Source organism: Streptomyces vastus (assembly GCF_039532825.1).
Classification (GTDB): domain Bacteria; phylum Actinomycetota; class Actinomycetes; order Streptomycetales; family Streptomycetaceae; genus Streptomyces; species Streptomyces vastus.
In genome coordinates this window covers 1-229,668 of sequence record NZ_BAAASJ010000043.1, presented here as the reverse complement: position 1 = coordinate 229,668, position 229,668 = coordinate 1, and the positions used below count along the sequence as shown (strand labels likewise).

The following is a 229,668-nucleotide window of genomic DNA, read 5'->3' as shown; positions in this document are numbered from 1 at the left end:
CTGGTGGCGGAGATGTACCGCGACCAGTAGCGGTCCGGTTGGTGCACAGACATGCGGTGGGGCGCGGATCACATACGATCCGCGCCCCATCACACTTTTACGACGCGCACCGGACGGGTAAGGTTAGGTTTGCCTCACCGATCAATCGGGATGGCGACCTGTCTGTCCCGCTTCTGTCCCGTCGGGTGGTGAACCGCGTGTACGTCTGTAACTGCTTCGGGGTCACCGAGGCGCAGGTGAGGAAGCACGCGGAAGCGGGTGCGTGCACGCCACGCCAGATCGCGTCGGCCTGCAAGGCGGGCACCGACTGCGGTTCGTGCGTACGACGGATTCGGGCACTGTTGGGCCGAGGTGCGTGCCGTACCGAGGTGGCCGACCAGACGCAGTCCGCGCTCGCAGGGCTGTCGGAGCTGGACGAAGCCGCTTAGGTCTGAAACTGCTCAGCTGTCAGGCTGCTCGATGAGCTGGGCGATGTAGAGCGCCTCGCCGAGTTTCTCCACCAGTTCCAGCTGGGTGTCCAGGTAGTCGATGTGGTGTTCCTCGTCCGCGAGGATCGACTCGAAGATGTTCGCGGACGTGATGTCGCCCTTGTTCCGCATCACCTCGATACCGCGCCTGAGGCGGTCGATCGCCTCGACCTCCACCTGTCGGTCCGCCTTGAACATCTCGGTGACCGTCTGCCCGACCCGGACGTGGAAGAGCCGCTGGTAGTTCGGCAGGCCCTCCAGGAAGAGGATCCGGTCGGTGAGCACCTCCGCGTGCTTCATCTCGTCGAACGACTCGGCCCGGGTGTACTTCGCGAGCTTTGTCCAGCCGAAGTTCTCCTGCATCTTCGCGTGCAGGAAGTACTGGTTGATCGCGGTCAGCTCGGCGGTCAACTGCTCGTTGAGGAATTCGATGACCTCGGGGTCGCCCTGCATCGCAGAGGCTCCTTCCACGCGGGGGACAGGCAGGATGCGCCGCATGATTCCATCGGCATCTCAGGCCGTCCAGTAAGTGCAGGCTTAGTAGTAGATGCCCGAATCGGGACAGGCCTGGTCATCTGCACCGTCTTTGGTCTGTCAGGATGGAGACATGGGTCAGCCGGTGGAGCGTGAATCTGGAGAAGCGGCACAGTCGGAGCTTCCGCCGGGGCAGCGACTGCAGCGCGGCTGGCCGGTCACGCATTACGGGCCCGTCCCCAAATTCCGGCCCGAGCGCTGGGAGTTCAGGGTTTTCGGAGCCACGGCCGACGGCGAGAAGCACTGCTGGAACCACGAGGAGTTCTCGGCCCTGCCGTATACCACGGTCGTGGCCGATCTGCACTGCGTGACGAAGTTCAGCATGCTCGGGTCCGAATGGGGCGGCGTCCCGGCTCGTACGCTCCTGGAGATCGCCCCGCCCGCCCCCAGCGTCACGCATGTGATGGTCTGGGCGGAGTACGGCTTCAGCTCGAATCTCCGCCTCACCGACTTCGCCTCCGAGCGCACGATCTTCGCCACCCACAAGGACGGCGAACTCCTCACAGCGGAACACGGCTTCCCCCTGCGCCTGGTGGTGCCCCATCTGTACGCCTGGAAAGGCCCCAAGTGGGTCCGCGGCATCGAGTACATGACCGCCGACCGCCGCGGCTTCTGGGAGGAACGCGGCTACCACAACATCGGCGACCCCTGGCGCGAACAGCGCTACTCGTACCAGGAGGAGCCGGGGGACGGCCCCGAGCTCTGAGTCTCCGAGTCTCCGAGCTGAGGCATCGATCTCCGAGTCTCCGAACTCTGAGGCTCAGCCGTCCCGGAGCTTCTTCAGTCGCTCCACGTCTGCCGTGTGGCCCTCCTTGCCGCCGGGCGTCTCGATGATCAGGGGCACGTCAGCGGTGGCGGGGTGGGTCATCAGGGCGCGGAAGGGGTCCTCGCCTATGTGGCCGGCGCCGATGTTGGCGTGGCGGTCCTTGTGGGCGCCTGCGATGTCCTGGGAGTCGTTGGCGTGGATCAGTTTCAGGCGGCCCTCGCCGATCGTGTCCACCAGGAGGTCGAGAGTCTGGTGTGTTCCGGTGGGGCCGGTGAGGTCGTGGCCCGCCGCGAAGATGTGGCAGGTGTCGAGGCAGACGCCGAGCTTCGGGTGGGCGTCGAGTGCCTCGAAGTACGGCCCGAAGTCCCAGGTCCGCGAGCACAGGGAAGAGCCCTGGCCCGCGGTCGACTCGATCAGCAGGTCCGGGTCGTCGTCGTGGGTCAACTCGTCGAGCAGCGGCAGCAGATGCTCGCGTACCTGCTTCAGTGCGACCGCACGGGTCCGACCGCCGGTCGCCGAACCGGTGTGTACGACGACTCCCCGTGCCCCGATCGCGCGCCCCCGCCGCAGTGAGTGCCGCAGCGACTCCACGGAGCGCTCCAAGGTCGCCTCGGTGTGCGAGCCGAGGTTGATCAGATAGGGCGCGTGGACGTACGCGGGGATCGCCCCCGCGGCGCAGGCCGTGCGGAACTCCTCGTCCTGCCGCGGATTCCCCGGTGGTGTCGCCCAGCCGCGCGGGTTGGCGACGAAGACCTGGACGGTCTCGGCGTCCAGATCACGTGCGTACGACAGGCCTACGGAGGCAAGGCCGCCGGCCACGGGAACATGGCTGCCGACGGGGTTGCGGGACTGCTGAGTGCTCACCCGTTCAGGGTGTCATGAGGTCCTGCGCCTCCCGTCGGCGGCTGCCGCGCAGCCGCTGCCGACCTGCCGTCACTCGATCTCGATGGTGATCGTCGAGCCCTTCGGCGCCGTGTCGCCACCGGCCACCGACTGGCTCTTGACCGTGTCTCCGAAGAGCCCGAGGAAGCCGCGGTCCTCCTTGACCTCGAAGCCGGCGGCCTCCAGTTCCCGCTTGGCGTCGTCGACGTTGTCGCCCACCACGTCCGGGACCTCGATCTGCTCCGGGCCCTTGGAGATAGTCAGGGTGACGGTGTCACCCTCGCCCAGCTGCCGGTCGGTGGACGGCGACTGCCGGGCGACCTGGCCGGCGTCGAACTCGGAGTTGATCTGCTGGGGAGCGATCTCGACCTTCAGGCCCGCGTCCTCAAGCTCCTGCCGCGCGGCGGAGAGCTCGTCGCCCACGACATCCGGCACATCCACCGGGCTGCCCTTGCTGACGGTGAGCGCGATGGCGGAGTCCGCGCGGCGCGTGGTGCCCGCACCCGGCTCCGTACGGATCACAAAGCCGAAGGGGACCTCGTCGCTGAAGGCCCGGGTGATCATGCCCGCCTTCAGGCCCTGGTCCTTGAGCCGCGCCCTGGCCTTGTCGAGCGAGTAGCCCTCCACATCCGGCACCCGTACGGTCTCCGGGCCCCTGGAGATCGTCAGCGACACCGGGTCGTTGTCACGGATCCGGGCGCCCGCCTCGGGATCGCTGCTGATGACCGTGCCGCGCTCGACGGTGTCGCTGTAGGCGCGCTCGACCTGCCCCACATCGAGCCCGGCGCTCTCGAGCCGGTTCTTGGCCTCCGCCTCGGTCATCGCGAGCAGCGGCGGGACCTTGGTGAACTGGCCGGAGTTGATGTACCAGACACCCGCGCCGAGACCGAGGGCCAGCAGCACGGCGGCGACGATCGCGAGCACGCCGCGCCGGGGGAACGGGGTGCGGGCACGGCGCCGCGAGGGAGCACCGAGAGGCGGGGTCGCCAGGATGCTCGTGTGGTGGACCCCGCGATCGCCGCCGTCCTCGTTCACCGGGAGCGGCCGTGGCATGGTCAGCGAGCGCGGGATCACGCTCGTACGGTCCGCGCCGATGTCGTGGCCCTCGGTGAGCGCCTGCGGCGGCACCGCGTCCAGCTGCTCGGCGGTCAGCCCGCTGCGCGCGTCCCGGACCTGCGCGAGCAGGGCCACCGCGTCGTGCGGACGTACATCCGCGGTGCGCGCGGTCGCCGACGCGACCAGCTCGTCGAGTTCGTAGGCCAGGCCCGGCACTTCCGCCGACGGAGGCGGTACGTCCTCGTGGAGGTGCTTGTAGAGCACCGCGGCAGGCGAGTCCGCGAGGTGCGGCCGGTCGCCGGTCAGCATCTCGTAGAGGACGATTCCGCAGGCGTACACGTCGACCCGTGGATCGGCCGTGCCGTGTTCTATCTGCTCCGGCGCCAGATACGACACGGTGCCGAGCACGGACCCTGTCGTGTTCGTGACCGTGTCAACAGCTCGTACGAGGCCGAAATCGGCCACCTTGACCCGTCCGTCGTCCCCTATCAGGACGTTCTCCGGCTTCATGTCACGGTGCACGAACCCGGCGCGGTGCGCACCGCCGAGCGCGGCGAGCACCGGCTCCAGGATGTCGAGCGCGGCCCGCGGCTGCAGGGCCCCGCGCTCGCGCAGTACGTCCCTCAGGGTGCACCCGGCGACGTACTCCATGGCGAGATAGACGTACGGCCCGTCGGTCCCCTGGTCGAAAACCTGCACCACATTGGGGTGCGCGAGCCGTGCCACCGACTTGGCCTCGCGGATGAACCGCTCGACGAACGTGGCGTCCGCGGCCAGTGTCGGATGCATCACCTTGAGCGCGAGCACACGGTCCAGGCGGGTGTCCACGGCCCTGTAGACCGTGGCCATCCCGCCGACCGCGATCCGTGCGTCGATGCGGTAGCGGCCGTCGAGCACCTGACCGACCAACGGGTCCTGAAGGGTCGTATCCACGCAGGTGAGTGTACGAGCCGAGGCTGTCAACGCCGCGTGATCGGTGGAGATTCGGAGCCGGACTGCAGCCGAGCTGTGACGAGACCGCAGGTCAGACCGGGATCAACATCGAGAGGGGAGCATTGTCTCAGAGGCCGGTGATCGCCAAGGGAGCACTGCCTCTGGGGCCGGTGGCTGGATCGCGTCGCGCCCCTTAAGGGGCGCGGGGCTGTGACATTTGCGGCTCCGCCGCGATGGGGGTCCCCCCGCTCGAGCGAAGTCGAGAGTGGGGGAGCGACCAGCCACGGCGGACCCGCAGCCGAGACAACCCGGGGGCCTGGGGGCACAGCCCTCAGTTTCGGGAAGGGGCGGGCTTGGGGAAAGAAACCCCCGCACGCTCAGAACGCAGGCCGCTCCGGATCCAGCCGGGCCACGCCCTCCGCAGGAGACGACGCCTCAGCAAAGTGCCGCCGAGGAATCCGCCCTGCAAGCCGGGCCAACCGCCCCGCCTCCACCGCATGCTTCATGGCCTCGGCCATCAACACCGGCTCTTGGGCCCGAGTCACGGCAGACGCCAGCATCACCCCCGCACACCCCAATTCCATGGCAAGGGCCGCATCGGACGCCGTACCGGCCCCCGCATCCAAAATGACCGGCACGCGCGCGTGTTCCACGATCAACTGGAAGTTGTGCGGATTCCGAATCCCCAGTCCGGATCCGATGGGGGACCCGAGCGGCATGATCGCCGCGCACCCCACATCCTCCAGCTTCCGGGCGAGAACGGGATCGTCGTTCGTATAGGGCAACACCGTGAACCCGTCATCGACGAGAGTCTCGGCCGCGTCGAGCAACTCGATCGGATCCGGCAGCAACGTCCGCTCGTCAGCGATGACCTCCAGCTTCACCAGCGAGGTGCCGAGCGCTTCGCGAGCGAGCCGAGCCGTCAGCACGGCCTCCCCGGCGGTGTAACACCCCGCCGTGTTCGGCAGCACACGAATACCGAGCCGGTCGAGCACGGACAGCACCGAACCCTGCACGGAAGCGTTTACGCGCCGCATGGCGACCGTCGTCAGCTCCGTGCCGGACGCGACAAGCGAACGCTCCAGCACATCGAGGCTGGGCGCCCCGCCGGCGCCCATGATGAGGCGGGACGTGAAGGACGTACCGCCGATGAGGAACGGGTCGTCGGCCATGGGTCAGCCTCCTTGAACGGCGGTGAGGACCTCGATGCGGTCTCCCTCGGAGAGGCGTGTGCTCGGCCACTGCGCGCGCGGGACGACGGTTTCGTTGAGCGCGGCGGCGACCCCGGAGGGCGCCGCGGTGAGGGTTGCGACCAGCGTGTCGAGGGCGGTGCCGGCGGCGATCTCCTGTCGCTCACCGTTGACGAAGACGTTCATGACGAAGACGTTCATACGGGCTGCTCCGTGCGGGCCGTACTGAAGCGCCTGGGCGTGAACGGGCGGGCCTCCTCCGGGAGGTCACCGGTGGTCAGCAGGTGCGCCATGGCGTCGCCCGTGACGGGGGTGAGCAGCACGCCGTTGCGGTAGTGACCGGTGGCCAGGAGCAGGCCGTCCAGTTCCGTCGGCCCGAGCAGGGGCGCGTTGTCGGGGGAGCCGGGGCGCAGTCCCGCGCGGGTCTCGGTGAGCGGGAGTTCGGTGATGCCGGGAACCAGCTCGTGGGCGTCTCGCAACAGTTCGTACACGCCGCCCGCGGTCACCGTGGTGTCCCAGCCCAGCTCCTCACTCGTCGCGCCGACGACCAGCTCACCGTTCTCGCGCGGCACCAGGTACACATGGCTGCCCCGGACGACGGCCCGCACGGTGCGGCTCAGGAACGGCGCGTACCGCTTCGGCACGGTCAGCCGCAGCACCTGACCCTTCACCGGCCGTACCGGCGGCAGCACGGCGTCGGGAACGCCCGCGAGCCGCCCGCTGAGGCTGCCCGCGGCGAGGACGACCTGGCCCGCGGCCAGCTCGGTGCCGTCGGTGGTGACGACTCCGGCGGCCCGGTCCCGTACGACACTGAGCCGCTCCGCCCAGACCCGGTGGAAGGCCACTCCGGCCCGCTCGCACGCCGCGACCAGCGACTTGGCGAGCCGCCGTGGATCGATCTGGTGGTCGCCGTCGACCCTGAGCCCTCCGCGCACGCCCGGCGCGAGCATCGGCTCCAGGCGCCGGCACTCGCGCCCGCTCAGCCACTCCGACTCCAGGCCCGACTGGGTTTGCAGCGCGTGAAGTTCGCGCAGATGGGCGCGGTCGTCGGCATCCAGCGCGACGGCGAGCGCGCCGCACTCGCGGTAGCCGAGGTCCAGGCCCGTCGCCTCGGTGAGCTCGGCGACGAACTCCGGGTAGCGCCGGGCGGACGCCAGATTGAGGCCGAGCAGGGTCTGCTCGCCGTAGTGGAGCTCGGTGACGGCGGCCAGCATTCCGGCGGCCACCTGGGCCGCTCCGCCGCCGGGGTCGGGGTCCACGAGTGCGGTGGCGAAGCCACGCTGCGCGGCACGCCAGGCGGTCACCAGGCCGATGATCCCGCCCCCGACGACCAGGACGTCGGATGTGCCGGATGTGCTCGACGACGCGTGCGATGCGAACGATGTACGCGACATGGGCGTCCAGCCCCTCCCTTCGCCGGCATGACCCGGATCAGGTTCGTACGGTCGGAGGCCGTCCCAGCCTCCCTCTCAGTCCGGTGCGTCCGGACTCCCGCGAGTGCTCTAGGTTGGCCACCCTAACTCTTCGTGTCACACCTCAGTAAGGGAGCCGCACGGCATGCCCCGGTCGCTCGACGGTCTCGTCCTGGCCCCGGTCGCGGACCAAGCCCCAGGTCAGGTCGGTACGCGGACCCGCTTCACGTACCACGAGAAGGACGGCGAGATCTGGGCCGAGTACGCGGGCGGTGACGTCGTACGAGGCCACCTCGTGGGTACCCGTGAAGGTGACCGCCTCGACTTCCGGTACGTGCAGCTGAAGCGGGACGGCAGCACCTCCTCGGGGCACTGTGTGTCCCGGGTCGTCGAGCTCACCGACGGGCGTGTACGCCTGGAGGAGACCTGGGAGTGGGAGTCGCAGACGGGCAGCGGGACGAGCGTGGTGGAGCAGCTCACCGACGACCGCTGACGGCCGTGCAGGACGTCAGACGGCTGTGCAGGACGTCACTGATCGCTCCCGCTGACTGACACAACGTCAGTTGACTATGGTGATCGGGTGAACGAGCAGACGCGGGAACGCAGCCGGGCAGCGCGACGACGTGTCGTGATCGTCGGCGCGGGCATGGCCGGCGTGCAGACCGCGGTCGCCCTGCGGGAACAGGGTTTCACCGGCACCGTGACGCTGATCGGCGCGGAGCCGCACCAGCCGTACGACCGCCCGCCGCTCTCCAAGGCCGTCCTGCTCGGCACGGCCGAGGGCTCCGCCTTCGACGTCGACTTCGAGGCCCTGGGCATCGAGCTGCGCCTGGGGCTCGAGGTGACCGGCGTACGTCCTGTTGATCATGAACTCGACACGGCCATGGGGCCTGTTCCGTACGACGTCCTGGTCATCGCCACGGGCGCGGAACCCATGCGGCTGCCGGGCGCGGAGGGCGTACCGGGAGTGCATCTGCTGCGCACCCTGGACGACGCCGAGCGGTTGCGGCCCGTGCTCGCCCGGCAGCACGACATCGTGGTCGTCGGCGCGGGCTGGATCGGCGCCGAGTTCGCCACGGCGGCGCGCGAGGCCGGGTGCGCGGTGACCGTCGTCGAGGCCGCCGACCGGCCGCTCGCCGGCGCACTGCCCGCCGAGGTGGCCGCTCCGATGACCGCCTGGTACGCGGACAGCGGCGCGTCGCTGCGCACCCACGCGCGCGTGGAGCACGTCGAACCCGGGGCGGTCGTGCTGGACGACGGCTCGCGGCTGCCCGCGGGGGCCGTCGTCGTAGGCATCGGGGCGCGGCCCGCCACCGCCTGGCTGACCGGTTCCGGGATCGAGCTCGGCGCCCATCGCGAGGTCGTCGCGGACGACCACCTGCGCACATCCGTCCCGGACGTGTACGCGGTCGGCGACTGCGCCTCCTTCCCTTCGCGCAGGTACGGCGAGCGTCTTCTGGTCCACCACTGGGACAACGCCCTCCAGGGGCCCCGTACGGTCGCGGCGAACATCATCGACGAGACGCCCGCCGCCTACGACCCCGTGCCGTACTTCTGGTCCGAGCAGTTCGGCCGCTTCGTCCAGTACGCGGGTCACCACGCGCGCGCGGACGCCACGATCTGGCGCGGCGACCCGACTGGCCCGGCCTGGTCGGTGTGCTGGCTCCGGGCGAACCGACTGGTCGCCGTGCTCGCGGTGGGACGGCCGCGGGACCTGGCGCAGGGCCGCAAACTGATCGAAGCCGGTATCGCGATGAATCCGGAACTGCTGTCGGACCCGTCCCGGCCGTTGAAATCGGCGAAATCGGCGACCGCGTAGGGCGCCAGGGCGGGCCGCCGGGGTCCGGCGAACGGCCCAGGCGGGGCGGCCACGACTTCCGACTGTCAGTCCGGGATGGCACGCTTAATCCCGTGACCGAGATTGACGCAAAAATCGATGCTCTCGTCCCCGCCTGGCTCACCCTCCCCGACATCGCCGAACAGCTCGGCGTCGAGGTGACCCGTGTGCGGCAGCTGGTCAAGGAGGGCCAGCTCATCGCCGTACGCCGTGGTGAGAACCGAGCGCTGCACGTCCCCGCCGCCTTCATCGACGGGGACAAGGTCGTCAAGGGCCTGTCCGGCACCCTGACGCTCCTGAGGGACGACGGCTTCACGGACGAAGAGATGCTGGAGTGGCTCTTCACCCCCGACCCGAGCCTGCCCGGCACCCCGGCGCAGGCCCTCAGCGAGAACCGAGGTACGGAGGTGAAGCGCCGAGCCCAGGCGCTCGCCGTCTGACCTGAAGACACCGTCCGGCGTACGGGCCGTGCCCCGCACGGCAGGGTCCGTACGCCACCGACAACGGGGGATCTCCGCATGCCCGAAGCCACCGCACGCGCGCAACTCGCCGACGCCCGCGTCTACCTCTGCACGGACGCCCGGAAGCGCCAGGGCGACCTCGCCGGGTTCCTGGACGCGGTACTCGCCGGCGGTGTCGACATAGTGCAGCTGCGCGACAAGGGCATGGAGGCCGCCGAGGAGCTGGAGCACCTCCAGGTGTTCGCCGAGGCCTGCGCACGGCACGGCAAGCTGCTCGCGGTGAACGACCGCGCGGACGTCGCCCATGCGGCGGACGCCGACGTGCTGCACCTGGGCCAGGGAGACCTGCCCGTCCCCGCCGCCCGCGCGATCCTCGGCGAAAAGATCCTGATCGGCCGCTCCACACACGCCGATGCGGAGGCCGCGTCCGCCGCCGTCGAGGACGGAGTGGACTACTTCTGTACGGGCCCCTGCTGGCCGACGCCCACCAAGCCGGGCCGCCATGCGCCGGGCCTGGACCTCGTCCGGTACACGGCCGCGCTCGGGGCCGACCGCCCCTGGTTCGCCATCGGCGGCATCGACCTCGGCAACCTCGACGAGGTCCTCGAAGCGGGCGCCCGCCGCGTCGTCGTCGTACGGGCGATCACGGAGGCCGATGATCCGGGTGCGGCGGCCCGCGAGTTCGCGAAACGATTGCGTCACGGTTAGTTGTCCGAGGCATGGACAATTGGCCGACAAACCGGGCAATTTTCATCGTCCGGTTGGGGGACCGCCCGCCCCTGACTAACCTGCGGGTATGGCCCTAGGATCTGCGTCCACCAGGACTGACCGCGCACGCACTGTGCGTGACATGCTCGCCACCGGCAAGACGACGTACTCGTTCGAGTTCGCGGCGCCGAAGAGCCCGAAGGGCGAGCGGAACCTGTGGAACGCGCTCCGCCGCGTGGAGGCCGTCGCTCCCGACTTCGTGTCGGTGACCTACGGAGCGGGCGGCTCGACCCGCGCCGGCACGGTGAAGGAGACCGAGCAGATCGTCGCGGACACGACGCTCACCCCGGTTGCCCACCTCACCGCCGTGAACCACTCCATCGCCGAACTGCGCAACATCATCGGCCAGTACGCGGACGCCGGGATCCGGAACATGCTCGCCGTGCGCGGCGACCCGCCGGGCGACCCCATGGGCGACTGGATCCCGCATCCCCAGGGCCTGACCTACGCAGCCGAACTCGTCCGACTCATCAAGGAGTCGGGCGACTTCTGCGTGGGCGTCGCGGCCTTCCCCGAGATGCATCCGCGCTCCGCCGACTGGGACACGGACGTCGCGCATTTTGTCGACAAATGCCGGGCCGGTGCCGATTACGCGATCACGCAGATGTTCTTCCATCCCGAGTCGTACCTGCGCCTACGTGACCGAGTCGACGCGACCGGCTGCGAGACCCCGGTCATCCCCGAGGTCATGCCCGTGACCAGCGTGAAGATGCTGGAACGGCTCCCGAAGCTCAGCAACGCCTCGTTCCCGGAGGCCCTGAAAGAGCGGATCCTCAACTCCAAGGACGATCCGGCGGCTGTACGCTCCATTGGAATCGAGTTCGCTACGGAGTTCTGCGCGAGGCTGCTGGCCGAGGGAGTCCCCGGACTGCACTTCATCACGTTGAACAATTCCACCGCGACATTGGAAATCTACGAAAATCTGGGGCTGCACCACCCACAGCAGGCCTAGACCGGACGCATCCTCGTACGACACACTGCGTAACGGCCACTGGGAGAGGGGCGTACATGGGCTGGACGGTCCTCTACATCGCGTTCGGCATCGTCGCGCTGTGGCTGCTCGGCGAGGTCCTGCTGCAGTACAAGGCACGCCTGCGCTGGCGGCTGCTGGCCTTCGCGGGCTTCCTCGGCGTGGTGCTCGGCGTACTCATCCCGTCCGTGCCGGTCATCGGCCTGGGCGCCGCCGCCTTCGCGGTCGGGCAGACATACGTCACGCTGTCGTTCCGCCGCGGTTTCGCGGCCGGCTGGGCCGTCGCAGGCCGCCCGGGCGCCAACAAGCGGCGCCGTGGCGAGCCGGACCGGGATCCGACGCTCGAGGTCTCCGACCTTCAGGCGGCGGACAACGGAATGCGTCCGCGGGACAACTTCGGCCAGGGAGACGACCCCTACGGCCGCGAGGACTCCGTCTTCGGAGAGCGGGCCGACGCCTTCGGACAGCGGTCCGCGAGCTTCGGGCAACACGCCGAGACGGCTGCCGAGTCCACCGCCGTCTACGAGCCGCAGCCCCTGCCGGACGACACGGGCAACTACGGCGTCTACAGCGACACCGCCTACGCCGCGGCCACCGACCCGTCCTACGCCGCGTCCGCCCAGTCCCCGGACGCCGGCCAGAACTACGGGTACGACGGCTACTCCGGCTACGACCAGCAGCAGTACGGCTATGACAACGGCCAGCAGCAGTACGCCGCCTATTCCGACCCGTACCTCGGCACACAGACGTACGGGGGCGCCTCGTACGACTCCTCCTACGACGCCTCGCAGCAGCAGTACGGGCAGCAGGGCTACGCCCAGGACCAGTACGCGGGCGCGGGCTACGGCGGCGAGACCCCGCCGGGCGGCGTCTGGGTCCCGCAGCAGCGCTCCACCGACGATCCGTACGGCGGCGAACTCCCGCCGGAGCAGCAGCAGTATCCGTACGAGGGCAACGGGAACGGCAGCGGGTACGACGAGCAGTACCGGTTCTGACATCCGCGTTCCTGCAACCGCGTTATTGCGAGCCCTGGAAGTCCGGTCCCTCCACGATCAGTCCCGCGACCAGCGCGCCCGACATGCCGGCGTGCGGCAGTCCGCCGCCGGGGTGTGCCCAGCCGCCGACCAGGTACAGCCCGGGGAAGCGGGTGGTGTTGGCCGGATACAGGAAACGGCCGTGGGCCGCGGCGAGCGCGGGTGGCGGCACGGCACCGTCCTCGGCGCCCGTCTCCTGCGCCGTGCGGCCCGGCGTGCGCACCTCGCGCCACAGGAGACGCTCCCGCAGCCTGGGCACGGCGGCCTCGGCGGCGGTGAGGAGGAGGTCCGCGAACCGCTCGGCCGTGTCATGTGCCGCCCAGTCAGCCTGGGCCGGTGCCGCCGCCGACAGGAGCACGGACTCGTGCTCGTCGTCCGGGCGCAGGGTCGGGTCGTCCGGGCGCAGCACGGTCACCGTGGGCCGCACCGGATCGTCGGTGTCGGTGAGGAAACTCACGTAGTCCAACTCTGCGGTCCGGTCGGGCGTGTGCACGACTGTCCGGTGCACCGCCCCGGTCTCACGGCGCCCGCGCAGGGCGAGCAGCACGGTGAAGCGTCCCGGACATGCCGACTCACGGTCGGGGCGGACATCGGCGTCGCCCTGGAGCGGATGCTCCGTCAGGCCGGCCAACCGCACCGGATCCACGCCCGCCACCACATGGTCCGCCTCGGCCACCGTCCCGTCGGCGAGCTCCACCCCGGCCGCCCGCCCGTTCTTCTCGACGATCCCGGTGACCCCGGTCCCGAAACGGAACTCCACGCGTCGAGCCAGACACCGCTCGTACACTGCCCGCGCCAACTCCCGTATCCCGCCCCGCACATACCACGTCCCGAAGGCGTGCTCCATATACGGCAGCACGGACCCGCTCGCCGGGGTGGTGCGGGGATCCAGGCCGTACGCGAGCGCGTGGCCGTCCAGGAGGGCCGTGAGCCGGGGGTCCCGCAGCTCCCAGGCGGCGATCTCGTCGAGGGTGCTCGCCCGCCGGGTGCGCAGCAGCCGCTTGTGTGGCACCGCGGGGTAGGGCTCGCGCTCGCCGAGCACGCGCCAGTTGGGCCAGAGCGGCTCCTCCAGGAGCGGTCGGCGCGTCCTGTCCCAGGCCTCGCGCGCCCGCACCAGGAAGTCGCCCCAGCGGTCGCCCGCGCCCGAACCGAGCGCCGTGTTCAACGCGCCGACCACGCCCGCGCGCGAGGCGTTGGGCAGCGAGACGTCCGTACCGTCCGGGAAGACGTGGCGTGACGTCGGGTCCACCTGGACGAGCTCGACGCACTCCTCCAGCGGCTGCTTGCCGGTCTTGAGGAACAGGTCGCGGTAGACGGCGGGCAGCGTCAGCAGGCCGGGGCCGGTGTCGAACGCGAAGCCGTCCCGCTCGAAACGGCCCACCGCCCCGCCGTACGTCGCCGCGCGCTCGTACACCACCACCCGGTGGCCCGCGACGGCCAGCCGGGCGGCGGCCGCCAGCGCGCCCATCCCGGCGCCGATCACCGCGATTCGTGCCATGCCAGGAACTGTATCGGCCGCCACTGACAACCCGGCCGCCACCGTCCACCTGCCACCGCCTCGCACGCGCGGGCCCCGGATTCCCGCCCGGATGAGCGGCGGGGGAGTAGCAGCGCGGACGCGTTCGTAACCAGTCGGCAACGGTGCGTTCTGGGCCTGAATGCGCAGGACTAGGTATCCGTACCTAGTCAGAGAGATGAGTACGCGCGCGGATGGGGCCCGACCTGCGCGAACGAGAGAGTGGGGGCACGGAAAGGGGCGCGGCTCCGGAACCGCCGACACGGGGCGGCGGAACGGTGCAGCGCCCTTGGCCGCTCCTTCCGCCGAGAAGTCGGGCGGGAGCGAGGCACGGGGGGACCGGGGGGAGACCGAAACGGGGGAAGTAACGGGGGACTACGGGGGAGCAAGAAGGGCGCCGGTCCGGCGTGGCCCGCGGGGGACGCGGCCACCTCGGGCCGGCGCTCGCTTTTCAGCCCCCTGGCTCCCGTGTGCTTCAGCGGTTGCCGCTCACCCGCCCCTGAAGCAGCAGCGACAGCGCCGCGTGGACGTCGTCCAGGGAGCGCTCCGGCTGGAAGGCCTGCCAGTCCAGGGCAGCCACCAGGACCATGCCCACCAGGGCCGCCGCCGTGAGCGGGATGTCGATCTCGTCGCTCAGCTCGCCGTTCGCGACGCCGTCGCGCAGAACTCCCTCGACCACCGCGACGGCCTCCTGCCTGACCACCATCAGGGTGGACTGCCAGGCCCGGTTCGTGCGCCACAGCTCCGCCACGTACAGCTGCGTGAAGGCCGGATAGCGGTCGATGAAGACGAGCCCCGCCCGGATCATCGCGTCCAGCGCGTCGACCTTGCTGCCGCCCTCCTGAGCGGTCTTCTCGGCCGCCTCCCGGAGGGAGGCGGTGAGGAGTCGCACACCGTGCCGGAGCAGCTCTTCGAAGAGGACGGACTTACTCGCGAAGTTGTAGTAGACGGTGCCCTTCGCGACCCCGGCGCGCTCGGCGATCTCGTCCACGGTGGTGGCCGAGAAGCCCTGCTCCGCGATGAGCGTCACGGCCGCCTCGTAGAGCTTCTGCCGGGTCAGCTGTCTCCGGCTGCTGCCGCTGTCCACGGCCTTGCTGCTTTCCATGGCCCTGATTGTCACAGGCTCAGCTCCGGGTGCAGCCGGTCCAGGGTCCACACCTGCTTGCGGCGCGCGGCCACGGCGGTGAGCGCGAGGGCGCCCGCGGTGAAAGCCGTGAGGACCACGCATGCCTGCCAGACCGGTACGAGGCCGCCGCCTGTGATGAGCCTCCTGAGGGCGTCGACGACGTAACTCATCGGCATGAAGGGGTGGATCACGTTGAAGAAGGCCGGACTGGTCTGCACGGGGTACGTGCCGCCTGCCGACGTCAGCTGCAGCATCAGGAAGGCGAGGACGAGGATTCGGCCCGCCGCTCCGAAGCGCGCGTTCAGCCACTGCACGATCGCCGCGAAGCACGCCGTCACCAGGCAGAGGAACCCCACGGTCCCGGCGGCCCGCGCCATCTGAAGGCCTAGCCCCCAGTGCAGTACGGCCATCAGCGTGGCCGTCTGGAGCACGCCCAGGGCGGCCACCGGCAGCCAGCCCGCTAGCGCGATTCGCCAGGCGGAGGCGCCCGTCGCCAGAGCGCGCCGGTTGAGGGGCTGGATGACCATGTAGGCCACCATCGCGCCCACCCACAAGGAGAGCGGGATGAAGTACGGGGCGAATCCGGTGCCGTAATTGGGCGCCTTGTGCAGGTCCTTCGAAGCGAGCCGCACCGGGTCCGCCATCACTTCGGTGCGTTGGTCGCGGTCCTTCTTGTCGTAGTCGGGGATCTTTCCGGCGCCGTCGTGCAGTCCGCCGGCGAGCTTCCCGGAGCCGTCGACGAGCTTGAACATGCCGCCCTCTAGGTCGATCGCCCCCGACTTGAGGGCACCGACGCCGGTGTCGAGGCCGGCGGCGCCGGTCTTGGCCGTGCCGAGTCCGGTGTGCAGGGTCTTCGCCCCCTTGGCGACCTGTCCGGCTCCCTTGTCGAGTGCGTTGATCTTGGAGACGGCGGTGGCGAGGTCCTCGGAGAGGTGCGGCGAGCGGTCGGCGAGGGCCTGTGCCTGCTTCTGGAGCGCGGCCAGGTGCCGGTCCAGCGCGTCCAGATCGCCGTCCTGGCCGGCCACCAGCGTGTTGACGTCGTCGGCGACCTTCGCCACCTCCGCGGCCGCGTCCTTCGCCTCCTTCAGCTGCGGGCAGGCGGCGTCGGGCAGCGTCGCGGTCTCGCAGCGCGCCTTGTAGACGCCGTTCAGCGTGTCGGAGGCCGTGCGGGCCGACTTGGCGGCGGTCGGGGCGGTCTTCACCAGGGTGTCGAGGTTGCGGCGGATGGCCGCGGCGGAGTCCGCGACCAGCTGTGCCGTGTCGCCGATCTCCTTCTCGTTGCCCTTCAGGAAGGGGCCCACCTTGTCCGCGACGCCGTTGGCCTTGTCCGCTAGCGCCCGTGTCCCCTCCGAGACCTGCCGTGAGCCCTTCTCCAGGTCGCCCGCCCCCTTGTTGAGCTTCTTCAGGCCCGCGGAGAGCTTGCCGCTGCCCTTCTTGGCCTCCTTCAGGCCGTCAGCGAGATCTTTCGAGCCCTTCTTGGCCTTCCCGATGCCGCCCTTCAGCTGATCGGCTCCCTTCGCGGCCTGCACGGTCCGACCGTGGATGTCCGAGAACGAGATGAAGATCCTGTCGAGGAACGACCGCGAGGTCTTCGTGGACGCCGCCGTCCGTACCTCGCCGAAGACCGTCCTGGAGACCTGCCCGACGATGTAGTTGTTCGCGTCGTTCGTACGCACCTGGAGGGCGCCCGTCTCCGGGGAGCCGCCCGAACTGGAGGTGATCCGCTCACTGAAGTCGGAGGGCATCGTCAGCGACAGGTAGTACGTGCCGTTCTCGACACCCTTGCGCGCCTCGGCGGCGCTGACCTCGTGCCATTCGAACGTGTCGCTCTTGTGCAGGCCCTTGGTGATGTCGTCGCCCGCCGCGATCTTCGCGCCGTCCGCCGTCGCCCCCTTGTCGTCGTTCACGAGGGCCACGGGGATGCGGTCGAGACGGCCGTACGGGTCCCAGAACGACCACAGGTACAGGGCGCCGTACAGCAGCGGCAGCAGCAGGAGCGAGGCCATCGCCGCGCGCGGGAGCCTCCCCCTGCCGAACCGCCTGAGCTCAAGCGCGGCCAGCTTCGGCGAGCGCATCCGCCGCCTCCTTGTCGTCTCGGTCTCGTCGGTCTTGTTCGCGTTCCTCGCCGGACGGCTTGTCGGCGGAGCCGGTGGACACCGTGACGGCACCTTCGGGCGCCTCCCGGCACACCGCGAGGACGGTCGTCCCCGCTTCGGTGAGCGCGCGCAACAGCGCCCAGACCTCGGCCCGTTCGGGATCAGAGAGCTTCAGGTCGGTGTCGTCGACGCCAAGGAGCCGCGGGCGGCCGACCAGGGCCAGCGCCACGGAGAGCCGCAGTGCCTCGACCCGCTCCAGGTCCCGTACAGCGGTCCGCGAACCCTTGGGCAGGGCCTCCCGCTCCAGCCCGGCGGCGCTCAACGCGGAGTCGATCCGCAGCCGGGCCTCCGCCGCACGCTCATACCGGGGCCGCAGCAGCCCTCGTACGGAACCGCTGAACCGCCGCTGGAGCAGCGCCCGTTCGCGCAGGTGCTCGCCGACGGTCAGGGCGGGATCGAGGTCCGTTATCCCGGGCACATGCGCGAGCGCGCTGATCCTGCGGACGGCCGCCATCTGCTTCGGCAGGCGGAACGGCCCGACCGCCGCATGCCCCTCGGTGGGCTTCATGCGTCCGGTGAGCGAGAGCAGCAGGCATGTGCGCCCCGAGCCCGACGGCCCCTCGATCGCGATCAGTGAGCCGGGCTCCGCGTCGAGGCCCACTCCTTGGAACGCCCGGCCGCGAGGGCCCCTGAGGCCGAAGCCCTCAGCCGTGACGCCGAGACCACGCGGTCCGTCGGCACTTTCCCCCACCACTTTCCGCACCCCTTCCCACAAAACTTTGAACTGACTGGTCAGTGCAAAAGATAGCCCGAACGCTAGATCGAAGCAAAAGGCCAGGTCAGGACGCGTTGTCAGTGGCATACCTCACGATGAGCACATACGGCACGACCTGACATGGCGATGCCGTCACACAGACGACAGGAGGTTCGTCATGGCCAGCTACCACGCAGCCGCCGCCCGCCGGCGCCGCGCCACCGGCCCTGCCCCCTCACTGACCGGCCCGGCGAGCGACGTGCACCCCGTGCTCCGCCGGGCCACGGCCCCGCCCGCCGCCCTCGACCTGCTCGCCCAGGCCCGCGCCGGACTCGACGAGGCGGCCCTGCTGGAAACGCCGAACGAGCGCTACGCGACGGCCCACCTCGCGGCCCTGCGCACCGCCGCCGCCGTGCTCGCCGCCCGGGGCCGCCCGGAGCCCACCCCGAGGCGCCGGGCGAAGATCCGGAGTGCGTGGGAAGTGCTCCCCGAGATCGCGCCCGAACTCACCGAGTGGAGCGCCCTGTTCGCCTCCGGCGCCGGCCGCCGTGCCCGCGCGGAGGCAGGCATACAGGGCGCGGCCAGCAGCCGCGACGCCGACGACCTGCTGCGCGACGTGGCGATGTTCCTGCGCCTCGTCGAGCGCATGCTCGTCCTGCAGCCCGTACTGCCCCAGCCACGGCAGGACGCCGACCGGGAGGAACCAGACGTACCGGAGGTACCAGATGCGGGATGAACGGCGCAGGAGCCCGATGAGCGAGGTCGCGTCCGCCCAGGGGCGAGGCGCGGTCGTCCGCCGCGCGAGACGGAGGGCCGGACACAAGGCAGGAGGCAATAGGGTTGGCAGCGCCTGCACCTTCCCCTGGCCGCACACGTCCGGGGAAGGCATCCCTATCGCTCCGCCGTAGCCGAGGCGGTGCCGCGCTGAGGAGTCAACTGCCGTGTCGGACCCGTCGCGCCCCCGCGCTTCTCTCCGTACCGCCGTGGTCTGGGACGTCCTGAAGGACGCCCTCGACCGCCGGGTCAAGGCCACCGGCCGGGAGTCGCTCGACGTGCTCGACACGGGGGGCGGCAGCGGCAAGTTCGCGGTGCCCGCCGCCCGCCTCGGCCACCGCGTCACCGTCGTGGACCCCAGCCCGAACGCGCTGTTCGCGCTGGAGCGCCGGGCCGCCGAGGCCGGCGTCGCCGACCGGGTCCAGGGCGTCCAGGGCGACGCTCACGGCCTCTTCGACGTCGTCGAGCGCGGCGGCTACGACGTGGTTCTGTGCCACGGCGTACTCGAGTACGTGGACGACCCCGCCGAGGGCGTCGCCAACGCCGTGGCCGCATTGCGCCCCGCGGGAGTCCTCAGCCTGCTCGCTTCGGGCCTGGGCGGCGCGGTGCTCGCGCGCGCCCTGGCCGGACACTTCACCGAGGCCCGGCAAGCACTCGGCGACCCGGACGGCCGGTGGGGCGAGGGCGATCCCGTGCCCCGGCGCTTCACCGCCGAGCAGCTCACGGCTCTCGTCGAGGGCGCCGGTCTGCGCGTGGGCGCGGTACACGGCGTACGGGTCTTTGCGGACCTCGTCCCCGGAGTCCTCGTCGACACCGAGCCGGGGGCCCTGGACGCCCTGCTCAAGCTGGAGGCCGCGGCGGCTGAGCTGCCCGCCTTCCACTCCGTGGCGACCCAGCTCCATGTGCTCGGCGAGACCGGCGAAGCCGCCGATGCCTGAGCAGGCTCCCCTGCCCCGCCGCTGATCAGGAGCGCGGCGGCAGATGGAGTACGCCACAGCGCCCCCGCTCGTGCGCTCGGAGCCGTATGATCGGAGGAGACCGTCCGGCATGACGGGCCGGTCGCTGGGGAATGCACGCTTCAGTGAACCGGGGTGCCATGGCGGGATCCGGTTGGCTAATTGGCGTAGAGGGGCGGGTTTCACGGGGGCGATTCCCTGCCTATCCTGAAGGGGACCCCCGGTCGCCCCGGCGACTGCACGATGAGGAGGACTCCGTGCCGCTCTCGGAGCACGAGCAGCGAATGCTCGAGCAGATGGAGCGAGCGCTGTACGCCGAAGATCCCAAGTTCGCGACAGCGCTTGAGGGAAGCGGGCTGCGTACGTACACCCGGCGACGGGTTTACCAGGCGGTCGTCGGCTTCCTGGTTGGTATCGCGCTCCTCATGGCCGGAATGGTCGCACAGCAGATTTGGGTCAGCGTGGTGGGATTCCTCGTCATGCTGGGCTGCGCGGTGCTCGCCGTCACCGGTTGGCGCAAGGCCCCCAAGCCGGGCGAGCAGCCCGCCGCGGGTGCCGGTGCGCCGAGCGCTCCGCAAGCCCGCCGTCAGGGCCGGCAGCGGCGCTCCATGATGGACCGCATCGAGGAGCGCTGGCAGCGGCGCCGCGACGAACAAGGCCATTAGCCCCCGGGCGGAGAGCCAATACAGCGCGCAAGGGGTGACCACCTGGCGGTGGCCGCCCCTTCGGCATGCCTGCGTGCACCTCCGGCGGAGCACCGGCGTTGCTGCCCGGCTGAGGTGCGCCCAGCAGAGTTCGGTCACTTGCCCTCGCCCATGAGGCGTGCGGCACGCCTCCGGGGTCGACCGCGGGCCGCGTCCGTGCAAGTGCGGCGGGCCTCCGCGGCCTCCGTCGAGCTTCGCCCACGTGACGCTCACCGGCCCTCGCTCACGAGGTGTGCGGCACCACCGCACTGACCGGCGTACGGCACTTGAGCCCCGCTGACGTACGACACCGCACCTCACCCGGCGTTCCGGCACCGCACCGGCGTACGGCACCTGCGCCTCGCTGAAGCACGGCACCCGCATCCACCGGCGTACGACGGCCGCACCTCACCGCCGTACGACACAGGACCTCATCGGTGTACGGCACCCGCACACCCCCGGCGTACGACACCGCGCCCCGCCGATACGCCCAAGGGGGCGGGCGCCCACCGGACCGGGTAGGCGCCCCCTCCAAGGGCCAGGGTCAGGCTCCCTCAGCCGCTGCCCTCTCCCGCCGACGGCCGCCGGATCAGCGCCGTCAAGCGAGCCGTCGCCCGGGACTTGAGCGAGGCCCAGCTCGCCGAGACCGCCCACGCCACCCGTACAGCCGAGCGGGGCGCGAGCAGTGCTCTCAGGCGGGTGGCGGTGCTGACGGTGGCGCGCAGGCCGTCGGTCATCCTGCGGACGTCGTCGGCCAGACCCGGCGTGGGTCGGGGCCGCGGCGCGTACAGGACCTGCTCCACGGCGTCCGCGATCCGGTGCACGGAGGTCGCGGCCGCCGGATCGAGGTGCCCGATCCGGGTGATCCGGGCCGCCGCCTTGCGGGGCGTCTGGGACTCGTCCGGCGCGATACCGAAGTCCCAGGCCGTATCGGTCACTTCATGCCACGCGGCCAGCGTGTGAGCCGCCGCGTCGGTCTCGGTGCGGCCGTGCGTGCCGAGCCGTACGGCCCGTACTCTCACCCGCCACATCATCGGCAGCAGTGGTATCGCGAGCACGGCAAGACCGCCCAGGACCCACAACAGGATCTGGGGCCACGGCGGACCGTCGTCCGTCGCCGTGATCGCCGCCTCAGGAGACTCGCTGCCGCAGGGCTCCTGCAGCCTCTTCTCCTCCGCCGTGCAGCTCTCGCTGGTCGACGGGGCGGCCGTGGGAGCCCTTGGCGCGGCCTCCTGCGAAGTACCCGGCTCGGGGAGAGTGGTGCCCGGCGTGGTCGACCGGGTGTACTCCGGAACCGTGCCGCGGTTCGGCGTCGGCTCGAAGCGGGTCCAGCCCACGCCCTCGAAGTACAGCTCGGGCCAGGCGTGCGCATCCCGCAGGCCCACGGACATCGTGCCGTCCGACTGGGGCGAGCCGGGTGTGAAGCCGACCGCGACACGGGCCGGTATGCCCAGCGTGCGGGCCATCGAGGCCATCGCGAAGGAGAAGTGGACGCAGAAGCCCTCCTTGTCCCTCAGGAAGCGCTCGATCGCCTGCGAACCGCTGCCGACCTGCACCTCCGTGTCGTACACGAAGCCGCCCTCCAGGGCGAACCAGTCCTGGAGCTTCACCGCGCGCTCGTAGTTGTTGCTCGAACCCGCCGTGACCTGCCGCGCCGTGTCGTACACCACCGGAGGCAGCGAGTCCGGCACATCGGTGAACTCGCGCCGGAGCCACCCGGGCGGCTCCGGCGCGTCGGCGAGCTGCTCAGCGGTCGGCTGCACGATCAGGCTCTTGACGGAGTAGTCAAGGCCGCGCGTGGTCTGGCCGTGGTCGCCGACGAGCGTGCGCCCCACGGGCTCGTACCGCCACTTGCCGCTGATCCCCACCTGGCTGGCCGGGTAGGGCATGGGCAGCCAGTCCTGCGCGTACCAGTCCGCCGCCGAGATCCTTGTCTCGACCTCGGTGCGCTGGACGTCGTCCCCTAGACCGGGCGGCGTCGGGAAGCTGCCCGGCACATCTTCGATGTTGCGCTTGGACGGCTTCCATGCCGTGCCGTCGAACTCGTCGAGCGAGACGATCCGCAGATAAAGGTCCTGTGTGTCCTCGGAGTCGGTGTTGTACGACATGACCTGGCGGTCCTCGTCCACGTTCAGACTGTCGCGGAGCGAGACCAGGGGGTTCACCGCCGAGATCGTGCCGCCGCCTCCGGAGCCCGGGCCGACACCTGTTCCCGTACCGTCCAGCAGGCCGCCGTCGAGGGACGGCAGACCGAGCGGCACCACCAGGGCGACGCCGAGCGCGACGGCACCTATGCGCCGTCCCGTGCGGACCGGCGCGACCGCCCCCGGCGACGTGTCGGGACCCGGAGTGCGGGGTGCGCCGCCGAAGACCCGGCCCCACTGCGAGAGCCGGTCACGGCCTTCGGCGAGCAGCAGGAGCAGATAACCGGCGGCTGCCAGCAGGAACCACAGCCATCCGGCGCCGCCGTCCGAGAGCCCGGCCGCGACCGAGTACAGCGCGAGCAGCGGCAGCCCGGCCGGGGCCGCGCTGCGCAGCGTCACCGCGAGCGCGTCTACCGCCAGCCCGATCACCAGGACACCGCCGACCATCATCAGCCGGATGCCGTCGGACAGCGGCGCGGGAATCGCAAACCGCCCGACGTCCTCCCCACCCGTCTGCAGCAGCACCCCGAAGTGCTCGAACACCTCCGGGCCGGGGATGATCCCGAGGATGGCCTGCTCCCGGGCGAACATCAGCGTCAGCAGCACCAGGGTCACCAGGGCCTGCGCCGCGATCGTCAGCGGCCGGGCCAGCGGAACCCGTCGGGCCGCCGCGCCCACACCGGTCTGGATCGCGAGCAGGAACGCCGCCTGGAGAAGCCAGGTCGCCGGAGTGACCAGCGGCAGCAGCGCGCACGCCGCCATCAGCGTCGCCGCCGCGGAGAACAGCGCCAGTCGTGCACCTCCGCTCATGAGCGGCCTCCCGCCGCGCCCGTCGGCGTGACCTGATTGCGCTGCCGATCCGCCTCCCGCCACAGATCGGCGAGATCCGTACCCGGCAGCACGGTCACAGCGGTCCAGCCCGCCTCCCGCAGCATCCGAAGCTGCTCCTCGCTGTCCTCGTGGGCCTCACCCTGCACCCACGAGTCGCTGTCCAGCAGGAAGGCGACCGCCCCGCCGCTGCGCTGCCGCATCTTGGCGAGCACCGTCGCCTGCTCCTCGTCGAGGTCGCCGAGAAAAGCCACCAGAAGTCCTTCGTTCCCCCCGCGCAGCACGTCGTAAGCCGGGGACAGGCCCGTACCGTCGGAGTGGTCGATCACCGCCAGGGTGTCCATCATCAGACCTGCCGCATCCGCCGACTCCTGGTTGGCGCCCGCGAACCCGTCGGCCCCCTCGCCGGGCACCGAATTGCCGGTGTCCGTCAACAGCCTTACCGAAAAGCCTCGTTCGAGCATGTGCACCAGGGTGGACGCCGCACCTGACACGGCCCACTCGAAGGCCGAGTCCGGGCCCGCGCCCTCGAAGGCGATGCCCCGGGTGTCGAGGAGCACCGTGCAGCGGGCCCGCTGCGGCTGTTCCTCGCGGCGCACCATCAGCTCGCCGTAGCGCGCGGTCGAGCGCCAGTGGACCCGGCGCAGATCGTCGCCGTAGCGGTATCCGCGCGGGATCACGTCGTCCTCGCCGGCCAGGGCCAGTGAGCGGTTCCGCCCGTCGCCGTACCCCTTGGCCTCGCCGGTCAGCCGCACCGGCGGCAGCGGCTCCACGCGGGGGATGACCGTCAGGGTGTCGTACGTCGAGAAGGAGCGGGTCAGTTCGCACATCCCGAACGGGTCGCTGAGCCGCAGCTGGAGCGGGCCGAGCGGATAACGGCCGCGCAGGTCGGAACGCACGCGGTACGACACCTCGCGTCGGCCGCCCGCCTCCATCCGGTCCAGTACGAACCGGGGCCGCGGCCCCAGCACGTACGGCACCCGGTCCTGGAGCATCAGCAGTCCCGTGGGCAGCCGCGAGACATTGTCCATCCGCAGATGGACCCGGGCCTCGGACCCCGCGGGTACCCGCCCGGGCGAAAGGCGGCGGCTCCCCGCCACCCGGTAGCGCGTGCGGTACAGCACGGCCGCGCACACAAGTGGCAGCACGGCCAGCAGCAGTCCGACCCGGAGCAGATCGCTCTGCCCCAGGACGTACGCGCACACCGCGGCCGCCACGCCCGCCGCCAGGAAGGACCGCCCGCGCGTGGTGAGCCCGGCGAGTGCCGTACGCAGCCCGCCCTTGTCCTCCTCGGTCTGCGCCGCCGGCATGCCCCCGGTGGTCATCACAGCCTCCGGGGCGGCTGCTGGCCGAACTCCGGAGCCGGCCGGCCCATCGTCAGACCGCTCTGCGACACAGGCGCGGCGGGCACAGGGGTGCGCTGCAGGATCTCCAGCACGACCTGCTCGGCCGTACGGCGGTTCAGCTGGGCCTGTGCGGTCGGCAGCAGACGGTGGGCGAGAACCGCCACCGCGAGCGCCTGGACGTCGTCAGGAAGCGCGTAGTCCCGGCCGCTGAGCGCAGCGGACGCCTTCGACGCACGCAGCAGGTGGAGCGTCGCGCGCGGGGAGGCGCCCAGCCTCAGGTCGGGGTGGGTGCGGGTGGCGGCGACCAGGTCCACCGCGTAACGCCGCACCGGGTCGGCGACATGGACCGTGCGGACCGCGTCTATGAGCTTCACGACGTCGTGCGCGTGCGCCACCGGCTGGAGGTCGTCCAGCGGCGAGACCCCGCCGTGGATGTCCAGCATCTCCAGCTCGGCCTCCGCGCTGGGATAGCCGATGGAGACACGGGCCATGAAGCGGTCGCGCTGCGCCTCCGGCAGCGGATAGGTGCCCTCCATCTCGACCGGGTTCTGGGTGGCCACCACCATGAAGGGGCTGGGCAGTTCGTACGTATGCCCGTCGATGGTGACCTGGCGCTCCTCCATGGACTCCAGGAGTGCGGACTGCGTCTTGGGCGAGGCGCGGTTGATCTCGTCGCCGATCACGATCTGGGCGAAGATCGCGCCCGGCTTGAACTCGAATTCGCTGCGCTGCTGATCCCAGATGGACACCCCGGTGATGTCCGAGGGCAGCAGGTCCGGCGTGAACTGAATACGCCGCACCGAGCAGTCGATGGACCGCGCCAGTGCCTTGGCCAGCATGGTCTTGCCGACGCCGGGAACATCCTCGATCAGAAGATGTCCCTCGGCGAGCAGTACGGTCAGCGAAAGCCGTACGACCTCAGGCTTGCCCTCGATCACTCCCTCCACCGAACTGCGGACTCGCTCCACAGTGGTGGTCAGATCCGTAAGGCTCGCTCGATCGTCATAGGTCGTCACCCGGCCCTCCTCGGCCCGTTCTTTCTCCGGGCCGACGCTCACGACGCGAACCGGCCCACCTCGAACACGGACACCACGCGTGAAAAGTTCCGCGTGACGCCACACCCGCATTCTTGTTGCCGTTACCGGTTCGTGTCACTCGCCTGTGGACAACTGGCTGTGATATGTCGGGGCTTGCGGCCTTTGGGTGGGGTCAGGTGGGGTCAATCTCACGCAGGAGTCCCGTTTTCACATCGAACACAAAACCACGTACGTCGTCGGTGTGAACAAGGAATGGAGAAGTGCGTACCCGCTGCATGGACTGCCGTACGTCCTGTTCGACGTCCCGGAAGGCCTCCACCGCCCAGGCGGGACGCTGGCCCACCTCCATCTCCAAGTCGTGCCGGAACTCCTCGGTGAGGGATTCCAGACCGCAGCCGGTGTGGTGGATGAGGACGACGCTGCGGGTGCCGAGCGCCCGCTGGCTGATGGTGAGGGAGCGGATCACATCGTCGGTGACGACGCCCCCCGCGTTACGGATCGTGTGGCAGTCGCCCAACTCGAGGCCGAGCGCGTCGTGCAGGTCCAGACGGGCGTCCATGCAGGCCACGACCGCGACCTGCAGCACCGGGCGGGCATCCATGCCCGGGTCGCTGAACGCGGCGGCGTACCGCTCGTTGGCCTCGACGAGACGGTCGGTGACGGTGCCGCCGCCGGATATGGCGCCTTCGGGCTCGGTGGGAACGGATGCGGAAGTCGTCATACCCATGACGGTAATCGTCACAGTCCGTACATGCCTGCTGTGAGAGGGGACAAAGAACATCAACAAGCGTTGTTGTGAGCTAACCCACATGGGTGCTGGTGGATGCCGGTATGGGTGGTTCTTCGCGATGTGCCGCGTCGGTGGCGGAGGCGTTCCGCGACGCGCAGGGCGGCTGATTGACCGCGAGACGCGGTGGACTAAAGTGACGCGAACTGGGAGGCGAGAGTCTCCCAACTGGACTGTTGTCCCCCGGAGGACCCGGCGACAAGCCGGAATCTCCCCGCGTGCGCGGCGCGTACGTACGGCTCGGCCTCCTCCCGCTCCCGGTCGACGACGCTTCCGGCGCCGGCAGGCCTTCCCCTTCACCGAGCGAGAGGGGACCCGGTGGTACGTACGCCACGCCGGACTTGAGAGGGCCCCTTGAGCCAACGACATGTCCCGGTGATGCTCCAGCGGTGCCTGGACCTGTTGGCCCCGGCGCTGGAGCGGCCCGGAGCGGTCGTCGTCGACTGCACCCTCGGCCTCGGCGGCCACAGCGAGGCCCTGCTCACCCGGTTCCCCGAGGCCCGCCTCGTCGCCCTGGACCGCGACAAGGAGGCGTTGCGTCTCTCCGGAGAGCGGCTCGCCCCCTTCGGTGACCGGGCCACCCTGGTGCACGCCGTTTACGACGAACTCCCCGACGTACTCGACCGGCTCGGCCTCCCGCGCGTCGAGGGCGTCCTCTTCGACCTCGGCGTCTCCTCCATGCAGCTCGACGAGGCTGAGCGCGGGTTCGCGTATGCCCAGGACGCCCCGCTCGACATGCGCATGGACCAGTCGACCGGCGTGAGCGCGGCCGAGGTGCTCAACACGTACCCGCCGGGCGAACTCGTACGGATCCTGCGGGTGTACGGCGAGGAGAAGCAGGCCAAGCGGATCGTGTCCGCGATCGTGCGTGAGCGCGAGAAGGAGCCCTTCAGCAACAGTGCGCGTCTCGTCGAGCTGATCCGGAACGCGCTGCCACAGGCCGCCAAGCGCACCGGGGGCAACCCGGCCAAGCGGACCTTCCAGGCACTGCGTATCGAGGTCAACGGCGAACTCACCGTCCTGGAGAGGGCGATTCCCGCGGCCGTGGAGGCGCTGGCCGTCGGTGGCCGGATCGCCGTCCTGTCGTATCACTCGCTGGAGGACCGGCTGGTCAAGCAGGTGTTCGCGGCCGGTGCGGCCACCACCGCTCCGGCCGGCCTGCCGGTGGTGCCCGAGCGCTATCAGCCCCGGCTGAAGCTGCTGACGCGCGGTGCGGAGCTGCCCACGGAGGAAGAGATCGCTCAGAACCGGCGGGCCGCGCCGGCGCGGCTGCGCGGGGCACAGCGCATCAGGGAGTCCATGGAATGAGGGGCGTGAGGCACAAGAAGGGGGCGGGTGAGTGAGCAGGAAACCCGAACTGAGGGGGCGCGCCGCCCGGCTCGCCCGGCTCATCCCGTCCGGTTCCGGACAGGCTGCCCGCACCCCCTTCGTCCTGCTCGTCGTGCTCCTCCTGGGCGGCGGCCTCATCGCGTTGCTGGTGCTGAACTCCGCTCTGAGTGAGGGGGCGTTCAAGCTCGACGACCTCCAGGACGACACGAAGAGCCTCACCGACGAGGAGCAGGCGCTCCAGCGGGACGTGGACGCCTACTCCGCCCCCGACGCCCTCAAGCGCCGCGCCCGCGAGCTGGGCATGGTCCCCGGCGGCGACCCCGCGTTTCTCAACCCCGACGGGACAGTGCGAGGGGTTCCTGAAGCCGCCCAGCAGTCCTCGGTACGCGTCCCCTTGGTGCTGTCGCCCGAGACGCTCGACTCCGCACGGAAGCCGAAGCCGAAGCCGGATTCGAAGCCGACGCCCACGCCGAAGGCGACACCCACCCCGAAGCCCACGCCCACCGCGAGCCGCGCCGCCTCCCCGAAGGCCCAGCCCCCCACCCCGTCCACGCAGCCCCCTACGACCCCCGGCAGGTGACGGAAGTGTCCGACAAGGAACGCCCGCGCCGCCGCGTGCCGTCGCCCGCCAGGCCCGTACGCCCCGCCAGTCGGCGCCCGGTGCCCGGTGCCCGCCCCGCGCGCCGCCCGGCCGCGGCCCGCGCGGGGCGCTCACAGGGGCCGCGCATGATCCGGCTGGGCAGCCCCCGCCCCCGGCTGCGCCTGGTCAGCCTCGCCCTGACGCTGGTGATGATCGCCTTCGTGGTGCGGCTGCTTCAGGTGCAGGCGGTCGACGCGAGCGTGTACTCGGCCAAGGCTGAACAGAACCGGTATCTGAGCCGCACGCTGACGGCCGAGCGCGGCGGGATCACCGACCGCAACGGCGTCGAGCTGGCAGCCAGCGTGGACGCGAACGACATCACGGCCGACCCCACGATGTTCACGCGGAAGGCGACGAAGGTCGACGACGCCCCAGAGCAGGCCGCCGCGCTGCTCGGTCCGATCCTCGGCAAGGAACCCGCCGAGCTCGCCGAGAAGCTCCGGACGAAGGGCACCCAGTACGTCGTGCTGGCCCGTCGCCAGACCCCGCAGGTCTGGACGCAGATCAACGACCTGAAGACGACGCTCGCGGAGAAGGCGCAGAAGGACAGGACGGCCGTGAACGTGCTCGCGGGCGTCTTCCAGGAGCCCAGCAGCAAGCGGGTCTATCCCAACGGCGACCTCGGCGCCGGGATACTGGGCTGGGTCAACGCCGACGGCAAGGGCGGCGGCGGTATCGAGCAGCAGCTGAACGAGGAACTGTCCGGCAAGGACGGCAAGATCCGCTACGCCCAGGCCGGTGGCCACCGGGTCCCGACCGCGGGCAGTACCGAAACGCCCGCCGTGGCCGGTTCCGAGGTCGAGCTGACCATCGACCGCGACATTCAGTGGGCCGCGCAGAACGCCATCACCGAGCAGGTGAAGGAGTCCAAGGCGGACCGCGGCTATGTGATCGTGCAGGACAACAAGACCGGCGAGGTCCTCGCGATGGCCAACTCACCCGGCTTCGACCCGAACGACCTCTCACAGGCGGGCTCGGCGGCGCTCGGCAACGCGGCCCTCCAGGACGCGTACGAACCCGGCTCCACCGCGAAGGTCATGTCGATGGCGGCCGTCCTGGAGGAGAACGTCGCCACGCCCTCGACGCATGTCACGGTGCCCAACCGGCTGCACCGCGGCGACCGGCTCTTCAAGGACGACATCGACCACCCGACCTGGTACCTGACGCTCAACGGCGTCCTCGCCAAGTCCAGCAACATCGGCACCATCCTGGCGACCGGCCAGCTCGGCAAGACGCAGCAGAAGGCCAACCAGGTCCTCTACTCGTATCTGCGCAAGTTCGGTATCGGCAGCCCCACCGGGCTCGGCTTCCCGGGCGAGACGGACGGCATCCTCGCGCCCGCCGAGAAGTGGTCGACCTCGCAGCAGTACACGATTCCTTTCGGCCAGGGCGTGTCGATCAACGCGATGCAGGCGGCCTCCGTCTACTCGACGATCGCGAACGGAGGCGTACGCGTCGAGCCGACCCTCGTACGAGGCACCAAGGGAGCGGACGGCCGCTTCACGCCGGCTCCGAAGCCCCAGAAGACAAGGGTCGTGAGCGAGAAGACGGCGAAGACACTGGCGCAGATGCTGGAGTCCGTCGTGGACGACGAGGAGGGCACCGGCACCAAGGCCCGTATCCCCGGCTACCGCGTCGCGGGGAAGACGGGCACCGCCAACCGGGTGGATCCGGCCACCGGCCGCTACCGCGGCTACACCTCGTCGTTCGCCGGCTTCGCACCCGCCGACAACCCCCGGGTGACCGTGTACTGCGCGATCCAGAACGCCACCAAGGGCAGCTACTTCGGCGGCCAGATCTGCGGGCCCGTCTACAAGGAGGTCCTGGAGTTCGCCCTCAAGACCCTCCAGGTGCCGCCCACCGGAGACGCGCCCGCCCGGCTTCCGGTCACCTTCACACCCTGACCAGCGCCGGACTCGTCCGGTCACCCGGAACACCCATCAGGAACCAATTCGTGACAACGATCACTCCCGACCCGGGGAAACATCCGGAGCCCCGCCCCTCGCTTCGCCCAGCCGGGGGCGCGCCCGGTACGCTCACCGCCGTGCCACACGCTGATCAGTCCCAAACCACCCAGAAGGGCGTTCCTGTGACATTTCCGGGGCCGCCGCGACCGGTTCAGGTCTCCGCCACAGACCTGGCGGACCTCGCCGATCAGCTGGGTGTCACCGCCCTCGCTGCGGCCGAGGTCACGGGCATCACCCACGACTCCCGGGCCGTGCGCCCCGGCGATCTCTACGCCGCCCTGCCCGGCGCGCGGCTGCACGGCGCCGATTTCGTGACGCAGGCCGCGGGCCTGGGTGCGGTGGCGGTGCTCACGGACCCGACCGGCGCCGAGCGCGCCGCCGAGACCGGCCTTCCGGTCCTCGTCGTCGGCAATCCGCGCGGACGGATGGGCGAGCTGGCGGCCACGATCTACGGCCACCCCGGCCGCGATCTCCTCCAGATCGGCATCACCGGCACGTCGGGCAAGACCACGACGGCGTACCTCATCGAGGGCGGCCTCAAGACGGTCCGCAGCACCGGACTCATCGGCACCGTCGAAACGCGCATCGGCGACGAGCGCATCAAGTCGGAGCGGACGACTCCCGAGGCCACCGACCTCCAGGCGCTGTTCGCGGTGATGCGCGAGCGCGGCGTGGACGCGGTCGCCATGGAGGTCTCCAGCCACGCACTGGTCCTCGGCCGGGTCGACGGCTGTGTCTTCGACATCGCGGTCTTCACCAACCTCAGCCCGGAGCACATGGAGTTCCACTCCGACATGGAGGACTACTTCCGGGCCAAGGCGCAGCTGTTCACGCCGAAACGCAGCAGGTTCGGCGTAGTCAACTTTGATGACGAGTACGGACGGAGGCTCGTCAAGGAAGCCACCGTCCCTGTGGTGACGTTTTCCGCCGAGGGACACCCGGACGCCGACTGGCGCGCCGAGGACGTCGAGGTGGGTCCGCTGGACTCGACGTTCGTCGCGATCGGCCCCAAGGGGGAGCGGATCAGCGCCAAGTCGCCGCTCGCGGGCCCCTTCAACGTCGCCAACACGCTCGCTGCGATCGTCGCCCTGGCCGCCGCGGGGCTCGACGCGCAGACCGCGGCCGACGGCATCGCGGCCGTACCGGGTGTTCCGGGCCGGCTGGAACGCGTGGACGCCGGTCAGCCGTACCTGGCGGTCGTCGACTACGCCCACAAGACGGACGCCGTGGAATCCGTGCTGCGCGCACTGCGCAAGGTCACCGAGGGCAGGCTGCACATCGTGCTCGGCTGCGGCGGAGACCGCGACAAGTCCAAGCGGATGCCGATGGGCGCCGCCGCGGCCCGCCTAGCCGACACCGCCGTACTGACGTCGGACAACCCCCGCTCCGAGGACCCCCTCGCGATCCTCGCCACCATGCTCGCGGGCGCCGCCGACGTGCCGGCGCACGAGCGCGGCGAGGTCGCGGTCTTCGAGGACCGGGCCGCCGCGATCGCCGCGGCCGTCGCCCGGGCCGAGCCCGGCGACACCGTGCTGGTCGCGGGCAAGGGCCATGAGCAGGGCCAGGACATCGCCGGAGTGGTCCGTCCCTTCGACGACCGCCAGGTGCTTCGCGAAGCTATCCAGAAGACCCAGGGATGAACTTGTGATCGCCCTCCCTCTCGCCGAGATCGCCTCAGTCGTCGGCGGGCAGACGTACGACATACCGGATCCGTCGGTCCAGATCACCGGACCGGTCGTCAGGGACTCCCGTGAGGTGGAGCCAGGCAGCCTGTTCGTCGCCTTCGTGGGCGAGCGCGTGGACGGTCACGACTTCGCCGCACAGGTCGTCGAGGAGGGCGCCGCCGCCGTTCTGGCGTCCCGGCCCGTCGGCGTGCCCGCGATCGTCGTGGACGACGTCCAGGCCGCCCTCGGGGCCCTCGCCCGCCATGTCGTCCAGCGGCTCGGCGCGACCCTCGTGGCACTCACCGGCTCCGCCGGCAAGACCAGCACCAAGGACCTGATCGCGCAGGTACTCCAGCGCAAGGCCCCGACCGTCTTCACGCCGGGCTCGCTCAACAACGAGATCGGGCTGCCGCTCACCGCGCTCAGCGCCACCGAGGAGACGAAGTTCCTCGTCCTGGAGATGGGCGCCCGCGGTGTCGGCCACATCCGCTACCTCGCGGAGCTGACCCCGCCGAAGATCGGCCTCGTCCTGAACGTCGGCACCGCCCACATCGGGGAGTTCGGCGGGCGGGAACAGATCGCCCAGGCGAAGGGCGAGTTGGTGGAAGCGCTCCCCGAAGAGGGCGCCGCGATTCTCAACGCCGACGATGCCCTCGTACGCGCCATGGCATCCCGTACGAAGGCACGCGTACTCCTCTTCGGAGAGTCCGGCGAAGCGGACGTACGGGCCGAGAACGTGCGGCTCACGGAGAGCGGACAGCCCGCGTTCAGGCTTCACACACCCTCCGGTGCAAGCGATGTGACCATGCGCCTGTACGGTGAGCACCACGTGTCGAACGCGCTCGCCGCGGCCGCCGTCGCCCATGAGCTGGGCATGTCCGCAGACGAGATCGCCGTCGCGCTCTCCGAGGCGGGCTCCCTCTCCCGCTGGCGGATGGAGGTCACCGAGCGCCCGGACGGCGTGACGGTCGTCAACGACGCCTACAACGCGAACCCCGAATCCATGCGGGCGGCTCTGCGCGCGCTGGCTGCCATGGGCGGAGCCTCACGGGCAAGGGGGGGCCGGACCTGGGCGGTGCTCGGCAAGATGGCCGAGCTCGGGGACGAGGCGCTCGCCGAGCACGACGCGGTCGGACGGCTCGCCGTCCGGCTCAACGTCAGCAAGCTCGTCGCGGTCGGGGGCAGGGAAGCGTCCTGGCTCCAACTGGGCGCATATAACGAGGGTTCGTGGGGTGAGGAGTCGGTGCACGTGTCCGACGCACAGGCGGCTGTCGACCTGTTGCGCAATGAGCTGCGCCCGGGGGACGTCGTGCTCGTGAAGGCGTCCAGATCGGTGGGGCTCGAGTGGGTGGCCCAGGCGTTGCTCGAGGGTGCCGAGGGTGAGGTCGCCGCCCGATGATGAACCAGATCCTGTTCTCGGGAGTCATCGGCCTCTTCCTGACTCTCGTGGGCACCCCTCTGCTGATCAAACTCCTTGCCCGCAAGGGCTACGGTCAGTACATCCGCGACGACGGCCCGCGCGAGCACCACGCCAAGCGCGGTACGCCGACCATGGGCGGCATCGCCTTCATCCTGGCCACGATCATCGCGTACTTCCTCAGCAAGGTGATCACCGGCAAGCCGCCGACGTTCTCCGGGTTGCTGGTCCTCGGGCTGATGGGCGGCATGGGCCTGGTTGGTTTCCTCGACGACTACATCAAGATCGTCAAGCGGAGGTCGCTCGGTCTGCGGGCCAAGGCCAAGATGGCCGGCCAGCTGATCGTCGGCATCAGCTTCGCCGTGCTCTCGCTGCAGTTCGCGGACAGCCGGGGCCAGACGCCGGCCTCCACGAAGCTCTCCTTCGTACAGGACTTCGGCTGGACCATCGGCCCGGTGCTGTTCGTGGTCTGGGCGCTGTTCATGATCCTCGCCATGTCGAACGGCGTGAACCTCACCGACGGTCTGGACGGCCTCGCCACCGGCGCCTCCGTCATGGTCTTCGGCGCGTACACGTTCATCGGCGTCTGGCAGTTCCAGGAGTCCTGCGCCAACGGGGAGACGCTGACCAACCCGACCGCCTGCTTTGAAGTACGCGATCCACTCGACCTCGCGGTCGTCGCCTCCGCGCTGATGGGCGCCTGCTTCGGCTTCCTGTGGTGGAACACCTCGCCCGCCAAGATCTTCATGGGCGACACCGGCTCTCTGGCGCTCGGCGGCGCGCTCGCCGGACTCGCCATCTGCTCCCGCACCGAGCTGCTGCTCGCGCTGCTCGGCGGTCTCTTCGTCCTGATCACCATGTCGGTCGTCATCCAGGTCGGCTCCTTCCGGCTGACCGGGAAGCGCGTCTTCCGCATGGCCCCGCTCCAGCACCACTTCGAACTCAAGGGGTGGTCCGAAGTCCTTGTCGTGGTCCGCTTCTGGATCATCCAGGGCATGTGCGTGATCGTGGGTCTGGGTCTCTTCTACGCAGGGTGGGCAGCCGACAAGTGACCACTTGGCAGGGCCGGAACATCACCGTCGCCGGCCTCGGCGTGAGCGGCATCAGCGCCGCCCGCGCCCTGGTCGGCCTCGGCGCGTCCGTCACGGTCGTCGACGGGGGCTCCTCCCCGGCACACCGGGAGCGGGCCGACTCCCTTGAGGCAGAAGGCATTTCGGTACGTCTTGCCGACGCCGAGACCCTTCCCGAGGGCACCGACCTCGTGGTCACCTCGCCGGGCTGGAAGCCCACCTCGCCGCTCTTCGCCGCAGCCGCGAAGGCGGGCGTGGACGTCGTCGGCGACGTGGAGATCGCCTGGCTCCTGCGTGGCCCGGACGCCGCGCCCTGGCTCGCCGTCACGGGCACCAACGGCAAGACCACCACCACGCAGATGCTCGCGTCGATCCTGAGCGCCGCGGGCCTGCGTACGGCCGCCGTCGGCAATATCGGCACGCCGATCATCGATGTCGTGCTGAGCGAGGAGCCGTATGACGTCCTCGCCGTCGAACTCTCCAGCTACCAGCTGCACTGGGCGCCCTCCCTGCGCGCCCACTCCGCCGTCGTGCTCAACATCGCGCCCGACCACCTCGACTGGCACGGCTCCATGGAGGCGTACGCCGCCGACAAGGGCCGTATCTACGAGGGCAATCGGGTCGCCTGCGTCTACAACGTCGCGGACAAGGCCACCGAGGACTTGGTGCGCGCGGCGGACGTCGAGGAGGGGTGCCGGGCGGTCGGCTTCACGCTGGGTACGCCCGGGCCGTCCCAACTCGGCGTCGTGGAGGGCCTGCTGGTCGACCGCGCCTTCGTCGAGGACCGGCACAAACAGGCCCAGGAACTCGCGGAGGTCGGCGACGTCCAGCCGCCCGCCCCGCACAACATCGCCAACGCCCTTGCGGCGGCGGCCCTCGCGCGCGCCTACGGGGTGCCCGCAGCGGCCGTACGAGACGGTCTGCGGGCGTTCCGTCCGGACGCGCACCGCATCCAGCACATCGCCGATGTCGGCGGGATCGCCTACATCGACGACTCCAAGGCCACCAACACGCATGCCGCGGAAGCCTCTTTGGCGGCGTACGAGTCGATCGTGTGGATCGCCGGAGGGCTCGCCAAGGGCGCGACCTTCGACGAGCTGGTCGCCAAGTCGGCAAAGCGACTTCGGGGCGTCGTCCTGTTCGGTGCCGACCGGGCCCTGATCCGGCAGGCGCTGGCGCGACACGCGCCCGAAGTACCGGTCGTCGACCTCGACCGGACCGACACTGGGGCGATGCTCGAGGCCGTCCAGGAGGCGACGCGGCTCGCCCGCACGGGAGACACGGTGCTCATGGCTCCCGCCTGTGCCTCCATGGACATGTTCACCAACTACAACCAGCGCGGCGACATGTTCGCGGAGGCCGTCCGCGAACTCGGCGCCGCCAGCGCCTGACTCGGCTGCTGCCGCGCCGGGAGGCGCCCCGGTACCTCTGGGAGGGACGCGTGACGCCATCGTGGCCGGTGCATCGTGGGCCGCTGGGCGGTGCCGATGTCCGGTAACCGCACCGGCCGGCCCTCCGCCCCGCGCACCACCGGGCGCCCCGCAGTCCCCAATCCGGGTGACAACCCCGTGCGCCGTCTCTACACGAGTGCGCGCCGTGCCTGGGACCGGCCGCTGACCGCGTACTACCTGATCCTCGGAAGCAGCATGCTGATCACCGTGCTGGGGATCGTGATGGTGTACTCGGCCTCCCAGATCACGGCGCTGCAACTGTCGCTGCCGGGGACGTACTTCTTCCGGAAGCAGTTCCTGGCGGCCGTGCTGGGCACCGTACTGCTGCTGCTCGCCTCACGGATGCCGTCCAAGCTGCACCGCGCGCTGGCGTATCCGATGCTCCTGGGCTCGGTCTTCCTGATGGTCCTGGTGCAGATCCCGGGGATAGGGGTGGCGGTGAACGGCAACCAGAACTGGATTTCCATCGGCGGCCCGTTTCAGCTGCAGCCCAGCGAGTTCGGCAAGCTCGCGCTCGTGCTGTGGGGCGCCGATCTGCTCGCCCGCAAACAGGACAAGCGGCTGCTGACCCAGTGGAAGCACATGCTGGTGCCGCTCGTGCCGGTGGCCTTCATGCTGCTCGGACTGATCATGCTCGGCGGCGACATGGGCACGGCGATCATCCTCACCGCGATCCTGTTCGGGCTGCTCTGGCTGGCCGGAGCCCCCACGCGGCTCTTCGCGGGCGTACTGGCCATCGCCGGGACGATCGGTCTGATGCTGATCACGACCAGCCCGAACCGTATGGCGCGGCTGTCCTGCATCGGCGCCACCGAGCCCGGACCGAACGACACCTGCTGGCAGGCCGTACACGGAATCTACGCCCTCGCCTCCGGCGGAATTTTCGGGTCCGGCCTCGGTGCGAGCGTGGAGAAATGGGGCCAACTCCCCGAAGCACACACCGACTTCATCTTCGCCGTTACCGGTGAGGAACTGGGCCTGGCGGGGACGCTGTCGGTACTCGCCCTCTTCGCGGCTCTAGGCTATGCGGGTATCCGCGTGGCCGGACGCACGGAGGACCCCTTCGTGAGGTACGCCGCGGGAGGCGTGACCACCTGGATCACGGCCCAGGCCGTGATCAACATCGGTGCGGTGCTCGGCCTGCTGCCGATCGCCGGAGTCCCGCTCCCGCTGTTCTCCTATGGGGGTTCCGCTTTGCTGCCGACCATGTTCGCCATCGGGCTCCTGATCGCCTTCGCGCGGGAGGATCCCGCTGCGCGGGCGGCGCTTGCGATGCGACAACCACGCTTTGGTAGAAAGCGGGCTGGAGGTTCCGGAACCAGTCGGAGACCTCGGAGCTGGAACACGATGCGACGGCGTGCCTCGGCGCGTTCGTCCGGAGAGCGGTGAATTTCGGTGCATGTCGTACTCGCCGGTGGAGGGACCGCCGGCCACATCGAGCCCGCGCTCGCCCTCGCGGACGCCCTGCGCAGGCAGGACCCGACCGTGGGCATCACGGCCCTGGGCACGGAGCGCGGACTCGAGACCCGGCTCGTACCCGAGCGGGGTTATGAACTCGCGCTGATCCCCGCCGTCCCGCTGCCCCGCAAACCCACCCCCGAGCTGATCACCGTCCCCGGGCGGCTGCGCGGCACGATCAAGGCGGCCGAGCAGATCCTGGAGCGCACCAAGGCCGACGCCGTCGTCGGCTTCGGCGGCTATGTCGCCCTGCCCGGCTACCTCGCGGCCAAGCGCCTCGGCGTCCCGATCGTCATCCACGAGGCCAACGCCCGGCCCGGCCTGGCCAACAAGATCGGTTCGCGGTACGCGGCTCAGGTCGCCGTGTCCACTCCGGACAGCAAGCTCCGCGGCGCCCGCTACATCGGCATCCCGCTGCGCCGCACCATCGCCACCCTGGACCGTGCCGCGGTACGCCCCGAGGCCCGCGCCGCCTTCGGTCTCGACCCCGCCCTGCCGACCCTGCTGGTCTCCGGCGGCTCGCAGGGCGCCCGCCGCCTCAACGAGGTGGTCCAGCAGGTCGCCCCGTACCTCCAGCAGGCCGGTATCCAGGTCCTGCACGCGGTCGGCCCCAAGAACGAAATGCCGCACGTCCAGCAGATGCCGGGGATGCCCCCGTACATCCCGGTACCGTACGTGGACCGGATGGATCTCGCGTACGCCGCGGCCGACATGATGCTCTGCCGGGCGGGTGCGATGACCGTCGCCGAACTCGCCGCCGTCGGACTGCCCGCCGCGTACGTCCCGCTGCCGATCGGCAACGGCGAACAGCGGCTGAACGCCCAGCCGGTGGTAAAGGCCGGCGGCGGACTCCTCGTCGACGACGCGGAACTGACGCCCCAGTGGGTCCAGGCCAACGTCCTGCCCGTGCTCGCGGATCCGCACCGGCTGTTCGAGATGTCCCGTGCCGCCTCGGAGTTCGGCCGTCGGGACGCCGACGAACTGCTCGTCGGGATGGTGTACGAGGCGATCGCGTCACGCCGTTAGCGCGTGGCAGAAGGCAGGGGAGCGTGGCCGGACCGACGACCGCCGAGCGTGACGCGCGAGGTGAACGCCAGCGACCTCAGTCCGGCCCACCCCGGCCGCCCCGCCTCAGGAGGCTGCTCCGGCCTCGTACGCTCCTCGTGCTGCTCGTCTGTGTCGTGCTCCTTGCCGGGGGTGGCGTTTGGGTGCTCTACGGCTCGCAATGGCTGCGGGTGGAGCGCGTATCGGCATCAGGGATGCGGGTTCTGACGGACGAGCAGGTGCTCGCGGCGGCGGACGTTCCGGTCGGGTCGCCGTTGATTTCCATCGACACCGAGGCGATTGAGGCAAGACTGCGTCGGAAATTGCCCCGAATTGACTCGGTTGATGTCATCCGTTCCTGGCCCGATGAAATCGGGCTGAAAGTGAAAGAACGCACTCCGGTTCTGATGGTGAAAAAAGGTGGAAACTTCGTAGAAGTGGACGCCAAGGGGGTGCGATATGCCACGGTTCCGCGCGCTCCGAAGGGCGTACCGGAACTGAAATTGACGGTGACTCAGTCCTCCTCCGGAACCTCGCAGTCCGCGAGCCTGAGACGCTTCAGAACGGGCCGGCTGGTGCGTGAGGCGGTGCGCGTCGCGGGTGCGCTTCCGGCCGCCGTCGCGCGCGAGACCCGTACGGTCAAGGTCCGTTCGTACGACTCCATCTCGCTTGAGTTGAGCGGAAACCGGACCGTCGCGTGGGGTAGTGCCGGCAAGGGCCGTGCGAAGGCCAGAACGCTGACCGCTCTCATGAAAGCCGCATCCGGGGCACGGCACTTCGATGTCAGCGTTCCCACCGCCCCTGCGTCATCAGGGAGTTGACGCACATACGCGCAGGCCAGCACCCTGGTTGGGCAGTGCTACGGCTGATCACATAGGGTGAAAAGAAAAACGGGAGGTTCGGCGTGTTCGTTGAACGTGCGCCACTTGTCGACTTAGTGTCCTGTTCGGAAGAGTCCAGGGAACAGACACACTGGTAACCCTAAACTTCAGCGTTAGGGTTCGGGTCGGCGTTCGGACCGTCCCATTCGGCATCAGTCGTCGGATCGCGCGACCACGCGAGGCGGCGACACGTAACTCGAGGCGAGAGGCCTTCGACGTGGCAGCACCGCAGAACTACCTCGCAGTCATCAAAGTCATCGGTGTCGGCGGCGGTGGTGTCAATGCCATCAACCGGATGATCGAGGTCGGTCTCAAGGGCGTCGAGTTCATCGCCATCAACACCGACGCGCAAGCTCTGTTGATGAGCGACGCCGACGTCAAGCTCGACGTTGGCCGTGAACTCACCCGCGGACTCGGCGCCGGAGCCAACCCGGCCGTCGGCCGCAAGGCCGCCGAGGATCACCGTGAGGAGATCGAGGAGGTCCTCAAGGGGGCCGACATGGTCTTCGTGACGGCCGGTGAAGGCGGCGGCACCGGCACCGGCGGCGCGCCCGTCGTGGCCAACATCGCCCGTTCCCTCGGCGCCCTCACCATCGGCGTGGTCACCCGCCCGTTCACATTCGAGGGCCGGCGCCGCGCCAACCAGGCGGAGGACGGCATCGCCGAGCTCCGCGAAGAGGTCGACACCCTCATCGTCATCCCGAACGACCGGCTGCTGTCCATCTCGGACCGCCAGGTCAGCGTGCTCGACGCCTTCAAGTCCGCCGACCAGGTGCTGCTCTCCGGTGTCCAGGGCATCACCGACCTCATCACCACTCCTGGCCTCATCAACCTCGACTTCGCCGACGTCAAGTCCGTGATGTCCGAAGCGGGTTCGGCACTCATGGGTATCGGCTCGGCCCGCGGTGACGACCGTGCGGTGGCCGCCGCCGAGATGGCGATCTCCTCGCCGCTCCTGGAAGCCTCCATCGACGGCGCCCGAGGCGTCCTGCTCTCCATCTCCGGCGGCTCCGACCTCGGCCTGTTCGAGATCAACGAGGCCGCCCAGCTGGTGAGCGAGGCCGCACACCCCGAGGCCAACATCATCTTCGGCGCGGTGATCGACGACGCACTGGGCGACGAGGTCCGGGTCACCGTCATCGCGGCCGGCTTCGACGGCGGACAGCCCCCGTCCAAGCGGGACAACGTCCTCGGCTCCTCCGCCAAGCGCGAGGAGTCCACGCCGGTACGGCCCTCCGAGAGCCGCCCGTCCTTCGGCTCGCTCGGCAGCGTCACGCCGCGCGAGGAGACGCCGGAACCCGCCCCCGAGCCGGTGAACGAACTGCCGGTCGCCCCGCCGGTCCCGCCGTCGCGGACCTACTCCGACAGCGCGGCCGAAGAGCTGGACGTGCCGGACTTCCTCAAGTGATAGGACATCGCTCCGAAACGAGCACAGCGGGCGGCGCGCATTTCGCCTTCACCGACCGGTGGGGCGGGGTGAGCGCCGTTCCGTACGAGGAGCTCAACCTCGGCGGAGCCGTCGGTGACGACCCCGACGCCGTACGCACCAATCGTGAACTGGCCGCCAAGTCACTCGGCCTCGACCCGGCCCGGGTCGTCTGGATGAACCAGGTGCACGGGCGGGACGTAGCGGTGATCGACGAACCCTGGGGAGACCGTCCTGTGCCGGAGGTCGACGCCGTCGTCACCACCCTCCCCCACTCTCGGCTTCGCTCGAGCGGGGGGACCCCCACCTCTCTCGCCCTCGCCGTCCTCACCGCCGACTGCACGCCCGTCCTGCTCGCCGACCCGGTCGCCGAAGTTGTGGCCGCCGCTCACGCGGGACGGCCCGGCATGGTCGCCGGGGTCGTGCCCGCGGCCGTCACGGCGATGGTCGAACTCGGCGCGGAGCCGGGCCGGATCGTCGCCCGCACCGGCCCCGCCGTCTGCGGCCGCTGCTACGAAGTGCCGGACGCGATGCGCGCCGAGGTCGCGGCCGTCGAGCCGGCGGCGTACGCCGAGACCAGTTGGGGAACTCCGGCGGTCGACGTGACCGCGGGAGTGCACGCACAGCTGGAGCGGCTCGGGGTGCGCGACCGGGAGCAGTCGCCGGTGTGCACGCTCGAATCGAGCGACCACTTCTCGTACCGCCGCGATCGCACCACCGGTCGGCTCGCGGGCTATGTGTGGCTGGACTGATGGGTCATGACGGACCGTAAGGCACAACTCGCCAGAAACCTCACGCACGTTGAAGAACGCATCACGGCGGCCTGCGTGGCTGCGGGCCGCAAGCGCGAAGAGGTGACCCTGATCGTGGTCACCAAGACCTACCCCGCGAGCGATGTCCGGACCCTGTCGGAGCTCGGTGTACGTCACGTCGCCGAGAACCGGGACCAGGACGCGGCGCCCAAGGCCGCCGAGTGCTCGGATCTTCCCCTCACCTGGCACTTCGTCGGTCAGTTGCAGACCAACAAGGTGCGTTCCGTGGTCGGTTATGCGGGAATTGTGCAGTCGGTCGACCGGGCCAGGCTCGTTACGGCTCTGTCGAAGGAAGCGGTACGTGCCGGGCGGGAGGTGGGCTGCCTCATCCAGGTCGCGCTCGACGCGGACGAGAGCGGCCGGGGGGTACGCGGGGGCATCGGGCCCGACGGAGTCGAAGAGTTGGGCGAGCTTGTCGCTGAGTCTCCGGGGTTGCGACTTGACGGACTGATGACCGTCGCTCCGCTCACCGGACCCTACGCGGGGCGTGAACGGGCGGCGTTCGAGCGGCTGATGGATTTGTCGACTGACCTGCGCAGGGCTCATCCGACTGCGAACATGGTCTCGGCAGGGATGAGTTCGGACCTCGAACAGGCCGTGGCGGCCGGAGCGACACATGTACGCGTCGGCACCGCGGTACTCGGAGTCCGTCCCGGGCTCGGGTAACGTCGCCAAGAAGTCGGACCACAGCAGAAAATATGGTCATTACCGCCGAAAGCGGGCATAACGACCTCGTGGATCGCGGGCACTTGGCAATAGTCAGCCGATCCACCACAGAGCGGAGGACTCAGAGCAATGGCCGGCGCGATGCGCAAGATGGCGGTCTACCTCGGCCTCGTGGAGGACGATGGGTACGACGGCAGGGGCTTCGACCCCGACGACGACTTCGAGCCCGAGCTTGATCCCGAGCCCGAGCGGGACCGCCGGCGGCATGAGCCGCCCCATCAGGCGCACCAGTCGCATCAGTCCCAACGGGACGAATCGGTACGAGTGGTGCAGCCCCCGGTGCAGCGTGATCCCGTGTCACATTCCGCTTCGCTATCGGCGGAATCCGGACGTCCGGCGCGAATCGCCCCCGTGGCGTCCATCACACAAGAACGTCAAAGCCTGGAGAAGAACGCACCGGTGATCATGCCCAAGGTCGTGTCGGAACGAGAGCCGTACCGGATCACCACGCTGCACCCTCGGACCTACAACGAGGCCCGTACCATCGGGGAACACTTCCGTGAAGGCACCCCGGTGATCATGAACTTGACCGAGATGGATGACACCGACGCCAAGCGACTTGTCGACTTTGCCGCCGGTTTGGTGTTTGGTCTTCATGGGAGTATCGAGAGGGTGACGCAGAAGGTGTTCCTGTTGTCGCCTGCTAACGTCGATGTCACGGCGGAGGACAAGGCCCGCATCGCAGAGGGCGGGTTCTTCAACCAGAGCTGAGACGTAGGACCGGACAGAGCACAGCAACAGGGGAGAGGGAAGCGCGGATCATGAGCGTGGTCTTGGATGTTGTCTACATCGCGCTGATGTGTTTCCTCATCGTGCTGATCTTCCGGCTGGTCATGGACTACGTCTTCCAGTTCGCCCGCTCATGGCAACCCGGCAAGGCGATGGTGGTCGTTCTGGAGGCCACCTACACTGTCACGGATCCACCGCTCAAGCTTCTGCGGCGGTTCATCCCGCCGTTGCGTCTCGGGGGCGTGGCGCTCGACCTGTCCTTCTTCGTACTGATGATCATCGTCTACATCCTGATCTCCGTTGTGAGCCGGCTGTGAACGATACGGTCTTGCCGAACGCCGACGATGCCGACGACTACGTTGAGGTGAAGAGATGCCGTTGACCCCCGAGGACGTGCGGAACAAGCAGTTCACGACCGTCCGCCTCCGAGAAGGCTATGACGAGGACGAGGTCGATGCCTTCCTCGACGAGGTCGAAGCCGAACTGACCCGCCTGCTCCGCGAGAACGAGGACCTGCGCGCCAAGCTGGCCGCCGCCACGCGTGCCGCCGCGCAGAACCAGCAGCAGGGCATGCGCAAGCCGCCCGAACCCCAGGATCAGGGGCAACAGGGGCCGCCGCAGGGCATGCGAGGTCCCGGTTCTCCTGTGCCCGCCGGTATATCGGGCCCGCCGCAGCAGCAGATGGGTGGCCCCATGGGTGGTCCGCCCCAGCTGCCGAGCGGTGCACCGCAGCTGCCCGCGGGCCCCAGCGGGCAGGGCGGTCCGCAGGGTCCCGGCCAGATGGGTCAGGGTCCGATGGGCCAGGGTCAGGGTCAGGGGCCGATGGGCCAGGGTCCCGGCCCGATGCAGGGGCAGCTGCCGCAGCAGATGGGCGGCCCGATGGGCGGTCCCATGGGTGGCCCGATGGGTGGTCCCCCGCAGCAGATGGGCGGCCCCGGCCAGGGCGGCCCCGGTGGCGACAGCGCGGCCCGCGTGCTCTCGCTGGCTCAGCAGACCGCCGACCAGGCGATCGCCGAGGCGCGTTCCGAGGCCAACAAGATCGTCGGTGAGGCGCGCAGCCGTGCCGAGGGTCTGGAGCGGGACGCCCGTGCCAAGGCGGATGCGCTGGAGCGGGACGCGCAGGAGAAGCACCGCGTCGCGATGGGCTCCCTGGAGTCCGCTCGCGCCACGCTGGAGCGCAAGGTCGAGGACCTGCGCGGCTTCGAGCGCGAGTACCGTACGCGGCTGAAGTCCTACCTCGAGTCCCAGCTGCGTCAGCTGGAGACCCAGGCGGACGACTCGCTGGCTCCGCCGCGTCAACCCGCGACCGCCTCGCTGCCGTCGTCGTCGCCGTCCATGGCGCCGGCCGGTGCGAGCGCGCCGTCGTACGGCGGCAACCAGTCGATGGGCGGTGGCCCGGCCCCCGCTGCTCCGTCCTACGGCGGTCAGCAGCAGATGTCGCCGGCCATGACCCAGCCGATGGCGCCGGTGCGGCCGCAGGGCCCGTCGCCGATGGGGCAGGCTCCTTCGCCGATGCGCGGGTTCCTGATTGACGAGGACGACAACTGACGGCCTCTAATACGCCTTAGGCGTCGGCAGCGTTCAGGGCGAGGCCCCCGGATTTCCGGGGGCCTCGCCCTTTGTCTCGCCCTTTTGTGCTGACCTGGCGAGCGTCTGTGCGTGGGTACGCAACGCCGAAGGCCCGGGCCCACCGAGGAAGTTCGGCGGGCCCGGGCCTTTGCGTGTGCTGTGGGTGCTTACGCCTTGCGGAGGCGGAACGTCAGCGACAGCGACTCGTCCGTGAACGGGGTGCCGTAGGTGTCGTCCGCCTCGCCGGAGCTGCTGTGCTCATTAAAGAAGGCCGTCGCCAGTACCTCGTCCGCGATGAGGCCGGAGTGCTCGGTGAGGGCCGCGGTGACCTTCGGGTCCGTGGAGGTCCAGCGCAGGGCGATGCGGTCGGCCACGTCGAGGCCGCTGTTCTTGCGGGCCTCCTGGATCAGGCGGATCGCGTCACGCGCCAGGCCTGCCTGGCGCAGCTCCTCGGTGATCTCCAGGTCGAGGGCGACCGTCGCACCGGAGTCCGAAGCGACGGACCAGCCCTCGCGCGGGGTCTCCGTGATGATGACCTCGTCCGGGGCGAGCGTCACGGTCTCGCCGTCGACTTCGACCGACGCCGTGCCCTCGCGCAGGGCCAGGGACAGAGCGGCCGCGTCCGCGTTGGCGACGGCCTTGGCCACGTCCTGGACGCGCTTGCCGAACCTCTTGCCCAGGGCACGGAAGTTGGCCTTGGCGGTCGTGTCGACCAGCGAGCCGCCCACCTCGCTCAGCGACGCCAGCGAGGAGACGTTCAGCTCCTCCGTGATCTGCGCGTGCAGTTCGGGGTCGAGCGCCTCGAACCCGCTCGCCGCGACCAGCGCGCGCGACAGCGGCTGACGCGTCTTCACGCCCGACTCCGCGCGCGTGGCACGGCCCAGCTCCACAAGACGGCGTACGAGCACCATCTGCTTCGACAGCTCCGGATCGATGACGGACAGATCCGCCTCCGGCCAGGACGACAGATGTACGGACTCGGGGGCGCCCGGAGTCACCGGCACCACCAGGTCCTGCCAGACCCGCTCGGTGATGAACGGGGTCAGCGGGGCCATCAGGCGCGTGACGGTCTCGACGACCTCGTGCAGGGTGCGCAGTGCCGCCTTGTCACCCTGCCAGAAGCGGCGACGGGAGCGGCGTACGTACCAGTTGGACAGGTCGTCGACGAACGCCGACAGGAGCTTTCCGGCGCGCTGCGTGTCGTACGCATCCAGGGACTGGGTCACCTGGTCGGTGAGCGCGTGGAGTTCGGAAAGGAGCCAGCGGTCCAGGACCGGGCGGTCGGCCGGAGCCGGGTCGGCCTCGCTGGGCGCCCAGTCGGATGTACGGGCGTACAGCGCCTGGAAGGCGACCGTGTTCCAGTACGTCAGGAGTGTCTTGCGGACGACTTCCTGGATCGTGCCGTGGCCGACGCGGCGGGCCGCCCAGGGGGAGCCGCCGGCTGCCATGAACCAGCGGACCGCGTCCGCGCCGTGCTGGTCCATGAGCGGGATCGGCGGGAGCATGTTGCCCAAGTGTTTGGACATCTTGCGGCCGTCCTCGGCGAGGATGTGGCCCAGACAGACCACGTTCTCGTAACTGGACTTGTCGAAGACCAGCGTGCCGACCGCCATCAGCGTGTAGAACCAGCCGCGGGTCTGGTCGATGGCCTCGCAGATGAACTGCGCCGGGTAGCGGGCCTCGAAGAGATCCTTGTTCTTGTACGGGTAGCCCCACTGCGCGAACGGCATCGAACCCGAGTCGTACCAGGCGTCGATGACCTCCGGCACGCGAGTGGCCGTCTTTCCGCAGCCGTCCTGGGGGCAGGCGAAGGTCACCTCGTCGATGAACGGGCGGTGCGGATCGAGCGACGCCTGGTCCGCGCCGGTCAGCCGGGTCAGCTCGGCCAGCGAGCCGACACAGGTGAGGTGGTCGTCCTCGCAGCGCCAGATCGGCAGCGGCGTGCCCCAGTAGCGGTTGCGCGACAGGGCCCAGTCGATGTTGTTGTTCAGCCAGTCGCCATAGCGGCCGTGCTTGACCGTCTCCGGGAACCAGTTGGTCTTCTCGTTCTCTTGGAGGAGGCGGTCCTTGACGGCCGTGGTGCGGATGTACCAGGACGGCTGCGCGTAGTAGAGGAGCGCGGTGTGGCAGCGCCAGCAGTGCGGGTAGCTGTGTTCGTACGGGATGTGCCGGAAGAGCCGGCCGCGGGCCTCGAGGTCGGCGACGAGCTTTTCGTCCGCCTTCTTGAAGAAGACGCCGCCTACCAGGGGGACGTCCTCCTCGAACGTGCCGTCCGGACGGACCGGGTTCACCACCGGCAGCCCGTAGGCACGGCACACCTTGAGGTCGTCCTCACCGAAAGCGGGGGACTGGTGGACCAGACCCGTACCGTCCTCGGTCGTGACGTATTCGGCGTTCACCACGAAGTGGGCCTGTTCCCCGGCGGGGCTGTGCCCATTGGTTCCCTCGCTGACGCTCGGGAACTCAACGAGCTCGAACGGACGTTGATAGGTCCAGCGCTCCATCTCGGCGCCGGTGAACGTCCGGCCGGTGGGCTCCCAGCCCTCACCGAGGGCCTTCTCCACGAGGGGCTGCGCGACGACGAGGTTCTCTGTGCCGTTCGTCGCGACCACGTAGGTCACCTCGGGGTGCGCGGCGACGGCCGTGTTGGAGACCAGGGTCCAGGGCGTCGTCGTCCAGACCAGGAGCGCGGCCTCGCCCGCGAGGGGACCAGAGGTGAGCGGGAAACGGACGAACACCGAGGGATCGACGACCGTCTCGTAGCCCTGCGCCAGCTCGTGGTCCGACAGGCCCGTGCCGCAGCGCGGACACCAGGGAGCCACGCGGTGGTCCTGGACCAGCAGGCCCTTGTTGAAGATCTCCTTGAGCGACCACCAGACCGACTCGACATACTCCGGGTCCATCGTGCGGTACGGGTCGCTGAGGTCGGTCCAGTACCCCATGCGGGTCGTGAGCTCTTCAAAGGCGTCGGTGTGGCGGGTTACGGACTCCCGGCACTTGGCGTTGAACTCGGCGATGCCGTACGCCTCGATGTCCTTCTTGCCGTTGAAGCCGAGTTCCTTCTCCACCGCCAGCTCCACCGGCAGGCCGTGGCAGTCCCAGCCGGCCTTGCGGGCCACGTGGTAGCCGCGCATGGTGCGGAAGCGTGGGAAGACGTCCTTGAAGACGCGGGCTTCGATGTGGTGGGTGCCCGGCATGCCGTTGGCCGTGGGCGGGCCCTCGTAGAACACCCACTCCGGGCGGCCCTCGGACTGCTCCAGGCTCTTGGCGAAGATCTTCTGCTCACGCCAGAAGTCGAGCACTGCATGCTCAAGGGCGGGCAGGTCGACCTGGGCGGGCACCTGGCGGTACTGCGTCGGTTTCATCGGCGAGCTTCCTCCGGCGGACTTTCTGCCTTCCGTCGGAGGGACGAGAGTCGTGTTGCCACCTACGCCCTGTGCGGCGCGCTCCCGCGGTACCACCCTCCTTGGCCCTCCGGGGCGCTGTGCTCCGGTGAGCCCCCTCATTGGGGTCGCGATGCCGGGTCTACTGGCCGCGGCTGGTCGCTGCGGCTTTCTTCCGGCGGCTCCGGGGTGATCTTCACGTCGCGCTCGCCCCCGGGCTCGCACCGTCCCCGGGTCGCTCATGGCTGCGTACGTCGCTACTCGTCCCCATCCACGCTTTTCGCTCCGCCCAGTGTACGGCGCCGGACAGACAGCGGCCGACCGGTTTTCCGGGACCCATGGGCAGGGGCTCACTGGGCGTGGGGGAGGCGCATGGACTGACCCGAATGGCCAGGGTCCTGGGTTCGCGTCCCGCTGCGGCCGACTCGGCGGATTACCTGGCGGGGAGCTGGGCACAACGCTTGCAGGCTCGCCACGTGGCACCTGAGAGGCGGGTGAATCGGGCAGCGTGCCCCGTTGCCGCGGGCCAGAAGTCGATTTATCGTCCCAGCACGATTCGCGAACAAGATCACAATATGTGAAGGGGCCGCGGCCATGATGGCGAAGAAGACGGCCGTACCGCAGTCGGCGTCCAGGAGCACCACGGGGGCGGCAGGCGGTGCCGGAGCGGCGGCCAAGGATGTGAACGGCAAGAAGAGCACGCGGGGTGCCGCGAAGCCGGCGAAGCCGGTGAAGACGGTGCGGGGACGCTCCGCTACGGGGGCAGGTGTCGGCTCCCGTGCCGGCGGTGCTGCCGGCGGCGGGAAGCCGGAGGGTACGAAAACGGCTGCTTCGAAGACCGCGGGTACGGAATCGGCCGCTGCGAAGACGGCCGGTTCGGGAGTCGGCGTTTCGAAGAGGGCGGCTTCGAAGGCGGCGGCTACAGGGGCGACCGCCGCTCCCGGCCCTGCCGGGGCGAAAGCGGGCGCTTCGAAGAGGGCGGCTGCCAGGGAGACCGCTACGGGCACGGCTCGTACGAAGACGTCCGCTACGAAAGCGGGCGCTACGAAGACGGCCGCTGCGAAGTCGGCCGCTTCGAAAGAGGCCGCTGGGCAGACGGCGGCTACGAAGTCGGCCGGTGAGAAAACGGCCACCAAGGAGACGGCATCGAAGGTGGCCACCAAGAAGGGGGCCACCAAGAAGGCCGCCGCCGGAGAGGCAGTCACCAGGAAGGCAGAGGCAAGGGCGGGCGCCCCCAAGGGGGAGTCGGACACGAAGGCTGCGGTCAAGAAGACCGCGCTGAAGAAGACCACCGGAGTGGCCACCGAGGCCGCGGCCGGGAAGGCCGGCGGCAAGGAGGTCACCGACAAGGGTGCCGCCGGAAAGAAGCGCAGCGTCACGCGCACACGTACGGCCAAGAAGACGGTCGCCTCCGCGGCCGAGGGTGCGGCCGAGGCCGCGAAGACGACGGGAGCCACGACAGTGGTTGCTAAGAAGACTCCTGGTACGGCCACAGCGGCGGGCAAGGCCACCGCGGTTCCCAAGGCGCGGCTCGCCGCGGTGGAGCCCGGCGAACTCGCCGTACGCCCCGGTGAGGACCCCTGGACCTCGGAAGAGGTCGCTGAGGCACGTGCGGAGCTGCTCGCGGAGGTGGTGCGACTGCGCGCCGAGATCACGAACTCCGAGCAGTCCCTGGCGGGCCTGATGCGCGACTCCGGCGATGGCGCCGGCGACGATCAGGCGGACACCGGCACCAAGAACATCACGCGTGAGCACGAGATGGCGCTCGCGGCCAACGCCCGGGAGATGCTGGAGCAGACCGAGCGCGCCTTGGAGCGCCTGGACGCGGGCACGTACGGCCTCTGCGAGAACTGCGGCAATCCCATCGGCAAGGCACGTATGCAGGCCTTCCCGCGCGCCACCTTGTGCGTCGAGTGCAAGCAGAAGACGGAGCGCCGATACTGAACGCCCGGTGCGCCCGACGAGCTCCTGGGGGCGGGTTACCGTGCCGTACTCTCGTCCTCAGTCAGGCACCTAGGTTGAGGGACACACGTGGCAGAGGCGGAGCGCATCATCGGTACGCCGGATATCCCGGAGGCGGCTGGGGCCGAGCCGGAGCACACCGACAAGAGCGCGGCGTCGGGCGAGCGGTCCGACTCCCCGGGAGCGCGAGAGCCGGCCGAGCCGGCCGAGCCGTCCGGCTCCGGCTCCGGCTCCGAGGAGAAGGCGGAGCAGGCCGAGCGGCCCAGGGGCAAGCGCCGGATCGCCGTGCTGTTCACGGTTGCCGCCCTGGCGTACGCCCTGGACCTGGTCAGCAAGATCATCGTGGTCGCGAAGCTGGAGCACCATGAGCCGATCGAGATCATCGGGGACTGGCTGAGGTTCGAAGCGATCCGCAACGCGGGCGCGGCCTTCGGCTTCGGCGAGGCCTTCACCGTGATCTTCACGGTGATCGCGACGGCCGTGATCGTGGTGATCGCCCGCCTCGCGCGCAAGCTCTACAGCCTGCCCTGGGCGATCGCGCTGGGCCTGCTGCTCGGCGGCGCGCTCGGCAACCTCACCGACCGGATCTTCCGGTCGCCGGGAGTCTTCGAGGGCGCGGTCGTCGACTTCATCGCCCCCAAGGGCTTCGCGGTCTTCAACCTCGCCGACTCGGCGATCGTCTGCGGCGGCATCCTGATCGTGCTGCTGTCGTTCCGCGGCCTCGACCCGGACGGCACTGTCCACAAGAACTGAGCCGCCGGACTGAGCGCGCCCCGTGGCCCGTGCTCCCTCGCCGACGGCGCTGTCAGTCACGTCCGGCATACTCGACGGGTGAGCACAGTTCCCGAGATCCGTACCCTGCCCGTGCCCGACGGCCTGGAGGGCGAGCGCGTCGACGCCGCCATATCACGCATGTTCGGCTTCTCCCGTACGAAGGCGGCGGAGCTGGCCGCGGCAGGCAAGGTGCTGGTCGACGGCACGGTGGTCGGCAAGTCCGAGCGTGTGCAGGGCGGTGCATGGCTGGAGGTCGAGATGCCGCAGGCGCCCGCGCCCGTGCAGATCGTCGCCGAGCCCGTCGAGGGCATGGAGATCGTGCACGACGACGAGGACGTGGTGGTGATCGTCAAGCCCGTCGGGGTCGCCGCGCACCCCAGCCCCGGCTGGTCGGGCCCCACGGTGATCGGCGGGCTCGCGGCTGCCGGGTACCGCATCTCGACCTCGGGCGCCGCCGAGCGCCAGGGCATCGTGCACCGCCTGGACGTGGGCACATCGGGCCTGATGGTGGTGGCCAAGTCGGAGTACGCGTACACGTCGCTCAAGCGCCAGTTCAAGGAGCGCACGGTCGACAAGCGCTACCACGCGCTGGTGCAGGGCCACCCGGATCCGACCAGCGGCACCATCGACGCTCCTATCGGAAGGCACCCGACCCACGACTACAAGTGGGCGGTCACGGCCGAGGGCAAGCCTTCCGTGACGCATTACGACCTGGTCGAGGCGTTCCGCGCGGCTTCGTTGCTCGACGTCAAGCTGGAGACCGGGCGCACGCATCAGATCCGCGTCCACATGGCGGCCCACCGGCATCCGTGCGTGGGCGACCTGACGTACGGCGCGGACCCGACCCTCGCCAAGCGGCTCGGGCTGACCCGGCAGTGGCTGCACGCCGTGCGGCTCGGCTTCGAGCACCCCGGGGACGGGCAGTGGGCCGAGTTCGCCTGCGACTACCCCGCGGACCTGCAGCAGGCGCTGGACCAGGTGCGGGAGGAGACTTACGCATGAGCGAGTCGTACGCGGTGAGGGTGGCCGAGGACCCCGCCGACCGCGAGGCCTGCTTCGCGGTGCGCAAGGAGGTCTTCGTCAGCGAGCAGCAGGTCCCCGAGGACCTGGAGTACGACGCGTACGACGCCGACGCCGTGCATGTCCTCGCCGTCCGCGAGGACGGGGTGCCGATCGGCGCGGGGCGCCTGCTGTACGGCGAGGCTGCGGCCGCCAAGACCGGCGGTGACCCGGGTGTCGGATCCCTGGGGCGGCTCGCCGTCCTGAAGTCCGCGCGCGGGCTCGGTGTCGGCATCGCGCTCGTTCAGGGCATCGAGGACGCGGCACGCGCGCGTGGACTGACGGCGGTCGATCTGCACGCGCAGACGCATGCGCTGGGGTTCTACGAGCGGCTGGGGTATGTGGCGTATGGACCGGAGTATGTCGAAGCGGGGATTCCTCATCAGGCGATGAGGCGCTCTCTTTAGCCGACCTTCAGCCGCCGTCCTGGCTTTGGCTGCCCCCGCTTTGACTGCCGTCGTAGCTGAGGCTTCGTAGGATCGATGTCATGGCGCGCAACGTGGTGATCAGTGGTGGCGGTACGGGGATCGGACTGGCGGCGGCTCGGGCCTTCGCGGCGGACGGGGATCAGGTGCTGCTGCTCGGGCGCCGGGCCGAGGTGCTTGAGAAGGCGGAGGTGCCGGGGGCGCTCACGTACGCGGCCGATCTCAGTGAGGTCGAAGGGGTGCGCGGGGTTGAGCGGTTCGTGGCTGCCGAACTGGGCACCGTCGACGTACTCGTCCACAGCGCGGGTGGGGCCGGGTATCTGGAGCCGAAGGCCGGCAGCGATGATCCGCTGGTGATCGCCGCGCACAACTGGACGCTCAACTTCCGGCTCAACACGCTGACGGCGGCGCTGCTCACCGAGGCGCTGCGGGACCGGCTTGCGTCGCCCGGTGGGCGGGTGCTGTTTCTCAGCTCGATCGCCGCTTACCGGGGGTCCGGGAGCGGGCCGTATGCCGCGTCCAAGGCCGCTCTGCACCCGTACGCCTTTGATCTGGCACGGCAGTTGGGGCCGCGCGGCATCACCGTGAACGTGGTGGCGCCCGGCTATGTCGAGGACACCGGGTTCTTCGGGGAGGCCATGGATGACGCGCGGCGCGAGCGGTTGATCTCGGAGACGTCGACCGGGCGTGCCGGGACGCCCGGGGATATCGCCGCGACGCTCCATTGGCTGGCTTCAGCGGCCGCCGGCCACATCACCGCTCAGGTCATCCAGGTCAATGGCGGGGCGGAACGTGGCCACTGAGCGCTCCGCAGGGTGCGGTTTGAAGCTGCGGGTTCGTTGTGGTTGCTCGCGCCCCGCGGCGGAGCCGCTGATGTCACAGCCTCGCGCCCCCGGGTGGGTGGCGGCCACGGGGCCGGTGGGCAAGTGACCGGAGGGGCCGTTGTGGCTGAAGGCTCCGGGAGCGCCCCGTTAGGGGCGCGGGGAACTGCGCGACCAGCCGCGATGCACTCGCAGCCGGCAACGAACCCAAGCTCTACGAACCCAGACCGCCCAACCGCCGGAGGCAACCCGCTACGGCGTGCGATCCGTCCGCGGTGTGGCGTGGATGCGGCCTCGGTTCATGCGCGGTAGCGAGCCGTCCGGCAGGGAGCGCGGGGGCAGGACTGCGTCGGCTGTGTTGACTCGGGGGAGTGCGTAGGGGTGGTGTTCGGTCAGCCAGCGGAGGAGGTGTTCGCGGACTGTTACGCGGACTGTCCACAGGTCGTCGGGGTCCTTGGCGGTTACCAGGGCGCGCAGCTCCATGGTGGTGGGGGTCGAGTCGGTGACGGTCAGGTCGTAGTGGCGGCCGTCCCACGACGGGCACTCGCGCAAGACGTCGCGGAGCCGTTCGCGCATCGCCTCCAGGGGCGCGCTGTGGTCGACGTGCAGGAAGACCGTGCCGGTCATCTGGACGCCGCCGCGGGACCAGTTCTCGAAGGGCTTGGACGTGAAGTACGAGACCGGCATGGTCATCCGGCGCTCGTCCCAGGTGCGTACGGTCAGGAACGTGAGCGTGATCTCGTCGACCGTGCCCCATTCACCGTCCACCACCACGACGTCGCCGAGCCGCACCATGTCGCCGAATGCGATCTGCAGCCCCGCGAAGAGATTGCTGAGCGTGGACTGCGCGGCGACACCGGCGACGATGCCGAGGATGCCCGCCGAAGCAAGCAGCGAGGCTCCGGCCGCCCGCATCGCGGGGAAGGTGAACAGCATCGCGGCGATCGCCACCACGCCGACGATCGCCGTGACCACGCGCATGATCAGTGACACCTGGGTCCGCACACGGCGGAGCCGGGCCGGATCGCGGTGGGCGGACGCGTAACGGGCGTACGACGTCTCGACGATGGCCGCCGCGATGTGCACCACCAGCCAGGCGGTGGACCCGATGAGCACCAGCGTCAGGGCCCGGCCGATCGCGGAGGAGTAGGACGGGAAGATCCGCGCCTGGTCGTACGAGCCTCTCAGGAAGGCCGTGAGCAGCACGAACTGGAAGGGGATGCGGGCGCGGCGCAGCAGGCCCCACAGCGGGGTCTCGCTGTGTCGTTCGTCGATGCGTCGCATCATCTGGTCCACGGCCCAGCCGATCACCAGGGTGAGGACGACGGAGCCGCCGACAACGATCAGCGGGCGCAGTACGTTCTCCATGCCCTCGACGGTAACCGGCTCCGGCCCGCCATGGACATGCAGGGCCGGTCCCAGTCCCCGTTTTCAGTCCCAGCCCGAGCCCCAGTACCGGTCCGGCGCCGTTGTCGGTGGCGGCTGGCACGATGGGCTCATGGACATCATGCTCTTCCACTCGACCTACGGGCTGCGGCCCGCGGTGCGCGACGCGGCGGACCGGCTGCGCGCGGCGGGCCACGAGGTGTGGACGCCCGACCTCTTCGAGGGGCGGACCTTCGAGACCGTCGAGGAGGGCATGGCCTTCAAGGACGAGATAGGCAAGGACGAGCTGCTCAAGCGCGCGGTCCTGGCCGCCGCACCGTACTCGGAGAGAGGTCTCGTCTACGCCGGGTTCTCCTTCGGCGCCGCGACCGCCCCGACGCTGGCGCTCGGCGACGAGAAGGCGCGTGGGCTCCTGCTGCTGCACGGCACCTCGGACATCGCGGAGAACGCGTCGGTGGACGAGCTGCCTGTCCAGTTGCATGTCGCGGAGCCGGACCCCTTCGAGCCCGACGACTGGCTGACCGCCTGGTATCTCCGGATGGGCAGAACGGGCGCCGAGGTGGAGGTCTACAGATACGCGGGGGCCGGTCACCTCTACACGGATCCCGGCTTGCCGGACTATGACAATGAGGCGGCCGAGGCCACCTGGCGGGTGGCGCTCGGCTTCCTCGACAGCCTCTGATTGAGAGGAGAAGGGATCAGTTCACGGGCGCGTACACCCGCTCGACCTTCTGGGTGCCGTTGCGCGTTCGGTACGAACGGGCCCAGGACGCTGTGGCGTTGGTGTTTGTGCGGTCGGAGAGGACGTAGTAATCCATCTGCGCGCGCTCGGCGGTGAGGTCCAGTACGCCGTAGCCGTGCCGGTCGGTGTCGACCCAGTGGACATGCCGGTTGGCGGCGCGGATCACCGGTGCGGCCACCGCCGAGACGGTGCCTTCGGGGACGTTGACCAGGTCGTCCAGGTTGTCGGAGGTGACGGAGGTGACGACGAACTCGGTGGCGGCGGAGGGGGACAGGGGGTACGTACCGGCATTGAGCGGCACGTCGTTGGCCCAGGCCATATGGATGTCGCCGGTGAGGAAGACGGTGTTGCGGATGGCGTTGTTCCGAAGGTGCGCGAGCAGTTCGCGGCGATCGTCGGTGTAGCCGTCCCACTGGTCGGTGTTGAGGGCGAGGCCCTCCTGCGGCAGGCCCAGCAGCTTGGCGAGCGGTTTCAGGATCTCGGCGGAGAGCGAGCCGATGGCGAACGGCGAGATCATCACCGAGTTGCCGACCAGCCGCCAGGTGGTGTCGGACGCCGTCAACCCCGCCTTCAGCCAGTCAAGTTGGGACCTGCCCGTGAGCGTACGGTTCGGATCGTCGACGCCTCCGTTGCCGACGGACACCTGCTGCGAACGGAAGGACCGCAGGTCGAGCAGCGAGAGATCGGCCAGCTTGCCGAAGCGCAGCCGGCGATAGGTCGTGCCCTCGATCGCCGGGCGGACCGGCATCCACTCGAAGTAGGCCTGTTTGGCCGCCGCTTGGCGGGTCGAATACGTGCCCTCCACGCCCTCGGTGTGGTTCTCGGCGCCTCCCGACCACGCGTCGTTGGCTATCTCGTGGTCGTCCCAGATGGCGATGACGGGGGCTGCCTGATGCAGGGACTGAAGGTCGGGGTCGGACTTGTAACGGCCGTGCCGTGTGCGGTAGTCGGCGAGCGTGAGGATCTCGTGGGCGGGAGCGTGCGGGCGTACGACGGTGCCGCGTGTCCCGTACTCACCCGTGCCGTACTCGTAGATGTAGTCGCCCAGATGCAGCCAGGCGTCCAGGTCGCCGCGTGCGGCCAGGTGCCGGTACGCCGAGAAGTGGCCGGCCTCCCAGTTGGCGCAGGACACCACGCCGAAGCGCATGCCGGGCACGGCTGCGTCGGTGGCCGGGGCGGTGCGGGTGCGGGCGGCCGGAGAGTCGGTGCCGCCGCTGGAGAAGCGGAACCAGTAGGCGGTGGCGGGCTTCAGGCCGCGTATGTCCGCCTTGACGGTGTGGTCGGAGGCGGCGGACGCGGTGGTGGAGCCCTTGGCGACGACGTTCATGAACGCCTTGTCCAGGGCGACGGTCCAACTCACCTCGATGTCCGGGCCGAGCCCCGAGCCGGGCACGGCCTCCGGGCTGGGCGTCACCCGTGTCCACAACAGGATGCCGTCGGGCAGCGGGTCACCGGAGGCGACTCCGTGCAGGAACGCGGGGGCCTCGTCGGCGGCCCGGGCGGGTATCGCGGCGGCGAGAGGGCCCGCGAGCGCGGCGGTCGCGGCCGCCGCCTTGACGACCGTACGGCGGCGCGGGGCGGGCGAGTTGGGGGATTCGAGGGAATTGGGGCTGCTGTGGGATCTGATGCGACTGGTCACAGGCGCTCAGATTACTGATCAGTACATGGCGAGAGCGGGCGAACTCGGAAAGTTCGCCCGCTCTTTGACGCGGGTTCCCTCAGGACCTGAGCGCTCTCTGCGGGCTCAGGCTGCCAGTGCCTTGCCGATCGCCGCCTGGAAGTCGGCGACGGTCATCGGCGTGTTCTTGCCGTCGGAGCCGGTGAGCTTCTTGCCGTCCATCTCCAGCGTCGGCGTGCCGGTGACACCGCTGTCGTCGAACTTCTCCGACATGAGCAGCGCCCACTTGTCGTAGGTGCCGTTCTCCACCGCCGTCTGGAACTTCTTGTTGCCCTTCAGCGCGTCGACGGTGTCGGCCACCTCGATCAGGTACGAGTCGTCCTTGAACTTGTCCTGGCTCTCCTCGGGGTGGTACTTCGCCGAGTAGAGCGCGGCTTTGTACTCCAGGAAGGCGTCCGTACTCACGTCCAGGGCGGCGCCCATCGCGCTGAGCGCGTTCTTGGAGCCCTCGCCACGGGTGCTGTCGTCGATGAACGTGGCGCCGATGAACTGAACCTTGTACGTCCCGTCCTCGATGCCCTTGTCGACCGTCGAGCCGACCGCCTGCTCGAACTGGGCACAGACCGGGCAGCGCGGGTCCTCGTACATCTCCAGGGTCTTCTTGGCGCTGCTCTTGCCGATGACGACGGTCGTGCCGTTCTCGCCGGTGGTGTGGGCCGGCTTGACGAGCTTGTCGCCCTTCGCGGCCTCCCAGTAGCCGGGCTTGTTGCCCTGGACGACGGCGTAGCTGATGCCGCCGGCTGCCGCGAGGACACCGACGACGGAGCAGGCGACGATGATCTGCCGCTTGACCTTGGCCCGCTTGGCCTGGCGCTCGCGCTCGGCGCGCAGTCGCTCACGGGCCGCCGTCTTGGCCGACTGGCTGTTCCTCTTGCTCATGATCGTTTTCTCCGTGTGAAGGCATGGGGATGTGGACTGTTGTGCTCAGCCGTGGTTCACGCCGTTGAGGCGGGAACAAGCGAGCACGGTGGTCCACGCCGTCCCAGGGAGTGCACGAAGAAGTGGCTGCGAGGCGCGCTCGTACGACGCGCGGGGCGCGGCAGCCGGTGTACCGGCGCCGGCCGCACGGTCACTGTGGCGACGGCGATCAGCAGCGGCCGGAAGGTGGACGCGACGGCCGCGCACAGGACTTGGGCCAGGGCCCGCTCGCCGCGCCGCAGCCAGACGGCCGCGAGGAGCCCGACGCCGACGTGTACGGCGAGCAGCAGCCAGGCGGCGGCCGGATCGGCTTGGGCGAGAAGCGCTGCGGGACCGTCGCCCTCCCGCGCCCACCCGTCACCCGACCACCACCCCTCATGGAGGCGCTGCGCGCCGTCCCTCCTGAATTGGGCCAACGGAGTGCCGACCTCGCCGGCGCACAGGAAGTCGAAGCCGACCGACCGCAGGGGGCCCGCCACCGGGCCGCCCGCCTTGCCGTAACAGGCGTGCTGGCCCGCTGTGAACAGCGTGTCGGCGGCCAGCTCCAGCGGGATCAGCAGGGCGGCGATCCGCCCGAAGCCGCGCTCGTGGCCTGCCAGCGCGTACGCGATGACGAAGACGGCGGCGGTGAGCGCGGCCACGGTGGCCAGCGGCAGCGGGGCCCGGGACAGCAGCACGTGCGACGCGACGGACAGTGTCACGACGAATGCCGTGAACAGTGCCGCGCGTACGGCTCTCAGCTGGGTCCCGGAGATGTCCATAGCAGTGGAGAGTGTGTCACGTACTCCTGTAAGGGAGCGCTAAAAGCTCCCTGTGAGTGAGTGGGCGGTTGCCGGTCTGCCGCAGGTCTACAGCCCCGGAATCCGTCCGTTGCGGAACAGGTCCACGAAGATCTGGTGGTCGGCACGCGCGCGTGCGCCGTACGCGTGGGCGAAGTCCACCAGGAGGTCGCCGAAGCCGGACTCGTCCGCCGCGATCGCCGCGTCGATGGCCCGCTCCGTGGAGAACGGCACCAGCTCGGAGTGGCCGCTCTCGTCGTCCGCCGCCGCGTGCATGGTGGCTGTGGCCCGCCCCAGGTCGGCGACGACCGCCGCGATCTCCTCCGGGTCGTCGATGTCGCCCCAGTCCAGGTCCACAGCGTACGGCGACACCTCGGCGACGAGCTGGCCCGCGCCGTCCAGCTCGGTCCAGCCGAGCCACGGGTCGGCGTGCGCCTGGAGGGCACGCTGCGAGATCACCGTGCGGTGGCCCTCGTGCTGGAAGTACTCGCGGATGGCCGGGTCCGTGATGTGCCGGGAGACGGCCGGGGTCTGGGCCTGCTTGATGTAGATCACCACATCGTTCTCCAGGGCGTCGGTGGCGCCCTCCAGAAGGATGTTGTACGAGGGGAGACCGGCCGAGCCGATGCCGATGCCGCGGCGGCCCACGACGTCCTTCACGCGATACGAGTCCGGGCGGGCCAGGGAGGCTTCCGGCAGCGTCTCCAGATAGCCGTCGAAGGCCGCGAGCACCTTGTAACGCGTGGCCGCGTCCAGCTCGATGGAGCCGCCGCCCGGCGCGAAACGGCGCTCGAAGTCGCGGATCTCCGTCATCGACTCGAGCAGCCCGAAGCGGGTCAGCGAGCGGGCGTCACGCAGCGCGTCCAGGAGCGGTCCCTGGGCGGTGTCCAGCGTGAAGGGAGGCACCTCGTCGCTCTTGGCGCCTGTCGCGAGCGCGTGGATCCGGTCGCGGTACGAGGCCGCGTAGATCCGCACCAGCTCGGTGATCTGCTCGTCGCTGAGCGCCTTCGCGTACCCGATCAGCGCCACGGAGGCCGCGAGGCGCTTGAGGTCCCAGGTGAAGGGGCCGACGTACGCCTCGTCGAAGTCGTTGACGTTGAAGATCAGGCGGCCCTGGGAGTCCATGTACGAACCGAAGTTCTCGGCGTGCAGGTCGCCGTGGATCCACACGCGCGAGGTGCGCTCGTCGAGATACGGTCCACTGAGAATCCGCCCAGCACCCCGACCGGCGTTCTCCTGCTCCAGGTCGTGGTAGAAGAGGCACGCCGTGCCGCGGTAGAAGGCGAAGGCCGAGGCCGCCATCTTCCGGAACTTCACGCGGAACGCGGCCGGGTCTGCGGCCAGCAACTCGCCGAAGGCGGTGTCGAAGACGGCGAGGATCTGTTCGCCGCGTTGCTCGGCGCTGAGCTGCGGATCCGACATCGCGGGGTGCCTCCAGGTGCAGGGTGATGCATGACAAGTGGGACGGAAAACGCCCGTCCTCTTCCAACGGACGAAGGTACGCGGGAGTGCCCGTTCTCCGCATGTGAACGTACGCGGGGCAGCCCTCGAATTGTCAGTGCCGAGGCATAGACTTCGACGCTGACCCACCTGTTCATTGGAGGCCGAAACCGTGTCAAAGCCGCCGTTCACGCACCTGCACGTCCACACCCAGTACTCGCTGCTGGACGGTGCCGCGCGGCTGAAGGACATGTTCGACGCGTGCAACGAGATGGGCATGACGCACATCGCCATGTCCGACCACGGCAACCTGCATGGGGCGTACGACTTCTTCCACTCCGCCAAGAAGGCCGGGGTCACGCCGATCATCGGGATCGAGGCGTATGTGGCGCCTGAGTCGCGGCGCAACAAGCGGAAGATCCAGTGGGGACAGCCACACCAGAAGCGCGACGACGTGTCCGGCTCCGGTGGCTACACGCACAAGACGATCTGGGCGGCGAACAAGACCGGCCTGCACAACCTGTTCAAGCTGTCCTCGGACGCGTATGCGGAGGGCTGGCTGCAGAAGTGGCCGCGGATGGACAAGGAGACCATCTCCCAGTGGTCGGAGGGGCTCATCGCCTCCACCGGGTGTCCTTCGGGGGAGCTGCAGACCCGGTTGCGGCTCGGCCAGTTCGACGAGGCGCTGAAGGCGGCCGCGGAGTACCAGGACATCTTCGGCAAGGACCGGTACTTCCTGGAGTTGATGGACCACGGCATCGAGATCGAGCGGCGGGTCAGGGACGGGCTGCTGGAGATCGGCAAGAAGCTGGGCATTCCGCCGCTGGTGACCAACGACTCGCACTACACATATGCGCACGAGGCGGCCGCGCACGATGCCCTGTTGTGCATTCAGACCGGTAAGAACGTCTCGGATCCGGACCGCTTCAAGTTCGACGGCACCGGCTACTACCTGAAGACGACGGACGAGATGTACGCCATCGACTCCTCGGACGCCTGGCAGCAGGGATGTGCGAACACGCTGCTGGTGGCCGAGCAGGTCGACACCACCGGGATGTTCGAGTCGCGGAACCTGATGCCGAAGTTCGAGATCCCGGAGGGCTACACCGAGGTCACCTGGTTCCAGGAGGAGGTGCGCCGCGGCATGGAGCGCCGCTTCCCCGGCGGCATCCCGGAGGACCGGCAGAAGCAGGCCGAGTACGAGATGGACGTCATCATCCAGATGGGGTTCCCGGGCTACTTCCTCGTCGTCGCGGACTTCATCATGTGGGCCAAGAAGCAGGGCATCGCGGTGGGCCCGGGCCGTGGTTCCGCGGCCGGTTCGATCGTCGCGTACGCCATGGGCATCACCGACCTCGACCCGATCCCGCACGGTCTGATCTTCGAGCGGTTCCTCAACCCCGAGCGTGTCTCGATGCCCGATGTCGACATCGACTTCGACGAGCGTCGGCGCGTCGAGGTGATCCGGTACGTGACGGAGAAGTACGGCGCCGACAAGGTCGCCATGATCGGCACCTACGGCAAGATCAAGGCGAAGAACGCGATCAAGGATGCCGCACGCGTGCTGGGCTATCCGTACGCGATGGGCGACCGGCTCACCAAGGCGATGCCCGCCGACGTCCTCGGCAAGGGCATCGACCTGAACGGCATCACCGACCCCTCGCACCCCCGCTACAGCGAGGCCGGCGAGATCCGTGGGATGTACGAGAACGAACCGGACGTGAAGAAGGTCATCGACACCGCGAAGGGCGTCGAGGGACTCGTCCGGCAGATGGGTGTGCACGCGGCCGGCGTGATCATGTCCAGCGAGCCCATCGTCGACCACGCCCCGATCTGGGTGCGGCACACCGACGGCGTGACCATCACCCAGTGGGACTACCCCCAGTGCGAGTCGCTCGGCCTGCTGAAGATGGACTTCCTGGGCCTGCGCAACCTCACGATCATGGACGACGCCATCAAGATGGTGAAGGCCAACAAGGGCATCGACCTGGAGATGCTCGCCCTCCCGCTGGACGACCCCAAGACCTTCGAACTGCTCTGCCGCGGTGACACCCTCGGTGTCTTCCAGTTCGACGGCGGCCCGATGCGCTCGCTGCTCCGCCAGATGCAGCCCGACAACTTCGAGGACATCTCCGCCGTCTCGGCCCTCTACCGGCCGGGCCCGATGGGCATGAACTCGCACATCAACTACGCCGAGCGCAAGAACGGCCGCCAGGAGATCACACCGATCCACAAGGAGCTGGAAGAGCCCCTCGAAGAGGTGCTCGCCGTCACCTACGGCCTGATCGTCTACCAGGAGCAGGTGCAGAAGGCGGCCCAGATCATCGCCGGCTACTCGCTCGGCGAGGCCGACATCCTGCGCCGCGTGATGGGCAAGAAGAAGCCCGAGGAGCTGGCGAAGAACTTCGTCCTCTTCCAGGAGGGCGCCCGGAAGAAGGGCTACAGCGACGAGGCGATCCAGGCCCTGTGGGACGTGCTGGTTCCCTTCGCCGGATACGCGTTCAACAAGGCCCACTCCGCCGCGTACGGACTCGTCTCGTACTGGACCGCGTACCTGAAGGCGAACTACCCCGCCGAGTACATGGCCGCGCTGCTCACCTCGGTCAAGGACGACAAGGACAAGTCGGCCGTCTACCTGAACGAATGCCGGCGCATGGGCATCAGGGTGCTCCCGCCGAACGTCAACGAGTCGATGTCCAACTTCGCCGCCCAGGGCGACGACGTGATCCTCTTCGGCCTCTCGGCCGTCCGCAACGTCGGCACGAACGTCGTGGAGTCGATCATCCGCTCGCGCAAGGCCAAAGGAAAGTACGCCTCCTTCCCCGACTACCTCGACAAGGTCGAGGCCGTCGTCTGCAACAAGCGCACCACCGAATCGCTCATCAAGGCGGGCGCCTTCGACACCATGGGCCACACCCGCAAGGGGCTGACCGCCCAGTTCGAGCCGATGATCGACAACGTGGTGGCGGTCAAACGCAAGGAGGCCGAGGGCCAGTTCGACCTCTTCGGCGGCATGGGCGAGGAGGAGAGCAGCGAACCCGGCTTCGGCCTGGACGTCAGCTTCACCGACGACGAGTGGGACAAGGCCTACCTGCTCGCCCAGGAGCGGGAGATGCTCGGCCTGTACGTCTCCGACCACCCGCTGTTCGGCCTGGAACACGTGCTGTCGGACAAGGCTGACGCGGGCATCGCCCAGCTCACCGGCGGCGACTTCGGCGACGGGGCGGTCGTCACCATCGGCGGCATCATCTCCGGCCTCCAGCGCAAGATGACCAAGCAGGGCAACGCCTGGGCCATCGCCACCGTCGAGGACCTGGCCGGCTCCCTGGAGTGCATGTTCTTCCCCGCCACCTATCAGCTGGTGTCAACCCAACTCGTCGAGGACGCCGTGGTGTTCGTCAAGGGACGCCTCGACAAACGCGAGGACGTACCCCGCCTCGTCGCCATGGAACTCCAGGTCCCGGATCTGTCGAACGCGGGCACCAACGCCCCCGTCATCCTCACGATCCCGGCTCTGAAGGTCACCCCGCCCATGGTCAGCCGGCTCGGCGAGATCCTCAGCCATCACAAGGGCGACAGCGAGGTACGCATCAAGCTCCAGGGCCCGCGCAAGACGACGGTCCTACGGCTCGACCGGCATCGCGTGAAGCCGGACCCGGCGCTCTTCGGGGACTTGAAGGTACTGCTCGGCCCGTCCTGCCTGGCCGGCTGAGCAGGCGCGTACGGAAACGACGTACGTACGGAAACACCGCGTACGTAAAACGACGAGGGGCACGCCCGATCAATCCGGGTGCGCCCCTCTCGTGCCGTGCAGCCCCCTAGTTGTGGCCGAACTTCTTCTGCCGCTTGCCGCCGCCGGAGACGAACTGTGCGGAACCCGGCGCGGATTCTGTCTGATCGGCGGCGGACGCCAACTCCTCGGCTCCGCGCCGGGCTTGATCCTGTGCGCCGCGCTGGTGCGGGCCGCTCTGCTTGCGGTTCTTGTTCTTGGCCATGGTGATCTGCCTCCTGTGGGGGTACCTAGGGGTCAGGACCGGGATCAGATTCACATAGGCGCAGAAGCCGCGCATGTCGGAGAATTACCGTGCGTAATAAGGCCTGTCGGAGAGTGAAGTCCCGATACGCCACGCCGAAGATCGAGTTCCGGCCGTTAACCTCCGCGCAGTCGGGCAGACTCGAAGGAAGCCCGAAGCAAACCTCCCGGAAAGAGGGTGGATCGCGTGGACCGCTGCATCGTCCTGGTGGACGCCGGGTATCTGCTCGGGGCCGCCGCGAGTCTCCTCGCCGGGGAGCCTTCGAGGTCCCGGATCACCGTCGACCACACTGCCCTGATCCAGGGGTTGCGCGAGCGCGCCGAGTCCGACACGGAACGGCCCCTGTTGCGCATCTACTGGTTCGACGGCGCCCCCGACCGCGTACCGCAGCCCGAGCACCGCAGGCTGCGTGTGATGCCCCGGGTGACCGTACGTCTGGGAGCGCTGACCCGCAGTGACGGGCGGTGGGCGCAGAAGGGCGTCGACGCCGCCATGCATGCCGAGCTCACCGAGCTGGCGCGCAACCGGGCCTGCTCCGACGTGGTTCTGGTGACCGGCGACGGGGATCTGCTGCCGGGCATGATGGCCGCCAAAGAGCATGGGGTCGCCGTACACCTGTGGGCGGTGCAGGCCGCCGACGGCGACTACAACCAGTCCGAGGACCTCGTCGCGGAGGCCGACGAGCGCCGTGTACTGGACCGGACATGGATCACCAAGGCCGTACGGGCCAAGGAGTTCGGCGGGATCTGCGCGCCGCCGCCCGCGCCGCGGCCCGAGATCGCCGCGATCCTCTCCGCGCCGCTGCCCGAGTCCGCGCTGCCCTCCGGGAGCGAGCGGGGCGCGCGGGAGCGGCAGCACCCGCAGTCGGCGCCGAGTGAGAACGGCACTCAGGAGCCGGTGCCGGCCGCGAAGGGGGTGCCGACCCCGAAGGATCTGGCGGCGTTGCGCACACCCGGTGCGCAGGCCGCCCAGCACCCCGCGAACGCGACGCTGCGGTGGTCGTCCGACAAGGGGTGGGTCGACCGGCCCGGCGCCGCCGAGTCCGCGGACGCGGCCGCGTTGCCGACGCTCGCGCAGCTCACCACGGCCGAGCAGCGGTGGGCCGACCGTGAGGAGGACATCACGACGGTCGGCGGGGATCCGTACGAGGTCGGGCAGGTGTTCGCCCGGCGCTGGATGGAGCGGCTGTCCGACCCGGCGCATCTGCAGAAGCTGTCCACGATGTATCCGCGGGTACCGCACCGCATCGACGGCGAGCTGCTGCGGTACGCGGCGCGGTTCGGGCTGCTCGCGCACAAGGACGACCAGATCGACGAGCATGACCGGTACGCGATCCGGGCGGGGTTCTGGCGGGAGATCGACGTACGGACGGCTGCGGAGCACGCTCCCGCTGGGGAATGAGCGCCCAGTAGCTCGGGGGTCTCTGTTCGTAGGCGGCTGCGGGTTTGTTGTGGCTGGTCGCTCCCCACTCTCGGCTTCGCTCGAGCGGGGGGACCCCCATCGCGGCGAAGCCGCAAATGTCACTACCCCGCGCCCCTTACGGGGCGCGGAGGAGTGAAGTGGCGGGCGCTGCGGTGTCCCGGTTTCGACCCCGATGGTGCCCCGAGCGTGGTTCCGCGTCGGGGACCCCGTAGTCTCGTCCCTCGTGAGTACGCGCACCGCACAGACAGCCCGGCAAGGGCACGGTGGGGATGTCGTGTGCGCGGTGCGGGATCTGACCAAGACCTATCCGGCGGTGCGCGGACGGCGCGGGGCACCCGGGACACCCGAGGTGCGGGCCACCGACGGCGTACGGATCGACATCCGGCGCGGCGAGATCTTCGGGCTGCTCGGGCCCAACGGTGCCGGGAAGTCCACCCTCGTACGGCAGTTGACCGGACTGATGCGACCCGATCGCGGCAGCGTCGAGATCCTCGGGCACGACGTCGTGCGCCATCCCGAGCGGGCGGCGCGAATCCTCGCGTACCTGGGACAGGAGTCGACCGCGCTCGACGAACTGACGGTGTCGCTCGCCGCGGAGACCACCGGGCGGCTGCGCGGGCTCGATGTGCGCAGCGCGCGGGCCGAGCGGGACACCGTCCTCGAGGAGCTGGGTCTCACTGCCCTCGCCTCGCGGCCGCTGCGAAAGCTGTCCGGCGGGCAGCGGCGGCTCGCCTGCTTCGCCGCCACGCTTGTGGGTGAGCGGCCGCTACTCGTACTCGACGAGCCGACCGCCGGCATGGACCCCATCGCCCGTCGCGCCGTCTGGGGCGCCGTCGACCGGCGGCGGGCCGAGAACGGCACGACGGTTCTCCTGGTCACCCACAACGTCATCGAGGCCGAGACGGTCCTCGACCGTGTCGCCGTGATGGACCAGGGCCGTGTCATCGCCTGCGACACCCCCTCCGGGCTGAAGGAGCAGGTCGCGGGCGAGGTGCGCCTCGAACTCGTCTGGCGCGAGCGCGCGCCTCTCGACGTTCCCGAGGTCGCCGCGCTGCGCGACCGCGCCGTCGAGTCCGGCCGCCGCTGGGCGCTGCGCCTCGCCCCCGAGGAGGCCCGCGCGGCCGTCGCCGCCGTCACCGGCGGGGCCGCGTTCGCCGCCCTGGACGACTTCACGCTCGCCACACCGAGCCTCGAAGACGTGTATCTGGCCCTGGGCGGGAGCGCCGGCAATGTACGGGGGTTGGTCAAGGCGTGAGTGTTCGGGCCGCTCTGGCCGTACGGAACAGGACGACAGCTGAAGCGAACAGGAGCCGCTCGACGTGAGTGTCGTACCCGCCGAGGTCCTGTCGGGCCGTGCCCTCCCCGTCGAGGACGCCGTCGCGGAACAAGCCGCCGAGCTCGGACCGCGTGCCCGGTTGTGGCCTGCGCTGTGCGCCGTGTACCGGGCGCAGCTGTCCCGCGCGCGGGTCGCTCGGATTCCGCTGCTGTTCGTGGCCACCTTCCAGTCGATCGGGATCATGGTCCTGATGCGCGGGGTGGTGGACGGCGGCGGAGAGGCGCGGGCCGTGGTGGCGGGCTCGTCGGTGCTCGTCGTCGCGTTCGTCGCGCTGAATCTGCTCGCTCAGTACTTCGGGCAGTTGCGTGCGAGTGGCGGGCTCGACCACTACGCGACGTTGCCGGTGCCGCCGGCGGCGGTGGTGCTGGGTGCCGCGGGTGCGTACGCCTCCTTCACCGTGCCGGGGACCGTGGTCACCGCCGTCTTCGGGTGCGTGCTGTTCGGCCTGCCGTTGTCTCATCTGTGGATCCTCGCCGCCGTGATCCCGCTCGCGGGCGCGGCGCTCGCCGGGCTGGGAGCCGCGCTCGGACTGCTGGCGCCGCGGCCCGAACTGGCCACGCTGCTCGGACAGTTGGGGATGTCGGCGGCTCTCCTGCTCGGGGTGCTGCCGGCGGATCGGCTGCCTACCGTCGTCCAGTACGCGCGTGATCTGCTGCCGTCCACGTACGGTGTCGAGGCCTTCGGGCTGACCTTCGGAGCGCACCCCGACTGGGGGGTCGTCGTGCTCGACCTCGCCGTGTGCGCGGGGGTCGGGGTGGTCTCGCTGGCCGTTGCGACCTGGGCTTATCGTCGGGCTGCCGTCCGATGACGCGGCCTGCGGCCGAGCCTGGCACGATGTCAGGGTGACCGCACCGTTTACTCCGCCCCAGCCGCCGCATCGTGCTTCTCCGGAACAGCAGCCTCCGGAGTACCAGTCTCCGCATCCTGCCTGGCAGGCGTCACCGCCCGCCGCAGCTGGTGCGGGCGGATCCGTCGGTTATCAGGAGGACGGTCCCGGGATGAAGACGGAACTGCGGGAGGCCGGTGTCATCGCGCTGGCGATGGCGCTCGGTGGGGCGTTGCTCGGGGTGCTGTGGTGGTGGCTGGCTCCTGAGGTGCCGTTGGTCTCGGACTCGTCCGCGGTCTATCTCAAGGACACGGAAGGGGAGCAGGCCATCGGGGTGGACGGGACGTTCACTCTGCTTGCGCTCGGGTTCGGGCTGGTGAGTGCGCTGGTCGTGTTTGCGCTGCGGCGACGTGGGGGGATTCCGGTCGTTGTCGCGCTCACGGTCGGAGGTGTGCTCGGTTCGTTGCTTGCCTGGCGGCTGGGGATATGGCTGGGGCCTACGCAGGATGTCGCGGCCCATGCGCGGGAGGTGGGGCGAGGGGTTACGTTCGCTGCGCCGCTGGAGCTTGGGGCGAAGGGGGCGTTGCTGGCGTGGTCTTTGGGGGCGCTGGTCGTTCATCTGGGGCTCACCGCGTTGTTCGGACCGCGGGATCCTGAGCCGGATCCTTATGCGCAGGGCCCGTACGGGGCGCCTCCGGCGTAGGGCGGGTTCCTTGCGGGGGCTGGGCGGCGCGGGGTCTTCGCCCCCGCCGCCCCTACCCGTCCCATCCCGGGGCTGCGCCCCGGACCCCACTGGGGCTGCGCCCCGGACCCCACTGGGGCTGCGCCCCGGACCCCACTGGGGCTGCGCCCCAGACCCCCATCGGCCTGAACGGCCTCGTCCTCAAACGCCGGACGGGCTGGTTGTGGCCTCGTCCTCGAACGCCGGACGGCCTGTGTTGTGGCCTCGTCCTCAAGCGCCGGACGGGCCGGACGGGCTGGTTGTGGCCTCGTCCTCAAGCTCCGGACGGGCTGGATTATGCGGGCCTGTGCCCATGATTCGAGCGGCCCTTCTTCATGCGCCACTTGCGTTTGCGTGTTTTCTTCGACATGTTCTCGGTTTAGCCGATAGTGCGGCATTCGTCGAGTGGTCACGCGCGGGCAACCGGTGCTGAGATCGCTTCCGTGAGCTTGGTCAGGTCGTTCGGGGAGAGTTCGACCTCCAGACCGCGGCGGCCTGCCGAGACGCAGATCGTGGGGTGGGCCGAGGCCGAGGCGTCCAGGACCGTGCGGAGTTTCTTGCGCTGGCCCAGGGGGGAGATGCCGCCGCGGACGTAGCCCGTCGCGCGCTCCGCAGCCGCCGGGTCGGCCATCGTGGCGCGTTTGCCGCCCACTGCTGACGCGAGGGCCTTCAGGTCGAGGGAGCCTGCCACGGGGACCACGGCCACCGTGAGCTCGCCGTCGACCTCCGCCACCAGGGTCTTGAAGACGCGGTCGGGGGAGACGTTCATCGCCTCGGCGGCCTCCTCGCCGAACGACGGGTGGGAGGGGTCGTGCTCGTACGCGTGGACCGTGTACGCGACGCCCGCCGCCGTCAGGGTCACCGTCGCGGGCGTCCCCCCGGACTGCTGCTGTTTCTTCGACTTCTTCGCCATGGGCCTTCATCATCCCAGACGGCCGAACGCGGCCGCCCCCGCCCGGAACAGTGCCCGGGCAGGGGCGGTTCGTGACGGTCCCTTCAGTCAGAGGCCGGCTTCGGTCAGCAGGTCGCCCACGGGGTCTCGAAGGTCCCCTGCCCGGCGACCTTGATCAGCCCCTTCCAGTCCACGTCGCACCGGTAGCTCACGGTCCAGGTGGTGTTGGCCCGCTCACCCGTGCTGATGCTCTTCGTCGGCCCCCACCTGGTGTCGCCGCCTGCTCGGTGTCCGAGCTGCGCGCTGATCTTCGAGCCGCCGCTCTTCGTGTAGAAAACCTCGATGCGGCTGGGGCTCGTGTTCAGCGAAATGCAGAGCTGCCCGTTGCTCAGACGCGTGCATTCGACCCGGGCCTGGATTACCGCGTCCTTGGTCTCGGACGCGTGAGCAGGCGCGACCATGAGCGTGGAACCGGCCGCCACACAGGCGGCGACGGTCATAATGCTCCGGCGACTCATCTGGTTGTTCCCCCTTGCTGGTGGTCATGGCCATGGTCATGGCCAGCGGTGATCATAGGGACCGTGATCACGGGGTTTCCATCGATTTCAGGGCGCCTGTGTGGCTGATTTCGTACCCACTGACTCAGCAGATTGCCCTTGGCCCAGCGCATTTCCCTGATTCCGCCGACCGCCTCAGTTGAGGCTCGTGGGACTGCGCGTGAGTTCCGACGCGGGCAGTGAGGGCAGGTTACGGATGATCGCCGTCTCCCTGCGCAGCAAGCCGAGTTCCTCGCGCAGGCGTGAGGCCGTGTCCGGGGCCTGGAGCAGGCGCTGTTTCGCCGGGACGTCCAGCATCGCCGCCGCCGCTACCAGATAGGAGACGACGGACGGCTCGTCCGGCAGCTCGCCCCCGGTCGACAAGGACCGTTCGCGTGCCCCGGCCAGTCGTTTCTGGTACTGGCGGAAGGCCCGCAGTACTCCCTCGGCGAGCGCCCCCGCCTCCTCGCCGGGGTCCTCCTCCAGCTCTTCCAGCTCAGCCGTCAGGAACGCGCCGGAGGCGTCCACCGAGAGCAGCCGTACGCGCCTCGTCCCGGTGGCCAGTACCTCGAAGCTGCCGTCGGCCCGCTCCCGGATGGTCGCCGCGTCCGCGATACAGCCCACCTTGTGGAAGGCCTGCGCGGGATCGTCGCCGAAACCGGCCGCGGGCCCGCGCTCCGGTACGGCCGTCTGGTCCGGCAGCCCGGGCGCGCTCGGCGCGACCTCGTGGCCGTCGCGGATCGCGACGACGGCGAACCGGCGCGGTTCGTCCTCGGGGGTCTTCAGCAGCTCGCGCATCATGGCGCGATAGCGCTCCTCGAAGACGTTCAGGGGCAGTACGAGCCCCGGGAACAGCACCGAGTTCAGGGGGAAGAGCGGGAGCCGGACGGTGGTCACGACGCAAAAGCCTAATGGTCGCCGGGGTGGGCGGGTTCGCCGTGGTCACTCAGCGGACGCGGGGGCTGCGCTCGCCGTAGCTTGAACGGCGTACGCGCGGCCACTTCCAGCCGTACGCCGTCCCGGAGTTCGAGGAACTGACCGAGCGGGTCGTCCGAGATCCGGTCCCAGGGGAACGAGGTGGCGTACGGCCCGATCCGGCGCAGCTCAGCCAGCGCGTCCTCCCAGCGTTCGAGCCGGATCAGAACGTATGTAAGCAAGTTGCGGACCTGGGCGGGCCACGGGTCGGCGGGCGCGTACTCCTGCGACAGGGCGATCGCCAGATCGGCCGCCGCGTCCAGGCGCTCGCGCGGCACCGCGCACCTGCCGCTCTCCTCGGTCAGATACGCGAAGGCCGCGCGCACCGGCAGCGCCTGGACGAGGGAGCCCGGCAGCGCGTCCTGCGCGGCCCGCTCGGCGAAGTCGAAGCACTCGCGGTGCGAGCCGTACCAGGCGGCGGACAGGTACTGGAGGGCGGACACATGGCAGCCGTAGTGGTGCGGGGAGCGGCGTACGGCCTCGGCCCACAGCTCCTCGAACTCGGTGTGCGGCGCGTTCGTGCCCCGGGCGTGGTCCAGCGCGATCCGCCATGGCGCCGGATCGCGCGGGTCGGCCTCGGCGGCCGTGGTGATCAACGGCGCGACCTGGCGCAGCAGTTCGGCACGGGCCGGCGACTCCCAGCCCTGGCACACCGCCAGCTCGGCCTTGACGAGCAGCGCGTCGGGATCGTGCGGGGCCGCGTACCGCCAGAGCGCGAACCACTCGGGGCGGGAGCGCGCGAAAGCGGCGAGGCGCGTGGCGTACCGGTCGCGGTCCTCCCACTCGGCGGCCTCCCGGGTGGTGGCCAGCAGCTTGGCCGCGACCTCGTACTCGCCCCGGCCCGCGGCGACCAGCGCCGGCGCGAGCCGCTCATCCGGGGCGTCGAGCAGCATCTCGTCGTCGCCCGGCAGACCGGCGGCGAGCGGGGAGGTGTTCCGTGCCATCCGGGCGGTACGGATGAACGCGCGTAGCAGTGCCATTGGGGCTCCCCCCTCTGCGCCTCAGCCGGCGCCGCTCTCGCGAACCGGATGCTCGCCGTCGTGGTTGCTCAATTGATGGTTGCGGTGGGAAGACAGCTGAAACGACCCAAGGGTTGCATGTGTTCGGGCAGCGGTTCAGCCCCGGCGCAGAAGCCGTGTCGCGCCCGCTGCCACCGCCGTCGCCAGGATCCAGCCGAGGAGGATCACCGTCGCGGCCAGCCACTGCCAGCCCCCGTGCAACCGCCAGTAGCCCGCCTGGCCCAGGTCGATGACGGGCAGGAGCAGGTCCAGGGCGAAGAGGGAGGGGTTCCAGGGCGGATGCTCGCCCGTTTTGATCGGCGGATGGTCGGCATGGCGGAAGGCGAGCGAGGCCGCCGCCCACAGCACCGCCATCCATACGGCGGCCCGTCCCGGCCGGTACCCGTAGGCGACCGTCCAGTCCTGTACGTACCCCCAGAGCCTGGCCGCGAGCGGCAGGAACTCGCGGCGGTGGCGCTGCTTGGCGAGCAGCACCTCGCGCGCGTCCTCGTCCTCGCCGCCGTCGCGCAGGACGGCCGCCAGCCGCTCGTACGGCTCCGGGCTGTACTCGGGGGTCGCCGCGGCCACCCACTCCAGGCGCCGGGCCAGCGGGAACGGGCCGCGCGGCACGAGGTTCTCGTACTGGAAGCCGCCCATCTGCAGCTGGCCCGCGCCCGGCCAACTGCTCGCGGCATCCATGAGGTTGACGACCCGGGCGCCGGACAGCACGACCCGCCCGCGCCTCGGCCGTTCCCCGAGGAAGCGCAGCTCGGGTACCTGTACGCGGCGCAGCGATATCTCCTGGTCGTCCCTGAGGACGAAGCGGGCCTGCTCGAAGTCCACCGCATCCCCGAACCGCCCGTCGTCCAGGCGGATCCCGCCCTCGCACGCGAAGCGCTGCACCCGCGTCCCGCGCGCCGGAGTCCGGCCGCTGGTCTGCAGCGGATTGCCGACGCCCGCGGGCGTCATATAGAGCGTGCGCTCGACGGTCAGTTGCGGGGCGTTCAGCGCCAGCCGGTCGTGCGGGTTCTTCAGCCGGCTGCCGCGCAGACTGAGCGAGACGCCCACCGTGGCGCCGCGCAGGCTCAACTCCCCGTCGGACTCCAGCATTTCGGCCTGCAGGTCCTGACCTACGGTCATCCCGTCGCCGGTGATGGAGCGGCCGTGCCGGTCCCGGCGGACCACGGCCTGGTTGAGAAGCAGATCCGTGCCGATCTGCGCGTCGGTGAGGCGTACGCCGTGGTGGAAGCGGCAGCGCGGCAGATGCAGATCGCCCTCGGTGTGCAGCCGGGCCGCCTCCAGACGCGGCACCGAGCACCCGACCAGGCGCACGGTCGTGAACCGGGCTTCCGGCAGCAGGAGTTCCTTCTCGAAGCGGCAGCCCTTCATCTCGACGTACGGGACGATCCTGCCGCCCGCGAGATCGAGTACGCCGGTGATCTGGATGCCGGTCAGCTTCAGGGACGAGACGCGGCCGTCCAGCGCGGGCGGCCCGTTCAGCAGCAGCATGGCCACGATGCGGGCCCGCACACTGCGCTCCGGGCCCCATGGGCGGCCGCCGTGCGGATCATCCGCGGTGGGGTCACCGGCGCGCAGGTCGTACATGCTGCCGTTGCGGAACGCCTGCCACATTCCCCTCTCGGCGACGGTGAGATCGCCCGGCGGATCCACGTCCCGGACCCCGCCCCGGACCCCGCCCCGGACGCCTGCACCTTCGGCCACGTTTTCCTGCTTCCTCTGCTACTCATGCCACTCAGCGTTCGTACAGCTGTTCATGTGATGCCCGCTGAGTGACCGTACGAACGCTCAGAGTGAAGGTGATCTGCCGGTTCGGGCTTCGTATCAGCGATTGATACAGCCGTCCGGCGTCCGATCCCCGTCTGAGAGAATTGGCTTCGTGATCTCTCGAATCGATCTGCGCGGCGACGCCCTCCCTGAGGGCTCCGCCCTGCGCGACCTGCTGCCCCGAGCCGACTTCGACGTCTCGGCCGCCCTGGAGAAGGTGCGTCCGATCTGCGAGGCCGTGCATCATCGGGGCGACGCGGCGCTGATCGACTACGCGGAGAAGTTCGACGGCGTACGGCTGGACCAGGTGCGCGTACCCGCCGCGGCGATCGAGCGGGCCCTCGCGGAGCTCGACCCCGCCGTCCGCGCGGCCCTGGAGGAGTCCATCCGCCGCGCCCGCATCGTCCACCGCGAGCAGCGCCGCACCGCGCACACCACCCAGGTCGTGCCCGGCGGCACGGTCACCGAGAAGTGGGTGCCGGTCGACCGGGTCGGGCTGTACGCGCCCGGCGGGCGGGCCGTGTACCCATCCTCCGTGATCATGAACGTCGTGCCCGCCCAGGAGGCCGGCGTCGAGTCGATCGCGCTCGCCTCCCCGGCGCAGGCCGAGTTCGAGGGACTCCCGCACCCGACGATCCTCGCCGCCTGCGCGCTGCTCGGCGTCGACGAGGTGTACGCGGCCGGCGGCGCCACCGCCGTAGCGATGTTCGCGTACGGCACCGAGTCCTGCCCGCCCGCCAACCTGGTCACCGGCCCCGGCAACATCTGGGTCGCCGCCGCCAAGCGCTACTTCACCGGCAAGATCGGCATCGATGCCGAGGCGGGCCCGACCGAGATCGCGATCCTCGCGGACGACACCGCCGACCCGGTGCACGTCGCAGCCGACCTGATCAGCCAGGCCGAGCACGACCCGCTCGCGGCGGCCGTCCTCGTCACGGACTCCGTGGCGCTGGCCGACGCGGTCGAGAAGGAGCTTCAGCCGCAGGTCGCCGCCACCAAGCACATCGAGGACCGGATCACCCCGGCGCTCGCGGGCCGGCAGTCCGCGATCGTGCTGGTCTCCGGTGTGGACGAAGGCCTGCGGGTCGTGAACGCGTACGGCGCGGAGCACCTGGAGATCCAGACGGCCGACGCCACCTCGGTGGCCGACCGCGTGACGAACGCGGGCGCGATCTTCATCGGCCCCTGGGCGCCTGTGTCGCTGGGCGACTACGCCGCGGGCTCCAACCACGTCCTGCCGACCGGCGGCTGCGCCTGCCACTCCTCGGGGCTCAGCGTCCAGTCCTTCCTGCGCGGCATCCACATCGTCGACTACACGCGCGATGCGCTGGCGGAGGTGGCGCACCACGTGGTGACGCTCGCCGAGGCCGAGGACCTGCCTGCGCACGGCGCGGCCATCAAGGCACGCTTCGAGTGGAAGGTGCCGAGCAAGTGAGTTCCTTCGGCATTGACGATCTCCCCGTACGGGACGAGCTGCGCGGCAAGTCGCCCTACGGCGCACCCCAACTCGACGTCCCCGTACGCCTGAACACCAACGAGAACCCGTACCCGCTGCCCGAACCGCTCGTCGAGCGGATCGCCGAGCGGGTGCGCGAGGCTGCCCGGAACCTCAACCGCTACCCCGACCGGGACGCGGTGGAGCTGCGCACCGAGCTGGCCAAGTACCTGACGGACACCGGTAAGTACGCGGTCGGCCTCGAGAACGTATGGGCGGCCAACGGCTCGAACGAAGTCATCCAGCAGCTGCTGCAGACCTTCGGCGGGCCCGGCCGTACGGCGATCGGCTTCGAGCCCTCGTACTCGATGCACGGCCTGATCGCGCGCGGCACGGGGACGGGCTGGATCTCCGGCCCCCGCAACGACGACTTCACGGTCGACCTCGCCGCCGCCGAGCGGGCGGTCGCCGAGCACCGGCCGGACATCGTCTTCATCACAACCCCCAACAACCCCACGGGCAACGCGGTTCCGCCCGAGACGGTCATCGCGCTGTACGAGGCCGCGCAGGCGGCGAAGCCGTCCATGGTGGTCGTGGACGAGGCGTACATCGAGTTCAGCCACGGCGACTCGCTGCTGCCGCTGCTCGAAGGCCGGCCGCATCTGGTCGTCTCGCGGACCATGTCGAAGGCGTTCGGCGCGGCCGGGCTGCGCCTCGGCTATCTCGCCGCGCACCCGGCGGTGGTCGACGCCGTCCAGCTCGTACGGCTGCCGTATCACCTGTCGGCGGTCACCCAGGCGACCGCGCTGGCCGCGCTGGAGCACACCGACACGCTGCTGGGATACGTGGAGCAGCTGAAGGCCGAGCGGGACCGGCTGGTCGCCGAGCTGCGCGCGATCGGCTACGAAGTGACCGAGTCCGACGCCAACTTCGTGCAGTTCGGACGGTTCGCCGACGCCCATGAGGTCTGGCAGAAGATCCTCGACCGGGGCGTCCTGGTCCGGGACAACGGGGTGCCGGGGTGGCTGCGGGTCAGCGCCGGTACGCCCGAAGAGAACGACGCGTTCCTCGATGCGGTGCGCGAACTGAAGAAGGAGCAGAACGCATGAGCCGCGTAGGCCGTGTCGAACGGAACACCAAGGAGACCTCCGTCCTGGTCGAGATCGACCTGGACGGCAGCGGAAAGGTCGATGTGTCGACCGGGGTCGGCTTCTACGACCACATGCTCGACCAGCTCGGCCGGCACGGTCTGTTCGATCTGACCGTGAAGACCGAGGGCGATCTGCACATCGACTCTCACCACACGATCGAGGACACGGCTCTGGCGCTGGGCGCGGCCTTCAAGCAGGCGCTCGGCGACAAGGTGGGGATCTACCGGTTCGGCAACTGCACGGTCCCCCTGGACGAGTCGCTGGCCCAGGTGACCGTCGACCTCTCCGGCCGCCCCTACCTCGTGCACACGGAGCCCGAGAAGATGGCGCCGATGATCGGCGAGTACGACACCACGATGACCCGGCACATCCTGGAGTCCTTCGTCGCCCAGGCGCAGATCGCGCTGCACGTGCACGTGCCCTACGGGCGCAATGCGCACCACATCGTGGAGTGCCAGTTCAAGGCGCTGGCGCGGGCGCTGCGTTACGCCTCCGAGCGTGACCCTCGGGCCGCCGGGATCCTTCCGTCCACGAAGGGCGCGCTGTAAAGCCATGAACGGCCTGTCCACCGTACTGATCGTCTTCGGACTCTTCCTGGTCGGCGGCATCATCTCCTTCGCCAAGCAGCAGATGCCGAAGAGCCTCATCGTGCTGCTCTCCATCGGTGCCGCGATGTGTCTCGTGGCGGGGATCCTCCGGCTGGAGGTATGGAATTGAGCACCCCTTCAAAACGAGTAGTCGTCTTTGACTACGGCTTTGGGAACGTACGGTCCGCCGAACGCGCTCTCGCGCGCGCGGGTGCCGACGTCGAGATAACCCGCGACTTCGACAAGGCCATGAACGCGGACGGGCTGCTGGTGCCGGGAGTCGGCGCCTTCGCCTCCTGCATGCAGGGACTGACTGAAGCCCGCGGCCACTGGATCATCGATCGCCGGCTGTCGGGCGGGCGCCCGGTGATGGGCATCTGCGTCGGTATGCAGATCCTCTTCGCGCGCGGCATCGAGCACGGCGTGGAGACCGAGGGCCTGGACGAGTGGCCCGGCTCGGTCGAGCCGCTCCAGGCCGACATCGTGCCGCACATGGGCTGGAACACCGTGACGGCACCGGCCGGTTCGGAGCTGTTCGCGGGCCTGGACGCCGACGCCCGCTTCTACTTCGTGCACTCGTACGCCGTCCACGACTGGTCCATGGAGACCGCGAACGCGGCGATGCGGGCGCCCGTGGTGACCTGGTCGACGCACGGCAAGCCCTTCGTGGCAGCCGTGGAGAACGGCGCCCTGTGGGCGACGCAGTTCCACCCCGAGAAGTCCGGCGACGCCGGAGCGCAGCTGCTGAAGAACTGGATCGGAACACTCTGATGACGTCGAATCCCTCTGGGAAGCTCGAACTCCTCCCCGCCGTCGACGTCCGTGACGGCCAGGCGGTCCGCCTGGTGCACGGCGAGTCCGGTACGGAGACCTCGTACGGCTCCCCTCTGGAGGCCGCTCTCGCCTGGCAGCGGGCGGGTGCCGAGTGGCTGCACCTGGTGGACCTCGACGCGGCGTTCGGGACTGGCGACAACCGTGGGCTGATCGCCGGGGTCGCGGAACGCATGAAGGAACTGCACATCAAGGTGGAGCTGTCCGGCGGCATCCGTGACGACGCTTCGCTGGCCGCCGCCCTGGCCACCGGCTGCACGCGCGTGAACCTGGGCACGGCCGCACTGGAGACCCCCGAGTGGGTCGCCAAGGTCATCGCCGAGCACGGCGACAAGATCGCGGTCGGTCTCGACGTACGCGGTACGACACTGCGCGGTCGCGGCTGGACCCGTGACGGCGGCGACCTGTACGAAACGCTGGAGCGCCTCAACAAGGAGGGCTGCGCGCGCTATGTGGTGACGGACATCGCCAAGGACGGCACGCTGCAGGGCCCGAACCTGGAGTTGCTGCGCAATGTGTGCGCGGCGACGGACCGTCCGGTCGTGGCCTCCGGCGGGGTGTCCTCCCTGGACGACCTCCGGGCCATCGCCGAGCTCGTACCCCTCGGTGTCGAGGGCTCCATCGTCGGGAAGGCCCTGTACGCGAAGGCGTTCACCCTGGAAGAGGCCTTGGAGGCGGTAGCCAAGTGAGCGACGTACGACGCGTCGTGACCGGCGCGCCCTGGGAGGAGACCTTCGGGTACTCCCGAGCCGTGGAGCTGCCGAACGGCCTGGTGCTGGTCTCCGGCTGCACGTCCATCGTGGACGGTCAGATCGCCGGAGGCGACCCGTACGAGCAGGCGATCAACTCCTTCAAGGTCGCTTTCGCCGCGCTGGAGCAACTGGGTCTCGGCCGCGACGACGTCGTGCGCACGCGCATGTACATCACCCACGCCCGGGACGTGGACGACATCGGACGTGCTCACAAGGAGCTGTTCGACTCCGTCAGGCCCGCCGCATCCATGATCATCGTCTCCGGCTTCGTGGACCCCAGCCTGGTCGTCGAGGTCGAGGTGGAGGCATTCCGCCCCGGCGGAGAACACGGAGAGCCCACAGCATGACCCTCGCCGTACGAGTCATCCCCTGCCTGGACGTCGACAACGGCCGGGTCGTCAAGGGCGTCAACTTCCAGAACCTGCGCGACGCGGGCGACCCCGTCGAGATGGCGAAGGTGTACGACGCCGAGGGCGCCGACGAGCTGACGTTCCTGGACATCACGGCCTCGTCGGGCAACCGCGAGACGACGTACGACGTGGTGCGGCGCACGGCGGAGCAGGTGTTCATTCCGCTGACGGTCGGCGGCGGGGTCCGTACCACCGAGGACGTCGACAAGCTGTTGCGGGCCGGGGCGGACAAGGTGGGCGTGAACACCGCCGCGATCGCCCGGCCCGACCTCATCCGCGAGATCGCCGAACGCTTCGGACGGCAGGTGCTGGTCCTCTCGGTCGACGCGCGGCGGACCGAGAGCGGTTCCTTCGAAGTGACGACCCATGGCGGCCGGCGCGGCACCGGCATCGACGCCGTCGAATGGGCGCACCGGGCGGCCGAGTTGGGCGCGGGCGAGATCCTGCTCAACTCCATGGACGCGGACGGCACGAAGGACGGCTACGACATCGAGATGATCGAGGCGGTACGCAAGCACGTCACCGTCCCGTTGATCGCCAGCGGCGGCGCCGGCCGGCTCGCCGACTTCCCGCCGGCGATCACGGCGGGCGCGGACGCGGTGCTCGCGGCCTCCGTCTTCCACTTCGGTGACCTGCGGATCGGTCAGGTTAAGGAGACGCTGCGGGGGGCGGGGCTTCCGGTTCGCTAGTCCCTGTCGTCGAACTCCCGTCGTCCGCCCCTTGGGGCTCCGCTCGTCAGTCCTCGAACGCCGACGCCAGCACGTCCCGTTCGAGGCCCAACGCGCTCTCGGTCGGGCCGGCGCTCACCGTGGCGGTGTACGCGGCGCTGTGGCGCTGGAGCGAGCGCGCCGCGGACGCTCAGGAGGCCGGCCGTGGCGACGCCATCGTCGCCGACGTCGGGGGCACCACGACCGACCTCGGCGTCCTCGTCGACGGCTTCGCGCGGGAGAGCGCCGCCGGGTGCGTCATCGGCGGCGTACAGACGAACCTGTCCATGCCCGACGTGCTGTCCATCGCGTACGGCGGCGGCACCTTCGTCCACGACACCCGCACCGGACCCGACTCCGTCGACCGGGCCATCACCACGCGTGCCCTGGTGTTCGGCGGCGACACGCCGACGCTCAGCGACGCGGCGGCCCTCGCCGGACGGATCGCTCTCGGCGACCGCGACCGCATCGCCGGTCACCTGGAGACCCGCTTCGGCGCCCGTCCCAAGACGTCGCTGGAGGACTTCGACACCGAACTCGCCCACGCCGTGAGCCTGGTCTCCCACGGCCGCCGCCACCAGCCCGTCATCGCCGTCGGAGGAGCGGCCGGCCTGATCCCCGACACGGTCGGCGGGCTTCCGTCGAACGGCCCCGCCACGCCGACGTCGCCAACGCGGTCGGCGCGGCCATCGCCCTCGTCGGCGGCGAGCACGAGACCGTCGTCCCGGCCGGCCCCGGCCGCCGGGAAGCCCTCCAGGAGGCCCGCGCGGCGGCCGTCGAGCGAGCGATCGCGAGGGGCGCGGACCCCGACGACGTCTCCGTCGTCCGCATCCACGAGGTCGCTCTCAGCTACGGCGGCCGCCGGTTGATCAGGGCGACGGTGAAGGCGGTCGGGCGGCTCGTGGATCCCGATGATGCTCGGTAGACGCGAAGGACGGGCTTCGGCGTCGGGCGGGAGCGGCGTCCATGCTGCTGACCGCGAGCGCCACGCAATGCGGCCTGGGCGGCATCTACGGCCTGTGCACCCGACCCGTGCGCCGCGCCGAACTCCCGGGCTGGTGCCGCCTCGGCAACGCCTGTCCATCGCCACCGCCGACGGGATCAGCACCATGCTCGTCGGGGCAGGCGGAATCGTGGCCGAACCGCATCGCGGCCTGGTCCAGGGCGAGCGTTGTCGGTTGCGGCGCTAGATCCCCAGCTGCTTCGTCTCGTGCAGCTTCGCGATCGCGTCCTTGTCGCCGTCCAGTTCCACGTCCGCCGTGTTCTGTCGGCCGTACGTGAACATCAGCAGCTCGGAGGGCTCGCCGGTCACGGTCACCACCGGGGTGCCGCGGTGGGCGACCGCCGTCTGGCCGTCCGGGCGGCGCAGCACCAGACCCGTCGGGACGCCACGGCCCACGAGGCGGGCCGTTCGTTCCAGGCGGGACCAGAGGGCGTCCTGGAAGACGGGGTCCAGTTCGCGCGGGGTCCAGTCCGGCTGTGCGCGGCGTACGTCCTCGGTGTGGACGTAGAACTCGACCGTGTTCGCCGCCTCGTCGATCTGCTTGAGGGAGAAGGGCGAGAAACGGGGCGGGCCGGTACGGATCAGCTGGATCAGTTCCTCGTACGGCTTCTCGGCGAACTCCGCCATCACCCGGTCCAGGCGCGGCGCGAGCTGCTTGATCAGGGTGCCGCCGGCGGCGTCCGGGCGGCGCTCGCGCACCACCACATGGGCGGCGAGATCCCGGGTGTTCCAGCCCTCGCACAGGGTGGGGGCATCCGGACCCGAGGCTTCCAACAGGTCGGCGAGGAGAAGTCGTTCACGCTTTGCATGGGTCGACATGACTGCCAGCCTACGACCGGGCTCGCGGTCCGGACAGTGGACGCCCGCCGGACGGCCCGTACCGGCGCGGCACAATGGCTTCCATGACCCGCACTCCCGCCCGTCACCCGACCACCGCCCCTCATGGAGGCGCTTCGCGCCACAGTTCTCCATCCAGCAACCTGGATCCCGCCATCGCCGCGCGCCTCAAGCGCAGCGCCGACGGGCTCGTCCCCGCCATCGCCCAGCAGTACGACACCGGAGAGGTGCTCATGCTGGGCTGGATGAACGACGAGGCGCTGCATCGCACGCTGACCACCGGCCGCTGCACCTACTGGTCGCGCAGCCGCCAGGCGTACTGGGTCAAGGGCGACACCTCCGGGCACGTCCAGTACGTCAAGTCCGTCGCCCTCGACTGCGACGCCGACGCCGTCCTGGTGAAGGTCGACCAGGTGGGCGCCGCCTGCCACACCGGCGCCCGCACCTGCTTCGACGCCGACGTCATCAAGGACGCCGTGTCCGGCGAGGATGCCGTGTCCGACGCATCGCCCCTCGGTCAGTAAGGTCAGCCGCCATGGACCTCGAGACGTTCCGCAAGCTGGCCACCGACCGGCGTGTCATCCCCGTCAGCCGCACGCTCCTCGCGGACGGCGACACCCCCGTCGCGCTCTACCGCAAGCTCGCCGCCGAGCGCCCCGGCACCTTCCTGCTGGAGTCCGCGGAGAACGGCCGCTCATGGTCTCGTTACTCCTTCGTGGGCGTCCGCTCGGCCGCGACTCTCACCGAGCGCGAGGGGCAGGCGCACTGGTTCGGCACCCCGCCCGTCGGTGTCCCCGTCGACGGCGACCCGCTCGCCGCCCTGCGCGCCACCATCGAGGCCCTGCACACCCCCCACCAGGAGGGCATGCCGCCCTTCACCGGCGGCATGGTCGGCTACCTCGGCTACGACATCGTGCGCCGCCTGGAGAAGATCGGCCCCGGCGAGCGCGACGACCTGAAGCTGCCCGAGCTGACCATGCTGCTCACCAGCGACCTCGCGGTCCTCGACCACTGGAACGGCACGGTCCTGCTGATCGCCAACGCGATCAACCACAACGACCTCGACACGGGTGTCGACGAGGCGTACGCGGACGCCGTCGCCCGCCTCGACGCCATGGAGGCCGACCTCTCGCGCGCCGTCTCCCAGCCCCCGGCCGCGCTCCCGCCCTCCGAACTCCCCGAGTACACCGCGCTGTGGGGCGGCCCCGACTTCCAGGTCGCCGTCGAGGACATCAAGGAGCGTATCCGGGCCGGCGAGGCCTTCCAGGTCGTGCCCTCCCAGCGCTTCGAAACCCCTTGTACCGCAAGCGCGTTGGACGTCTACCGGGTACTGCGGGCCACCAACCCCTCCCCGTACATGTACCTGTTCCGCTTCGACGGCTTCGACGTCGTGGGCTCCTCCCCGGAGGCCCTCGTCAAGGTCGAGGACGGGCGCGCGATGGTCCACCCCATCGCCGGTACGCGGCCGCGCGGCGCGACCCCGCAGGAGGACCAGGCCCTCGCCGACGAACTCCTCGCCGACCCCAAGGAACGCGCCGAGCACCTGATGCTCGTCGACCTCGGGCGCAACGACCTCGGCCGCGTCTGCGAACCGGGCTCCGTCGAGGTCGTCGACTTCATGTCCATCGAGCGCTACTCGCACGTCATGCACATCGTCTCGACGGTGACCGGCAAGGTCGCACAGGGCCGTACCGCCTTCGACGTCCTGACGGCCTGTTTCCCCGCGGGCACCCTCTCCGGCGCCCCCAAGCCCCGCGCGATGCAGATCATCGACGAGCTGGAGCCGAGCCGCCGCGGCGTGTACGGCGGCTGCGTCGGCTACCTCGACTTCGCGGGCGACTCCGACACCGCCATCGCCATCCGTACCGCCCTGCTGCGGGACGGCACGGCATATGTGCAGGCCGGCGCCGGAATCGTCGCCGACTCGAACCCCGTGGCCGAGGACGACGAGTGCCGCAACAAGGCGGCGGCGGTACTGAGGGCGGTGCACACGGCCAACCGGCTCGGCCTGCAGGGCGACCGGTAGGGACGCATCTCACGTGAACCCCGGGTGACCGTTCGCCCGGGCTTCAAGCGATAGTGGGGTGCGTGACTGCTGTACCTCACCCCCGATACGAAGCGGCCGGACCCGCCCGGTCCGGCCGCCGAAGCCTGGCCATCGCCCTGCTGTGCGGCGCGCTCGGCGCGGCCGTGGCGCTGCTCGCCTCGCGGCAGGGCTGGTCGGAGGGCACCGCGACGGTGGCCGGCGGCGACTTCCCGCTGAGGGCCACGGGCAGCGACGTCACGGGCGTGCCCGCGGCCCTCGCCATAGTGGGCCTGGCCGCCCTCGTCGCCGTCTTCGCCGTACGCCGCGCCGGGCGCTTCCTGGTCGCCGGGCTCCTCGCGCTCTCCGGCGCGGGCACCGTGGCCGCGGCCCTCCTCGGCGCCACCGACAGCTCCGCACTCGACGACAAGGCAGCGCAGGCCTCCGGCGACACCGCCGCGACCGTCGACTCCATGAGCCATACAGCCTGGCCGTACGTGGCCGCCGCGGGCGGAGTACTGCTCCTGCTCGCGGGACTGCTCGCGCTGCGCTACGGACGGCTGTGGCCGGCCATGTCGGGCCGTTACGAGCGGGACGGCTCCCCGAGGCCCCGTAAGGCCAGGCCCGCCGCGGACCCGGACCGGCCCGAGGAGATGTGGAAGGCGCTGGACCGCGGCGAGGACCCCACCGGTGCCTAGCGGTGCGTGAGGCAGGACCCCCGATCAACGTGCACGCGCGCGTGCGGAACAATGGGCCTTCGAGCGTCCGACTCACTCAGGCGACTCGCACAGGCACACACAGCCACACACGCAATCAGCAACGAGGAGCAAGTCATGGCGGGCAACCACCACGGTCACACCCCGGCCGCCTGGACCGGTGTCATCATCGCCTTCATCGGTTTCTGCGTCGCGGGTGCCTTCATGGTGCTGGCCAACCCGCTGGGCTTCTGGGCCGGCCTGGTGATCGTCGTCCTCGGCGGCGTGGTCGGCATGGCCATGAGCGCGGCGGGCCTCGGTCAGCCGAAGTCCACGCACCAGCCGCACAAGGTGGCCTCCGACAGCTGATCCTCGCCCATGACATCGAGGAAGGCGGTCGCGGCTCCCTCGCCGGGGCCGCCCTTTCCCGTGCTTTTTCCTGTGCGCGGTGTGCTGCTCTCGAGGCAGAATGCGTTGAGTGGACACCGAAAGCCAGAGGGTGACGTCCCCTCCCGAATCCGTGGTGCGGCGGCTGGCCGTACCAGGCGGTGTGCTCGCGGCCGTCGCCGGGGCCTTCGCGTACGTCGCCGCCGTGGATCCGAACGAACCAGGGCACTACCCGGCCTGTCCGCTGTTCCAGTACGCGGGCGTGTACTGCCCCGGCTGCGGCGGGCTGCGCAGCGCGCACGCCTTCGCGCACGGGGACTTCGCGGCGGCGCTGCAGGCCAACGCGGTCGCGGTCGTGGCGTACTTCGTGTTCGCGGTGCTGTGGACGCTCTGGGTGGTCCGCTCGGTCCGGGGCCGCCCGCTGACTCTCGACTTGCGGACCGTACATCTGTGGGGGATCGGGGCGTTCCTGTTCGTCTTCACAGTTGTCCGGAACCTGCCGTTCGGTGGCTGGCTTCACCCTTGATCCACTGGCGAATGTCCAGGTAGTGGGACCGGCGTCAACCGGATGCGAGGGCAACGCCCTCCTGCGGATACCATCGCAGTGACCATCGGTTTCGTCTGATGCGGGCGACGCTCGACTCAACCGCTCAGCAGCTCGACAGCTTGAACCGTCCACCGTCAGGAAGGGGGCCGCTCGCGTGAGTGTGCTCGACGAGATCATCGACGGAGTCCGTGCCGACCTCGCGGAGCGGCAGGCACGCGTCAGCCTCGACGAGCTCAAGGAGCGTGCGGCGAAGGCTCCTGCGGCCAAGGACGGCGTAGCCGCCCTGCGGGGTGAAGGCGTCAAGGTCATCTGCGAGGTGAAGCGTTCGAGCCCGTCCAAGGGCGCGCTCGCCGCGATCGCCGACCCGGCTGCGCTCGCGGCGGACTACGAGGCGGGCGGCGCGGCGGTGATCTCGGTGCTGACCGAGCAGCGGCGCTTCGGGGGTTCGCTGGCGGACCTGGAGGCCGTACGCGCCCGGGTGGACATCCCGGTCCTGCGCAAGGACTTCATCGTCACGTCGTACCAGCTGTGGGAGGCGCGGGCGTACGGCGCGGATCTGGCCCTGCTGATCGTCGCGGCCCTCGACCAGGCCGCCCTGGAGTCCCTCATCGAGCGCGCCGAGTCCATCGGGCTCACCCCGCTCGTCGAGGTGCACGACGAGGACGAGGTCGAGCGGGCGGTGGCCGCCGGAGCGAAGGTCATCGGCGTGAACGCGCGCGACCTGAAGACCCTGAAGGTCGACCGAACGACCTTCGACCGCGTCGCCCCCGAGGTCCCCGACACCATCGTCAAGGTCGCCGAGTCCGGCGTCCGCGGCCCCCACGACCTCATCGCCTACGCCAACGCCGGCGCCGACGCGGTCCTGGTCGGCGAGTCCCTGGTGACCGGCCGCGACCCGAAGGCAGCGGTCTCCGACCTGGTGGCAGCGGGCGCCCACCCGGCCCTGCGCCACGGACGGGGCTGACCCACGGATGTACGCCGACCGCGCCCTCACCGCGACCCGTCCGGGCTCTCGCCCCGACGGCGGTCCGGCGTGCGCACGGTCGGCCGCCGCGGCCCCCTCGGCGCCGCGGGACCCCTACGCCCGCCTTGCCCGCGGCTGCCGTCCGCGAGGATGCCGGGCGCCCGCGCGACGGGTGCACGGACGCCGGGTGCGGTACGTGATCGGGGACGAGCCGGGGCAGGTCAACGGGATGCGATGGCGTCGGCGCCTCGCGCCTTCGCCGCCGGCAGGTGTCCGCATGACTCGATGGGCACCTCTGACGGCGCACGCGCGCACACCGTGACCGTCATCCGACCTGCAACCGGGGCTCACGCCCCTGTGAGGTAACCGCATGCCCAGTGAGTTCTTCATCCCTGACCCGGAGGGTCAGATTCCCAGCGCCGAGGGGTACTTCGGCGCGTTCGGCGGCAAGTTCATCCCGGAGGCGCTGGTCGCCGCCGTGGACGAGGTCGCCGTGGAGTACGACAAGGCGAAGGCCGATCCGGAGTTCGCACGCGAGCTGGACGATCTGCTCGTCAACTACACCGGACGTCCGAGCGCACTGACCGAGGTGCCCCGGTTCGCCGAACACGCGGGTGGCGCCCGCATCTTCCTCAAGCGGGAAGACCTGAACCACACCGGCTCGCACAAGATCAACAACGTGCTCGGCCAGGCCCTGCTCACCAAGCGCATGGGCAAGACCCGCGTCATCGCCGAGACCGGAGCCGGCCAGCACGGCGTCGCGACCGCCACCGCCTGCGCCCTCTTCGGCCTCGAGTGCACCATCTACATGGGCGAGATCGACACCCAGCGGCAGGCCCTCAACGTCGCCCGTATGCGCATGCTCGGCGCTGAGGTCATCGCCGTGAAGTCGGGCTCCCGGACCCTCAAGGACGCCATCAACGAGGCGTTCCGCGACTGGGTCGCCAACGTCGAGCACACCCACTACCTGTTCGGGACCGTGGCAGGTCCGCATCCCTTCCCCGCCATGGTGCGCGACTTCCACCGGGTGATCGGCGTCGAGGCCCGGCGCCAGCTCCTGGAGCGCGCCGGACGGCTCCCCGACGCCGCCATCGCCTGCGTCGGCGGCGGCTCCAACGCCATCGGCCTGTTCCACGCGTTCATCCCCGACACGGACGTACGCCTCGTCGGCTGCGAACCGGCCGGCCACGGCGTCGAGACCGGCGAGCACGCGGCCACCCTCACCGCCGGGGAGCCGGGCATCCTGCACGGTTCGAGGAGTTACGTGCTGCAGGACGAGGAGGGCCAGATCACCGAGCCGTACTCGATCTCGGCCGGCCTCGACTACCCGGGCATCGGCCCCGAGCACTCGTACCTCAAAGACAGTGGCCGCGGCGAGTACCGGGCCGTCACCGACGACGCGGCGATGCAGGCCCTGCGCCTGCTGTCGCGGACCGAGGGCATCATCCCGGCCATCGAGAGCGCGCACGCGCTCGCCGGTGCCCTGGAGGTGGGCCAGGAGCTGGGCAAGGACGGCCTGATCATCGTCAACCTGTCCGGGCGCGGCGACAAGGACATGGACACGGCCGCCCGTTACTTCGGCCTGTACGACAAGGGCGCCGACGCCGTCGTCGCCGCGGATGCCGACAGTGACACCGCCGAGATCGAGGGGGACGCCAAGTGAGCGGCAACATCGAGCTGTTGAGCGACACCCTCGCGGCAGCGAAGGCGGAGGGCAGGTCCGCCCTCATCGCGTACCTCCCGGCCGGCTTCCCGACCGTCGACGGCGGGATCGCCGCCATCAAGGCGGTCTTCGACGGCGGCGCCGACGTCGTCGAGGTCGGGCTGCCGCACAGCGATCCGGTCCTCGACGGCCCGGTCATCCAGACCGCCGACGACATCGCCCTGCGCGGCGGAGTCAGGATCGCGGACGTGATGCGCACGGTCCGCGAGACATACGAGGCGACCGGTAAGCCGGTGCTCGTGATGACGTACTGGAACCCCATCGACCGCTACGGCGTCGAGCGCTTCACCGCCGAACTGGCGGCGGCCGGCGGGGCCGGCTGCATCCTGCCCGACCTCCCCGTGCAGGAGTCGGCCCTCTGGAGGGAGCACGCCGAGAAGCACGGCCTCGCGACCGTCTTCGTCGTCGCGCCCAGCAGCAAGGACGCCCGGCTCGCCGACATCACCGCGGCGGGCTCCGGATTCGTGTACGCGGCCTCCCTGATGGGCGTCACCGGCACCCGCGAGTCGGTGGGCGCGCAGGCGCAGGACCTCGTACGACGCACCAAGGCCACCACCGAGCTGCCGGTCTGTGTCGGCCTCGGCGTCTCCAACGCCGGACAGGCCGCCGAGGTCGCCGGTTTCGCCGACGGCGTCATCGTCGGCTCCGCCTTCGTCAAGCGCATGCTGGACGCGCCGGACGAGACGGCGGCCCTGGAGGCCGTGCGCACACTCGCGGCGGACCTCGCGAAGGGCGTCCGGGGAACGGTGTGACGGGCGGTCCGGCCGGCCGCCGACGTCTGTTGCGTCCACGTACGTAACGGACAATCCGCTCACTCGTACGGGTGGACCTGGGACCGGGGAGGCGCTCGTTGCCTCCCCGGTTCGTTCTGCCACATGTGAGCGAGAAGAACCGTGAAGGAAAGCGCACCGCCCGCGAGCGGCTGGCGGTCGAGCGAGAGAAGCAGAGGGCCGGGGAGAAGCGCCGCCGTGTGCTGATCGTGAGTTCCACCGTGGTCTGCGTACTGGCATTGGCTGGGGTGATCGGTGCCCTGGCCGCGAACGCGGGCAACGGAAAGGCGGAAACGGAGGGGCCGGTCAGGGCACCCTCCGGGGCGAACGGCGACGAGAGTCCCGCCATCCCGGTCGGCAAGGAGAGCGCCAGATCGACGCTCACCGTGTGGGAGGACTTCCGCTGCCCGGCCTGCAAGAGCTTCGAGGACGCGTACCGCTCGACGATCCATGAGCTGACGGACTCCGGCCGGCTGAAGGTCGAGTACCACCTCGCCACGCTGATCGACGGGAACATGGGCGGCAGCGGCTCCCTGCGCGCCGCCAACGCCGCCGCATGCGCTCAGAACGCCGGGAAGTTCCCCGAGTACCACGACGCGCTGTTCCAGAACCAGCCTCCGGAGACGAGCGACGAGTTCGCCGACAACGGCAAGCTGATCGAGCTGGCGGGCAAGGTCGACGGACTCGACACCCCCACGTATCGGAAGTGCGTCGAGGACGGTAGGCACAACAGCTGGGTCGCCAAGTCCAACAAGGCCTTCCAGAGCGGTGGCTTTCAGGGCACTCCGACCGTGCTGCTGAACGGCGAGAACATCTACCAGGACCGGGCGATGACCCCGGCGAAGCTGAAGCGGATGATCGAGGAGCCGGACAAGTCGTAGCGCCGGCGAGGGATTCGGGGGCCGGGGCCCGTGGCCCGTTATGGAGCCGTAGCCCGGGCGGGTTGCCGCACTTCCCGCCCGGCAGGGTAGCGTCGTCCCTGCCATGGAACTTGCCTATATCCCCAGCCCGTCGCGCGGTGTGGTCGAAGTCGGCCCCATTCCGCTGCGCGGTTACGCGTTCTGCATCATCATCGGCGTCTTTCTGGCCGTCTGGCTCGGAAACAAACGGTGGATCGCCCGCGGGGGCCGGTCCGGCACCGTGGCCGACATCGCCGTGTGGGCGGTGCCGTTCGGTCTCGTCGGCGGCCGGCTGTACCACGTCGTCACGGACTACCAGCTGTACTTCAGCGAGGGCGAGAACTGGGTCGACGCCTTCAAGATCTGGGAGGGCGGCCTCGGGATCTGGGGCGCCATCGCGCTGGGCGGGCTGGGCGCGTGGATCGGGTGCCGTCGGCGCGGAATCCCGCTGCCCGCGTGGGCCGACGCCCTCGCGCCGGGCATCGCCCTCGCACAGGCCATGGGCCGCTGGGGCAACTGGTTCAACCAGGAGCTGTACGGGCGCGCCACGGATCTGCCCTGGGCGGTGAAGATCACGTCCTCGGCCGACGGACGCATTCCCGGCACGTATCACCCGACCTTCCTCTACGAGTCGCTGTGGTGCGTCGGCGTCGCGCTACTCGTCATCTGGGCCGACCGGCGCTTCAAGCTCGGGCACGGGCGGGCGTTCGCGCTGTACGTCGCCGCGTACTGTGCGGGCCGGTTCTGGATCGAGTCCATGCGCGTCGACGAGGCCCACCACATCCTCGGTATGCGCCTCAACGAGTGGACCGCGATAGTGGTCTTCCTCCTCGCCGTCCTCTACATGGTGCTGTCGGCCAAGCGGCGCCCGGGACGGGAAGAGGTCGTCGAGCCGGCGGCTGTCGCCGACGGTCCGGCGGGCGACGCGGAGGCCTCCGGCGAGGAGTCCGAGAAGGAGTCCAAGGAGGCCGACACGGCGGAATCCGGTGACCCCTCCGATGCGAAGTCCGATCTGAAGGACGAGGCCGAGTCGGCCAAGAAGTCCTGACCTCGGCTGTACGTCGAAGGGGGCGCCCCAGTTACTCGGGGCGCCCCCTTCGTCATGCCGGCATCGCGCAAAAGCGCAGGTAAGTACGGCCTTCCTTGCTGGCGGGCGGGAAATCTCCGGCGTACTTTGGATGTTGTCAAGAAGTGGAATTCATCCAATGAAGTTCTCTGGGGGACCGTCGTGGCCATCATCGAGACCGAAGCGAGCCTGCACGCAGCGCACCGCGACAACCACACCCACCGGGACGTCAACGGTGGCTGGCTGCGTCCCGCGGTCTTCGGCGCGATGGACGGTCTCGTCTCCAACCTGGCGCTGATGACGGGCGTGGCGGGCGGGGCCGTCGCCCATCAGACGGTCGTCCTCACCGGCCTCGCGGGACTCGCCGCCGGCGCTTTCTCCATGGCGGCAGGCGAGTACACCTCCGTCGCCTCGCAGCGCGAGCTCGTGGAGGCCGAACTCGACGTGGAGCGCCGGGAGTTGCGCAAGCATCCCAAGGACGAGGAGCGAGAGCTCGCCCAGCTGTACGAAGGCCGGGGGGTCACCCCCGCACTCGCCCGCGAGGTGGCCCGGCAGCTGTCGAAGGACCCCGAGCAGGCCCTCGAGATCCACGCGCGCGAGGAGCTGGGTATCGACCCCGGCGACCTGCCCTCGCCGACCGTGGCCGCCGCCTCCTCCTTCGGCTTCTTCGCGCTGGGCGCCCTGCTGCCCGTACTCCCGTATCTGCTGGGCGCGACCGCGCTGTGGCCGGCCGTGCTGCTGGCGCTGCTCGGGCTCTTCGCGTGCGGGGCTGTCGTGGCCAGGGTGACCGCTCGGTCCTGGTGGTACAGCGGGCTGCGGCAGCTCGCCCTGGGCGGTGCCGCGGCGGGTGTGACGTACGCCCTGGGCAGTCTGTTCGGTGCGGCCGTATGATGGCTCGGCTGAGGGTTCTATGCATGGGACTGCATAAGTAGCTGTTACTCGGCGGTTTCGATTCCTTAACCACTGGGCATGAGCCGTAAGCGCTGCGGGCAATGAGGCCTGCTGTGCACCAGCGCGGTGGGCGACGTTGCCCGCCGCGTACCCGGACCGGCGGGCATGGATCTGTCCCCGTTGGCCCCCTTATCCCACCGCCACGAGCGGTACCCCCACCGCGACCTGCGGTGTCCGCATGTTGGAACGCGGTATCCGGTTCCCGAGAACCGCTCCATCATGTAACCTGCACGAAATTTTGATCTCAGCAGAGGGCCAACGTCGTCCCTCGGCAATCTGCATATGCCACATGACGACGACGGGAGAGCCGATGCGTACGCCGCGCCAGCCGTCCCAGCATTCCGAGAATGGCCAGAACTGGTCGTTCATGGATGCTCGCCCTGCTGCGCAGGGTATGTACGACCCCCGCAACGAGCACGACGCCTGTGGCGTCGGCTTCGTGGCGACCCTCACCGGCGAGGCGAGCCATGCGCTGGTCGAGCAGGCGCTCACGGTTCTGCGCAACCTGGAGCACCGCGGTGCCACCGGCGCCGAGCCCGACTCGGGCGACGGTGCCGGCATCCTGTCCCAGGTCCCCGACGCCTTCTTCCGTGAGGTGGCCGGATTCGAGCTGCCCGAGGCCGGAGCCTACGCGGTCGGTACCGCCTTCCTGCCCGAGCACAACGCGGCCGACGCCGTGGCACGGATCGACGCGATCGCCGCCGACGAGGGCCTGACCGTCCTCGGCTGGCGCGAGGTCCCGATCGCCCCCGAACTGCTGGGCGCCACCGCCCGCTCCACGATGCCCGCCTTCCGGCAGATCTTCGTGAGCGACGGTGTCAGCAAGGGCATCGACCTCGACCGCAAGGCCTTCGTGCTGCGCAAGCGCGCCGAGCGTGAGGCCGACGTGTACTTCCCGTCGCTCTCCGCGCGCACCATCGTCTACAAGGGCATGCTCACCACCGGTCAGCTGGAGCCCTTCTTCCCGGACCTGTCCGACCGCCGCTTCGCCTCCGCGATCGCGCTCGTGCACTCCCGGTTCTCCACCAACACCTTCCCGAGCTGGCCGCTCGCCCACCCGTACCGCTTCGTCGCGCACAACGGCGAGATCAACACGGTCATGGGCAACCGCAACTGGATGCGCGCCCGCGAGTCCCAGCTGGTGTCCGACCTGTTCGGCCCGCAGGAGAAGCTGGACCGGGTCTTCCCGATCTGTACGCCGGAGGCCTCCGACTCGGCGTCCTTCGACGAGGTGCTCGAACTGCTCCACCTCGGCGGCCGTTCGCTGCCGCACTCCGTGCTGATGATGATCCCGGAGGCGTGGGAGAACCACGACTCCATGGACCCGGCCCGGCGCGCCTTCTACCAGTTCCACTCCACGATGATGGAGCCCTGGGACGGCCCGGCCTGCGTCACCTTCACCGACGGCACCCAGGTCGGCGCGGTCCTCGACCGCAACGGACTGCGCCCCGGCCGTTACTGGGTCACCGACGAAGGCCTCGTCGTCCTCGGCTCCGAGGTCGGCGTCCTCGACATCGACCCGGCCAAGGTCGTCCGCAAGGGCCGGCTGCAGCCCGGCCGGATGTTCCTCGTGGACACCGCCGAGCACCGCATCATCGAGGACGACGAGATCAAGGCCGAGCTCGCCGCCGAGAACCCGTACGCGGAGTGGCTGGAGGCCGGCGAGATCGAGCTCTCCGACCTGCCCGAGCGCGAGCACATCGTGCACACCCACGCCTCGGTCACCCGTCGCCAGCAGACCTTCGGCTACACCGAGGAAGAGCTGCGCGTCATCCTCGCGCCGATGGCCAAGGCCGGTGCTGAGCCGATCGGTTCGATGGGTACGGACTCGCCGATCGCGGCCCTGTCCGACCGCCCGCGTCTCCTCTTCGACTACTTCACCCAGCTGTTCGCGCAGGTCACCAACCCGCCGCTGGACGCCATCCGCGAGGAGCTCGTCACCTCGCTGCGCTCGTCCCTCGGGCCCGCGGGCAACCTCCTGGAGCCGACCGCCGCGTCGTGCCGCAGTGTCACGCTGCCCTTCCCGGTGATCGACAACGACGAGCTGGCCAAGCTCATCCACATCAACGCCGACGGCGACATGCCGGGCATGAAGGCCGCGACGCTGTCGGGTCTCTACCGGGTCGGAGGAGGCGGCGACGCCCTCGCGGCCCGTATAGAGGAGATCTGCACCGAGGCCGACGCCGCCATAGAGAACGGCGCCCGCCTGATCGTCCTCTCGGACCGGCACTCCGACGCCGAGCACGCGCCGATCCCGTCGCTGCTGCTCACCGCGGCCGTCCACCACCACCTCATCCGTACGAAGCAGCGCACCCAGGTGGGTCTGCTCGTCGAGGCCGGCGATGTCCGCGAGGTCCACCACGTGGCCCTGCTCATCGGCTACGGCGCCGCGGCCGTGAACCCGTACCTGGCGATGGAGTCCGTCGAGGACCTCGTCCGCGCAGGGACGTTCCTCCCCGGTATCGAGCCCGAGAAGGCCATCCGCAACCTGATATACGCCCTGGGCAAGGGCGTTCTGAAGGTCATGTCCAAGATGGGCATCTCGACCGTCGCCTCCTACCGCGGCGCCCAGGTCTTCGAGGCCGTCGGCCTCGACCAGGCCTTCGTCGAGAAGTACTTCAACGGCACCGCCACCAAGATCGGCGGCGTCGGCATCGACGTCATTGCCAAGGAGGTCGCCGCCCGCCACGCGAAGGCGTACCCGGCGAGCGGCATCGCGCCCGCGCACCGCGCCCTCGACATAGGCGGCGAGTACCAGTGGCGCCGCGAGGGCGAGCCGCACCTGTTCGACCCGGAGACGGTCTTCCGCCTCCAGCACTCCACACGCAGCGGCAGCTACGACATCTTCAAGAAGTACACGGACCGCGTGAACGAGCAGTCCGAGCGGCTGATGACGTTGCGCGGCATGTTCGGCTTCAAGTCGGACCGCGAGCCGATCTCCATCGACGAGGTCGAGCCGGTCAGCGAGATCGTCAAGCGCTTCTCCACCGGCGCCATGTCGTACGGCTCCATCTCGAAGGAAGCGCACGAGACGCTCGCCATCGCGATGAACCAGCTGGGCGGCAAGTCCAACACCGGTGAGGGCGGCGAGGACGCGGACCGGCTGTACGACCCGGCGCGCCGTTCGTCGATCAAGCAGGTCGCCTCCGGCCGCTTCGGTGTGACGTCGGAGTACCTGGTCAACGCGGACGACATCCAGATCAAGATGGCCCAGGGCGCCAAGCCCGGCGAGGGCGGCCAGCTGCCCGGCCACAAGGTATACCCGTGGGTCGCCAAGACCCGGCACAGCACCCCCGGTGTCGGCCTGATCTCCCCGCCGCCGCACCACGACATCTACTCCATCGAGGACCTGGCCCAGCTCATCCACGACCTGAAGAACGCGAACCCGCAGGCGCGGATTCACGTGAAGCTGGTCTCCGAGGTCGGTGTCGGTACGGTCGCCGCGGGTGTCTCCAAGGCGCACGCCGATGTCGTACTCATCTCGGGGCACGACGGTGGTACGGGCGCGTCGCCGCTCACTTCCTTGAAGCACGCCGGTGGACCCTGGGAGCTCGGCCTCGCCGAGACCCAGCAGACGCTGCTGCTGAACGGCCTGCGCGACCGCATCGTCGTGCAGACCGACGGCCAGCTGAAGACCGGCCGTGACGTCGTCATCGCCGCGCTGCTCGGCGCCGAGGAGTTCGGTTTCGCGACCGCGCCGCTCGTCGTCTCCGGCTGCGTCATGATGCGCGTCTGCCACCTGGACACCTGCCCGGTCGGTATCGCCACGCAGAACCCGACCCTGCGGGACCGTTTCACGGGCAAGGCCGAGTATGTCGTGAACTTCTTCCAGTTCATCGCCGAGGAGGTCCGCGAGCTCCTCGCCGAGCTGGGCTTCCGCTCCATCGAGGAGGCCGTCGGCCACGCCGAGGCGCTCGACGTCACGCGTGCCATCGACCACTGGAAGGCGCAGGGCCTGGACCTGGAGCCGCTGTTCCACGTGCCCGAGCTGCCCGAGGGCGCGGTGCGCCACCAGGTCATCGCGCAGGACCACGGCCTGGAGAAGGCGCTCGACAACGAGCTGATCAAGCTCTCCGCCGACGCCCTGGCCGCGGCCGGTGCGACCGACGCCCAGCCGGTCCGCGCCCAGGTCGCGATCCGCAACATCAACCGCACGGTCGGCACCATGCTCGGCCACGAGGTGACGAAGAAGTTCGGCGGCGCCGGTCTGCCCGACGACACCATCGACATCACCTTCACGGGTTCGGCGGGCCAGTCCTTCGGCGCCTTCCTGCCGCGCGGTGTCACGCTGCGCCTGGAGGGCGACGCCAACGACTACGTCGGCAAGGGCCTGTCCGGCGGCCGGGTGATCGTGCGTCCCGACCGGGGTGCCGACCACCTCGCCGAGTACTCCACGATCGCCGGCAACACCATCGCGTACGGTGCGACCGGCGGCGAGCTGTTCCTCCGGGGCCGTACGGGCGAGCGGTGCTGCGTCCGCAACTCCGGCGCCACGGTTGTGTCCGAGGGTGTGGGCGACCACGGCTGCGAGTACATGACCGGCGGTCACGCGGTGATCCTCGGCGAGACGGGCCGTAACTTCGCGGCCGGTATGTCGGGCGGCATCGCCTACGTGATCGACCTGAACCGCGACAACGTGAACGTCGGCAACGTCGGCGCCATCGAGAAGCTGGACGACACCGACAAGCAGTGGCTGCACGACGTGGTGCGCCGGCACGCGGAGGAGACCGGCTCCACGGTCGCCGGGAAGCTCCTCGCCGAGTGGTCCGAGTCGGTGGACCGCTTCAGCAAGATCATCCCCAGTACGTACAAGGCAGTGCTCGCCGCCAAGGACGCCGCCGAGCGAGCCGGGCTCTCCGAGTCCGAGATCACCGAGAAGATGATGGAGGCGGCGACCAATGGCTGATCCCAAGGGCTTTCTGAACCACGGCCGCGAGGTCGCCAGGACCCGTCCCGTCGAGGAGCGCGTCAGGGACTGGAACGAGGTCTACGTCCCCGGCTCGCTGCTGCCGATCATCTCCAAGCAGGCCTCGCGCTGCATGGACTGCGGCATCCCGTTCTGCCACAACGGCTGCCCGCTGGGGAACCTGATCCCCGAGTGGAACGACTACGCGTACCGCGAGGACTGGTCGGCGGCGTTGGAGCGGCTGCACGCCACGAACAACTTCCCGGAGTTCACCGGGCGGCTGTGCCCGGCCCCGTGCGAGTCGGCGTGCGTCCTCGGCATCAACCAGCCCGCCGTGACCATCAAGAACGTCGAGGTCTCGATCATCGACAAGGCGTGGGACAGCGGCGATGTCGCGCCGCAGGCGCCGGAGCGGCTGTCCGGCAAGACGGTCGCGGTCGTCGGCTCGGGCCCGGCGGGCCTGGCGGCGGCTCAGCAGCTGACGCGGGCCGGCCACACGGTGGCGGTGTACGAGCGGGCGGACCGCATCGGCGGCCTTCTCCGCTACGGCATCCCCGAGTTCAAGATGGAGAAGCGGCACATCAATCGCCGTATCGAGCAGATGCGCGCGGAGGGCACGCGTTTTCGTACGGGCATCGAGATCGGCCGCGACATGAAGGCGACGGATCTGCGCAAGCGGTACGACGCCGTGGTCATCGCGGCCGGGTCGACCGTCTCGCGTGACCTCCCTGTCCCCGGGCGTGAGCTGAACGGCATCCACTTCGCGATGGAGTACCTGCCGCTGGCCAACAAGGTGCAGGAGGGTGACTATGTGTCGCCTCCGATCACCGCCGAGGGCAAGCATGTCGTGGTCATCGGTGGGGGTGACACCGGTGCCGACTGTGTGGGCACGGCCCACCGCCAGGGCGCGGCGTCCGTCACGCAGCTGGAGATCATGCCGCGGCCGGGCGACGAGCGGAACGCAGGGCAGCCCTGGCCGACGTTCCCCATGCTCTACAAGGTCACCTCCGCGCACGAGGAGGGCGGCGAGCGGGTCTACTCCGTCTCGACGACCCACTTCGAGGGTGACGAGGACGGCAACGTGCAGTGGCTGCACCTTGTCGAGGTCGAGTTCGTGGACGGCAAGCTGAACCAGAAGCCGGGTACGGAGCGGAAGATCCCGGCCCAGCTGGTCACGCTCGCGATGGGTTTCACCGGGATCGACCAGGAGAACGGGATGGTCTCGCAGTTCGGCCTGGACCTCGACGAGCGGGGCAATGTCGCCCGTGACGGTGACTTCCAGACGAGCGTTCCGGGTGTCTTCGTGGCCGGTGACGCCGGGCGCGGCCAGTCGCTGATCGTCTGGGCCATCGCGGAGGGCCGCTCGGCCGCCCGCGGGGTCGACCGCTTCCTCACGGGCGCGAGCGACCTCCCGGCCCCCATCCGCCCGACGGACCGCGCACTCGTGGTCTGACACCCCGAAACGTCCCGTACAAAGGCGTACGGAACACACAACGCCCGCCCCTTGTCCCCGACCGGACGCTGGGCGGGCGCTGTGGTTTTTCGCCCCCGCGAAACCCCCGCAGTCGCCCGACCGGCTACTTGGAGACCCGGAACGTTTCTCCATACATCGCCCACTCCAGCGGAGTCTCGAGGGCAAGATTCCCGTCGTACAGGAAACGTCGCTGTGCCGTATCGATTCGGCTCGTGTCGCGATGGGACTTCCGGGACTTCATCGTCGCGCGGCGGATGTCCAGGAAGATGTCGAGGTACGCCTTCTCCTTGCCGCCCTGCGCAGGTGTGTCCGCCTCGGAGACGACGCGCTCACGCAGACCGTAGAAGCCGGTCGGATCGGTGCCGGGACCGTGCATGACCATGGCGTCGTAGTAGATGAACTGACCGAGCGTACCGAGACCGTCGAGCTTGGCGAGCCGCACCGCGGGGTCGAAGTAGACACGGTCACGCTCCGTGTTCTGGGCCTTGCGGAACGCCGCCAATTCCGCCTCCTTCTTCCAGGCAGCCGTGAAGCCGGGGTCCAGGCCCTCATGGGAGTCCGTACCGTCCACCTTGCGCAGAGCGGACAGATAGCGCGCGAGCCCGTTGTCCGGGTGGTCCTTCGTATAGCGCTCGACGAGGACGAGGAGATCGTGCGTACCGGTGCAGAAGCCGACGATGCCCGCGGTGTAACCCTGACCGTCACCGATGTCCTCGATGTAGCCGTACTGGTCGCGCCAGTTCAGCGTCGAGTTCTCCGCGCTCGTCACGATCTTCTGGGCCAGCTCCTTCTTCTCCGGCGCCGCGAGCCCGGGCGGCAGATCCGCGATCAGCTCATCCTCGGCCGCCCGCCCGGTCGGCTGGGAAGCAGACGGCCTCCCTCCGGAGCCGGAGCCGGAGTCGTCCGATTCCATGTCGGGCGTGAAGAAGTAGACCGTAGCCGTCACAAAGACGGGCACAGCAGCGAACAACAGGCAACCAGCACGCTTCATGGCGCTCAGGGTACGTTCTGCCGCACGCCGACTTGGCGAGTGGTTCCCCGAGCTGGGCTCCATCGGTCGGCGCATGACCGAAAGGAGCCGCTGTGACCGGGATCAGCCTCAGAAAGGTGGAGGAGACCGCGCCCGCGCTTGTCTCCCTCTACAAGAGCGCGGGAGCGAGCCTCGCCGAGCACGGGCTGAGCGGACAGCGGGCCGCCGTCTATCTCGTCGTCGACTACTCGGGCTCGATGAAGCCCTACTACAAGGACGGCAGCGTACAGGCGCTCGCCGACCGGGTGCTGGGCCTCTCGGCGCACTTCGACGACGACGGGACCGTACCCGTGGTGTTCTTCTCCACGGACATCGACGCGATGACGGACATCGCGCTCGACAACCACCAGGGCCGTATCGAGCGGATCGTCGCGGGCCTCGGCCACATGGGCAAGACCAGCTACCACCTGGCCATGGACGCGGTAATCGACCACTACCTGGACAGCGGTTCCAAGGACCCGGCCCTGGTCGTCTTCCAGACCGACGGCGGCCCGATCAACAAGCTCGCCGCCGAGCGGTACCTGTGCAAGGCCGCGAAGCTCCCCCTCTTCTGGCAGTTCATCGGCTTCGGCGACGCGACGAGCAAGCAGTTCGACTTCCTCCGCAAGCTCGACGAACTGGCGGTGCCGGGCAAGCGGATCGTCGACAACGCCGGTTTCTTCCACGCCGGTTCGGACTCGCGACGCGTCTCGGACAGCGAGTTGTACGACCGTCTGGTGGCCGAGTTCCCGCAGTGGCTGTCGGCGGCCCGGGCCCAGGGGATCGTCCGCTGACGGACGGCTCGCGGCCCTGTTGGAATTGTGTGATCGTCGTGTCAGTCTGGGAGGATCTGCAGCGAGAGGCGGCTTATGGGCGCGCGATCGGCGGACCGGCACGGTACGGGCGGCCGGCCGGTGCAGACGGGCAAGGGCGAGCGGCTGGCGGACTGGGCCGACGGGCGGCTCGGGGTCTACGGCCTGGCCAAGGCCCAGATGCGCAAGGTGTTCCCGGACCACCCGTCCTTCATGCTGGGCGAGATCTGCCTCTATACCTTCCTCATCCTGATCCTCACGGGCGTCTACCTCACCCTGTTCTTCGAACCGAGCAGCGCCGAGACCGTCTACCACGGTTCGTACGAGCCCCTGAACGGCATCATCATGACCAGGGCCTACGAGTCCACGCTCGACATCAGCTTCGACGTGCGCGGCGGACTCCTCATCCGCCAGATCCACCACTGGGCGGCGGTCGTGTTCGTCGCCGGGATGCTGATCCACATGATGCGGGTGTTCTTCACCGGCGCGTTCCGCAAGCCGCGCGAGCTGAACTGGCTGTTCGGCTGGACGCTGCTGTTCCTCGGCATCATCACCGGGCTGACCGGCTACTCGCTTCCCGACGACCTGCTCTCCGGCACGGGCCTGCGTTTCGCCCAGGGCGCGATCCTGTCGGTGCCGGTGGTGGGGACGTATCTCTCCTTCTTCCTCTTCGGCGGAGAGTTCCCGGGGGACGACATCATCTCCCGGCTGTACCCGATCCACATCCTGCTGCTGCCCGGGATCATGCTCGGCCTGGTGGTCGCCCATCTGATCCTGGTCTTCTACCACAAGCACACGCAGTTCCCCGGGCCCGGACGCGACCAGAAGTCCGTGGTCGGGATGCCCTTCCTGCCGGTCTACATGGCCAAGGCGGGCGGCTTCTTCTTCCTGGTCTTCGGTGTGCTGTCGGTGATGGGCGCGGTCGCGACCATCAATCCCGTGTGGGCCTTCGGCCCCTACCGGGCCGACCTGGTCACCACCGGCGCCCAGCCCGACTGGTACCTGGGCTTCTCCGAGGGACTGATCCGGGTGATGCCGGGATGGGAGATCAACGCCTTCGGCCACACCCTGGCGCTCGGCGTCTTCATCCCCTTCTCCCTCTTCCCGCTGATCATGCTGGCGATCGGCGTGTACCCGTTCATCGAGGCCTGGATCACCGGCGACAAACGCGAGCACCACATCCTGGACCGCCCGCGCAACCAGCCCACGCGCACCGGGCTCGGCGTGGCCTGGCTGAGTCTGTACGGGGTGCTGCTGATCGGCGGCGGCAACGACATCGTGGCCACGCGCTTCCATCTGTCGATCAACGTGATCACGTGGGCCGTACGGATCGGCTTCTTCGTGGTGCCCGTCCTCGCCTTCATCATCACCAGACGGATCTGCCTCGGGCTGCAACGCCGCGACCGGGACAAGGTGCTGCACGGCAGGGAGTCCGGCACCATCAAGCGGCTGCCGAACGGCGAGTTCATCGAGATGCACGAGCCGCTCTCGCAGGCCCAGCGGTTCACCCTCACACAGCACGAGCAGGCCCCGCCGTACGAGGTGGGTCCGACTGTCGACGCGAACGGCGTCGTCCGGAAGGCCAGACCGACGGAGCGGCTGCGCGCCCGGCTCGCCCGCGTCATGTACGGGCCGGGCACGCACATCCCCAAACCGACCCCCGAGGAGTACCGGGAACTCACGAGCGGCGACCACCACCACTGAGCCCGCTGCCGAGCACCACGGCCCGGCACTCGCCGGGGCTGCCCCAGGCGGTTCGCAGGGCGCGTGCCTTGGTCAGCCACAGGGACAGGTCGTACTCCGCGGTGTAGCCGATCGCGCCGTGCAGTTGCAGCGCCGTACGCGCCGTGGCGTACGCCGCCTCGCACGCCGTGACCTTGGTCGCGGCGACATCGGCCGGGTCCATCGTCAGGGCGGCGCCGAAGACGAGCGGGCGCGCGAACTCCAACGCGAGCTTCGCGTCGGCCAGTTGATGCTTGACCGCCTGGAACGAGCCTATGGGCACGCCGAACTGGACGCGCTGCTTGACGTACGCGACCGTCCTGTCGAGGAGGGCGAGCCCCACGCCCAGGGCTTGGGCGGCGGTGGCGAGACGAGCCCAGGTGATGGCCCTGAGGAGGGGCGGGTTCCTGGCCAGGAGCTCACCGCCGGGGTCGAGGCGGGTGAGGCGGCGGGCCGGGTCCAGGGATGTACGCACCGGGCCGTGTCCGGGGGCCAGTCGCAGTTCCTCGGCGTCGACGGCGAGGGCGACCGTGGCCACATCACCGTCCAGGGCGTACGAGCCCTCCGGCGCCAGTGTCGCGATCACCTCGCCCGACGCCAGCGCGGGGAGCAGCCGCTTGGCCGCCTCCGGCTCGGTGAGCAGCGCGGCCGCCGCCACCGTCTCCACCAGGGGCCCCGGCACCGCGTGCCGCCCGAGCTCCACGAAGGCCACGGCCACTTCGACGGGCAGCGGCCCGACTCCCTCGTAGGCCTCGGGAACCGCGAGCGCGAAGACTCCCGCCTCGGCGATACGGGTCCACAGCGCGCGCCCGGCCGTGGGGTCCCCGGCGCTCCAGGACCGTATGACCGGCGGGGTGTCCGCGGCCGTCAGAAGCGCGTCCAGCGAGCGGGCGAAGGCCTGCTGCTCGTCGTCCAGGAGGAAGCGCATCAGCGGCGTCCCTTCGGCAGGCCGAGGAGGCGCTCGGCGATGATGTCGCGCTGGATCTCGTTGGTGCCGGCGTAGACGGGACCGGCGAGCGAGAAGACGTAGCCCTCGCACCAGTCGGTGTCCGCCAACTCGCCCTCCGTGCCCAGCAGATCGAGCGCCGTCTCGTGCAGGGCGATGTCGTACTCGGACCAGAAGACCTTGTTCAGGCTGGACTCGGGGCCGAGAGGCTCGCCCTGGAGGAAGCGGGAGGCATGGGCGTAGGTGAAGAGCTGATACGCGCGGGCGCCGATCACCGCGTCGGCCACGCGGTCGCGCAGGGCCGTGTCGGCGGGGTCGCCGTGCGCCCGCCACAGGTCTACGAGCCGGTCGGCGGCGGCGAGGAAACGGCCGGGGGAGCGGAGGGTCAGTCCGCGTTCGTTGCCCGCCGTCGACATGGCGACCCGCCAGCCCTGGCCGGGCTCGCCGATCACGTCCTCGTCCGGCACGAAGGCCTCGTCCAGGAAGACTTCCGCGAAGGCCGGCTTTCCGTCGAGGCGGCCGATGGGGCGGACGGTGACGCCTGGCGCGCGCAGGTCGAACATCACGTACGTGAGCCCCTGGTGGGGTTTCGGGGTGTCCGGCTCACTGCGGAACAGGCCGAACGCGCGGTCGGCGAACGCGGCACGCGACGACCACGTCTTCTGCCCGCTCAAGCGCCAGCCCCCGTCCGTGCGCACCGCCCTCGACCTGAGCGAGGCCAGGTCCGAACCGGCCTCGGGCTCGGACCATGCCTGCGCCCAGATCACCTCGCCGGACGCCATGGGCGGCAGGATCCGGGCGCGCTGGTCCTCGGTGCCGTGGTCGAAGAGGGTGGGGGCGAGGAGACTGATGCCGTTCTGGCTGACGCGGCCGGGGGCGCCTGCCGCGTAGTACTCCTCCTCGAAGATCAGCCACTTGAGGATGTCGACGCCCCGGCCGCCGTACTCGGTCGGCCAGGACACCACCGACCAGCGGTCCGCGGCCAGTCCGGCCTCCCACGCGCGGTGCGCCGCGAAGCCCTCCTCGGTCTCCAGGGAGGGGAGGGGTGCGGGCGGTACATGCGCGGCGAGCCAGGCGCGGGCTTCGGCGCGGAACGCCTCGTCGGCGGGGGAGTGGTTCAGGTCCACGGTCACCTTCCTCGGAGTTCCTCGGAGGTCCATCGAGGCTCCTCGAAACGAAAACGGCCTTCCCTAACAAGTGTTTGGTAGGTTAGCGTGGCTCCATGACAGACGTCGAGGGTCCGGCGTACGTGCCCGGGCACGGGCTGCTGAAGGGGCGTACGGCCGTCATCACGGCTGCCGCGGGCGCGGGGATAGGCGGGGCCACGGCACGCCGCTTCCTGGAGGAGGGCGCGCGCGTACTGATCAGCGACGCGCACGCGCGGCGGCTGAAGGAGCACGAGGGGGAGCTGGCCGCCGAGTTCGAGGGGGTCGCGGCACTCGCCTGCGACGTCACCGACGAGGCTCAGGTGCAGGCGCTGTTCGACGCCGCCCTGCGGCTGCACGGGCGGCTGGACATCGTGATCAACAACGCCGGTCTCGGCGGGACTTCGGATCTCGTCGACATGACGGACGAGCAGTGGTCGAGGGTGCTCGACGTGACGCTGAACGGCACCTTCCGGTGTACGCGGGCCGCACTGCGGGCGATGCGGGAGTCCGGTGGCGGCGTGATCGTCAACAACGCCTCCGTCGTCGGCTGGCGCGCCCAGGCCGGCCAGGCCCACTACGCCGCCGCGAAGGCGGGCGTGATGGCGCTGACCCGGTGCGCGGCCATGGAGGCGGCCGAGTACGGGGTGCGGGTGAACGCGGTGTCGCCCAGCCTCGCCATGCACCCGCACCTCGTGAAGGTCACCAGCCCGGAACTGCTGGAGGAGCTCACCGCGCGCGAGGCCTTCGGGCGGTACGCCGAGCCCTGGGAGGTGGCCAACGTGATCGTGTTCCTCGCGTCCGGCTACTCCTCATACATGACCGGCGAGGTCGTCTCCGTCAGCAGCCAGCACGCCTAGGACGACAATGGAACCGTGCCTACGAAGAAGAAGCCCCAGGTGACCGCCTCGCCCGCGAGGCGGAGTGAACTCCTCGGCACCGCCGCCGAGGTCTTCGCCGAGCAGGGCTACAACGCCACCACCGTCCGTAAGATCGCCGACCACGCGGGCATGCTCGCGGGCAGCCTCTACTACCACTTCGACTCCAAGGAATCGATGCTGGAGGAGATCCTGCGGACCTTCCTGGACGAGCTGTGGGACGGGTACGACACCGTCCTCGATGCCGAGCTCGGGCCCCGGGAGACGCTGGAGGCCCTGGTCATCGAGTCCTTTCGGGAGATCGACCGGCATCGCGCGGCCGTCGCCATCTACCAGAAGGAGTCCCGGCATCTGGCGTCACAGGAGCGCTTCGCGTTTCTCGCCGACTCGCAGCGCAAGTTCGAGAAGGCCTGGCTGAGCACGCTGGAGCGGGGGGTGGCCGCCGAGGTCTTCCGGGAGGACCTCGACATACGCCTCACCTATCGGTTCGTGCGCGACACGGTGTGGGTCGCCGCGTCCTGGTACCGGCCCGGCGGACAGCACGGCCCCGAGGAGATCGCCCGGCAGTACCTGTCGATGGTGCTGGACGGGATCGCAGTACGTACGTAACCGAACTGGATCGACATCGCACTGGATCGACCGTAAGCGAACTGGATCAACTTGATCTGACTGGGAGTTGTCATGGCCGAGGCCTACATCGTCGAAGCGGTCCGTACACCCGTCGGGCGGCGCAAAGGTGGCCTGAGCGGGGTGCATCCCGCCGACCTTGGCGCGCATGTGCTGAAGGCTCTGGTCGCGCGTGCCGGGGTCGATCCGGCCGCCGTCGAGGACGTCGTCTTCGGCTGTCTGGACACCGTGGGGCCGCAGGCCGGTGACATCGCGCGGACGTGCTGGCTGGCGGCGGGGCTGCCCGAAGAGGTGCCGGGGGTGACGGTCGACCGGCAGTGCGGTTCGTCGCAGCAGGCCGTGCACTTCGCCGCGCAGGGTGTGCTGTCAGGCACGCAGGACTTGGTCGTGGCCGGGGGGGTCCAGAACATGACGCAGGTCCCCATCGGGTACGCCTCCGGGCGGGCCACCGCTCCACTGGGGCTCACGGAGGGGCCGTTCGCGGGGAGCGAGGGATGGCGGGCGCGGTACGGGGACCAGCCGGTGAACCAGTTCGTCGGCGCCGAGATGATCGCCGCAAAGTGGGGCATCAGCCGCCTCGACCAGGAGGAGTTCGCGCTGCGGTCCCATCAGCGGGCGATCGGGGCGATCGACGAGGGCCGCTTCGAGCGCGAGACCGTGGCGTACGGCGACGTCACGGTCGACGAGGGGCCGCGCCGGGACACCTCACTGGAGAAGATGGCGGGCCTGAAGCCGGTCATCGAAGGCGGCACCATCACCGCCGCATGTTCCTCCCAGGTCTCCGACGGCGCCGCCGCGATGCTGCTGGCCTCCGAGCGGGCGGTACGCGAACACGGCCTGACGCCCCGCGCGCGCGTGCACCACCTCTCCGTACGCGGCGAGGACCCGATCCGCATGCTCACGGCTCCGATCCCGGCCACGGCACACGCCCTGAAGAAGACCGGCCTGACCATCGACGACATCGACGTCGTGGAGATCAACGAGGCCTTCGCTCCGGTCGTCCTGGCCTGGCTGAAGGAGACGGGCGCGGATCCGGCAAAGGTGAACGTCAACGGCGGCGCAATCGCCCTCGGACACCCCCTGGGTGCAACGGGCGTGAAGCTGATGACGACACTGCTGCACGAACTGGAGCGCACGGGAGGCCGGTTCGGCCTGCAGACGATGTGCGAGGGGGGTGGTCAGGCGAACGTGACGATCATCGAGCGGCTCTGACGTCCGCCGGTCACCTCAGCCCTTGCCGGCAGCCATTTCCTGGAGCACCCGCTCGGCATCGGCCATCACGTGTTCCACCAGTTCCGCGCACGACGGCAGGTCGTCGATCACTCCCGCCACCTGGCCGGAGGCCATCACCCCCAGGTCCGTGCGTCCCTCGACCATCGACGCGCGCAGCAGCATCGGTGTGTTCGCGGCGAGGAGGACCTGGCTCCAGGACAGGTTCTTGCCGTGCTTCATGGCGAGACCGTCGCGGATCATCGCGTGCCAGGTGAGGCCGGAGAGCTTGCGGAAGCCGGCGGCTCGGCGCAGTGCCTGGGTGAAGGACCTCGTGCGGCTCGCTCCCTCGAGGGAGTTGACCAGGTCCGTGCGGAGCATGCGGTGGGGCAGACCGTCCACTGCGCTCGTCACCGTTACCTCCTTGACCGTCGCCGCCAGGTATTTGGCCTTCACCGCGTCCGGGACCGTGGAGTCCGAGGTGAGCAGGAAGCGGGTGCCCATCGCGATGCCCGCCGCGCCGTACGCGAGGGCCGCGACCAGGCCCCGGCCGTCGAAGAAGCCGCCCGCCGCCACGACGGGTATCTCCACCGCGTCCACGACCTGCGGCAACAGCACCGTCGTCGCCACCTCGCCCGTATGCCCGCCGCCCTCGCCGCCCTGCACGATCACCGCGTCCGCGCCCCACGCCGCGACCTTCTCGGCATGGCGGCGGGCCCCGACGGACGGGATGACGACGACACCCGCGTCCTTGAGTTCGGCGATCAGCTCACGGGAGGGCGCGAGCGCGAAGGAGGCGACCTTCACGCCCTCGTCGATGATGATCCGCACCCGTTCGCGGGCATCGCCCGCGTCCGCCCGCAGATTCACGCCGAACGGCGCGTCCGTACGGGACTTCACCTCCCGGACGGCCCCCCTCAGCTCCTCCACGGTCATCGTCGCGGAGGCCAGGATCCCCAGAGCGCCCGCGTTCGCGGAGGCGGAGACCAGGCGGGGGCCCGCGACCCAGCCCATACCGGTCTGCACGATCGGATGGCGCACCCCGACGAGTTTCGTCAGCTCGGTCTCCATCAGCCCTTGACCTCACGGTTGCGCAGCCCCTGCGGGTCGAGCACCTCGCGTATCAACTCCAGCTCCTCCGGGGACGGTTCGCGCGTGTACGGCACCTCATCGGGAACCGTCAGCCCGAAGCCCGTCGCCTCCCTGACCTCCTCGACCGTCACCCCCGGATGCAGCGAGGCGAGCCGCATCGAGCGGTCAGGGGTCGCGAAGTCGAACACACCGAGGTTGGAGACGACCCGGGGGATGCGGTGGTAACGGCTCGCCGTGGGGCCGGCCGCCGCGGCGCTGTCGTACCCCACCCCGCAGATCATGTCGACCTTCTCGACGAAGACCCGGGGGGAGTGCCGGGGGACCCAGTAACTGACCGGATTGTTCAGGGTGTTCACCGGCGCGCCCCGGACCCCGAGAAGCTGCCGCGCGGGCCGCTCCCAGTCGCCTATGCAGGAGATGTTCTGGTTGCCGAAACGGTCGATCTGGCTCGCGCCCATCATGACGTGGCGTCGGCCGCCGGTGACCATCGTGAGGTGCTGCCGGTACGGCAGCCAGCCCTCCACAGTGCCGTCCGGGCCGACCAGCATCGCCTCGCCGTCGGTGAGGAGCAGGTCGGGGGCGAAGGTCAGCCTGGCGAGCCGGGCGCCCACGGACGGGACGGCGCCCATGGGGCTGGCCAGCACCTCGCCGTTGTCCCGCCAGGCCTCGGCACAGGCGACCACGCAGTACTCGGCTCGCGTCACGCCGCTCAGTACCTCGCTCATCGCCGCTCCTTGTCCGAGGCGGCCGAGGTGTCCGAGGTGTCCGGCTCGTTCCCGGTGTGCCAGGCCTGTACGGCGGACTGGTAGTCCTTCTCGCCTCCGTGCAGGAACCGCTCGGCGAACTCCGGCCAGGGCGTGGTCGCGTACAGCCGCTGGAAGCCCTCGTCCCGGTCGTAGTCGGGCGCGCAGGACGTGAAGTGCGCCCCGCTGGGCGCCTCCACCACGCCGGTCACGCTGTGCCGTTTGATCAGCAGGGTCTGCGGGGCGGCCTCCTTCGTCAACTCGGCCGTGTCGACGATGCGTTCGCAGGAGACATACGCGGTGTCGGCCGCCTCGCAGAACAGGTCGTCGAAGTACGGATCCGGGCCCAGATACTGCCCGTTGCCGAAGCGGTCCGCGCGGTTCACATGGACCAGCGCGGCGTCCATGCGCAGGGCGGGCATGGCGACGAAGGTCTCCCGGAGTCCCGTCGACGCGTCCTCGTACGGTGAAGTGACCGTCCGCAGCGCGGGGTTGACCCGCATCACGTCCGAGCCGAGGCCGGCCCGCACCGGTATGAAGGACAGCCGGTTCGCGGCGGCATGCAGGCCCCACATGAACATCGCCTCGTCGATCTCCATCAGTTCGAGAGCACCGCTCTCGCGCGCCGAGCGATAGTGCGGTTCGAGCGGGACCGAGTCGAGGGTCGCGAAGGCGGCGACCAGTTTCCGTATCCGCCCGGCGGCCGCGAGCATGCCTACGTCCGGGCCGCCGTACGAGACGACGGTGAGATCGGTGATCCCGGAACGGATCAGTGCTCTCACCAGGGCCATCGGCTTGCGACGTGCCCCCCAGCCTCCGATGCCGATCGTCATCCCGCTCTCCAGCCGGCCGACGACCTCCTCCGCCGACATGGTCTTGTCGCTCACCGTTCCTCCTCTCCAGATGCGGCATGGCCGAATGTGCTCCGGACCCGGTCCGCCACCCCGCTGAGGCCCGCCTCGAAGGTGAAGCCCTGCTCGAAGCGGTAGCTCCGGCGCACGTCGACGGGGTCGATGCCGTTGATGGCGGCCTTGGCGAGCCGGATCAGCTGCCCGTCCTTGGCCGCGATCTCCCGCGCCAACTCCAGGGCGGTGTCCAGGACTTCGGCACGCGGCACGACCCGCCACACCGAACCGTGCGCGTGCAGCTCGGCTGCCGTGGCCGTACGCGAGGTGTAGTACAGCGCGCGCATCAGGTGCTGCGGCACGAGGCGGGCCAGATGCGTGGCCGCCCCCAGCGCGCCCCGGTCCAGCTCGGGCAGCCCGAACGTGGCGTCGTCGCTCGCCACGATCGCGTCCGCGTTCCCCACAAGCCCGATGCCGCCGCCCAGGCAGAAGCCCCGCACGGCCGCCACCACGGGCACCTCGCACTCGTACACCGCGGCGAACGCCTCCGCGCAGCCGCGGTTGGCGCCTATCAGAGCACCATGGCCCGTCGCGCCACGCCGCCCGTCCTGCTGCCGCCCATACTCCCGCCGGTCCTGCTCCCGCCGGTCCTGCTCCCGCTGTATCTCCTTGATGTCGACGCCCGCGTTGAACCCCCGCCCCTCGGCGGTCAGCACGACACAGCGGATCTCGGGGTCGCGGCCCGCCGTGCGCACGGCGTCGGCCAGATCGAACCAGCCGTGCACCGGAAGCGCGTTCACGGGCGGGAAGTCGACCGTGACTACGGAAATCCCCTTTTCCGGGGACGAGGTGGAGACACCCATGGACACATCAGCTACCTTTCCACCAAACATTTGTTAGGTGCGATCTGATGTGAAGGTAACAGCGAATGCCGACCAGCGGGAGGCCCTGTGGACAACCGGGAGGACACCCGGCAGGAGAAGCGACTCGTGGTGGTCACCGGCGGAACCCGCGGCGTCGGCGCCGGGATCGCACGAGCGTTTGCCGAGGCGGGTGCCGAGGTTGTGGCCTGCGCCCGCAGACCGCCCGAAGTACCGGTCGAAGGCGTCGAGTTCATGCCCCTCGACGTGCGTGACCCGGCTGCCGTACGCGTCTGCTTCGACGCGCTGCCCCGGCTCGACGTCCTGGTCAACAACGCGGGCGGCGCCCCGTACCGGCTGCTCGCCGACGCGGACGCCGAGCGGCACGCCCGCGTGATCGAGCTCAACCTCACCGCACCGCTGACCGTGTCCCTGGCGGCCTACGAGCACCTCAGACGCGCCCGGGGCTCGGTCGTCATGATCGGCAGCGTCAGCGGGACGCGGCCCTCTCCCGGTTCGGCGGCCTATGGTGCGGCCAAGGCGGGCCTGGAGAATCTGGCCCGGTCGATGGCCGTGGAATGGGCGCCGGACGTCCGCGTCAACACGCTGGTCGCCGGGATGGTCCGTACCGAACTGTCCCCTCTCCACTACGGGGACGAGGAGGGCATCGCCGCCGTGTCCCGCACGGTCCCGCTGGGCCGTCTCGCCGCGCCCTCCGACATCGGCGAGGCGGCCGTGTTCCTCGCCTCGGACGCCGCCGCGTACATCACCGGGGCCAGCCTGCTCGTGCATGGCGGGGGAGAGCGGCCCGCCTTCCTGGACGCTGCGACCGTCAACAAGGAGAAGTGACATGACCGGAATCTGTGACGGCCGGGTCGTGATCGTCACCGGTGCGGGACGGGGCCTCGGGCGGGCGCACGCCCTCGCGTACGCGGCCGAGGGGGCTCGGGTCGTCGTCAACGACCTCGGTGTCGGCCTCGACGGTTCGCCCGGGCCCGAAAGCCCGGCCGCGCTCGTCGTCGAGGAGATCCGCGCGGCCGGCGGCGAGGCCGTCGCGCACGGCGGGGACGTCGCCACCCGAGCGGGCGCCGAGTCGCTGATCGCGACGGCCCTCGACGCGTTCGGGCGACTCGACACGCTCGTCAACAACGCCGGCTTTCTCCGCGACCGGATGCTTGTGAACCTCGACGAGGATGACTGGGACGCCGTTGTGCGCGTCCATCTGAAGGGGCACTTTCTGCCGCTTCAGCAGGCTGCTGTGTACTGGCGGGCGGAGGCGAAGGCGGGGCGGCCACCTGTGGCTCGTGTCGTCAACACGAGCTCCGGGGCCGGGCTGTTGGGGTCGGTCGGGCAAGGCAACTACAGCGCGGCGAAGGCGGGCATCGTCGGGCTCACGCTGGTGGCCGCGGCTGAGATGGGGCGCTATGGGGTGCAGGTGAACGCGATCGCGCCGGCCGCGCGGACGCGTATGACCGAGCGGACCTTCGCCGACGCGATGGCCGCGCCGGCGCCCGGCGGCTTCGACGTGATGGCGCCCGAGAACGTCTCGCCGCTTGTCGTCTGGCTCGGGTCGGGCGCGAGTGCCGGGATTACCGGGCGGGTCTTTGAGGCCGAGGGCGGGCGGATCACCGTCATGGAGGGGTGGCGGGCCGGGCCGAGCGCGGACAAGGGCGTCCGGTGGACGCCGTCTGAGGCCGGGGATGCGGCGCTCAAGTTGCTCGCGGAAGCGGAGGTGCCGGGGGTGGTGTACGGCGGTTCGTAAGCTGCGGGTTCGTTGTGGTTGCTCGCGCCCCGCGGCGGAGCCGCTGATGTCACAGCCCCGCGCCCCTTGGGTGGGCGGGCAGGTGACGGGTCCGTCGTGGCTGACGGCTCCGGGACCGCCCCTTCAGGGGCGCGGGGCTGTGTCGATTTGCGGCTCCGCCGCGTGGGCGCGACCAGCCACGACGCACCCGCAGCCGCGACACAACTGTCACCTCCCACCCCCTGGCGGGGGCCTGGGGCGCAGCCCCAGAAACCCTCCCCCCACCCACCCGCGTCGTCAGATCCGGCGTGGCAGCGTCGACGCCAGGAGCATCCGCACCCGGTCGTCCCGTATGTGCTCGATCGCCTCCTCGGCAGTCGTGCGCGGTGCGCTGTCAGGCTTCGACTCGGCGAGCAATCGCTCCAGCGCGCCGATCGCGCGCGGGTCCTGACGGACCGCAAGGCCGCGCGCCGCCTCCGCCACCACCTCCGGATCCGGGTCGTCGAGAAGCGCGGCGAGCGCGTCCCGCAGCGCGGGGGTGTCCGTGTCGAGTACGGCCAGTGCCGTTGTCGCCCAGTTGCGTACGTCCCTGTCCGCGTCCCCCGCCAGGGCGACGAGCCGCGCGACGCCCTCCGTGTGCGAGGCGGGGACCAGCCCGCACAGGGCCACGGCGACGGCGCGTCGTACGCCGGTGTCCTGGTGGCCGGCGTGCCGGAGGATCTCGGGGAGGGCGGTGGGGTCCTGGTGCTGCCCGAGCGCCGCGACGACGGATCGCAACGTCGGCGGCTCCTCGGCCCCGCGTGCCAACTCCCGCAGCAGCGGCACGCTTTGGGCCGCGTAGGGACGTACGGCTGCCTCGTCCTGAGCCCGCCTGCCCTCCGTCCCCAGTCGGCCCAGCACATCCGCCCCGAACGCCTGCCGCAATGGGTTCGTTCTGTCGCCGCACCACATGGCCGCCGCCCGGAACGTCTCCTCGTCGCCGCGCCGGACGAGCGCGGTGACCGACTCGGTCCAGTCGTCGTTGTCGGGGTCGCCGCAGCGCAGGGCGCGGGCGGCGAGTTCCGGGGCGGGGGCCGCGATGCCCAGGGACGTCTCCAGGAGGGTGACCATGGCCGCGTGGCCCGTCTGCTGGTCGTTGCCCGAGCTCGGGCGGCCGTCCTTCAGCAGTTGGACCTCGACGGTCACGCCGCCGTCCTCCGGGAAACGGTGGGTGACGTACTCATGGCCGGGCCCGTGCGTGCGCTCCAGGCCCGCCCGGAGCTCCGCCTCCACGTTCACGGTCAGCCAGCGCCGGGCCTCGGTCAGCGCCTCGGACCGGGCCCGCGCCCCGTGCACGAGCAGGGCGCGCACGCAGCCCGGGGAGCCACGGCGTGCGGCCGTGACCAGCGGGGGCTCGCCGGTGGGGCCCGGACGGTTCGGGTCTGCGCCGCTCGCGAGCAGCTCGGCCACCACGGGTGCGTGGCCGCGCTGAACAGCCCAGGTCAGGGCCGTGAACCCGCCCTCCTCCACCCGGTCCGGCCGCGCCCCGGCCGCCAGCAGCGCGCGCACGACCTCCGTGTGCCCGCCGCACGCCGCCCCGCACAGCGGCGAGTCGGTGCCCGCGCTGAGGCGGTCCGGTGCCGCTCCGGCCGCCAGGAGGAGGCGTACGACACCGGGGTCGTCCGTCATGGCTGCCAGATACAGGGCCGTCTGGCCGTCCTCGTCCACCGATTCCGGACTCGCGCCCGCGCGCAGCTGCCGTACGACCGCGTCCTGGTCGGCCTCGTACACGGCGGTGAACAGACCGGCCGTCGGGTCTTGCGTGTTCATCCTTCGACCTTCGCCCGTCAGCGCGTGCGGGGCAAAGCATTTCGCCGTGAATTACGTGACGTCGCCCATACCTCGCACTCGCCTAGGTATCGCACTCCAGCACCGTGCGGCACAGGGCGCAGCGGGCCCGCACCCGGCCCCGTACCGGTACCCGGATCCGTTGATGGCAGGTCGGGCAGGGGAATGACACGCGCAGCGGGCCATGGGTGTCAGGGGTGAAGTCGTACGGGACTCCGACGGGACGGCCGTGGTGGTCCTGGGCGTGGCGGCGGTCCTTGGCGTAGCGGCGGCGGCCCGCCCAGCCGGCCGCGGTCAGCGGAGGCTGCTGCTCGTCGTGGCGGGCCCGCGCCATGCCCTTCGTGTACGCCGTGTACGCCTGCGGGCTGGTGAACCACGTCGAGGGATCCTCCCCGAAGACCAGAGACCGCTTGGCGAGTACGTATCCGAACTCCTCCGGCGTCAGATAGCCGAGCTTCTGCGAGGAGGCGCCGTCCTCGCGGAACGCGTCGAGCAGCAGCCAGCCCGCGCCCAGATACGTCGTCGCGGTGTCCGTGAGGATCTCGTTGTCGCGCGTGCCCGGGAACGACAGGTCCAGACGGTGCAGGTACACGTGCATGATCTCGTGGGCGAGGGCGGCGCCGATGTCCCTGCGGTGGGTGCGGAAGCGGTCGTTCAGCTCGATGAAGTACTCGGGGCCCGCGGCGAGTTCGACGTTCGCCGCGTGGTGCATCTCGCGGAAGCTGACGATCACGCGGGCGTCCGGCAGCCGGAAGTGCTGGACCAGCTCGCGGGCCACGCGCTGAGCGCCCAGGTACAGGTCGTCATGATCGGCGAAGGCGACGTCGGCGGGGGCCACGCTGGTGTCGAAGGTGTGGATGGTGTCGTACGAGAGCCGTTTGTACAGCGCGGTGATCGCCGCCCGCACCGTGTCCAGGTGCGGGTAGCCATGTTCGACGGGACCGCCGTTCGCCACGCCCGCACCCCCCAAGAGGCCCTGACCCACATCCACGATAAGCCGTCGGCGACTGCGGGTGGGGGGCGAGGGTCATTCGTCCGAGCCGTAGGGTGAACGCTCATGACCACCAGCAACAACGGAACCGGCGACGTGGACCCTGCCGTCCGCGCCGAGCTCGCCCGGCTGCGCGACAGCATCGACAACATCGACGCCGCCGTCGTCCACATGCTCGCCGAACGCTTCAAGTGCACCCAGCAGGTCGGCCACCTCAAGGCCGCCCACCAACTGCCGCCCGCCGACCCTGCCCGCGAGGCCCACCAGATCGCCCGGCTGCGCCGGCTCGCGGAGAACGCCAAGCTCGACCCCGCGTTCGCCGAGAAGCTCCTCAACTTCATCATCGCCGAGGTAATCCGGCACCACGAGAGCATCGCCGACAACAAGAACAGCGACAACAAGAACAGCGACAACAAGAACAGCGACAACAAGAACAGCGTTCAGCAACAGCAGTCACAGCCGTAGACCGCGCGTCCTCAGCCGTCCCGACGCCAACTGCGTTTCCGGCAACGGTTTTTCTACCGGCTGACCCCATTCCTCGCGCTTTTGTCCGCGCACCCCCTCGGCCCCGGGGCCGAAATGAGGCATCCTGCGCGGAGCACTCCTTGTCAGTTTGTGAGTACTCCCTGTCAGTCAGTTCGGGCACACTGGTTGTCCAGAGCGAGGGGACTTCGCGCGATGCCGTCGGATGCCAAGATCCTCATCGTCGACGACCATGAGGAAACGCTCTACGCGCTGGAAAGCGCCCTGGCCCCGCTCGGCTACCGGGTGGCGCGCGCCACGAGCGGCGACGACGCCCTCAAGGAAGTCCTGCGCGGCCAGGTCGGCCTGCTCGTCCTCGATGTGCACATGCCCGACGTCAACGGCTTCGACGTCGTCCGCTACCTGCGCCGCCTGGAACAGACCCAGCACATCCCCGTCATCCTCGTCACCGGTTTCGGCCCGGACGCCGAACTCACCACCACCGCTTTCCGGCTCGGCGTCGCCGACCTGGTGATGAAACCCATAGACCCCTGGGCCCTGCGCACCAAGGTGCGTTATCTGTACGACGCCCACCAGCGCTATCTGCGGATGAGACAGGAGGTACACGAACTCCGGGCACTGGTAAAGGAGTTACCGCCTCCGAACCAGACCCTCGAACCCGACCCGCGCCTCGACACCCCCGTACCGCCGCAGCGGCCGATCCTCCGCAAGCACGACCAGACCGCGTAGGACGACGTACGAGCACGAGGACCGCGCCCGTACGGGGCAGCCGACCGGAACCAGACCTCACCTGCGCCGCGCCCCACCCATCAGGCAGCATGTCCCCATGTCCGTACTGACGCGCGCCGAAGCGCAGACCCGTGCCCGGCTTCTCGACGTCCAGCGCTACCAGATCGAGCTCGACCTGACGCGCGGCGACGAACTCTTCGACTCCCGCACCGTCATCCACTTCACGGTACGGAGCGATCTGGAGGCCGTGGACACCTTCGTCGAGCTCAAGCCCGCCGAGCTGCGCAAGGCCGCCCTCGACGGCCACCTGCTCGACCTGGACACCCTGGACGAGAACCGGCTGCCCCTGAAGGACCTCACCCCGGGCGAGCACGAACTGCACATCGACGCCGTCATGCGCTACTCGCGCACCGGCGAGGGCATGCACCGCTTCACGGACCCCACCGACGGCGAAACGTACCTCTACACCCAGCTGTTCATGGACGACGTCCAGCGCGTCTTCGCCGCCTTCGACCAGCCCGACCTCAAAGCCGTCTTCGAACTGTCGATAAAGGCCCCCGAAGACTGGACCGTCCTCGCCAACGGCATCACCGAGCACCAGGGCGACGGCCTGTGGAAGGCGGCCCCCACCCCGCTGATCTCCACCTACCTCGTCGCCGTCGCCGCCGGCCCCTGGCACTCCGTACGCACCGAACACCGCGGCCTGCCCTTCGGCATCCACTGCCGCCGTTCGCTGGCCCCGTACCTGGACGCCGACGCCGACGAACTCCTCGCCATCACCCGCGGCTGCTTCGACCGCTACCACGAGAAGTTCGAGGAGCCCTACCCCTTCGACTCCTACGACCAGGCCTTCGTCCCCGAGTTCAACGCCGGCGCCATGGAGAACCCGGGCCTGGTCACCTTTCGCGACGAGTACGTCTTCCGCTCCGCCGTCACCGACACCGAACGGCAGACCCGCGCCGTGACGATCGCCCACGAAATGGCCCATATGTGGTTCGGCGACCTCGTCACGCTGCGCTGGTGGGACGACATCTGGCTGAACGAGTCGTTCGCCGAGTACATGGGCGTCCAGACCCTCATCGAAGCCACCCGGTTCACACGAACCTGGACCGACTTCGGCGTCACCCGTAAACCCTGGGGCTACGAAGCCGACCAGCGGCCCTCCACCCACCCCGTCGCCCCCGACCCCGAAGCCGTCCCCGACACCGCCTCCGCGCTCCTCAACTTCGACGGCATCTCCTACGCCAAGGGCGCCTCCGCACTGCGCCAACTCGTCGCCTGGCTCGGCGAGAAGGACTTCCTCGCCGGCATCAACACCCACTTCGCCCGGCACAAGTTCGCCAACGCCACACTCGCCGACTTCATCGAATCCCTCGCCGACGGCACCGAGCGCGACGTCCACGCCTGGGCCGACTCCTGGCTGCGCACCACCGGAGTCGACACCCTCACCCCGAAGATCGGCCCCACCGACAACGGCACCTGCACCCTGACCATCACGCACCGCGGCAGCCGGCCCCACCGCATCGCCGTCGGCCTCTACGACCGCGACCTCGGCGACGAGGGGCGACTGAGCCTCCGCGAACGCCTCGAAGTCGACGTCCCCCAGACCGAACCGGCCCACCCCATCGGCAAACGCCCCGCCCTGCTCCTCCTCAACGACGCCGACCTCTCCTACGCCAAGATCCGCTTCGACCCCGACTCCTTCGCGACCGTACGCTCCCACCTGTCCGCCCTGCCCGACCCGCTGACCCGCGCCGTCGTCTGGAACGCCCTGCGCGACTGCGTACGCGACGGTGAACTGGCCCCCACCGCCTACCTCGAGGCCGCCCGCACCCACCTGCCGCACGAGAAGGACCTCGCCCTCGTCCAGGGCGTCCTCGCCTTCGCCACCACCCAGGTCGCCGACCGCTATCTGCCGGCCCCCGACCGGCCCGCCGCCGTCACCACCCTCACCTCCCTGTGCCGCGACCTGATCCGCCGCACCGAGGACGGCTCCCACCCCGGTCTGCGCCTGACCGCCGTACGCCACTTCATCGACGCCGCCGCCCAACCCGACACGATCACCGCCTGGCTCTCCGAAGGCACCGTTCCCGGCGGCCCCGAACTCGACCCCGAACTGCGCTGGCGCATCCTCGGCCGCCTCTCCGTGCTCGGCGCCATCGACGACGCCGTCATCGAGGCCGAACTCGTCCAGGACCCCAGCGCCACCGGCCAGGAAGGCGCCGCCCGCTGCCACGCCGCCCTCCCCGACCCCGAAGCCAAGCGCCAGGCATGGGAGGCCATGTTCACCACCGACAACCTCTCCAACTACCTGTTCACCGCCACAGCCAAGGGCTTCTGGCAACCCGAACAGGCGGACCTGGTACGGGATTACGTCCCCCGCTACTTCAAGCAGGCCCCGGCAGTGGCAGCCCGCCGGGGCCCCGCGATCGCAGAGGCAGCGGGCCGCTGGGCGTTCCCGATCCACGCGATCTCCACCGAGACACTCCGCCTGGGCAAGAAGTGCCTGACAAAGGGCAACGCGACACCGGCGCTGCACCGCAAGCTGGTGGACCAGCTGGATGACATGGAGCGGGCTTTGAGGGTGAGGGAGGCGTAAACCGGGGCGGCCCGAGGGGGGGCCGGAGGCCCCCAAGGGGCGCGGGGCTGTGACATTTGCGGCTCCGCCGCGTGGGCGCGGCAAGCCACAACGGACCCGTACTCGCCCACGAACCGAACCCCCCACCCCCGTAGGCGCCCCGCTCAACCCGCGGAGCGCCCCGTACCCCCATTCGGGTAACGATCGTTGAGCCTCCGGGCGCGCAGCCCAACCCCCGCGCCCCAACCCCGCGCCCCGGAGGACGACCATGAGCCCGCTCGCAACAGGCCCCGCATCGGGCCTCGCCTCAGGCCCCCAAGGCCCCGCCGCCCTACGCCCGTTGCTCACCACGGTCCTCGACGCACTGCGCACCGGCGCCGCCGAAAGAAGAGGCCCACTCCCCACCGGCGGCCCCGAAACAGTCGCCGCACGCATACGCACCGTCCTGGGCGACCCCCTGCCCCGACACGGCGACCCGGACGCACTCCGCACCCTCGTCCACGCCTTCGCCGCAGGCGCCGCCGACCCCGCCGACCCCCTGTGCACCGCGCACCTCCACTGCCCGCCCCTCGCCGTCGCCACCGCCGCCGACCTCGCCGCCTCGGCCCTCAACCCTTCCCTCGACTCCTGGGACCAGGCCCCCGCCGCCTCCGAGCTGGAAGCCCTGGTCACGGCATCGCTCGCCAAGGCGGTGTACGGCAGACCGGCCGACGCCCTCGTCACCACCGGCGGCACCGAGTCCAACCAGCTCGCCCTCCTCCTCGCCCGTGAACTCAACGGCACCGGCCAACTCGTCTGCGCGGAGAACGCCCACCACTCCCTCCGCCGCGCCACCTGGCTCCTGGGCCTCGCCGAACCCATCACCGTCCCGGCGCCCGGAGGCACGCTCGACCCCACCGCCCTCGACGAAACCCTCACCAAGCTGCCGGGTCCACTGATCGTCGCCGCCACCGCCGGCACCACCGACGCCGGACTCATCGACCCGCTGCCCGCCATCGCCGACGTCTGCCACACCCACGCGGCCCGTCTGCACATCGACGCCGCCTACGGCGGGGGCCTCCTCTTCAGCGACCGCCACCGCAGCAGACTCGACGGACTCGCCCGCGCCCACACCGTCGCCCTCGACCTGCACAAACTCGGCTGGCAGCCCATCGCCGCAGGCCTGATCGCCGTCAAGGACCCGGACGACCTACGCGTACTGGAACACCACGCCGACTACCTCAACGCCGACGACGACACCGACGCCGGCCTCCCCGACCTCCTCGGCCGCTCCCTGCGTACGACCCGACGCCCCGACATCCTCAAGATCGCCGTCACCCTCAAATTCCTCGGCCGCGAAGGACTCGGCGCACTCGTCGACCAAGTCTGCGCCCACGCCCGCGAGTTCGCCCACCTCGTCGCGGCACACCCCGGCTTCGAGCTCTACGCACCGCCCAGCATCAGCACCGTCCTCTTCCGGCCCACCCACCGGTCCGACGACGCCGTCGCCGACGTACGCCGCACCCTCCTCACCCAGGGCCACGCCGTCCTCGGCCGCGCCCGCGCCGACGGCCGCCTCTGGCTCAAAGCCACCCTGCTCAACCCGCACACCACAGCCGGCGACCTCGCCGCACTTCTGAAACTGGTGGAAGGACACACCCCCCGATGATCCCGACGCCCCGCCGCGCATCTCACGAACCCGAAGCACCCCGCGACCTGGTCGGCATCGGCATCGGCCCCTTCAACCTCTCCCTGGCCGCCCTCGCCCATCCCCTCACCGAACTCGACACCGCTTTCTACGACCAGCGCCCCGCCTTCGACTGGCACCCCGGCCTCCTCATCGACGGCGCCACTCTCCAAGTCCCCTTCCTCGCCGACCTGGTCACCCTCGCCGACCCCGTAAGCCCCTGGACCTTCCTCAACTACCTCCGCAGCCGCGACCGCCTCTTCCCCTTCTACTTCGCCGAGCGCTTCCACATCCACCGCGCCGAGTACGCCGCGTACTGCCGCTGGGTCAGCGACCACCTGCCCGGACTCCACTTCGGCCACCAGATCGACGCCGTCCGCTGGAACCCCGGGCGCGATCTCTTCGAAATCGACTTCACCCGACGACTCGTCCTCGACGGCGAAGGCGGCGAAGGCGGGGAAGGCGGGGAAGGCGGGGAGGCACACGGCCGTACGTACGCCAAGAACCTCGTTCTCGGCATCGGTACCGCCCCCCACATCCCCGAACCGCTCCGCCCCCTCGTCGAAGCCCCCGGCGTCCCCGTCATCCACGCCGCCGACTACCTCGAACACCGCGATCGGCTCCTCACCGCCGAACACATCACCGTCATCGGCTCAGGACAGTCCGGCGCCGAGGTCTACCTCGACCTCCTCCGCCACCGCCCAGCCGGGCGCGAAAAGATCCACTGGCTCGCCCGCACCGAAGCGTTCGCCCCCATGGAGTACTCCAAACTCGGCCTCGAACACTTCACCCCCGACTACACGCGCTACTTCCACGCCCTGCCCGAACCCGTACGCGACCGGCTCGTCCCCGCCCAATGGCAGCTCCACAAAGGGATCGACTCCGACACCATCGCCGCCATTCACGACGAGCTCTACCAGCGCAGCCTCCACGGCGGCTGGCCCGACACCGTCCTCACCCCCGGCGTCCACGTCCGCACCGCAGGGCGTATCGCCAGGACGGCCATCGAGCTCCACCTCGAACACGTCCAGCAGGGCACCCACACCCGCCTCACCACCGACGCCGTCGTCCTCGCCACCGGCTACCGCGAACGCCCCCTCGACCCACTCCTCGCCGGACTCGACCCCTACGTGAGCCGAGACAGCGCCGGACGACCCCACATCGACGACCAGTACCGCCTCACCCTCGACCCGGCCGTCACGGGCGCCCTCTACGTCCAGAACGCCGAACTCCACACCCACGGCGTCGGCACCCCCGACCTAGGCCTCGCCGCCTGGCGCAGCGCCACCATCCTCAACTCCCTCACCGGCAAAGACCCTTATCCATTGCCGCGGCGCACTGCCTTCACCACCTTCGGCCTCGAAGACAGGCTTGAAGAGAGGCTTGGTGAGCGGATTGAAGGCGGGTTTACGGAAAAACGGGGGCACCGTCCCGCGTCAGCTTCCAGCCCACCGAAGCGAACTCCTTCGGGTCCAGCGTGCCCTTCTGAGTCACCCACTCCGCGATCCGCGTACGGATCTCCGTCGACTCGGACCACACTTCCGTAGCCGCTGCCACATGCGGGAACGCGCCACCGCCGTTGGCCCGGTAATTGTTCACCGCGAACACGAACTCCTGCGCGTCATCCAGCGCCGCACCCTCATAGGAGAGGTTCTTGATCCGCGAACCGGCCGCCTGTGCGATATCGATCTCGTAGGTCAGCCCCGATACGTAGTCGTAGTTGTAGTCCGGGCGGCCGCCCGCATTGGTCAGCTTCTCCACATCGACGGGTGCGCCCGCCGCCGTCTGCACGAAATACGCCGCCGAATACTCCAGATACGCCCGCACCTGCGCACCCGTCATCACCTTCGCGACCAGCGTGTTGTCGTACACATACAGACTCGACAGATCCCGGATGGTCACATCGCCGGCCGGGATCGCAGACGTACGGGAGAAGGGCGACGCCTGCGCGAGCACCGGCAGCGAGGCGTACTCCGTGCCCGCCAGCGCCGCCTTGACCACGTCCTCCTGGACCTTCGTGATCAAGTCGATGATCGGCGCGTCCTTGTAACGGGCCTCGACCGTCGTCAGCGTCTCGGTCGCCGTTCCCACCACCTGATTCACATACGCCACCACGACGTCATGGTCGTCCTTCAGCAGCCTCGTGATCTCCGGATCATCGGCGACCGAATTCGAGTTCAGCACCGAGGCCGCCACGGACTCGACCACCCATCGCCCCCGCTTGAAAACCAGCTCGAAATCGAAGAGAGACAACCGCTCCGCATAGGCCAACGGCTCCGACAGCACCACGGTTTTCCCGGTCTTCTCGTTGGTGACCTTCAGCTCGGGAATCTCCACATGCGCGTGCCCCACGAGAATCGCGTCGATACCGGGCACCTGCTGCGCCACCAACGCCGCCGAGTTCTCGACATACGGCAACTGATCACCGTATGAAGAAGTCCCCGACGACCCGCTGTGCGCTGAAACGACCACCACGTCGGCACCCATCGACCGCAGCTTCGGCACCCACTTCGCTGCCTGCTCCTCAAGACCCGGGAACGTCAACTTCCCCTGTACATACGCCTTGTCCCAGATCGCGATCCCCGGATTCGTCAGCCCCAGCACCGCCACCTTCACCGGCGGCAGACCCGGCACACGGAACGTCTTGAAGAAGTACGGCGGGAAAGCCGGCCGCAGAGTCTTCGCGTCCAGCGCATTCGCACCCAGCAGCGGAAAGTCACACTGCTCCTCGAACTTCCGCAATGTCTCGATGCCGTAATTGAACTCATGATTGCCGAGCGCCACCGCGTCATACCCGATCGCGTTCATCGCCTGCGCCATCGGATGCACGGGCCCGCCCTCCGCCGTGATCGGATCGACCTTCGCGTAGTAGTACGTCAGCGGAGTGCCCTGGATCGTGTCGCCCGCGTCCAGAAGCATGGTGTTGCGGCGGCCCTTCTCCGCACGGACCTGGTTCACCAGGGTCGAAATACGGGCCAGGCCCTGCGCATTGCCCGCCGAGTCGGTGTACTCCGCGTCCTTGAAGTAGTCCCAGTTGAAGACATGGCCGTGCAGATCCGTCGTGCCCATGACCGTCAACGCATACCGCTTCACCGGCTCCCCGCCCTCCTTCGTCGTCGCAGCCTCCGCAGCCCGTGCCGCCGGAGCCGCGACCGCACCGGTGAGCGCCACCCCCGCCCCGGTCACGGCGGACTTCTTCAGGAACTTCCGGCGGTTCAACGGCATGTCTCGTAACTCCTCGGGGGACTGCTCACTTGTACGCATGGTCAACAACGCGCGTAGATTCTGACCCGGTCATGACCAGCAGCAACAGACCCCTCAGGTTTCGATCTGATGACCGGCCAGTCCCAGAACCGGGCCACCGATGACAGAGTGGGACGTATGACCACAGCCGCAGAGGAACCCCGACCCGCAACCCCCTACGGCACACCGGAGGCACCCCGCATCGCCGTCCGAGGCGAAGCCCACCTCGAAGTCGACCCCGAAATCGCCCGCATCGGCATCATCGTCATGGCCCGCGGCACCGACCGCCGCTCCGCCCTCGACGACCTCACCCGCCGCAACGCCACCGCACTCGACCTGATCAAGACATACGGTCAGGCCGTCGAGCACCTGGAAACCGGCGCCTTCTCCATCAGCCCTGAGCTCACCAAACACGGCCGCGGTGAACGCATCCGCGCCTACCACGGCCGGGTCCACACCACCGCCGAGCTCACCGACTTCACCGCACTCGGCGAACTGGCAACACGGTTGGCGGACCTGGACCTCACCCGCGTCGACGGGCCCTTCTGGGCGCTGCGCCCCAACTCACCCGCCTACCGCCAAGCCCGCCAGCAAGCAGTACGCGAAGCCGTCCAACGCGCCCGCGAATACGCCGAAGCGCTCGGTACGACACTCGCGGCGCTGGTCGAACTCGCCGACATCGGCGCGGAAAACGGCGAGCGTTACGCAATGGCGGCCTCAAACCGCACACGCAGCGCCGCCTTCGTCGCAGCCGCCGAAGACTCCACCGCCGCACCCCTCGACCTCGAACCCCAACGCCAACACGTCTACGCCCATGTCAATGCCCGCTTTACGATGGCGCCGCCAGAGCTCTGATAACCGGCTCAAATGCTCATCGGAGCGCCCCGGCGCACAATTCAACACTTGTCAATAGTCCTTCACGCAAAGGTCGTTGAGTAGTCATGCACGACCAATTCCTTACCCGCCGGTAAGCCCTAGGCTCGAACCATGCGCCGAGCAAAGATCGTCTGTACTCTGGGCCCCGCGACCGACTCGTACGACCAGATCAAAGCACTGGTCGAAGCCGGAATGGACGTAGCCCGCTTCAACCTCAGTCACGGCACCTATGCCGACCACGAGGAGCGCTACGAGCGCGTGCGAAAGGCCTCCGACGAGACCGGCCGCAGCGTTGGAATCCTCGGCGACCTTCAAGGTCCGAAGATCCGACTCGGCCGCTTCAGTGAAGGCCCCGTACTCCTTGAACGCGGAGACACCTTCACCATCACCGTCGAAGACGGCGTCCAGGGTGACCGCCAGACCTGCGGCACCACCTACGGCGGACTCGCCGCGGACGTCACCACCGGCGAACGCATCCTCGTCGACGACGGCAAGGTCTGCCTCGAAGTCACCGCCGTGGACGGCCCTCGCGTCCACACCACCGTCGTCGAAGGCGGCATGGTCTCCGACAACAAGGGCCTGAACCTCCCCGGCGTCGCCGTCTCCGTCCCAGCTCTCTCCAAGAAGGACGAGGCCGACCTCCGCTGGGCCCTGCGCACCGGCTTCGACGTCATCGCCCTGTCCTTCGTCCGCAGCGGACGCGACATCCAGGACGTCCACCGGATCATGGACGAGGAGGGGCGCCGCCTCCCCGTCATCGCCAAGGTCGAAAAGCCCCAAGCCGTCGACAACATCGAAGACATCGTCGCCGCCTTCGACGCGATCATGGTCGCCCGGGGAGACCTGGGTGTGGAAATGCCGCTGGAGCAGGTTCCGATCGTCCAGAAGCGCGCGATCAAGCTGGCCAAGCGCAACGCCAAGCCGGTCATCGTTGCCACCCAGATGCTGGACTCGATGATCGACAACTCCCGCCCGACCCGCGCGGAAGCATCCGACGTCGCCAACGCCGTCATCGACGGCACGGACGCGGTGATGCTCTCTGGCGAGACAAGCGTCGGCAAGTACCCGGTCGAGACGGTCAGCACGATGTCCCGCATCGTCGAGGCGGCCGAGGAGGACATCCTCGCGAAGGGCCTCCCGCCCCTGACCGAACGCAACAAGCCCCGCACCCAGGGCGGCGCCGTCGCCCGCGCGGCAGCCGAAATGGGTGACTTCCTGGGCGCGAAGTTCCTGGTCGCCTTCACGCAGAGCGGAGACACGGTCCGCCGCCTGTCGCGTTACAGGTCGCCGATCCCCCTCCTGGCCTTCACCCCCGACCCGGCCACCCGCTCCCAGTTGAACCTCACCTGGGGCGTCGAAACCTTCCTCGGCCCCCACGTCAACTCCACCGACGCAATGGTCGACCAGGTCGACGAACAGCTCCTCAAGATCGGCCGCTGCCAGAAGGGCGACATCGTCGTGATCACGGCCGGGTCACCGCCGGGGGTCTCGGGCTCGACGAACCTGGTCCGGGTGCATCACATTGGCGAGGACGACGCGCCCAAGTAGTGGGTGCAGCAAAGAGCGGATGCTCACGACAACGTGAACATCCGCTTCTTGTTTGTGACCTTGGAATCTAAGGAAAAGTGCCCCGGGTCGGACTCGAACCGACACTGTATGGGTTTTGAATCCATTGCCTGCTGCCAATTGGGCTACCGGGGCCCAGTGAATCGAAGGTTTACCCCGACCCGCTGCCCGTCCACCATACCGCAGCTGGGTACCCTCTTGGAAAGCAGTACCTCTGCCCTGAACAAGGAGCCCCCGTGACCGCCCCCGAGTCGCCCCAGCCCGTAGACGCGACCGACGAAGACAAGTCGCACGTGCCTCCGCTGACGACCCGCGTCGTCATCGCTGAGGACGAGGCGCTGATTCGTCTCGACCTCAAGGAGATGCTCGAGGAGGAGGGCTACTCCGTGGTGGGGGAGGCGGGCGACGGCGAGCAGGCCGTCGAGCTGGCTCGTGAGCACCGTCCGGATCTGGTGATCCTCGATGTGAAGATGCCGAAGCTGGATGGGATCTCCGCTGCGGAGAAGATCGCTGAGGAGTCCATCGCCCCGGTGCTGATGCTGACCGCCTTCTCGCAGCGCGATCTCGTCGAGCGGGCCCGTGACGCGGGCGCGATGGCGTATCTCGTGAAGCCGTTCAGTAAGAGTGATGTGGTTCCGGCGATTGAGATGGCTGTCTCGCGCTTCACGGAGTTGAAGCAGCTGGAGAAGGAGATCGCCGATCTGACGCAGCGTTTGGAGACGCGTAAGTTGGTGGATCGTGCGAAGTCGGTTCTGCAGACCGAGTATGGGCTGACCGAGCCGGCGGCCTTCCGGTGGATTCAGAAGACGTCGATGGACCGTCGGATGTCGATGCAGCAGGTCGCTGAGGCGGTTATTCAGGACGCGGAGGAGAAGAAGGCCGCGAAGGACTGAGGCTTGCGCACGCATATACGTGCATACGAAGAGGCCCGCGCCCCCTGCGAGGGGGTGCGGGCCTCTTCGTATGAGGTGAGGAGCTCAGTCCTCGCCGAGGTACGCCTTGCGTACGGATTCGTCGTGCAGGAGGTCCTGTCCGGTGCCGGAGAGGACGATGTTGCCGACTTCCATGACGTGTCCGTGGTCAGCCAGGGAGAGGGCCGCCTGGGCGTTCTGTTCGACCAGGAGGATGGTGGTGCCCTGGGATTTGAGTTCGGCGATGGTGGCCATGATCTTCTGCATCATGATCGGCGAGAGGCCCATGGAGGGTTCGTCGAGCATGAGGAGTTTGGGCTGTGACATGAGGGCGCGGCCCATGGCGAGCATTTGCTGTTCGCCGCCGGAGAGGGTTCCGGCGGCTTGCTTACGGCGTTCTCCGAGAATGGGGAAGAGGTCGTAGGCCCGCTGGATGTCCTTTTCGATGCCCGCTTTGTCGTCGCGGAGGAAGGCGCCGAGCCGCAGATTGTCCTCGATGCTCATGCGGGGGAAGATGTGCCGCCCCTCGGGGGAGTGGGCGAGTCCCAGCGAGACGATCTGGTGGGCCGGGGTCTTCTTCAGCGATTTGCCGCCGAATTTGATCTGGCCGCTCAGCGGCTTCAGCAGCCCCGACAGGGTGCGCAGTGTCGTGGTCTTGCCGGCTCCGTTGGTGCCGATGAGGGTGACGACTTCGCCGGCTTCGACCTTGAAGGAGATGCCTTTGACGGCTTCGATTTTGCCGTAGGCGACTCGGAGTTCGTCGACTTCGAGGAGGGCGGTCATCGGTCGTTCTCCTTGCGGGGCGCGGCGTCCGTCTGGGTGGCGGCGTTGGCCTCGGCGGCTTCGACTTCCGCTACTTCTTTGGCGCCGGGGGCGTCTTCGAAGGGTTCTCCGAGGTAGGCGGCGATGACGCGCTCGTCGCCCTGGACGGTTTCGCTGCTGCCTTCGACGAGTTTTTCGCCCTGTACGAGGACTGCGACGCGGTCGCAGAGGTTGAAGATGAAGCGCATGTCGTGCTCGATGACGAGTACGGCGATGCCCATGTCCCGGATGGCGAAGACGAGTTCTTCGGTCGCCCGGGTTTCCTGCGGGTTCATGCCGGCTGTCGGTTCGTCGAGCAGCAGCAGGCCGGGCTCGCTGGCCAGCGCCCGCGCGATTTCCAGCTTGCGCTGTTCGCCGTACGGGAGGTTGCGGGCGAGGTGTTCCGCCTTCTTGTCGAGGCCGATGAACTTGAGCAGTTCCATGGCCCGTTCGCGGGAGGCGGCTTCGGCTTTGTGGAAGCCGGGACCGCGGAGCAGCGCGGACCACAGCCCTTCCTTCGTACGGGTGTGGCGGCCGACGAGTACGTTTTCCAGAACCGTCATGTTGGCGAAGAGCCGGATGTTCTGGAATGTGCGTGCGATTCCGGCGGCGGTGACCTTGAAGGATTTGGCCGGCAGGACGCTGCCCTTGTAGCGGACCTCTCCCTCGGTGGGGATGTAGAGGCCGGTGAGGCAGTTGAAGAAGGTGGTTTTGCCGGCTCCGTTGGGGCCGATGAGGCCGACGATTTCGCCGCTGTTGACGGTGAGGTCGACGTTGCGTACAGCGGTGAGGCCGCCGAAGCGCATGGTGACGCCGCGTGCGTCGAGGACGGTCTGGCCGGGCGTGGGTGCGGCCGGTGCGGTGTCCTTGGTGGTGGTGTCGGTTGTCATGGTGGTCAGGCCCCTGCCTTGCTGAGGACTGTGGGCGCTTCCGCTTCTTCGTGGAATTCGAGCTGGCGGCGCCGGTTCGGGATGAGGCCTTCCGGACGGAAGCGCATCAGCAGGACGAGCGCGAGGCCGAAGGCGAAGAGCTGGTAGTCGCCGAGGAATTGGAGCTTGGCGGGGATCAGGTAGAGGAGTGCGGCGCCGACGAGAGGGCCGCTGATGGTGCCCATGCCGCCGAGGACGACTGCGGCGAGGAGGAATGCCGAGTTCGGTGGTACGACGTGGGCGAATTGGTATTGCTCGGGGGTCACGGTGTAGGTGACGTGGGCCTGGACGGTGCCGGCGAGGCCGGCGAGTGCGGCGCCGAGGGCGAAGGCGATGAGTTTGACGCGGAAGCCGTTGATGCCCATGGCGAGGGCGGCGGTTTCGTCTTCGCGGATGGCGATCCAGGCGCGGCCGATGCGGGAGTCGCCGCTGCGTCGGAAGACGATGACGACGATGAGGGTGATGAGGAGCATCAGCAGGAAGTAGTTGGCGAAGCGGGCGATGGTGAAACCGGCGATGCTGTGCTCTTGGCCGAAGTCGAAGCCGAAGATGTTGAGGTTCGGGATCGACGAGATGCCGTTGGAGCCGTTGGTGATGTCCGGGCCCGAGGTGCCGTCGGCGTTGAGGACGGCGATGCGGAAGATCTCACCGAAGCCGAGGGTGACGATGGCGAGGTAGTCGCCGCGCAGGCGCAGGGTGGGGGCGCCGATGAGGACGCCGAAGACCATGGCGACTGCCGCACCGAGGAGGGCGGAGGCCCAGAACGGCAGATGGATGTCGAAGGGCGAGGAGGGCGAGCCGGAGACCATGGCCCCGGTGTAGGCGCCGACGCCGAGGAAGGCGACGTATCCGAGGTCGAGGAGCCCCGCCATGCCGACGACGATGTTCAGGCCGAGGGCGACGGTCGCGAAGATCAGGATGTAGACACCGATGGTCGCGTACTGGTCGTCGGACTGGGTGAAGGGGAAGGCCGCGGCGGCGACGAAGGCGCCGATCATCGTGACGTTGCGGTGCTTGGCGGTGATCGCGGAGACCCTGGCGACCAGTCCTGCCTTGGCGGCCGCGGCGAAACCGAAGGCCACGGTGATCATGAAGCCGACGAAGAGCTCGTCGTACTCGGTGCCGATGCCGTAGGTGAAGACGGTCAGGCCGAGGGCGAGCGCCGCGACGATGATGAGGATTTCGGCGTACGCGGGGAGCTTGCGGGCCGGGGTTACCTCGCTGGAGGCGAAGGCCGCTTTGAAGACCGTCAGCTTGTTGCGGGTGTTGTGGCGGAACTGCTCCCAGTCCGTGTCATCGGGGTCGGCCGGTTCGGTTACGGGCCGTTCGAAGGGCAGGGAGAGGGCGCCGAGGAGGGTCGCGAGGGTGACGATGGCGACGACCCAGCCGCCGGGCTCGAGGTTGGCGAGGCCGCCGAGGTTGACGCTGATCGCGATGATCGTGAACCAGGCGGTCGCGAAGGCGGCCATTGCGGCCAGCTTGATGGCGCTGTCGGCTGAGCCGGGGGTGAGCCAGCGCAGGCCCTTCACTCCGTAGGAGGCGAGGCCGAAGAGTGCGGTGAGGGCGCCTGCGATGAGGACGAGGACCTGGAGGCCACCGGGGTAGCCGTAGACGGTGAGGTCACCGGGGAAAGCGTCGGTCCAGGTCCAGGCGAGGAACGTGGACACCACGGTGAGGATGCCGCCGCCGGTGGCGAGGGCGCGGCCCAGGTTCTCGGGGATGCCGATGAGGCCGCTGGGCTTGCCCTTGGCCGGGGTGCTCGGCGTCTGGGGGGCAGTGGTCTGTGTGGTCATCGGTGTCACGCCCTGTCCGCCACGCGCTCACCCATCAGGCCTTGTGGCCTGAAGAGGAGAACGAGGATGAGAAGTACGAAGGCCCAGACGTTGGCCCAGGACTGGCCGCCGAGTTGCGACATGCCGGGGACGTCGGCGATGTAGGCGGTGGCCATGGTTTCGGCGATGCCGAGGACGAGGCCGCCGATCATGGCTCCGTAGATGTTGCCGATGCCGCCGAGGACTGCGGCGGTGAAGGCCTTGAGACCGAGGATGAAGCCCATGCGGAACTGGACCTGGCCGTACTTGAGGCCGTATGCGACGGCTCCGACGGCGGCGAACACGGCGCCGAGGGCGAAGGCGACCACGATGATGCGGTCGGTGTTGATGCCCATGAGTTTGGCGGTGTCGGGGTCCTGGGCGGTGGCCTGCATGCCGCGTCCCGTGCGGGTCTTCATGACGAAGTAGGCGAGGATCGCCATGCTGATGGGGGCGACGATGAGCAGGAAGATGTCGCCTGTCTGGATGGTGACGCTGCCGATCTCGAAGGGGCCGCCGGCGATCTCCGGGAAGTTGATGGATTCCTTGGCGCCGGGGTACCAGGCCCATACGGCCTGCTGGAGGGCGAGGGAGAGGCCGATGGCGGTGATGAGGGGGGCGAGGCGTGGTGCGCCTCGGAGCGGGCGGTAGGCGAACCGTTCTGCTCCCACGGCGACGATGATCGCGGCGATGACGGCTCCGAGGAGCATCAGTGGCAGTGCGATCCACATGGTGGTGCCGTCGGGCAGGACGTACAGGTAGACCGTGAGGGCGCCGAACCCTCCGATCATGAAGATCTCGCCGTGGGCGAAGTTGATGAGCTGGACGATGCCGTAGACCATCGTGTAGCCGATGGCGACGAGCCCGTACATGGATCCCAGTAGCAGGCCGTTGACCAGCTGCTGCGGCAGTTCGTTCACCGCATGTCCTCCGAGACTTCGGATATGTCGAGGGATGTGACCGGATGCGAGTCCGCGCGGGGCGCCAGTGGTGCAGCGCCCCGCGCGGCTCGTTCAGTGGTGCGGGTGTGGATCAGCCTTCGTACGTGCCCGACTTCACCGGGCTCCAGTCGGCGCCCTCGACGGAGTAGACGGTGAGCTGCTTGTTGGTGGCGTCACCGAATTCGTCGAAGGAGACCTTGCCGGTCACACCGTCGAAGGAGACGTTCTGCATGGCCTCCGTGACCTTGGCTCGGGCGTCGTCCGGAAGCTTGCCGTCGTTGTCCTCGACGACCTTCTTCACGGCTTCGATGACCGCCCAGGTGGCGTCGTAGGAGTAGCCCCCGTATGCCTCGTAGGCCTCCTTGTATCCGGCGGCCTTGTAGTTGGCGACGAACTCCTTGGCGGAGGGGAGTTCCTCGACGGGTGCGCCGACGGAGGTGGCGAGGTCGCCGGTGCTGCTGGCGCCGGCCAGCTTGATGAACTCGGCGCTGTAGATGCCGTCGCCGCCGACGAGCGGGATCTTGGCGCCGGCGGCCTTGATCTGCTTGCTCAGGGGGCCGGCCTGCGGGTACTCGCCGCCGTAGTAGACGACGTCCGCACCGGAGTTCTTGACCTTGGTGGCGACCGCGGAGAAGTCCTTGGTCTCGGGGTCGATGTGCTCGGTGCCGGCTATCTTGCCGCCGAGCTTCTTGAACTCGTCGGTGAAGGTGCCGGCCAGTCCGGCGCCGTAGGTCTTCTTGTCGTCGATGACAAAGACGTTCTTCTTCTTGGCTTCGTTGAAGACGTACTGTGCGGCGTACGGGCCCTGGACGGCGTCCGTGGTCGAGGTGCGGAAGTACGACTTGTACGGGCGTTCCTTCTTGCCGGTCTGCCAGTCGGGGCCCTGGGTCAGGGTGGGGCCGGTGTTGGCGGGGGAGACCTGGACGAGCTTGGCGTCGTCGAAGACCTTCTGCATGGATTCGGCGACGGAGGAGTTCAGAGGGCCGATGGCGCCGAGGACATCCTTGTTGGCGACCAGCTTGGTGGCGTTCTGCTGGCCGGAGGAGGGCTGCGCCTGGTCGTCGAGGGCTTCGATCTTGAAGGTGATGCCGTCGACGACCTTCTCCTTGTTGGCCTGCTTGGTGGCGAGGTCGGCGGAGTTCTTGATGCCGAGGCCCAGCGCGGACAGGTCGCCGGTCAGCGGGGCGTCGACACCGATGACTACGGTGGTGCCGCTGCCGCTGCCGCCGGAGTCCGAACCGCCGTCGTCGTCGCGCGAGCCGCAGGCGGTGAGTGTGAGTGCTCCCGCCGCCAGCGCGGCGGTGATGGCGATGAGCGAACGTTGGCGCACGATCAGTCCTTTCCCATGCGCGGCCCTTCCCCGTAGAAGCGGCCGAGTCGAGCGCTGGTCCGAAAGTGATTCGGATCCCGATGGCGCGGTGACTGGGCGTGACTCTAAGCGTGTGTAGGGAACGTGGAGGAGGGTCTGGCCAATGCTGTGACGCTCTTGTTATGACACGAGGTAATGCAGAGCGGTACTCAGTGGGCGGAAGAGTGGAATTAAGGCCGATTCGCCCGGTCCGCATAGTGAGAACGTGCAGGCCTCACCGGGTGCGGTCAGGAGTGTTCTACGGTTTTGGTGATGACGCCGAGTTGGTGCTGCAGGCAACTTGAACGGCTTCCGAGAGATCGTGTGCATAGCGTTCACCAAGGATGAAACTGTGCACTTGTATTGCACGTGTATTACGCAGAGTTACGTCCAGGAAAGGCAACCGGGCGTTCCTCGGTACTTGTGCGCATTCCGTCACCTGCATGGTGATGTTGATCTTGTGGTGAAAGCCGGTTCTTGTCCGGAAGGGGAGGCGCGGAACCGAGGCCAGGGAAAGGCCGGCGTAGGGCTGCGTTATGCGCAGCACGGTGACCGGAGGGCCCGACTCGACGGTCAGCTCTACGCCTATGCCGAAGCTCTTTGGCGGTGCCTCGTCGGGCGCGGGCTCCCGCCCGAGGTAGGTGATGCCGACCACCTGGGAGGGGTACGGCGGCGGATCCGGCGGGGCTTCTTCGGGCCGGGTGGCGTAGAGGTAGCCGCCGCCCGCGAGGAGTACGACCGTTGCCGCGATCGACAGGACGACGCGGCGGTGCCGCGTATACGCCTGCGTGAGGCTTCCGCGCGGTGGTTCTGGCGGTGGTGGGGTGCCCGGGGCCGGGATGTCCCACGCGCGCGTGCCTTCGCCCGGCTCGACGGGGCCGACGCCGCTCACTGCCACGGCCCTCCGCTCGGGGTGCCGTCGCGGTACAGATCCTCGCAGCCCGCGCGCGCTTCGCGGTCGATCAGCCGATCCGCGGCCGGTGTGCCCTTGCTCTTCTTCTCGGCCCGGGCGGCCTCCACCACCTTCATCAGGATCTCGTACTGCCCGTTGGACAGGCCCATCGACTGGTAATCCCCGTAGGTGGCCTCGCCCAGGACCTCCCGCGACCAGTACGTGACGATCCGCGTGCACAAGTCCTCGGGAGGAGTGGCCGACGGCGAGTCGGCGCCGGTCCGCGCGGCATCCCGCGTACCCGCCCCGTCCTTCGAGCCGTCCTGTCCGCACCCGGTGATCAGGCCGCCCGTCAACAGCGCAAGCCCGAGCCCCCATCCGAGTGCTGCCCCCGGCCAGGGGGCTTCTGCCGATTTCATGCCTTGACGCTAAGCCGCCGGGTGCCGGGGAGCAACGGCGCTGTGGACAACCACGGTGCTGTGGACAACGCCGGTACCCGCCACGGTGATTGGGGTCCGGCGGACCTGGTGCCCCGAAGGGGCGAGGGTCAGTCCGCGGCATGTACGCGTTCCTCGTCGCTCGCCTTCACATCGCGCAGGAGACAGGTTAGCCGCGCGGTGCATACGCGCTTGCCCGCCTCGTCACTGATCGCTATCTCGTACGAGGCGGTGGACCGGCCGCGGTGCAGGGGGGTCGCGACGCCCGTGACGAGGCCGGAGCGGGCTCCCCGGTGGTGGGTGCAGTTGAGGTCGATGCCGAGGGCGATCTTGGAGCTGCCGGCGTGCAGCATCGCGCCGACCGAGCCCAGCGTCTCCGCGAGCACGGCGGAGGCGCCGCCGTGCAGGAGTCCGTATGGCTGCGTGTTGCCCTCGACCGGCATGGTGCCCACGACGAGGTCAGCGGAGGCCTCGGTGATCTCGACGCCCATGCGCGTGCCCAGATGCCCGGCGGAGAACATGGAGACGAGGTCGACGCCCAGGGCCGTGTACTCGTCGATGACCTCTTGCGGGAAGTTCACGTGCTGGTGCTCGCCCATGGGGTCCGGCTCCTTCGTCTTGCGGCCGTCTATCGGTGCGCTCGCTAAGCGAACGCTCAGTTGGCCGTCGATTGTTCCAGACGGACCACGACGGACTTGCTGGCGGGTGTGTTGCTGGTGTCCGCGGTGGCGTCCAGGGGGACCAGGACGTTGGTCTCCGGGTAGTACGCCGCCGCGCAGCCCCGGGCCGTCGGATAGTGCACGACCCGGAAACCGGGGGCACGCCGCTCCACACCGTCCTGCCACTCGCTGACGAGATCGGTGTACGAGCCGTCGGCCAGGCCAAGCTCGCGGGCGTCCTCGGGGTTCACGAGCACGACCCGGCGGCCGTTCTTGATGCCGCGGTAGCGGTCGTCCAGGCCGTAGATCGTGGTGTTGTACTGGTCGTGCGAGCGCAGCGTCTGCAGCAGGAGACGGCCCTCGGGGAGCTTCGGGTACTCGACGGGTGCGGCCGTGAAGTTGGCCTTGCCGGTGGCGGTGGGGAACCGGCGCTCGTCGCGGGGGGCGTGCGGGAGCGCGAAACCTCCGGGCTCGGCCACGCGCGCGTTGAAGTCCTCGAAGCCCGGGACGACCTTCGCGATGCGGTCGCGGATCGTCGCGTAGTCCTTCTCGAACTCCTCCCAGGGCGTGCGGGATCCCTCGCCGAGGACGCGGCGCGCGAGGCGGCACACGATGGCCGTCTCGGACAGCAGGTGTTCGCTCGCGGGCTCCAGACGTCCGCGCGAGGCGTGCACCATGCCCATGGAGTCCTCGACGGTGACTACCTGCTCGCCGCTGCCCTGGAGATCACGCTCGGTGCGGCCAAGAGTCGGCAGGATCAGGGCACGCGCGCCCGTGACGGCGTGCGAGCGGTTCAGCTTCGTCGACACGTGCACGGTGAGGCGGGCGCGGCGCATGGCCGCCTCGGTGACCTCGGTGTCGGGGGACGCCGACACGAAGTTGCCTCCCATCGCGAAGAAGACCTTCGCCTTGTCGTCGCGCATCGCGCGGATGGCCCGTACGACGTCGTAGCCGTGCTCGCGCGGCGGCGCGAAGCCGAACTCCCTCTCCAGGGCGTCCAGGAAGGCCGGTGCGGGGCGCTCGAAGATGCCCATCGTGCGGTCGCCCTGCACGTTCGAGTGACCGCGCACCGGGCACACGCCCGCGCCCGGGCGGCCGATGTTGCCGCGCAGCAGAAGGAAGTTGACCACCTCGCGGATGGTCGGCACGGAGTGCTTGTGCTGGGTCAGGCCCATCGCCCAGCACACGATGGTGCGCTTGGAGGCGAGAACCATGCGCAGCGCTTCGTCGATCTGCGCGCGCGTGAGGCCTGTCGCAGTGAGCGTCTCGTCCCAGTCGGCTGCGCGGGCCGATTCTGCGAACTCCTCGTAGCCGTGGGTGTGTTCGCTGACGAAGGCCTCGTCGACCGCGCCTTCCGTCTCGAGGATCAGCTTGTTCAGAAGGCGGAAGAGGGCCTGGTCGCCGCCGATGCGGATCTGCAGGAACAGATCGGTCAGGGCGGCGCCCTTGAGCATGCCCTGGGGGGTCTGCGGGTTCTTGAAGCGCTCCATGCCCGCTTCGGGCAGCGGGTTCACCGTGATGATCCGCGCGCCGTTCGCCTTCGCCTTCTCCAGGGCCGAGAGCATGCGCGGATGGTTCGTGCCCGGGTTCTGCCCGGCGACGATGATCAGGTCCGCCTTGTAGAGGTCCTCCAGGAGGACGCTGCCCTTGCCGATGCCGATCGTCTCGCTGAGCGCGGACCCCGACGACTCGTGGCACATGTTGGAGCAGTCCGGCAGATTGTTCGTACCGAACTCGCGGGCGAACAGCTGATAGAGGAACGCCGCTTCGTTACTGGTGCGGCCCGAGGTGTAGAAGAGGGCCTCGTCCGGCGAGCCGAGGGCGGTGAGTTCCTCCGCGACGATGTCGAAGGCCCGCTCCCAGGAGACCGGCGCGTAATACTCGGCGCCCTCCGCCAGATACATGGGGTGCGTGAGACGGCCCTGCTGCCCCAGCCAGTAGCCGCTGCGGGTCGCGAGGTCCGCCACCGTGTGCGCGGCGAAGAAGTCCGGCGTGACCCGGCGCAGCGTCGCCTCCTCGGCGACCGCCTTCGCGCCGTTCTCACAGAACTCCGCCTTGTGCCGGTGCTCCGGCTCCGGCCAGGCGCAGCCCGGGCAGTCGAAGCCCTCCTTCTGATTGACCCGCAGCAGCGTCAGCGCCGTACGCCGCACTCCCATCTGCTGCTGGGCGACGCGCAGCGTATGGCCGATGGCGGGCAGACCGGCCGCCGCATGCTTCGGCGCGGCGACCTGCGGCGCGTCCTGAACCGGGTCCCCCTGGGGCGGCTTGCCGGCCATCTCGGCCTCCTCATTCGAGCGCATGTGTGAGGTACGTCTTTGATCCTGCCACGCGCCGGTGACAACAACCGTGGCCGGGCCGCGGGGGCCGCGTTGTCAGTGGCTCGTGGCAGGATCGGGGTCGTGGCAGAAACAGCATCGAAGAAGACCGAGAAGACCTCCGCCGACGGGCGCCCGCGACTGATGCTCATGGACGGGCACTCGCTGGCGTACCGAGCGTTCTTCGCGCTGCCTGCGGAGAATTTCACGACGGCGACGGGACAGCCGACGAACGCGATCTACGGCTTCGCGTCGATGCTGGCCAACACCCTGCGCGACGAGGAGCCCACGCACTTCGCGGTGGCGTTCGACGTCTCCCGCAAGACCTGGCGCTCCGAGGAGTTCACGGACTACAAGGCGAACCGTTCCAAGACCCCCGACGAGTTCAAGGGACAGGTCGAGCTCATCTGCGAGCTGCTCGACGCCATGCACGCCGAGCGCTTCGCGGTCGACGGCTTCGAGGCGGACGACGTCATCGCCACACTCGCCACCCAGGCCGAGGCCGAGGGCTTCGAGGTGCTGATCGTCACCGGCGACCGCGACTCCTTCCAGCTGGTCTCCGAGCACACGACGGTGCTGTATCCGACGAAGGGCGTCTCCGAGCTGACGCGGTTCACCCCGGAGAAGGTCTTCGAGAAGTACGGGCTGACGCCGGCCCAGTACCCCGACTTCGCGGCTCTGCGCGGCGACCCGTCCGACAACCTGCCGGGCATCCCCGGCGTCGGCGAGAAGACAGCCGCGAAGTGGATCAACCAGTTCGGGTCGTTCGCCGAGCTGGTCGAGCGCGTCGAGGAGGTCAAGGGCAAAGCGGGACAGAACCTCCGCGACCACCTGGAGGCCGTCAAGCTCAACCGCCGGCTCACCGAGCTGGCGCGGCACATGGAGCTGCCCAGGACGGTGACCGATCTGGAGCGCGCCGCGTACGACCGCAAGGCCGTCGCGATGGTCCTGGACACCCTGGAGATCCGTAACCCCTCGCTGCGTGAGCGGCTGCTGGCCGTCGACCCCGGAGCCGACGAGACCGACACCTCACCGGTGATCGCCGAGGGCGTGCCACTGGACGGCGCGGTGCTCGGCGCGGGCGAGCTGAAGCCATGGCTCGACGCGCACGGCAAGGCGGTCCTCGGTGTCGCCACCGTCGACACCTGGTCGCTCGGCACGGGCGCGGTGGCCGAGGTCGCACTCGCCGCAGCAGCAGGAGCAGCCGCCTGGTTCGACCCGGCGCAGCTGGACGAGGCCGACGAGAACGCGTTCGCGCAGTGGCTCGCCGACCCGAACAAGCCCAAGGTTCTCCACAACGCCAAGGCCGCCATGCGCGTCTTCGCCGAGCACGGCTGGAGCATCGCCGGCGTCTCCATGGACACCGCGCTCGCCGCCTACCTCGTCAAGCCCGGACGCCGTTCCTTCGACCTGGACGCGCTGTCCCTGGAGTACCTCCACCGGGAGCTGGCGCCCGCCGCCGCTGCCGACGGGCAGCTCGCCTTCGGCGCCGACGAGAGCGCCGAGGCCGAGGCACTGATGGTGCAGGCCCGTGCCGTACTCGACCTTGGCGAAGCCTTCGGGGACAGGCTGAAGGAGGTCGGCGCGACCGATCTGCTGGGTGACATGGAGCTTCCGACCTCGACGCTGCTCGCCCGCATGGAGCGGCATGGCATCGCCGCGGACCGCACCCACCTCGAAGCCATGGAACAGTTGTTCGCGGGCGCCGTGCAGCAGGCCATAAAAGAGGCGCACGCGGCAGCCGGGCACGAGTTCAACCTGGGCTCGCCCAAGCAGCTCCAGGAAGTCCTCTTCGGTGAGCTGGCCCTGCCCAAGACCAAGCGTACGAAGACGGGTTACACCACGGACGCGGATGCCCTCGCCTGGCTGGCCACCCAGACCGACAACGAACTGCCGGTCATCATGCTCCGCCACCGCGAGCAGGCCAAGCTGCGGGTGACCGTCGAAGGCCTCATCAAGTCGATCGCCGTGGACGGCCGTATCCACACCACGTTCAACCAGACCGTCGCCGCCACCGGCCGCCTCTCCTCCACGGACCCCAATCTCCAGAACATCCCGGTGCGCACCGACGAGGGCCGCGCGATCCGCCGCGGCTTCGTGGTCGGCGAGGGCTTCGAGTCCCTCATGACCGCCGACTACAGCCAGATCGAGCTGCGCGTGATGGCCCACCTCTCCGAGGACGAGGGCCTCATCGAGGCATTCACCTCGGGCGAGGACCTGCACACGACGGTCGCCTCCCAGGTGTTCTCCGTGGAGCGCTCCGCGGTCGACGCGGAGATGCGGCGCAAGATCAAGGCGATGTCGTACGGCCTGGCGTACGGCCTGTCGGCCTTCGGCCTGTCCCAGCAGCTGAACATCGACGCGGGGGAGGCGCGGATGCTGATGGACACGTACTTCGAGCGCTTCGGTGGCGTCCGGGACTATCTGCGCCGGGCCGTGGACGAAGCGCGGGCCACGGGCTACACAGCGACGCTGTTCGGGCGCCGCCGCTACCTCCCCGACCTCAACAGCGACAACCGCCAGCGCCGCGAGGCGGCCGAACGGATGGCTCTGAACGCGCCCATCCAGGGCACCGCTGCCGACATCGTCAAGATCGCCATGCTGAACGTCGACCGGGCACTCACCGAAGCGAACCTCAAGTCCCGCCTCCTCCTCCAGGTCCACGACGAAATCGTCCTCGAAATCGCCCCCGGCGAGCGGGAGCAGACCGAGGCCCTCATCCGCCACGAAATGGCCAACGCGGTCCACCTGCGAGCCCCACTGGACGTCTCAGTCGGCTCGGGCAACGACTGGGAGTCGGCGGCGCATTAGCCTCCGGAGGGTTGGGGGTTGGGCGCCCTCAGGGGGTGCGTAGCTGTCGGTGGCCGCGCACAGCTGATGCGCGAACGGTTCGTGCCGCGTCCCGTAGGGGCGCGGGGCTGTGTCAATTTGCGGCTCCGCCGCGATGGGGGTCCCCCGCTCGAGCGCAGCCGAGAGTGGGGGAGCGTCCAGCCACTGACTACCCGCAGCGTTCTACCGACCTGGCCGCAATTCGCGCGGAGCGCGGCACGCGTGTCACTCGCGTGGCTCTCCAGCAGGGGCCCCCGCCCCGGCGTCCCCGGATGATGCGGGGCATGGGCCCTCACATACGGCACTGCCGCACCGCACTCGCGTCCGCGCTGCGCACACCGGTACCCGCCCTCGCGGCCGACGCCAGCACCGCCCGCATCCCCACCGGCGCAGAGAGCCTCGCTGCGCCCACCCGATGCGTCCACTGCTATTCCTCCCACACCCCCATCACCGTGACAGTGGCCGAAGAAACCACTCTGACCTGCGCGTTCGCTAACGCGCGGCAGTAAACGGCTCAACGAGGAGCCGGACGGCTCGCCTCCGTACGATCCGCTGCCGGGCTGGGAGCAACCCCAGCCGGACGCCACACCCTGGCCCCGAATCCGTACAGGAGCAGGCCGACGGCCAGCCCCGCCCCGGCCCCGAAGCACGCGGTGGGAATCAGCTCCCAGGGCTCCGCGCGAGACCCCCAGTAGGCCCACCACCGAGACGCCCGCTGCACCGCGGCCATCACCGCGCAGCCAGCGATCACCAGCCCGGCAAGCCACCGGTCCCGTACGGACAGCACCGGCACCCCCACGGGTTCCGCGGCGGGCCGTCGCCGCAGAGCGACCGCCACGAAGACCGCGATCACCACCGCCAGGACGGCCGAACCCCCGTACTGCAGGTACCAGTACAGCGGCGAGCCCGCGAGCTCCCTTCCCAGTACGGGAAAGACCCGCATCCCCCACCGGTCGAGATGGGTGAACGCGTCCAGCACGACATGCGTCAGCGCGCCGAGCACCGCGGACGCGTACCACCACAGCGCACCCGCCGGCCGGAACGGCGCGCGTGGCGCGCCACATCGCAGCAGAGCCGCCGTACGCCCCTGACAGCTCGGCGGCAGCAGTGCCACCAGCGGTTCGCGGAGCAGCAGCCAAACGCCCACAAGTAGCCAGGCGATGAGGACGTCGATCGTGAACACGCCGGTGAAGGAGTGTGTGAACTCGCCGAACTCCATCGCCTCCGGCAGCACACTCGCCACGTAATAGGTCAAGTCGGGCGCGAACGAACCCGCAACGAGCACTGCGGGGACCAGCGGGCCGCGGCCGGTTCCGTCCATGCGCATGACGGGCAGGACGGCCGCGGCATGGCTGAGAGTGAACGGCAACTGGGCTCCCCGCTGACGACGTTGACCGAACTCGCAGGCCCGCGCTTCCTTGATCGATGACGCCAGTATGCGGGACGAGCACCGCATGCTCCGGGCGCACGGGGGCAGCAGAAAATGGATCTGGCCAACCGGTGAATTCCGGGCGCGAACAGGTGTATGCGCGGCAGAAGTTGTCGTAGGGTCACCTGAGTTGCCGCGCTGGGGAGCGTGGCCGGCCGACAGGACGACGCGTACGGCGCGGGCAATCGATGGCGGGAGGGGTTCACGCGATGGCGGCGCAATTCGGCAGGAGGCTGGCCAAAGGGGCGGTGACGACCGCTGTGGCCGCGGCCGCGGTCGCGGCCCTGTCCGCGTCTCAGGCCCCGGGCGTGACCGATGGCCCGCAAGGCAGCCAGAACACCGGTTCGCAGCCCTCGACCGACGTCAGCCCCGAAGAGAGCGCGACCGGCAACTCCCCGTACTACACGGACCTCCCGCCGCTCAACAGTCCGACCCCCAGCCCGAGCACGACTCCCGGCAGCGGGGGCCCCATCGCCGCGGGCGACGCCGAGGCCGGCATTCCCGCGACCGTCCTCGACGCCTACAAGAAGGCCGAGGCGGCACTGCGCGAGTCCAAGCCCGGCTGCAACCTCCCCTGGGAACTCCTCGCCGCCATCGGCAAGGTCGAGTCCGGCCAGGCCCGCGGCGGCCGCGTCGATGCCGACGGCACCACGATCACCCCGATCCTCGGCCCTGTTCTCAACGGCAACGGCTTCGCGAACATCTCCGACACGGACGGCGGTTCCTTCGACGGGGACACGACGCACGACCGCGCCGTCGGCCCCATGCAGTTCATCCCCTCCACCTGGGCCTGGGCGGGCCGGGACGGCAACGGCGACGGCACGAAGAACCCCAACAACATCTACGACGCGGCCCTCGCCGCCGGCCACTACCTCTGCCGGCTGGACCGCGACATGACCGTCCAGAAGGAACTGAACCGCGCGATCCTCAGCTACAACCCGTCGACGGAATACCTGAACCTGGTCCTGTCGTGGCTCGAGTACTACCGCAAGGGCACCCACGAGGTGCCGGACGGCACAGGCACACTCCCCTCCGGCCGCAGCGACGACAACAACAGCGGCGCGGGCCGCAACTCGTCACCGACTCCTCCGGCCACATCGAGTCCGTCGAACCCCAACTCCAGGCCTGGCAGTGGCGGTTCCACCAGCCCCTCGCCTGGTAACGGCGACTCCAACACTCCGACGCCTCCCGGGTCCGGCAGCCCGAACCCGCCCAGCACGTCGCCTCCGAGCTGGCCCCCGACCTCTCCGTCTCCGTCTCCTTCGCCCACGGACACGGTGACCAGCCTCCAGAACGCGGGCACCGGCAAGCTCACCGCGACCGCCGGCGACCCCTTCACGGGGAAGATCGCCGCGCGTACCGAGACCAAGGCCGGCGAGGCCGTGCCGAAGGTCCGGGTCCGCTTCACGATCGTCGGCGACACGGACGCCACCTTCAGCGGCGGCGAGAGCGTCGCCACCGTCGTCACCAACAGCTCGGGCGTGGCCACCGCCCCCGCGCTCAAGGCCGGTGAGAAGACGGGCGGGTTCACGGTCCGCGCCACAGTCGTCGGCCGCAGCGTGCCCGCCCTCAACTTCGCGGCGACGGTCACCGCCCGCCAGGCCGACGCCCTCGCTCGCACCAGTGACACCGCGCTGACCTGCGCCCCGGGCGGCGAGTTCGCGGACCAGGTCGAGGTGAAGGCCACGTACAACGGCGCCGCCGCCGACGGTGTCGCGGCCACCGCCACGCTCGTCACGTCGGCGGACGACGCGACCGTGAACGACAAGGGCCCCTACTTCAAGGACGCCGACGGCACGACCGTACGCACCCTGAAGGGCCTCGAGATGGATGCGAACGGCCTGCTCAAGCTGCCCAAGCTGTACGCGGACGACACCACCGGCACGTTCCTGCTGCGCATCGCAACCACCGGCGGCGCGACGCTGACGGTCGAACTGAAGGTGGCGGCGGCGAGCGCCTCGCCGAGCCCTTCCGCTTCGTAGAGTCCCTCGATCAGCGGCGTTCCCTCCGTCCGGCCGACGGAGGGAACGCCGCTGTCTGTGTGTGCAACGTGTTCTCATCTTGGCCCTCCGTTGCTACGGTGCCCCAGCCCTGACGCTCCATCAGCTGACTGGGGAGGCCCCGAATGCGCGCCCTTATCGCCGCCGCGACCGGTCTCGCCGTCGCGCTCGCACTGGTCCTCACGATCACGGCCATCGGCTCACCGGCCGGGAAGACCTCACCGAAACCGCTGCTGACCACCATCCCCGAGCACCCGTAACCCCTAGGGAGGGCCGCCCAGATGCGCCGCAAGGCCAGCCTGATCCTCCTCGCCTTCGCCGTGTTCTGCACGGCGCTGTCCCCACTGCTGCGCTGGTACGCCTTCCCCCGCCTCGCCAAGATCCCGGCCCACCAGTACCAGGACATGGTCCTGGAGGCGAAGGATGCCACCCTCCTCGACTACGGAACCATGCAGTCCAGGAAAGTCGACAAGGTCAGCATCGTGCAGACCCTCAAGGGCAACGTCGAGGCGTCCGAGAAGATCGAGAAGACAGCGGGCCGCGACGTCGTCGTCTGGGACGGCCTGTCGTACGTTCAGGGCCCCGACGGCAAGATGGTCTCCAAGATCCCCGAGCGCTACATCTTCGACGCGCACACCCAGGAACCCGTCCACGCCACCGGTGAGATGGCCGACGGCGACCCCGTCAGGCGCGATGGCATCGAGTTCAAGTGGCCCTTCCTGACCGAGAAACGCAACTACGAGTACTTCGACGCGCAGGCCCGCGTCACCGCCCCCATTTACTACAAGGGCACGCAGAACTTCCGGGGCGTAAACGTTTACTACTTCGAGCAGACCATCCCCTGGACCAAAGTGCCCTTCCCCAAGGCCATGCCCGTCAAAGGCATCACTCCGGAGTCGGTCGCCAAGACGGGAACCACCCGCTGGTACACCACGGTCCGCAAGTTCTGGGTCGAACCCGCCACCGGAGCGCCCGTCTACGGCGAGGAGATCCACAAGGAGGAACTGCGCGGAGGCACGCTCCTGGGGGGCCGCGACAAGGTGACCGCGTTCTCCGGGCACGTCAAAATGCGCGAGGACTACATCGAGTCGACCGTCGACCTGGTCAAGTCCCAGCGCGTACTCATCATGTTGCTGACCTCATACCTGCCGTGGGGCTTCCTCATCCTGGGCGCCGGACTGCTGTCGCTGTCCCTGTATCTGGAGGCCCGCAGCCGCCGTCCCGCGGATCCTTCGCCCACTCAGACGCACGAACCGGAGCCCGTCAGCGCCTGAGTCGCGCGTTCGTGTGCCGGGTCGGCGCCGCCTTCGCGGGATCCTCGGGCCACGGATGCTTCGGATACCTGCCGCGCAACTCGGCCCGCACGCCCCGGTACCCGTCCCTCCAGAACGAGGCGAGGTCGGCGGTGACGGCGGCGGGCCGTCCAGCGGGCGACAGCAGATGCACGAGGACGGGCACACCGGCGACGGTCGGCGACTCCTCCAGGCCGAACATCTCCTGCAGCTTCACGGCGAGTACGGGCTGCTCGGGATCCGCGTAGTCGATTCGGATCCTGGACCCACTCGGCACCTCGATCCGCTCGGGCGCCAACTCCTCGAACCGCGCCGCCTCTCCGGAGGCCCACGGCAACAGCCGCCCGAGGGCCTGCCCGGCGTCGATCCGTTCCAGATCGGCCCGCCGCCGAGCCCGGCTCAGCTCGGGCTCCAGCCAGTCGTCCACGCGCGCGTGCAGGGTGTCGTCCGACACATCAGGCCAGGGAGCCCCCAGATGGTGACGCAGAAACGCGAGCCGCTGCCGCAGCACCTCGGTATCCCGCGACCACCGCAACAGCCTGAGCCCCTCCTCCCGCAACCCGTCAAGCAGCGCCTGTCGTACGAGCCCGGAGTCGGCGTCCTTGATCGGCCGCACCGCCAACTCCACGGCCCCCAGCCGCTCGACACGCCGTGCGACCACGTCCCCGCCCGCCCAGCGCACCTCCTCGCCCTCGCCATACAGCGCCCCGGCGGCCCGCCGCGCGGTCACCTCGTCCACCACGGCCCCGAGCCGCACACGCGCGTGCCCCGCCCCCACAGGCCGATCCGCGACGGCGACCGCGAGCCAGGGCGCTCCCCGCAACCCTGTCCCTCCGCCGAGCTCGGCCCTCGTACCGGACACCATGAGATACGACCCGCCCTGCGCCCGAGCAACCCGCTCGGGGAACGCGAGAGCGGAGACAAGGCCTACGACGTGGTCGTCGCCGGGGGTTTCCCGGGAGCCCGTGCCGGACTCGGCGGGTCCGGGCGCCGTCGCGGCACGGAGCCGCCGCGTCTCCGCCCTCCAGCGGAGCGCGTACGCGTCGCCGCCGCGCCGGGCGGTACGCCAAGCCGCGGCGAGGTCGTCGCCGTACTCGCGTGGTGGCTCCTCGCTCAGCAGGGCCACCACCTCGGCTGCCCGTTCGGCGCCGACCTCGGGTGCCGCGTCCAGCAGGGCGCGGGCGAGCCGGGGATGCAACCCCAGCCGGGACATGCTCACGCCCCGCTGCGTGGCCCGCCCCGCGGAGTCCACCGCTCCGATGGCCCTCAAGACCGTGCGTGCCGCGCTGAGCGCGCCACTCGGCGGCGGGTCCAGCAGCGAGAGTCCGGACGCGTCAGGATCGCCCCAGCACGCCGTCTGCAGGGCGAACGCCGTCAGGTCGGCCACCTTGATCTCAGGCGCGGGGAAACGCGGCAGACGGGCGTCCTCCGCCTCCGTCCAGCACCGGTACACCGCCCCGGGCGCCTCACGCCCGGCCCGCCCCGCACGCTGCCGTCCGGCCGCCTGTGACGCCCGTACGGTCGTCAGCGCGCTCAGCCCCCGCGCATGGTCGACACGCGGCTCCCGAGCCAGCCCGGCGTCCACGACGACTCGCACGCCGGGCACCGTGAGGGACGACTCGGCGACGGATGTCGCGAGCACCACGCGGCGTCGTACACCGGGCGAGAGCACCGCGTCCTGGACGGCCGCCGACGCCCGTCCGTGCACCTGAAGCACCTCGACGCCGCCCAGATCCCCCAACTGCCCGGCGACACGGGCGATTTCCCCGACGCCGGGCAGAAAGCACAGCACGTCCCCCTCGCGCTCGGACAGCGCCCGCCGCACCACCGAACCCACATGCGCAAGCAGCGCCGGATCCACCCGCATCCCGTGCGGAGGCCGCACCGGCCGCGCGGGCGGCGCCCACACCACCTCGACGGGGTGCGAGGCATCCTCCGAGGTGATCACGGGGGCATCGCCCAGCAGCCGCGCCCACCCCTGCGCATCCGTCGTCGCGGACGCGGCCACCAGCCGCAGCTCGGGACGGAGAGCGGACCGTACGTCCCACAGGAAGGCCGCCACCGTATCGGCGTCCAGATGCCGCTCATGGCACTCGTCGAGCACGACCACATCGACACCGGCCATCTCCTGGTCCCGCTGCAAGCGCTGCAACAGGACACCGGTCGTCACGACCTCCACGCGCGCGTGCCGGCCCACCACCCGCTCACCGCGCACCGTGTAGCCGACGCGCTCGCCGACCTTCTCACCGAGCAGCCACGCCATCCGCCGCGCGGCAGCGCGGGCAGCGATCCGCCGCGGCTCGGCGACCACGACACGACGTACGGCCGGACGATCCGCATCCGCGCCCGCGGCCGGGTCCAGCAGCCCGGCCAGCTCCAGCGGAACCAGCGTCGTCTTGCCCGTCCCCGGCGGCGCACACAGCACAGCCGTGCCATGCCCCTCAAGGGCGTCCCGCAAAGCGGGCACGACGGAACGAACGGGCAGCCGGTCCAGAGCGTCGGTACGGATCACGCCCCCAGTGTCGTACGACGGTCAAAACACCCCGCACGCGCGCGTGCCCGCAGCAACCGCACGCGCGCATGCCCCGCATCGCGCGCGTGTGCGCGCGCCCGTTCGGATATTCGTCTATCCGTCCCGCTCGTCCCGCTCGCACACGAAAATCGCCGATCCCGGGATCAGATTTCCGCGCAGCGGCGACCAGCCGCCCCACACCTGGCTGTTCCAGGAGGGCCATTCCGGCTCGACCAGGTCCACCAGCCGGAAGCCCGCCGCCACCACGTCCCGGACTCGGTCGCCGACCGTCCTGTGGTGCTCGACGTACACCGCGCGACCGTCTTCGTCCTGCTCCACATACGGCGTGCGGTCGAAGTACGAGGCGGACACGCTCAGACCCTCGGGCCCCGGCTCGTCGGGGAAGGCCCAGCGGATCGGGTGGGTGACGGAGAAGACGAACCGGCCGCCGGGCCGCAGCACGCGGCGTACCTCCCGAAGGACCCGCACCGGATCGGCGACGAACGGCAGCGCCCCGTACGCGGAGCACGCCAGGTCGAACGTGCCGTCACCGAAGGGCAGTGCCCCGGCGTCCGCCTCGACCAGAGCCACGCCCTTGGTGCCGATCCGCAGAGCGTGCTGAAGCTGCCGGTGCGAGAGGTCCAGAGCGACCGGGCGGGCCCCCTGAGCGGCCAGCCAGCGCGAACACTGCGCCGCACCCGCGCCGATCTCCAGGACGTTCTTGCCCGTCAGCTCCTCGGCCGGCCCCAGCAGCTCGGCCTCCACCTCGTCGAGCCCCTCGGGCCCCCACACGAAGCGGTCGTCACCGAGGAACGTGCCGTGCTCGACCTGATAGTCGTCCGCGTTCCGGTCCCACCAGCCACGGCTGGCGCGGGAACTCTCCGCGACCCCCGCCGGGCGTCGCGTCGCCTCCGGCTCCACGGGCCGGCGCTCTTCGGGCTCTTGGATGATCGGCTCCCTCGTATTAGTCTGCGGCCTCGGCCTGGCAGGCCGTCCGGTGGTGTCACGGAAGGGGCTGCTTGAGCCTGCGTGACTCCAGACGGCGTCTGGTATACGGCTCGGCCGCGAGTCGTCTTGTGCCGGGTATGCGGCGATCCGCCCCGGGTGTGCGCCTTCGCGCATTGACCCTGCCTGGCTGCCCCCGTATGCTACAAGTTGCGCTGCGGGCCTGCGCACCTCAGACGTAGCAGGCTGCGCTCGCATCTGTATGTATGTCCCCTCGGTTGTCGAGGCGCCACCGTTCATCGGATTTCGGCGCTTCCTTGGCTGTCCGGCTTCTGCAGAGCGAAACGGGCTCCCGGCGTGAGCAGTACCTACGACTTCAATGTCCGTACCGGAGCCCTTTCCCACATGACGAGCAGCACCGAGACCACCGCCACCACCCCGCAGGTTGCGGTCAACGACATCGGTAACGAGGAAGCCTTCCTCGCCGCGATCGACGAGACGATCAAGTACTTCAACGACGGCGACATCGTCGACGGCGTCATCGTGAAGGTCGACCGGGACGAGGTCCTGCTCGACATCGGTTACAAGACCGAAGGTGTCATCCCGAGCCGCGAGCTCTCGATCAAGCACGACGTCGATCCCAATGAGGTCGTCGCCGTCGGTGACGAGATCGAGGCCCTGGTCCTCCAGAAGGAGGACAAAGAAGGCCGCCTGATCCTCTCGAAGAAGCGTGCCCAGTACGAGCGCGCCTGGGGCACCATCGAGAAGATCAAGGAAGAGGACGGCATCGTCACCGGTACCGTCATCGAGGTCGTCAAGGGTGGTCTCATCCTCGACATCGGCCTCCGTGGCTTCCTTCCCGCCTCTCTCGTCGAGATGCGCCGCGTCCGCGACCTCCAGCCCTACGTGGGCAAGGAGCTCGAGGCGAAGATCATCGAGCTGGACAAGAACCGCAACAACGTGGTCCTGTCCCGCCGTGCCTGGCTGGAGCAGACCCAGTCCGAGGTCCGCCAGACGTTCCTCACGACCCTCCAGAAGGGTCAGGTCCGTTCCGGTGTGGTCTCCTCGATCGTCAACTTCGGTGCCTTCGTGGACCTGGGTGGCGTCGACGGTCTGGTCCACGTCTCCGAGCTGTCCTGGAAGCACATCGACCACCCCTCCGAGGTCGTCGAGGTCGGCCAGGAGGTCACGGTCGAGGTCCTCGACGTCGACATGGACCGCGAGCGCGTCTCCCTGTCGCTGAAGGCGACCCAGGAAGACCCGTGGCAGCAGTTCGCCCGCACCCACCAGATCGGCCAGGTCGTGCCCGGCAAGGTCACGAAGCTGGTTCCGTTCGGTGCGTTCGTCCGCGTGGACGAGGGCATCGAGGGTCTGGTCCACATCTCCGAGCTGGCCGAGCGCCACGTGGAGATCCCGGAGCAGGTCGTCCAGGTCAACGACGAGATCTTCGTCAAGGTCATCGACATCGACCTCGAGCGCCGTCGCATCAGCCTCTCGCTGAAGCAGGCCAACGAGTCCTTCGGTGCCGACCCGGCCTCGGTCGAGTTCGACCCGACGCTGTACGGCATGGCCGCGTCGTACGACGACCAGGGCAACTACATCTACCCCGAGGGCTTCGACCCCGAGACCAACGACTGGCTCGAGGGTTACGAGAAGCAGCGCGAGGAGTGGGAGCGCCAGTACGCCGAGGCGCAGCAGCGCTTCGAGCAGCACCAGGCGCAGGTCATCAAGTCCCGCGAGGCGGACGCCCAGGCCGAGGCCGAGGGCGCTGCCGGCGGCGGCACCCCGGGTGCGGCTCCGGCTGCCTCCGGTGGTGGCGGCGGTTCGTACTCCTCGGAGTCGGACGACAATTCCGGCGCCCTGGCATCGGACGAGGCCCTGGCCGCTCTCCGCGAGAAGCTGGCCGGCGGCCAGAGCTGATCGCTGGCGCAGGCCTGAGCAGGTAACCAGGTAACTGGGCCCGCACCCCTGTTGGGGGTGCGGGCCCAGTGCTTTTGCGTGAGGAAGCCGGTAAGAGGGGCAGGAAGGGGGCGTGCTCGGGAATGCCCGCGTTCCAGGGCTCGTTGTGCAGTATGAACACAAGGAGGAGCGGTCACAGTGCTTGATCCGCAGGGTTTGTACGCATGGGAGCCGAAGGGCCTGGCCGTCGTCGACATGGCACTCGCCCAGGAGTCGGCGGGCCTTGTCATGCTCTACCACTTCGACGGATACATCGACGCGGGCGAGACCGGCGACCAGATCGTCGACCGGCTCCTCGGCTCGCTGCCCCACCAGGTCGTCGCCCGTTTCGACCACGACCGGCTCGTGGACTACCGCGCCCGTCGGCCGTTGCTGACGTTCAAGCGCGACCGCTGGACCGACTTCGAGGAGCCCACGCTCGACGTCCGGCTCGTCCAGGACGCGACAGGTGCCCCCTTCCTGCTCCTCTCCGGCCCGGAGCCGGACGTCGAGTGGGAGCGCTTCGCCGCGGCCGTCCAGCAGATCGTGGAGCGGCTCGGCGTCCGCCTGGCCGTGAACTTCCACGGCATCCCCATGGGTGTCCCGCACACCCGTCCCGTGGGCCTCACCCCGCACGGCAACCGCAACGAACTGGTACCCGGCCACACCAGCCCCTTCGACGAGGCCCAGGTCCCCGGCAGCGCCGAGTCGCTTGTCGAGTACCGCCTCATGGAGGCCGGACACGACGTCCTGGGTGTCGCCGCGCACGTGCCGCACTACATCGCACGTTCCCCGTACCCGGACGCCTCGCTGACCGTACTGGAGGCGATCACCGCCGCGACCGGCCTGGTCCTGCCGGGTATCGCACACGCCCTGCGCACCGACGCGCACCGCACCCAGACCGAGATCGACCGGCAGATCCAGGAGGGCGACGAGGAACTCGTCGCCCTCGTCCAGGGCCTTGAGCACCAGTACGACGCCGCCGCGGGCGCCGAGACACGGGGCAACATGCTCGCCGAGCCCCTGGACATCCCGTCGGCGGACGAGATCGGGCTCGAGTTCGAGCGGTTCCTGGCCGAGCGGGAAGGCGACGCGTAGCGCAGCGGGGAGGCCCGACGAGGCCTGTCGATGGCGATGTCAGAGGCAGGTCCTAAGCTTTCGAGCATGCTGACAGTGGGCCTGACCGGCGGGATCGGCGCCGGCAAGAGCGAGGTGTCGCGGCTGCTCGTGGAGTGCGGCGCCGTGCTGATCGACGCCGACAAGATCGCGCGGGAGGTCGTCGAACGCGGAACTCCCGGTCTCGCAGCGGTCGTCGACGCCTTCGGAGAGGACATACTCACCCCGGACGGCAGCCTCGACCGGCCCAAGCTGGGCTCGATCGTCTTCACGGACCCGGACAAGCTCGCCCTGCTGAACTCGATCGTGCACCCTCTCGTGGGCGCCCGATCCCGCGAGCTCGAGTCCGCCGCCGCCCAGGACGCCGTCATCGTGCACGACGTGCCTCTGCTCGCCGAGAACGGCCTCGCGCCGCTGTACGACGTCGTGGTGGTCGTCGACGCCGCCCCCGAGACCCAGCTCGACCGGCTCATACGGCTGCGCGGCATGACCGAGGAGGACGCCCGCGCCCGCATGGCTGCCCAGGCCACCCGGGACAAGCGGCTGCAAACAGCGGACATCGTGATCGACAACGACGTACCGCTGGAGCAGCTGGAGCGGCGCGTACGGGAGGTGTGGGCGGATCTTGTGCGGCGGGCACAGCAGAAAACGGCCGCAGAAAACGACCTTGGAATAGTGGGCCCCGTCCGGGGCGTTGACGCGGGGCAGCGAGGGAAGGAGTGAGGCGTGCCTGAGTTCAGTGGTTCCACCGGACCTACTCCGGAGACGCATGTCATCGACTTCCGCGCCGCCGAGCAGTTGCTGGCCGCGCGTGATCCGCGAGGCGCGGTGAAGCTGCTCGACAACGTCATCGCCGCGCACCCGGAGAACACGGCGGCGCGGCTGCTGCGCGCGCGTGCTTTCTTCGCGGCAGCTCAACTGCGGCCCGCCGAGCTGGAGTTCACGGTCGTGCTGGAGCGCGAGCCGGACAACGCGTTCGCGCACTTCGCGCTGGCCCGTACGTACGAGCGCTCGGGTCGGCCCGAGCAGGCCATACGCCACTTCCGGCTCGCGGCGGCGCTGGATCCACAGCCGGAGTATGTGGCGGCGGCCCGGTTCGACTCCTGACGGAGCGAGCGCTCCGCTGGGTAGGGCTGTTTCGAAGATGCGGTTCGTTGTGGCTGGTCGCGCCACGCGGCGGAGCCGCACATTGATACAGCCCCCGCCCTTGAGGGGCGCGGCACGGCACCGGAGTTCGTCAAGTCGCTCAACGTCGCTGGTTCGGCGGTCGGTAGGGCGGGATGTCGGGGCCCGGCTGGTAGTGGGGGCCCTGGCGGATGTGGCGGAGGATCATCGCCAGGTCGGCGGTGATGATCAGCCATAGCACCCCGCAGGCGATTGCCCAGCCGGGCCGCCCGGCGAGGGCGAAGGCCGCGGTTCCCGCGCTCGCCCAGACCAGACCCCACACGCTGAGCCACATGCGCGCTCGCAGCGCACTGCGCGCAGTCGTCGGTTCACTACCCGTACGCATCCGGATCACTGCTCCTACTCGGAAACGTACTCTTCGTGGTGCACGTTCACCAAAAGGGCGGACGAACGGGGGAGCGGCTGTGCTGCTGGAGGAGCTGCGGGCCGACGAGAGGCTCGCGGAATGGTTGAGGGATCTCGAGAGCGAGGCCGTCCCGCGCGTTGAGGCCGTGCTTCCGGACGCGGTCGCGCTGCCGGACGTACTCCTCGATCTGTCCGTGCCGCACGAGTGCGTCAATGAACTCGTCGCGCAGCGGGATCGGTTGGCGGCGGATCCGGAGGCGATGACGCTGCTGCGCCGGTGCGTCGGCCGGTTCGTACGTGACATGGGGGAGATCGGCAAAGGGTGGGAACCGCCGGCCTTCCCGGCTGCCACGGGGCCGCTCGGCCGCAGCTTCCACGTGTTCGTGTACGTCGCCGCTTTGCCGTACGTACGTGCGTACCACCGGGAACGGGGCATTCCGGAGGCCGTGTCCCGGCGCAGCCTCGCCGATCTGGGGCGGCATATGGCCGTGCACCGGCGGCGGCTCGGTACCTGCGGTCTCCCGGTGCCGTGGTGGCTCGCTCTGCACTTTCACGGGGAGCTGTACCAACTGGGGCGGCTTCAGTTCCAGCGCGCTCGGCTCGGCGGGCGTACGGGGCAGGCGGCTGCCGCCGCGGGCCTCGACACCGGCACCGGCGACCTCTGCTTGAGCCTGCACATCGCCGACTTCCGTGGGCCCCTGTCACCGCGCGCATGTGACCAATCACTCGACCTGGCACGGGAGTTCTTCGCCCGCCACTACCCGGACGAGCGGTACGGGGTGGCGGTCTGCCACTCCTGGCTGCTCGACCCGCAGTTGAAGCGGTATCTGCCGGCGGACTCCAACATCGTCCGCTTCCAGGAGCGGTTTCAGCTCGCGTACGAGGAGACGAAAGCGGACGACATGAGCGCGGTGGGCTTCGTCTTCGGTGATCCGGACCTGCCGGTGGAGGGACTGCCCCGGCGTACGAGTGTGGAGCGGGCGGTCGGGGATCATCTGCGGGCGGGCGGTCACTGGTACGGCGGGCATGGCTGGTTCGCGCTGTAACTCGAACGGGTGAACCAGTGTGGAGGGGGAACGGGGCGGCGGGCACGGGCCGTTTGACGGGTATGACGATCGAGATGCGTGCGGGATACGAGGGGACAGGGCCCGGAGCGATTACGCCGGACGGCTGTGCGGTGGAGCTGTATGCGCGGCTGCCCGTCCGGGACGAGCCGGACATCATCGGCGCTGCCGTGCCCGCGGGGGTGCACATCCTCGAACTGGGCTGCGGGGTGGGGCGGATGACGCATCCCCTTCAGGAGCGGGGGTTCACGGTCACGGCGGTGGACGAGTCGGCGGAGATGCTGGAGCGGGTGCATGGGGCGCGCACGATATGCAGTCCCATCGAGACGCTCTCCCTGGGGGAGAAGTTCGACGTGGTGATGCTCGCGTCGTTCCTGGTGCACGCCGGCGACATAGAGGTGCGGCGCGGGATGCTGGACGTGTGCCGGAGTCATGTCGCGGACGACGGGTGTGTGTTGATCCAGCGCGAGGGGGAGGACTACCACACGAATCTGCCGCGCGAGCGCAGGGATCCGAGCGGGTTCACGGTGCGGATGCTGTCCGCGGATCCGGTCGGGGACGGGGTGAACTCGGTGCGCGCGGAGTATGTCTTCCCGGACGCGATATGGAGCCAGACGTTTCTTGCACGGCCGCTCACGAAGGAGCAGTTCGAGGAGGCGCTGGCGGAGGCGGGGCTGAAGGTCGACCGGTATCTGACGGAGGACGGGGTATGGGTGCGGGCGGTTCCGGTGGGGGCATGAGCTTGGATCGACGGGGGGCGCGAGCTTGCGTCGACCGGAGGCAGGCAGCGGCCGGTGGACGGCGTGAGCTTGGGGTGGCTGGCGGTGAGTTTCGCGGTGCGGCGGAGAACTCTGGTTGCGGAGCGATGAGTTTCGCAGGGCGTGTCGGTCTATCTCTCTGACAGCAACGCGAACCGCCTCACACAGGAGAGCCTCATGTCCGAGACCGCCGCCTCTGCCGCCTCCGTACCGTCCGGCACTGTCGTCGCCGAATCCGCGACCGCTCGTGGCCGCCGCGCCCGTATCGCCCTGCGTGGCCTTCAAGTTGCGCTCGCCCTGATGTTCGGCTTTGCGAGCGCGCTGCCCAAGCTGATCGGGCATGAGTCGGCCGTCGAGTCCTTCGACAAGATCGGCTGGGGTGGGGCGGGCATGTACAGCATCGGCGTGCTCGAACTGCTCGGTGCCATCGCCCTGTTGATCCCGCTGTTGTCGTCGGTGGCGGCGGTTTCGCTGAGCGCGCTGATGGTGGGCGCCTTCATCACGCAACTCGCCGTCTTCGACGGCCAGTACGCCGCGACTCCGCTCATCCTGATAGTCCCGCTCGCCCTGATCGCCTACGCCCGCCGGAGTCACAACGCCGAGTTGCTGCAGCTCATACGACGGCGGTCATGACCCCCGGAGTCGGACGGCGCCCGGCGAGGAGGAGGGGACCGCGCGGGGCGCTCCGCTGGGGATGGGGTTCGGAGCTGCGGGCTCCGTTGTGGCTGGTCGCTCCCCCCACTCCAGGTTTCGCTCGAGCGGGGGGACCCCATGAGCCAGGGGACCCCCATCGCGGCGGAACCGCATATGTCACAGCCCCGCGCCCCTCAAGGGGGGGCGCTAGCCGGACTTCGGCAAGTCAAGTCCGGTTAGCGCGCCCACCCTGCGGTGCCGCGCTGGACCGCCTCGCCAGCGGCATCCGGATGCCTGCGCCGGGCAGGGTGATCAACGTGGGTCGGCGCCGGCTCCGGGGCCGGGGCCCGTGGCGGGGCCAGGCCCCGCCAACCCGCGTAGGCGTTCCAGTTCGCGGCGGTCGCGTTTGGTGGGGCGGCCGGTGCCTCGGTCGCGGATGCCTGCGGGAGCGATCGCCTCGCGGGGTGGGGGTGGCGGGGAGTTGTCGATGTAGCACTCGGCGGCTACCGGGGCCCCGACTCGTTTACGGATCAGGCGCTTTACGACGACGATCCGTTCGCGGCCGCCGTGGCGCAGACGGACCTCGTCGCCGACACGGAGGGCGTGCGCGGGCTTGACGCGTTCGCCGTTCACGCGGACGTGGCCGCCGCGACAGGCGGTGGCGCCCATCGAGCGGGTCTTGACGAGACGTACGGACCAGATCCAGCTGTCGACGCGGACGGTCTCACCGTTCGCGGGGGCGGCGGCCTTCGCGGCGGCCACCGCCTCGGCCGAGCCGGCTGCGTGCTCGCCCGCGCCGTCCGTGCCGTTCCTCTGAGTCCCTGAAGCCATGCTTCGACCTTAGTCCTCGGGAAGCGGGTAGTCGGAGCCGTTTTCCACCCCGCCGCACACCGGCATCCCGGGCATGCATTCCAGGCATACCGTTGTGGGCATGGACAACAGCCTGGCCGAGCTGGACGCACGAGTCTCCGGCTGCCGGGCCTGCCCGCGGCTGGTCGACTGGCGCGAGGAGGTGGCCCGTACAAAACGCGCCGCCTTCGCGGACTGGACGTACTGGGGCCGCCCGGTGCCGGGCTTCGGACCACCGGACGCCTCGCTCCTCGTCATCGGGCTCGCCCCCGCGGCGCACGGCGGGAACCGGACCGGGCGGATGTTCACCGGGGACCGTTCCGGGGACGTGCTGTATGCGGCGTTGCACGAGGTGGGGCTGGCGTCGCAGCCCACGTCCCTGAGCGTGGACGACGGGCTGACCCTGTTCGGCGTGCGTGTCACCTCACCCGTGCACTGCGCGCCGCCCGACAACAAGCCGACGCCCTGGGAGCGCGACACCTGCCGCCCCTGGCTGGTGACCGAGCTCAAGCTGCTGAGGCCCACCCTCCGGGCGGTCGTCGTGCTCGGGGCCTTCGGGTGGCAGGCCGCGCTGCCCGCGTTCGCCGAGGCGGGCTGGACGGTGCCCCGACCCCGGCCGGCCTTCTCCCACGGCGCGCGGATCGCACTGGAGAGCCCGACGAACAACCCGCTGGAACTCTTCGGCTGCTTCCACGTCAGCCAGCGCAACACCTTCACCAGGCGCCTCACCCCCGAAATGCTGCGGGATGTGCTGCGCACCGCGGCGGAGGCGGCAGGGCTTCCGACCAGGCCGTATGCGGGCTAGGGTCGCTCGATGCCCCTTTATCCGGAGATCGATCCGTACGACCACGGCATGCTCGACGTCGGCGACGGCAACCACGTCTACTGGGAGGTGTGCGGCAATCCGCGCGGGAAGCCCGCGGTGGTGCTGCACGGCGGGCCCGGTTCCGGGAGCGGTCCCTTCTTCCGGCAGTACTTCGACCCGGCCGCCTACCGCCTCGTCCTCCTCGACCAGCGCGGCTGCGGACGCTCGACGCCGCACGCGAGCGCGTACGACACGGACATGAGCGTCAACACGACGGCGCACCTCATCGCCGACCTTGAGCTGCTGCGGCGGCACCTGGGGATCGAGCGATGGCTGGTCTGGGGCGTGTCGTGGGGGTCGGTGCTCGGGTTGCGGTACGCGCAGACGCACCCCGGCGCCGTCTCCGAGCTGGTGCTGACGGCCGTCGCGACCGGGGCCAACCGTGAAACGGCCCTGCTGACCAGGGGGCTCGGGCAGTTCTTCCCCGATGCCTTCGAGCGGTTCCTCGCCGAGCTGCCCGAGGATGGGCGGGAGGGGAATCTGGCGGCGGCGTACAACCGGTTGATCGAATCGCCCGACCCCGAGGTTCGGGCGCGGGCGGCACGGGCCTGGACCGACTGGGAGACGGCCATGGCGACCGCCCCGCCTCGTTCGATCCCCCGGTACGAGAATCCGGTGTTCCGCATGGGCTTCGCCCGCACGGTCACGCACTACTGGGGCAACGACTGCTTCCTAGGCGAGGGCAACGAGGAGGGAGTGGTCCTCCGCGACGCCCCTCTCCTCAAGGACATCCCCGGCACCCTCGTCCAGGGGAGCCTCGACCCCGGCAACCTCCTCGGCACGGTCTGGCGCCTCCACCACGCCTGGCCCGGAAGCGAACTGATCCTGATCGACGACGTCGGCCACAACGCGGGAGCGGCGGACGTCGTAGACGTGCTGGTCGCGGCGACGGACCGGTACGCGGCAGCCCGCTGAGGCCACCGCGCACCGCCCCGTTCACCCATGTCCTCCCGCATGTCCCTCTACATGGCCTCCGGAGCCGGCCTCGGCGTCGCCGAAGAGCTGCCGCACCGTCGACCGGTAGTTGGCCTGGACGTGTGCGAGGGCGTGGGCGCGGGCGCGTTCCGGGTCGCCGGAGGCGATGGCGGCGTACAACTCGCGGTGTTCCACGAGGAGTTGGGGCCATTCCTCGTTCTGGTGGGTGAGCCAGCGTACGCGGCCGGCGACCGGTTCCATGACCGAGATGAGCAGGCCGTTGTCGGCCATCGACAGGATGCGGTCGTGGAAGCGGGTGTTGATCTCGGGGATCGCCTCCGCGTCCTCGGCCCGGGTCGCGGTGGCCGCGCGGTCGAGGAGTTCCTCCAGCTCGGCGAGGTCGGCCCGGGTCGCGCGCTGGGCCGCGAGCCCGGTGGCGTACACCTCCAGGGCCTCGCGGAGCTCGAAGAGTTCCTTGACGTCCGTCGGGGTCAGCGGGCGTACGACGGTGCGGCGCGGGGTCTCGAAGTGGACGAAACCCTCGGTGACCAGGGCGCGGATCGCCTCGCGGACCGGGACGCGGGAGACCCCGAAGCGGTCGGCCAGCTCGCGCTCGACCAGCCGGTCGCGGGGCCGCAGGCGCCCAGTGATGATCTCCTGCCGCAGCGTGGCGAGGACTCGCTCACGCACCGCCCCCAGCGGTTCCACCGTTGTCATGGATCCATCTTCGCCGAACCGGGGGCTGTTTTACCGAGCTGTAACCGTACGGACATTGCCGAGTGCCATTGACGGCGGGACCATAACGCAAGTTTGGTATACCAAAACACGAGCGATCACCCTCCGCTCACGAACGCGAGCGACCACCCCTCCGCTCACGCTCGTCCCCGTCCCCATCCCCATTCCCATCCCGCTCCCCAATCCCCCGCTCCCCGCCCTCCGTCCCTCCCCCTGGAGGCCCCGTGTCCCTCGCCGATCCGGCCGCAGCCCAGAGCGCCACCGAGTTCGTCCCCGATCCCAGGCTCACCAACGAAGACCTCGCGCCCGCGAAGAAGCGCAACTGGAAGGTCTTCGACCTCTTCGCCATGTGGATGTCCGACGTCCACAACCTCGGCAACTACACATTCGCGGCGGGCCTGCTGGTCCTCGGTATGAACGTGTGGCAGGTCTTCACGTCCCTGCTCGTCGGCTTCGTGATCATCTACATCGGCATGAACTGGATGGGGAAGATCGGGCAGCGCCACGGCGTGCCCTTCCCGGTCGTCAGCCGCATCAGCTTCGGCGTCTGGGGCGCCAACATCCCTGCCCTGATCAGGGCCGTCATCGCGATCATGTGGTACGGAATCCAGACCTACCTGGCCTCCGTCGCCGTCAACGTCATGCTGCTCGCGGCCTGGCCCGGACTGGAGTCCTGGACGCACAGCGACTTCCTGGGCCTGCACGCGCTCGGCTGGATCTCCTTCCTCGCCCTCTGGATCCTCCAGGCGCTGATCATCAGTCAGGGCATGGAGTCCGTGCGCAAGTTCCAGGACTTCTGCGGTCCGGCGATCTGGGTCGTGATGATCGCGCTCGCCGTGTGGATCCTCGCCAAGGCCGGCTGGACCATCTCGCTCACCGACACCCCGCACCCGGTCTCCACGGGTGAGCAGTGGCGGCAGTGGTTCGGCGCGATCGGGCTCATCCTCGCCACGTACGGCACGCTGATGCTCAACTTCTGCGACTTCTCACGCTTCGCGCCCAGCTACAAGACCGTCAAGCGCGGCAATTTCTGGGGCCTGCCCATCAACTCGACGGCCTTCGTCGTCGTGTCGGTCATCGTCACGGCCGGATCGCTCGAGGTGTTCGGCGAGGCCATCACCGACCCGGCGGAACTCGTCGCCAAGGTCGGCAACACCTGGGTACTGGTACTGGCCGCGCTCACCTTCGCCATCGCCACCATGGGCGTCAACATCGTCGCCAACTTCGTCTCACCGGCGTACGACCTGGCGAACGTCTGGCCGCAGAAGATCACCTTCAAGGTCGGCGGCATGATCAGCACGGTGGCCGCGCTGGTCGTGACCCCGTGGAACCTCTTCTCCAACCCCACGGTCGTCCAGTACTTCCTCGGCGGCCTCGGCGCCTTCCTGGGCCCGCTGTTCGGTGTGATCATGCTCGACTACTTCTGGGTCAAGCGCGGCCGTATCGACGTCGACGCGCTCTTCAACGCCACACCCGGGTCCCGCTACTACTACCGCAAGGGCGTCAACCCCAAGGCTTTGTGGGCGTTCCTGCCCGCGGCGGCGGTGTCGGCCGTGCTCGCGCTGGTGAAGGACTTCGGCGCGGTTGCTCCGTACTCGTGGTTCATCGGGACGGCGATGGCCGCCGGGCTGTACGCCCTGCTCTGCCGCCCCGAGCGTGCGGCCGGCGAAGCCGCTGCCTCCGAGCCCGCCACTGTGGAGGGCTGAACGTGCGGATCGTCGTCACCAACTGCAATACGACGCAGGAGATGACCGCGGAGATCGTACGAGGTGCCCGGGCCGCCGCAGGCCCGGGCACCACCGTGACCGGTCTGACCCCCGCGTGGGGGCCCCAGTCCGTGGAGGGCTGGCTCGACAGCTACCTCTCGGCGGCTGCCGTCCTCGACACCCTGCGGACGTACGGCGAGCCGTACGACGCCGTCGTCATGGCGGGGTTCGGGGAGCACGGGCGTGAGGGCGTACGGGAACTCGTGGACGTGCCCGTCGTCGACATCACCGAGGCCGCGGCCCATCTCGCCTGCCTGCTCGGCCGACGGTACGGCGTCGTCACCACGCTGGAGCGCTCGCGCGGACAGATCGAGGACAGCCTGCACGCGGCCGGGGTCGCCCAGAACTGCGCCGCCGTCGTGGGTACGGGCCTCGGCGTCCTCGACCTCGGCGACTCCCTCCGCACACAGGAGGCCTTCGTGACCGCCGCCGAACGGGCCCGCGACGCCGGCGCGGAGGTACTGGTGCTCGGCTGCGCCGGGATGACGGGACTCCAGCGGGTGGTCGGCGACAAGCTGGGGCTGCCGGTCGTCGACGGAGTGGCCGCTGCCGTGAAGCTCGCCGAGTCGCTGGTGAGCCTGGGTCTGACGACGAGCCGCGCCGGGAGTTACGCGAAGCCGTTGCCGAAGAGGCGGAGTTGGGGGCCGACAGACGTTCCCTAAGGGGTGGCGCCGGGCTCTGGCTCGGGTACGACGGCCGTCGCCGTGATCTCCACGAGCTGCCCCGGGTAGCCGAGGCAGGCGACCCCGAGGAGGGTCGACGCGTGTGGGCCGGCGCTGAGCCCGGAGGCCTCGACGACGTCCCAGACCTCCGAGAGCACGGCGGGGTCGCTCGTCACGACGTACACGTCGGTGTACGCGACATGCGCCAAGTCGCTGCCGACAGCGTGCAGTTGCTCGCCCAGATTGGCGATGACCTGCTCGGTCTGCCGTACGGGGTCCCCCTCGCCGACGAGCTTTCCGCCGGCGTCGAGGGGGACGGCCCCGGCGAGGAACGCGAGGCGCGTGCCCGCTTCGACCACGGAGGCGTGGGAGTAGGCCGGGGGCGGGAAGAGGGTGGGGACGGTGACACGCTTGAGCATGGGGTCTCCCGGGTTCGGCGGGGTCTCGTCAAGCGGTGACTTCCGGTGGCTTGGCTTGGCTTGGCTTGGCTTGGCTTCCGGCGACTTGACGAGAGATGGCCTGCCGATCGTGCGGGTGGCGGTGCCGGTCGCGCATCCGAGTATTCGGACGGGAGACGGGGCAGGACGGGGCGGACAGCGGCCCCGTCCCGTCCTGCCTCGCCCCGTCTCGCGAGACGAGCCGGACCTACCGCGGAGTAGGTCAACTCCGGCCAATTTTCCGGGGGGTGGCGGCCGAAACGCTATCCGGGAACCGTATGATCCCTTGCGTCTTCAAGCACGGCTGGCGCGCGGGGCCCGTCTGCCCCTGTAGCCGTCAGGAACGACCACGGAACCCTGTAAGGATCCCCCCGATGACTGTTCCCCCCACTTCTCATCGCCCCAAATCCCGCGTCACCAGGCGTGGCCTCATCGGTGCCGCCGGTGCGGTCGCGGCAGGCGCGGCGATCACCCCCGCCGTGATGGCGACCACCAACTCCGAGTCCACCGACGCGGACGCCACGACCAACGCCGACACCACCGCCGTCGAACCCGGTACGACATCGCAGAACTTCCCCAAGACCCGCACCAAGGCGGCCACCGGCGAAGCCCACGTCGAGGCCGCCTTTCCCATCGCCTACGTGGGCCTGACCTGGGCAGGCACGCGCGAAGCCGCCGGTGGTGGCATCCGGCTGACCGACGCCGACGGCAGCCAGGGTGCCTGGAAAGACCTGAGCGCGAACGGCTGTTCGGACAGCAACGGCGGTGTCCTGCTCGTCTCCGCAGGGCAGGCCTCCGGTTACGAGCTGAAGGCCCCGGACGGCGCAACCGACCTGCGGTCCCTTGCCATCGACACCAAGCAGGGCCCGGCGCGCAAGGTGGCCGTTCCGCAGGACACGACCCGGGTGCGCGGCATCGCCTACCTGACGCGCGCGGCCTGGGGCGCGGACGAATCGCTGCGCTTCAAGCCGGACGGCACGGAGAACACGCCGACCGCGTACTACCCGTTCCAGACCCTCACGGTCCACCACACCGCCACCGTCAACGCCGACCCTGACCCGGCCGCCACGGTGCGAGCGATCTACGAGCTCCACGCCGTCACCAACGACTGGGGCGACATCGGCTACCACTTCCTCATCGACGAGGAGGGCACCATCTACGAGGGCCGTTTCTCAGGCGACGACGGCATCCCGGCCCACGACGGCGACGGCAACCTCGTCACCGCCTTCCACGCCGCCGGCTTCAACTCCGGCAACCTCGGCATCGCCCTCCTCGGCACCCTGACCACCCAGGGCCCGACCGAAGCCGCCCGCGAGGCGCTCACCCGCCTGACCCGTGTCCTCGTCCGCTTCCACGGAGTCGACCCCAAGGCCCAGGTCACGTACACCAACCCGATCAACGGCACCACCAGGGACGTACCGGAAATCAGCGGTCACCGCGACTGGATGGAGACCGAGTGCCCCGGCCAGGTGATGTACGACGAACTGGCCGCCCTGCGCGACGCGGTAGCCGCCGGTCGCTGACCCCTCCGGGGACTCCCGGGGGGACGGGGGCCTGAAGCCCAGCCCGACCAGCACGTCCAGCACGTCCAGCACGTCCAGCACGTCCAGCACGTCCAGCACGTTCAGGGGATGCCCGGCCGAACGAGCCGGGCATCCCCTGGCGGCTGACGGAGAGCTGCCAGTCCGCGAGGCTGTCAGTCCGCGAGGCTGTCAGTCGGAGGGATTACGGTGGAGGCTCCGCATCACGCGCATTGCGTACGGCGATGAAGGGGGCCCCATGGACGCGGAGTTGACGGCACTGGCGGCGGCCGGAGCGACGGCGCTCGTCCAGCAGATGGTGACCGACGGCTGGGGGAACGTCCGGGACCGCGTCGTCGCCTTCTTCTCCCGAGGGAGGGACGAGGAGGTCGTCGAGGGGGAGTTGGAGGAGTCGCGAGCGGAGCTGGTAGCCGCGCGGGACACCGAGGACGAGGACGCCGCGGCCGACGTACAGGCCTCGTGGCGCAGCCGACTGAGGCGTACGTTGCGGGAGGACCCGGCAGCGGCTGCCGAACTCCGCGCACTGCTCGACGAGTTGGCCCCTCAGCCGGCCGCACCGCAGCACAGCACCACTGTCCACAACACGCACAACACCATCAACGGCGGCGTACACCACGGCATGGTGATCCAGGCGCACACGATCGGCGAACACCCGCACCGCCGCCCGTAGTACGCGCAGTACCCGCAGTACCCCTCGTGACCTCCGAGGAGTGATCCCAGTGAACGACTCCGCCTTCCTCGACCACGTCGCCGACCGCCTGGCAGCCCTCCCCGCCGTCCAGGCGGTGACCCTCGGCGGCTCCCGGGCCCAGGGAACCCACCGCCCGGACAGCGACTGGGATGTGGCGGTGTACTACCGCGGCGCCTTCAACCCCGAGGACCTGCGGGCCGTCGGCTGGGAGGGCGAGGTCTCGGAGATCGGCGGGTGGGGCGGCGGCGTATTCAACGGTGGTGCGTGGCTGACGATCGACGGCCGACGCGTGGACGTTCACTATCGGGACCTGGACGTCGTCGACCACGTGTACGCGGAGGCTGAGGAGGGCCGCTTCCACGTCGAGCCCCTGATGTTCCACCTCGCGGGAATCCCCACGTACCTGCTCGTCGCCGAACTCGCGATCAACCAGGTGCTACGGGGCGAGCTGCGCCGCCCTTCCGCCTACCCGCAGGCCCTGCGCAAGACCGCCCCCGAGCGCTGGCACGGCCTGGCCACCGCCACCCTCACCTACGCGAAGGCAGGTCACGCCCCGAAGGGCGCCCTGACCCAGGTGGCGGGCGCGATCGCCGTCGCGGCAACGCAGACGGCGCATGCGGTGCTGGCGACGCGGGGGGGGAGTGGGTCACCAATGAGAAGGGTTGCTGGAGCGGGCGGGGTTGCGTGAAGTCGACGCGGTCCTGGGGAACTTGACCCCGGATCCGGACGCTCTGGCCCGAGCGGTCACGGAGGCCGAGACGCTCTTCAGCCAGGCAGTCTCTCAGTAGCCGCCCCGCGAAGGTCGACCATGCGCCCTCGGGGCCGGACGGAGGCAGCTGCGGCGTGAACCTCCCAATGCAGCAAGAGGCAATTGACCATATGGAGGCTTTCGGAGTGCTGGTTCTCATCTCCCCGTCCTACGGGAGCGCGGAGACACGGCGTCACTGGACAGATACCGTCGAAGAGCCGGTGGACTTCACGGCACGCCGCTACGGCGGGCTCCTGGCCTCCGAGGAGCGTGCGAGTCTCCTGACGCTCCACCCGGAGGCCCGCGCCCGGTTCTGGGGTGCGACTCCCGCTCATGACAGCAAGTTCGCCGATGTGACCACGGGCGATGTGGTCCTGTTCACGGGTCAGAACCGCGTGCGGGCCATAGGAGAGGTGGGGGCGATCTTCCGCAATCGCGCGTTCGCCGATCGTCTGTGGCCTCCGGTGCCCGGTGGGCAGAGCTGGCACACCGTGTACAGCCTCTTGGACCTGGTTTCGGCGGACATCCCCTACACGGAGCTGAACGCCAGCATCGGATACAAGCCGACCCACAAATTCCCTGGCCAGATGGTGCTGCGAGGTGACAAGGCGCGAGCGGTGCTGGAGGACTTCATGATCACGCCGGGGACGGAATGGGACACGGTTTCCCAGCCGTTGGTCCGGCAACGCCTCGATGCCCGGGAACGGGACGCGATTCGGGTTGCGGCCGCGGAGGAACTGCGCACGCGCCGGACGGGATATCAGCGCACTCGGCGACTCATCGTCGTCGACCGTTACGAGGCCGAACTCGTCCGCACGTACAGGCAGTACCTCGCTGATCGCGGTCAGACGGCCGAACGGTTCTTCTGTCCTGCCGGTGTCAGCGACATATACGTGGAAGCCGCCGGTGGGGCGGAGGTGATCGAAGCCAAGAGCACTCCGAGGCACGCGCACGTGAGGCAGGCTCTGGCACAGCTCCTCGATTACGCGCCCTACAGTCCCTCCCCGGCCCGGCACCTCGCAGGGCTGTTCCCGGAAGCGCCCGAGCTCGAGGACATAGACCTGCTTCACCGCTACGGCATCGACTGCATATACCGGCAGAGCCCTGGCGGTTTCCGGCGGTTGCCCGCGCCGGAGGAGCGGCGGGCGCTCATGAGCGGTATCTGGTCGGGACGGATGGGAGAGGACAACGCTCATTAGACTGCCTGACGAGGCACGACAGACTGCCTGACGAGGCACGACGAGCATGGCGCACTTGACCAAGGGGGAGGCCGACGGCCCGTGGAAGCACTGCAGGATGACGACCCGGTGGAGATCGGCGGGTACACGCTGCGGGGCCGGATCGGGGCCGGCGGGATGGGGCAGGTATATCTCGGGGAGTCGGCCGCCGGGTCTCAGGTCGCCGTGAAGGTGATCAAGTCTTCCGTGCTCGACGAGGACACCCGGGCGCGGTTCGTGCTGGAGGTGGACAGTCTCAAGACGGTCTACGGGCCGTTCGTCGCCGCCTTCGTCGCTGCGGACGCGCACGCCGGCCAGCCATGGCTCGCGGTCGAGTACGTCGCCGGTCCCGATCTGCGGACCTTCATCACCGAGCAGGGGCCGTTGCCCCTCGCCGAGACCGCCAGCCTGGGCGCGCTGCTCGCTGAGGGCCTGCGTACCGTGCACGACGCCGGGTTGCTGCACCGCGACCTGAAACCGCAGAACATCCTCCTCGCCGAATACGGGCCCAAGCTGATCGACTTCGGTCTCGCGGTCCTCGCGGAGCGCCGCTCCATGCTGACGGCCACCGGGTTCGTGGTCGGCTCCGTGCTGTGCATGCCTCCCGAGCAGGCCCGCGGTGAACACGACCTCAAGGGGGCCGCCGACGTCTACGCCCTCGGGGCCGTCCTGTTGTACGCCGCCACCGGCCACTACCCGTACACCGGCCCCACCTGGCAGGCGGTCGCGCTCCGGATCGAGGACCAGAACACCGCGCCCGACCTGTCCGGCCTGCCGCCCGAACTGCTGCCGGTGGTCGAGGACATGCTCGCGTACGACTCCGCCGAGCGGCCTGAGCTGGACGAGGTCACCCGGCGGCTCGTGGCCGTCATCCACGGCTGCGGGATGACGGCGGCCCAGGCCAAGCGCAGGCTCACGGACCGGACGCCCGCCACGCCGCAGCCGGCGCGGCGGGAGCCGCAGGATGCCCCGCCGTCCCCCGGCGCGGGCTACACCCCGACGCTCGTCGACCCGGCCGCACACGAGGAGGACGCCGAGCAGCCCTCGGACCAGCGGCAGCCGGAGCCCGGAGAGTGGGAGTCCGACGAGCCGTACGACCAGGAGCCGGGAGCCAAGCCCGAGGCCGAGCACCAGCCCGAGCCCGTGCTCGTCGCCCAGCCCGGACCGCGGCCCTCCTCCCGCTCAGCTGACCCCATGTCCCGCCTCTCCGCACCCCTCCAGATCGCCGAGCGCATGCGGGCCGCCTACGCACGCGACGCCCGTCTCTGACCGCTCCCGGAGCTTCCGTCAACGGATCTGTGGCCAATCAGGGCAACGCTCAATAGCGCGGCATGTTCGGGATCGCCTTCTCGATGAGCGCGGCCGGCTCGGTGAGGCCGTATTCGCGTTCCGGATGCAGGAGCACGAGCGCGAGAAGCTCGTCTTGCATACGGGACCGGAGGATGGGGAGCAGGCCCGGCGAGACTTTCATTGGGCGCAGGACATCATGCGCCCAGTGAGAAATAACCATCAGCAGCGAACCGATCACCGAGATAACGGCCCCGCCTGAGATACGGCCCGGCCTGATCCCGGTCCGCCCCCGCACCGCATCCGAACGAGGGCCAAACGACCCCTCCACCCCCCGCCCGCCCCCGTGAAAGACTCACCGCAGCATGCACCGCAACGCGCACTTCACGGAGGAAAAAGGCGTGGCAGACCAGGGGGCCGCCCACACCGACACCCACTCCGAGGCTGGAACCGAGACCCACCCCGAGCCCGGAACCGAGCCCCAGGAAGAGACCAGGTATCCCCCCGGCGCCCAGATCCTCGTCCGCGACGAGGAGTGGCTCGTCAAGAACGCCAAGCGGGTCGGCGTCCACGACGGCGACCGTATCGAAGCCATCGGTGTGTCGGAGTTCGTGCGGGACGAGGAAGCCGTCTTCTTCACCGGAATCGACACCGTCGACCTCCTCGAACCCGAGAACACCCGCCTGGTCCCCGAGACCTGCTCCTACTTCCGCCGACGAAATCGTGGGGAATTTGGGTCCAGGAGCCGATTCCCTCGTACATGTCGTCGCGGGAGCCGAGGGGCTCGTCGAGAGGGCGGCCGATTCTGTGACGGTTTCTGTCGAGCAGCGTGCGGAGTAGGTGCCGGGCCCGCGGAAAGATCCACACAAAAGCCCTCCTTCATCGCGCCCGCCACGGCATCAGCGTCCTGTTCGCCATGCTCCGCGACGACATCTTCCACGCAGCCAGACCCTCACGCCTCGCTTGAAAAGACACTTGGGCACACCCGGCGTGGAAGCGTGACCTTGTTTCTGCACCTCAGTTGTTGCCGGTCCAGTTCATCCGACGGGTGAAGTCCCCTACGCCGGGACCGGGGTGGTGGCGTTCGTCTCCACGAGTTCCCGCAGCTTCGCCCGCGTCTCCGGGTCCGTCGAATAGATCACCGTGCCGACCATGCCCCGCGTCAGCAACACCTTGTATGTGTTGCGGATCAGACGATCCACATCCGCGTCCGATGTCGACTTCTTGAAGACGGGGTCCTTGGATTTCGTACGGTCGGTGACCCAGCGATCCCCGCGCCACACCAGGTCGGGACCGAGGATTACGCCGCTCCAGTCGTACTCGAAGCCCTGGGCGGTGTAGACGCAGCCCACCTGCCCAAACCCCGCTGGATCTGTGGCCCACAGAGCGGCCGGGGGTGCGCCGCCGACCGCTCGGTCTCCAAAGACATTCCACGGTCGTGCCCACCCACCGATGACGACATCGGCAGGCAGGCCCTGTCCTGGCGGTACTTTCTTGGTCCACTTCCAGCAATAACCCGCAGACATGCGAGCGCTGTAGCCCTGGCTTCGGCGGCCGTCAAGGAACCTCTCCATCGCCTCGGGGCTTTCCGCGACCATGAGCTGCATCTTGTCGTCTGGGTCCCACTTCTCAGGCCCGCCCGGCTCAAGGCCCAACAGCCTTACGGTCCAGCGCAGATACGCGTCACTGCCGCCGCACCGGAACTGGGCATCCAACGGCACCACCCGACACTGAAGCCCTTTGTCGGCTGCCGCCGCCTTAATCTCCGCGACGGTCCCCATTTCGCCGGGACGTACGACCTGATGCTCGTCGAGGAGGAACACCGGCACCCGTGCCGCGTCGATGAGCTCTTCGATCTGTGCCTTGCCCGTGCGATTGGCGGCTGGGGTGTATCGGTTCGCCGAGGTCTCGCGCATGCGATGTGCCTCGTCACAGATCAGTACGTCGAGGCCGTTGCGCTCGGCGGTCATGAAGCTGTTGAAGTACTTGAAGAGATCCCGCACTTCACGCTTCCGGGCCCCAGCCACTTTGCGCATCGTCGTCGTGAACGAATTGGAGCCAGTCGCGTGCAGTGCGGTGGATCCCTGCCGGTACAGCTCTCCGAGCAGCGAGAGCGCGATGACGCTCTTGCCGGTGCCGGGTCCGCCGGTGACGACCACGATCTCCTTGTGGTCGGACTGCGTGGCCCGCCGCACCGCGTTCAGCACCATGCGGTACGCGATGCGCTGCTCATCCAGCAGGATGAACTGCTCGCGTTCACGAACCTCTTCAGCGGCGACCGCCATCAACTGCTTGGAGGGTTCCACCTTTCCGGCCAGAAGCTCGTCGGCCGCCGCCGCGCCGGAGTCCGTCCCCAGCCTTGTACGCAGGAAGTCAATGAACTCTCCGCGCTTCGCACCGGTGAACAGCTGCCCGTGCGCGTCCTGTTCGGCCTCGAACAGTCCGCTGACCCCGAACTCCGTGGCGTTGTGCAGATAGGCGACACCCGAGATCCGATCCGGATGCTGGGCCAGAGATCCGTTGAAGGAGACGAGGTACTGGCAGTATCCGCGGACTTGGTCGACCGGGTTGAGGACCGGCCGGGTGTAGGCGTCGAGGCGGCACAGCGACGGATCGTCGTCGTCCGGCTCGGCACTGCTCCACTGTTTGAGCTCGACGACGACGTATGACGGTTGTCCTGTCTCCGGGTGCACTCCTGCGAGTACCGCGTCCGCCCGCTTGCTGTTCAGCGGCAGACCGTATTCCAGCAGCACCTCCACCCGGCCGAGGCCGGCATCGTTCAGCACGCTCGCGAGTGCCGGGATGCTGCGTTCCCAGGACAGGGCCTCGGAGGCAGTGGGTCGGTAGCCGTGCATGTGGACGAACTGCTCGGTGAGTCGGAGGTAGAGAGAGCCGGAAAGGCACTCGGCGGCGACCACGGCGGCGGAGTCGCGGAACAACAACGGATGCTCCCAGGCAGCACGAAGAACTCGTGCGGGTGGGGGCATGTCCTTCGAGACTCCGGCGGAGCGGAGCGGAAGCCCGTCGGGCCGCAATGACGATTAGTCGAACTCTATCGCGAGCTGCTGTTCGACAGCCTGTTCCACCTTTGTGACCTGGGGTGGAAGCTTCTTCTTCGCGGGCTTGGACAAGGGAGAGTCGGCGACCGTGCCCACGATCAGCTTGCGGAGGGCGTTGCGTGTGGCCAAGTCCTCGGAGTAGATAACGATTCCGCTCCGGGCGCGGGTCAGCAGTACGTGGTAGGCGTGCCGCACCAGCCGATCGACCTGCTCGTCACTCACCGACGGCCGCTTGAGTTTGCCGTCATGGGTCTTGGTCCGGTCCACGGTGAAGCGGCCGTCGCGCCACACGAGGTCCGGCCCGATGATGACGCCGGTCCAGTCGAACTCGAAGTTCTGGGCGGTGTAGATGCAGCCGATCTGTCCGAAGCCGCGAGGATCGGTCGCCCACTGGCTCGATTCCGGTACGTCGTCGAGCTTGACGCCGTCTTTGGCGTTCCATGGACGGTGCCAGTCTCCGATCTGAACCTCGAGAAGCAACTCGCCGTTCTTGGGGGTTTTCCACTCCCAGCAGAAGCCCGCGGTCATGCGCGCTCCCAACCCCTCCTCACTGATGCGCTGTTGGAGGAAGCTCTCCATGTCCTCCGGGCTCTCCGCCAGCCGCACGTCGATTCGGCCGTCCGGCACCCAGGCGGGGGCCGTGGTCGGCCTGAGGCTGAGCAGCTTCGTCACCCACTCGCGGAAGGCGGCGCTGCCCTCCGCCCGGAACATGCCGGGCAGTTCGATGACCTCGTAGTCGCAGTCACAAACCTCGGCCCGTTCGACGAAATAGTCCACGGTGCCGACCTCGTCCGGACGCAACGACTGCCAGTCGTCGAGCAGGAAAACGGGCACTTCGGCGGCATGGATCAGTTCGTCGGCCTGGGGCCACCCTCGCTCCTTGACCCACCTCTTGACGTCTCGGCCGTCCGACTGGAGCCGCACCCGATGAGCCTCGTCGCAGATGAGGACTTCCAGGGAGTTTTCCGGGAGCTCGCCGAACTGCTGAAAGTAACGGTAGTCCTTGCGGGCCTGCTTTGCGGCGGCACCCTTCTTACCACGGGGTGCGGCGTCGACAGCTGCCTGGCGCAGGTTGCTGGTGAAGGAGCGGGAGCCGCTGGCGTGGACGATGTTGTACCCCTCCTGTTTGAGGGTCCGCAGGAGTTCCACAGCGACAGCCGTCTTTCCGCTTCCGGGACCGCCTTGGATGATGATGACCTTCTTCCGCCCGCGCTTCCCACCGTCGGCACGGACTTTCTGGCACACCTCCTGGAACGCGATCTCCTGCTCCTTCTGGAGTGCGAAGACCGGGTGCGGACTGCCGACCCGGCTGAAGGCCTCACTCGACGACGGAGCTTCGTACTGATGGGCTTGACAGAACACGTCCGCGGCCCGTGCTCCTGAAACTCCGGCCTCGAGACGTGAGGCGACAAAGGCCTCGAAGTCGCCGAGCTGGTCCCGGGTGTACAACCGGCCGTGGTCGCTGTGCGGCAACTCGAAGAGCGAAGTGACCTCGTGGCTGGCGTTGTGGAGCAACGCGACACCGGTGATCCGGTCAGGCTTACCGTGCAGAGGAGCGAGATGCTGCACGAGGTAGTCGCAGTAACGCTGCACCTGGCGCACGGGGTGAAGCTTCGGCTTGCCGTAACCGGCGTCCACCGCGATGGGATTGGTGGGGGACACGACGGCTTTGTGCCACTGCTTCAGCTCGATGACGACGTAGGAGAGGTCCTTTGTCGCCGGATGTTGCCCGGTCAGGATCACGTCGGCCTCGCCGGCCATCCCGGGCGTCGAGTATTCGATGAGGACTTCCACGCCGTCGAGGCCGCGGGCGAGCAACGCCTCGACGACATCCGGGAGGCTGTGGTCCCAGGAAGCGACAAGTCCCTTGTCCGGCAGCTTCTTGTTCGGATGGGACTGTTGGTATTCGTTGATCAGCCGCAGGGTGAGCGGTAGATGATCCTGCCCGACAGGGACGATGAGCGGGCGTAACTCGGCGACCGATTTCCGGAGCAGCAAAGGGAATTCCCCACAGGCACGACAAGACTCGTGCGGGTGGGGGCATGTCCTCGTGAGGAAGCCCGTCGGGCCGCGATTACCGGTCGTACTTTAATCCGGACCTGGTCCGTTCGTCTCGCGAACGGGGCGGGCCCGAAGACCCGCCCCCTCTCCTCGGCTAGCCGAGGAGGTGCGCTGTGGCCTGCACGATGGTCCGCACCAGATCCGAGCCGAGGCTCGCGGCGACACCAACGAACATGTCGCGGACCCAGGTGCGGCGTTCGGGCATGTACTCGACGGGGCTCATGCGGAAGCGTCTCCTTCGGCGCGTCGGATGGCAGGGAGGGCTCCCAACCGGGAACACCCGAGTCCATCCGCTCGAACCGAGGGCCCACGCAGTCGCAGGTCCACGTCTCGTACGTCTCCGAAGAGGCACACGGCGCGGATCAACGCTACCCGACGCTCGCGCTGTGCGGAGGAGGAAAACGAGGCGATGGGTATGCCATGGGACTGTGATCCGGCCAATTCCACGAGGCTTCTTGAAGCCGTGCCGAATGTCGGGCTTTGTGGTCTGGTTGGCGTTGCTACGGGCGTCGTGGCGTTCGGTGACGCTGATTCCCATGCGGAGAAGCTCAGCGCGGCGCGGGCCAAGCTCGCTGAGATCAGTTCGGCACTGGAAGCACAAGCTGATGAGGTGCACAGCGCCGACGGGGGTGTGCGGACTTCGCGCGGATCGACGACCAGTTACGCAGCGGTGAGCCTCAGCGGGCTTGTCTGGAGCTGGCGTTGGAGAACCTGGTCATGTCTATCGGGTCTACCGCCGACGCGTTGGCCGCCGCCGATGCTCTCAAAGACGCGGTAGGTGCGCTCTTCAGCTGACTATGTCGGCTTTTACTTGTGCCCCGCGAACGATACGAAGGCGGACCACGAGTCGTCTGCGAAGGCGAGGCGGGCGCCGTTCCTTGTCTTGGAGTCTCGTACGTGGACAGTGCCGGGAGAGGCCGCGACCTCAACGCACTCAGGACCTTCGTTGCTGCTGTAGCTGCTCTTGACCCAGTCCAGCCCGGAAGCGCCATCCGCAAAGGGCTTGATCGTCATGTCTCTCCCCGCACTTTCTCGATGAACGCCAGTGACTCTGTTGGCGTGAGCGCCTGCGCCCGGATGATCCCATACTGGGCTTCCAGGCGGCGGAGCTCCTTCCGTTCCGAGATCACGCGGCTGAAGCGCTGCACCTCGATGTGTCCCACCTTCGCCCCGGTGTGCGGATCAAGCAACATGAACGCACCGCCCAGTCCGGCGTGGTCTTCGCGGTCTGTCGGCATCACCTGGATCTCAACGTTCCGCAACTGGCCGATGACGAGCAGTCGTTCGAGCTGTCGGCGCCTCACCATCTTGCCACCGAGGGGGCGGCGTAGCGTCACCTCTTCCTGGACGAAGCTGAGGATGGGGGCGGGCCGCCGATCGTAGATCGACTGCCGTGCCATCCGTGCTGCGACGTACTGTTCGATGGTCTCTTCGTCGAGCATGGGACGACGCATCCGGTAGAGCGCCCTGGCGTACTCCTCGGTCTGGAGCAGGCCGTGGATGTGGTGCGATGCGTACGCACCCAACTCGGCCGCGTCAGCCTCCAGTCGAGCGAGATCCCGCACCTTCTTCGGGTACCTGACCTTCTCTACATCCTCCTTGAACTCGGCCAGCATCCCCTGCGCTCCGAGGACCTCGTCCGCCTTGTCGAGGAATACAGGCTTCGGAATCCGCCTGCCCCGCTCGACCGCTGACACCTGGTGCTCGGTGTAACCGATCGCGCTGCCCAACTCGGCCTGTGTCAACCCTGCCCGCTCCCGCCAGCGCCTGAGATGGCGTCCCACCATCTCCAGGACCTCGGACAACCCTTCGTCCGGGTCCTGTTCATCCGCTCCGCTCTCGGCCTCTTCGTATTCCGCACCCGCCATGTCATTCCCCCTTCGACGTCACGGCCGACAGCCCGGACAGAACGTCCCGGCAATCCGACAGATCACGCTCAGTACCGGCGACTTACCTGGTCAGAGTGTGTAACGACTCGCCACGCTGGGTGACATGAATCCGGAAAACGTCACCCTTCAACACCCCGCTCCCACGCACCACTTCTCGGTCCGGCTCTCCGCGACCCGGCGGGGCGCCCGTCTCGCCCGATACCTCGCCACCCAGCAACTGGACGCCTGGGGTTGGCCGTACGGGAGCGAGGTCTCGGAGGTCACCGCCCACATCGTCGCCGAACTCGCCGTGAACGCGATGCAGCATGGTCATGTACGGGGCCGGGGCTTTCGCCTCCGGCTCACGGTCACTGGCGAGCACACCCTCCGTATCGAGATCACCGACGCCCGTACCGACCGGCTCCCGCTCGTCCTCGGCGGCCGCAAACAGGACCTGTCCGATGCGGAGTCGGGACGCGGCCTGCTCATCGTCGGTGCACTCAGCGACAACTGGGGCTGCGACACCTCCGACCCTCTCGTCAAGACTGTTTGGGCGGAGTGCGCCTTGTAAGCCTGTCGTTTGACGTCCGTGCCCGTCAGCCGAGGGCATCCGGGCTTGCTGATCCGGCCGGGGTGAGCCCTCGCAGCCTGCGAGGATCGCTCCATGGCGGGCATTCAGATGGAGATCAAGGACCTCATCGTCGACTGCGTTGATCCGGAACGATTGGCTTCGTTCTGGGCAGAGCTCCTGGGGAGACCGATCGTGGCCAGGACAGGCCCGTACGTCTGGCTCGCCCGTGGCGATGGTCCGGGAGCGGGCTTCCAGAAGGTCGTCGAGGGGAGTTGTAGCGAAGACGTAACCAGCATCATGACAGCAAGCGGCCCCCAACTGCGGCCCTTGCACACGCAGTTGGGGGCGCTACCCGCCCAGGTCGGGGGAAGCCTGGGCGGGGGTCAGTGTGGCCTCTCGGTTCCCCAGAGTCGTTCGCAGCCCAGCGCTGGGGGCGCTCTCTCCGTACTTTCGATCACGTCTGGATGATGCGTCGATTTCCTCGGCACTCCGGAATGATGCGCCTAGGGCGCATCGCTGCCATCGGGTGTGTTACTGGTCTTGCTTTATGGCGTCGATTTCCCGGTACGGGTTGCCGACCGCAGGGGCCACCCGCCAATAAGTCTCGACCTGGGCTTTGTACTGCCGATGGTCCGGATTCCGGCCCGTGTGCTTCAACGCCCAAATCTCAACCGGCGCAGGGTCGTTGTCCGATGCGGGTGATTCCTCGCTACACGCCATGCACAGGGCGGAATAGATACCCCTGGGCGCCTCCGGGGCCGTTTCCGGGCCCAGCGTCCATTCAGCCGCTTTGATGATTGAGCGGGTCACAGTTCCCCCCTGCTCCGCTTGTTAACGGCGGAAAGTTTCTCGCTCAACGCGTCGGAATCCTGGGCGTCCTCGGTTACCGGCTCAATGTCGGCAAGAGGCACAGGCCATTCCCGCCCACCACGCTCGGGACGCAAATAGGCGGTCCGGCCCAGGACGTCAGTACAAATGCCGGTTTTCCCCGCAGGGTCACGGAATCGCTTACCGATCCTGTCGTCACGTCCCCGCGCGCTCATCGAGCCTCCCAACGGCCCATGTACGCCTGGGAGTTGACGTTTCTGGGCGCCTCGCCCAGGTGGTGAAGCAGGAACGGCCGGACAAGCGGCGTGTCCTGCCACTCAGCGCCCGTGTGCCTGTCCCTGCGGGTCCTGCGCGCGGTGACGAGTCGGGCGCCCAGGACGATGGGCGAGAGGGCGGCAGGGGGCGCCTGGGGCGCTTCCTGGGGCGCTTCCTGGGGCGTAGCGGGTCGGCTGTGCCTGCCTGGGGTGCGGCGCCCCCGCAGGGCGCCTCTCACTCGTTCGAGGGTTCGTGATACCAAGTTCATGGCTGCCTGCTCTCTCAGGTGGTCCACGCCCCCGGACCGGTCGCACGGTTGCGGGGGTCTTGCGTCTGCCTACGCTCCCGTGCCGCATGCTGGCTGCACCACGGCAGAAGTGCCGCATTTAGGCGGCATGTTGGCTGCACGCGGTACCCTGACCAGGGAAGACAGCACCCCGGACGGAGTACCGGAATGGCAGCAAAGCGGCAACGCCTCGCGCAGCGCCGGAAGGCGAGCGGGTACACCCAAGAGCAATTCGCGGACGCCCTGAAAGTCGACCGCACCACGGTGCAGCGCTGGGAAAAGGGCGAGGTTGACCCGCAGCCGCATCAACGGCCGAAAATGGCAAAGCTGTTGCAGCTCACCTCAAGAGAGCTTGACGAATTGCTGACGGCCGATGTTCTGCCCGTTACTGCGGGGCCCAGTTGGATTGTTCCCGCGCAGCCGGCCAACGATGACGAAATGGCCGCTTGGGAGTTGTCTCGACGCGTACAGGCAAGCGACGTCGGAGACGAGACACTAACCCGCCTTGAGCGCACCTTTGATGAATTGGCAATGGCCTACCCGGTTACGCCCCCTGCTGATCTTTTGGAGCGGGTACGGCAGCACTCCGCGTATGTCGTAAAGCTACTCGACGCGCGCAAAACGCTTTCGGAACATCGGCGGTTGCTGGTCGTCGGTGGGTGGCTTTCCCTGTTCGGCGCAACGCTCCATATCGACCTGAAACAGGAACACGCGGCAACGGCCAGTCTGCAAGCTGCGGTTACCCTCGCGCGGCAGGCGGAACATCCGGAAATCGAAGCATGGTGCTTTGAAACCGACGCGTGGCGCGTCCTCACGGACGGCGATTACGCCAAGGCTATTGAACTCTCGCAAGCGGCCCAGGCAATCGCCCCTGTGGGAACGTCGGCCCTGATTCAGGCAACCGCCCAGGAAGGGCGCGCACGCGCGAGGCTTGGCCACTCGACAGAGACATACGCGGCTATCGAGCGGGTACAGGGCATGGCTGCCAAGCTGGGAATCCCGGACCGCCCGAAAGAACACCACTACCAATACGATCCGGCAAAGGCGCTCGCCTACACAGCAACAACGCTCGCATGGCTTGGTGACGCTGCCGCAGAACCGTACGCGCGTGAGGTAATCGCGCGGCTGAGTCCATCCGATGACGTCAGTAAATGGCCGCGCCGTGTTGCTTCCGCGAACATCGATTTGGCGCTAGTCCTGCTCGCGGACAACCGCCTTGATGAGGCGTGCGACTCGGCACAGAAAGCCATAATGAGCGGTCGAGTTGTCCCCTCTAATCACTGGCGAGCGTTGGAAGTAGTCAACGCCGTTGAGGCTCGACAACTGCCGGAAGCGCCCGAGCTGCGCGAGGCGTACGAGGGTTTGAAAGCCATTGAAGCGTAAGGGGCCGGTATGGCGGTGAGTCTGCGTAAGCGCGAGGAAGTCATTTACCGGGCAGGCGTCCATGTGAGGCATGGGCACATCGAGCAAGAGACAAGCGAACACGCCGTTATCCAGAAGGATGACGGTAAGTACGTACTCATTCCGCAGGAAGACATAGCGGCTAAGCGCCTGCCGTAAACGCAGAAAAGGGCCCCTCTACCGTCCCGCGAATGCGAGGCGATAGAGGGGCCCTTGTGTGTCCTGGCTTAGCTTGCGCCACCTACGAAATGCTTGATGGCGCCGGTAAGGTCGACCATCGCAGCGTCGGCACGCATGAGCGCACGGAACGTCACAAGGTCGGAGTCAAACGCGAAATCGTCCGACCGTTCAAACCGGACGCCCCCAGCGATCCTCACGAAATACTGCGAGAAATCGCCGAACAGAACCGACTTAGCCGACAGTCCGATTGCCGGAACGTTCGGGTCAATGACAACCGGCTTGTTCAGAAGCAAATCGGGTTGACCCGCGATCGTTGACGGCTGCCAAACATACTGGCCGTTAGTCGCATCCTTGATCTTCCGAATCGTTGCCGCCGTGCCATCTGCCATCATCCAACGGCAAGACGCACTCATGCGGTACGGAGCAATCACGCTATAGAAAAGCGAGATCAGATAGTCAGCGCCCCTGTCCGCCGTTTCCTGGGCGCCGAAACCGCCACTCAGGCCCGTTGCGCCGGTAGCGCCTGCCGTTGAGTCCGTGAGGATGCCTCGCGGCTGCGCGCTGCCCGTTCCCGTGAGGGCGTGCACCCCGAACGCGTTGCCCAGGGCCCTGCCCGCCTGCATGGCGAAATAGCCCTCAAGGTCAACGCCTGTGTCTGTCAGGAGTTCCGTACTGACTTGGAACTTGGCGCCGTACTTATAGGCGCCCAGGTCGACGCTGCCGAATGCCGGGTCACTGGTCGCAATGGTGCCCGCCTCCGCAACGAGGGCGCCGGAACTGTGGGCAGTCGTCTTGGGCACAGGGATTGTCTCGCCACTGGTCGTGTTGAGGACCGTAACGCCTGCCTGCATAACCCCAGACGACTCAATCAGATGGGCCATGAGGCGGTTATAGAAACCCTGCGGAACAACGCTGCCACCGGCGCCGGCCGACAGCTTAGAGAGGGTGCGGAAATCGACCGGTCCCCCAGGGTGCCGGATTTCGAACTGTCGCCCACCCTGGCCCCTCGCCCAGGACCTGAGTTCCTCGTTACGGATTACGCCACCCGCACGGCCGTAACCGTCGAGCATGGCAGCCGCATTCTGGGCGCTGCGTTCGTCCGTCTGGATTTGCTGTATGCGCTGGTCGTACTCGTCAATGTCCGTCATGAGCCGCAGCCACTGACGTTCTTCCTCGCCAGAGAAACCGCGCTTTTCAGCGTCCACGCGGTCGGCAAGGGCCTTAGCTTCGTTCCAAGTGCGCTGCCTGTTTTCATGCAGCGTCTTAATGAGTTCAGAAGACATGATGGGGTACCCACCTGTTCCATTAGTCGTGACTGGAATTCAGGTGGGTTTCGCCCTGCCTGGTAATGACGGTGTTCAGTTAGAGGGATGGATAAAGCCTGTCCCTTTGCCACACACGAAAGCCGCACGCGCCATGTCAAGACGTGCGGCTTTCGTGCGCGCGCTATTCGGTTGTGTTTGCGGGATGGGTGGCGCCCTGTCCCGCAAAGTGGGCGAGCGACTAAGGCAGGCGCACGTTTGGCGGAGGTAACCCGCGCGCCTTAAAGCCGCTCGCCCCTTGAGTCCGATGAGGTCAGATCGGACCCAAGATCAGTCGGGGCGAAAACGGCCCCGCAAAATTTTGGAAGTTTGGGCCGGGGCTGCCAAGCGTGCCCCTTCAAAAAATCAAGCCTCTGACCTGCGGTTTTGTGGTGCGCGCTCCGCCGGCCTGCGCCTGTGACCTGCGTCTTTGCCTGTGCCGCCTGAGTGCGTGGCGCGCTGCCCAGGTGGTTTATGCCGTGGCACTGTCGGACGCCTCGCGCTTGCCGCTTATCCACACGCGCCAGTAATGCGTCATGCACAGGCCCTGTGTGTGTTGCGGATTGCGGCAGTCATGCACTGTGCATGGTCCGAGTCGTCTGCCTCGCTCGCGCATATAGCAGGGTCGGCAGAGTCCGCGCGCGATGACGGGTGAGGCGCATCCGTCGGTTGTGCATTCAGCGGTCACGGCTGCCCCCTCTGCTGTGTGTGCGCCCAGGCGAGCGGGCAGCCGACCGGCACCGTGACAACCCTCAATGAAGCGCGGTGCCGGTCGGCAGTAGCGGGAACGCCCAGGGCGCCGTGTGAGGGCGTTCCCGCGTTCAGTGGCGCCCCGGTAGCGGCAGGCGCGCGCGAGGCGCCCAGGCGGGCAGCGTGGCGCGTGCTGGGGCCGGACATGAGGAAGGCTCCGACCAGTGAGGCGGAGCCTTGATTCCGGCGCCCAGGCATGCGGGACGTGCTTCAACCTTCACTTGATCATTTGCATTTGTCCAGCGATTCAGGCGCCTGTTTTTGTCGGCTGTCTTGTGCCTGTCGCCTTGCGTAGCTATGCGGGGGTACTACGTACACCCCCGCAGCTATAGCTACACGATCAAGGTTTGCGATCAAGGAATAGCTACCAAAGCATTACGTGCCTGGTCAGAGGTAGTTACGAAAGCACTACGGGATAGCTACGGTAGTTACGGCCGATAGCTACGAAAGCACTACGGGATCTTGTTTCGTAGCTACCGGATAGCTACGGGATCAAGGCGCGTCCATGGACAACTGGGCGCAGATTTCTTCCCGTGCCGTTGCTGCCGCCTCGCCCGCTATCGCGTCCGCCTGCCGCTGCCCCTCGTACGTCACTTGATAACGCCCTGTGTTCGGAACCTTCTCTATGAGGCCCTTACTTATTAGTCCCTTCATATGCGTGGCCATTTTGGCGCGCTCGTCTTTCTTGCCCAGGTGTTCGGCGACGCCTGTAGGTGATGCGCCTATCTCCCCGAAATCGGAGATAGCGCAAAGGGCCTCCGCTTGCTTGCCTGTCACGATGATTTGCACGCTGATTGGTTCGGCCGTAAACGCGCCCTGCACTCGGAGCGCCAAAGAGTCGCCAGTCTTTACAGCCTCTAGAACTAGGTCCGGCGCTTCCTGCATGTCTTTCTGGGCGAGGCTTTTAACGGTGACTCTGGCCGCGCCCTTGTCTCGCTTCACCTCAAACTCTGAGTCGATAGCCGCGAGGATGGCCGTTGCACCCCTCGCGCGCCCTCCCTCGTTGCCTGAGTGGTGTACGAGCATGGCGCCCGCCCCTGTCCACTCTCTGAGCTTGTCCAGTCGGGCAACGATCCGGCCCATATCCGTGTTGCTGTTTTCCTCGTGTCCGACAGTGCAGCGCGCTTGAGTGTCGAAGATGACCAGTCCGAACGCGCCTTGACGCGCGTACGCGATTAGCTCGCGCATCTGGACGTCATCACCTATCTGCACGGCTTTTGGGTAGAACGTGACTCCTGTCATTTTCCGGCCGTTCATTTCTTCCCAGGCGCGCACGCGTGGCCGTATCCCTCGCGCGCCCTCCGCGACCACATAAAGCACAGGCGTTTGAGTTGTCTTATAGCCGAACCATCTTTCTCCGGTGCCGATAGCCGCAGCCATGGACAGGGCTATGAATGACTTGAGGCTTTTGGGTGGCCCGAATATGCGGCAGAGTGTGTCCCGGTTGATAAAGTCGGCAATCAATGGTTCATGGTCCGGGATGCTGTCGAGCGTGTCTGTGGATAGCGCGTCCGTAGCGAAACGTTGCGCAAGTGAGGCCCTGCCTTCCTCGGATTCAAGCGCGGAGGAGAATTCATTCTCTTCAATTTCGACCGCTTGTCGTTGGGCCTTGCTATAGCTGAGTATCTCCTTTGCCTTGGTTAGTTCGGCTGCCTTGCGCCTGTGCGCCTCTATGAGCGCCTCTGTCTTGTCGTCAACGCCCGTAACGGCGAGCTTTGACGATACGGCGCTTACGATGCGCTGTACTTCCTCGCTGTGACTCTCTAGCGGTTTCTCTTGTGGGTTGAGTAGCCACCACAGTGCGAGGCGCGCGTTTATCTCTGACTCTGGCAATTCATCACTCAACCGTGCCTCCGCCGAATGGGTCAGTTACGACCATGGCGCCCAGTCCTGCGGCTTGGGCTGCGCGGATTGCGTCCGGCACGTCCGACAGGATGCCGCCCAGTACCGGGCAGCCTTCATCGTGTTGGATGGAAATTCCGTACCGGTTTCCTGCCCCCTGCACAATGAAGTCAACGCGAGAGTGGCGACAGTGCGAGCATGCATAGTGCTTCGCAAACTCTTTGAGTCCTTTGGGCGGTCCGCTGGGCGCCGGCCTAGGCTTCCTCTTCTTCTTTTTCTTGGGCATGGTGACACCTCTCCGATAAGTGGGGTCAAAGGTCAAGTCATGCACTCTGAATGCCCTATGGCTGACCGGTCATCGCGGGATGTCTGCCCCGCTCGGGAATTCAGCCGCTGCGCCTAGGGTTCGTTCCCCTCGCAGTTGGGCGGATGTGGAGTTGTGTGCAGAGTGGATTAGCGCCCAGGGCGCGGAGTGCACAGGCGCGATATCCGGCTATGCGGCATCGAGGGAATCCCCGTCCGGGGCGGGAAGGGGCGTTAGGTCCGTCAGAGCGACGCCCATGCGGTCGAGGGCCGCGCGCACGATGCGGGCCGCTTGTGCGAGCTGTACGGGGTCGTCTACGGCCCGTTGAACATGCGAGGCGGCAGTGGCAGCCTTCAACTCGCGTTCAAGGGCGGAGGTGTCCGCGTCGGGGTGGTGCCGTTTCTGTGCGGCAAGACGTGCGCGGAGTTTTGCGGCCTCGGGAGAGATAGGAGGCATGGGGCGTCCTGGAATATGTCCCGCCCAGGGACATGGGGCCGGTATCTCGTCATCACAGCCCGGATGCCAATAAGGCTAGGCACAGAATGCTTGCCACCGGTAGAGGGGTTTCGACCGGCCTCACACCCCAGGAAAGATGATCGCTTTCAACAAGCAAAAGGCGGCCCCCAGTTGGAGAGCCGCCGTTTGCTGGATGTGACCTACATCATGCCTCGCGCCACTTGATCGCTACGCGGTTCTGATCAAAACCCTTGGTTCCCGGCTTGGCGCGCTTGATCGTCACGGAGTCGATGAACATGCGCAGGAATGCGCGCTTCTCGTCAAGCGTCATGCCCCCGTCCCAAGCCGTCCGTGCCGCCGTGACGGCCGTGATGTTCATCTTCGTAGTGGGCGCCGGTACGGCAGCGAGTTCGGCCCGTAGACGCTCCTCCCGCTCGTTCAGACCTGACCGCATGTTCTTCCACTCAGCGAGCGTCAGTTCACCGCGTCCCCGTTCCGCAGCGATTTCGTTGCGCTCCGCCTCAACTGCCGTGAGTTGGGCGGTGAGTTCATCCCGGCGCGCACCATGGTCGTCAGAGGTGAGGGCATCGAGGAATCCCGGCTTTTCCAGTTCGGCGAAAAGCCGGTCGGTGACGTTCTTTTCGGTGGCTTCCAGCATCACGCCCGTGCAGCCCTTACCGCCCCGGTTCGGGTGGCACAACAGGTACGGTGTCCGCTTGCCGTTCTTGAGTTTCTTTACCGAGCCGACCATGGGCGCATTGCATACCCCGCACACTGCCAGGCCACCGGTAAGGGTGTATTTGCGCCCAGTGGCATTGCCCTTGTGCGCGTCGGTAATCGGGTAGGTGAATCCGTCCGACTTACGCACGGTGCGCGGGGCAGACAGCTTTGCCCGGCACGCCTGCCACGTTGCCTCATCCAGAATGGGCGCCCAGTTGCCACGGCCCACAATCACGCCCTGATGCACCCGGAATCCTGCAATGGTCGGCTTGGTCACCATGGACTTCACAGAGCTTGCCGTGAGCGTCGACGGACGGGTTACAGGCTTCCCCGATGCGTCCGTGACTATCTCGCCGTTGGCGTCCTTCACTTTCACCTTGTGCGCGCCGACCAGTCCACGCGAGCGCAATTCGGCAGCGATGTTGGCGAGCGACCATCCATCGAGCACCTTTTCAGCGGCCCACCGGATAGCCTCTGCCTGCTCCGGAATGATGACGTACGTCTTGTTCCCGGACTCGTCCACGCCGTGGCCGTACCCGAACGGCTTGGACCCTGCCGCGCGCCCCTGGGCGGCATTCTCGGCAAGACGATCATTGACCCGCTTTTTCATCTTGCGCACCTCCCCGGCATTGAGTACCGCGCGGATTCCGGCGACTTCATCATGTACGCGTACAACGCCGTCCCTGTTCGTGTGCAGCTCACTGATTCCGGCTGCGTCCAGTTCTGCGGCCAGAGTGAACCACTCGACCTCACGCCGCTCCAACCGGGACTGTTCAACGGCCCAGACATGGGCGACTTCCCCGCCTGCCAGTGCCGCGCGGAAAGCCTCGTACCGGGGTCTGTGGTCCCCGTTGGCTGCGGAGATACCGGCATCGGCGAACACGACCACGGGCAGGCCCGGCCACATGCTCGCGGCGTACGAGCGGCCCCACCCTTCCTGAAGGTCGACACCTTCATAGCTTCCGTCGGGGCGGGGGGACAGTCGGCAGTACAGAGCAACAGATCGAGTCATAACCCCAGCGTGCGCCTGGTTACGTCTTCAGAGCAAGTCCCCGAGTCGAAGACCGGCAAGAACCGCATCCACTTCGATGTTGCCGCGCCGGACCCGGCTTCTGAGCAGGGGCGAGTGGAGGAGTTGGGCGGTCGGCTGCTCGAGCAGTATGCGGCTGGAGGCTTCCTGGTCATGGCCGATCCCGAAGGGAACGAATTCTGCATCATTCCGCCAGGGCCTTTCGAGGTCGACGACGACGGGCACGGGAACTATCTCGGCGGTTGCAGTGCCTCGTAAACTCGCCGGCCAGCGGCGCCAGGACGCCCTCACGGAGCCGTCCGTCCTGCCTTGGCTCCCGAGCAGGATGGGCCTCAGCGGGCGGCGGAAGCTGTTCGGAGGGTCGCATAGTACGAGGCGGAGCGAGCGGGCGAGGGCTTTCCGGGGCCGCACATGTCGAGCGCGTGCGGGGCTGATAGACAACAGAGCCGAACTGGCCCCGACCGACAAGGACATGAGGAGATGGTGCTTGCCGAGCAGACGCTCGTCGGGTTGAGGCTGCGCGGACAGCAAGTCCAGGCCGCCATCACCGTGTTCGCCGACGAGGCACGTCGACGCTCCATGGCCGACCTGGGGGCCGTCGACAGCCGCGCGCTGCTCACCGTCCTGTACGACCTTCCCGTGGACGTTCCGGTGCGGCTGTCATCGCTGGGCACGTACGCCTTGCGGGCGCTGCGCGCCGCGCCCCTGGGCATCGTGGACCTGGACGACAGCCAGGGAACGGCGGTACGACGCCTCGTGCCTGCCACTCGCGTCGAGTTGATTCTCGTACACGGACCCGATGGCATCCCACCCCGCGAGTGGGACCCGGCGGTCCGGGACGCCTCGCAGTTCGCGCCGTTCTGTGCCCGTGGGGTCGTCGTCTGGCAGCCCGAACAGGAAGGCCAAGTATCGCCCCCTGACCCTGATCTCGACCTGCTCCTCCTCAAGGCCCGCTTCTACGGCGTCGGCGTCGCTACCCAGAGCCCGCGGGGGCTGCGCTGGTTCCTGGAGCCCGCCCCCTACCGGCCTCAGCGGCACTCATCCGCCCAGTGGCTGTTTCACGAGCAGGCCTGGCGTCAACTCGGACCGGATTGGTCCTGACCTCGGGGCTGCTCGGCTGAGGGCAGAGGGAGGGGACTCTGCCGGCGCCAGGCCTGAAGCACCTTCGGGAACTCGAGTTCCGTGTCCGTCTGAGAGGCGAGCAGTCGATGGTGCTCCCATGAGTCTACGAGCTTCTGCCGCCACCAGTCGATGCGCTCGTGACCCGGCAAGGTCGCGTCCAACTCATAGTGCAGGGCGTACAGTTCGCGGACAGTGTGCTGCAGAGCGGCACAGACGTCGATGTCGCTGTCGATGAAGCGGGTGAGCGGAGCGCCATCGCATACAGCGCAGCCGCAGGTCCACGGGTCGACATGGGCGAACCAGTCCTGGAGGGTCGCCACGCGGAGGTAGCGAAGCAGTCGCCGTACCAGAACCACCGTGTACGGTTTGCGGCCACCACCTCCGTTGTCAGGTCGCGGAGCCACACCGAAGCGGAGCACCGCCGATGCTCCGACTGCAGCCCCCAGCGCCCCATGAGCCATGGCGTCGAATGCGGCGAGATCGGTCCGCCAGAGGACGAGTCGTGGGCAGGACCGGCACAACTGCCTTAGTCCTTCCGGCACATGGGAACGCTTGAGGGGATCCTCGTCCGCCTGCATGATCAGTGCCACGGGGTGCCGACAGGCCCGTATTCCCTTCACGAGATGGTGTAGGGAAACGCCTCGCAGCCACCGGTAACTGCACGGCAGCAGCACGATCGTATCCTCGCGGTCCAACTGATTGGTCTGGCCGATCACGGCCTTGAACACTGACGCGTCGCCCGTCTCGTCCGGCGGGATGAAGCAGGTCGGCGTCACTGCGAACGAAACCTTGTTGTCGCGCTGGCCGTCGAGGATCTCGTTGAGGTCGGCCAGGCCCAGGGCGCGCCAGCCATGGCTGGTCGCAAGGCCGAACGGCGCGTCCACGGATGCGATCTCCCGCGTATGGCTGCCGTAGTCCACGGCCACGACCATGCCGGGCTGGGCATTGCGGATCTCCCTGCACCTGGCCGGAGCGTCGGCGCCCGTCAGGACCAGCCCGCCCGTGCGCAGCGGGACATGCGAAAGCACATCGTTCGCCGACCGGTCGTTGGCCATGATCAGCAGTCGGTCCCGCAGCAGCTCGTCGATCCCCTCGATCCCGTTCCGCATGGAATCGCCCCCTCACGGTCATCAGGCCGCCCCGCTGAGCTCACTGTCAGAGCCGTGAAACGATTCGCGCAAGACCGCCTGCCTGCGACGGAGCCGTTCTCAGCCACGGAGTGGATGCCGCTGTGCAAGGTTTGTTCTGGTCGGGAGTATCCCATTTCGTCACGTTCAGTGTCGGCGAGCCGTCCTTTCGTGACTGGACGTGACTGCGCCGTCGACGACTGGCTGGACTTCGTTGAGTGCGTGCTCGGTACGAAGGATGTGCCGGAGGGGTCGTTCCTGGAAGGCCTCGACAAGCGTCCGGTGGACGAGGTGCTGGCTGAACTCACGGCGTTCGAGGAGACTTGGGCGGTCAGATGGGCATGGACCCCGTCCGCCGGTTGCGCTTCCGCTTCCCGTGGCGGGGCGGGCACGGGGTCTTCGTCCCCTCCAGTGGCGTACTGCCCGCGTCCGCCTCGCCGAAATCCGTACCGACTGTGTCATCGGCCACCGTTGGCCACCTCCCGCGCACGCGCCCCGACCCACACACCCAACGCGCCCATCGTTACGGCACGTTACGAGTACTGTCCAGCCCGTAACCGCGTACGCTCGCGCAGCGTACGCGGGTCAGAGCTGGTGAAGTGCCCTTCCGGGCGGCCACCTTGGGCACATGGCACGACCGGCCACCCGCCAACACCTCTTCACCGTACGTGTGTTCACCCAAGGCTTCAGCGCCACCCCACTCGGCGCCCGCCTCGCCCGCGTTTCCTGATGTGCCCGCAATGTCAAGGCAGTTGGCACAGGCGTACCCGTACGGGCTTGATCACTCTCGGCCTGTCCGTGGCAGACTTGGCTCGGGCGCGAACGTGTGCTCGGGCAATGCCGCAGTCGAACGGGGGCGGTCGCAGTGTCATGGGACGAGGAGTGGGCTCAGCTCAAGGCTGATGCCCTGGCGCGTCAACAGCAGTCGACTCACATGCAGCTGAACCAGTTGCCTGCTGACGTCGGGGGATCCTCCAGTGGTCCGGGGGGCTACGGAGACGGGTATTCCGTCAACGCCGCCTCCGTCGACGGAAGTTCGCATCTGCTCATCGAGATCGCAGGAGTTCTGTACGAAGGGCGGATGGACGCAGAGAATGCGACGACGTGCCGTGTTCCCCGCTCCCACGCCGACGTGGCCGCGAAAGTCGACACCTTCGCCCGCTACGCCAAGCACCAGTACGACGACGCGGTCGTGCTGCTCGCGGCGCTGGCCGGCCATCTGAAGTCCGCGAACAACACGTACGCCCAGTACGACCAGCGCGTCTTCCGGGCTCCGGTCCCAAGGTGGACGCCTTCCCCACGCTGGGCGACCACGTCGTGATCTCCGAGCCCCTGTACCGCATCAAGATGCGCGTCGACGGCCTGCCAGATGCCCAGGGCAACAACTACTGGCTGTGGTCCAACTCGGACGAGGGCCGTCGCGAGTACGTCTCTGCCAACAAGGAGCTCATCAAAGCCGCGGCACAGGACTCCGGGCTGCCGCCCGAGATGGTCGCCGGTATCGCCTGGCAGGAGGTCGAGGGCGATCCTGGCTGGATCGACGACGCAGCGTACGGAGCACGAAGGAACGTTCCCGGTCTCGAGGACGCCGACCAGACCTCGATGGGCCCGATCGCCATCCAAGGTCCGCCGGGCCGCCGAAGTACTCGGGTACGACCCGCACAACCTCACCGACATGCAGCGGGACGCCATTGTGGAAGCGACCAAGGACCCGGCCCAGAACACCTTCATCGCATCCGAGTACCTGGCCCAACTCAAGGCAGAGAGCGACTTTGCGGACGTACCGCCGGACCAGATGACCCGCGCCCAGATGCAAGAACTGGCCGCCCGCTACAACGGCGGCCCCTACTACGAGAGCGACGACGCCCAGGCATATGGTCGGGGCTTCGACCGGAAACTGGACGATGCAAAGGAGGCACTGAGGTGAGCTCCACCCCGACGGCCGATGTACGTGAGAGTGGGCAGCCGAGGTCGTCCAGCTGGGTCGGCACTGCCGTGTGCGCCGTCGTTCTCGCGCTCGGAACCCTGGTGACGGGCTACGTCGTCCTCACCGCCTACATGGTCGAGCCAGACGGGCCCTGGGACAGGCAAGCTGTGACCAACTCCAGCGTCGCAGCCGGCGTCGGCCTGGTCTTCTCCGGCGTCATGGCCCTGCTGACGTGGCTGTTCATCAAGGCCAAGTGGCTACGCAAGTGGTGGTACGCCATCCCCACGGCCCTGGCCATCGCCGCGCTGCTGCGGCTGACGGTACTCGCGCCGGAGATCTGAGAGGGCCTTCTGCGACTGTGCCCGCCGCCATCGGCTCCGCCACTGACGTGCTTGCTGTCGCCGAAGCCCTGCGGGAGGCGATCAACGGCCGGTTCGGTGACCTGTCGAGCGCCACCTTCGCTGACCGCTCGGCAGGCGCGGCTGAACAGCGCCAGTGAACGACTGTGCCCTGCACCGGAGTTGGGCCCGGGTGCGGGGCACGGCGCTGTGAACGGTCAGGCCTGGGCGGCGTACGAGACGAAGTCGGGCCAAGCGGCGGGGGAGAGGGCGAGTTGCGGGCCCTGCTTGTCCTTGGAGTCGCGTACGTGGACGGAGTCGGGGCAGGTGGCAACCTCGACGCAGTCCCCTTCGCTGCCGCTGCTGTAACTGCTCTTGAACCAGGCCGGTTCCCACTGGAGCGCAGGGCATCGAGCCGTAGACTCCGGCAGGGAACGCCGACGACGTCTGGCCGTTGCGCGCCCTCGCGGGGAGGAAATCGCATGCAGGACCCTTCGGACTCGATGGAGATCGCCGAGCCTGAGGAGAACGGCCCGAGCAATACCGCCGACTCACCTGTTGTGGACGATCCGACGTCCGACTCGGACATCGACTCGACGACGGCGTCGACGGTCCTGGTGGAGGTGCTCCCAGGGGTGGCTCTCGTCGCCGGTGAGGTCCCGCCGGAGCTGAAGCCCGATCTGATCGACTTCGGGATCGTGCCGGCTGCCGACCGCAAGCAGATCTCAGCGATCCTCGCCTCGATCGGGAACGCGGCGACCGTGGCCGGCAATCTCGGAAACGCGTTCGCCGGCGTGCAGGGGCTCTACAGGATCGGCGACACGGCACAGGCCCTGCTGAAGAGCGGCGCGACGCTCGCCGTCAAGGACGGCGGGAACCTCGGAGCGGTGATGGTTCCTGGCCGCATCCTGCATCAGGCTCGCTTCTACTCCGTGACTGCGGTGAACAAGGCGCAGACCGCGGCCTCGATCGGGCCGGCGCTGGCCATGGTCGCCCTTCAGATGATGCTGAGTGAGGTCTCGGGCCTCGTCAGGACCAACCTCGCGGTGACAAGTCAGGTCCTCACCACCATCCGCAAGGACCAGTGGGCCGAACTGACGGGGCTCGTCGCCGCCATCGATCGCGCGGTCGACCAGGCGCGAGAGATCGAATCGGTCCCGACGTCCTTGTGGGAGGACGTCGCGGGCAGTGGAGCGCTGCTGCAGAAGCAGCTTGAGCTCTACCAGGGGAACGTCCGCGACCACGTCAGGCAGATCGGTCGGGCCGACGCACGCAGCCACCGTGAGTATCTGCAGACGAACGCCGAGGCGATCGCCTTCGATGCCTACGCCCTCCTGTCCTCCCTCAAGGCATGGACCGGATATCACGCGCTCCGCGCCGCGAGGGCGAGAGCCGCTGGACGCGAAGACGCCGCCGAGGCGCAGTACGCCGAGGTCATCGCGCGCGACACCCGCGCGGAGTTCGACTCCGCTCTCGCCGAGACGACGAGCCTCGTCGACGCGCTGACGCGGGAGCTGCGGATCACCGCCGAGCTCCCCGGACCCGACGCATGGCCGCTGCCGGGGAAGCGGAAGGATGCGAAGGCAGCCCGCGAAACCTCCGCCCGTCTTCTGGAGGCGATCGAGCCTCTTGCCGACGCTCTCCATCCGCCGGCCCCTCCGCTTGAGGCTCCGGGCGTCGTCTGCGCACCCGAATCGCTGGATCGCGAGCCGTACCTTCGCATCCTGCGATGGCTCCTCGAGGACGGTGAGACCCTACGTGTCCTCGGCTTCCCCGATCAGCTCGATGCCCTCGGTCCCATTTCTGCGATCCTCGGTGGAGCGAAGGAGAAGCTGGCGGCAGCGAGGGACAAGGCCGCGGTAAAGACGCTGGTCGCCGTCACGGACCGCCGCATCATCACGGCCAAGACGAACGCATTCCTTGAGCAAGGCGAGATCCGTCGGGACATCCCGATTGACCGAGTGCGATACGTCCGAGCAACGACCACACACGACAAAAGCGCGCGCTTGGCGATCGACCTCATCACGCGCGACGAGAACATCCGGTGGCTCTTCCACGCCGACATCGACAACACTCAAGTGGAAGCGCTCGCCGCCGTGCTTGCCGAGTCGATGACGATCCCGGACATTGAACGCGATGAGCTTCAACGGCGGCGCCACGCCCCCATCGAGGCGGGCAAGAAGGGCGAGAGTGCCGGCACGAGGTCTACGGAACCGACTGGATCCGAGGCCACGAACTGCGATGGCGAGTAGGCCTCGAGCCGATTGACGAGGGGCCGCCCCGGCCGCACGTACCGAGCCTGGTCACGTGCGGCGGTAGGCATGGGTGCCAGATGCAGGCACGTTGACGGCACCCAAGCCCGCTCATGGTTACGAGACGTTATGAGTACTGTCCAGTCCGTAACCGCGTACGCTCGCGCAGCGTACGCGGGTCGGACCTGGTGAAGTGCCTCTACCGGCCGCCACATTGGGCACATGACACGACCGGCCACCCGCCAACACCCCGTCACCGTACGTGTGTTCACCCAGCGCTTCAGCGCCACCCCACTCGGCGCCCGCCTCGCCCGGCACCTCGCCCTGAACCAGCTCCACGACTGGGGCATCCCACACGGCACCCACGTCTCCGACACCGCAGCCGTGATCGTCGCCGAACTGTCGGCGAACGCGGTCACTCACGGCCGCGTACCGGGCCGAGACTTCGAACTGTCCCTCTCCCTGATCCCTGGCAGCCTCCGCATCGAGGTAACCGACACCCGCACCGAACTCCGCCCACCGGGCCCCGGCGACGTGAAGCCTCCAGAGCCCCTCGCCGACTCCGGCCGCGGCCTCCTCCTCGTGGAAACCCTCGCCGACCGTTGGGAGATCCTGGACCGCGAACCCCCCGGCAAGACCGTACGAGCCGAAATCGACCTTCCTCGCTGGCTGTCCCTGTTCAAGCAACAGCTGTGCCAGAGCGACGACGCCCCGGCATATGGCCGGGACTTCGCCCGGAAACTGGACGATGCGAGGAACGCACTGAGGTGAGCTCCGCCCCGACGGCCGCCCCGAACTCGGCCGGCACGGCCGTGCCCAGTGCGGCATTCGCCTGCTGAAGGGCGGTGCCACCGTTGGTCCCCACCTTCTCGCGAGCCTCGGGCGGGCCTCGCGCCGGGGTACCGGGGGCGGCGTGAGCGGGTGCGCATGGCAGCCGCGGAGTTATTCGAGCAGGGCCGCACGGACGTACAGGACGGGTCTGCCCCTCTCTCCGCCGTAATTCACGACTTCAGACTCAGTAAGGTGCCGGAAGGCGGACCTTGTAACGCCGCGTTGTACAGAGCGGCGAAGCTGACGAGGAGACACGGCGGACATGACAGGGCTGGAACACGAGGACGACCCCAGGGGGCCGCTCTTCGAGACGCCTGTCGAGATCGGAGCGAACGGGCGGCCCACCGGAGTCGAGCTGGAGCTGCCGCCCGACGAGTCCTCCTGGGCCGTGGGATACCTCGATCCGGAGAGCATCAGGATCGAGTCCCTGACTGTCACTGTCGATCTGCTGCTCACCCGGCTCCAGGAGATGACGCTCGATCTCGCACCGGACTTCCATCGCCGCATCGGCATGTGGAGCGACGTACAGCAGAGCCGGTTCATCGAGTCGCTTCTGCTCGGCCTCCCCATGTCGCCCTTCTACATGGCGCAGCAGGCCAACGACATCTGGTCCGTCGTCGACGGCATGCAGCGGCTCACCGCCATCGCCCGGTTCATGGCTCCCCAGCACACCGTTGGCCTGTCACCGCTGTTCCTGACGGGCCTGGAGTACCTGACGGACCGGGAAGGAGCGTTGTACGCACACCTGTCCGGGCGCATGCGCCTTCGGCTGAGCGAGACCAAGGTCGCCGTCCATCTCGTACGGCACCGCACCCCGGCGGCCGTGAAGCTCAACCTGTTCCGCCGGATCAACGCGGGGGGACAGCCGCTCACCCCGCAGGAGATCCGGCACGCCATGATTCCCGGCCCGGCCCGCGAACTGCTCGCCGATCTCGCGGAGCATCCGGCCTTCGGCGAGGCCACCGGGTACAGCGTGTCGAACGAGCGGATGAGCGACCGTGAGCTGGTGCTCCGCTTCCTGGCCTTCCGGCTCACGCCGCCGGACCGGTACCGGGAGCCGGACTTCGACCTGTTCTTGGCCAACGCCATGCACGGCCTCAACGAGCTCACCGATGAGCAACGGGATTGGGAGGCACGGGAGTTCAAAGAGGCGATGAAATGCGCGCTGAACGTCTTCGGGGACCGGGCGTTTCGCAGGTCGCTCGACCGTGGACGTGAACTCCCCGTCAACAAAGCCTTGTTCGAGGCTGTCGCAGTCAATGTCGCGACCCTGGACGACCAGCAGCGTGTTCGACTGGTAGCGTCGCGTGACGAAGTCCGTGACGGTCTGTCGGCCCGTCTGACCGGGGACTTCACCTTCGAACGCGCCCTCACCGTCGCCCCCGGCGACCCCGAGAACGTACGGACGCGGTTCGAGGTGGTGGCGGGACTCTTCCAGGAGGTACTGAGCGGTGATTGACCGGCTGACGCTGACCAATTTCAAGGCGTTCCAGCAAGCGGAGATCCCACTCGGTCCGCTCACCCTTTTGACGGGGCTGAACTCGTCCGGGAAGAGCACGGTGATGCAGGCGCTGGCCCTGCTGCATCAGTCGTACACGTCTGGCGACCTGGCGCATCCCGTACGTTTCGTTGGAGACGGATTCATCTTCAAGCAGGGCGGGGCAGGGTTTCTGCTCAACGGTGAGCTCGTCGGCCTCGGGACCGGACTGGACGTCCTGCACGAGGACTTCACCGGGGAGGCCCCGAGTATCACGCTGGCCGTGACCGAAGGGGATTACCACTACGCCTATACGGTCGCCTACGACCCCGAACAGAACTTGCTGCCCTTGGCCGGCGTCCAGCTGCCGGCAACTGAGGAGGGCCCGTCACGGCCCGACGGAATGGCGGATCTGTTCCCGGGGTACTTCGAGCGGCCGTTCCAATACCTCCACGCCGACCGCATCACCCCCGCCGAGCGTTACCCCCGCGACCATCAAGTGGCCATCGGTCGTGGCTTCCTCGGCGTCCGAGGCGAACACACCGTCAACTTCCTCCGGCACCACGCTCGCGGCGACCTCCCTGATGGGCCGCTGCGGCACCCTCGCGCAAAATCGCCCCAGCTGCTGGACCAAGTAGCCGCCTGGATGGGCGAGCTGTGCCCCGGCGTGAACATCGAAGCCGCCCCCATCGAGGGTACGGACACAGTCCGCCTGTCCTACGGCTTCGGCGACGCCCTCACCGCGACGGGGCGCCGGCGCCCCACCAACGTCGGTTTCGGTCTGACGTACGCCCTGCCCATCGTCGTCGCCTGTCTCACCGCGCAGTGGGGCGGGCTCGTCCTGCTGGAGAATCCGGAGGCGCACCTGCACCCTCAGGGCCAGACCAAGATGGCCCAGCTCGCCGCCTCCGCGGCCGCCCAGGGCGCACAACTCATCGTCGAGACACACAGCGACCACGTGCTCAACGGCATGCGGCTCGCGGTGAAGCGCGGCGTGCTCCCGGCTGAGCAGGCGGTCGTGCACTACTTCCGCAACGACGGTGCGGGAGCACAGGTAATCACCCCGAAGATCGACGAGGACGGCCATCTCGACCAGTGGCCCCAGGGCTTCTTCGACGAGCTGGAGAACACGCTGGAGCAGCTGCTCGACTGAGCCCGCTCGCCCAGGGTCCCGCCAACACACCATCACCCAGGGAGACTTGTGCCGCAGCTGTTCCTGAACGAGATGTCGTGCAGAAGTGCCTGCGAGCCGTTACAGGCAGACAGAGCCATGACGGAGTTCGCCCGCAGCGCGGCCGCGGTCCAGCGAGCGGACCCGGTCGGGACGACGCTGGTGACCGAAGCGAAGCTCAACCAGCTCCATATCGCGAACGGGTATCCGATCGGCAAGTGGATCGGTAATCCCAAGAACCGTGACGCGTGGACCCTGCTTCTCAAGCTGCGGACCAAGTCGCCGTTCAAGGAGGGGTATCCCGATGGCGTGGACGGCCTCGACGTCGAATACCGCCACGATGGCGTCGAGGTGGACGCCTTGGGCGCAGCCCATCTGACGGGCGGGATGGGCATCTCTCTTCCGGTGGACGCCTGCTGGGACGCGACCACGCTGTTGCTGGAGCGCGAGCGGCTGATGGAGGACGAGGACGGCACCACCGAGGTCGACGTCAGCCAAGTCGAGGTCCGGCACGCATCGGCCCGGGTGCACGTCGAGGAGCACCTGACCTGGATCAAGGCCTCCCGTGACACCGCCGCGACCACCGGCGCTCAGCTGTGGGAGAAGCGCGGCAAGATCTGCCCCAGCCTCCAGTTCCTGCCCGCTGTCGAGGACCAGCTGCGCGCCCTCGACGCGGCTTCCATCGCCGTCGTACGAAGGCGGCTGCTGGAGCTGCAGGAGTCCGTCGCCGACTGGGACCCGGACACACAGGCACGCCCGCAGTGGCGGGGAGACGTGCGCGGCGAGTTCGAGTCGCGCAAGCGCCTGTGCTGGTTCACCGACCTCGATGGCGAGCGGCGGTGCTTCTACTGGCACACCGACTACCCGCCCAAGCCCGGCCGCCTGCACTTCAGGCTCGTACCGGAGGACCGGACCGTACGCATCGCATACGTCGGCAGGAAGCTCGGAGTCTGAAGGCCCTCCGCAAGGGTCACGGCCGGCCCGCCGTCCCTTACGGTTGGGAACACATCATGATCCAGCGCCGAAGGGGGACCCGCGCGTGCGACCGACTCTCGCCGCCGACCAGGTACGCGCCAGCCTGAGTCAGTACCTGGCGACGACGTACGCGCTGGCGGACGAGTCGACGCGGCGGGCGCTGGAGCAGTTCCTCGGGGATCCGGGCGACGGGATCTTCCGCGGGCCGTATCTGCGGATCCGTACCCCCTTCCGGAGCGCCGTCGGGGACGGCTGGCAGAAGCATCTCGAGTGGTGGCCCAAGGGCTTCCGGCCCCACCGGCACCAGGCCCTCGCCTGGGAGCGGCTGTCCACGCTGAACGGGCCCGCCGAGCCAACGCTCGTCACCACCGGGACCGGGTCCGGCAAGACCGAGTCGTTCCTGGTGCCGCTGCTCGACCACTGCCGGCGGGAGCGCGCGGCCGGGCGGGACGGGGTGAAGGCCGTTCTGCTGTATCCCATGAACGCACTGGCCACCGACCAGGCCCAGCGCATCAACGACCACCTGGACAACGCGAAGGACACGCGGCTTGAGGGCGTACGGGCCGGCCTCTACATCGGGGACACGCCCTCGCGGGAGTTCAAGGACTCCGTACGCAAGGTCGCCGTGGACCGGGAAGAGATCCGGGCCACCCGGCCGGACATCCTGATCACCAACTACAAGATGCTCGACCTGCTGCTGCAACGCCCCGAGGACCAGAAGCTGTGGCAGGGCTCCTCGCTCGCGTACATCGTGCTGGACGAGTTCCACACGTACGACGGCGCCCAGGGCACGGACGTGGCGATGCTGCTGCGCAGGCTCGGCGCGGTGACCGGGCTCGCGCGGGACGGGCGGCCGCTCGGGCCGGTGTGCCCGGTGGCGACCTCGGCGACTCTGGGGGAGTCGGGGGGCGAGACCTCCACGATGCTGGACGTCGCCGAGCAGGTCTTCGGGGTGCCCTTCCCGGCCGAGGCCGTGGTGGGGGAGTCGCGGCGGAGTGTGGACGAGTTCGTGGGGGAGAGCGACTTCTCGCTGCCCTTCCCCTCCCCGCACGAGGTGGCCGAACTCGGTGATCCCACGCGGGACTCGGGGGCCATGGAGCGGCTTGTGGCGGCGTTTACGGGCCAATCGGGGCTGTCCGCGGGCGAGTTGGGGGCGAAGTTGCGGCGGCACCGGCTGACCGCCGCCGTCCTGGAGATCCTCGACGGCAGGCCCCGTACGCTGCCCGAGGTCATGGAGGTGCTGCCCCGGTACGCGTACCACTGGGGCATGGCCGTCCAGCAGAAGCCGGACGTCGCCGCCCAGGCGCTGGCCCGGTATGTGGCGCTGCTGTCGACGGCCCGTGACCCGGACGACCCGAAGCGGCCGCTGCTGTCCATCGAGATGCATCACTGGGTGCGGTCCGTGTCGCGGGTGCTGCGCGGGATCACGCCCGCGCGGGCCGAGTTCCGCTGGGACGACGAGCGGGTCGCTGCCGGCGGGCGGCTCGTGAGCAAGGCCGCGGACGACGCGTCGGACGAGGCGGACACGGGAGAGGCGGGGGACGCTGCGCCCGCTCCCGCCGACGACAGCGCGCCCCGGCCGGCCGAGGTGTTCCTGCCCGCCGTCTTCTGCCGCGAGTGCGGGCGCTCCGGCTGGGCGGCGCTCTCCCCGGAGACGGACGCAGCCGAACTCGACCTGAACGCCACCAAGATCCGCCGGGCTTCCGTCGGGCGCGACAAGAGGCGCGTACGGAACATGATCGCGACCACGGCGGCGCGCGCCCACGAGGTCGCGTTCGCGCGGGACACGCCGCGCAGCGGGCCCACGGTCATGGTGCTGGACGGCGACAGCGGGCGACTGCGCCCCGTGTCGCCCGAGAGCGACTTCGAGTCCGCCCACGACGGCATGGGCCCACGGATCGCGAAGACGCTGCACAACGCGGCGTTCGTCGAGGTCGACCTCGCGGGCGAGCGCGCGGCCGAGAGGGACCAGTGCCCGGCCTGCCGCACCTTCAACTCCATCCGCTACCTCGGTACGGGTCTCGCGGCGCTCGCGGCGGCCTCCATCACCCAGCTGTTCACGGGCGGTGAACTCGACAGGAACCTGAAAGAGAACAAGACCCTCCTCTTCAACGACTCCGTCCAGGACGCCGCGCACCGCGCCGGATACGTCGCCAGCCGCTCGTACACCTTCTCCTTCCGCTCCCTGCTCGCCAGCCGCGTCGAGGAGGACTCGTCCGTCGCGCTGAGCGATCTGGCGGCGGACATCATCAAGGAGGTCGTCGACAGTCGCCTGGTGCGGGTCGCGGTCGTACCGCCGGACCTGCATGTGTTCCGGGGCGTCGACACGCTGCTGTCCGGACGCAGTCACGGTTCGAAGGCGACGTGGGAACTCATCGCCGAGCGGCTGGCGTTCGCCGCGATCATGGAGTTCGGGCTGCGGTCCCGGCAGGGGCGCACGCTGGAACTCACCCGGACCGTGGCCGCCGATGTGCCGCTGGCCGATCCGGACGGCGTGGCCGAGCTGGTGCGCGAGCTGCTGCACCGCACACCCGGGGACATCGCGCTGGACGACGGATCGGTGCCGGGGCCGGAGCGGTTCGTGGGGTTTGTGCGGGGCTTGCTGGAGCGGCTTCGGACGCGGGGCGCGATCCGGCACAGGTGGCTGGACGACTGGATCGACCAGGCGGGCGTGCGCCGCTGGCAGATCTGGGGCGGACGCGAGGAGGGCATGCCCGCCTTCCCGCCGGGTGTCTCCGCGCCCGCCTTCCTGCTGGGGGGCCCGAAAAAGGGCAGCGACGACTTCGACGTACTGACCGGACGGCTCGGTTGGTACCAGGACTGGACCGTCCGCGCCCTCGGCCTGCGCAACCGGGACGCGGCCACCGACTTCCTGGTCCGGCTGCTGCCCGCCCTCGCCGAGGCGGACGTGCTCTCCGTGCGCACCGCGGGCGACGGGGCGACCCGGGTGTACGGGCTCCAGCCCGGCCATGTGCACGTACGCAAGCTCGCCGACGAGGACGTCGCCGATGCGGGGGTGCGCTGCCCCGACTGCTTCTGGCAGCAGACCGTCCACCCCGGCCGCGTCGGCCAGTGGCACGAACAGCCATGCCCGCGCTACCGCTGCCGGGGGCACCTCCAGGCGAGCCAGTACGGCGAAGGGACCGTCCGCCAGCGAGACTTCACCGACGACTTCTACCGGCGCATGTACCGCGACGCGGGAGTCTTCACCATCAACACGGCCGAGCACACGGGCACCCTGGACCGACGCAAGCGGGAAGCCGTGGAGAAGGCGTTCCGCGACGGCACCGACGTCCACTACGCCAACCCGCAGGTACTGTCGTGCACACCCACACTCGAACTCGGCATCGACATCGGCGACTTGTCGACCGTGGTCCTCGCCTCACTGCCCAAGGGCCCGGCCAACTATGTGCAGCGGGTCGGCCGCGCCGGGCGCTCCACCGGCAACGCCTACCTGCTGACGATGGTCGACCGGGGGCCGCGCGACCGGTACTACCTCGAAGACCCGCGCCAGATGATCGCCGGGGACATCCAGCCGCCGGGCTGCCACCTGTCAGCGGTGGAGATCCTCCGCCGTCAGTACCTCGCCCACCTCCTCGACGTGGTCGCCGCCGGGAAGCTGTCGTCGGCGGACAGCGACCGGGTGCCGCTGCGTCCGCTGCCGCGCCGGGCCACCGAACTGTTCGACACCTCTGGCTGGCTGACGGACTTTCAGGAAGCCGCCCTGGCCGACGGACGACGGCTCGCGGATGCGTTCCTTCGCCTCTTCCCGCCGTACGACGAAGAACGCGGGACCGGGGTGAGTCCTCAAGCCGCCGACGCCGTACGGGAGTTCGCGACCGAAGGGCTGAAGACCGCGCTGGACAAGGCGCGCGAACAGTGGGCCGAGCGGCGAGGGGAACTCCAGCGCCGTATCAAGGCCATCGACGCCGCCACCGAACTGCTCGTCGCCGGTGACCCCGAGCACGAACGGCAGGGACGCGAACTGCGCGCCGAGCGACGGGCCGTCACCCGGCGGGCCCGCGACATCAGCAGCAGCACCGCACACGGAGCACTCGTCGACCTGGGGCTACTGCCCAACTACAGCCTCGTCGACTCCACCACCGAACTGGAGGCCACCCTCACCTGGACCGAGGACGCCCCCGACGGCCCGGCCGGTCGCAAGGAGTACCGCAGCAAGGTGCTCCGGTACGACCGCACCGCGCGGTTCGCGCTGGAGGACTTCGCGCCGGGTAACCACTACTACATCCAGGGCTACAAGCACCGGATCACCGGCCTCGACATCGGCAGCAGCAAGCGCCCGGCCTGGATCTGGTGGCGGATCTGCCCCGACTGCGGTCACGTGCGCACCCACCGGGCCCAGCAGGACTCCTCGGCGTGCCCGCGCTGCCACTCCGCCGCCATCGGTGACGTGGGCTGTCTGCACAAGGTCCTTGTCCCGCACCGCGTCCACTCCCGCGACCAGCGCGACGACGCCCGGGTACGGGACGACACCGACGAGCGGGAACGGCGGCATTACACCGTCGTACCGGCCGTGGACATCCCGCACGACAGTCTCGTCGAGGCCTGGCGGCACGGCAGCGCCACCTTCGGCTGGGAGTTCACCCGGCAGGCCGTGATCCGGCACATCAACGTCGGCGCCTCACGCGTCGACGCTGTCGCCGACGACGCCTTCGCCGGGCGGAGGGTGCGGCTCAACCCGTTCTGGGTGTGCGACTCCTGTGGCTACGCCGACCCGGACGGCGGGCCCGTCTCCGACGACGCCCTGCTGCCGGCCAAGGCCACGAAATACCACCGGCCCTGGTGCCCCAAGCTGCGCGAGGGCGTGCCCGACACGCGTGCCCGGCAGACCGGGGTCCGGCTGCTGCTCGCGCACGAACTGCGCACCGAGGCGCTGCGCATCCTCATCCCCGCCGTTACCGCACACACCCAGGAACGGCTCGTCTCCTTCAAGGCCGCGCTGCTCGCCGGGATCGCCCGCAGCTACGGCGGCGACCCCGACCACCTGGCCGTGGTCACCGACTCACTGCCCGACCCGGGCAGCGGCGATCCCGACGTACGCCGCCACTACCTGGTCCTCTTCGACACCCTCCCAGGAGGCACCGGCTACCTGCACCAGCTCGCCGGGCCCGACGGGCTGCGGGACGTACTGGCCCGTGCCCGGCAGCTCATCGAGACGTGCGCGTGCGTGGAGGAGGGACGGCCCGCCTGCCACCGTTGCCTGCTGCGCCACGTCGCCGACAGCGAGTACGAGCAGGTCTCGCGGGAGCAGGCCCTCGACATGCTCGGCGAACTCTTCGGCCGGGAAGGCGAGGGCTGGTCGGCGAAGCCCGTGGCCACCACCGGGGACATCACGCTCGTCCACCAGGTGGAGAGCGAGCTGGAGGCGCTGTTCAGGCGCGGGCTGCTGGAGTGGGCGGGCCGCGACGACGTCGACGAGGCGAGCGTACGGACCGCGCTGACACCGGACGGCGAGCGGAGCACGGAGCTGCGGCTGACCGCGCCGGACGGATCCGTGACCCGCTGGCAGATGGAGACCCAGACCTCCCTCGGCTTCACCCGGCCCGACGTGGTCTTCACACGCTTGGACGCCGAGCAACCGCGCGTCGCCGTCTACCTCGACGGCTACCGCTACCACGCGAGCCCTGAGCACAACAACATCGCCATCGACGCGGACAAGCGCACCCGGCTGCGCGCCGAGGGCTGGCAGGTGTTCCAGCTGACTTGGGACGACGTCGAGGCCTGGACCGGGCGGCGCAAGCCGCCCGCAGACCCGGTGTGGGTGCCGTACCAGAACACCGCGCAGAAGACTGCGCTCGACATCCACCGTCGGCTGCACAGCGGGGATACCAGGGATCTGCCACGCTTTGTGTGGGCGAACCCGGTGGACACGTTGATCGGGTATCTCACGCGTCCCGAGCCGGAGTTGTGGCGCCGCCGCACCCAAAGCGCGCTGTCCGGTTTCGCCGCCGTAGCTGCCACCAGCCGGGCCCTCGCCGACGGCCCGGCCATCGCCGAGCGCATCACCGAGGCCCTGCGCGGGCAGCCGCTGGCCGGGGGCAAGGGTGCCGTGCAGGTCTTGGCGACCAAGGACGGCAGCGGCTGTCCGTTGACCGTCGCCCTCGATCTGCGCCGGGGGCAGGCGGGCGCCGTGTGGTCGGCGGTGACCGTGCTGGACGACAGCCCGGCGGTCGCGGACGAGAGCGCGCATCGGCGGCGGTGGCAGGCGTGGTTGTACTGGACGAATCTGCTCCAGTTCCTCAATGAGGGGGAAGGTGACGGGGCGCAGCTCGCTGTGAGCGGGCTTGATGCGTTTGACGCCGGGGAGCTGGCGGTCACGGGGGGGACGGGGTGGCTGACTTCGCAGCGGCGGAGGGTGGCCGTGGCGGAGTCGGAGGGTGTCGCCGAGCCTGTTGTTGTGGAGAGCGCGGAGTCCGGAGTCGTACGGGATCCGGGCTGGGACGAGGTCATCGAGTACCTGCTGGACGAGCCGGGGCTGAAGGAGCTGTGCGTGGTGTTGGCGGAGCGCGGGGTGTCGGCTCCGGTGGCCGGCTACGAGCTCGGCGCCCAGCTCTGGCCCGCCGAACTCGCCTGGCCGGACAGGCGAGTTGCGGTCGTGCTGGCGCATCGGCGGGGCGAGGACGGTACGCCGGATTACGACGCCGAGGAGCGCGACAAGGCGTATGCGGCGGCGGGGTGGCGTGCGCGTACCGCGGTCGAGTGGGACGCCGGGGAACTGGCGGCGCTGCTGCTCTCCGGAGCCGGCGGGACTGCCGGAACTGCGGGAACTGACGGGGGCGAGAACTCCGAGAATGGGGGGCACGCCGGATGACCGGGGGCGCCACGCTGCGGCTGCTCGACAAGGCGGACAAGGAGATCGCCGCGCTGGACCGTACGACCGTCGAGGCGGTGTACCGGTTCCAGCGCGACTTCCGTAAGAACCCGGGGGCGGGGGTGTTCCACCTCCGGGAGTTGAGGGATGACGGCCGCCTGTTCTCCGCCCGCGTCGACCAGGACCATCGCGCGCTCCTGCTCCGGCTTGCCGCCGACGACTGGCTGCTCGTCTCGGTGCAGCACCGCGACCGTGTGAAGCAGCACGCGGACCGGCTCGCGTACGGCATCAACCAGGTCACCGGCGCCATCGAGTACGTAGACCTCCAGGCCGTGGAGGAGGACGTACGCGACGCACCTGACGCTCAACAGCCCGTCGAGGAACCGCTGTTCGCGCATTACGGCGCCGAGCGGCTCGCCGAGCTGGGGGTCGCCGAGCCGCTCATCCCGATCGTCCTCAAACTCACCTCGGATGACGAGGTCAGGGCGCTCGCGAAGTACGCGCCCCGGCACACGGGCGAAGTACTGCTGCGGCTGCGCGACGGTTACTCGTACGAGGACGTCAAGGAGCAGGTCACCGCGCCGGTCGCGGTCAAGAAGGAAGATGAGTTCGACGCCGAGGACTGGCAGTCGGCCGCTGGGCGCTCCCAGGCCGTCGTCATCACCGACGACGAGTCGCTCCAGAGCATCATCGAGGAACGCGACTTCGGCCGCTGGAAGGTCTTCCTGCATCCCACGCAGGAGAAGCTGGTGCGCCGCGAGTACTCCGGCCCGGCCCGGGTGAGCGGCGGCCCCGGCACCGGCAAGACCATCGTGGCGCTCCACCGCGTCAAGCACCTTGTCGACCGGCTCGGGCCCGGCCACACCAAGCCGGTGCTGCTCACCACCTTCAACAAGAACCTCGCCGCCGATCTGCGGGCCCGGCTGCTGGCCCTCGGCGGCCCGGAAACCGTGGCCCGTGTCGACATCGTGCACGTCGACCAGCTCGCCACCCGCGTGGTGCGCGAAGCCGACCCGGGCAACGCCAAGCGGCGTATCGACGACTCCCAGGCGCTCAGGGAATGGCGGCAGTTGCTGGTGGAGTCGGGGGAGAACCGCTGGGACGCGGAGTTCCTCAGCGACGAGTGGAACCAGGTGATCCTCGGGCAGGCCGTCCGCTCCCGCTCCGACTACTTCGTGGTGCGCAGAGCCGGCCGCGGACGCACCCTGAGCCGCGCCGAACGGGCACAGGTCTGGCAGCTCGCCGAACGCTTCACCCAGCGCCTGGAACTCAAGGGCCTGGAGACCCACCGCCAGGTCGCCGAGCGGGCCGCCCGCCTGGAGCTCGACCGCAAGACCAAAATCGACCGCAGACAGCAGCAGACCGACGAACGCGGAGGACTGGCGAACGTACACGTCGAGTCCGGCTCCGGAGCCTTCCTCCGCTACCGCTACCGGCACATCGTCGTAGACGAGGCCCAGGACCTGAGCGCCGCCCACTGGAAGATGCTGCGCGCGATGGTCCCGGCCGGGCCGAACGACATCTTCCTCGTCGGCGATACCCACCAGCGGATCTATGACAACCAGGTCACCCTCGGCAGCCTCGGCATCAACATCCGCGGCCGTTCCTCCCGCCTCACCCTCAGCTACCGCACGACCTGGGAGATCCTCCGCGACGCCACGAAGGTCATGGATGAGGCAGCCGAAGCCGACTACGACGACCTCGACGGCGGAACCGACAGCCTCAAGGGCTACCGCTCGGTCCTCCACGGTCGCCGTCCCGCACTGCACCGCGCCGACAGCTGGGACGAGACGCTCGACGCCATCGCCGACCAGGTGAAGGCCTGGCACGACATCCCCCGCGAGTCCGTCGCCGTATGCGTCCCCACCAACGACATGGCCTCGGACGTCGAGCAACGCCTCGCCCGCCACGGCATCACCTCCACCGTGATGACCCGCGACGGACTCCCACGCAACGAGGGCGTCCACATCGGAACGATGTACCGCTTCAAGGGCCTCGAATACCAGCGCATGATCATCGCCGGAGTCTCGGAAGGCTTGGTCCCCCGCTCCGCCGTCGACGCCTGGCAACGCACGGACCCCCTCCGCCACCGCCGCGAGCTGCAACGCGCGCGCTCTCTCCTCTTCGTCGCGGCGACCCGGGCCCGCGATGCCCTGGCGATCTTCTGGCATGGGGAGCCGAGCCGGTTCCTGGCACCTCTGGGGGCGTCGAACAGGGCCTGATGTCACAGGAGTTCGGGAGAGTTCACGAAGGTTCGGACAGCCTTGAGCCTCGAACGGTCATGACCGAATAGGCACTCTTTCAAGCATGTCCGCCCGGGTGTCACCGTTTCGTCAGGAACGGACACTGGGGGCGGGTATGGCAATACCTTCGTACGTTCCGGGACTGCCCGTGAAACACGCGGCGCTGGCCGGATTCAAACAGGTCGAGCTTCCTGACAAGGAACGTGTGCAGCCACTCTGGACCATCCCACCGCCGGACAGGACGGCGGAACTGGTGGAATACCTGAGGGGAAAGGCGCGGGTCCTCCGTAACGGACCCGGTCTGCATCCGGGTTGGCTCGACGCCCGGAACGCGGAGGGTGAGCTCGACCTCGTGGTCGAGCACATGTGGCAGGAGGTCTGTGCCACCCTCCTGGGCACTGCGTTACGGCCGGTCACAGGGCCCGAACGTGACCCGGCCCAGCAGACTGCCGCTGCCGAGACTGCCAGGGAATGGGGCGACGGACTCGGCGTGCGGGTCGCGCTGCACGCCGGGCCCGATGCGGATCTGCGCGATCGGTGCCGGGAACTGGTCGGCCGAGTGCGTGGCCGAGACCCGGAGCTGGATCTCTTCCTCGACCTGTACGACATCGGAAACGCCGACGCCGCCGTTGCCCGTGCGCTCCTCGGCTGGCGCGAGGTCGGCACACTGGCTGAGTGGCGCACTGTCACGCTGCTGGGCGGCTCCTTTCCCTGGGGCGCGAAGGAGCTGAAGGATCACGATCTGACGGAGTGGCCGCGCGCCGAGTGGCAGGTCTGGCAATTGGTACGCGACCGAATGGAGCCCCAGGGTCCGAAGATCACATACGGCGACTACTCGACCGTCCACGCTCGCAGCGGCGACGCGCCGCCCGGCGGAGGGATCTTCTACGAGAAGCCGCGCTACACCACGGCCGAACACTTCCTGATCGGCAAGGGTGCCCAGTGGGGTCGTGGTGAGGAGAGCCTCATGAAGACGCTCGCCGCGCGGATCGTCGACGATCCCGAGTTCCGTACGTCCCGCAGCGACGGAGAGCGATGGTTGCAGAATCAGGCAGATCCTGCCGTCAGGACGAACCCCGGGAACCCCTCGGTGTGGGTGGAGAAGGGCCACATACAGCACCTCACCTTCGTCGCCGACCAGACACGCGAGCCAGACCGTTGACCTGGCCGCGGACCGAATAACCCGTCGGAAAACCCCACTTGCCACTGCTACCGTCTCCGACGTGGCGAAACTCAATCAGATCATCGCAGTCGAGAAGGGCGTCAAGGCCAAGTCGCACCAGGACCTGACGGCCGCTCACCATGGGCTGCAGAAGCCTGCCCTGCTGGCCGGTATCTCGCGTACGTATCAGCCGAAGGACGAGGAGGGTGAGCAGTTGCCGCCCGAGTCGACTCGGGTGCAGGTGCAGGCCGAGGACGTACTGCGGGACACCGCGGCCACCCTTACACGGCTGTTCGATGTGACCGCCACCAAGGACTGGGCCAACTGCACGGCCAGGGCGGACGTCACCGTTGACGGGCGAGTGCTCGTCGCCGAGGTGCCGGTGTCCTATCTGCTGTTTCTGGAGAAGCAGCTCACCGATCTCAACGCCTTTGTGCGGAAGCTGCCGGTGCTCGACGCCTCCGAGTCGTGGGCGCAGGACCCGTCCACCGACGCCTGGAAGACCGAGCCGGTCCGGACGCTTCGTACGAAGAAGGTGCCTCGGAACCATGTGAAGGCCGAAGCCACCGAGAAGCATCCTGCGCAGGTCGAGGTGTACTACGAGGACATACCGGTCGGGTACTGGACGACCGTCAAGTTCTCGGGTGCCCTTCCCGCCCGGCGTGTGAACGAACTGCTGGACCGGGTCGAGAAGTTGCAGCAGGCGGTCAAGTTCGCCCGGGAAGAGGCGAACGGCGTCGACGTCGTCGACAAGCGGGTCGGTGACGCCGTGTTCGGCTACCTGTTCGGGTAGCCTCGGAAACTCCCCGGCCACCAGCTACCTCGGCCGGGGTGCGCGAGGAGCGCAAAGCTGAAGCTGAGGCTTGTCGTGACTGCGCGGTTCCCGATGAGGAACCGCCATCAATCTCAGACTATTGCTCCAGACTCAGCATTCGCCGCCGATCGCCGGATCGACCGGGCTCAGGCCCCGGACGTCGAAATGCCGGTTCAAGTCCGGCCCGCACAGCTCGATGTGCGGTGGTCCAAAGGCAGGACGCGGCGACTTCAGACTGACCTGGGTCCTCAAGCGTGCCGGCGTGCGACATGGGCGGCATCACAGGGCTCGGGGGCCGGCTACGCCCCCGGGTCCGCTCCTTTTTGCGCACACAGCGCCTATCCTCCGTTCGCGCACGTCGCCTGCACCCCGGAGCCAGCGCCCGCTCCAACAGCCGTAGACCGGGATTGCGTTCATAAAGAACGCGGCCTCCCCGCCATCCGTCACCTCGCTGAAATGCGAGAGTTGCATCTGCTCCAGGTTCGCGACCTACCGTGGGCACCACACACCACCGCCCGGCCGACGTCGCCCGAAGGCACACCCCCGCCCTCGTACTGACAGGAGCCCCGTGTCCCGCCCCGCCCTTGCCCTGCCTCCCTGGCTCGCCCATGCGCTGCGCGCGCAGCGGGGACCCGTGCCCTGGAGCGCGGTCGTACGGGGAGCGCTGGCCGCCGGGCCGTTGCTGCTCGTGGCCGTTCTGGTCGACCGGCCCTCCATCGGAGTCGTGGCCGCCCTCGGTGCCATGCTCGCCGGGACCAATGACCGGCCCGGGAGCCGGCGGGCCTCCATCAAGCGGCTCGGGGTGCCGGCGCTCGCCGGGGCCGCAGGGCTGTTCCTCGGGGCGTATCTCGGGGACCACGCCGGAGCGGTGCTGCTGACCCTGGGGCTGACCGGACTCGGGCTGGTGGGCGGAGCTGTCAGTGCCGTGGGGCCGGTGGCTTCCGGAGCCGGGACGCAGTTGCTGGTCGCGGCTGTCGTGGGGGCCGGGATGCCGTTGCCCGAAGCAGGGTGGCAGCGTGCCCTGCTCTTCCTCGCGGGCGCGCTCTGGCTCCTTGCGCTGCGGCTTGTGCTGCCGACGCCCCAGGCCCTGGTCAGTGACTTCCGCTTCGACGGGGAGCGGGAAGCCGTCGCCTCCGTGTACGAGGCCGTCGCCGCGCTGCTCGCCGCGGTGGGCGGTGAGGCCGCCATGGCCCGGCGTGCCGCGCTGACCGCCGCGCTCGATCACGCGCAGGACGCGCTCGCGGGGCCGCGGCTGCGGCGGTACGCCAGTTCCGCGGCAGAGCGGCGGCTGCGGGCGCAGTACGCCGCCGCGCTGCCTCTCGCCGAGGCCGCGACCGCGCTCGCATGGTCCGGGGACGCCCTGCCCGCGCGCGCGGCAGACGGGCCGCGACGGCTCGCGGTCGCCGTACGGACGGGGGAGGCCTGTGGGCCGCTGCCCGCACCCGCCCGTTCCGTACCGGGGCTGCGGGCCCTCGACGACGCCCTGCTGCACGCGGCCGAGGCCTTCGACCGGGGCGGCAGGAAGAGCGCCCCCAAGGGTTCCAGCGGACCCATCGACCTCGGTGCCCAGCAGACCGCACGCCATGGTCTGCATCTACGTCCCGTCCGTGCCAAGGCCCTCCTGCGCACGGTCACCGGTGCCGGAGGCCGCGAGTACGGGCTCCGGGTGGCGCTGAGCTTGGGCGCGAGTGCCGCCGTCGCGCAGGCGCTGCACCATGTGCACTGGTACTGGCTCCCGGCCACCGCAGTCTTCCTCGTCAAGCCCGATCTCGGGCCGCTCGTCTCACGTGTGCTGTGCCGGGCCGCGGGGACTGTGCTCGGCGCCGTCGTGTTCGCCGGGTTCGCCGCGGTGCTGCCCGCGCCGGAAGGGCTCGTGGTGCTCGTGGCCGTCAGCGGGGCCCTGATCCCGGTCGCCATTCGGCACTTCGCCGCTCAGACCGCCGTCATCACCGTGCTGGTGCTCTCGCTCGTCATGGTCGGCGGCGAACCGCAGGCCTCCTGGAGCCGGATCGGCGAGACGCTGCTGGCCTGCGCGATCGTGCTGCTCGTCGGGCATCTGCCGGCGCCGGGGCAGCGCGGCGGGAACGTACGGGCCCGCCTTGGGCGTGCGACCGACGCGGCGCACGCGTACCTCGCGCAGGTGCTGAGCGGGGCCGACGACCGGGCGGCACGCTGGGCCCTGCGCCGCGAGGCCTACCGGACGCTGGCCGAGGCCCGTGCCGCGATCGACCGCGCCTCCGCCGAACTCCCCACCCTGGCACGGCACACGGAAGGCACCGACGCGGTGGCGGCCACGCTCGAACGCCTCGTGGACACGACCACCGCATGCGCCGTCCACCTCGACGACACGGGACAGCTCACCCCTCAGCACACCGAACGCCTCGCCACCCTGCTCGACGAACTCGTCGAGCGGCGGGAGCGGGCGGGGCTCACTTCGGAGGACGACCGGCCGGCCAACCCTCTGAACCTGACTGCCTGAGGCCCTCACACTCGTAGCCTCACACCCGTATTCGCGCCCACACCGGAGCATGATCCGACCCCGCCTCGTCCCGGCGCGCACTCGGATCATCCCCCACCGACGGCAGCGTGGTGACCTCCTGGGCCGGAGCCCCGGTCCCCGCACCGGTCACATGGTCGAGGAGGAGGCGGCTGACCAGTATGTGGTCGATCAGCTCAGGGCGGCCGGCGTGCACTCGGGAGAATCGTTGCTTCTCGTCGATGAGAGGGGCGATGTTCCACAGGCGGGACGCGTCGCCCTTGTCGGGGCGTTCGAAGCCGGGGGTCTTGATCTCGGAACCCGGCGGGCCCTGGAGGATCTGGGTCGTGGCGGCGGCGACCTCGTCGTTCAGGTCGCCGACGACGGCCACGTTCCGCTCCCTGCCCTTGCCGTCGAGGAACTCGTCGGCGAGCGCGCGCAGCGTCGTGGCCTCGGCTGCCCGCCGGTAGAGGGCGTACGCGCCATAGCGCGCCCGCTCGCCCTCGTCCCGCGGCTGGAACCGTCCGCCCGGATACGTCAGCAGCTTCGACTTCAAGTGGCACACCGCCACCGTCAGGGTCATCGCCCCCATGGCGATCTCCACCGCCAGGAAACCGCGGCCCGTACGGTCCACCGGTTCACCGTCGTCGTCACCCTGCACGGGTCGCATCGGAGTGGGGAAGGCATTCGTGTCGGCCCGTACCCGCAGTGCGGGGCGGCTGAGGAAGCCGACCCTGATGCCGCGGCCGTCCGGGTGCTCCGAGAGCGCGATGTGCCAGTCGCCCTCCAGCATGTCGGCCAGATCCCGCAGCGCCGCCGGGTCGCCGACCTCCTGCACACCGAGCAGTGTGGGGTCCAGGTCCGTGATCACCGAGGACAGAGCGGTGAGCTTCGCCTTGTACGCGGCCTCGTTCCTCGGTCCGAACCGGCCGCCGGGCCGATACAGGTTCTCCAGATTCCAGGTGCCGAGAAGCATGCCGGGCTCCTTCCGGGGAGCACTGCCGGTCGAGACGTGACGTGGAACGGTGACGGGCTTCGGTGACGCCAGAGTGCGCGCCGAACCCTTGCGGCGACAGGGCGAGGACCGGATGCACGGTTCACGTCACCCGGTCGTACGACCCCGTCGTACCGTGGCGTGATGACATCGCCCGACGCGGAGAACGCCGACGATCTCATCATCACCGGATGCACCGCCCTCGTGCACGACGATCATGAACAGATCGCCTTCGTCGAGGACGCCACCATCGTCGTACGGGACGGACTCATCGAGACCGTGACGACCGACGACTTGGCTGACATCCCCGCGGCCGAACGCATCGACGCGCGCGGCCAGATCGCGATGCCCGGCCTGGTCAACTGCCATACGCACGCACCGATGGTCGCGCTGCGCGGCATCGCCGAGGACCTGCCCCTCGAGGAGTGGTTCAACGACGTCATCTGGCCCATCGAGTCCAACCTCACCGACAAGGACGTGGAGTTGGGCGCCCGGCTCGCCTGCGCCGAGATGATCCGGGGCGGTGTCACCTGCTTCGCGGACCACTACTTCTCCATGGACACCGTCGCCGCCGTGGTGGCCGACTGCGGGATGCGCGCCAACCTCGGAGAGGCCTACTTCTCCTCGCAGGGCGCCGAAGGGCGCGAGCGGTCACTGGACTTCGCGCTACGACAGCGAGGCGGAGCCGACGGCCGCATCACCACCTCGCTCGCCCCGCACGCCCCGTACACCGTGGACGACGCCGACCTCGCCGCCACTGCTCGACTCGCCCGCGAGCACGGCCTGTTGGTGCACATCCATGCCGCCGAGAACCGCGACCAGACCGACACCAGCCTGGCCCGGCACGGCCGCACGCCGATCGAGATCCTTCAGGGCGCCGGGCTCCTCGACGTCGACCTGCTCATCGCCCACGGCACGGGCATCGTGGAGCGCGACCTGTCCGTCCTCGCCGGCGCCACGGGACGCGTGGCCGTTGCCAGCGCACCGCGCGGCTACCTCAAGTTCGCCTGGCCCACCACGACGCCGGTACGCGCCCTGCGGGAACTCGGCATCCCCGTCGGGCTCGGCACGGACGGGGCTGCCTCGAACGGTTCCCTGGACGTGTGGGACGCCATGGCACTCACGGCGCTGGTGCAGAAGTTCACGGAGGGGGACCCGCGGTGGCTCACCTCTCGGCAGGCCCTGCATCACGCGACACTGCAGAGTGCGCGGGCGGTCGGCCTCGGGGAGTCCACCGGCAGCCTCGCCCCAGGGCGAAAGGCCGACATCATCCTCGTCGACGTCTCCGGGCCGCACACCCAGCCCGTGCACGACCTCGCCGCCACCCTTGTGCACAGCGCGCGCTCCAGTGACGTACGGACGACGATCGTCGACGGGCGGGTCCTGATGCGGGACCGCGAGCTGCTGACGCTCGATGTGCCGGGGATCGTGGGTGAGCTGGGGGAACGGATGCCGTCGCTGATCGACCGAAGCCATGGCAGGAAGATCCAGGAGTACGACGCGTGAGGGCGGCGGGCGGCGGCGCGGGCGGGGACCACGGGGCGGGTGTGGAAAGGGTCCGATATCACTACGAGTACGAAGACTGACACGAAACGTCACGAAAGCTGAGAGATCACTCACACTGAGGCAGTAACCGAGTGTCAGCTACGTCTCAGTACGGTCACTCTGCGATCCGTTTCCCCCATGGTTGGCGTTTAACTCTAGGAGAACAGCGCTTCTACGGGAGCAGCGCTACATGGAGGTGCAAGGTGAACGGGCGAACGGTGCTTGGTCGCTTTCCGGCTGGTGGGCCGCGGGGTTCTTGGCCGGCGGAGGAGTTCGCGCAGGCTTGCCGCCTGGAGGGGCAGCAGGCTGAGGTGGTTATGGACCTGACCTCCGATGCCTTCCTGGTGGTCGTGATGGACCGCGCCGAGTGAGTGGGCGGGAGTCTTTTCCCCAGTCCCGCCCCTCCCCGAAACTGGGGGCTGCGCCCCCAGGCCCCCTGGAGGGGTTGTGGGGCGGCTGCGGCTTCCGTTGTGGCTTGTCGCGCCCACGCGGCGGAGCCGCAAATTGATACAGCCCCGGGCCCCTGAAGGGCGGACCTGGTCCGGCGGTTATCCGCCGGGCCATGATCAGGCTCGGACCACCCTCGACCACACCGGCGTCGTCCCCGTGACCCGGCACAGCGCCAGGTACAGCGGGATCGGCGGCGTGTACGGAAGCTTGCCGTCCGGCTTGTGGATCAGGTCCGGGAGGGGGAGCGCGGGCGTGCCCGGGATTACCGCTCCCGTCGCGTAGTGCGCGGGTGAAGGCCACTCCAGGGAGACGTCGGAGTCGGCCGGGAGCAGCCACCACCACTGGGAAGCGTCGGCGTATACGCAGCCGACGCGAGGTAACCGGGACATCAGTGGGGGGCCGAATCGCGCGGGCATCGCCACCGCGTCGCAGCCGAGTGGCGCCTGCATACCCTCCGGAACGGTGAGGCGTCGCAGCGCCCCCGCCCCGGACGGCGCCCGTAGCGAATGACGCAGACGAACCAGTGTGTCCAGGTGAAGCACCCTAGGCACCCCGGCCGACGTAGCCCTCACACCCATTCAGCCCCGTCCGTTCTCAAGTTTTCGAACGTCTGCGAAACGATTCAGAACCAGTGCCCTGCCGAAGGGCCGTCCGCCCCGGTCAAGGCGGAGCCGGTTCGCGAGGAGCCGGCTGGGGCCGGCCGGCTCCTCGCACTCCAGCCCAGGTCCGACCGCGGCTCGGCGCCGTTGTTCGCCGAGCGCGGCAGGTCCGCCCAGACCAGCAGTCCGGGTCCGGAATCCTGGGCGCCCCAGGCACTGCACACCGCAGCGACGAGAAGCAGTCCCCTCCCGTGCTCCTCCTCGGGGCGCTGCGGCGAAGGGTGGGGCTCACCCGTCGCGCACCCCTCGTCGCGTACGGCTATTCGCAACCGGTCGTCGCCGTCGTGCAGTTCGCACACCACCTGGCGGCTCGCCGTGTGCACGACCGCGTTGGTGACCAGCTCGGAGACGACCAACTCCGCCATGTCGCAGGTGTCCTCGCAGACGGCCCACCCCGAAAGCCGGGTGCGCGTAAGGCGCCTGGCCTGCGAGGCGGAACCTGGATGCGCGGCCAGTTCGAAACGGAACCGGCGCTCGGCAGCCGCATCGGCGGCGCCGAGACCGAACCGGCTCCCGGCGGCGTCTGAGGCGTCTGCTCTTAACGACGAAGGCGGAGTCACGCTTGCCACTATCTCCCCGCCGTGAACACTTGGCAAGAGTCACTCTGAAAATTGCAGAGTGCAGTGTTCCGTGCGGAGGGGGCCATGGCACACTGCATCGCAACAGCACGTGACGCGGCGTCTGTTGGGTACTCGCCGGGTATCCACCGGGCGCCGCCCGGGCTGTTCAGGACTATGTGGAGGTGGACGTGAGTGAGCCGCGGTCCGCGCCGACGGTCGGGCAGGTCGTCCTCGGACGGCGCCTGCTGGACCTGCGGGAGCGCGCGGGGCTCAAGCGCGAGGAGGCCGGACGCATACTGCGCGTCACGGCCGCCACCGTCCGCCGCATGGAGATGGCCGAGGTCGCCCTCAAGATCCCGTACCTTCAGCTCCTGTTGAAGGCGTACGGCGTCTCCGACGAAGAGGCCGACGCCTTCGTCACGCTCGCCGAGGAGGCCAATCAGCCGGGCTGGTGGCAGCGGTTCCACGACATCCTGCCGGGCTGGTTCTCGATGTACGTCAGCCTGGAGGGCGCGGCCGGCCTCATCCGCAGTTACGAACCCCACTTCGTGCCCGGACTGATGCAGACCGAGGAGTACGCCTATGGCGTCATGGAATCCGGCGCCATCGGCCAGACGAGACCCGAGGACATAGAGCGACATGTGGCGCTGCGCATGCAACGCCAGGAGCTGCTCACGCGTGAGGACGCGCCGCGCTTCTGGGTCGTGATGGACGAGACGGCCCTGCGCCGGCCCGTCGGCGGCCCCGAAGTGATGCGCGCCCAGATCGACAAGCTGCTCGAGGTCACGAAACTTCCGAACGTGACGCTGCAGATCGCCCCGTTCTCCTCGGGGCCGCACGCGGGCACGTACGGGCCCTTCGTGCTCTTCCGATTCGCCGTGCCCGAACTGCCGGACATGGTCTACAGCGAGTACTTGACCGGCGCGGTCTACCTGGACGCGCGTGCCGAGGTGGCCACTCATCTCGAGGTCATGGACCGCATGGCGGCGCAGGCCGCCACAGCACATCGCACGAACGAGATCCTGTTGGATCTCCGCAAGGAGCTGTGAATGAATCGCATCAAGTCCCGGGTTCGCAACGGGCGCATCTACAACGGCATGCCCGCACGGGAGTTGGGCAGCGAAGGCTGGCACAAGCCCTGGAGCGGGGGCAACGGCGGCAACTGCCTGGAGGCGATGAAGCTCGCCGACGGCCGCATCGCGGTCCGTCAGTCGGCGGATCCGGACGGACCCGCCCTCATCTACACCCCCGGTGAGATGACGGCGTTCATTCAGGGTGCCAAGGCGGGGGAGGCGGACTTCCTGCTGTCCTGAGGCCCTTGTTCACCAACTCCGTTGTTCTTGTCCATTATTCGTTTATTCGTTGCCCTTTGTGACTCCTGTCAAGGTGTAGAACTGCTCGATCGAAGGCGGCCCGACCGAGAGGGTGCGGCGGGCCGCCGCACAGCGGTGGCCCGGGTTGTCGCCGACGAGGTCCTTCGGCCACTTACCCGGGCGGCAGCGCCGCGCACAGCGCCTCCAGCGCCGCCCCGTACGCATGCTCCGGAGGCGTGGCATAGCCGACGACCAGCCCATCCGGTCCAACCGGCGCCGAGATGACTGCCTCCGGGTGCCGGAATTCGGCGAGCCCGTCCAGGGCCAGTCCCTGCCAGCGGGCGGCTCTGACGGCGGCCTGCTCGCTTCCGGGCGGCAGCCGTAGCACCGCGTGGAGCCCGGCCGCGATCCCGGTGACCTCGATGTGCGGTGCGTGGGCGGCGAGCGCGACGACGAGACGGTCCCGTCGCGTCCGGTACCGCTGCCGCATGCGCCGCACATGACGGTCGTACGCCCCGGAGCCGATGAAGTCCGCGAGCGTCAGCTGGTCGAGGACGCTCACCCACGCCTCACGCTCGCCCTTCGCCTCCAGTACGGAATCGACGTATCGCTCCGGAAGGACCATCCAGCCCAGCCGCAGCGCGGGCGACAGGCTCTTGCTGACCGAGCCGATGTGGATGACCCGCTCCGGGTCCAGACCCTGAACGGCGCCCACGGGCTTGCGGTCGTAGCGGAACTCCCCGTCGTAGTCGTCCTCCAGAATCACCCCGCCACGCGCGCGTGCCCAGTCGATCACGGCGGCGCGGCGCGAGGGATGAAGGGGCCCACCGGTCGGGAACTGGTGTGCCGGCGTGAGCAGTACAGCCCGCTCCTTGCCCAACTCCTCGACTTGGGCGCCGTCTTTGTCGAGGGGCAGCGGGAGCGTCCGTACGCCTGCCGCTCCCAGCAACTCGCGGTGGAAGGGCAGCCCGTACGCCTCAACGGCCAGCGGGCCCTGGAGCACCTCGCCTCCGGAGCCGCCGAAGAGGAGCCGCAGCGCGTGTGCGAAACCGGAGCAGATCACAATGCGGCCCGGCTCGGTGCGTACGCCACGCGCGCGTGCCAGGTACTCCGTGAGCGCCTCCCGCAGTTCGCGACGGCCGGCGGGGTCTCCCGGCCCGAACGCCTCGTTGGGCGCCTGCTGCAAAGCCCGCCGGTACGAGGTGAGCCAGGCCGTGCGCGGGAACGCCGACACGTCCGGAGTGCCCTGCCGCAGATCATGTCGTGGTCCACGCGCGCGTGGAGGTGCCTTTTTGGGCACGCGCGTGTCGGCGCCCAACGGTTCGGCACGCTCGGCGACTTGGGTTCCCGAGCCTTGGCGCGCGGTCAGCCAGCCCTCGGCGACGAGTTCGGCGTACGCGTCGGCGACCGTGTTGCGGGCCACGCCGAGATCGGCGGCCAGCGAGCGGTACGGGGGGAGGCGGGTGCCCGGGGCGAGACGGCCGCTCCGTACGGCCTCGCGCAGGGCGCGGATGAGGGCGGCGCGACGACCTCCCTGGACCGACAGTTCCAGTTCCAGATGCAGGTCGGCGCCGATGCGCTCCGCCAAATTGACCCACGATTCCGCCATGAAAATGAACCCTACAGAGGGTCTTTCAGAGCCGTAGTTTCGTGGTCATGACGACGAACACGACGAACACGATGAACACCACGAAGGCGGCGAACGGGGCCGCGGTGGCCGAGAAGGTTCGCCTCGACTTCGCGAAGTCCGCCCGGAAGGCTTTCCGGGCCCTCATCGGCTTCGACGCCGCAGCCCGCGAGGGGCTCGACCCGGCCCTCGTCGAGCTGATCCAGATCCGCGCCTCGCACCTCAACCACTGCGCGTACTGCCTCCACATGCACACCAACGACGCGCGCAAGGCGGGCGAGAGCGAGGACCGGCTGCACATGGTCGCGGTGTGGCGCGAGGCCCGCCACTTCTTCACGGAGCGGGAGCAGGCGGCGCTCGCGCTGACGGAGGCGGTGACGCTGGTGGCCGACCGCGGTGTACCGGACGACGTCTACGTGCGGGCCGCCGCCCAGTTCGACGAGCAGGAACTCGCCCAGGTCCTGGCACTGATCTTCGCGATCAACACCTGGAACCGGATCGCCCTGTCGACGGCAAAGGTGGCGGGCACGGACGAACGCTGACACTGATGTCCCTGGTGTCTCACACCGTCATCGGCCGGTCGTACGGCCCTATCGGCGCCGGAAGCTGTGAACTCCCCGTCAGTTGACGGTCGACCGCCGCCGCCACCGCGCGGCCCTCGGCAATGGCCCACACGATCAGGGACTGGCCGCGCGCGGCGTCCCCGGCGGCGTACACGCCGGGGACGTTGGTCGCGAAGTCGGCGTCGCGGGCGATCGTGCCACGGGGGTCGAGGCGGAGGCCGAGCTGGTCGACCAGGCCGTCGGAGCGGTCGGGGCCCGAGAAACCGAGGGCGAGGAGGACGAGGTCGGCGGGGAGTCGGCGTCCGGTGCCGGGGATGGGCCGGCGCTCGGCGTCGACCTCGACCAGGTGCAGCGCGCGTACATGCCCGTTCGCATCGCCGGTGAAGCGGAGCGTGGACGCCGCGAAGAGCCGCGCGTCGGCCTCCGCCGAGGGCGCCGTCCGCAGCTCGCGGGCCTCCTCATGCGCGGCCGACAGCCGGTAGATCTTCGGGTACGTCGGCCATGGCTCGGTGTCCTCGTCGCGTTCCGTGCCCGGCTGCGTATAGATGTCGAGCTGGGTCACGGACGCGGCGCCCTCGCGTATCGCCGTGCCCAGGCAGTCGGCCCCCGTGTCGCCGCCGCCGACGATCACGACATGCTTGCCGGCCGCGGACAGAGGGGAGGCCTCCATGTCCCCCTCGCGCACCCGGTTGGCCAACGGCAGATACTCCATCGCCTGGTGTATCCCATCCAACTCGCGCCCTGGCACGGGGAGTTCACGCCAGGCCGTGGCGCCCACGGTGAGCACGACGGCGTCGTAACGGGTCCGTAGCCCGGCGGCATCGATGTCCCGGCCCACGGCGGTCGACGTCCGGAACTTGGTTCCCTCCGCCCGCATCTGCTCGAGCCGCCGCTCCAGATGACGCTTCTCCATCTTGAACTCGGGTATCCCGTACCGCATCAGCCCGCCGAGCCGGTCGTCCCGCTCGTACACGGCGACGGTGTGCCCGGCCCGCGTCAACTGCTGCGCCGCGGCAAGGCCGGCAGGTCCCGAGCCGATCACCGCGACCGTACGCCCCGAGAGCCGGTCCGGCGGTCGCGGTGGCGCGAAGCCCTCCTCCCAGGCCCGGTCCGCGATCGCGACCTCGACGTTCTTGATGGTGACCGCGGGCTGGTTGATCGCCAGCACACAGCCCGCCTCGCAGGGCGCGGGGCACAACCGCCCGGTGAACTCGGGGAAGTTGTTCGTGGCGTGCAGGCGATCGCTCGCCGCGCGCCAGTCGTCGCGCGAGACCAGGTCGTTCCAGTCGGGGATCAGATTGCCGAGCGGACAGGCCTCGTGGCAGAAGGGGATACCGCAGTCCATGCAGCGGTCGGCCTGCGTGCGGATGATGGGCAGCAGCGCGCCGGGGACGTACACCTCGTCCCAGTCACGGACCCGCTCCTCGATGGGGCGGCGCGGCCAGTCCTCGCGGGAGGCGTTGAGGAAACCCTTGGGATCGGCCATGGCCGTCTTCCCTTACATACGCGAACGGGGCCCGTACGGCATCAGGCCTCCGGGCCGGGGCGGCGGGCCGGGTCCGGAGAGCCGGAGTGCGCAGGGCCTTGCGGCAGACTCTTTCCGCCACGATACGTCGCCCGCGGCGCGTACGCCTCAGTGCGTGCGCCGGCGCATGCGCCTCTGCCTCAGCGCCTCAGGCGAGTGCCAGCACGTACGAGATCGCCGCGGCGGCGGCCGCGATCATGCGGACGTGGTTCCACATCGTCCACTCGCTCACATACGAGCGCCAGTACGCGGCAGCCTCCCGGGTGCCGGGATCCATCGTGGCCAGCTTCTCGTTGCGCGGGACGTTCGCGACCATCGTGACCCCGAAGCAGCCGAACAGATACAGCGCGCTGCCGAGCAGCAACTCCACCGTGCCCTCGTCGGGCCACAGCACGAACGTGACCACCGCGAGCACCGCGCACAGTACGGCCGACCCTACGAACACCGCCATGAAGGCCGGCGTCAACGCCGTCACATTGATCGACTTCATCGCGGCCACGCCCTGCGCCGGCGGCAGCGCGGCAAGCCCCCTCATCACAAACGTCGAGAACGCGCAGAAGACTCCGGCCACCAGCCCCGTGCCGAGCACACCCAGCACCGTCAGCACGAAGTACGGTCCATCGATCATGACAACTCCCGCATGTTGAAAGATCCTGCCTGCCACTCCCTGTCACCACAAGTGAAGTCCGGTACGACCAGGGTCACCATCGCCGAGGGACTCGGGGGCATAAGCGAAGCGCTCGACTTGGGGCACGGGATTGCGCCCCGGAGGGGCGCGGGGAACTGCGTGACAAGCCACGACGAACCCGCACCCGAATACGACCCTGCTCCTTTTTGTGGGGGCGTGGAGGCGTGGAGGCGCGACCCTCAGTTTCGGGAAGGGGCGGGCTTGGGGAAAGAAAGCCTCACGCGCACGCCATCATGGCCCTGTGCGACTCCAAGCGATCACATGGGAACGGCTCGGCGACCTCCTCGCCGAGCGGTTGCTCGACCTGAAGCCCGACGACGGCAGCTCCTGGCCGCGCATCGCCTTCGACGGAGCCCCGGCCGCCCACCCCGGCGATCTCGCCGAACGCGTGGCCGAAGCCCTGCGCCTGCGCGGCCGGCCCGCCCTCGTCGTCGCCACGGAGGGCTTCCTGCGCCCAGCCTCGCTCCGGTTCGAGCACGGCCACCGGGACGTCGATGCGTACTACGACGGCTGGTTCGACACGGGCGCCCTGTGGCGCGAGGTCTTCGGCCCGCTGGACCCTGGCGGTGACGGCCGCGTCCTGCCCGACCTCTGGGACCCGGTCGCCGACCGCGCCACCCGCAGCCCCCACGTCCAACTCCCGCCCGGCGCCCTACTGTTGCTGCACGGCCCGCTGCTGCTGCGGCACTGGTTCCCGTTCGATTTCACCGTCCACATACGCCTCTCTCCGAGCGCCCTGCGCCGACGCACCCCCGAAAGCGAGCACTGGATGCTTCCCGCGTACGAGCGCTACGAGAGCGAGGTGGCTCCGGGCGACACAGCCGACGTCCTGGTGCGCGCGGACGACCCGCGGCACCCGGCATGGAACGGCTGACCTCGGCGAGTGGCTCTGGAGAACCTCGTTATCGACCCTCGGCCGAGAAGGACGACGAGGTCCGGGTGATCATCCGAGTTGTCCCGGAGCGGGTCGTGACCTTCTCGGCTTGACGCCGACCGGACGTCGGCCGGGCCGCCGGGATCCGGGCGCGTGCGGGTGCGTATCGCCTCCTGCCCGGCGAGAATGTAGGGCGCCGGGACTAGCGGTGCGTCCCCGCGCCGCGCCGGCCCGCCGGCATCGGGAGGTACTTCATGACCACTGCCGGAGACATCATGCACCGCGGCGCCCAGTGGATCCCCGCCCACGAGACCCTGGACCGCGCCGCCCAGCTGATGCGCGAGCTCAACGTGGGCGCGCTGCCCATCAGCGACGAGAACGAACGGCTTTGTGGCATCCTCACGGACCGCGACATCGTGGTCGGCTGCGTGGCCATGGGCCACGACCCGGCACGCGTCACCGCGGGCGAGATGGCCCAGGGCACACCGCGCTGGATCGACGCGAACGCCGATGTCAGCGAAGTGCTGGGCGAAATGCAAGGGCACCAGATCCGCCGCCTTCCTGTCATCGAGAACAAGCGTCTGGTCGGAATGATCAGCGAGGCCGATCTGGCCGCACATCTGACGGACGAACAGCTCGCGCACTGGGCCGAGAGCGTCTACGCGAGGACCGCCACCCGCTGACGCCGAGTTCCCGCCGCCACCGGGAACCCGCTCTCGTCCGGCCGGCCGTGCCGGACGAGGAGCGTCAGGGCCGGTCTCACAGCCAGCCGTTGCGCTTGAACCCCCGGTACAGAACGAAGCACGCAGTGGCGATCACACCGAGTGTCAAGGGGTAACCCAACCTCCAGTGCAGCTCCGGCATGCGCTTGAAGTTCATGCCGTACACACCGCAGACCATCGTCGGCACGGCGATCAGCGCCGCCCATGCCGTGATCTTCCGCATGTCCTCGTTCTGCGCGACGCTGACCTGCGCGAGGTGCGCCTGCAGAATCGAGTTGAGCAGCTCGTCGAACGCGGCTATCTGCTCGGTCGCCCTCAGCAGATGGTCGGAGACGTCCCGGAAGTACGCCTGTATCTCCGGATCGACCACCCGTATCGGCCGGGTGGCGAGATCCATGAGCGGGTGGCTCAGGGGCGCCACTGCCCGCTTCAGCTCGAGGAGTTCACGCTTGAGCTGGTAGATGCGCCCGGGGTCCGCCCGCGCGCCGTTCTCCGCGAACACATCCGTCTCGACCTGGTCGATGTCCGCCTGCACCGAGTCGGTGACGTTCAAATAGTCGTCGACCACATGGTCCGCGATCGCGTGCAGCACCGCGGCCGGTCCCTTGGCGAGCTGCTGGGGATCGGCCTCCAGCTCCTCGCGGAGCGGGCCCAGCGAACCATGCCTGCCGTGCCGCACAGTGATCACGAAGTGGTGACCGACGAACACCATGATCTCGCCGGTGTTCACCACCTCGCTGGTCGCGGTCAGTTCGGTGTGATCGACGTAGCAGACCGTCTTGAGTACCGCGAACAGCGTCTCGCCGTACCGCTCCAGCTTCGGGCGCTGATGCGCGTCCACCGCGTCCTCGACCGCCAGTGGATGCAGATCGAAGAGCTCGGCGATGCCGGCGAATTCCAGTTCCGTCGGCTCGTGCAGCCCGAGCCAGACGAAACCGTCGTCGGCCTTGCTGACCTGCTCCACCGTCTCGACGAGATCGCGACCCCCGGGCACTCTCGTCCCGTTCTCGTACGCCACGCAGTTCACCACCGCGGAGCCCAGTGGAGACCGGGCCGGGTGACTCAGGTCCACACGGGGACGCCGCCGTGCCAACCGCGCCACCTTGCGAAGGCCGCCGACCCTGTCCAGGCCTGTGACCTTCCGCAGATTCCCTGCCATCGACATCTGGAATCTCCCCGTGGATCTCTTCGCGCCGCACTCTGCGCCTGCCGCGGCCAGTCTGCCAGGCCGCTTCGACGGCGGGGAAAGCCTGTGAGAACGGAGCATTCCGTTCCGGTTGCCCTGGCACGTGCTCCGGTAGTCCTGATATGTGACCGACGGGAGCGTCACCCGTCACGGATAAGCAGGACAACTGGGATGATTCCCTCATGACGCGAACCGACGGGTATCTTCTCGACAATCGGCAGACCGAGGCGGGGCAGCGCTTCGACGCCCTCGCCACCCTCTTCGACCCCACGACGTTCCGCCACATCGAGCAGTTCGGCATCGGATCCGGCTGGCGCTGCTGGGAGGTCGGCGCGGGCGGCACATCCGTGGTGGCCTGGCTGGCCAAGAAGGTCGGCCCCACCGGACGGGTCGTCGCGACCGACATCGACACCTCGTGGGCGGCCTCGGCCACCCGGGCGCCGGTCGAGGTGCGAGTGCACGACGTGGGCGTGGACGAGCCGCCGGGCGAGGGCTTCGACCTCGTGCACGCCCGGCTCGTCCTGTCCCATGTGCCGCACAGGGAACGGGCGTTGCGGTCGATGATCAGAGCCCTGCGGCCCGGCGGACGGCTTCTGGTCGAGGACGCCGACCCCTCACTGCAACCGCTGCTCTGGCCCGACGAGCGCGGCACCGAGCAGCAGCTGGCCAACCGGCTGCGCCACGCCTTCCGCCAGTTGCTCGCCGAACGCGGCGCCGATCTCGCGTACGGCCGTCGGCTTCCGCGGCTGCTCCGCGAGGCCGGGCTGCGACAGGTGGAGGCGGACGCGTACTTCCCGATCACCTCGCCCGCCTGCGCCGCCCTGGAATCCGCGACGGTCCGCCAGGTCCGCGACCAACTCGTCGCGGCGGGCCAAGTCACTGCCCAGGACATCGACCGCCACCTGGCGAACGTGGCGGCAGGTGCCATGGACCTGGCCACGGCACCGCTCATCTCGGCGTGGGGGCGCAAGGGGTAACCCCGGAGCGGGAGTTGGCGGGGGAGTGGTGGTCATGTGCCCCTCTCCGGCCCTTCACGTGCTCCTCCGAGGCCTCCCGCCCACCTGCTCCACCGCGAGCGCCCCCGCTCGACCCCCCTGTGCCGCCGCTTCCCCGGGTCGGCTGCCCGAGAGCAGGGCGGCCAGGAAGGCGCCGGTGAACGCGTCCCCGGCTCCCGTCGTGTCCACGGGAGCCGCGGGCGTCGCCGGGACGAGATCCCGTACGGTGCCCGACTCGGCCACCAGAGCCCCGGCGCCGCCTTGCTTGACCACCACCAGCGGAACGTGGCGGCTCAACTTGGCCGCCGCTTCCGCCGGATCGGGCAGCCCGGTGAGCAGGCAGGCCTCGTCCCGGCTCGGCAGCAGCACGTCGATCCCCTCGGCGAGCGCGAGGAACCGGTCCACGCCCAGCTTCGTGAGGAACCCCGCCGACGCGGGATCCACACTCACCGGCACGCCACGCGCGCGTGCCGATTTCAGAGCCACCGCCACCAGCGCCCGGCACGACTCGGAGAAGAACAGGTAGCCCGACAGGTGCAGCCACGCGACGCCCTCGAGCAGCGACGGCGACCAGTCGTCGGGGTCGAGCCGCAGGGAGGCGCCGCTGTCCGTGAGGAACGTACGCTCCGCCGAAGCACTCGTGTCCACCAGGCAGATCACCGTCCCCGTCGGCGCCACGGGATCGACGACAAGGCGGGGACGCACCCCTGAGGCGGTCAGCTCCCTCTCGTGCCACGCGGCGGCGTCGGCGCCCACCCGGCCCAGGAGCCGCACCTCCGCACAGCCCCAATGGGCCGCCCAGCATGCGACGTTGGCGCCCGCGCCCCCCGGCACGGTCCGGACGGCGGCGGCCGTATCGGTGCCGGAGGCGAGCGGTCCGCGGTACTGGGCGACGACGTCCGTGACGACATCGCCGACGACAAGAAGGGCTCCGTCACGATGTTGACGACGATACGGGCTCGTCGCGTCCCAGACCGGCTCCCTCATGCTCCCGTCGGCCCCGACCACGATTTCGCCCGCCCCGGTCACGCCCCGGCCCAGGCCGCCGCGATCCGCCCCGCAAGCCGTACGTTGCCGCGCACGGCCGCCAGATTGGCGCTCAGCGACGCCCCGTCCGTGTGCCGGACCAGATAGTCGAGCAAGAACGGCGTGACCGCCTGGCCTGTCACGCCCTCCGCCTCGCACGCCTGCAGCGCCTCGGCCAGCACGCGCGCGTGGAGTCCGGGATCGAGCTGCTCCGCCTCGGGCACGGGATTCGCGACGATCAGGGCCGACTCGGGCCCGTCGAGCGCGTCCTGAGCGCGCATGACGGCCGCGACCTCGTCGGGTGACTGCAGCGTCCAGTCCACCGGATGCCCCGAGTCGGACAGATAGAAGCCGGGAAAGCGCCCTGTTGCGTACCCGGCGACCGCGACGCCCAGTGTCTCCAGACGCTGCAGGGTCGCCGGCACGTCCAGGATGGACTTCACGCCCGCGCACACCACCGTGATCCGGGTACGCGCAAGGAGCCCCAGGTCGGCGGACTCATCCTGCGTGACCGTCCACTCCCGGTGCACGCCACCGAGGCCTCCCGTCGCGAACACGCGGACGCCTGCCCGCGCGGCCAGCAGCGCCGTCGCGGACACCGTGGTCGCCCCGCTCGCTCCCCTGGCGATGGCGAGCGGCAGATCGCGATGGCCGAGTTTGCGGATGCCGTCCTCGTTCGCAACCCGCTCCAGCTGCTCCTTGTCGAGACCCACCTGGGGCTGCCCGTCCAGGACGGCGATCGTCGCGGGAACGCCCCCCTCCTGGCGTACGGCCTCCTCCAGTTCCAGCGCCACCTGGAGGTTGCGTGGGCGCGGCAGCCCATGGGCGATGATCGTGGACTCCAGGGCCACCACCGGCCGGTGCGCGGCGAGCGCCTCCCGTACCTCTTCGGACACCAGCACGCGCGTGCCTCCTGTCTGTCGGCTCTCCCCATCATCCCTGGCGGGCGGCCCGTCCCTCCAAACCCTTGCGGCGGCCGGAAGGGGGCAGCAGCCTGGGAGCATGACGGACAACTCGATACGTCTCGACCACGTCGTCCTATGGGTGCGCGACCCCGTCGCCTCGGCCGACTTCTATGAGAAGACGCTCGGCATGGAGCCCCTCAGGGTCACCGAATTCGCCGCGGGGACGGTGTCGTTCCCCTCTGTACGCCTCAATGAGGAAACCATCTTCGATCTCGCGCCCCTGCCGCTGGCCGCACGGATGAACGCGGTCCCCGGGGCCGTGGAAAGCGCCGGCCACCCGGTCCACCACGTATGCCTGTCCCTCCCCGGTGAGGACTTCGACGCGCTCCGTGCTCGTCTCGAGGAGCGGGCCGTCCCTGTCTCGGACTTCTCGTACGACGCGTTCGGCGCGCGCGGAATGGCCAAGCGCAGCTTCTACTTCCGTGACCCGGACGGGAACGTCTTCGAGGCACGGCACTACGAGTAGTGCTCAGGTTCACGAGTACCTACCGGGCAGGGAAAGGGGTGCCCACGCGGGCGTGGACACCCCTTTTTGAACGTCGTACGAGTGGGGACCTCAGACCGGCTGTACGGCGTCCAGTGCTCCATGCGGATTCAGGACGTACTTGCAGCTGGCGCCCTGATCGAACTCGGCGTAGCCGCGCGGCGCGTCCTCCAGGCTGATCACCGTCGCGTTGACGGCCTTGGCGATGTGCACCCGCTCATGCAGGATCGCCCTCATCAGCCCGCGGTGGTACTGCATCACCGGGCACTGCCCTGTGGTGAAGCGATGGCTCTTCGCCCACCCCAGGCCGAGGCGCACCTTCAGCGTCCCGGTCCGCGCGTCCTGGTCGACCCCGCCGGGGTCGTCTGTGACGTACAGGCCCGGGATGCCCAGCGCACCGCCCGCGCGCGTGATGCCCATCAGCGAGTTGAGGACCGTCGCGGGTGCCTCCGGGGCGCCCGGCCCGTGGGCCCGTGCCTCGAAGCCGACCGCGTCGACAGCCGCGTCCACCTCCGGCTCGCCCAGGATCTGGGCCACCTGCTCGCCCACGTCGCCCTGGCTGACATCGACCGTCTCGCAGCCGAAACTCCTGGCCTGCGCGAGGCGTTCGGCGTTCAGGTCGCCGACGATGACGACGGCGGCGCCGAGCAGCTGCGCCGACGCCGCGGAGGCGAGACCCACCGGCCCGGCCCCCGCGACGTACACCGTCGAGCCGACCTCGACACCCGCCGTGACGGCGCCGTGGAAGCCGGTCGGGAAGATGTCCGACAGCATGGTCAGGTCGAGAAGCTTCTCGCGCGCCTGGTCCCGGTCCGGGAACCGCAGCAGATTGAAGTCCGCGTACGGCACCATGGCGTACTCCGCCTGGCCGCCGACCCAACCGCCCATGTCGACATAGCCATAAGCTGCCCCGGGGCGGGCCGGGTTGACGTTCAGACAGATCCCGGTCATGCGCTCCTTGCAGTTGCGGCATCGCCCACAGGCGATGTTGAAAGGCACCGAGACGATGTCCCCGACCTCGACGAACTCGACGTCCGGGCCCCGCTCGATGACCTCCCCGGTGATCTCGTGCCCGAGGACGAGGCCCTCGGGCGCCGTGGTGCGGCCGCGCACCATGTGCTGGTCGCTGCCGCAGATGTTGCTGGCGAGCACTTTGAGGAGGACACCGTGCCGGCACTTGCGGCCGACGTTGTCGGGTGCCACTCCTGGCCCGTCCTGGAGCTCGAGCGTCGGGTAGTCGATGGTCCTGACTTCCACCGCGCCCGGTTTGAGGTACGCGACTGCCCTGTTTCCGCTCATGAGTGATCGCCGTCCCTTCGGCTCCGTGACTTCGGATGCCAGTGGCTGTGCGCAGGGCGGAGTCTGCTACCGCCACGGCAATCCGGCCACCCTCGGCGCGGCAGGCATGTTTGTACGGCAATGGGGCGGGACCGTACTGGACGGCTTACCGGTCGCCCAGGCGATCGGGATGCGGTGCCGTGGCACCGCGGGGGTCGCGGACACAGTCCGCTCAGCTGGCGGCGTCGCGAGGTGCTTCGGATTCGCGCTGTGCTTCGGATATCGCCGCGCCCGCCTTGCGCTTGCCCCGGGTGAACAGTGCCAGCGCGCCGAGCGGCAGCAGCAGGCAGGCGGCGATGAGGTTGAGCCAGCCGTAGCCCGCCTGCGCGACGATGAGGCCCGCTGCCGCGCCGCCGACGCCCGCCGAGGCGTTCATGGTCAGGTCGGACAGCCCCTGTGCGGCGGCGCGCGCCGGCTGGGGCACGGAGTCGGTGAGGAGCGCGGAGCCCGAAACGAGGCCGGCCGACCAGCCGAGACCCAGCAGAAAGAGCCCGGCGGCACTCTGCCAGTGACTGCCGCCCGCGGTGCCCGCGAGCAGCGCCGCGCAGGCCAGCAGCCCCACGGCGAGGCCTATCACCGAGAAGCGCCCGAACCGGTCCGACAACCGCCCCATGATCGGCGAGAACGCGTACATGCCCGCGATATGGCCGCTGATGACCAGTCCGATCAGATCGATGCTCGCGCCATGGTGATCGAGGTCGACCGGCGTCATCGACATGACCGAGACCATCGCCGTGTGCGAGACGGCCACCGTCACCAGGGCGAGGCGGGCGCGCGCAGAGGCCCGCACCGCGGCCAGCCCGGCTCGTATGGAGCGCGCCTCGGTGGACTGCTCCTCGACCGGTGCGAGCGCGCGGGCGGTGAGCAGAGGATCGGGCCGCAGCAGCACGGCGACCACGAGCGCCGAGAGGAGGAAGACCCCGGACGCCCACAGGAAGGGGCCCGCCGTCTCCGGTATGCCGAGCCCGGAGACGCTGCGCCCCGCGGGCGCCGCGATGTTGGGGCCGAGGACCGCACCGATGGTGGTGGCCCATACGACGTTCGAGATGGCCCGGGCCCGTCGCTGGGGCTCGGCGAGATCGGCGGCCGCGAAGCGTGCCTGCAGATTCGCCGAGGAGGCCGCACCGAACGCCGCCATGCCGAGCAACAGCAGCGGGAAGTTGCCCACGGCCGCTGCGATCACGCAGAGGCCCGCGCCCAAGGCACCGATGAGATAGGCCAGGACGAGCCCCGGGCGACGACCGCGCGCGGTCATCAGCGCGGCCAGCGGCATGGAGAGCACCGCCGTCCCCGTGACCGTCGCGGTGGGCGCGAGTCCCGCCAGCGACTCCGTGCCGCTGATGTCCTCGGCCAGTACGACAGCGAGCGCGATGCCCGTGGCGACGCCCAGCCCGCCCAGGATCTGACTGGCGATGAGTACAGCGGACGTACGGCGCTGCAGTGCCGGCAGGCCCTCCGCGTCGAAAGGCGCGGCGGTCTGCCGCTCGACGGCGCTCATGGTGAACCCGCCGTGCCGGACGCGTGCGCACGCGTGAAGGATGTGGTCACCGGCGCAGTCTCCCCCTCTTTTCCAGCCCGGTCTTCCGAACTCGGGACACTCTCAGAACAGCGGCTCCGGGAGCACCCCTTCCAGCGCCAGCAGCTTCCGCTTCGTCTCCAGGCCACCCCCGAAGCCGCCGATTCCGCCGTCACTCTCGACCACCCGGTGGCACGGCACGACGACCGGAAGCGGATTGGCGCCCATGGCCATGCCCACGGCCTGCGCCGCGCCCGGCTGACCCACGCGGCCGGCCAGGTCGCCGTACCCCACGACCTTCCCGTACGGAACGCCGGACGCCAGCTCGTGCAGCACCTGGCGGTTGAACCCGGAGATCAGGGACCAGTCCAGCGGCAGCTCGAAGTCGTGCCGGTCACCCGCGAAGTACGCCTGAACCTGGCGTATCGCCTCTGCCAGCAGCGGGGAGTCGGGTGCCTCGACGGGCTCGGCGCCGAGCCGGGACTCCAGCCGGTCCAGAGCCTTGTCGCGCACCGTGTTCGTGGCATGGAAGACGACGTTGACCAGGCCCTCGTCCGTCGCGGCCAGCAACAATGGACCGATGTCGCTGTCGACGACGGCCCACACCACCCGCTGCTCGTTCTGCCCATGGCTGTCCATGCGCTCCACCGTACGGCGCACCACTGACAACGCCGGTGGCGCGGACGCATGCGGCGTCCGCGCCACCGGTGAGCGCTCCGGTCGAGAGCCTCAGAGCTCGTTCAGCGAGGCCCGGACCACGTCGGGCTTGTTCGTGATGATGCCGTCCACACCGAAGTCCGCGACGCGTCGTGCGCCGTCGGCGGTGTCGACGGTCCATGTGAAGATCTCCAGCTGCTTGCCGTGCGGCCCCTTGAGCGCATGGATCGAGGAGACGTAGTCGGCCGAGATGGATGTGTGCGTCGAGTTGATCTGATCGGCGAACTTCGCGTACGCGGGCAACTCCGCGACCGCCGGCGTGCCCAGGAAGCCCGTTTTGATGTCGGGCCGCAACTCGTGCACGGTCCGTACGCTGTCCGCGCTGAAACTCTGGACGACCAGCCTGCTCCGTACGTGGTGCGGACCCAGCCAGCCCTCGTTGCTGAGGACCTTGAGGGTCTCCTTCTCGATACCCGGGTAGAGCTCGGGCTTCTTGATCTCCAGTACGAGCTTCTGGTGGTTGCGGGACACCCGGTTCATGTACTGCTTCAGCGTCGGCACCCGCGCGCCCGCATACTCGGGACCGAACCAACTGCCCGCGTCCAGGCGGGCGATCTCCGCCGCGGTGAAGTCCTTGACCTTCCACGGGGCCCGGTCGGGGAAGACCTCCTCGACGTTGGTCGTGCGTGTCAGGTTGTCGTCGTGGATCACCACCAGCTCGCCGTCCTTGGTGCGCTGGACGTCGTTCTCGACCCAGCGGAAACCCAGCTCCGCCGCCTTGTCGATGGCGGCCAGGGTGTTCTCGGGGGCGTAGGCGGCAGCACCGCGGTGGGCGACGACCAGCGGCTGATCGTCGCCCACCGCGGCATGAGCGGGGGAGAGGGGCAGAACAAGGGCGGCGGCTCCCAGGAGTGCTGTGGTCGTACCGGCGGCAGCGCGCGCATGCATGCGTACTCCTTGCGTCTGTGGTCACGGACCGCTCCAGAGTGACAGCAGAGTGTCAACAGGAGGGAGGTACAGGATGGCCACAGATTGAACGGAGTTGCCCGACGGCGATCACCAGTGCCGCACAACTGAGGCAAGGGCGTGTTTCTTTGCCGGAAAATCGTTCGAGCGCTCCGGTGAGAGTCATACTCTCTGCGTCAACCCTGGCCGCCATGGCGGTCCTGGGACAGGGGCATTGCACGAAATTCCGGGACGCAACAGGGCGGAAGGGCAACCGCGCATGCAGGGCACGGTCGACGGATTCAGCTACGGACTCGTCACGCCGCTGGTGGCGTACCTCATGGCCTGCCTCGGTGGTGCGCTGGGCCTGCGCTGCACCACCAGATCGATGCTGGTCGCCCACTCCTGGCGGCCCGGCTGGCTCGCGCTGGGATCCGCGGCGATCGGCTCCGGCATCTGGACCATGCACTTCATAGCGATGATGGGTTTCTCCGTCCAGCAGACCCCCATCCAGTACGACAAGCCGATCACGTTCGCGAGCCTCGGCGTCGCGATCCTCATGGTCGGCATAGGGATCTTCATCGTCGGCTACAAGGGGGCTTCCGGAACGGCCCTGTTCACCGGAGGCACCATCACCGGCCTGGGCATCGCTTCGATGCACTACCTGGGCATGGCCGGAATGCGGCTCAACGGAAAGCTCGAGTACAACACCTTCACCGTGGCCGCCTCAGTCGTCATAGCCGTCGCGGCCGCGACCGCGGCGCTGTGGGCGGCGGGCCAGGTCCGCGGCTTCCTGTGGAGCGTGGGCGCGAGCCTTGTCATGGGCCTCGCCGTCAGCGGCATGCACTACACGGGCATGGCCGCGCTCAACGTCCATCTGCACGGCACCACCAACGTCACCTCCGGTGACTCGCCCGCGGCCCTGCTGGCCCCCATGCTGATCGGCCCTCTCGCGTTCCTGTTCCTGGCCGGCGTCGTCGTGATGTTCGACCCGCTGATGGTCATGAGCAAGCCCGGCAGCCCCGCCCAGCAGAAGCCCGGCATCCCGGCCCACATGGTCCGCCACACCGGCCGCCGGCCCACGTCCCGCCCGCGCCGCCGCCCCGACCGCCCTGGCTCCCGGACCCCGCAGCGCTGGTGATCCGGCCCCGTTGAGTTCCTAACGGACGTCAAGTCCGTTGTGGTGCTCTCTGCTTGGTGTTCGTAGGGTTGTTGGCAGACGGGCCGGTTGCCGGAGCGCTGTGCGACTCCTTTCTGCGCCGGCTCGTCGTTGGGTCCTTGAGTTTCTGGGCTCGTCGACGGACCTGGACCTTGGCCCGGTCAGCCTTGTCGACCTTGTAGCGGGTGGTGCAGATGTGCCGTCCTTCCGCCTCGGTGATCTCGCGCCCGTCGGTGTCTCGGAGCTCGTAGCGGGTGCCGTTGCGCCGGCAGGCGGC

At 69.1% G+C, this 229,668-nt stretch carries 204 protein-coding genes, 1 tRNA gene, 3 pseudogenes and 1 riboswitch (1 of these 209 only partly in view); of the genes and pseudogenes, 127 read left to right on the top strand and 81 right to left on the bottom strand.

The genetic code is table 11. The features are described from left to right. On the top strand, positions 1–30 hold the final stretch of the coding sequence (locus ABD357_RS22355; RefSeq protein ID WP_344392347.1) for a class II 3-deoxy-7-phosphoheptulonate synthase. It extends 1,326 nt beyond the left edge of the window; only the last 30 of its 1,356 coding nucleotides appear in the window; the start codon falls outside the window, past its left edge; it ends in the stop codon at positions 28–30. A gap of 158 nt (positions 31–188) precedes the next feature. Further along, positions 189–428, top strand: a complete 240-nt coding sequence (locus tag ABD357_RS22350; protein ID WP_344392346.1) for a (2Fe-2S)-binding protein — start codon at positions 189–191, stop codon at positions 426–428. Positions 429–440: 12 nt separating this feature from the next. On the opposite strand, the gene bfr is transcribed toward ABD357_RS22350, so the two are convergent. Then, positions 441–920 (bottom strand): bacterioferritin, encoded by a 480-nt coding sequence (gene bfr, locus ABD357_RS22345; protein WP_033327421.1) that lies wholly within the window; start codon positions 918–920, stop codon positions 441–443. 154 nt (positions 921–1,074) lie between these two features. Between bfr and ABD357_RS22340 the strand changes: the two genes are divergently transcribed. Beyond that, entirely contained in the window at positions 1,075–1,707 is a 633-nt protein-coding gene (locus tag ABD357_RS22340; RefSeq protein WP_344392344.1) for a sulfite oxidase-like oxidoreductase, read from the top strand. Between the two features lie 54 nt (positions 1,708–1,761). Here ABD357_RS22340 and ABD357_RS22335 read toward each other — a convergent pair whose 3' ends face one another. The 5 genes from ABD357_RS22335 to thiO form a co-directional block, all read right to left on the bottom strand. Continuing rightward, positions 1,762–2,631, bottom strand: coding sequence for a deoxyribonuclease IV (locus ABD357_RS22335; protein ID WP_344392342.1), 870 nt, complete (start codon positions 2,629–2,631; stop codon positions 1,762–1,764). A 69-nt stretch (positions 2,632–2,700) separates the two neighbouring features. Next, complete coding sequence (gene pknB / locus ABD357_RS22330) at positions 2,701–4,638, bottom strand: Stk1 family PASTA domain-containing Ser/Thr kinase (RefSeq protein ID WP_344392340.1); 1,938 nt, start codon at positions 4,636–4,638, stop codon at positions 2,701–2,703. Positions 4,639–5,015: 377 nt separating this feature from the next. Beyond that, complete coding sequence (locus tag ABD357_RS22325) at positions 5,016–5,810, bottom strand: thiazole synthase (protein WP_344392338.1); 795 nt, start codon at positions 5,808–5,810, stop codon at positions 5,016–5,018. A gap of 3 nt (positions 5,811–5,813) precedes the next feature. Then, positions 5,814–6,014, bottom strand: coding sequence for a sulfur carrier protein ThiS (gene thiS, locus ABD357_RS22320; protein WP_344392436.1), 201 nt, complete (start codon positions 6,012–6,014; stop codon positions 5,814–5,816). Positions 6,015–6,025: 11 nt separating this feature from the next. Further along, entirely contained in the window at positions 6,026–7,222 is a 1,197-nt protein-coding gene (gene thiO / locus ABD357_RS22315; RefSeq protein WP_344392336.1) for a glycine oxidase ThiO, read from the bottom strand. Further along, positions 7,220–7,333: riboswitch (TPP riboswitch) on the bottom strand. It overlaps the preceding gene by 3 nt. Positions 7,334–7,385: 52 nt before the next feature. On the opposite strand from thiO, the gene ABD357_RS22310 reads away from it, so the two are divergent. The 6 genes from ABD357_RS22310 (at position 7,386) to ABD357_RS22285 (ending at position 12,271) form a co-directional block, all read left to right on the top strand. After that, a complete protein-coding gene (locus tag ABD357_RS22310; RefSeq protein ID WP_344392335.1) occupies positions 7,386–7,733 on the top strand; it encodes an avidin-fold protein in 348 nt (115 codons plus the stop codon). Positions 7,734–7,820: 87 nt separating this feature from the next. Then, positions 7,821–9,059, top strand: a complete 1,239-nt coding sequence (locus tag ABD357_RS22305; RefSeq protein ID WP_344392333.1) for an NAD(P)/FAD-dependent oxidoreductase — start codon at positions 7,821–7,823, stop codon at positions 9,057–9,059. A gap of 92 nt (positions 9,060–9,151) precedes the next feature. Then, entirely contained in the window at positions 9,152–9,517 is a 366-nt protein-coding gene (locus tag ABD357_RS22300; RefSeq protein WP_053671919.1) for an Rv2175c family DNA-binding protein, read from the top strand. Positions 9,518–9,595: 78 nt separating this feature from the next. Next, complete coding sequence (gene thiE, locus ABD357_RS22295; RefSeq protein WP_344392331.1) at positions 9,596–10,246, top strand: thiamine phosphate synthase; 651 nt, start codon at positions 9,596–9,598, stop codon at positions 10,244–10,246. 88 nt (positions 10,247–10,334) lie between these two features. Continuing rightward, positions 10,335–11,258 carry a methylenetetrahydrofolate reductase [NAD(P)H] gene (gene metF / locus ABD357_RS22290; protein ID WP_344392329.1) on the top strand — a complete coding sequence of 308 codons (924 nt, stop codon included), beginning with the start codon at positions 10,335–10,337 and terminating at the stop codon, positions 11,256–11,258. A gap of 56 nt (positions 11,259–11,314) precedes the next feature. Next, on the top strand, positions 11,315–12,271 hold the full coding sequence (locus ABD357_RS22285) for an SCO2102 family sporulation regulator (protein WP_344392327.1): 957 nt from the start codon (positions 11,315–11,317) through the stop codon (positions 12,269–12,271). Positions 12,272–12,293: 22 nt separating this feature from the next. Here ABD357_RS22285 and ABD357_RS22280 read toward each other — a convergent pair whose 3' ends face one another. The 4 genes from ABD357_RS22280 to ABD357_RS22265 form a co-directional block, all read right to left on the bottom strand. Further along, a complete protein-coding gene (locus tag ABD357_RS22280; RefSeq protein ID WP_344392325.1) occupies positions 12,294–13,808 on the bottom strand; it encodes a phytoene desaturase family protein in 1,515 nt (504 codons plus the stop codon). Between the two features lie 493 nt (positions 13,809–14,301). Then, positions 14,302–14,931 (bottom strand): TetR/AcrR family transcriptional regulator, encoded by a 630-nt coding sequence (locus tag ABD357_RS22275; protein ID WP_344392323.1) that lies wholly within the window; start codon positions 14,929–14,931, stop codon positions 14,302–14,304. Positions 14,932–14,942: 11 nt separating this feature from the next. Next, positions 14,943–17,027 carry a YhgE/Pip family protein gene (locus tag ABD357_RS22270; RefSeq protein ID WP_344392322.1) on the bottom strand — a complete coding sequence of 695 codons (2,085 nt, stop codon included), beginning with the start codon at positions 17,025–17,027 and terminating at the stop codon, positions 14,943–14,945. Continuing rightward, positions 16,999–17,802, bottom strand: coding sequence for an ATP-binding cassette domain-containing protein (locus ABD357_RS22265; protein ID WP_344392320.1), 804 nt, complete (start codon positions 17,800–17,802; stop codon positions 16,999–17,001). Before ABD357_RS22265 ends, ABD357_RS22270 begins: the two co-directional genes overlap by 29 nt. A gap of 178 nt (positions 17,803–17,980) precedes the next feature. On the opposite strand from ABD357_RS22265, the gene ABD357_RS22260 reads away from it, so the two are divergent. From ABD357_RS22260 to ABD357_RS22250, 3 genes are all read left to right on the top strand, one after another. Further along, positions 17,981–18,538, top strand: a complete 558-nt coding sequence (locus ABD357_RS22260) for an SAV_6107 family HEPN domain-containing protein (RefSeq protein WP_344392319.1) — start codon at positions 17,981–17,983, stop codon at positions 18,536–18,538. Between the two features lie 205 nt (positions 18,539–18,743). Beyond that, on the top strand, positions 18,744–19,514 hold the full coding sequence (locus ABD357_RS22255) for a methyltransferase (RefSeq protein ID WP_344392317.1): 771 nt from the start codon (positions 18,744–18,746) through the stop codon (positions 19,512–19,514). A 275-nt stretch (positions 19,515–19,789) separates the two neighbouring features. Beyond that, entirely contained in the window at positions 19,790–20,197 is a 408-nt protein-coding gene (locus ABD357_RS22250) for a DUF3040 domain-containing protein (RefSeq protein ID WP_344392316.1), read from the top strand. Between the two features lie 572 nt (positions 20,198–20,769). Here ABD357_RS22250 and ABD357_RS22245 read toward each other — a convergent pair. The 4 genes from ABD357_RS22245 to ABD357_RS22230 all read right to left on the bottom strand — a co-directional run bounded on the left by ABD357_RS22245 (position 20,770) and on the right by ABD357_RS22230 (position 26,291). Continuing rightward, entirely contained in the window at positions 20,770–23,169 is a 2,400-nt protein-coding gene (locus tag ABD357_RS22245; RefSeq protein ID WP_344392315.1) for a transglutaminase TgpA family protein, read from the bottom strand. Beyond that, complete coding sequence (locus ABD357_RS22240) at positions 23,166–24,512, bottom strand: DUF58 domain-containing protein (RefSeq protein WP_344392314.1); 1,347 nt, start codon at positions 24,510–24,512, stop codon at positions 23,166–23,168. The genes ABD357_RS22245 and ABD357_RS22240 overlap by 4 nt, the downstream gene beginning before the upstream one ends. Further along, the gene (locus tag ABD357_RS22235) at positions 24,512–25,549 is read right to left on the bottom strand and encodes an AAA family ATPase (RefSeq protein WP_344392312.1); all 1,038 of its coding nucleotides are present in this window, start codon (positions 25,547–25,549) and stop codon (positions 24,512–24,514) included. Before ABD357_RS22235 ends, ABD357_RS22240 begins: the two co-directional genes overlap by 1 nt. Positions 25,550–25,742: 193 nt before the next feature. Further along, a complete protein-coding gene (locus tag ABD357_RS22230) occupies positions 25,743–26,291 on the bottom strand; it encodes a beta-class carbonic anhydrase (RefSeq protein ID WP_344392310.1) in 549 nt (182 codons plus the stop codon). Between the two features lie 420 nt (positions 26,292–26,711). Here ABD357_RS22230 and rsmH point away from each other — a divergent pair, with 420 nt between their 5' ends. From rsmH to ABD357_RS22150, 16 genes are all read left to right on the top strand, one after another. Next, positions 26,712–27,665 (top strand): 16S rRNA (cytosine(1402)-N(4))-methyltransferase RsmH, encoded by a 954-nt coding sequence (rsmH, locus tag ABD357_RS22225; protein ID WP_344392308.1) that lies wholly within the window; start codon positions 26,712–26,714, stop codon positions 27,663–27,665. A gap of 31 nt (positions 27,666–27,696) precedes the next feature. Then, positions 27,697–28,266, top strand: coding sequence for a cell division protein FtsL (gene ftsL, locus ABD357_RS22220; RefSeq protein WP_344392307.1), 570 nt, complete (start codon positions 27,697–27,699; stop codon positions 28,264–28,266). Between the two features lie 5 nt (positions 28,267–28,271). Further along, a complete protein-coding gene (locus tag ABD357_RS22215; RefSeq protein ID WP_344392306.1) occupies positions 28,272–30,230 on the top strand; it encodes a peptidoglycan D,D-transpeptidase FtsI family protein in 1,959 nt (652 codons plus the stop codon). A 185-nt stretch (positions 30,231–30,415) separates the two neighbouring features. Next, positions 30,416–31,933 carry a UDP-N-acetylmuramoyl-L-alanyl-D-glutamate--2,6-diaminopimelate ligase gene (locus tag ABD357_RS22210; protein WP_344392305.1) on the top strand — a complete coding sequence of 506 codons (1,518 nt, stop codon included), beginning with the start codon at positions 30,416–30,418 and terminating at the stop codon, positions 31,931–31,933. Positions 31,934–31,937: 4 nt separating this feature from the next. Then, positions 31,938–33,356, top strand: coding sequence for a UDP-N-acetylmuramoyl-tripeptide--D-alanyl-D-alanine ligase (locus ABD357_RS22205; RefSeq protein ID WP_344392303.1), 1,419 nt, complete (start codon positions 31,938–31,940; stop codon positions 33,354–33,356). Beyond that, the gene (mraY, locus tag ABD357_RS22200) at positions 33,353–34,426 is read left to right on the top strand and encodes a phospho-N-acetylmuramoyl-pentapeptide-transferase (RefSeq protein WP_344392300.1); all 1,074 of its coding nucleotides are present in this window, start codon (positions 33,353–33,355) and stop codon (positions 34,424–34,426) included. The genes ABD357_RS22205 and mraY overlap by 4 nt, the downstream gene beginning before the upstream one ends. Then, on the top strand, positions 34,423–35,835 hold the full coding sequence (gene murD, locus ABD357_RS22195) for a UDP-N-acetylmuramoyl-L-alanine--D-glutamate ligase (protein WP_344392299.1): 1,413 nt from the start codon (positions 34,423–34,425) through the stop codon (positions 35,833–35,835). Before mraY ends, murD begins: the two co-directional genes overlap by 4 nt. A gap of 96 nt (positions 35,836–35,931) precedes the next feature. Beyond that, positions 35,932–37,284: a putative lipid II flippase FtsW gene (gene ftsW, locus ABD357_RS22190; protein WP_344392297.1), complete on the top strand. Its 1,353-nt coding sequence runs from the start codon at positions 35,932–35,934 to the stop codon at positions 37,282–37,284. Between the two features lie 6 nt (positions 37,285–37,290). After that, on the top strand, positions 37,291–38,379 hold the full coding sequence (gene murG, locus ABD357_RS22185) for an undecaprenyldiphospho-muramoylpentapeptide beta-N-acetylglucosaminyltransferase (protein ID WP_344392295.1): 1,089 nt from the start codon (positions 37,291–37,293) through the stop codon (positions 38,377–38,379). Positions 38,380–38,402: 23 nt separating this feature from the next. Next, positions 38,403–39,218 (top strand): cell division protein FtsQ/DivIB, encoded by an 816-nt coding sequence (locus tag ABD357_RS22180; protein ID WP_344392293.1) that lies wholly within the window; start codon positions 38,403–38,405, stop codon positions 39,216–39,218. A gap of 277 nt (positions 39,219–39,495) precedes the next feature. Beyond that, positions 39,496–40,686, top strand: coding sequence for a cell division protein FtsZ (gene ftsZ / locus ABD357_RS22175; RefSeq protein WP_344392291.1), 1,191 nt, complete (start codon positions 39,496–39,498; stop codon positions 40,684–40,686). Beyond that, on the top strand, positions 40,683–41,456 hold the full coding sequence (gene pgeF / locus ABD357_RS22170; protein WP_344392290.1) for a peptidoglycan editing factor PgeF: 774 nt from the start codon (positions 40,683–40,685) through the stop codon (positions 41,454–41,456). Before ftsZ ends, pgeF begins: the two co-directional genes overlap by 4 nt. 6 nt (positions 41,457–41,462) lie before the next feature. Further along, positions 41,463–42,182, top strand: a complete 720-nt coding sequence (locus tag ABD357_RS22165) for a YggS family pyridoxal phosphate-dependent enzyme (protein WP_344392289.1) — start codon at positions 41,463–41,465, stop codon at positions 42,180–42,182. A gap of 129 nt (positions 42,183–42,311) precedes the next feature. After that, a complete protein-coding gene (locus ABD357_RS22160; protein WP_344392287.1) occupies positions 42,312–42,953 on the top strand; it encodes a cell division protein SepF in 642 nt (213 codons plus the stop codon). A gap of 50 nt (positions 42,954–43,003) precedes the next feature. Continuing rightward, a complete protein-coding gene (locus ABD357_RS22155) occupies positions 43,004–43,288 on the top strand; it encodes a YggT family protein (RefSeq protein ID WP_033318070.1) in 285 nt (94 codons plus the stop codon). Positions 43,289–43,343: 55 nt separating this feature from the next. Further along, the gene (locus ABD357_RS22150; RefSeq protein ID WP_344392278.1) at positions 43,344–44,519 is read left to right on the top strand and encodes a DivIVA domain-containing protein; all 1,176 of its coding nucleotides are present in this window, start codon (positions 43,344–43,346) and stop codon (positions 44,517–44,519) included. 188 nt (positions 44,520–44,707) lie between these two features. On the opposite strand, the gene ileS is transcribed toward ABD357_RS22150, so the two are convergent. Then, positions 44,708–47,905, bottom strand: coding sequence for an isoleucine--tRNA ligase (ileS, locus tag ABD357_RS22145; RefSeq protein WP_344392277.1), 3,198 nt, complete (start codon positions 47,903–47,905; stop codon positions 44,708–44,710). 612 nt (positions 47,906–48,517) lie between these two features. Between ileS and ABD357_RS22140 the strand changes: the two genes are divergently transcribed. The 5 genes from ABD357_RS22140 to ABD357_RS22120 all read left to right on the top strand — a co-directional run bounded on the left by ABD357_RS22140 (position 48,518) and on the right by ABD357_RS22120 (position 52,946). Next, on the top strand, positions 48,518–49,867 hold the full coding sequence (locus ABD357_RS22140; protein WP_344392275.1) for a TraR/DksA family transcriptional regulator: 1,350 nt from the start codon (positions 48,518–48,520) through the stop codon (positions 49,865–49,867). 87 nt (positions 49,868–49,954) lie between these two features. Further along, positions 49,955–50,638, top strand: coding sequence for a signal peptidase II (gene lspA / locus ABD357_RS22135; protein ID WP_344392274.1), 684 nt, complete (start codon positions 49,955–49,957; stop codon positions 50,636–50,638). A 78-nt stretch (positions 50,639–50,716) separates the two neighbouring features. Next, positions 50,717–51,661 carry an RluA family pseudouridine synthase gene (locus ABD357_RS22130; protein WP_344392273.1) on the top strand — a complete coding sequence of 315 codons (945 nt, stop codon included), beginning with the start codon at positions 50,717–50,719 and terminating at the stop codon, positions 51,659–51,661. Next, the gene (locus tag ABD357_RS22125; RefSeq protein WP_344392272.1) at positions 51,658–52,125 is read left to right on the top strand and encodes a GNAT family N-acetyltransferase; all 468 of its coding nucleotides are present in this window, start codon (positions 51,658–51,660) and stop codon (positions 52,123–52,125) included. The genes ABD357_RS22130 and ABD357_RS22125 overlap by 4 nt, the downstream gene beginning before the upstream one ends. Positions 52,126–52,205: 80 nt before the next feature. After that, positions 52,206–52,946 (top strand): SDR family NAD(P)-dependent oxidoreductase, encoded by a 741-nt coding sequence (locus ABD357_RS22120; protein WP_344392271.1) that lies wholly within the window; start codon positions 52,206–52,208, stop codon positions 52,944–52,946. 270 nt (positions 52,947–53,216) lie between these two features. Here the strand turns inward: ABD357_RS22120 and ABD357_RS22115 are convergent, their stop codons facing one another. Beyond that, on the bottom strand, positions 53,217–54,332 hold the full coding sequence (locus ABD357_RS22115) for a mechanosensitive ion channel family protein (RefSeq protein ID WP_344392270.1): 1,116 nt from the start codon (positions 54,330–54,332) through the stop codon (positions 53,217–53,219). Between the two features lie 130 nt (positions 54,333–54,462). Between ABD357_RS22115 and ABD357_RS22110 the strand changes: the two genes are divergently transcribed. Further along, the gene (locus ABD357_RS22110; RefSeq protein WP_344392269.1) at positions 54,463–55,032 is read left to right on the top strand and encodes a dienelactone hydrolase family protein; all 570 of its coding nucleotides are present in this window, start codon (positions 54,463–54,465) and stop codon (positions 55,030–55,032) included. 16 nt (positions 55,033–55,048) lie between these two features. On the opposite strand, the gene ABD357_RS22105 is transcribed toward ABD357_RS22110, so the two are convergent. The 4 genes from ABD357_RS22105 to ABD357_RS22090 all read right to left on the bottom strand — a co-directional run bounded on the left by ABD357_RS22105 (position 55,049) and on the right by ABD357_RS22090 (position 59,889). Next, positions 55,049–56,731 carry an alkaline phosphatase D family protein gene (locus tag ABD357_RS22105; RefSeq protein WP_344392268.1) on the bottom strand — a complete coding sequence of 561 codons (1,683 nt, stop codon included), beginning with the start codon at positions 56,729–56,731 and terminating at the stop codon, positions 55,049–55,051. A gap of 105 nt (positions 56,732–56,836) precedes the next feature. Then, on the bottom strand, positions 56,837–57,649 hold the full coding sequence (locus ABD357_RS22100) for a thioredoxin domain-containing protein (RefSeq protein WP_344392267.1): 813 nt from the start codon (positions 57,647–57,649) through the stop codon (positions 56,837–56,839). Positions 57,650–57,705: 56 nt separating this feature from the next. Then, complete coding sequence (locus tag ABD357_RS22095; RefSeq protein ID WP_344392266.1) at positions 57,706–58,449, bottom strand: hypothetical protein; 744 nt, start codon at positions 58,447–58,449, stop codon at positions 57,706–57,708. Between the two features lie 87 nt (positions 58,450–58,536). Then, positions 58,537–59,889, bottom strand: coding sequence for a DUF2252 domain-containing protein (locus ABD357_RS22090; protein ID WP_344392265.1), 1,353 nt, complete (start codon positions 59,887–59,889; stop codon positions 58,537–58,539). Between the two features lie 190 nt (positions 59,890–60,079). Here ABD357_RS22090 and dnaE point away from each other — a divergent pair, with 190 nt between their 5' ends. Next, complete coding sequence (gene dnaE / locus ABD357_RS22085; protein WP_344392264.1) at positions 60,080–63,619, top strand: DNA polymerase III subunit alpha; 3,540 nt, start codon at positions 60,080–60,082, stop codon at positions 63,617–63,619. 106 nt (positions 63,620–63,725) lie between these two features. Here dnaE and ABD357_RS22080 read toward each other — a convergent pair whose 3' ends face one another. Then, positions 63,726–63,902, bottom strand: a complete 177-nt coding sequence (locus ABD357_RS22080) for a hypothetical protein (protein WP_344392263.1) — start codon at positions 63,900–63,902, stop codon at positions 63,726–63,728. A gap of 225 nt (positions 63,903–64,127) precedes the next feature. Between ABD357_RS22080 and ABD357_RS22075 the strand changes: the two genes are divergently transcribed. From ABD357_RS22075 to ABD357_RS22060, 4 genes are all read left to right on the top strand, one after another. Next, the gene (locus tag ABD357_RS22075; RefSeq protein WP_344392262.1) at positions 64,128–65,342 is read left to right on the top strand and encodes an NYN domain-containing protein; all 1,215 of its coding nucleotides are present in this window, start codon (positions 64,128–64,130) and stop codon (positions 65,340–65,342) included. 244 nt (positions 65,343–65,586) lie between these two features. Then, on the top strand, positions 65,587–66,618 hold the full coding sequence (locus ABD357_RS22070) for an ABC transporter ATP-binding protein (protein WP_344392261.1): 1,032 nt from the start codon (positions 65,587–65,589) through the stop codon (positions 66,616–66,618). Positions 66,619–66,682: 64 nt separating this feature from the next. Then, complete coding sequence (locus ABD357_RS22065) at positions 66,683–67,507, top strand: ABC transporter permease (RefSeq protein ID WP_344392260.1); 825 nt, start codon at positions 66,683–66,685, stop codon at positions 67,505–67,507. A 34-nt stretch (positions 67,508–67,541) separates the two neighbouring features. Beyond that, the gene (locus ABD357_RS22060) at positions 67,542–68,228 is read left to right on the top strand and encodes an AAA family ATPase (protein ID WP_344392259.1); all 687 of its coding nucleotides are present in this window, start codon (positions 67,542–67,544) and stop codon (positions 68,226–68,228) included. Between the two features lie 427 nt (positions 68,229–68,655). Here the strand turns inward: ABD357_RS22060 and ybaK are convergent, their stop codons facing one another. From ybaK to ABD357_RS22035, 5 genes are all read right to left on the bottom strand, one after another. Next, positions 68,656–69,159 carry a Cys-tRNA(Pro) deacylase gene (gene ybaK / locus ABD357_RS22055; protein ID WP_344392257.1) on the bottom strand — a complete coding sequence of 168 codons (504 nt, stop codon included), beginning with the start codon at positions 69,157–69,159 and terminating at the stop codon, positions 68,656–68,658. Between the two features lie 104 nt (positions 69,160–69,263). After that, the gene (locus tag ABD357_RS22050) at positions 69,264–69,656 is read right to left on the bottom strand and encodes a hypothetical protein (RefSeq protein WP_344392256.1); all 393 of its coding nucleotides are present in this window, start codon (positions 69,654–69,656) and stop codon (positions 69,264–69,266) included. A 174-nt stretch (positions 69,657–69,830) separates the two neighbouring features. Then, positions 69,831–70,571, bottom strand: coding sequence for an LON peptidase substrate-binding domain-containing protein (locus ABD357_RS22045; RefSeq protein WP_344392255.1), 741 nt, complete (start codon positions 70,569–70,571; stop codon positions 69,831–69,833). A gap of 11 nt (positions 70,572–70,582) precedes the next feature. Then, positions 70,583–71,629 (bottom strand): hypothetical protein, encoded by a 1,047-nt coding sequence (locus ABD357_RS22040; RefSeq protein WP_344392254.1) that lies wholly within the window; start codon positions 71,627–71,629, stop codon positions 70,583–70,585. A 135-nt stretch (positions 71,630–71,764) separates the two neighbouring features. Then, the gene (locus tag ABD357_RS22035) at positions 71,765–73,369 is read right to left on the bottom strand and encodes an oxidoreductase (RefSeq protein WP_344392253.1); all 1,605 of its coding nucleotides are present in this window, start codon (positions 73,367–73,369) and stop codon (positions 71,765–71,767) included. 175 nt (positions 73,370–73,544) lie between these two features. On the opposite strand from ABD357_RS22035, the gene hisD reads away from it, so the two are divergent. The 9 genes from hisD to ABD357_RS21990 all read left to right on the top strand — a co-directional run bounded on the left by hisD (position 73,545) and on the right by ABD357_RS21990 (position 80,174). Then, positions 73,545–74,867 (top strand): histidinol dehydrogenase, encoded by a 1,323-nt coding sequence (gene hisD / locus ABD357_RS22030; protein ID WP_344392251.1) that lies wholly within the window; start codon positions 73,545–73,547, stop codon positions 74,865–74,867. After that, positions 74,864–75,976: a histidinol-phosphate transaminase gene (locus ABD357_RS22025; RefSeq protein ID WP_344392249.1), complete on the top strand. Its 1,113-nt coding sequence runs from the start codon at positions 74,864–74,866 to the stop codon at positions 75,974–75,976. Before hisD ends, ABD357_RS22025 begins: the two co-directional genes overlap by 4 nt. Next, positions 75,973–76,566, top strand: a complete 594-nt coding sequence (hisB, locus tag ABD357_RS22020; RefSeq protein ID WP_344392247.1) for an imidazoleglycerol-phosphate dehydratase HisB — start codon at positions 75,973–75,975, stop codon at positions 76,564–76,566. The genes ABD357_RS22025 and hisB overlap by 4 nt, the downstream gene beginning before the upstream one ends. A 4-nt stretch (positions 76,567–76,570) precedes the next feature. Next, entirely contained in the window at positions 76,571–76,735 is a 165-nt protein-coding gene (locus ABD357_RS22015; protein ID WP_344392246.1) for a hypothetical protein, read from the top strand. Then, positions 76,726–77,376, top strand: a complete 651-nt coding sequence (hisH, locus tag ABD357_RS22010) for an imidazole glycerol phosphate synthase subunit HisH (RefSeq protein ID WP_344392245.1) — start codon at positions 76,726–76,728, stop codon at positions 77,374–77,376. Before ABD357_RS22015 ends, hisH begins: the two co-directional genes overlap by 10 nt. After that, positions 77,376–78,125, top strand: a complete 750-nt coding sequence (priA, locus tag ABD357_RS22005; RefSeq protein ID WP_344392244.1) for a bifunctional 1-(5-phosphoribosyl)-5-((5-phosphoribosylamino)methylideneamino)imidazole-4-carboxamide isomerase/phosphoribosylanthranilate isomerase PriA — start codon at positions 77,376–77,378, stop codon at positions 78,123–78,125. The genes hisH and priA overlap by 1 nt, the downstream gene beginning before the upstream one ends. Next, positions 78,122–78,535: a RidA family protein gene (locus tag ABD357_RS22000; protein ID WP_344392243.1), complete on the top strand. Its 414-nt coding sequence runs from the start codon at positions 78,122–78,124 to the stop codon at positions 78,533–78,535. Before priA ends, ABD357_RS22000 begins: the two co-directional genes overlap by 4 nt. Next, positions 78,532–79,287, top strand: a complete 756-nt coding sequence (gene hisF / locus ABD357_RS21995; RefSeq protein ID WP_344392242.1) for an imidazole glycerol phosphate synthase subunit HisF — start codon at positions 78,532–78,534, stop codon at positions 79,285–79,287. The genes ABD357_RS22000 and hisF overlap by 4 nt, the downstream gene beginning before the upstream one ends. Positions 79,288–79,406: 119 nt before the next feature. After that, a complete protein-coding gene (locus tag ABD357_RS21990; protein ID WP_344392241.1) occupies positions 79,407–80,174 on the top strand; it encodes a hydantoinase/oxoprolinase family protein in 768 nt (255 codons plus the stop codon). A 317-nt stretch (positions 80,175–80,491) separates the two neighbouring features. Here ABD357_RS21990 and ABD357_RS21985 read toward each other — a convergent pair whose 3' ends face one another. Beyond that, entirely contained in the window at positions 80,492–81,127 is a 636-nt protein-coding gene (locus ABD357_RS21985) for a TIGR03085 family metal-binding protein (protein ID WP_344392240.1), read from the bottom strand. An 83-nt stretch (positions 81,128–81,210) separates the two neighbouring features. On the opposite strand from ABD357_RS21985, the gene hisI reads away from it, so the two are divergent. The 14 genes from hisI to ABD357_RS21915 all read left to right on the top strand — a co-directional run bounded on the left by hisI (position 81,211) and on the right by ABD357_RS21915 (position 97,529). Next, entirely contained in the window at positions 81,211–81,669 is a 459-nt protein-coding gene (gene hisI / locus ABD357_RS21980; protein ID WP_344392238.1) for a phosphoribosyl-AMP cyclohydrolase, read from the top strand. An 11-nt stretch (positions 81,670–81,680) separates the two neighbouring features. Further along, complete coding sequence (locus ABD357_RS21975; RefSeq protein WP_344392237.1) at positions 81,681–83,171, top strand: anthranilate synthase component I; 1,491 nt, start codon at positions 81,681–81,683, stop codon at positions 83,169–83,171. A gap of 53 nt (positions 83,172–83,224) precedes the next feature. Further along, entirely contained in the window at positions 83,225–83,866 is a 642-nt protein-coding gene (locus ABD357_RS21970; protein ID WP_344392235.1) for a TIGR02234 family membrane protein, read from the top strand. 135 nt (positions 83,867–84,001) lie between these two features. Then, positions 84,002–84,232 carry an HGxxPAAW family protein gene (locus ABD357_RS21965; RefSeq protein ID WP_344392233.1) on the top strand — a complete coding sequence of 77 codons (231 nt, stop codon included), beginning with the start codon at positions 84,002–84,004 and terminating at the stop codon, positions 84,230–84,232. Positions 84,233–84,341: 109 nt separating this feature from the next. Beyond that, complete coding sequence (locus ABD357_RS21960; RefSeq protein WP_344392231.1) at positions 84,342–84,776, top strand: DUF2752 domain-containing protein; 435 nt, start codon at positions 84,342–84,344, stop codon at positions 84,774–84,776. Between the two features lie 175 nt (positions 84,777–84,951). Next, positions 84,952–85,761, top strand: a complete 810-nt coding sequence (gene trpC, locus ABD357_RS21955) for an indole-3-glycerol phosphate synthase TrpC (RefSeq protein ID WP_344392229.1) — start codon at positions 84,952–84,954, stop codon at positions 85,759–85,761. 7 nt (positions 85,762–85,768) lie between these two features. Further along, positions 85,769–86,083, top strand: coding sequence for a tryptophan biosynthesis modulator TrpM (gene trpM / locus ABD357_RS21950; RefSeq protein WP_344392226.1), 315 nt, complete (start codon positions 85,769–85,771; stop codon positions 86,081–86,083). A 48-nt stretch (positions 86,084–86,131) separates the two neighbouring features. Beyond that, entirely contained in the window at positions 86,132–87,424 is a 1,293-nt protein-coding gene (gene trpB / locus ABD357_RS21945; protein WP_344392225.1) for a tryptophan synthase subunit beta, read from the top strand. Beyond that, on the top strand, positions 87,421–88,236 hold the full coding sequence (gene trpA, locus ABD357_RS21940) for a tryptophan synthase subunit alpha (RefSeq protein WP_344392223.1): 816 nt from the start codon (positions 87,421–87,423) through the stop codon (positions 88,234–88,236). Before trpB ends, trpA begins: the two co-directional genes overlap by 4 nt. A gap of 125 nt (positions 88,237–88,361) precedes the next feature. Then, positions 88,362–89,135: a DsbA family protein gene (locus ABD357_RS21935; protein ID WP_344392222.1), complete on the top strand. Its 774-nt coding sequence runs from the start codon at positions 88,362–88,364 to the stop codon at positions 89,133–89,135. Positions 89,136–89,238: 103 nt separating this feature from the next. Continuing rightward, positions 89,239–90,201, top strand: a complete 963-nt coding sequence (gene lgt, locus ABD357_RS21930) for a prolipoprotein diacylglyceryl transferase (RefSeq protein ID WP_344392221.1) — start codon at positions 89,239–89,241, stop codon at positions 90,199–90,201. Between the two features lie 180 nt (positions 90,202–90,381). Continuing rightward, a complete protein-coding gene (locus ABD357_RS21925) occupies positions 90,382–91,110 on the top strand; it encodes a VIT1/CCC1 transporter family protein (protein WP_344392220.1) in 729 nt (242 codons plus the stop codon). 370 nt (positions 91,111–91,480) lie between these two features. Next, a complete protein-coding gene (gene gltB / locus ABD357_RS21920; protein ID WP_344392435.1) occupies positions 91,481–96,076 on the top strand; it encodes a glutamate synthase large subunit in 4,596 nt (1,531 codons plus the stop codon). Next, positions 96,069–97,529 carry a glutamate synthase subunit beta gene (locus ABD357_RS21915; RefSeq protein WP_344392219.1) on the top strand — a complete coding sequence of 487 codons (1,461 nt, stop codon included), beginning with the start codon at positions 96,069–96,071 and terminating at the stop codon, positions 97,527–97,529. Before gltB ends, ABD357_RS21915 begins: the two co-directional genes overlap by 8 nt. 124 nt (positions 97,530–97,653) lie before the next feature. Here the strand turns inward: ABD357_RS21915 and ABD357_RS21910 are convergent, their stop codons facing one another. After that, positions 97,654–98,541: a chitosanase gene (locus ABD357_RS21910; protein ID WP_344392218.1), complete on the bottom strand. Its 888-nt coding sequence runs from the start codon at positions 98,539–98,541 to the stop codon at positions 97,654–97,656. 92 nt (positions 98,542–98,633) lie between these two features. On the opposite strand from ABD357_RS21910, the gene ABD357_RS21905 reads away from it, so the two are divergent. Together ABD357_RS21905 and qcrB are read left to right on the top strand one after the other, a co-directional pair. Further along, complete coding sequence (locus tag ABD357_RS21905) at positions 98,634–99,353, top strand: vWA domain-containing protein (RefSeq protein WP_344392217.1); 720 nt, start codon at positions 98,634–98,636, stop codon at positions 99,351–99,353. A gap of 75 nt (positions 99,354–99,428) precedes the next feature. Continuing rightward, positions 99,429–101,075 (top strand): cytochrome bc1 complex cytochrome b subunit, encoded by a 1,647-nt coding sequence (qcrB, locus tag ABD357_RS21900; RefSeq protein ID WP_344392216.1) that lies wholly within the window; start codon positions 99,429–99,431, stop codon positions 101,073–101,075. On the opposite strand, the gene ABD357_RS21895 is transcribed toward qcrB, so the two are convergent. Both ABD357_RS21895 and ABD357_RS21890 read right to left on the bottom strand, forming a co-directional pair. After that, positions 101,050–102,021 carry an acyl-CoA dehydrogenase family protein gene (locus ABD357_RS21895; RefSeq protein WP_344392215.1) on the bottom strand — a complete coding sequence of 324 codons (972 nt, stop codon included), beginning with the start codon at positions 102,019–102,021 and terminating at the stop codon, positions 101,050–101,052. The two genes, qcrB and ABD357_RS21895, sit on opposite strands and share 26 nt — an antisense overlap. Further along, on the bottom strand, positions 102,021–103,166 hold the full coding sequence (locus tag ABD357_RS21890) for an acyl-CoA dehydrogenase family protein (protein ID WP_344392433.1): 1,146 nt from the start codon (positions 103,164–103,166) through the stop codon (positions 102,021–102,023). Before ABD357_RS21890 ends, ABD357_RS21895 begins: the two co-directional genes overlap by 1 nt. A 95-nt stretch (positions 103,167–103,261) precedes the next feature. Between ABD357_RS21890 and ABD357_RS21885 the strand changes: the two genes are divergently transcribed. The 3 genes from ABD357_RS21885 to ABD357_RS21875 all read left to right on the top strand — a co-directional run bounded on the left by ABD357_RS21885 (position 103,262) and on the right by ABD357_RS21875 (position 105,901). Then, positions 103,262–104,044 carry an SDR family oxidoreductase gene (locus ABD357_RS21885; protein WP_344392214.1) on the top strand — a complete coding sequence of 261 codons (783 nt, stop codon included), beginning with the start codon at positions 103,262–103,264 and terminating at the stop codon, positions 104,042–104,044. Positions 104,045–104,059: 15 nt separating this feature from the next. After that, positions 104,060–104,671 carry a TetR/AcrR family transcriptional regulator gene (locus ABD357_RS21880; protein WP_344392212.1) on the top strand — a complete coding sequence of 204 codons (612 nt, stop codon included), beginning with the start codon at positions 104,060–104,062 and terminating at the stop codon, positions 104,669–104,671. 72 nt (positions 104,672–104,743) lie between these two features. Further along, positions 104,744–105,901, top strand: a complete 1,158-nt coding sequence (locus ABD357_RS21875) for an acetyl-CoA C-acetyltransferase (RefSeq protein ID WP_344392211.1) — start codon at positions 104,744–104,746, stop codon at positions 105,899–105,901. Positions 105,902–105,916: 15 nt separating this feature from the next. Here the strand turns inward: ABD357_RS21875 and ABD357_RS21870 are convergent, their stop codons facing one another. From ABD357_RS21870 to ABD357_RS21855, 4 genes are read right to left on the bottom strand one after another with little or no spacing between them, the layout of a single operon-like run. Next, on the bottom strand, positions 105,917–106,969 hold the full coding sequence (locus ABD357_RS21870) for an NAD(P)H-dependent flavin oxidoreductase (RefSeq protein WP_344392209.1): 1,053 nt from the start codon (positions 106,967–106,969) through the stop codon (positions 105,917–105,919). Next, positions 106,969–107,715, bottom strand: coding sequence for a CoA-transferase subunit beta (locus tag ABD357_RS21865; RefSeq protein ID WP_344392208.1), 747 nt, complete (start codon positions 107,713–107,715; stop codon positions 106,969–106,971). Before ABD357_RS21865 ends, ABD357_RS21870 begins: the two co-directional genes overlap by 1 nt. Beyond that, positions 107,712–108,620 (bottom strand): CoA transferase subunit A, encoded by a 909-nt coding sequence (locus tag ABD357_RS21860; RefSeq protein ID WP_344392205.1) that lies wholly within the window; start codon positions 108,618–108,620, stop codon positions 107,712–107,714. The genes ABD357_RS21865 and ABD357_RS21860 overlap by 4 nt, the downstream gene beginning before the upstream one ends. Continuing rightward, the gene (locus ABD357_RS21855; protein WP_344392204.1) at positions 108,617–109,441 is read right to left on the bottom strand and encodes an enoyl-CoA hydratase family protein; all 825 of its coding nucleotides are present in this window, start codon (positions 109,439–109,441) and stop codon (positions 108,617–108,619) included. Before ABD357_RS21855 ends, ABD357_RS21860 begins: the two co-directional genes overlap by 4 nt. Positions 109,442–109,528: 87 nt before the next feature. On the opposite strand from ABD357_RS21855, the gene ABD357_RS21850 reads away from it, so the two are divergent. Both ABD357_RS21850 and ABD357_RS21845 read left to right on the top strand, forming a co-directional pair. After that, on the top strand, positions 109,529–110,287 hold the full coding sequence (locus ABD357_RS21850; protein ID WP_344392203.1) for an SDR family oxidoreductase: 759 nt from the start codon (positions 109,529–109,531) through the stop codon (positions 110,285–110,287). 1 nt (position 110,288) lies between these two features. Next, complete coding sequence (locus ABD357_RS21845; RefSeq protein ID WP_344392201.1) at positions 110,289–111,200, top strand: SDR family oxidoreductase; 912 nt, start codon at positions 110,289–110,291, stop codon at positions 111,198–111,200. 276 nt (positions 111,201–111,476) lie between these two features. On the opposite strand, the gene ABD357_RS21840 is transcribed toward ABD357_RS21845, so the two are convergent. After that, positions 111,477–112,988, bottom strand: a complete 1,512-nt coding sequence (locus ABD357_RS21840) for an ankyrin repeat domain-containing protein (protein ID WP_344392200.1) — start codon at positions 112,986–112,988, stop codon at positions 111,477–111,479. A gap of 82 nt (positions 112,989–113,070) precedes the next feature. Continuing rightward, positions 113,071–113,961, bottom strand: a complete 891-nt coding sequence (locus ABD357_RS21835; protein WP_344392199.1) for a hypothetical protein — start codon at positions 113,959–113,961, stop codon at positions 113,071–113,073. A gap of 102 nt (positions 113,962–114,063) precedes the next feature. On the opposite strand from ABD357_RS21835, the gene ABD357_RS21830 reads away from it, so the two are divergent. From ABD357_RS21830 to ABD357_RS21810, 5 genes and pseudogenes are all read left to right on the top strand, one after another. After that, positions 114,064–114,462: a chorismate mutase gene (locus ABD357_RS21830; RefSeq protein WP_344392198.1), complete on the top strand. Its 399-nt coding sequence runs from the start codon at positions 114,064–114,066 to the stop codon at positions 114,460–114,462. Between the two features lie 213 nt (positions 114,463–114,675). Further along, positions 114,676–115,209 (top strand): response regulator, encoded by a 534-nt coding sequence (locus ABD357_RS21825; RefSeq protein ID WP_344392197.1) that lies wholly within the window; start codon positions 114,676–114,678, stop codon positions 115,207–115,209. 97 nt (positions 115,210–115,306) lie between these two features. After that, positions 115,307–117,808 (top strand): aminopeptidase N, encoded by a 2,502-nt coding sequence (gene pepN, locus ABD357_RS21820; protein WP_344392196.1) that lies wholly within the window; start codon positions 115,307–115,309, stop codon positions 117,806–117,808. Positions 117,809–118,055: 247 nt separating this feature from the next. Then, a complete protein-coding gene (locus tag ABD357_RS21815) occupies positions 118,056–119,435 on the top strand; it encodes a pyridoxal phosphate-dependent decarboxylase family protein (RefSeq protein WP_344392194.1) in 1,380 nt (459 codons plus the stop codon). Next, a pseudogene (locus ABD357_RS21810) lies at positions 119,432–120,823 on the top strand (lysine N(6)-hydroxylase/L-ornithine N(5)-oxygenase family protein); the annotation flags it as partial. The gene ABD357_RS21815 and the pseudogene ABD357_RS21810, both read left to right, overlap by 4 nt. A gap of 37 nt (positions 120,824–120,860) precedes the next feature. Here the strand turns inward: ABD357_RS21810 and ABD357_RS21805 are convergent. After that, positions 120,861–122,678, bottom strand: a complete 1,818-nt coding sequence (locus tag ABD357_RS21805; RefSeq protein ID WP_344392193.1) for a bifunctional metallophosphatase/5'-nucleotidase — start codon at positions 122,676–122,678, stop codon at positions 120,861–120,863. Positions 122,679–122,834: 156 nt separating this feature from the next. Here ABD357_RS21805 and ABD357_RS21800 point away from each other — a divergent pair, with 156 nt between their 5' ends. Together ABD357_RS21800 and pyk are read left to right on the top strand one after the other, a co-directional pair. Continuing rightward, entirely contained in the window at positions 122,835–123,551 is a 717-nt protein-coding gene (locus ABD357_RS21800) for an SIMPL domain-containing protein (protein ID WP_344392191.1), read from the top strand. 132 nt (positions 123,552–123,683) lie between these two features. Next, positions 123,684–125,120 carry a pyruvate kinase gene (pyk, locus tag ABD357_RS21795; protein WP_344392189.1) on the top strand — a complete coding sequence of 479 codons (1,437 nt, stop codon included), beginning with the start codon at positions 123,684–123,686 and terminating at the stop codon, positions 125,118–125,120. Between the two features lie 78 nt (positions 125,121–125,198). On the opposite strand, the gene ABD357_RS21790 is transcribed toward pyk, so the two are convergent. Further along, positions 125,199–125,273, bottom strand: a tRNA-Leu gene (locus ABD357_RS21790). A gap of 101 nt (positions 125,274–125,374) precedes the next feature. Here ABD357_RS21790 and ABD357_RS21785 point away from each other — a divergent pair. After that, the gene (locus ABD357_RS21785) at positions 125,375–126,031 is read left to right on the top strand and encodes an ANTAR domain-containing response regulator (protein ID WP_344392187.1); all 657 of its coding nucleotides are present in this window, start codon (positions 125,375–125,377) and stop codon (positions 126,029–126,031) included. A gap of 84 nt (positions 126,032–126,115) precedes the next feature. On the opposite strand, the gene ABD357_RS21780 is transcribed toward ABD357_RS21785, so the two are convergent. The 9 genes from ABD357_RS21780 to ABD357_RS21740 all read right to left on the bottom strand — a co-directional run bounded on the left by ABD357_RS21780 (position 126,116) and on the right by ABD357_RS21740 (position 136,143). Then, positions 126,116–126,832 carry an ABC transporter ATP-binding protein gene (locus ABD357_RS21780; RefSeq protein WP_344392186.1) on the bottom strand — a complete coding sequence of 239 codons (717 nt, stop codon included), beginning with the start codon at positions 126,830–126,832 and terminating at the stop codon, positions 126,116–126,118. Next, entirely contained in the window at positions 126,829–127,740 is a 912-nt protein-coding gene (locus tag ABD357_RS21775) for an ABC transporter ATP-binding protein (RefSeq protein ID WP_344392185.1), read from the bottom strand. The genes ABD357_RS21780 and ABD357_RS21775 overlap by 4 nt, the downstream gene beginning before the upstream one ends. A gap of 5 nt (positions 127,741–127,745) precedes the next feature. Beyond that, a complete protein-coding gene (locus ABD357_RS21770) occupies positions 127,746–129,572 on the bottom strand; it encodes a branched-chain amino acid ABC transporter permease (protein ID WP_344392183.1) in 1,827 nt (608 codons plus the stop codon). A 5-nt stretch (positions 129,573–129,577) separates the two neighbouring features. Next, on the bottom strand, positions 129,578–130,510 hold the full coding sequence (locus tag ABD357_RS21765) for a branched-chain amino acid ABC transporter permease (RefSeq protein WP_344392182.1): 933 nt from the start codon (positions 130,508–130,510) through the stop codon (positions 129,578–129,580). 112 nt (positions 130,511–130,622) lie between these two features. Beyond that, on the bottom strand, positions 130,623–131,861 hold the full coding sequence (locus tag ABD357_RS21760; protein ID WP_344392181.1) for a branched-chain amino acid ABC transporter substrate-binding protein: 1,239 nt from the start codon (positions 131,859–131,861) through the stop codon (positions 130,623–130,625). Between the two features lie 277 nt (positions 131,862–132,138). After that, a complete protein-coding gene (locus tag ABD357_RS21755) occupies positions 132,139–132,771 on the bottom strand; it encodes a Tat pathway signal sequence domain protein (RefSeq protein ID WP_344392178.1) in 633 nt (210 codons plus the stop codon). Further along, on the bottom strand, positions 132,768–133,190 hold the full coding sequence (locus ABD357_RS21750) for a hypothetical protein (RefSeq protein ID WP_344392176.1): 423 nt from the start codon (positions 133,188–133,190) through the stop codon (positions 132,768–132,770). The genes ABD357_RS21755 and ABD357_RS21750 overlap by 4 nt, the downstream gene beginning before the upstream one ends. A 128-nt stretch (positions 133,191–133,318) precedes the next feature. After that, positions 133,319–133,807 (bottom strand): hotdog fold thioesterase, encoded by a 489-nt coding sequence (locus ABD357_RS21745; protein WP_344392173.1) that lies wholly within the window; start codon positions 133,805–133,807, stop codon positions 133,319–133,321. Between the two features lie 56 nt (positions 133,808–133,863). Further along, a complete protein-coding gene (locus ABD357_RS21740; protein WP_344392432.1) occupies positions 133,864–136,143 on the bottom strand; it encodes an FdhF/YdeP family oxidoreductase in 2,280 nt (759 codons plus the stop codon). 123 nt (positions 136,144–136,266) lie between these two features. On the opposite strand from ABD357_RS21740, the gene polA reads away from it, so the two are divergent. After that, a complete protein-coding gene (gene polA / locus ABD357_RS21735; RefSeq protein WP_344392172.1) occupies positions 136,267–138,993 on the top strand; it encodes a DNA polymerase I in 2,727 nt (908 codons plus the stop codon). 532 nt (positions 138,994–139,525) lie between these two features. Here polA and ABD357_RS21730 read toward each other — a convergent pair. Continuing rightward, a complete protein-coding gene (locus ABD357_RS21730; RefSeq protein ID WP_344392171.1) occupies positions 139,526–140,380 on the bottom strand; it encodes a DUF4184 family protein in 855 nt (284 codons plus the stop codon). Between the two features lie 269 nt (positions 140,381–140,649). Between ABD357_RS21730 and ABD357_RS21725 the strand changes: the two genes are divergently transcribed. The 3 genes from ABD357_RS21725 to pgfA all read left to right on the top strand — a co-directional run bounded on the left by ABD357_RS21725 (position 140,650) and on the right by pgfA (position 143,714). Further along, positions 140,650–142,422 (top strand): lytic transglycosylase domain-containing protein, encoded by a 1,773-nt coding sequence (locus tag ABD357_RS21725; protein ID WP_344392170.1) that lies wholly within the window; start codon positions 140,650–140,652, stop codon positions 142,420–142,422. A 143-nt stretch (positions 142,423–142,565) separates the two neighbouring features. Next, positions 142,566–142,700 carry an SPW_0924 family protein gene (locus ABD357_RS21720; protein WP_106972263.1) on the top strand — a complete coding sequence of 45 codons (135 nt, stop codon included), beginning with the start codon at positions 142,566–142,568 and terminating at the stop codon, positions 142,698–142,700. Positions 142,701–142,721: 21 nt separating this feature from the next. Further along, complete coding sequence (gene pgfA, locus ABD357_RS21715; RefSeq protein ID WP_344392169.1) at positions 142,722–143,714, top strand: cell envelope lipid trafficking protein PgfA; 993 nt, start codon at positions 142,722–142,724, stop codon at positions 143,712–143,714. Here the strand turns inward: pgfA and hrpB are convergent. Together hrpB and ABD357_RS21705 are read right to left on the bottom strand one after the other, a co-directional pair. After that, positions 143,704–146,244: an ATP-dependent helicase HrpB gene (gene hrpB, locus ABD357_RS21710; protein WP_344392167.1), complete on the bottom strand. Its 2,541-nt coding sequence runs from the start codon at positions 146,242–146,244 to the stop codon at positions 143,704–143,706. The two genes, pgfA and hrpB, sit on opposite strands and share 11 nt — an antisense overlap. A gap of 114 nt (positions 146,245–146,358) precedes the next feature. Continuing rightward, positions 146,359–147,366, bottom strand: coding sequence for a class I SAM-dependent methyltransferase (locus ABD357_RS21705; protein WP_344392166.1), 1,008 nt, complete (start codon positions 147,364–147,366; stop codon positions 146,359–146,361). 228 nt (positions 147,367–147,594) lie between these two features. Between ABD357_RS21705 and rpsA the strand changes: the two genes are divergently transcribed. The 4 genes from rpsA to ABD357_RS21685 all read left to right on the top strand — a co-directional run bounded on the left by rpsA (position 147,595) and on the right by ABD357_RS21685 (position 151,350). Further along, positions 147,595–149,109, top strand: coding sequence for a 30S ribosomal protein S1 (gene rpsA, locus ABD357_RS21700; RefSeq protein ID WP_344392165.1), 1,515 nt, complete (start codon positions 147,595–147,597; stop codon positions 149,107–149,109). A 177-nt stretch (positions 149,110–149,286) separates the two neighbouring features. Then, positions 149,287–150,225 carry a PAC2 family protein gene (locus ABD357_RS21695; RefSeq protein WP_344392164.1) on the top strand — a complete coding sequence of 313 codons (939 nt, stop codon included), beginning with the start codon at positions 149,287–149,289 and terminating at the stop codon, positions 150,223–150,225. Positions 150,226–150,291: 66 nt separating this feature from the next. Continuing rightward, positions 150,292–150,966, top strand: a complete 675-nt coding sequence (gene coaE, locus ABD357_RS21690; protein WP_344392163.1) for a dephospho-CoA kinase — start codon at positions 150,292–150,294, stop codon at positions 150,964–150,966. Between the two features lie 3 nt (positions 150,967–150,969). Further along, complete coding sequence (locus ABD357_RS21685; protein ID WP_344392161.1) at positions 150,970–151,350, top strand: tetratricopeptide repeat protein; 381 nt, start codon at positions 150,970–150,972, stop codon at positions 151,348–151,350. A gap of 139 nt (positions 151,351–151,489) precedes the next feature. Here the strand turns inward: ABD357_RS21685 and ABD357_RS21680 are convergent, their stop codons facing one another. Continuing rightward, a complete protein-coding gene (locus tag ABD357_RS21680; RefSeq protein WP_344392159.1) occupies positions 151,490–151,753 on the bottom strand; it encodes a DUF6343 family protein in 264 nt (87 codons plus the stop codon). Between the two features lie 79 nt (positions 151,754–151,832). On the opposite strand from ABD357_RS21680, the gene ABD357_RS21675 reads away from it, so the two are divergent. From ABD357_RS21675 to ABD357_RS21665, 3 genes are all read left to right on the top strand, one after another. Beyond that, complete coding sequence (locus ABD357_RS21675; protein WP_344392157.1) at positions 151,833–152,819, top strand: acyltransferase domain-containing protein; 987 nt, start codon at positions 151,833–151,835, stop codon at positions 152,817–152,819. 74 nt (positions 152,820–152,893) lie between these two features. Then, on the top strand, positions 152,894–153,577 hold the full coding sequence (locus tag ABD357_RS21670; protein WP_425584960.1) for a class I SAM-dependent methyltransferase: 684 nt from the start codon (positions 152,894–152,896) through the stop codon (positions 153,575–153,577). 195 nt (positions 153,578–153,772) lie between these two features. After that, positions 153,773–154,228 carry a DoxX family protein gene (locus tag ABD357_RS21665; RefSeq protein ID WP_344392155.1) on the top strand — a complete coding sequence of 152 codons (456 nt, stop codon included), beginning with the start codon at positions 153,773–153,775 and terminating at the stop codon, positions 154,226–154,228. A gap of 312 nt (positions 154,229–154,540) precedes the next feature. Here ABD357_RS21665 and ABD357_RS21660 read toward each other — a convergent pair whose 3' ends face one another. After that, on the bottom strand, positions 154,541–155,059 hold the full coding sequence (locus tag ABD357_RS21660) for an RNA-binding S4 domain-containing protein (protein ID WP_344392153.1): 519 nt from the start codon (positions 155,057–155,059) through the stop codon (positions 154,541–154,543). Positions 155,060–155,159: 100 nt separating this feature from the next. Here ABD357_RS21660 and ABD357_RS21655 point away from each other — a divergent pair, with 100 nt between their 5' ends. Next, positions 155,160–155,882 (top strand): uracil-DNA glycosylase, encoded by a 723-nt coding sequence (locus tag ABD357_RS21655; RefSeq protein ID WP_344392151.1) that lies wholly within the window; start codon positions 155,160–155,162, stop codon positions 155,880–155,882. Between the two features lie 9 nt (positions 155,883–155,891). Continuing rightward, positions 155,892–156,857, top strand: coding sequence for a prolyl aminopeptidase (pip, locus tag ABD357_RS21650; RefSeq protein ID WP_344392149.1), 966 nt, complete (start codon positions 155,892–155,894; stop codon positions 156,855–156,857). Positions 156,858–156,878: 21 nt separating this feature from the next. Here the strand turns inward: pip and ABD357_RS21645 are convergent, their stop codons facing one another. After that, positions 156,879–157,574: a GntR family transcriptional regulator gene (locus ABD357_RS21645; protein WP_344392148.1), complete on the bottom strand. Its 696-nt coding sequence runs from the start codon at positions 157,572–157,574 to the stop codon at positions 156,879–156,881. 242 nt (positions 157,575–157,816) lie between these two features. Here ABD357_RS21645 and ABD357_RS21640 point away from each other — a divergent pair, with 242 nt between their 5' ends. Together ABD357_RS21640 and ABD357_RS21635 are read left to right on the top strand one after the other, a co-directional pair. Beyond that, complete coding sequence (locus ABD357_RS21640; RefSeq protein WP_344392147.1) at positions 157,817–159,298, top strand: NCS1 family nucleobase:cation symporter-1; 1,482 nt, start codon at positions 157,817–157,819, stop codon at positions 159,296–159,298. Between the two features lie 2 nt (positions 159,299–159,300). After that, on the top strand, positions 159,301–160,020 hold the full coding sequence (locus tag ABD357_RS21635; RefSeq protein ID WP_344392146.1) for an aspartate/glutamate racemase family protein: 720 nt from the start codon (positions 159,301–159,303) through the stop codon (positions 160,018–160,020). Here ABD357_RS21635 and ABD357_RS21630 read toward each other — a convergent pair. Continuing rightward, positions 160,017–160,439, bottom strand: a complete 423-nt coding sequence (locus ABD357_RS21630; RefSeq protein ID WP_344392145.1) for a RidA family protein — start codon at positions 160,437–160,439, stop codon at positions 160,017–160,019. The two genes, ABD357_RS21635 and ABD357_RS21630, sit on opposite strands and share 4 nt — an antisense overlap. A 392-nt stretch (positions 160,440–160,831) precedes the next feature. On the opposite strand from ABD357_RS21630, the gene ABD357_RS21625 reads away from it, so the two are divergent. The 5 genes and pseudogenes from ABD357_RS21625 to ABD357_RS21605 all read left to right on the top strand — a co-directional run bounded on the left by ABD357_RS21625 (position 160,832) and on the right by ABD357_RS21605 (position 165,923). Then, complete coding sequence (locus ABD357_RS21625; RefSeq protein ID WP_344392144.1) at positions 160,832–161,980, top strand: peptidoglycan recognition protein family protein; 1,149 nt, start codon at positions 160,832–160,834, stop codon at positions 161,978–161,980. Positions 161,981–162,236: 256 nt separating this feature from the next. After that, on the top strand, positions 162,237–162,668 hold the full coding sequence (locus ABD357_RS21620; RefSeq protein ID WP_344392143.1) for a hypothetical protein: 432 nt from the start codon (positions 162,237–162,239) through the stop codon (positions 162,666–162,668). A gap of 43 nt (positions 162,669–162,711) precedes the next feature. After that, positions 162,712–163,477, top strand: a pseudogene (locus ABD357_RS21615) (nucleotidyltransferase domain-containing protein). Positions 163,478–163,583: 106 nt separating this feature from the next. Continuing rightward, entirely contained in the window at positions 163,584–164,636 is a 1,053-nt protein-coding gene (locus ABD357_RS21610) for a hypothetical protein (protein WP_344392142.1), read from the top strand. Between the two features lie 81 nt (positions 164,637–164,717). Beyond that, positions 164,718–165,923 (top strand): protein kinase domain-containing protein, encoded by a 1,206-nt coding sequence (locus ABD357_RS21605; protein ID WP_344392140.1) that lies wholly within the window; start codon positions 164,718–164,720, stop codon positions 165,921–165,923. A gap of 49 nt (positions 165,924–165,972) precedes the next feature. Here the strand turns inward: ABD357_RS21605 and ABD357_RS21600 are convergent, their stop codons facing one another. Further along, positions 165,973–166,182 carry a hypothetical protein gene (locus ABD357_RS21600; protein ID WP_344392139.1) on the bottom strand — a complete coding sequence of 70 codons (210 nt, stop codon included), beginning with the start codon at positions 166,180–166,182 and terminating at the stop codon, positions 165,973–165,975. A 579-nt stretch (positions 166,183–166,761) separates the two neighbouring features. Here ABD357_RS21600 and ABD357_RS21595 point away from each other — a divergent pair. After that, positions 166,762–166,908 (top strand): annotated as a pseudogene (locus ABD357_RS21595) (IS110 family transposase); the annotation flags it as partial. Between the two features lie 91 nt (positions 166,909–166,999). Here ABD357_RS21595 and ABD357_RS21590 read toward each other — a convergent pair. The 5 genes from ABD357_RS21590 to ABD357_RS21570 all read right to left on the bottom strand — a co-directional run bounded on the left by ABD357_RS21590 (position 167,000) and on the right by ABD357_RS21570 (position 172,929). After that, positions 167,000–168,883, bottom strand: a complete 1,884-nt coding sequence (locus ABD357_RS21590; RefSeq protein ID WP_344392138.1) for a DNA/RNA helicase domain-containing protein — start codon at positions 168,881–168,883, stop codon at positions 167,000–167,002. Between the two features lie 99 nt (positions 168,884–168,982). Beyond that, positions 168,983–170,998, bottom strand: coding sequence for a DNA/RNA helicase domain-containing protein (locus ABD357_RS21585; RefSeq protein ID WP_344392137.1), 2,016 nt, complete (start codon positions 170,996–170,998; stop codon positions 168,983–168,985). Positions 170,999–171,155: 157 nt separating this feature from the next. After that, complete coding sequence (locus ABD357_RS21580; RefSeq protein ID WP_344392136.1) at positions 171,156–171,284, bottom strand: DUF6408 family protein; 129 nt, start codon at positions 171,282–171,284, stop codon at positions 171,156–171,158. A gap of 584 nt (positions 171,285–171,868) precedes the next feature. After that, positions 171,869–172,075 carry a DUF397 domain-containing protein gene (locus ABD357_RS21575; RefSeq protein ID WP_344392135.1) on the bottom strand — a complete coding sequence of 69 codons (207 nt, stop codon included), beginning with the start codon at positions 172,073–172,075 and terminating at the stop codon, positions 171,869–171,871. Continuing rightward, a complete protein-coding gene (locus tag ABD357_RS21570) occupies positions 172,072–172,929 on the bottom strand; it encodes a helix-turn-helix domain-containing protein (protein WP_425584959.1) in 858 nt (285 codons plus the stop codon). The genes ABD357_RS21575 and ABD357_RS21570 overlap by 4 nt, the downstream gene beginning before the upstream one ends. A 124-nt stretch (positions 172,930–173,053) precedes the next feature. Between ABD357_RS21570 and ABD357_RS21565 the strand changes: the two genes are divergently transcribed. Together ABD357_RS21565 and ABD357_RS21560 are read left to right on the top strand one after the other, a co-directional pair. Continuing rightward, entirely contained in the window at positions 173,054–173,500 is a 447-nt protein-coding gene (locus tag ABD357_RS21565) for an ATP-binding protein (RefSeq protein WP_344392134.1), read from the top strand. 93 nt (positions 173,501–173,593) lie between these two features. Then, positions 173,594–173,968 (top strand): VOC family protein, encoded by a 375-nt coding sequence (locus ABD357_RS21560; RefSeq protein WP_344392132.1) that lies wholly within the window; start codon positions 173,594–173,596, stop codon positions 173,966–173,968. Positions 173,969–174,031: 63 nt separating this feature from the next. Here the strand turns inward: ABD357_RS21560 and ABD357_RS45015 are convergent, their stop codons facing one another. Next, a complete protein-coding gene (locus ABD357_RS45015; RefSeq protein ID WP_486389225.1) occupies positions 174,032–174,310 on the bottom strand; it encodes a DUF7848 domain-containing protein in 279 nt (92 codons plus the stop codon). Between the two features lie 727 nt (positions 174,311–175,037). Here ABD357_RS45015 and ABD357_RS21555 point away from each other — a divergent pair. After that, on the top strand, positions 175,038–176,252 hold the full coding sequence (locus tag ABD357_RS21555; RefSeq protein WP_344392130.1) for an NsdA family TPR-like regulatory protein: 1,215 nt from the start codon (positions 175,038–175,040) through the stop codon (positions 176,250–176,252). A 245-nt stretch (positions 176,253–176,497) separates the two neighbouring features. Here ABD357_RS21555 and ABD357_RS21550 read toward each other — a convergent pair whose 3' ends face one another. The 4 genes from ABD357_RS21550 to ABD357_RS21535 form a co-directional block, all read right to left on the bottom strand. After that, positions 176,498–177,733, bottom strand: coding sequence for a phage major capsid protein (locus ABD357_RS21550; RefSeq protein WP_344392129.1), 1,236 nt, complete (start codon positions 177,731–177,733; stop codon positions 176,498–176,500). A gap of 1,260 nt (positions 177,734–178,993) precedes the next feature. Then, entirely contained in the window at positions 178,994–180,346 is a 1,353-nt protein-coding gene (locus tag ABD357_RS21545) for an AAA family ATPase (protein WP_344392127.1), read from the bottom strand. 490 nt (positions 180,347–180,836) lie between these two features. Continuing rightward, positions 180,837–181,103 carry a hypothetical protein gene (locus ABD357_RS21540; protein WP_344392126.1) on the bottom strand — a complete coding sequence of 89 codons (267 nt, stop codon included), beginning with the start codon at positions 181,101–181,103 and terminating at the stop codon, positions 180,837–180,839. A gap of 205 nt (positions 181,104–181,308) precedes the next feature. Further along, on the bottom strand, positions 181,309–182,835 hold the full coding sequence (locus tag ABD357_RS21535) for a recombinase family protein (RefSeq protein ID WP_344392125.1): 1,527 nt from the start codon (positions 182,833–182,835) through the stop codon (positions 181,309–181,311). 9 nt (positions 182,836–182,844) lie between these two features. Here ABD357_RS21535 and ABD357_RS21530 point away from each other — a divergent pair, with 9 nt between their 5' ends. Both ABD357_RS21530 and ABD357_RS21525 read left to right on the top strand, forming a co-directional pair. Beyond that, positions 182,845–183,111, top strand: a complete 267-nt coding sequence (locus tag ABD357_RS21530; RefSeq protein ID WP_425584958.1) for a VOC family protein — start codon at positions 182,845–182,847, stop codon at positions 183,109–183,111. Between the two features lie 222 nt (positions 183,112–183,333). Beyond that, positions 183,334–183,954 (top strand): hypothetical protein, encoded by a 621-nt coding sequence (locus tag ABD357_RS21525; protein ID WP_344392124.1) that lies wholly within the window; start codon positions 183,334–183,336, stop codon positions 183,952–183,954. On the opposite strand, the gene ABD357_RS21520 is transcribed toward ABD357_RS21525, so the two are convergent. Further along, positions 183,930–185,084, bottom strand: a complete 1,155-nt coding sequence (locus ABD357_RS21520; RefSeq protein ID WP_344392123.1) for a hypothetical protein — start codon at positions 185,082–185,084, stop codon at positions 183,930–183,932. The genes ABD357_RS21525 and ABD357_RS21520 overlap by 25 nt on opposite strands. Positions 185,085–186,183: 1,099 nt before the next feature. Here ABD357_RS21520 and ABD357_RS21515 point away from each other — a divergent pair. The 4 genes from ABD357_RS21515 to ABD357_RS21500 all read left to right on the top strand — a co-directional run bounded on the left by ABD357_RS21515 (position 186,184) and on the right by ABD357_RS21500 (position 187,528). After that, positions 186,184–186,423, top strand: a complete 240-nt coding sequence (locus ABD357_RS21515; RefSeq protein ID WP_344392121.1) for a hypothetical protein — start codon at positions 186,184–186,186, stop codon at positions 186,421–186,423. Positions 186,424–186,777: 354 nt separating this feature from the next. Then, positions 186,778–187,029, top strand: a complete 252-nt coding sequence (locus ABD357_RS21510; RefSeq protein WP_344392120.1) for a hypothetical protein — start codon at positions 186,778–186,780, stop codon at positions 187,027–187,029. Beyond that, the gene (locus ABD357_RS21505) at positions 187,026–187,370 is read left to right on the top strand and encodes a hypothetical protein (protein ID WP_344392118.1); all 345 of its coding nucleotides are present in this window, start codon (positions 187,026–187,028) and stop codon (positions 187,368–187,370) included. Before ABD357_RS21510 ends, ABD357_RS21505 begins: the two co-directional genes overlap by 4 nt. A 17-nt stretch (positions 187,371–187,387) precedes the next feature. After that, positions 187,388–187,528 (top strand): hypothetical protein, encoded by a 141-nt coding sequence (locus ABD357_RS21500; RefSeq protein ID WP_344392116.1) that lies wholly within the window; start codon positions 187,388–187,390, stop codon positions 187,526–187,528. A gap of 57 nt (positions 187,529–187,585) precedes the next feature. Here the strand turns inward: ABD357_RS21500 and ABD357_RS21495 are convergent, their stop codons facing one another. Then, positions 187,586–187,798 (bottom strand): DUF397 domain-containing protein, encoded by a 213-nt coding sequence (locus tag ABD357_RS21495; RefSeq protein WP_344392429.1) that lies wholly within the window; start codon positions 187,796–187,798, stop codon positions 187,586–187,588. A 51-nt stretch (positions 187,799–187,849) separates the two neighbouring features. On the opposite strand from ABD357_RS21495, the gene ABD357_RS21490 reads away from it, so the two are divergent. The 10 genes from ABD357_RS21490 to ABD357_RS21445 all read left to right on the top strand — a co-directional run bounded on the left by ABD357_RS21490 (position 187,850) and on the right by ABD357_RS21445 (position 207,603). Further along, on the top strand, positions 187,850–189,619 hold the full coding sequence (locus ABD357_RS21490) for a hypothetical protein (protein ID WP_344392115.1): 1,770 nt from the start codon (positions 187,850–187,852) through the stop codon (positions 189,617–189,619). A gap of 222 nt (positions 189,620–189,841) precedes the next feature. Then, positions 189,842–190,390: an ATP-binding protein gene (locus ABD357_RS21485; RefSeq protein WP_344392114.1), complete on the top strand. Its 549-nt coding sequence runs from the start codon at positions 189,842–189,844 to the stop codon at positions 190,388–190,390. 322 nt (positions 190,391–190,712) lie between these two features. Next, positions 190,713–191,909: a GmrSD restriction endonuclease domain-containing protein gene (locus ABD357_RS21480; protein WP_344392113.1), complete on the top strand. Its 1,197-nt coding sequence runs from the start codon at positions 190,713–190,715 to the stop codon at positions 191,907–191,909. Further along, positions 191,902–193,080, top strand: coding sequence for an AAA family ATPase (locus ABD357_RS21475; protein WP_344392111.1), 1,179 nt, complete (start codon positions 191,902–191,904; stop codon positions 193,078–193,080). The genes ABD357_RS21480 and ABD357_RS21475 overlap by 8 nt, the downstream gene beginning before the upstream one ends. A 117-nt stretch (positions 193,081–193,197) precedes the next feature. Beyond that, entirely contained in the window at positions 193,198–194,052 is an 855-nt protein-coding gene (locus tag ABD357_RS21470) for a hypothetical protein (protein WP_344392110.1), read from the top strand. An 85-nt stretch (positions 194,053–194,137) separates the two neighbouring features. After that, positions 194,138–200,905, top strand: coding sequence for a DEAD/DEAH box helicase (locus tag ABD357_RS21465; RefSeq protein WP_344392109.1), 6,768 nt, complete (start codon positions 194,138–194,140; stop codon positions 200,903–200,905). Further along, on the top strand, positions 200,902–203,127 hold the full coding sequence (locus ABD357_RS21460; protein WP_344392108.1) for a UvrD-helicase domain-containing protein: 2,226 nt from the start codon (positions 200,902–200,904) through the stop codon (positions 203,125–203,127). Before ABD357_RS21465 ends, ABD357_RS21460 begins: the two co-directional genes overlap by 4 nt. Positions 203,128–203,263: 136 nt before the next feature. After that, complete coding sequence (locus tag ABD357_RS21455; protein WP_344392107.1) at positions 203,264–204,310, top strand: beta family protein; 1,047 nt, start codon at positions 203,264–203,266, stop codon at positions 204,308–204,310. 61 nt (positions 204,311–204,371) lie between these two features. Beyond that, positions 204,372–205,103, top strand: a complete 732-nt coding sequence (locus ABD357_RS21450) for a DUF7873 family protein (RefSeq protein ID WP_344392106.1) — start codon at positions 204,372–204,374, stop codon at positions 205,101–205,103. Positions 205,104–205,692: 589 nt separating this feature from the next. Continuing rightward, entirely contained in the window at positions 205,693–207,603 is a 1,911-nt protein-coding gene (locus ABD357_RS21445; protein ID WP_344392105.1) for an FUSC family protein, read from the top strand. Positions 207,604–207,622: 19 nt separating this feature from the next. Here ABD357_RS21445 and ABD357_RS21440 read toward each other — a convergent pair whose 3' ends face one another. Next, a complete protein-coding gene (locus tag ABD357_RS21440; RefSeq protein ID WP_344392104.1) occupies positions 207,623–208,576 on the bottom strand; it encodes an endonuclease/exonuclease/phosphatase family protein in 954 nt (317 codons plus the stop codon). A 162-nt stretch (positions 208,577–208,738) separates the two neighbouring features. Here ABD357_RS21440 and ABD357_RS21435 point away from each other — a divergent pair, with 162 nt between their 5' ends. Both ABD357_RS21435 and ABD357_RS21430 read left to right on the top strand, forming a co-directional pair. Further along, on the top strand, positions 208,739–210,100 hold the full coding sequence (locus ABD357_RS21435) for an amidohydrolase (protein WP_344392103.1): 1,362 nt from the start codon (positions 208,739–208,741) through the stop codon (positions 210,098–210,100). A 242-nt stretch (positions 210,101–210,342) separates the two neighbouring features. Further along, complete coding sequence (locus ABD357_RS21430; RefSeq protein WP_344392101.1) at positions 210,343–210,510, top strand: hypothetical protein; 168 nt, start codon at positions 210,343–210,345, stop codon at positions 210,508–210,510. A gap of 195 nt (positions 210,511–210,705) precedes the next feature. On the opposite strand, the gene ABD357_RS21425 is transcribed toward ABD357_RS21430, so the two are convergent. Further along, a complete protein-coding gene (locus tag ABD357_RS21425) occupies positions 210,706–211,167 on the bottom strand; it encodes a hypothetical protein (protein ID WP_344392100.1) in 462 nt (153 codons plus the stop codon). 44 nt (positions 211,168–211,211) lie between these two features. After that, on the bottom strand, positions 211,212–211,817 hold the full coding sequence (locus tag ABD357_RS21420) for an ATP-binding protein (protein ID WP_344392099.1): 606 nt from the start codon (positions 211,815–211,817) through the stop codon (positions 211,212–211,214). Positions 211,818–211,996: 179 nt separating this feature from the next. Here ABD357_RS21420 and ABD357_RS21415 point away from each other — a divergent pair, with 179 nt between their 5' ends. Then, on the top strand, positions 211,997–212,857 hold the full coding sequence (locus tag ABD357_RS21415) for a helix-turn-helix domain-containing protein (RefSeq protein ID WP_344392098.1): 861 nt from the start codon (positions 211,997–211,999) through the stop codon (positions 212,855–212,857). After that, entirely contained in the window at positions 212,858–213,121 is a 264-nt protein-coding gene (locus ABD357_RS21410; protein ID WP_344392097.1) for a DUF397 domain-containing protein, read from the top strand. It begins immediately after the preceding gene. Between the two features lie 172 nt (positions 213,122–213,293). On the opposite strand, the gene pdxR is transcribed toward ABD357_RS21410, so the two are convergent. Further along, positions 213,294–214,730: a MocR-like pyridoxine biosynthesis transcription factor PdxR gene (gene pdxR / locus ABD357_RS21405; RefSeq protein WP_344392096.1), complete on the bottom strand. Its 1,437-nt coding sequence runs from the start codon at positions 214,728–214,730 to the stop codon at positions 213,294–213,296. A gap of 47 nt (positions 214,731–214,777) precedes the next feature. Between pdxR and ABD357_RS21400 the strand changes: the two genes are divergently transcribed. Then, on the top strand, positions 214,778–215,290 hold the full coding sequence (locus ABD357_RS21400) for a carboxymuconolactone decarboxylase family protein (protein WP_425584956.1): 513 nt from the start codon (positions 214,778–214,780) through the stop codon (positions 215,288–215,290). Positions 215,291–215,309: 19 nt separating this feature from the next. Here the strand turns inward: ABD357_RS21400 and ABD357_RS21395 are convergent, their stop codons facing one another. Next, positions 215,310–216,797, bottom strand: coding sequence for a glutamate synthase subunit beta (locus ABD357_RS21395; RefSeq protein WP_344392095.1), 1,488 nt, complete (start codon positions 216,795–216,797; stop codon positions 215,310–215,312). Positions 216,798–216,984: 187 nt separating this feature from the next. Beyond that, positions 216,985–217,464, bottom strand: a complete 480-nt coding sequence (locus ABD357_RS21390; RefSeq protein ID WP_344392093.1) for an anthrone oxygenase family protein — start codon at positions 217,462–217,464, stop codon at positions 216,985–216,987. 301 nt (positions 217,465–217,765) lie between these two features. On the opposite strand from ABD357_RS21390, the gene ABD357_RS21385 reads away from it, so the two are divergent. Further along, positions 217,766–218,398, top strand: a complete 633-nt coding sequence (locus ABD357_RS21385) for a nucleoside/nucleotide kinase family protein (RefSeq protein WP_344392091.1) — start codon at positions 217,766–217,768, stop codon at positions 218,396–218,398. Between the two features lie 254 nt (positions 218,399–218,652). Further along, positions 218,653–219,081, top strand: coding sequence for a CBS domain-containing protein (locus ABD357_RS21380; RefSeq protein WP_344392089.1), 429 nt, complete (start codon positions 218,653–218,655; stop codon positions 219,079–219,081). 76 nt (positions 219,082–219,157) lie between these two features. Here ABD357_RS21380 and ABD357_RS21375 read toward each other — a convergent pair whose 3' ends face one another. Next, positions 219,158–220,285, bottom strand: a complete 1,128-nt coding sequence (locus ABD357_RS21375; protein WP_344392088.1) for a magnesium and cobalt transport protein CorA — start codon at positions 220,283–220,285, stop codon at positions 219,158–219,160. Between the two features lie 203 nt (positions 220,286–220,488). On the opposite strand from ABD357_RS21375, the gene ABD357_RS21370 reads away from it, so the two are divergent. After that, the gene (locus ABD357_RS21370) at positions 220,489–221,283 is read left to right on the top strand and encodes a methyltransferase domain-containing protein (protein WP_344392087.1); all 795 of its coding nucleotides are present in this window, start codon (positions 220,489–220,491) and stop codon (positions 221,281–221,283) included. Between the two features lie 54 nt (positions 221,284–221,337). Here ABD357_RS21370 and ABD357_RS21365 read toward each other — a convergent pair whose 3' ends face one another. Together ABD357_RS21365 and ABD357_RS21360 are read right to left on the bottom strand one after the other, a co-directional pair. Then, positions 221,338–222,288 carry a carbohydrate kinase family protein gene (locus tag ABD357_RS21365; RefSeq protein ID WP_344392086.1) on the bottom strand — a complete coding sequence of 317 codons (951 nt, stop codon included), beginning with the start codon at positions 222,286–222,288 and terminating at the stop codon, positions 221,338–221,340. A gap of 38 nt (positions 222,289–222,326) precedes the next feature. Next, complete coding sequence (locus tag ABD357_RS21360; RefSeq protein ID WP_344392085.1) at positions 222,327–223,229, bottom strand: pseudouridine-5'-phosphate glycosidase; 903 nt, start codon at positions 223,227–223,229, stop codon at positions 222,327–222,329. Positions 223,230–223,329: 100 nt separating this feature from the next. Here ABD357_RS21360 and ABD357_RS21355 point away from each other — a divergent pair, with 100 nt between their 5' ends. Further along, positions 223,330–223,758, top strand: coding sequence for a VOC family protein (locus ABD357_RS21355; RefSeq protein WP_344392084.1), 429 nt, complete (start codon positions 223,330–223,332; stop codon positions 223,756–223,758). A 90-nt stretch (positions 223,759–223,848) separates the two neighbouring features. Here the strand turns inward: ABD357_RS21355 and fdhA are convergent, their stop codons facing one another. From fdhA to ABD357_RS21335, 4 genes are all read right to left on the bottom strand, one after another. Next, complete coding sequence (gene fdhA / locus ABD357_RS21350) at positions 223,849–225,075, bottom strand: formaldehyde dehydrogenase, glutathione-independent (protein ID WP_344392082.1); 1,227 nt, start codon at positions 225,073–225,075, stop codon at positions 223,849–223,851. A 211-nt stretch (positions 225,076–225,286) separates the two neighbouring features. Then, on the bottom strand, positions 225,287–226,612 hold the full coding sequence (locus ABD357_RS21345; RefSeq protein ID WP_344392080.1) for an MFS transporter: 1,326 nt from the start codon (positions 226,610–226,612) through the stop codon (positions 225,287–225,289). A gap of 102 nt (positions 226,613–226,714) precedes the next feature. Beyond that, positions 226,715–227,269, bottom strand: a complete 555-nt coding sequence (locus tag ABD357_RS21340) for a methylated-DNA--[protein]-cysteine S-methyltransferase (RefSeq protein ID WP_344392078.1) — start codon at positions 227,267–227,269, stop codon at positions 226,715–226,717. 90 nt (positions 227,270–227,359) lie between these two features. Further along, positions 227,360–228,235: a glycerophosphodiester phosphodiesterase gene (locus ABD357_RS21335; protein WP_344392077.1), complete on the bottom strand. Its 876-nt coding sequence runs from the start codon at positions 228,233–228,235 to the stop codon at positions 227,360–227,362. 277 nt (positions 228,236–228,512) lie between these two features. On the opposite strand from ABD357_RS21335, the gene ABD357_RS21330 reads away from it, so the two are divergent. Continuing rightward, positions 228,513–229,373 (top strand): MHYT domain-containing protein, encoded by an 861-nt coding sequence (locus ABD357_RS21330; RefSeq protein ID WP_344392076.1) that lies wholly within the window; start codon positions 228,513–228,515, stop codon positions 229,371–229,373. Between the two features lie 28 nt (positions 229,374–229,401). Here the strand turns inward: ABD357_RS21330 and ABD357_RS21325 are convergent. Further along, positions 229,402–229,668 (bottom strand): hypothetical protein (locus tag ABD357_RS21325; RefSeq protein ID WP_344392075.1); only part of this gene is annotated, 267 nt, incomplete at its 5' end.

What these genes read in the sequence shown, in the direction of transcription:
- bfr (WP_033327421.1), bottom strand. Translation starts at nt 920, where the DNA reads ATGCAGGGCGACCCCGAGGTCATCGAATTCCTCAACGAGCAGTTGACC.
- ABD357_RS22340 (WP_344392344.1), top strand. Translation starts at nt 1,075, where the DNA reads ATGGGTCAGCCGGTGGAGCGTGAATCTGGAGAAGCGGCACAGTCGGAG.
- ABD357_RS22325 (WP_344392338.1), bottom strand. Translation starts at nt 5,810, where the DNA reads ATGGCCGACGACCCGTTCCTCATCGGCGGTACGTCCTTCACGTCCCGC.
- thiS (WP_344392436.1), bottom strand. Translation starts at nt 6,014, where the DNA reads ATGAACGTCTTCGTCAACGGTGAGCGACAGGAGATCGCCGCCGGCACC.
- thiO (WP_344392336.1), bottom strand. Translation starts at nt 7,222, where the DNA reads ATGTCGCGTACATCGTTCGCATCGCACGCGTCGTCGAGCACATCCGGC.
- ABD357_RS22310 (WP_344392335.1), top strand. Translation starts at nt 7,386, where the DNA reads ATGCCCCGGTCGCTCGACGGTCTCGTCCTGGCCCCGGTCGCGGACCAA.
- thiE (WP_344392331.1), top strand. Translation starts at nt 9,596, where the DNA reads ATGCCCGAAGCCACCGCACGCGCGCAACTCGCCGACGCCCGCGTCTAC.
- metF (WP_344392329.1), top strand. Translation starts at nt 10,335, where the DNA reads ATGGCCCTAGGATCTGCGTCCACCAGGACTGACCGCGCACGCACTGTG.
- ABD357_RS22285 (WP_344392327.1), top strand. Translation starts at nt 11,315, where the DNA reads ATGGGCTGGACGGTCCTCTACATCGCGTTCGGCATCGTCGCGCTGTGG.
- ABD357_RS22280 (WP_344392325.1), bottom strand. Translation starts at nt 13,808, where the DNA reads ATGGCACGAATCGCGGTGATCGGCGCCGGGATGGGCGCGCTGGCGGCC.
- ABD357_RS22275 (WP_344392323.1), bottom strand. Translation starts at nt 14,931, where the DNA reads ATGGAAAGCAGCAAGGCCGTGGACAGCGGCAGCAGCCGGAGACAGCTG.
- ABD357_RS22270 (WP_344392322.1), bottom strand. Translation starts at nt 17,027, where the DNA reads ATGCGCTCGCCGAAGCTGGCCGCGCTTGAGCTCAGGCGGTTCGGCAGG.
- ABD357_RS22260 (WP_344392319.1), top strand. Translation starts at nt 17,981, where the DNA reads ATGGCCAGCTACCACGCAGCCGCCGCCCGCCGGCGCCGCGCCACCGGC.
- ABD357_RS22245 (WP_344392315.1), bottom strand. Translation starts at nt 23,169, where the DNA reads ATGAGCGGAGGTGCACGACTGGCGCTGTTCTCCGCGGCGGCGACGCTG.
- ABD357_RS22240 (WP_344392314.1), bottom strand. Translation starts at nt 24,512, where the DNA reads ATGACCACCGGGGGCATGCCGGCGGCGCAGACCGAGGAGGACAAGGGC.
- ABD357_RS22230 (WP_344392310.1), bottom strand. Translation starts at nt 26,291, where the DNA reads ATGACGACTTCCGCATCCGTTCCCACCGAGCCCGAAGGCGCCATATCC.
- mraY (WP_344392300.1), top strand. Translation starts at nt 33,353, where the DNA reads ATGATGAACCAGATCCTGTTCTCGGGAGTCATCGGCCTCTTCCTGACT.
- ftsW (WP_344392297.1), top strand. Translation starts at nt 35,932, where the DNA reads ATGTCCGGTAACCGCACCGGCCGGCCCTCCGCCCCGCGCACCACCGGG.
- ABD357_RS22165 (WP_344392289.1), top strand. Translation starts at nt 41,463, where the DNA reads ATGACGGACCGTAAGGCACAACTCGCCAGAAACCTCACGCACGTTGAA.
- ABD357_RS22160 (WP_344392287.1), top strand. Translation starts at nt 42,312, where the DNA reads ATGGCCGGCGCGATGCGCAAGATGGCGGTCTACCTCGGCCTCGTGGAG.
- ABD357_RS22155 (WP_033318070.1), top strand. Translation starts at nt 43,004, where the DNA reads ATGAGCGTGGTCTTGGATGTTGTCTACATCGCGCTGATGTGTTTCCTC.
- ABD357_RS22150 (WP_344392278.1), top strand. Translation starts at nt 43,344, where the DNA reads ATGCCGTTGACCCCCGAGGACGTGCGGAACAAGCAGTTCACGACCGTC.
- ileS (WP_344392277.1), bottom strand. Translation starts at nt 47,905, where the DNA reads ATGAAACCGACGCAGTACCGCCAGGTGCCCGCCCAGGTCGACCTGCCC.
- ABD357_RS22140 (WP_344392275.1), top strand. Translation starts at nt 48,518, where the DNA reads ATGATGGCGAAGAAGACGGCCGTACCGCAGTCGGCGTCCAGGAGCACC.
- ABD357_RS22125 (WP_344392272.1), top strand. Translation starts at nt 51,658, where the DNA reads ATGAGCGAGTCGTACGCGGTGAGGGTGGCCGAGGACCCCGCCGACCGC.
- ABD357_RS22120 (WP_344392271.1), top strand. Translation starts at nt 52,206, where the DNA reads ATGGCGCGCAACGTGGTGATCAGTGGTGGCGGTACGGGGATCGGACTG.
- ABD357_RS22115 (WP_344392270.1), bottom strand. Translation starts at nt 54,332, where the DNA reads ATGGAGAACGTACTGCGCCCGCTGATCGTTGTCGGCGGCTCCGTCGTC.
- ABD357_RS22110 (WP_344392269.1), top strand. Translation starts at nt 54,463, where the DNA reads ATGGACATCATGCTCTTCCACTCGACCTACGGGCTGCGGCCCGCGGTG.
- ABD357_RS22100 (WP_344392267.1), bottom strand. Translation starts at nt 57,649, where the DNA reads ATGAGCAAGAGGAACAGCCAGTCGGCCAAGACGGCGGCCCGTGAGCGA.
- ABD357_RS22095 (WP_344392266.1), bottom strand. Translation starts at nt 58,449, where the DNA reads ATGGACATCTCCGGGACCCAGCTGAGAGCCGTACGCGCGGCACTGTTC.
- ABD357_RS22090 (WP_344392265.1), bottom strand. Translation starts at nt 59,889, where the DNA reads ATGTCGGATCCGCAGCTCAGCGCCGAGCAACGCGGCGAACAGATCCTC.
- ABD357_RS22080 (WP_344392263.1), bottom strand. Translation starts at nt 63,902, where the DNA reads ATGGCCAAGAACAAGAACCGCAAGCAGAGCGGCCCGCACCAGCGCGGC.
- ybaK (WP_344392257.1), bottom strand. Translation starts at nt 69,159, where the DNA reads ATGGCGAAGAAGTCGAAGAAACAGCAGCAGTCCGGGGGGACGCCCGCG.
- ABD357_RS22050 (WP_344392256.1), bottom strand. Translation starts at nt 69,656, where the DNA reads ATGAGTCGCCGGAGCATTATGACCGTCGCCGCCTGTGTGGCGGCCGGT.
- ABD357_RS22040 (WP_344392254.1), bottom strand. Translation starts at nt 71,629, where the DNA reads ATGGCACTGCTACGCGCGTTCATCCGTACCGCCCGGATGGCACGGAAC.
- hisB (WP_344392247.1), top strand. Translation starts at nt 75,973, where the DNA reads ATGAGCCGCGTAGGCCGTGTCGAACGGAACACCAAGGAGACCTCCGTC.
- ABD357_RS22015 (WP_344392246.1), top strand. Translation starts at nt 76,571, where the DNA reads ATGAACGGCCTGTCCACCGTACTGATCGTCTTCGGACTCTTCCTGGTC.
- hisH (WP_344392245.1), top strand. Translation starts at nt 76,726, where the DNA reads ATGGAATTGAGCACCCCTTCAAAACGAGTAGTCGTCTTTGACTACGGC.
- priA (WP_344392244.1), top strand. Translation starts at nt 77,376, where the DNA reads ATGACGTCGAATCCCTCTGGGAAGCTCGAACTCCTCCCCGCCGTCGAC.
- hisF (WP_344392242.1), top strand. Translation starts at nt 78,532, where the DNA reads ATGACCCTCGCCGTACGAGTCATCCCCTGCCTGGACGTCGACAACGGC.
- ABD357_RS21985 (WP_344392240.1), bottom strand. Translation starts at nt 81,127, where the DNA reads ATGTCGACCCATGCAAAGCGTGAACGACTTCTCCTCGCCGACCTGTTG.
- hisI (WP_344392238.1), top strand. Translation starts at nt 81,211, where the DNA reads ATGACCCGCACTCCCGCCCGTCACCCGACCACCGCCCCTCATGGAGGC.
- ABD357_RS21975 (WP_344392237.1), top strand. Translation starts at nt 81,681, where the DNA reads ATGGACCTCGAGACGTTCCGCAAGCTGGCCACCGACCGGCGTGTCATC.
- ABD357_RS21965 (WP_344392233.1), top strand. Translation starts at nt 84,002, where the DNA reads ATGGCGGGCAACCACCACGGTCACACCCCGGCCGCCTGGACCGGTGTC.
- trpM (WP_344392226.1), top strand. Translation starts at nt 85,769, where the DNA reads ATGTACGCCGACCGCGCCCTCACCGCGACCCGTCCGGGCTCTCGCCCC.
- trpB (WP_344392225.1), top strand. Translation starts at nt 86,132, where the DNA reads ATGCCCAGTGAGTTCTTCATCCCTGACCCGGAGGGTCAGATTCCCAGC.
- lgt (WP_344392221.1), top strand. Translation starts at nt 89,239, where the DNA reads ATGGAACTTGCCTATATCCCCAGCCCGTCGCGCGGTGTGGTCGAAGTC.
- gltB (WP_344392435.1), top strand. Translation starts at nt 91,481, where the DNA reads ATGCGTACGCCGCGCCAGCCGTCCCAGCATTCCGAGAATGGCCAGAAC.
- ABD357_RS21915 (WP_344392219.1), top strand. Translation starts at nt 96,069, where the DNA reads ATGGCTGATCCCAAGGGCTTTCTGAACCACGGCCGCGAGGTCGCCAGG.
- ABD357_RS21910 (WP_344392218.1), bottom strand. Translation starts at nt 98,541, where the DNA reads ATGAAGCGTGCTGGTTGCCTGTTGTTCGCTGCTGTGCCCGTCTTTGTG.
- qcrB (WP_344392216.1), top strand. Translation starts at nt 99,429, where the DNA reads ATGGGCGCGCGATCGGCGGACCGGCACGGTACGGGCGGCCGGCCGGTG.
- ABD357_RS21895 (WP_344392215.1), bottom strand. Translation starts at nt 102,021, where the DNA reads ATGCGCTTCCTCCTGGACGACGAGCAGCAGGCCTTCGCCCGCTCGCTG.
- ABD357_RS21885 (WP_344392214.1), top strand. Translation starts at nt 103,262, where the DNA reads ATGACAGACGTCGAGGGTCCGGCGTACGTGCCCGGGCACGGGCTGCTG.
- ABD357_RS21875 (WP_344392211.1), top strand. Translation starts at nt 104,744, where the DNA reads ATGGCCGAGGCCTACATCGTCGAAGCGGTCCGTACACCCGTCGGGCGG.
- ABD357_RS21870 (WP_344392209.1), bottom strand. Translation starts at nt 106,969, where the DNA reads ATGGAGACCGAGCTGACGAAACTCGTCGGGGTGCGCCATCCGATCGTG.
- ABD357_RS21865 (WP_344392208.1), bottom strand. Translation starts at nt 107,715, where the DNA reads ATGAGCGAGGTACTGAGCGGCGTGACGCGAGCCGAGTACTGCGTGGTC.
- ABD357_RS21855 (WP_344392204.1), bottom strand. Translation starts at nt 109,441, where the DNA reads ATGGGTGTCTCCACCTCGTCCCCGGAAAAGGGGATTTCCGTAGTCACG.
- ABD357_RS21845 (WP_344392201.1), top strand. Translation starts at nt 110,289, where the DNA reads ATGACCGGAATCTGTGACGGCCGGGTCGTGATCGTCACCGGTGCGGGA.
- ABD357_RS21840 (WP_344392200.1), bottom strand. Translation starts at nt 112,988, where the DNA reads ATGAACACGCAAGACCCGACGGCCGGTCTGTTCACCGCCGTGTACGAG.
- ABD357_RS21830 (WP_344392198.1), top strand. Translation starts at nt 114,064, where the DNA reads ATGACCACCAGCAACAACGGAACCGGCGACGTGGACCCTGCCGTCCGC.
- ABD357_RS21825 (WP_344392197.1), top strand. Translation starts at nt 114,676, where the DNA reads ATGCCGTCGGATGCCAAGATCCTCATCGTCGACGACCATGAGGAAACG.
- pepN (WP_344392196.1), top strand. Translation starts at nt 115,307, where the DNA reads ATGTCCGTACTGACGCGCGCCGAAGCGCAGACCCGTGCCCGGCTTCTC.
- ABD357_RS21815 (WP_344392194.1), top strand. Translation starts at nt 118,056, where the DNA reads ATGAGCCCGCTCGCAACAGGCCCCGCATCGGGCCTCGCCTCAGGCCCC.
- ABD357_RS21805 (WP_344392193.1), bottom strand. Translation starts at nt 122,678, where the DNA reads ATGCCGTTGAACCGCCGGAAGTTCCTGAAGAAGTCCGCCGTGACCGGG.
- ABD357_RS21800 (WP_344392191.1), top strand. Translation starts at nt 122,835, where the DNA reads ATGACCACAGCCGCAGAGGAACCCCGACCCGCAACCCCCTACGGCACA.
- pyk (WP_344392189.1), top strand. Translation starts at nt 123,684, where the DNA reads ATGCGCCGAGCAAAGATCGTCTGTACTCTGGGCCCCGCGACCGACTCG.
- ABD357_RS21780 (WP_344392186.1), bottom strand. Translation starts at nt 126,832, where the DNA reads ATGACCGCCCTCCTCGAAGTCGACGAACTCCGAGTCGCCTACGGCAAA.
- ABD357_RS21775 (WP_344392185.1), bottom strand. Translation starts at nt 127,740, where the DNA reads ATGACAACCGACACCACCACCAAGGACACCGCACCGGCCGCACCCACG.
- ABD357_RS21770 (WP_344392183.1), bottom strand. Translation starts at nt 129,572, where the DNA reads ATGACCACACAGACCACTGCCCCCCAGACGCCGAGCACCCCGGCCAAG.
- ABD357_RS21750 (WP_344392176.1), bottom strand. Translation starts at nt 133,190, where the DNA reads ATGAAATCGGCAGAAGCCCCCTGGCCGGGGGCAGCACTCGGATGGGGG.
- ABD357_RS21745 (WP_344392173.1), bottom strand. Translation starts at nt 133,807, where the DNA reads ATGGGCGAGCACCAGCACGTGAACTTCCCGCAAGAGGTCATCGACGAG.
- ABD357_RS21740 (WP_344392432.1), bottom strand. Translation starts at nt 136,143, where the DNA reads ATGGCCGGCAAGCCGCCCCAGGGGGACCCGGTTCAGGACGCGCCGCAG.
- ABD357_RS21725 (WP_344392170.1), top strand. Translation starts at nt 140,650, where the DNA reads ATGGCGGCGCAATTCGGCAGGAGGCTGGCCAAAGGGGCGGTGACGACC.
- ABD357_RS21720 (WP_106972263.1), top strand. Translation starts at nt 142,566, where the DNA reads ATGCGCGCCCTTATCGCCGCCGCGACCGGTCTCGCCGTCGCGCTCGCA.
- pgfA (WP_344392169.1), top strand. Translation starts at nt 142,722, where the DNA reads ATGCGCCGCAAGGCCAGCCTGATCCTCCTCGCCTTCGCCGTGTTCTGC.
- ABD357_RS21705 (WP_344392166.1), bottom strand. Translation starts at nt 147,366, where the DNA reads ATGCGCGAAGGCGCACACCCGGGGCGGATCGCCGCATACCCGGCACAA.
- rpsA (WP_344392165.1), top strand. Translation starts at nt 147,595, where the DNA reads ATGACGAGCAGCACCGAGACCACCGCCACCACCCCGCAGGTTGCGGTC.
- coaE (WP_344392163.1), top strand. Translation starts at nt 150,292, where the DNA reads ATGCTGACAGTGGGCCTGACCGGCGGGATCGGCGCCGGCAAGAGCGAG.
- ABD357_RS21680 (WP_344392159.1), bottom strand. Translation starts at nt 151,753, where the DNA reads ATGCGTACGGGTAGTGAACCGACGACTGCGCGCAGTGCGCTGCGAGCG.
- ABD357_RS21670 (WP_425584960.1), top strand. Translation starts at nt 152,894, where the DNA reads ATGCGTGCGGGATACGAGGGGACAGGGCCCGGAGCGATTACGCCGGAC.
- ABD357_RS21665 (WP_344392155.1), top strand. Translation starts at nt 153,773, where the DNA reads ATGTCCGAGACCGCCGCCTCTGCCGCCTCCGTACCGTCCGGCACTGTC.
- ABD357_RS21660 (WP_344392153.1), bottom strand. Translation starts at nt 155,059, where the DNA reads ATGGCTTCAGGGACTCAGAGGAACGGCACGGACGGCGCGGGCGAGCAC.
- ABD357_RS21655 (WP_344392151.1), top strand. Translation starts at nt 155,160, where the DNA reads ATGGACAACAGCCTGGCCGAGCTGGACGCACGAGTCTCCGGCTGCCGG.
- pip (WP_344392149.1), top strand. Translation starts at nt 155,892, where the DNA reads ATGCCCCTTTATCCGGAGATCGATCCGTACGACCACGGCATGCTCGAC.
- ABD357_RS21645 (WP_344392148.1), bottom strand. Translation starts at nt 157,574, where the DNA reads ATGACAACGGTGGAACCGCTGGGGGCGGTGCGTGAGCGAGTCCTCGCC.
- ABD357_RS21630 (WP_344392145.1), bottom strand. Translation starts at nt 160,439, where the DNA reads ATGCTCAAGCGTGTCACCGTCCCCACCCTCTTCCCGCCCCCGGCCTAC.
- ABD357_RS21625 (WP_344392144.1), top strand. Translation starts at nt 160,832, where the DNA reads ATGACTGTTCCCCCCACTTCTCATCGCCCCAAATCCCGCGTCACCAGG.
- ABD357_RS21620 (WP_344392143.1), top strand. Translation starts at nt 162,237, where the DNA reads ATGGACGCGGAGTTGACGGCACTGGCGGCGGCCGGAGCGACGGCGCTC.
- ABD357_RS21580 (WP_344392136.1), bottom strand. Translation starts at nt 171,284, where the DNA reads ATGAGCCCCGTCGAGTACATGCCCGAACGCCGCACCTGGGTCCGCGAC.
- ABD357_RS21575 (WP_344392135.1), bottom strand. Translation starts at nt 172,075, where the DNA reads ATGACGATCAAGCCCTTTGCGGATGGCGCTTCCGGGCTGGACTGGGTC.
- ABD357_RS21570 (WP_425584959.1), bottom strand. Translation starts at nt 172,929, where the DNA reads ATGGCGGGTGCGGAATACGAAGAGGCCGAGAGCGGAGCGGATGAACAG.
- ABD357_RS21565 (WP_344392134.1), top strand. Translation starts at nt 173,054, where the DNA reads ATGAATCCGGAAAACGTCACCCTTCAACACCCCGCTCCCACGCACCAC.
- ABD357_RS21560 (WP_344392132.1), top strand. Translation starts at nt 173,594, where the DNA reads ATGGCGGGCATTCAGATGGAGATCAAGGACCTCATCGTCGACTGCGTT.
- ABD357_RS21555 (WP_344392130.1), top strand. Translation starts at nt 175,038, where the DNA reads ATGGCAGCAAAGCGGCAACGCCTCGCGCAGCGCCGGAAGGCGAGCGGG.
- ABD357_RS21550 (WP_344392129.1), bottom strand. Translation starts at nt 177,733, where the DNA reads ATGTCTTCTGAACTCATTAAGACGCTGCATGAAAACAGGCAGCGCACT.
- ABD357_RS21540 (WP_344392126.1), bottom strand. Translation starts at nt 181,103, where the DNA reads ATGCCTCCTATCTCTCCCGAGGCCGCAAAACTCCGCGCACGTCTTGCC.
- ABD357_RS21535 (WP_344392125.1), bottom strand. Translation starts at nt 182,835, where the DNA reads ATGACTCGATCTGTTGCTCTGTACTGCCGACTGTCCCCCCGCCCCGAC.
- ABD357_RS21525 (WP_344392124.1), top strand. Translation starts at nt 183,334, where the DNA reads ATGGTGCTTGCCGAGCAGACGCTCGTCGGGTTGAGGCTGCGCGGACAG.
- ABD357_RS21520 (WP_344392123.1), bottom strand. Translation starts at nt 185,084, where the DNA reads ATGCGGAACGGGATCGAGGGGATCGACGAGCTGCTGCGGGACCGACTG.
- ABD357_RS21515 (WP_344392121.1), top strand. Translation starts at nt 186,184, where the DNA reads ATGGACGCAGAGAATGCGACGACGTGCCGTGTTCCCCGCTCCCACGCC.
- ABD357_RS21510 (WP_344392120.1), top strand. Translation starts at nt 186,778, where the DNA reads ATGCAGCGGGACGCCATTGTGGAAGCGACCAAGGACCCGGCCCAGAAC.
- ABD357_RS21490 (WP_344392115.1), top strand. Translation starts at nt 187,850, where the DNA reads ATGCAGGACCCTTCGGACTCGATGGAGATCGCCGAGCCTGAGGAGAAC.
- ABD357_RS21485 (WP_344392114.1), top strand. Translation starts at nt 189,842, where the DNA reads ATGACACGACCGGCCACCCGCCAACACCCCGTCACCGTACGTGTGTTC.
- ABD357_RS21480 (WP_344392113.1), top strand. Translation starts at nt 190,713, where the DNA reads ATGACAGGGCTGGAACACGAGGACGACCCCAGGGGGCCGCTCTTCGAG.
- ABD357_RS21470 (WP_344392110.1), top strand. Translation starts at nt 193,198, where the DNA reads ATGACGGAGTTCGCCCGCAGCGCGGCCGCGGTCCAGCGAGCGGACCCG.
- ABD357_RS21460 (WP_344392108.1), top strand. Translation starts at nt 200,902, where the DNA reads ATGACCGGGGGCGCCACGCTGCGGCTGCTCGACAAGGCGGACAAGGAG.
- ABD357_RS21455 (WP_344392107.1), top strand. Translation starts at nt 203,264, where the DNA reads ATGGCAATACCTTCGTACGTTCCGGGACTGCCCGTGAAACACGCGGCG.
- ABD357_RS21440 (WP_344392104.1), bottom strand. Translation starts at nt 208,576, where the DNA reads ATGCTTCTCGGCACCTGGAATCTGGAGAACCTGTATCGGCCCGGCGGC.
- ABD357_RS21435 (WP_344392103.1), top strand. Translation starts at nt 208,739, where the DNA reads ATGACATCGCCCGACGCGGAGAACGCCGACGATCTCATCATCACCGGA.
- ABD357_RS21425 (WP_344392100.1), bottom strand. Translation starts at nt 211,167, where the DNA reads ATGGGTGTGAGGGCTACGTCGGCCGGGGTGCCTAGGGTGCTTCACCTG.
- ABD357_RS21410 (WP_344392097.1), top strand. Translation starts at nt 212,858, where the DNA reads ATGAATCGCATCAAGTCCCGGGTTCGCAACGGGCGCATCTACAACGGC.
- pdxR (WP_344392096.1), bottom strand. Translation starts at nt 214,730, where the DNA reads ATGGCGGAATCGTGGGTCAATTTGGCGGAGCGCATCGGCGCCGACCTG.
- ABD357_RS21400 (WP_425584956.1), top strand. Translation starts at nt 214,778, where the DNA reads ATGACGACGAACACGACGAACACGATGAACACCACGAAGGCGGCGAAC.
- ABD357_RS21395 (WP_344392095.1), bottom strand. Translation starts at nt 216,797, where the DNA reads ATGGCCGATCCCAAGGGTTTCCTCAACGCCTCCCGCGAGGACTGGCCG.
- ABD357_RS21390 (WP_344392093.1), bottom strand. Translation starts at nt 217,464, where the DNA reads ATGATCGATGGACCGTACTTCGTGCTGACGGTGCTGGGTGTGCTCGGC.
- ABD357_RS21380 (WP_344392089.1), top strand. Translation starts at nt 218,653, where the DNA reads ATGACCACTGCCGGAGACATCATGCACCGCGGCGCCCAGTGGATCCCC.
- ABD357_RS21375 (WP_344392088.1), bottom strand. Translation starts at nt 220,285, where the DNA reads ATGTCGATGGCAGGGAATCTGCGGAAGGTCACAGGCCTGGACAGGGTC.
- ABD357_RS21370 (WP_344392087.1), top strand. Translation starts at nt 220,489, where the DNA reads ATGACGCGAACCGACGGGTATCTTCTCGACAATCGGCAGACCGAGGCG.
- ABD357_RS21365 (WP_344392086.1), bottom strand. Translation starts at nt 222,288, where the DNA reads ATGAGGGAGCCGGTCTGGGACGCGACGAGCCCGTATCGTCGTCAACAT.
- ABD357_RS21355 (WP_344392084.1), top strand. Translation starts at nt 223,330, where the DNA reads ATGACGGACAACTCGATACGTCTCGACCACGTCGTCCTATGGGTGCGC.
- fdhA (WP_344392082.1), bottom strand. Translation starts at nt 225,075, where the DNA reads ATGAGCGGAAACAGGGCAGTCGCGTACCTCAAACCGGGCGCGGTGGAA.
- ABD357_RS21345 (WP_344392080.1), bottom strand. Translation starts at nt 226,612, where the DNA reads ATGAGCGCCGTCGAGCGGCAGACCGCCGCGCCTTTCGACGCGGAGGGC.
- ABD357_RS21340 (WP_344392078.1), bottom strand. Translation starts at nt 227,269, where the DNA reads ATGGACAGCCATGGGCAGAACGAGCAGCGGGTGGTGTGGGCCGTCGTC.
- ABD357_RS21335 (WP_344392077.1), bottom strand. Translation starts at nt 228,235, where the DNA reads ATGCATGCGCGCGCTGCCGCCGGTACGACCACAGCACTCCTGGGAGCC.
- ABD357_RS21330 (WP_344392076.1), top strand. Translation starts at nt 228,513, where the DNA reads ATGCAGGGCACGGTCGACGGATTCAGCTACGGACTCGTCACGCCGCTG.